Source organism: Rhizobium sp. LjRoot258, from assembly GCF_964254185.1.
Taxonomy (GTDB): Bacteria; Pseudomonadota; Alphaproteobacteria; order Rhizobiales; family Rhizobiaceae; genus Rhizobium.
The window spans coordinates 1-230686 of sequence record NZ_CAXUST020000004.1; the positions used below are offsets into that span (position 1 = coordinate 1).

208 protein-coding genes, 20 pseudogenes and 1 other annotated feature (1 of these 229 cut by a window edge) are annotated in these 230686 nt (G+C 58.3%); of the genes and pseudogenes, 123 read left to right on the forward strand and 105 right to left on the reverse strand.

Annotated elements, in window-relative coordinates; all coding sequences use genetic code 11:
• From ACSQ9D_RS32925 to ACSQ9D_RS32945, 5 genes are all read right to left on the reverse strand, one after another.
• On the reverse strand, positions 1–589 hold a 589-nt coding region (locus ACSQ9D_RS32925; RefSeq protein WP_436286183.1), incomplete at its 3' end, for an NADP-dependent oxidoreductase.
• Positions 590–635: 46 nt separating this feature from the next.
• Complete coding sequence (locus ACSQ9D_RS32930; protein WP_436285979.1) at positions 636–1265, reverse strand: FMN-dependent NADH-azoreductase; 630 nt, start codon at positions 1263–1265, stop codon at positions 636–638.
• The gene (locus ACSQ9D_RS32935) at positions 1262–1459 is read right to left on the reverse strand and encodes a hypothetical protein (protein ID WP_436285980.1); all 198 of its coding nucleotides are present in this window, start codon (positions 1457–1459) and stop codon (positions 1262–1264) included. Before ACSQ9D_RS32935 ends, ACSQ9D_RS32930 begins: the two co-directional genes overlap by 4 nt.
• A gap of 51 nt (positions 1460–1510) precedes the next feature.
• Positions 1511–2134, reverse strand: a complete 624-nt coding sequence (locus tag ACSQ9D_RS32940; protein WP_436285981.1) for a cytochrome P460 family protein — start codon at positions 2132–2134, stop codon at positions 1511–1513.
• Positions 2135–2271: 137 nt separating this feature from the next.
• Entirely contained in the window at positions 2272–2541 is a 270-nt protein-coding gene (locus ACSQ9D_RS32945) for a hypothetical protein (RefSeq protein ID WP_436285982.1), read from the reverse strand.
• A gap of 469 nt (positions 2542–3010) precedes the next feature.
• Here ACSQ9D_RS32945 and ACSQ9D_RS32950 point away from each other — a divergent pair, with 469 nt between their 5' ends.
• Positions 3011–4114 (forward strand): sensor histidine kinase, encoded by a 1104-nt coding sequence (locus ACSQ9D_RS32950; RefSeq protein ID WP_436285983.1) that lies wholly within the window; start codon positions 3011–3013, stop codon positions 4112–4114.
• 851 nt (positions 4115–4965) lie between these two features.
• On the opposite strand, the gene ACSQ9D_RS32955 is transcribed toward ACSQ9D_RS32950, so the two are convergent.
• A complete protein-coding gene (locus ACSQ9D_RS32955) occupies positions 4966–5151 on the reverse strand; it encodes a hypothetical protein (protein ID WP_436285984.1) in 186 nt (61 codons plus the stop codon).
• Between the two features lie 808 nt (positions 5152–5959).
• Between ACSQ9D_RS32955 and ACSQ9D_RS32960 the strand changes: the two genes are divergently transcribed.
• The 6 genes from ACSQ9D_RS32960 to ACSQ9D_RS32985 all read left to right on the forward strand — a co-directional run bounded on the left by ACSQ9D_RS32960 (position 5960) and on the right by ACSQ9D_RS32985 (position 9882).
• Complete coding sequence (locus ACSQ9D_RS32960) at positions 5960–6640, forward strand: isochorismatase family protein (RefSeq protein ID WP_436285985.1); 681 nt, start codon at positions 5960–5962, stop codon at positions 6638–6640.
• An 87-nt stretch (positions 6641–6727) separates the two neighbouring features.
• Entirely contained in the window at positions 6728–6997 is a 270-nt protein-coding gene (locus ACSQ9D_RS32965; protein ID WP_436285986.1) for a XapX domain-containing protein, read from the forward strand.
• A 28-nt stretch (positions 6998–7025) separates the two neighbouring features.
• A complete protein-coding gene (locus tag ACSQ9D_RS32970; RefSeq protein WP_436285987.1) occupies positions 7026–8909 on the forward strand; it encodes an amidohydrolase in 1884 nt (627 codons plus the stop codon).
• A gap of 11 nt (positions 8910–8920) precedes the next feature.
• On the forward strand, positions 8921–9346 hold the full coding sequence (locus ACSQ9D_RS32975; RefSeq protein WP_436285988.1) for a DoxX family protein: 426 nt from the start codon (positions 8921–8923) through the stop codon (positions 9344–9346).
• 111 nt (positions 9347–9457) lie between these two features.
• Positions 9458–9688 (forward strand): hypothetical protein, encoded by a 231-nt coding sequence (locus tag ACSQ9D_RS32980; protein ID WP_436285989.1) that lies wholly within the window; start codon positions 9458–9460, stop codon positions 9686–9688.
• A gap of 11 nt (positions 9689–9699) precedes the next feature.
• Positions 9700–9882: a DUF1275 family protein gene (locus tag ACSQ9D_RS32985; RefSeq protein ID WP_436285990.1), complete on the forward strand. Its 183-nt coding sequence runs from the start codon at positions 9700–9702 to the stop codon at positions 9880–9882.
• A 226-nt stretch (positions 9883–10108) separates the two neighbouring features.
• On the opposite strand, the pseudogene ACSQ9D_RS32990 reads toward ACSQ9D_RS32985, so the two are convergent.
• Positions 10109–10689, reverse strand: a pseudogene (locus tag ACSQ9D_RS32990) (hypothetical protein); the annotation flags it as partial.
• 176 nt (positions 10690–10865) lie between these two features.
• Here ACSQ9D_RS32990 and ACSQ9D_RS32995 point away from each other — a divergent pair.
• From ACSQ9D_RS32995 to ACSQ9D_RS33005, 3 genes are read left to right on the forward strand one after another with little or no spacing between them, the layout of a single operon-like run.
• Complete coding sequence (locus ACSQ9D_RS32995; protein ID WP_436285991.1) at positions 10866–11339, forward strand: Rid family hydrolase; 474 nt, start codon at positions 10866–10868, stop codon at positions 11337–11339.
• 42 nt (positions 11340–11381) lie between these two features.
• Complete coding sequence (locus ACSQ9D_RS33000; protein WP_436285992.1) at positions 11382–11504, forward strand: hypothetical protein; 123 nt, start codon at positions 11382–11384, stop codon at positions 11502–11504.
• Between the two features lie 41 nt (positions 11505–11545).
• The gene (locus tag ACSQ9D_RS33005) at positions 11546–11710 is read left to right on the forward strand and encodes a hypothetical protein (protein WP_436285993.1); all 165 of its coding nucleotides are present in this window, start codon (positions 11546–11548) and stop codon (positions 11708–11710) included.
• A gap of 952 nt (positions 11711–12662) precedes the next feature.
• On the opposite strand, the gene ACSQ9D_RS33010 is transcribed toward ACSQ9D_RS33005, so the two are convergent.
• The 3 genes and pseudogenes from ACSQ9D_RS33010 to ACSQ9D_RS33020 all read right to left on the reverse strand — a co-directional run bounded on the left by ACSQ9D_RS33010 (position 12663) and on the right by ACSQ9D_RS33020 (position 14786).
• Entirely contained in the window at positions 12663–13121 is a 459-nt protein-coding gene (locus tag ACSQ9D_RS33010; RefSeq protein ID WP_436285994.1) for a DoxX family protein, read from the reverse strand.
• Between the two features lie 775 nt (positions 13122–13896).
• Positions 13897–14058 (reverse strand): annotated as a pseudogene (locus ACSQ9D_RS33015) (amidohydrolase); the annotation flags it as partial.
• A 71-nt stretch (positions 14059–14129) separates the two neighbouring features.
• Positions 14130–14786, reverse strand: coding sequence for an ABC transporter substrate-binding protein (locus ACSQ9D_RS33020; RefSeq protein WP_436286184.1), 657 nt, complete (start codon positions 14784–14786; stop codon positions 14130–14132).
• On the opposite strand from ACSQ9D_RS33020, the pseudogene ACSQ9D_RS33025 reads away from it, so the two are divergent.
• From ACSQ9D_RS33025 to ACSQ9D_RS33035, 3 genes and pseudogenes are all read left to right on the forward strand, one after another.
• A pseudogene (locus ACSQ9D_RS33025) lies at positions 14697–15418 on the forward strand (IS110 family transposase); the annotation flags it as partial. The gene ACSQ9D_RS33020 and the pseudogene ACSQ9D_RS33025 sit on opposite strands and share 90 nt — an antisense overlap.
• Positions 15419–15973: 555 nt before the next feature.
• The gene (locus ACSQ9D_RS33030; RefSeq protein ID WP_037125231.1) at positions 15974–16297 is read left to right on the forward strand and encodes a DUF736 domain-containing protein; all 324 of its coding nucleotides are present in this window, start codon (positions 15974–15976) and stop codon (positions 16295–16297) included.
• A gap of 137 nt (positions 16298–16434) precedes the next feature.
• A pseudogene (locus ACSQ9D_RS33035) lies at positions 16435–16746 on the forward strand (DUF736 domain-containing protein).
• A gap of 423 nt (positions 16747–17169) precedes the next feature.
• Here the strand turns inward: ACSQ9D_RS33035 and ACSQ9D_RS33040 are convergent.
• On the reverse strand, positions 17170–17439 hold the full coding sequence (locus ACSQ9D_RS33040; protein ID WP_436285995.1) for a WGR domain-containing protein: 270 nt from the start codon (positions 17437–17439) through the stop codon (positions 17170–17172).
• A 573-nt stretch (positions 17440–18012) separates the two neighbouring features.
• Between ACSQ9D_RS33040 and ACSQ9D_RS33045 the strand changes: the two genes are divergently transcribed.
• Entirely contained in the window at positions 18013–18489 is a 477-nt protein-coding gene (locus ACSQ9D_RS33045; protein WP_436285996.1) for a hypothetical protein, read from the forward strand.
• Here ACSQ9D_RS33045 and traG read toward each other — a convergent pair.
• From traG to traC, 3 genes are read right to left on the reverse strand one after another with little or no spacing between them, the layout of a single operon-like run.
• A complete protein-coding gene (traG, locus tag ACSQ9D_RS33050; RefSeq protein WP_436285997.1) occupies positions 18440–20347 on the reverse strand; it encodes a Ti-type conjugative transfer system protein TraG in 1908 nt (635 codons plus the stop codon). The two genes, ACSQ9D_RS33045 and traG, sit on opposite strands and share 50 nt — an antisense overlap.
• The gene (gene traD / locus ACSQ9D_RS33055) at positions 20334–20549 is read right to left on the reverse strand and encodes a type IV conjugative transfer system coupling protein TraD (protein WP_436285998.1); all 216 of its coding nucleotides are present in this window, start codon (positions 20547–20549) and stop codon (positions 20334–20336) included. The genes traG and traD overlap by 14 nt, the downstream gene beginning before the upstream one ends.
• Positions 20550–20553: 4 nt before the next feature.
• Positions 20554–20844, reverse strand: a complete 291-nt coding sequence (gene traC, locus ACSQ9D_RS33060; protein WP_436285999.1) for a conjugal transfer protein TraC — start codon at positions 20842–20844, stop codon at positions 20554–20556.
• A 253-nt stretch (positions 20845–21097) separates the two neighbouring features.
• Between traC and traA the strand changes: the two genes are divergently transcribed.
• From traA to ACSQ9D_RS33115, 11 genes are all read left to right on the forward strand, one after another.
• Positions 21098–24406: a Ti-type conjugative transfer relaxase TraA gene (traA, locus tag ACSQ9D_RS33065; RefSeq protein ID WP_436286185.1), complete on the forward strand. Its 3309-nt coding sequence runs from the start codon at positions 21098–21100 to the stop codon at positions 24404–24406.
• Positions 24403–24963: a conjugative transfer signal peptidase TraF gene (traF, locus tag ACSQ9D_RS33070; RefSeq protein WP_436286000.1), complete on the forward strand. Its 561-nt coding sequence runs from the start codon at positions 24403–24405 to the stop codon at positions 24961–24963. The genes traA and traF overlap by 4 nt, the downstream gene beginning before the upstream one ends.
• Positions 24953–26116 carry a conjugal transfer protein TraB gene (locus ACSQ9D_RS33075; protein WP_436286001.1) on the forward strand — a complete coding sequence of 388 codons (1164 nt, stop codon included), beginning with the start codon at positions 24953–24955 and terminating at the stop codon, positions 26114–26116. Before traF ends, ACSQ9D_RS33075 begins: the two co-directional genes overlap by 11 nt.
• Before the next feature lie 16 nt (positions 26117–26132).
• Positions 26133–26747 (forward strand): TraH family protein, encoded by a 615-nt coding sequence (locus tag ACSQ9D_RS33080; RefSeq protein WP_436286002.1) that lies wholly within the window; start codon positions 26133–26135, stop codon positions 26745–26747.
• A gap of 363 nt (positions 26748–27110) precedes the next feature.
• Positions 27111–28154 carry an ABC transporter substrate-binding protein gene (locus ACSQ9D_RS33085; RefSeq protein WP_436286003.1) on the forward strand — a complete coding sequence of 348 codons (1044 nt, stop codon included), beginning with the start codon at positions 27111–27113 and terminating at the stop codon, positions 28152–28154.
• Positions 28155–28163: 9 nt separating this feature from the next.
• Positions 28164–29063 (forward strand): ABC transporter permease, encoded by a 900-nt coding sequence (locus tag ACSQ9D_RS33090; RefSeq protein WP_436286004.1) that lies wholly within the window; start codon positions 28164–28166, stop codon positions 29061–29063.
• Positions 29060–29863 (forward strand): ABC transporter permease, encoded by an 804-nt coding sequence (locus ACSQ9D_RS33095; RefSeq protein WP_436286005.1) that lies wholly within the window; start codon positions 29060–29062, stop codon positions 29861–29863. Before ACSQ9D_RS33090 ends, ACSQ9D_RS33095 begins: the two co-directional genes overlap by 4 nt.
• The gene (locus ACSQ9D_RS33100) at positions 29860–30948 is read left to right on the forward strand and encodes an ABC transporter ATP-binding protein (protein WP_436286006.1); all 1089 of its coding nucleotides are present in this window, start codon (positions 29860–29862) and stop codon (positions 30946–30948) included. The genes ACSQ9D_RS33095 and ACSQ9D_RS33100 overlap by 4 nt, the downstream gene beginning before the upstream one ends.
• Before the next feature lie 119 nt (positions 30949–31067).
• Complete coding sequence (locus tag ACSQ9D_RS33105; RefSeq protein WP_436286007.1) at positions 31068–31934, forward strand: TauD/TfdA dioxygenase family protein; 867 nt, start codon at positions 31068–31070, stop codon at positions 31932–31934.
• 43 nt (positions 31935–31977) lie between these two features.
• Complete coding sequence (locus ACSQ9D_RS33110) at positions 31978–32631, forward strand: RraA family protein (RefSeq protein ID WP_436286008.1); 654 nt, start codon at positions 31978–31980, stop codon at positions 32629–32631.
• Positions 32628–33521 carry a carbon-nitrogen hydrolase family protein gene (locus ACSQ9D_RS33115; protein ID WP_436286009.1) on the forward strand — a complete coding sequence of 298 codons (894 nt, stop codon included), beginning with the start codon at positions 32628–32630 and terminating at the stop codon, positions 33519–33521. Before ACSQ9D_RS33110 ends, ACSQ9D_RS33115 begins: the two co-directional genes overlap by 4 nt.
• On the opposite strand, the gene ACSQ9D_RS33120 is transcribed toward ACSQ9D_RS33115, so the two are convergent.
• Complete coding sequence (locus ACSQ9D_RS33120) at positions 33511–33732, reverse strand: helix-turn-helix domain-containing protein (RefSeq protein ID WP_436286010.1); 222 nt, start codon at positions 33730–33732, stop codon at positions 33511–33513. The two genes, ACSQ9D_RS33115 and ACSQ9D_RS33120, sit on opposite strands and share 11 nt — an antisense overlap.
• Positions 33733–33878: 146 nt before the next feature.
• Between ACSQ9D_RS33120 and ACSQ9D_RS33125 the strand changes: the two genes are divergently transcribed.
• From ACSQ9D_RS33125 to ACSQ9D_RS33145, 5 genes are all read left to right on the forward strand, one after another.
• Positions 33879–34316, forward strand: a complete 438-nt coding sequence (locus tag ACSQ9D_RS33125; protein ID WP_436286011.1) for a type II toxin-antitoxin system PrlF family antitoxin — start codon at positions 33879–33881, stop codon at positions 34314–34316.
• Positions 34250–34735: a type II toxin-antitoxin system YhaV family toxin gene (locus ACSQ9D_RS33130; protein ID WP_436286012.1), complete on the forward strand. Its 486-nt coding sequence runs from the start codon at positions 34250–34252 to the stop codon at positions 34733–34735. The genes ACSQ9D_RS33125 and ACSQ9D_RS33130 overlap by 67 nt, the downstream gene beginning before the upstream one ends.
• Before the next feature lie 446 nt (positions 34736–35181).
• Positions 35182–35493 carry a helix-turn-helix domain-containing protein gene (locus tag ACSQ9D_RS33135; RefSeq protein ID WP_436286186.1) on the forward strand — a complete coding sequence of 104 codons (312 nt, stop codon included), beginning with the start codon at positions 35182–35184 and terminating at the stop codon, positions 35491–35493.
• A gap of 152 nt (positions 35494–35645) precedes the next feature.
• Positions 35646–36719, forward strand: a complete 1074-nt coding sequence (locus ACSQ9D_RS33140) for an ornithine cyclodeaminase (RefSeq protein WP_436286013.1) — start codon at positions 35646–35648, stop codon at positions 36717–36719.
• Positions 36720–36756: 37 nt separating this feature from the next.
• Positions 36757–38097 (forward strand): MmgE/PrpD family protein, encoded by a 1341-nt coding sequence (locus ACSQ9D_RS33145; RefSeq protein WP_436286014.1) that lies wholly within the window; start codon positions 36757–36759, stop codon positions 38095–38097.
• A 207-nt stretch (positions 38098–38304) separates the two neighbouring features.
• Here the strand turns inward: ACSQ9D_RS33145 and ACSQ9D_RS33150 are convergent, their stop codons facing one another.
• Together ACSQ9D_RS33150 and ACSQ9D_RS33155 are read right to left on the reverse strand one after the other, a co-directional pair.
• Positions 38305–39699: an amidohydrolase family protein gene (locus ACSQ9D_RS33150; RefSeq protein ID WP_436286015.1), complete on the reverse strand. Its 1395-nt coding sequence runs from the start codon at positions 39697–39699 to the stop codon at positions 38305–38307.
• Positions 39689–40399, reverse strand: a complete 711-nt coding sequence (locus ACSQ9D_RS33155; protein ID WP_436286016.1) for a winged helix-turn-helix transcriptional regulator — start codon at positions 40397–40399, stop codon at positions 39689–39691. Before ACSQ9D_RS33155 ends, ACSQ9D_RS33150 begins: the two co-directional genes overlap by 11 nt.
• Positions 40400–41051: 652 nt before the next feature.
• Between ACSQ9D_RS33155 and ACSQ9D_RS33160 the strand changes: the two genes are divergently transcribed.
• Complete coding sequence (locus ACSQ9D_RS33160) at positions 41052–41792, forward strand: winged helix-turn-helix domain-containing protein (protein ID WP_436286017.1); 741 nt, start codon at positions 41052–41054, stop codon at positions 41790–41792.
• Between the two features lie 651 nt (positions 41793–42443).
• Positions 42444–43154, forward strand: a complete 711-nt coding sequence (locus ACSQ9D_RS33165) for an autoinducer binding domain-containing protein (RefSeq protein ID WP_436286018.1) — start codon at positions 42444–42446, stop codon at positions 43152–43154.
• A gap of 141 nt (positions 43155–43295) precedes the next feature.
• Here the strand turns inward: ACSQ9D_RS33165 and ACSQ9D_RS33170 are convergent, their stop codons facing one another.
• The 14 genes from ACSQ9D_RS33170 to traI form a co-directional block, all read right to left on the reverse strand.
• Complete coding sequence (locus tag ACSQ9D_RS33170; RefSeq protein ID WP_436286019.1) at positions 43296–44174, reverse strand: hypothetical protein; 879 nt, start codon at positions 44172–44174, stop codon at positions 43296–43298.
• 12 nt (positions 44175–44186) lie between these two features.
• Positions 44187–44387, reverse strand: a complete 201-nt coding sequence (locus tag ACSQ9D_RS33175; RefSeq protein ID WP_436286020.1) for a hypothetical protein — start codon at positions 44385–44387, stop codon at positions 44187–44189.
• Between the two features lie 200 nt (positions 44388–44587).
• Positions 44588–45886, reverse strand: a complete 1299-nt coding sequence (gene trbI / locus ACSQ9D_RS33180; protein WP_436286021.1) for an IncP-type conjugal transfer protein TrbI — start codon at positions 45884–45886, stop codon at positions 44588–44590.
• Between the two features lie 9 nt (positions 45887–45895).
• Complete coding sequence (gene trbH, locus ACSQ9D_RS33185; RefSeq protein ID WP_436286022.1) at positions 45896–46330, reverse strand: conjugal transfer protein TrbH; 435 nt, start codon at positions 46328–46330, stop codon at positions 45896–45898.
• Between the two features lie 2 nt (positions 46331–46332).
• Positions 46333–47154 (reverse strand): P-type conjugative transfer protein TrbG, encoded by an 822-nt coding sequence (gene trbG / locus ACSQ9D_RS33190; RefSeq protein WP_436286023.1) that lies wholly within the window; start codon positions 47152–47154, stop codon positions 46333–46335.
• A gap of 16 nt (positions 47155–47170) precedes the next feature.
• Positions 47171–47833, reverse strand: a complete 663-nt coding sequence (locus ACSQ9D_RS33195) for a conjugal transfer protein TrbF (protein WP_436286024.1) — start codon at positions 47831–47833, stop codon at positions 47171–47173.
• A 22-nt stretch (positions 47834–47855) separates the two neighbouring features.
• Positions 47856–49022: a P-type conjugative transfer protein TrbL gene (gene trbL / locus ACSQ9D_RS33200; protein WP_436286187.1), complete on the reverse strand. Its 1167-nt coding sequence runs from the start codon at positions 49020–49022 to the stop codon at positions 47856–47858.
• Positions 49023–49024: 2 nt separating this feature from the next.
• The gene (gene trbK / locus ACSQ9D_RS33205; RefSeq protein ID WP_436286025.1) at positions 49025–49225 is read right to left on the reverse strand and encodes an entry exclusion protein TrbK; all 201 of its coding nucleotides are present in this window, start codon (positions 49223–49225) and stop codon (positions 49025–49027) included.
• Positions 49222–50022 carry a P-type conjugative transfer protein TrbJ gene (gene trbJ, locus ACSQ9D_RS33210; protein WP_436286026.1) on the reverse strand — a complete coding sequence of 267 codons (801 nt, stop codon included), beginning with the start codon at positions 50020–50022 and terminating at the stop codon, positions 49222–49224. The genes trbK and trbJ overlap by 4 nt, the downstream gene beginning before the upstream one ends.
• Positions 49994–52447 (reverse strand): conjugal transfer protein TrbE, encoded by a 2454-nt coding sequence (locus ACSQ9D_RS33215; RefSeq protein WP_436286027.1) that lies wholly within the window; start codon positions 52445–52447, stop codon positions 49994–49996. Before ACSQ9D_RS33215 ends, trbJ begins: the two co-directional genes overlap by 29 nt.
• Before the next feature lie 11 nt (positions 52448–52458).
• Positions 52459–52755, reverse strand: coding sequence for a conjugal transfer protein TrbD (locus tag ACSQ9D_RS33220; RefSeq protein WP_436286028.1), 297 nt, complete (start codon positions 52753–52755; stop codon positions 52459–52461).
• Entirely contained in the window at positions 52748–53128 is a 381-nt protein-coding gene (locus ACSQ9D_RS33225; protein WP_436286029.1) for a TrbC/VirB2 family protein, read from the reverse strand. The genes ACSQ9D_RS33220 and ACSQ9D_RS33225 overlap by 8 nt, the downstream gene beginning before the upstream one ends.
• Entirely contained in the window at positions 53118–54083 is a 966-nt protein-coding gene (gene trbB / locus ACSQ9D_RS33230) for a P-type conjugative transfer ATPase TrbB (protein WP_436286188.1), read from the reverse strand. The genes ACSQ9D_RS33225 and trbB overlap by 11 nt, the downstream gene beginning before the upstream one ends.
• Positions 54084–54096: 13 nt before the next feature.
• Entirely contained in the window at positions 54097–54723 is a 627-nt protein-coding gene (gene traI, locus ACSQ9D_RS33235) for an acyl-homoserine-lactone synthase TraI (protein ID WP_436286030.1), read from the reverse strand.
• Positions 54724–55112: 389 nt separating this feature from the next.
• On the opposite strand from traI, the gene repA reads away from it, so the two are divergent.
• The 7 genes from repA (at position 55113) to ACSQ9D_RS33270 (ending at position 61115) form a co-directional block, all read left to right on the forward strand.
• On the forward strand, positions 55113–56342 hold the full coding sequence (gene repA / locus ACSQ9D_RS33240; protein WP_436286031.1) for a plasmid partitioning protein RepA: 1230 nt from the start codon (positions 55113–55115) through the stop codon (positions 56340–56342).
• Positions 56343–56619: 277 nt separating this feature from the next.
• On the forward strand, positions 56620–57612 hold the full coding sequence (repB, locus tag ACSQ9D_RS33245; protein ID WP_436286032.1) for a plasmid partitioning protein RepB: 993 nt from the start codon (positions 56620–56622) through the stop codon (positions 57610–57612).
• A gap of 204 nt (positions 57613–57816) precedes the next feature.
• Positions 57817–59034 carry a plasmid replication protein RepC gene (repC, locus tag ACSQ9D_RS33250; protein WP_436286033.1) on the forward strand — a complete coding sequence of 406 codons (1218 nt, stop codon included), beginning with the start codon at positions 57817–57819 and terminating at the stop codon, positions 59032–59034.
• A 166-nt stretch (positions 59035–59200) separates the two neighbouring features.
• On the forward strand, positions 59201–59407 hold the full coding sequence (locus ACSQ9D_RS33255; RefSeq protein WP_436286034.1) for a cold-shock protein: 207 nt from the start codon (positions 59201–59203) through the stop codon (positions 59405–59407).
• Between the two features lie 476 nt (positions 59408–59883).
• Entirely contained in the window at positions 59884–60180 is a 297-nt protein-coding gene (locus tag ACSQ9D_RS33260; RefSeq protein WP_436286035.1) for a hypothetical protein, read from the forward strand.
• 337 nt (positions 60181–60517) lie between these two features.
• Positions 60518–60709: a type II toxin-antitoxin system RelE/ParE family toxin gene (locus tag ACSQ9D_RS33265; RefSeq protein ID WP_436286189.1), complete on the forward strand. Its 192-nt coding sequence runs from the start codon at positions 60518–60520 to the stop codon at positions 60707–60709.
• Positions 60710–60785: 76 nt separating this feature from the next.
• The gene (locus ACSQ9D_RS33270; RefSeq protein WP_436286036.1) at positions 60786–61115 is read left to right on the forward strand and encodes a helix-turn-helix domain-containing protein; all 330 of its coding nucleotides are present in this window, start codon (positions 60786–60788) and stop codon (positions 61113–61115) included.
• 25 nt (positions 61116–61140) lie between these two features.
• Here the strand turns inward: ACSQ9D_RS33270 and ACSQ9D_RS33275 are convergent.
• The 3 genes and pseudogenes from ACSQ9D_RS33275 to ACSQ9D_RS33285 all read right to left on the reverse strand — a co-directional run.
• Positions 61141–61346, reverse strand: a pseudogene (locus ACSQ9D_RS33275) (integrase); the annotation flags it as partial.
• 117 nt (positions 61347–61463) lie between these two features.
• Positions 61464–62381, reverse strand: coding sequence for a recombinase family protein (locus tag ACSQ9D_RS33280; protein WP_436286037.1), 918 nt, complete (start codon positions 62379–62381; stop codon positions 61464–61466).
• 742 nt (positions 62382–63123) lie between these two features.
• Positions 63124–64791: an IS66 family transposase gene (locus ACSQ9D_RS33285; RefSeq protein WP_436286038.1), complete on the reverse strand. Its 1668-nt coding sequence runs from the start codon at positions 64789–64791 to the stop codon at positions 63124–63126.
• 165 nt (positions 64792–64956) lie between these two features.
• Between ACSQ9D_RS33285 and ACSQ9D_RS33290 the strand changes: the two genes are divergently transcribed.
• From ACSQ9D_RS33290 to ACSQ9D_RS33310, 5 genes are all read left to right on the forward strand, one after another.
• The gene (locus tag ACSQ9D_RS33290; protein WP_436286039.1) at positions 64957–66021 is read left to right on the forward strand and encodes an RHE_PE00001 family protein; all 1065 of its coding nucleotides are present in this window, start codon (positions 64957–64959) and stop codon (positions 66019–66021) included.
• A gap of 323 nt (positions 66022–66344) precedes the next feature.
• The gene (locus ACSQ9D_RS33295) at positions 66345–68573 is read left to right on the forward strand and encodes a tetratricopeptide repeat protein (protein ID WP_436286040.1); all 2229 of its coding nucleotides are present in this window, start codon (positions 66345–66347) and stop codon (positions 68571–68573) included.
• A 21-nt stretch (positions 68574–68594) separates the two neighbouring features.
• Positions 68595–68747 carry a hypothetical protein gene (locus tag ACSQ9D_RS33300; protein WP_436286041.1) on the forward strand — a complete coding sequence of 51 codons (153 nt, stop codon included), beginning with the start codon at positions 68595–68597 and terminating at the stop codon, positions 68745–68747.
• Between the two features lie 514 nt (positions 68748–69261).
• Positions 69262–71823 carry a DEAD/DEAH box helicase gene (locus ACSQ9D_RS33305; RefSeq protein WP_436286042.1) on the forward strand — a complete coding sequence of 854 codons (2562 nt, stop codon included), beginning with the start codon at positions 69262–69264 and terminating at the stop codon, positions 71821–71823.
• Positions 71820–72710: a hypothetical protein gene (locus ACSQ9D_RS33310; RefSeq protein WP_436286043.1), complete on the forward strand. Its 891-nt coding sequence runs from the start codon at positions 71820–71822 to the stop codon at positions 72708–72710. The genes ACSQ9D_RS33305 and ACSQ9D_RS33310 overlap by 4 nt, the downstream gene beginning before the upstream one ends.
• A gap of 238 nt (positions 72711–72948) precedes the next feature.
• Here the strand turns inward: ACSQ9D_RS33310 and ACSQ9D_RS33315 are convergent, their stop codons facing one another.
• Positions 72949–73188 carry a hypothetical protein gene (locus tag ACSQ9D_RS33315; RefSeq protein ID WP_436286044.1) on the reverse strand — a complete coding sequence of 80 codons (240 nt, stop codon included), beginning with the start codon at positions 73186–73188 and terminating at the stop codon, positions 72949–72951.
• 537 nt (positions 73189–73725) lie between these two features.
• Here ACSQ9D_RS33315 and ACSQ9D_RS33320 point away from each other — a divergent pair.
• Positions 73726–75987 carry a hypothetical protein gene (locus ACSQ9D_RS33320; RefSeq protein WP_436286045.1) on the forward strand — a complete coding sequence of 754 codons (2262 nt, stop codon included), beginning with the start codon at positions 73726–73728 and terminating at the stop codon, positions 75985–75987.
• On the forward strand, positions 75980–76678 hold the full coding sequence (locus tag ACSQ9D_RS33325; RefSeq protein WP_436286046.1) for a hypothetical protein: 699 nt from the start codon (positions 75980–75982) through the stop codon (positions 76676–76678). The genes ACSQ9D_RS33320 and ACSQ9D_RS33325 overlap by 8 nt, the downstream gene beginning before the upstream one ends.
• Before the next feature lie 4 nt (positions 76679–76682).
• Here ACSQ9D_RS33325 and ACSQ9D_RS33330 read toward each other — a convergent pair whose 3' ends face one another.
• Together ACSQ9D_RS33330 and ACSQ9D_RS33335 are read right to left on the reverse strand one after the other, a co-directional pair.
• The gene (locus tag ACSQ9D_RS33330) at positions 76683–83018 is read right to left on the reverse strand and encodes an AAA domain-containing protein (protein ID WP_436286047.1); all 6336 of its coding nucleotides are present in this window, start codon (positions 83016–83018) and stop codon (positions 76683–76685) included.
• On the reverse strand, positions 83015–85321 hold the full coding sequence (locus tag ACSQ9D_RS33335; protein ID WP_436286048.1) for a hypothetical protein: 2307 nt from the start codon (positions 85319–85321) through the stop codon (positions 83015–83017). Before ACSQ9D_RS33335 ends, ACSQ9D_RS33330 begins: the two co-directional genes overlap by 4 nt.
• Positions 85322–85725: 404 nt before the next feature.
• Between ACSQ9D_RS33335 and ACSQ9D_RS33340 the strand changes: the two genes are divergently transcribed.
• Positions 85726–86931, forward strand: a complete 1206-nt coding sequence (locus ACSQ9D_RS33340; RefSeq protein ID WP_436286049.1) for a DNA sulfur modification protein DndB — start codon at positions 85726–85728, stop codon at positions 86929–86931.
• A 173-nt stretch (positions 86932–87104) separates the two neighbouring features.
• Positions 87105–87296: pseudogene (locus ACSQ9D_RS33345) on the forward strand (DUF736 family protein); the annotation flags it as partial.
• An 82-nt stretch (positions 87297–87378) separates the two neighbouring features.
• On the opposite strand, the gene ACSQ9D_RS33350 reads toward ACSQ9D_RS33345, so the two are convergent.
• The 12 genes from ACSQ9D_RS33350 to ACSQ9D_RS33405 all read right to left on the reverse strand — a co-directional run bounded on the left by ACSQ9D_RS33350 (position 87379) and on the right by ACSQ9D_RS33405 (position 96976).
• Positions 87379–88245, reverse strand: a complete 867-nt coding sequence (locus ACSQ9D_RS33350; protein WP_436286050.1) for an HAD family hydrolase — start codon at positions 88243–88245, stop codon at positions 87379–87381.
• Positions 88199–89113, reverse strand: coding sequence for a hypothetical protein (locus ACSQ9D_RS33355; protein WP_047519117.1), 915 nt, complete (start codon positions 89111–89113; stop codon positions 88199–88201). The genes ACSQ9D_RS33350 and ACSQ9D_RS33355 overlap by 47 nt, the downstream gene beginning before the upstream one ends.
• Complete coding sequence (locus tag ACSQ9D_RS33360) at positions 89110–89673, reverse strand: VUT family protein (RefSeq protein ID WP_436286051.1); 564 nt, start codon at positions 89671–89673, stop codon at positions 89110–89112. Before ACSQ9D_RS33360 ends, ACSQ9D_RS33355 begins: the two co-directional genes overlap by 4 nt.
• Before the next feature lie 13 nt (positions 89674–89686).
• Positions 89687–90388, reverse strand: a complete 702-nt coding sequence (gene queC, locus ACSQ9D_RS33365) for a 7-cyano-7-deazaguanine synthase QueC (RefSeq protein WP_068391108.1) — start codon at positions 90386–90388, stop codon at positions 89687–89689.
• 13 nt (positions 90389–90401) lie between these two features.
• Positions 90402–90758, reverse strand: coding sequence for a 6-carboxytetrahydropterin synthase QueD (gene queD / locus ACSQ9D_RS33370; protein ID WP_436286052.1), 357 nt, complete (start codon positions 90756–90758; stop codon positions 90402–90404).
• Positions 90755–91387: a 7-carboxy-7-deazaguanine synthase gene (gene queE, locus ACSQ9D_RS33375; protein WP_047519110.1), complete on the reverse strand. Its 633-nt coding sequence runs from the start codon at positions 91385–91387 to the stop codon at positions 90755–90757. The genes queD and queE overlap by 4 nt, the downstream gene beginning before the upstream one ends.
• The gene (dbpB, locus tag ACSQ9D_RS33380) at positions 91384–92502 is read right to left on the reverse strand and encodes a DGQHR domain-containing protein DpdB (protein ID WP_436286053.1); all 1119 of its coding nucleotides are present in this window, start codon (positions 92500–92502) and stop codon (positions 91384–91386) included. Before dbpB (ACSQ9D_RS33380) ends, queE begins: the two co-directional genes overlap by 4 nt.
• Positions 92420–93787 carry a tRNA-guanine transglycosylase DpdA gene (dpdA, locus tag ACSQ9D_RS33385; RefSeq protein ID WP_436286054.1) on the reverse strand — a complete coding sequence of 456 codons (1368 nt, stop codon included), beginning with the start codon at positions 93785–93787 and terminating at the stop codon, positions 92420–92422. The genes dbpB (ACSQ9D_RS33380) and dpdA overlap by 83 nt, the downstream gene beginning before the upstream one ends.
• On the reverse strand, positions 93784–94908 hold the full coding sequence (gene dbpB, locus ACSQ9D_RS33390; RefSeq protein WP_068391117.1) for a DGQHR domain-containing protein DpdB: 1125 nt from the start codon (positions 94906–94908) through the stop codon (positions 93784–93786). Before dbpB (ACSQ9D_RS33390) ends, dpdA begins: the two co-directional genes overlap by 4 nt.
• Positions 94905–95816 (reverse strand): DUF6884 domain-containing protein, encoded by a 912-nt coding sequence (locus ACSQ9D_RS33395; protein WP_436286055.1) that lies wholly within the window; start codon positions 95814–95816, stop codon positions 94905–94907. The genes dbpB (ACSQ9D_RS33390) and ACSQ9D_RS33395 overlap by 4 nt, the downstream gene beginning before the upstream one ends.
• 226 nt (positions 95817–96042) lie before the next feature.
• Positions 96043–96438, reverse strand: a complete 396-nt coding sequence (locus ACSQ9D_RS33400; protein WP_436286056.1) for a hypothetical protein — start codon at positions 96436–96438, stop codon at positions 96043–96045.
• A gap of 250 nt (positions 96439–96688) precedes the next feature.
• Complete coding sequence (locus tag ACSQ9D_RS33405; protein ID WP_436286057.1) at positions 96689–96976, reverse strand: helix-turn-helix domain-containing protein; 288 nt, start codon at positions 96974–96976, stop codon at positions 96689–96691.
• Between the two features lie 99 nt (positions 96977–97075).
• On the opposite strand from ACSQ9D_RS33405, the gene ACSQ9D_RS33410 reads away from it, so the two are divergent.
• Positions 97076–97981, forward strand: a complete 906-nt coding sequence (locus ACSQ9D_RS33410; RefSeq protein WP_436286058.1) for a LysR family transcriptional regulator — start codon at positions 97076–97078, stop codon at positions 97979–97981.
• A gap of 214 nt (positions 97982–98195) precedes the next feature.
• Here the strand turns inward: ACSQ9D_RS33410 and ACSQ9D_RS33415 are convergent, their stop codons facing one another.
• The 4 genes from ACSQ9D_RS33415 to ACSQ9D_RS33430 form a co-directional block, all read right to left on the reverse strand.
• Positions 98196–98843, reverse strand: a complete 648-nt coding sequence (locus ACSQ9D_RS33415; RefSeq protein WP_436286059.1) for a hypothetical protein — start codon at positions 98841–98843, stop codon at positions 98196–98198.
• A 647-nt stretch (positions 98844–99490) separates the two neighbouring features.
• Positions 99491–100096: a hypothetical protein gene (locus ACSQ9D_RS33420; RefSeq protein WP_436286060.1), complete on the reverse strand. Its 606-nt coding sequence runs from the start codon at positions 100094–100096 to the stop codon at positions 99491–99493.
• 177 nt (positions 100097–100273) lie between these two features.
• Positions 100274–100831: a hypothetical protein gene (locus ACSQ9D_RS33425; RefSeq protein WP_436286061.1), complete on the reverse strand. Its 558-nt coding sequence runs from the start codon at positions 100829–100831 to the stop codon at positions 100274–100276.
• Positions 100832–100874: 43 nt separating this feature from the next.
• Positions 100875–101234 carry a hypothetical protein gene (locus ACSQ9D_RS33430; RefSeq protein WP_436286062.1) on the reverse strand — a complete coding sequence of 120 codons (360 nt, stop codon included), beginning with the start codon at positions 101232–101234 and terminating at the stop codon, positions 100875–100877.
• A gap of 204 nt (positions 101235–101438) precedes the next feature.
• On the opposite strand from ACSQ9D_RS33430, the gene ACSQ9D_RS33435 reads away from it, so the two are divergent.
• The 4 genes and pseudogenes from ACSQ9D_RS33435 (at position 101439) to ACSQ9D_RS33450 (ending at position 105976) form a co-directional block, all read left to right on the forward strand.
• Positions 101439–102800: a DUF2235 domain-containing protein gene (locus ACSQ9D_RS33435; protein WP_436286063.1), complete on the forward strand. Its 1362-nt coding sequence runs from the start codon at positions 101439–101441 to the stop codon at positions 102798–102800.
• 789 nt (positions 102801–103589) lie between these two features.
• Positions 103590–104430 (forward strand): annotated as a pseudogene (locus ACSQ9D_RS33440) (LysR family transcriptional regulator).
• Between the two features lie 442 nt (positions 104431–104872).
• Entirely contained in the window at positions 104873–105289 is a 417-nt protein-coding gene (locus ACSQ9D_RS33445; protein WP_436286064.1) for a transcriptional regulator, read from the forward strand.
• Positions 105290–105433: 144 nt separating this feature from the next.
• Positions 105434–105976 (forward strand): hypothetical protein, encoded by a 543-nt coding sequence (locus ACSQ9D_RS33450; protein WP_436286065.1) that lies wholly within the window; start codon positions 105434–105436, stop codon positions 105974–105976.
• 237 nt (positions 105977–106213) lie between these two features.
• Here the strand turns inward: ACSQ9D_RS33450 and ACSQ9D_RS33455 are convergent.
• Positions 106214–106815 (reverse strand): annotated as a pseudogene (locus tag ACSQ9D_RS33455) (transposase); the annotation flags it as partial.
• Positions 106816–106956: 141 nt separating this feature from the next.
• Between ACSQ9D_RS33455 and ACSQ9D_RS33460 the strand changes: the two are divergent.
• Positions 106957–107031 (forward strand): annotated as a pseudogene (locus tag ACSQ9D_RS33460) (LysR substrate-binding domain-containing protein); the annotation flags it as partial.
• 22 nt (positions 107032–107053) lie between these two features.
• Here ACSQ9D_RS33460 and ACSQ9D_RS33465 read toward each other — a convergent pair.
• Entirely contained in the window at positions 107054–107299 is a 246-nt protein-coding gene (locus ACSQ9D_RS33465; RefSeq protein ID WP_436286066.1) for a hypothetical protein, read from the reverse strand.
• Here ACSQ9D_RS33465 and ACSQ9D_RS33470 point away from each other — a divergent pair.
• Positions 107298–108209 carry an ArdC family protein gene (locus ACSQ9D_RS33470; RefSeq protein ID WP_436286067.1) on the forward strand — a complete coding sequence of 304 codons (912 nt, stop codon included), beginning with the start codon at positions 107298–107300 and terminating at the stop codon, positions 108207–108209. The genes ACSQ9D_RS33465 and ACSQ9D_RS33470 overlap by 2 nt on opposite strands.
• Positions 108210–108312: 103 nt before the next feature.
• Here the strand turns inward: ACSQ9D_RS33470 and ACSQ9D_RS33475 are convergent, their stop codons facing one another.
• The 7 genes and pseudogenes from ACSQ9D_RS33475 to ACSQ9D_RS33505 form a co-directional block, all read right to left on the reverse strand.
• Positions 108313–108897, reverse strand: coding sequence for a plasmid pRiA4b ORF-3 family protein (locus ACSQ9D_RS33475; RefSeq protein ID WP_436285173.1), 585 nt, complete (start codon positions 108895–108897; stop codon positions 108313–108315).
• Positions 108897–110555 (reverse strand): IS66 family transposase, encoded by a 1659-nt coding sequence (tnpC, locus tag ACSQ9D_RS33480; RefSeq protein WP_436284671.1) that lies wholly within the window; start codon positions 110553–110555, stop codon positions 108897–108899. Before tnpC ends, ACSQ9D_RS33475 begins: the two co-directional genes overlap by 1 nt.
• 79 nt (positions 110556–110634) lie before the next feature.
• Complete coding sequence (gene tnpB / locus ACSQ9D_RS33485; protein ID WP_040680928.1) at positions 110635–110982, reverse strand: IS66 family insertion sequence element accessory protein TnpB; 348 nt, start codon at positions 110980–110982, stop codon at positions 110635–110637.
• Positions 110979–111317, reverse strand: a complete 339-nt coding sequence (tnpA, locus tag ACSQ9D_RS33490) for an IS66-like element accessory protein TnpA (protein WP_436284670.1) — start codon at positions 111315–111317, stop codon at positions 110979–110981. Before tnpA ends, tnpB begins: the two co-directional genes overlap by 4 nt.
• A 29-nt stretch (positions 111318–111346) precedes the next feature.
• Positions 111347–111643, reverse strand: a complete 297-nt coding sequence (locus tag ACSQ9D_RS33495) for a WGR domain-containing protein (RefSeq protein ID WP_436286068.1) — start codon at positions 111641–111643, stop codon at positions 111347–111349.
• A 93-nt stretch (positions 111644–111736) separates the two neighbouring features.
• Positions 111737–111979, reverse strand: a pseudogene (locus ACSQ9D_RS33500) (type IV secretory system conjugative DNA transfer family protein); the annotation flags it as partial.
• A gap of 128 nt (positions 111980–112107) precedes the next feature.
• Entirely contained in the window at positions 112108–112683 is a 576-nt protein-coding gene (locus ACSQ9D_RS33505; RefSeq protein WP_436284277.1) for a hypothetical protein, read from the reverse strand.
• A gap of 886 nt (positions 112684–113569) precedes the next feature.
• On the opposite strand from ACSQ9D_RS33505, the gene ACSQ9D_RS33510 reads away from it, so the two are divergent.
• The gene (locus tag ACSQ9D_RS33510) at positions 113570–113821 is read left to right on the forward strand and encodes a hypothetical protein (RefSeq protein ID WP_436286069.1); all 252 of its coding nucleotides are present in this window, start codon (positions 113570–113572) and stop codon (positions 113819–113821) included.
• A 106-nt stretch (positions 113822–113927) separates the two neighbouring features.
• On the opposite strand, the gene ACSQ9D_RS33515 is transcribed toward ACSQ9D_RS33510, so the two are convergent.
• The 5 genes from ACSQ9D_RS33515 to ACSQ9D_RS33535 all read right to left on the reverse strand — a co-directional run bounded on the left by ACSQ9D_RS33515 (position 113928) and on the right by ACSQ9D_RS33535 (position 119116).
• Entirely contained in the window at positions 113928–114707 is a 780-nt protein-coding gene (locus ACSQ9D_RS33515; RefSeq protein ID WP_436286190.1) for an SDR family oxidoreductase, read from the reverse strand.
• An 11-nt stretch (positions 114708–114718) separates the two neighbouring features.
• On the reverse strand, positions 114719–115591 hold the full coding sequence (locus tag ACSQ9D_RS33520; RefSeq protein ID WP_436286070.1) for an aldose 1-epimerase: 873 nt from the start codon (positions 115589–115591) through the stop codon (positions 114719–114721).
• Complete coding sequence (gene araH, locus ACSQ9D_RS33525) at positions 115588–116538, reverse strand: L-arabinose ABC transporter permease AraH (RefSeq protein WP_436286071.1); 951 nt, start codon at positions 116536–116538, stop codon at positions 115588–115590. Before araH ends, ACSQ9D_RS33520 begins: the two co-directional genes overlap by 4 nt.
• Positions 116539–116554: 16 nt before the next feature.
• On the reverse strand, positions 116555–118060 hold the full coding sequence (gene araG / locus ACSQ9D_RS33530) for an L-arabinose ABC transporter ATP-binding protein AraG (RefSeq protein ID WP_436286072.1): 1506 nt from the start codon (positions 118058–118060) through the stop codon (positions 116555–116557).
• A gap of 72 nt (positions 118061–118132) precedes the next feature.
• Positions 118133–119116, reverse strand: coding sequence for an arabinose ABC transporter substrate-binding protein (locus ACSQ9D_RS33535; protein ID WP_436286073.1), 984 nt, complete (start codon positions 119114–119116; stop codon positions 118133–118135).
• Between the two features lie 210 nt (positions 119117–119326).
• On the opposite strand from ACSQ9D_RS33535, the gene ACSQ9D_RS33540 reads away from it, so the two are divergent.
• The 4 genes and pseudogenes from ACSQ9D_RS33540 to ACSQ9D_RS33555 all read left to right on the forward strand — a co-directional run bounded on the left by ACSQ9D_RS33540 (position 119327) and on the right by ACSQ9D_RS33555 (position 123763).
• Positions 119327–120082, forward strand: a complete 756-nt coding sequence (locus tag ACSQ9D_RS33540) for a FadR/GntR family transcriptional regulator (RefSeq protein ID WP_436286074.1) — start codon at positions 119327–119329, stop codon at positions 120080–120082.
• Positions 120083–120141: 59 nt separating this feature from the next.
• Positions 120142–121290 (forward strand): galactonate dehydratase, encoded by a 1149-nt coding sequence (gene dgoD, locus ACSQ9D_RS33545; protein ID WP_436286075.1) that lies wholly within the window; start codon positions 120142–120144, stop codon positions 121288–121290.
• Between the two features lie 313 nt (positions 121291–121603).
• Positions 121604–122031 (forward strand): annotated as a pseudogene (locus ACSQ9D_RS33550) (OB-fold nucleic acid binding domain-containing protein); the annotation flags it as partial.
• Between the two features lie 139 nt (positions 122032–122170).
• Positions 122171–122226 (forward strand) — a sequence feature (sul1 is cis-regulatory element that is thought to sense ions involved in sulfur or methionine metabolism; They are found in Alphaproteobacteria).
• Positions 122227–122296: 70 nt separating this feature from the next.
• Positions 122297–123763 carry a SulP family inorganic anion transporter gene (locus tag ACSQ9D_RS33555; RefSeq protein WP_436286076.1) on the forward strand — a complete coding sequence of 489 codons (1467 nt, stop codon included), beginning with the start codon at positions 122297–122299 and terminating at the stop codon, positions 123761–123763.
• 282 nt (positions 123764–124045) lie between these two features.
• On the opposite strand, the gene ACSQ9D_RS33560 is transcribed toward ACSQ9D_RS33555, so the two are convergent.
• On the reverse strand, positions 124046–125131 hold the full coding sequence (locus tag ACSQ9D_RS33560) for a LacI family DNA-binding transcriptional regulator (protein ID WP_436286077.1): 1086 nt from the start codon (positions 125129–125131) through the stop codon (positions 124046–124048).
• A gap of 197 nt (positions 125132–125328) precedes the next feature.
• Here ACSQ9D_RS33560 and ACSQ9D_RS33565 point away from each other — a divergent pair, with 197 nt between their 5' ends.
• The 6 genes from ACSQ9D_RS33565 to ACSQ9D_RS33590 all read left to right on the forward strand — a co-directional run bounded on the left by ACSQ9D_RS33565 (position 125329) and on the right by ACSQ9D_RS33590 (position 131742).
• Complete coding sequence (locus tag ACSQ9D_RS33565; RefSeq protein WP_436286078.1) at positions 125329–126351, forward strand: ABC transporter permease; 1023 nt, start codon at positions 125329–125331, stop codon at positions 126349–126351.
• 30 nt (positions 126352–126381) lie between these two features.
• Complete coding sequence (locus ACSQ9D_RS33570) at positions 126382–127392, forward strand: substrate-binding domain-containing protein (RefSeq protein WP_436286079.1); 1011 nt, start codon at positions 126382–126384, stop codon at positions 127390–127392.
• A gap of 89 nt (positions 127393–127481) precedes the next feature.
• Positions 127482–129035, forward strand: a complete 1554-nt coding sequence (locus ACSQ9D_RS33575) for a sugar ABC transporter ATP-binding protein (protein WP_436286080.1) — start codon at positions 127482–127484, stop codon at positions 129033–129035.
• A complete protein-coding gene (locus ACSQ9D_RS33580; RefSeq protein WP_436286081.1) occupies positions 129032–130066 on the forward strand; it encodes an ABC transporter permease in 1035 nt (344 codons plus the stop codon). The genes ACSQ9D_RS33575 and ACSQ9D_RS33580 overlap by 4 nt, the downstream gene beginning before the upstream one ends.
• Before the next feature lie 22 nt (positions 130067–130088).
• Positions 130089–131090, forward strand: a complete 1002-nt coding sequence (locus ACSQ9D_RS33585; protein ID WP_436286082.1) for a dihydroxyacetone kinase subunit DhaK — start codon at positions 130089–130091, stop codon at positions 131088–131090.
• 4 nt (positions 131091–131094) lie between these two features.
• Positions 131095–131742 carry a dihydroxyacetone kinase family protein gene (locus tag ACSQ9D_RS33590; RefSeq protein WP_436286083.1) on the forward strand — a complete coding sequence of 216 codons (648 nt, stop codon included), beginning with the start codon at positions 131095–131097 and terminating at the stop codon, positions 131740–131742.
• 50 nt (positions 131743–131792) lie between these two features.
• On the opposite strand, the gene ACSQ9D_RS33595 is transcribed toward ACSQ9D_RS33590, so the two are convergent.
• The 5 genes from ACSQ9D_RS33595 to ACSQ9D_RS33615 form a co-directional block, all read right to left on the reverse strand.
• Entirely contained in the window at positions 131793–132158 is a 366-nt protein-coding gene (locus tag ACSQ9D_RS33595; RefSeq protein ID WP_436286084.1) for a hypothetical protein, read from the reverse strand.
• Between the two features lie 458 nt (positions 132159–132616).
• The gene (locus ACSQ9D_RS33600) at positions 132617–133129 is read right to left on the reverse strand and encodes a FliM/FliN family flagellar motor switch protein (protein ID WP_436286085.1); all 513 of its coding nucleotides are present in this window, start codon (positions 133127–133129) and stop codon (positions 132617–132619) included.
• Positions 133119–134438 (reverse strand): EAL domain-containing protein, encoded by a 1320-nt coding sequence (locus tag ACSQ9D_RS33605; RefSeq protein WP_436286086.1) that lies wholly within the window; start codon positions 134436–134438, stop codon positions 133119–133121. The genes ACSQ9D_RS33600 and ACSQ9D_RS33605 overlap by 11 nt, the downstream gene beginning before the upstream one ends.
• Before the next feature lie 97 nt (positions 134439–134535).
• Positions 134536–135231: a response regulator transcription factor gene (locus ACSQ9D_RS33610; RefSeq protein WP_436286087.1), complete on the reverse strand. Its 696-nt coding sequence runs from the start codon at positions 135229–135231 to the stop codon at positions 134536–134538.
• A 99-nt stretch (positions 135232–135330) separates the two neighbouring features.
• Positions 135331–135567, reverse strand: coding sequence for a hypothetical protein (locus ACSQ9D_RS33615; protein ID WP_436286088.1), 237 nt, complete (start codon positions 135565–135567; stop codon positions 135331–135333).
• A gap of 447 nt (positions 135568–136014) precedes the next feature.
• Here ACSQ9D_RS33615 and ACSQ9D_RS33620 point away from each other — a divergent pair, with 447 nt between their 5' ends.
• Positions 136015–138882, forward strand: a complete 2868-nt coding sequence (locus tag ACSQ9D_RS33620) for a PAS domain S-box protein (RefSeq protein WP_436286089.1) — start codon at positions 136015–136017, stop codon at positions 138880–138882.
• 326 nt (positions 138883–139208) lie between these two features.
• Complete coding sequence (locus tag ACSQ9D_RS33625; RefSeq protein WP_436286090.1) at positions 139209–139622, forward strand: hypothetical protein; 414 nt, start codon at positions 139209–139211, stop codon at positions 139620–139622.
• A gap of 274 nt (positions 139623–139896) precedes the next feature.
• On the opposite strand, the gene ACSQ9D_RS33630 is transcribed toward ACSQ9D_RS33625, so the two are convergent.
• Genes ACSQ9D_RS33630 through ACSQ9D_RS33640 form a run of 3 tightly spaced genes read right to left on the reverse strand, consistent with a single transcriptional unit; the run spans position 139897 to position 144907 of the window.
• Positions 139897–143070 carry an efflux RND transporter permease subunit gene (locus ACSQ9D_RS33630; protein ID WP_436286091.1) on the reverse strand — a complete coding sequence of 1058 codons (3174 nt, stop codon included), beginning with the start codon at positions 143068–143070 and terminating at the stop codon, positions 139897–139899.
• Positions 143067–144506, reverse strand: a complete 1440-nt coding sequence (locus tag ACSQ9D_RS33635) for an efflux RND transporter periplasmic adaptor subunit (RefSeq protein ID WP_436286092.1) — start codon at positions 144504–144506, stop codon at positions 143067–143069. Before ACSQ9D_RS33635 ends, ACSQ9D_RS33630 begins: the two co-directional genes overlap by 4 nt.
• Complete coding sequence (locus ACSQ9D_RS33640; protein ID WP_436286093.1) at positions 144503–144907, reverse strand: FixH family protein; 405 nt, start codon at positions 144905–144907, stop codon at positions 144503–144505. The genes ACSQ9D_RS33635 and ACSQ9D_RS33640 overlap by 4 nt, the downstream gene beginning before the upstream one ends.
• Before the next feature lie 220 nt (positions 144908–145127).
• Between ACSQ9D_RS33640 and ACSQ9D_RS33645 the strand changes: the two genes are divergently transcribed.
• Entirely contained in the window at positions 145128–145397 is a 270-nt protein-coding gene (locus ACSQ9D_RS33645) for a hypothetical protein (RefSeq protein ID WP_436286094.1), read from the forward strand.
• A 487-nt stretch (positions 145398–145884) separates the two neighbouring features.
• On the opposite strand, the gene ACSQ9D_RS33650 is transcribed toward ACSQ9D_RS33645, so the two are convergent.
• The 8 genes from ACSQ9D_RS33650 to ACSQ9D_RS33685 form a co-directional block, all read right to left on the reverse strand.
• On the reverse strand, positions 145885–146226 hold the full coding sequence (locus ACSQ9D_RS33650) for a hypothetical protein (protein ID WP_436286095.1): 342 nt from the start codon (positions 146224–146226) through the stop codon (positions 145885–145887).
• 377 nt (positions 146227–146603) lie between these two features.
• Positions 146604–147002 carry a hypothetical protein gene (locus ACSQ9D_RS33655; protein WP_436286096.1) on the reverse strand — a complete coding sequence of 133 codons (399 nt, stop codon included), beginning with the start codon at positions 147000–147002 and terminating at the stop codon, positions 146604–146606.
• A 560-nt stretch (positions 147003–147562) separates the two neighbouring features.
• On the reverse strand, positions 147563–147943 hold the full coding sequence (locus tag ACSQ9D_RS33660; protein ID WP_436286097.1) for an ACT domain-containing protein: 381 nt from the start codon (positions 147941–147943) through the stop codon (positions 147563–147565).
• 549 nt (positions 147944–148492) lie between these two features.
• Positions 148493–148699, reverse strand: coding sequence for a hypothetical protein (locus ACSQ9D_RS33665; RefSeq protein WP_436286098.1), 207 nt, complete (start codon positions 148697–148699; stop codon positions 148493–148495).
• A gap of 288 nt (positions 148700–148987) precedes the next feature.
• A complete protein-coding gene (locus tag ACSQ9D_RS33670; protein WP_436286099.1) occupies positions 148988–149428 on the reverse strand; it encodes a pseudoazurin in 441 nt (146 codons plus the stop codon).
• A 158-nt stretch (positions 149429–149586) separates the two neighbouring features.
• Positions 149587–151062 (reverse strand): glutathione-disulfide reductase, encoded by a 1476-nt coding sequence (gene gorA, locus ACSQ9D_RS33675; RefSeq protein WP_436286100.1) that lies wholly within the window; start codon positions 151060–151062, stop codon positions 149587–149589.
• Between the two features lie 157 nt (positions 151063–151219).
• Positions 151220–151519 (reverse strand): hypothetical protein, encoded by a 300-nt coding sequence (locus tag ACSQ9D_RS33680; protein ID WP_436286101.1) that lies wholly within the window; start codon positions 151517–151519, stop codon positions 151220–151222.
• A gap of 293 nt (positions 151520–151812) precedes the next feature.
• On the reverse strand, positions 151813–152346 hold the full coding sequence (locus ACSQ9D_RS33685; protein WP_436286102.1) for a DUF1993 domain-containing protein: 534 nt from the start codon (positions 152344–152346) through the stop codon (positions 151813–151815).
• A gap of 639 nt (positions 152347–152985) precedes the next feature.
• Between ACSQ9D_RS33685 and tkt the strand changes: the two genes are divergently transcribed.
• Complete coding sequence (gene tkt / locus ACSQ9D_RS33690; RefSeq protein ID WP_436286103.1) at positions 152986–154962, forward strand: transketolase; 1977 nt, start codon at positions 152986–152988, stop codon at positions 154960–154962.
• Between the two features lie 492 nt (positions 154963–155454).
• Here tkt and ACSQ9D_RS33695 read toward each other — a convergent pair whose 3' ends face one another.
• The 8 genes from ACSQ9D_RS33695 to ACSQ9D_RS33730 form a co-directional block, all read right to left on the reverse strand.
• Positions 155455–156036 (reverse strand): methylated-DNA--[protein]-cysteine S-methyltransferase, encoded by a 582-nt coding sequence (locus ACSQ9D_RS33695; protein WP_436286104.1) that lies wholly within the window; start codon positions 156034–156036, stop codon positions 155455–155457.
• Between the two features lie 373 nt (positions 156037–156409).
• Positions 156410–157339 (reverse strand): LysR family transcriptional regulator, encoded by a 930-nt coding sequence (locus ACSQ9D_RS33700; RefSeq protein WP_436286105.1) that lies wholly within the window; start codon positions 157337–157339, stop codon positions 156410–156412.
• A gap of 1068 nt (positions 157340–158407) precedes the next feature.
• The gene (locus ACSQ9D_RS33705) at positions 158408–158779 is read right to left on the reverse strand and encodes a response regulator transcription factor (RefSeq protein WP_436286106.1); all 372 of its coding nucleotides are present in this window, start codon (positions 158777–158779) and stop codon (positions 158408–158410) included.
• Between the two features lie 85 nt (positions 158780–158864).
• Complete coding sequence (locus tag ACSQ9D_RS33710; protein ID WP_436286191.1) at positions 158865–159536, reverse strand: response regulator transcription factor; 672 nt, start codon at positions 159534–159536, stop codon at positions 158865–158867.
• Positions 159537–159694: 158 nt separating this feature from the next.
• Positions 159695–161557, reverse strand: a complete 1863-nt coding sequence (locus tag ACSQ9D_RS33715; protein WP_436286107.1) for a PAS domain-containing protein — start codon at positions 161555–161557, stop codon at positions 159695–159697.
• A gap of 1234 nt (positions 161558–162791) precedes the next feature.
• A complete protein-coding gene (locus ACSQ9D_RS33720) occupies positions 162792–163412 on the reverse strand; it encodes a LysR substrate-binding domain-containing protein (RefSeq protein ID WP_436286108.1) in 621 nt (206 codons plus the stop codon).
• Between the two features lie 341 nt (positions 163413–163753).
• Complete coding sequence (locus tag ACSQ9D_RS33725; protein WP_436286109.1) at positions 163754–164197, reverse strand: hypothetical protein; 444 nt, start codon at positions 164195–164197, stop codon at positions 163754–163756.
• An 82-nt stretch (positions 164198–164279) separates the two neighbouring features.
• Positions 164280–164852 carry a hypothetical protein gene (locus ACSQ9D_RS33730; RefSeq protein WP_436286110.1) on the reverse strand — a complete coding sequence of 191 codons (573 nt, stop codon included), beginning with the start codon at positions 164850–164852 and terminating at the stop codon, positions 164280–164282.
• 845 nt (positions 164853–165697) lie between these two features.
• On the opposite strand from ACSQ9D_RS33730, the gene ACSQ9D_RS33735 reads away from it, so the two are divergent.
• The 18 genes from ACSQ9D_RS33735 (at position 165698) to ACSQ9D_RS33820 (ending at position 183201) form a co-directional block, all read left to right on the forward strand.
• The gene (locus ACSQ9D_RS33735; protein WP_436286111.1) at positions 165698–166156 is read left to right on the forward strand and encodes a DUF3788 domain-containing protein; all 459 of its coding nucleotides are present in this window, start codon (positions 165698–165700) and stop codon (positions 166154–166156) included.
• Positions 166157–167265: 1109 nt separating this feature from the next.
• Entirely contained in the window at positions 167266–167856 is a 591-nt protein-coding gene (locus ACSQ9D_RS33740; RefSeq protein WP_436286112.1) for an isoprenylcysteine carboxyl methyltransferase family protein, read from the forward strand.
• A 630-nt stretch (positions 167857–168486) separates the two neighbouring features.
• Positions 168487–169086, forward strand: coding sequence for a MarR family winged helix-turn-helix transcriptional regulator (locus ACSQ9D_RS33745; RefSeq protein WP_436286113.1), 600 nt, complete (start codon positions 168487–168489; stop codon positions 169084–169086).
• The gene (locus tag ACSQ9D_RS33750; RefSeq protein ID WP_436286114.1) at positions 169083–169964 is read left to right on the forward strand and encodes a LysR family transcriptional regulator; all 882 of its coding nucleotides are present in this window, start codon (positions 169083–169085) and stop codon (positions 169962–169964) included. The genes ACSQ9D_RS33745 and ACSQ9D_RS33750 overlap by 4 nt, the downstream gene beginning before the upstream one ends.
• A 174-nt stretch (positions 169965–170138) precedes the next feature.
• Complete coding sequence (locus ACSQ9D_RS33755) at positions 170139–170702, forward strand: DUF1003 domain-containing protein (protein ID WP_436286115.1); 564 nt, start codon at positions 170139–170141, stop codon at positions 170700–170702.
• 972 nt (positions 170703–171674) lie between these two features.
• On the forward strand, positions 171675–172292 hold the full coding sequence (locus ACSQ9D_RS33760; RefSeq protein WP_436286116.1) for a nitroreductase family protein: 618 nt from the start codon (positions 171675–171677) through the stop codon (positions 172290–172292).
• A 34-nt stretch (positions 172293–172326) separates the two neighbouring features.
• The gene (locus tag ACSQ9D_RS33765) at positions 172327–172872 is read left to right on the forward strand and encodes a carboxymuconolactone decarboxylase family protein (RefSeq protein ID WP_436286117.1); all 546 of its coding nucleotides are present in this window, start codon (positions 172327–172329) and stop codon (positions 172870–172872) included.
• A 169-nt stretch (positions 172873–173041) separates the two neighbouring features.
• Positions 173042–173752, forward strand: a complete 711-nt coding sequence (locus ACSQ9D_RS33770; protein WP_436286118.1) for an SDR family NAD(P)-dependent oxidoreductase — start codon at positions 173042–173044, stop codon at positions 173750–173752.
• Positions 173753–174098: 346 nt separating this feature from the next.
• Positions 174099–175055 (forward strand): AraC family transcriptional regulator, encoded by a 957-nt coding sequence (locus ACSQ9D_RS33775; protein ID WP_436286119.1) that lies wholly within the window; start codon positions 174099–174101, stop codon positions 175053–175055.
• 281 nt (positions 175056–175336) lie between these two features.
• Positions 175337–175954 (forward strand): nitroreductase family protein, encoded by a 618-nt coding sequence (locus ACSQ9D_RS33780; RefSeq protein WP_436286120.1) that lies wholly within the window; start codon positions 175337–175339, stop codon positions 175952–175954.
• 34 nt (positions 175955–175988) lie between these two features.
• Entirely contained in the window at positions 175989–176534 is a 546-nt protein-coding gene (locus ACSQ9D_RS33785; protein ID WP_436286121.1) for a carboxymuconolactone decarboxylase family protein, read from the forward strand.
• Between the two features lie 435 nt (positions 176535–176969).
• On the forward strand, positions 176970–177887 hold the full coding sequence (locus ACSQ9D_RS33790; protein ID WP_436286122.1) for an NADP-dependent oxidoreductase: 918 nt from the start codon (positions 176970–176972) through the stop codon (positions 177885–177887).
• A gap of 128 nt (positions 177888–178015) precedes the next feature.
• Positions 178016–178711: a glutathione S-transferase N-terminal domain-containing protein gene (locus ACSQ9D_RS33795; protein WP_436286123.1), complete on the forward strand. Its 696-nt coding sequence runs from the start codon at positions 178016–178018 to the stop codon at positions 178709–178711.
• Between the two features lie 23 nt (positions 178712–178734).
• Entirely contained in the window at positions 178735–179184 is a 450-nt protein-coding gene (locus tag ACSQ9D_RS33800; RefSeq protein ID WP_436286124.1) for a GNAT family N-acetyltransferase, read from the forward strand.
• A 420-nt stretch (positions 179185–179604) separates the two neighbouring features.
• Positions 179605–181200, forward strand: coding sequence for a GMC family oxidoreductase (locus ACSQ9D_RS33805; protein ID WP_436286125.1), 1596 nt, complete (start codon positions 179605–179607; stop codon positions 181198–181200).
• A 453-nt stretch (positions 181201–181653) separates the two neighbouring features.
• On the forward strand, positions 181654–182358 hold the full coding sequence (locus ACSQ9D_RS33810) for a glutathione S-transferase family protein (RefSeq protein ID WP_436286126.1): 705 nt from the start codon (positions 181654–181656) through the stop codon (positions 182356–182358).
• 22 nt (positions 182359–182380) lie between these two features.
• Positions 182381–182503, forward strand: a complete 123-nt coding sequence (locus ACSQ9D_RS33815) for a hypothetical protein (RefSeq protein ID WP_436286127.1) — start codon at positions 182381–182383, stop codon at positions 182501–182503.
• The gene (locus tag ACSQ9D_RS33820) at positions 182500–183201 is read left to right on the forward strand and encodes an SDR family NAD(P)-dependent oxidoreductase (protein ID WP_436286128.1); all 702 of its coding nucleotides are present in this window, start codon (positions 182500–182502) and stop codon (positions 183199–183201) included. Before ACSQ9D_RS33815 ends, ACSQ9D_RS33820 begins: the two co-directional genes overlap by 4 nt.
• Positions 183202–183286: 85 nt before the next feature.
• On the opposite strand, the gene ACSQ9D_RS33825 is transcribed toward ACSQ9D_RS33820, so the two are convergent.
• Positions 183287–183448: a hypothetical protein gene (locus tag ACSQ9D_RS33825; RefSeq protein WP_436286129.1), complete on the reverse strand. Its 162-nt coding sequence runs from the start codon at positions 183446–183448 to the stop codon at positions 183287–183289.
• A gap of 153 nt (positions 183449–183601) precedes the next feature.
• Here ACSQ9D_RS33825 and ACSQ9D_RS33830 point away from each other — a divergent pair, with 153 nt between their 5' ends.
• The 4 genes from ACSQ9D_RS33830 to ACSQ9D_RS33845 all read left to right on the forward strand — a co-directional run bounded on the left by ACSQ9D_RS33830 (position 183602) and on the right by ACSQ9D_RS33845 (position 192532).
• Positions 183602–184933 (forward strand): MFS transporter, encoded by a 1332-nt coding sequence (locus tag ACSQ9D_RS33830; RefSeq protein ID WP_436286130.1) that lies wholly within the window; start codon positions 183602–183604, stop codon positions 184931–184933.
• A gap of 529 nt (positions 184934–185462) precedes the next feature.
• Positions 185463–185990, forward strand: a complete 528-nt coding sequence (locus tag ACSQ9D_RS33835; protein WP_436286131.1) for a glutathione binding-like protein — start codon at positions 185463–185465, stop codon at positions 185988–185990.
• 501 nt (positions 185991–186491) lie between these two features.
• Positions 186492–186656, forward strand: a complete 165-nt coding sequence (locus ACSQ9D_RS33840; protein ID WP_436286132.1) for a hypothetical protein — start codon at positions 186492–186494, stop codon at positions 186654–186656.
• 311 nt (positions 186657–186967) lie between these two features.
• A complete protein-coding gene (locus ACSQ9D_RS33845) occupies positions 186968–192532 on the forward strand; it encodes a trifunctional serine/threonine-protein kinase/ATP-binding protein/sensor histidine kinase (protein WP_436286133.1) in 5565 nt (1854 codons plus the stop codon).
• A 48-nt stretch (positions 192533–192580) separates the two neighbouring features.
• Here the strand turns inward: ACSQ9D_RS33845 and ACSQ9D_RS33850 are convergent.
• Positions 192581–193479, reverse strand: a pseudogene (locus ACSQ9D_RS33850) (acetamidase/formamidase family protein).
• A 286-nt stretch (positions 193480–193765) separates the two neighbouring features.
• Between ACSQ9D_RS33850 and ACSQ9D_RS33855 the strand changes: the two are divergent.
• The 4 genes and pseudogenes from ACSQ9D_RS33855 to ACSQ9D_RS33870 all read left to right on the forward strand — a co-directional run.
• Positions 193766–194047 carry a hypothetical protein gene (locus tag ACSQ9D_RS33855; RefSeq protein ID WP_436286134.1) on the forward strand — a complete coding sequence of 94 codons (282 nt, stop codon included), beginning with the start codon at positions 193766–193768 and terminating at the stop codon, positions 194045–194047.
• A gap of 498 nt (positions 194048–194545) precedes the next feature.
• The gene (locus ACSQ9D_RS33860) at positions 194546–194848 is read left to right on the forward strand and encodes a hypothetical protein (protein ID WP_436286135.1); all 303 of its coding nucleotides are present in this window, start codon (positions 194546–194548) and stop codon (positions 194846–194848) included.
• A gap of 133 nt (positions 194849–194981) precedes the next feature.
• Positions 194982–196841, forward strand: coding sequence for a Na+/H+ antiporter NhaA (gene nhaA / locus ACSQ9D_RS33865; protein ID WP_436286136.1), 1860 nt, complete (start codon positions 194982–194984; stop codon positions 196839–196841).
• 30 nt (positions 196842–196871) lie between these two features.
• Positions 196872–197148: pseudogene (locus tag ACSQ9D_RS33870) on the forward strand (DUF3788 family protein); the annotation flags it as partial.
• A gap of 148 nt (positions 197149–197296) precedes the next feature.
• Here ACSQ9D_RS33870 and ACSQ9D_RS33875 read toward each other — a convergent pair.
• Positions 197297–197950: pseudogene (locus ACSQ9D_RS33875) on the reverse strand (IS5 family transposase); the annotation flags it as partial.
• 376 nt (positions 197951–198326) lie between these two features.
• Here ACSQ9D_RS33875 and ACSQ9D_RS33880 point away from each other — a divergent pair.
• Positions 198327–198971 carry a peroxiredoxin-like family protein gene (locus ACSQ9D_RS33880; RefSeq protein ID WP_436286137.1) on the forward strand — a complete coding sequence of 215 codons (645 nt, stop codon included), beginning with the start codon at positions 198327–198329 and terminating at the stop codon, positions 198969–198971.
• A gap of 148 nt (positions 198972–199119) precedes the next feature.
• Here the strand turns inward: ACSQ9D_RS33880 and ACSQ9D_RS33885 are convergent, their stop codons facing one another.
• A complete protein-coding gene (locus ACSQ9D_RS33885) occupies positions 199120–199293 on the reverse strand; it encodes a hypothetical protein (protein WP_436286138.1) in 174 nt (57 codons plus the stop codon).
• 147 nt (positions 199294–199440) lie between these two features.
• On the opposite strand from ACSQ9D_RS33885, the gene msrB (ACSQ9D_RS33890) reads away from it, so the two are divergent.
• The 7 genes and pseudogenes from msrB (ACSQ9D_RS33890) (at position 199441) to msrA (ACSQ9D_RS33920) (ending at position 203045) form a co-directional block, all read left to right on the forward strand.
• Entirely contained in the window at positions 199441–199890 is a 450-nt protein-coding gene (gene msrB / locus ACSQ9D_RS33890) for a peptide-methionine (R)-S-oxide reductase MsrB (protein WP_436286139.1), read from the forward strand.
• Positions 199887–200396: a peptide-methionine (S)-S-oxide reductase MsrA gene (gene msrA, locus ACSQ9D_RS33895; RefSeq protein WP_436286140.1), complete on the forward strand. Its 510-nt coding sequence runs from the start codon at positions 199887–199889 to the stop codon at positions 200394–200396. The genes msrB (ACSQ9D_RS33890) and msrA (ACSQ9D_RS33895) overlap by 4 nt, the downstream gene beginning before the upstream one ends.
• Before the next feature lie 35 nt (positions 200397–200431).
• Positions 200432–200920: a peroxiredoxin family protein gene (locus tag ACSQ9D_RS33900; protein WP_436286141.1), complete on the forward strand. Its 489-nt coding sequence runs from the start codon at positions 200432–200434 to the stop codon at positions 200918–200920.
• A 180-nt stretch (positions 200921–201100) separates the two neighbouring features.
• Positions 201101–201277, forward strand: a complete 177-nt coding sequence (locus tag ACSQ9D_RS33905; protein ID WP_436286142.1) for a hypothetical protein — start codon at positions 201101–201103, stop codon at positions 201275–201277.
• A gap of 114 nt (positions 201278–201391) precedes the next feature.
• On the forward strand, positions 201392–201712 hold the full coding sequence (locus tag ACSQ9D_RS33910) for an SUMF1/EgtB/PvdO family nonheme iron enzyme (RefSeq protein ID WP_436286143.1): 321 nt from the start codon (positions 201392–201394) through the stop codon (positions 201710–201712).
• Positions 201624–202220 (forward strand): annotated as a pseudogene (locus ACSQ9D_RS33915) (metal-dependent hydrolase); the annotation flags it as partial. The gene ACSQ9D_RS33910 and the pseudogene ACSQ9D_RS33915, both read left to right, overlap by 89 nt.
• A 297-nt stretch (positions 202221–202517) precedes the next feature.
• Complete coding sequence (gene msrA / locus ACSQ9D_RS33920; RefSeq protein ID WP_436286144.1) at positions 202518–203045, forward strand: peptide-methionine (S)-S-oxide reductase MsrA; 528 nt, start codon at positions 202518–202520, stop codon at positions 203043–203045.
• Between the two features lie 392 nt (positions 203046–203437).
• On the opposite strand, the gene ACSQ9D_RS33925 is transcribed toward msrA (ACSQ9D_RS33920), so the two are convergent.
• Positions 203438–204049, reverse strand: coding sequence for a peroxiredoxin-like family protein (locus ACSQ9D_RS33925; protein WP_436286145.1), 612 nt, complete (start codon positions 204047–204049; stop codon positions 203438–203440).
• Positions 204050–204414: 365 nt separating this feature from the next.
• Positions 204415–204930, reverse strand: coding sequence for a Dps family protein (locus tag ACSQ9D_RS33930; RefSeq protein ID WP_436286146.1), 516 nt, complete (start codon positions 204928–204930; stop codon positions 204415–204417).
• Between the two features lie 997 nt (positions 204931–205927).
• Between ACSQ9D_RS33930 and ACSQ9D_RS33935 the strand changes: the two genes are divergently transcribed.
• The 17 genes and pseudogenes from ACSQ9D_RS33935 to ACSQ9D_RS34015 all read left to right on the forward strand — a co-directional run bounded on the left by ACSQ9D_RS33935 (position 205928) and on the right by ACSQ9D_RS34015 (position 219429).
• Positions 205928–206809, forward strand: coding sequence for a LysR family transcriptional regulator (locus tag ACSQ9D_RS33935; RefSeq protein WP_436286147.1), 882 nt, complete (start codon positions 205928–205930; stop codon positions 206807–206809).
• Positions 206810–207044: 235 nt separating this feature from the next.
• Positions 207045–207650, forward strand: coding sequence for a sulfite oxidase-like oxidoreductase (locus ACSQ9D_RS33940; RefSeq protein ID WP_436286148.1), 606 nt, complete (start codon positions 207045–207047; stop codon positions 207648–207650).
• Entirely contained in the window at positions 207643–208389 is a 747-nt protein-coding gene (locus ACSQ9D_RS33945) for a ferredoxin reductase (protein ID WP_436286149.1), read from the forward strand. Before ACSQ9D_RS33940 ends, ACSQ9D_RS33945 begins: the two co-directional genes overlap by 8 nt.
• Positions 208390–208435: 46 nt before the next feature.
• Entirely contained in the window at positions 208436–208945 is a 510-nt protein-coding gene (locus ACSQ9D_RS33950; RefSeq protein WP_436286150.1) for an OsmC family protein, read from the forward strand.
• 225 nt (positions 208946–209170) lie between these two features.
• On the forward strand, positions 209171–210091 hold the full coding sequence (locus ACSQ9D_RS33955; protein WP_436286151.1) for a LysR family transcriptional regulator: 921 nt from the start codon (positions 209171–209173) through the stop codon (positions 210089–210091).
• A gap of 158 nt (positions 210092–210249) precedes the next feature.
• Positions 210250–210912: a peroxiredoxin-like family protein gene (locus ACSQ9D_RS33960; RefSeq protein WP_436286152.1), complete on the forward strand. Its 663-nt coding sequence runs from the start codon at positions 210250–210252 to the stop codon at positions 210910–210912.
• A 186-nt stretch (positions 210913–211098) separates the two neighbouring features.
• Entirely contained in the window at positions 211099–212028 is a 930-nt protein-coding gene (locus ACSQ9D_RS33965) for a LysR family transcriptional regulator (protein WP_436286105.1), read from the forward strand.
• Between the two features lie 40 nt (positions 212029–212068).
• Positions 212069–212773 (forward strand): peroxiredoxin-like family protein, encoded by a 705-nt coding sequence (locus tag ACSQ9D_RS33970; RefSeq protein ID WP_436286153.1) that lies wholly within the window; start codon positions 212069–212071, stop codon positions 212771–212773.
• Between the two features lie 46 nt (positions 212774–212819).
• Positions 212820–213505 (forward strand): annotated as a pseudogene (locus ACSQ9D_RS33975) (SDR family NAD(P)-dependent oxidoreductase); the annotation flags it as partial.
• A 403-nt stretch (positions 213506–213908) separates the two neighbouring features.
• Positions 213909–214445: pseudogene (locus ACSQ9D_RS33980) on the forward strand (zinc-binding dehydrogenase); the annotation flags it as partial.
• A 151-nt stretch (positions 214446–214596) separates the two neighbouring features.
• Positions 214597–214893, forward strand: coding sequence for a sigma factor-like helix-turn-helix DNA-binding protein (locus ACSQ9D_RS33985; protein WP_436286154.1), 297 nt, complete (start codon positions 214597–214599; stop codon positions 214891–214893).
• Positions 214894–215124: 231 nt separating this feature from the next.
• Complete coding sequence (msrB, locus tag ACSQ9D_RS33990; protein ID WP_436286155.1) at positions 215125–215586, forward strand: peptide-methionine (R)-S-oxide reductase MsrB; 462 nt, start codon at positions 215125–215127, stop codon at positions 215584–215586.
• A pseudogene (gene msrA / locus ACSQ9D_RS33995) lies at positions 215537–216080 on the forward strand (peptide-methionine (S)-S-oxide reductase MsrA). Before msrB (ACSQ9D_RS33990) ends, msrA (ACSQ9D_RS33995) begins: the two are co-directional and overlap by 50 nt.
• Positions 216081–216341: 261 nt before the next feature.
• The gene (gene egtB, locus ACSQ9D_RS34000; protein ID WP_436286192.1) at positions 216342–217619 is read left to right on the forward strand and encodes an ergothioneine biosynthesis protein EgtB; all 1278 of its coding nucleotides are present in this window, start codon (positions 216342–216344) and stop codon (positions 217617–217619) included.
• A gap of 47 nt (positions 217620–217666) precedes the next feature.
• A complete protein-coding gene (locus ACSQ9D_RS34005) occupies positions 217667–217921 on the forward strand; it encodes a DUF2171 domain-containing protein (RefSeq protein ID WP_436286156.1) in 255 nt (84 codons plus the stop codon).
• 102 nt (positions 217922–218023) lie between these two features.
• Entirely contained in the window at positions 218024–219052 is a 1029-nt protein-coding gene (gene tal / locus ACSQ9D_RS34010) for a transaldolase (RefSeq protein ID WP_436286157.1), read from the forward strand.
• A 95-nt stretch (positions 219053–219147) separates the two neighbouring features.
• The gene (locus ACSQ9D_RS34015; RefSeq protein ID WP_436286158.1) at positions 219148–219429 is read left to right on the forward strand and encodes a DUF427 domain-containing protein; all 282 of its coding nucleotides are present in this window, start codon (positions 219148–219150) and stop codon (positions 219427–219429) included.
• Between the two features lie 313 nt (positions 219430–219742).
• On the opposite strand, the gene ACSQ9D_RS34020 is transcribed toward ACSQ9D_RS34015, so the two are convergent.
• The 3 genes and pseudogenes from ACSQ9D_RS34020 to ACSQ9D_RS34030 all read right to left on the reverse strand — a co-directional run.
• Entirely contained in the window at positions 219743–220672 is a 930-nt protein-coding gene (locus ACSQ9D_RS34020; protein WP_436286159.1) for a helix-turn-helix transcriptional regulator, read from the reverse strand.
• Between the two features lie 354 nt (positions 220673–221026).
• Positions 221027–221509: pseudogene (locus ACSQ9D_RS34025) on the reverse strand (L-histidine N(alpha)-methyltransferase); the annotation flags it as partial.
• A gap of 106 nt (positions 221510–221615) precedes the next feature.
• Positions 221616–221998, reverse strand: a pseudogene (locus ACSQ9D_RS34030) (L-histidine N(alpha)-methyltransferase); the annotation flags it as partial.
• A 334-nt stretch (positions 221999–222332) separates the two neighbouring features.
• Here ACSQ9D_RS34030 and ACSQ9D_RS34035 point away from each other — a divergent pair.
• On the forward strand, positions 222333–222896 hold the full coding sequence (locus tag ACSQ9D_RS34035) for a DUF1993 family protein (RefSeq protein WP_436286160.1): 564 nt from the start codon (positions 222333–222335) through the stop codon (positions 222894–222896).
• 569 nt (positions 222897–223465) lie between these two features.
• On the opposite strand, the gene ACSQ9D_RS34040 is transcribed toward ACSQ9D_RS34035, so the two are convergent.
• Both ACSQ9D_RS34040 and ACSQ9D_RS34045 read right to left on the reverse strand, forming a co-directional pair.
• Positions 223466–223936 (reverse strand): pyridoxamine 5'-phosphate oxidase family protein, encoded by a 471-nt coding sequence (locus ACSQ9D_RS34040; RefSeq protein WP_436286161.1) that lies wholly within the window; start codon positions 223934–223936, stop codon positions 223466–223468.
• Positions 223937–224173: 237 nt separating this feature from the next.
• Positions 224174–224878 (reverse strand): glutathione S-transferase C-terminal domain-containing protein, encoded by a 705-nt coding sequence (locus tag ACSQ9D_RS34045; RefSeq protein WP_436286162.1) that lies wholly within the window; start codon positions 224876–224878, stop codon positions 224174–224176.
• Between the two features lie 360 nt (positions 224879–225238).
• On the opposite strand from ACSQ9D_RS34045, the gene ACSQ9D_RS34050 reads away from it, so the two are divergent.
• Positions 225239–226651, forward strand: a complete 1413-nt coding sequence (locus ACSQ9D_RS34050; protein WP_436286163.1) for a PLP-dependent aminotransferase family protein — start codon at positions 225239–225241, stop codon at positions 226649–226651.
• 228 nt (positions 226652–226879) lie between these two features.
• On the opposite strand, the gene ACSQ9D_RS34055 is transcribed toward ACSQ9D_RS34050, so the two are convergent.
• Positions 226880–230062: an efflux RND transporter permease subunit gene (locus ACSQ9D_RS34055; RefSeq protein ID WP_436286164.1), complete on the reverse strand. Its 3183-nt coding sequence runs from the start codon at positions 230060–230062 to the stop codon at positions 226880–226882.
• A protein-coding gene (locus ACSQ9D_RS34060) for an efflux RND transporter periplasmic adaptor subunit (RefSeq protein WP_436286165.1) crosses the window boundary here: on the reverse strand, positions 230059–230686 show its 3' portion. It continues 563 nt past the right edge of the window; only the last 628 of its 1191 coding nucleotides appear in the window; the start codon falls outside the window, past its right edge; its stop codon occupies positions 230059–230061. Before ACSQ9D_RS34060 ends, ACSQ9D_RS34055 begins: the two co-directional genes overlap by 4 nt.

A 230686-nucleotide genomic window follows, 5' to 3' on the forward strand; every position in this document is an offset into this window, starting at 1 on the left:
GGAGGTCGACGAACTCTTGCGCGCCGAAGTCGAGCACCTTCTGGCGGTCGGCGGCGCGTCCGGTGCCGATGACATAGGCGCCGGCCTCACGCGCGAGCTGCGTCACCATCGAGCCGACTGCGCCGGCCGCTCCGTGCGCGATGACGCTCCGCCCCGCCTGAAGGCGGCCGTGCTGGAATAGTCCCTGCCACGCGGTCAGGCCCGAGATCGGCAGGCTGGCGCCCACCGTGAAGTCAACGTCACCCGGAAGCGGCGAAAGGTTGCGGGCCTCGATCGCGACAAACTCCGCCAGGGTGCCGTCGCGATGCCAGTCCGCGAGGCCGAACACGCGCTGCCCGACCGACAGCCCTGTCGTGCCATAGCCGAGTGCCGTGACCACTCCGGCCAGTTCGTGGCCGGGGATCGACGGTGTTCGGTCACGATCCCCGCGGTCGGCCCAGGTCGAAGGCCAGGCGAGCTCGGTCGGGACGAAGCCCGACGCATGAATCTCAACGACGACGTCGTTTATGGCTGCCTGTGGGTCGGGCCGCTCGACGAGCTTCATCCCGGCCATTCCAGCAGCCTGAGCCGTTACCACAATTGCCTTCATGATCATTGTCTCCTCAGTTCATTTTTCTCGGATGCGGCGACACCCGTCACTCGATCGGACATGGAACCTCTGCCAGGAACGTCAGATCAATCGGCGCAAGCGCCCTCTCAATCGCTAATCTGGCCTGTTCCCGGTCGAGAAACGCGGTGGCCTGAACGGGGAAGAATTGCAGAGTTTTCAGCCCCGTGGAGGCGAGCACGGCCGACAGATACGGTGTGAGAAAATCGGGCTGGTTCGCTTTTTCGCCAGTAAAGACGCCACCGGAAGCGATGCCGACGAACACCGGACGATCTCGGAGCATTCCCACCTTCCCTGCCGGCGTCGACATGAAAGTGCGACCGGCGCGAAGGATTTGATCGATCCAGGCCTTGAGGACAGACGGAACGGTGAGGTTGTGCATGGGGGTTCCGATCACGATCACATCGGCCGCCTCGACTTCCCGAATAAGCACCTCGGATAGATCAAGCGCGCCTTTCAGCGGGGCCGCCAACGTGGCCGGCGACGACAGGGTGGTCGCGTAGTCGGGCGCCGCATGGGGCAAAGGCGCGGGGGCGAAGTCACGCCGGGTGATGCTCGCGTCAGGTGTCGCCTTAAGGAGTTTTTTGACAATCGCACCCGAAAGCTGGCGGCTGTGCGATTCTGGACGCGGGCTGCAATCAATATGGAGGATGTTCATGCGAGCGATCTCAGCAACTTCACATCGCCAATCCCGGCGAGTTGTTTCAAGAACACTGCTTCAAGCGCTTTTCCCCTCTCGCGCTTGGCGGTTACCACGATTACCTTCATGGGAATTGTCTCCTCAGTCATGTGTTCTTTGGTGGAAACGTCGCCGGGCAGACGGCCCATTCGACACATCATGTCAGCGTCCATGCGCAGCTTCTAAAGCCTTGGAAGCAACAGGACACTGCTGCCGTTCTCTGCTTAGCGTTTGAGGACCGGATAGCCGTCAGTATAGATCCAGTCTGAGCCTTGCGCGGGAATGTGACAGGACTTACAGTCCGTCTTGTAGTCGGTGGATGTGGTCTTCCGCGGATTAGCCGCATCGAACCAGGACCAACCCCAGCCATCGCCCCAAAGTTTGTTCCCTGGAAATCGGCCGGTGCTGTCTTTCACCATGACGAACCAGCCAACGAGGGTGTCGGCATGACTTACGATTCCGGTTGTCATCTGACCAGTAGCTGCATGAAACACTTCCTTGACGAGAACGGCGCCGTCCGGAAAGTGACCGTCCTTGCGATATGCGGCGATGGCTCCGGGCGATGCATAGACCACGTGCAGATCCTTCGAGCCTGGACCGTCGTCTTTGGCCACTGCCCAGCTACCCAGCACCTGATAACTGGTCCGATAGTCGGAAGGCACGCGGAGATTTCCCTTATCGTCGACAACGGTCGCGGCTGTTCCGCTGTACTGTGAGCGCTTGTCCGTCTGCGCGTAGGCAGTGACGGTGCCGATCACGGACAACCCTACCAGGGCGACGCAAAAGGCGTTGGCGATTCTCATGGCAATGTTCCTTATATTGGCGAACCGGTCGCGTTCGTTGACCATCTCACTTGTCCAGCAGCGGATAGAACTGGCTCCAGACGCCGGCTTTCTTGGCGCTCGCGATGCGACAGAAGGCGCATTCGGATTTGGGCTGCAGCTTGGCTGCTGGTGTCTTCGATTCGTGGGAATTGACGTTGCAATCATCGCCGGCCTCCGCTGGCAGCGTAACGCCTAAAATCCTTGCCCGTAACGTCGGCGCCGCTCAACTTTTCGGCTAAAATGCCTCGCGGCGAGCCGACGTATGCCCATTTATTGGAATTCTTCGGGAAGATCAGATCTCCCGATTCGATATACTCGGGTAGATAACGTGCTGTCGTCGCCCGTCTGTAGTTGTACGTGGACTCGGCGAATGCGGCCGTTATAGCAACCGCGCTGACAATCGCTCCAGCGATCAGTAGGGCAATACGCATACCTTTTCTCCACGACAAGAGTGTTGTCCGTCTTGGGTTGCCCTCGATGCGATCCGCGACGAAGATCCTCAGTTTTCGCAGCGCTGGAGAAAGTTATCCAATAGATCGTATGTATGGTTTCCATAGCGATGGGGAATGTTGCCGCGACGTTGTTCACAAATCGTCGGTATCGGAGGTGCCGGCCAGCCGCATTGCTTTCGCCCGATCACCGGTTTTCGCGCGAGAAGATCTCGTAATGTCAACATCGGCCGCGCGGCAGGCGCCATGTGGCACGCGCTGGAGGCCTTGAACTCGCTTGCAGCGATCGCACGTGTGCGGACAACACCCCAATAACGTTCGGCTATCGACTCGATGGCAAGAGGTGATTTTCTTTTCTGCGCGTCGGAATCCAGTCTGCCGTTCGACGCCACACCGAAGAGCGACCGCAGTCCCACGCGGATCGCCTCGAATTGCGGACCAGGAGGTAGATATGCAGAATGCTGATGGGCGCGATTCAATCGGCCCCTGTTCGAACGCCGATCACGTTGTCGAGGTTCTTCCGCAAAACATTGTTGTACTGGCGGATGGTGCGGGCGTGGCAATCGGTGAAGGGCGCCTCTTTGCCGCCTCGGTCGGTCCCCTCGCGTGCGGCGGGACGCGCGGACCGGCGCCTGCGCTCCGGTCTGTCGACATCCCGGTGGTTGGCACCAACGGAGAGGTCTCAGGAATTCTACGCCGCGCCCTGCCCGGCGCGGAGTTCGGCGCCCTTTCGGCGTGCTTCGAACCGGCTCGGCACGGCTCCAGTGACGAAACTACAAAGTGCGTTGTGCATGATATGAATAATCTTCTGGCCGTGATCGATGGTGGCCTTCGCCTTCTGGAGCGCCAAAGCGATGCCGATGTCCGCAAGGCGATCTTTAGCCGTTTGCGTGGAGCGGTCGACAGAGGTGCGATTTTGACGCGAAGGCTACTGGACCGCGAGAGTCCTGCCCGTAGCAGCTACGCCGGCACGACACCGGCACAGCTGTCAGTCGCCGTCGAGGCCTTGCGTCCGTCGTTGAGCCCAGACACCCTGATGGAATTAGAGATTGAATCTGGCCTCTGGACGGTGAAAGCTGATCCCGATGAACTCTATTTTGCGTTGCTGAACTTGTGTCGCAACGCTGATGCTGCCACGCGTAAAGGCGGCGTAATTGTCGTCTCCGCCAAGAATGTGACCGCCCAATCGGATGCGTACGGTGGATTGGTCGCAATCACAGTCCGCGACAACGGCTACGGGATGACCGAAGAGGTCATGGGCCGCGTCTTCGAGCCGTATTTCACAACGAAGGACGTTGGCGTCGGAACGGGCCTTGGGCTCACCCAAGTTCGTGCGTTTGTCAAGCGCCGAGGGGGATGGATACAATTACAATCCGAGTTAGGCGTCGGAACCGCGATCCAGTTGATTTTCCCCCGTGTCCCCGAGGGGGAGACTGCTGGTCCAGTGGGAAAGCTGAACGGTGATGACAGTTGCTCGCATTCGGCTCCTTCGAGTATCGGCTATACCCCGTCGCGAGACGGAGGCGTCTTCCACCTGGTACCTTCAAGGCGGTAATAATCTTCAGAACCGGCACCTTGGACGACCGGTCGGCAGATGCAGAGAATGCCGAGACGGATGCTGCTCGCGAAAACAGATTCTCCCCGAGCTGCTCTAAATGTCGTTGAAGGCTCCTACCGGGCTTTGGCGTCTCTCCCCTCGCCGATGAAGCTGCGGATCCTCCCAAGATCCACCTCAGGCCGTCTCCATCCGACGGGAGACGGCCTTCTTTTTGTAAGGGCCGGACGCTTGAAATGCCGACGGCCGAGCGTCGGGACCAAATAAACTGGTGAGCAATGTCGATCGCATCAACAATACTTAGCGCTCGCGATGCTGAAGGAGGCCTTCGGCTTGATTGCTGTCACGCTCTCCGCAGCGGTTTTCTACGTCGATACTTGCACAGAGATCGCGGGCGCTGTTGCCGTTCTATATGTCGTCATCATGCTGCTCGCAGTTGCGGCCATTGACGTAACATGTGACGGTCCGGTCCATGGCGGCCATCGCAGGAGCCTGTCTCAAGCGGTACGAAAACTCGAGTATGGGGGCTGGGCGCGAACGTGCTCTTCGTGACAAGGTAGGCGATTATTGCCAGCATTGCCGCGGCAATCATTATCAATGGGCCGACGGCCGAGCCGTTGTCGTCAATTGCCCGCCCATCCCGACGCTCCATTCGTCGGATGCTTTTCGATCGCGGAACCGAGGGACAAGTTTCACAAAAGTCAGCGTCCAATACCTCCATGGTGGCATGATCGGGAACGTGCCCGGCCAGGTCGGTCGTGCGCCGAGGGTTGAATGCCGCGTGGCAGTCTGTCGTTGGCGCCAAGGTGAGTAACGCGCGCATAGCATTTTGCCCTGCTCAAGTTATCACCTCATGCGGTTACAATACGCCGGCCATCGCAGGTGAGGACACCTCGCTCACATGCCGCGCTGTCGTTTTCGATCGTCTGTAAGGCGCGCCGAACGCCCGGCATCCGCGCCCCCTCCGGCGCGCCGAGTTGCACCACGAAGCAGGTGCCAAGTGCGAGGATATGGATGAGTGTGGAAGCGGTTTTCATGGTCAGAATCCGGTCAGAGGCATTGAAGCGACCGTCGCTTCAATGCGCCTTTAGTTTCGTTGGGGGCTTCGACAAAGGGACTTAGGGAACGCGGTCTAGCACTCGCGGATAGCTCTGCGGCTCCAGCCCAGCTGCTTGTCGGCTGCCGGTGCAAGGAACACGCGGTGCGACGGCATCCCGATGACATTACGCATTGTTCCTCCATAGAGGCCGTGGCTAGTACGGAGCAGAATGCGCCTATTCGTTCCGCGAACCTATTCTACTTAGGCATTGTGATGCGATACCAACGTGTAAGACGACCGCGCCCAGTGGAGGAGGGATTCTAAGTCGAAGCAGTTCCGTCGTGAGCCTCAGCGCTTGCTTCGAGGTTGCCGGGACGCCTTCCGAAACAGCGCGAAAGGCACCCAAATGCGCTTCTGACGTGGCGCTTCGTCGATGTGAGTGTCAGGCCGCAGTCGTGACCAACGAAGGCGGAGCTCGTCGCGCGGCCCGGACGGTTGGATCCCGCGCGCGGACTTGCCCTATTCGCCCGACCAGGTCTTTCGGAGCGCGATCAGGAGCAGCACCGATCTGAAAGGCAAGGTCGCTATCGGTACAGGTGGCGCGTCGGAGATCGTGCTCGAAACGAGCGCAAGCACAGTGACCGAGCGCGATCTATCAAAACTATAACTGCCAGCTATTAGACAGTTTTGTGCGATCTATTCAAAGTTACCTCAGCTCTGAACCACTTGCTGCTTTCGCGGCATGCAGCGAAGTTGAGAGCGCCAACACGCAACGGAAAGAACACAAATCTCAAGGGGATTCTTTGATGGCAAACGCGCCGAAAACCAAGTCAAGTGTGCTGCCTACGGGTGGCGGGCAGGCTCTGCTTGATCCCTCCGATACGGCGATCCTGTTGCTCGATCATCAGTCGGGCCTGTTTCAAACGGTTAAGGATATCGCAATCGCAGATCTTCGGCGGAACGTCGAGATGATCGCAAGGCTGGCATCTCTGCTGAAGATTCCGTTGATTACGAGCGCATCCGAACCGAGCGGCCCGAACGGCCCTCTTATGCCCGAAATCCACGAGTATGCTACGCATGCGGTCTACGTACCACGCAAAGGCGAAGTCAACGCTTGGGATAACGAAGAGTTCGTCCAGACCGTACGATCAACCGGCAAGAAGACGTTGATTATGGGGGGGGTTTGGACCAGTGTCTGCGTAATGTTCCCGGCGCTCGACGCCAAGGCGGCTGGTTTCGACGTTTACGCGGTTATCGACGCCTCCGGTGATCCGAGTGAATTGGCATCGAGAACGACGCTGGCTCGTTTCGTCCAAGGCGGCGTTATCCCAACATCGACGAATGCGCTGTTGTCGGAGATGCACCGTACGTGGAAGCGTCCCGAGGCGGCGGAACTTGCGAAGCTCTATGGCATGGCTGCACCCAACTACGCCGCGGTCGCCGAAAGCTACCAGAAGGCCCAAGAAGTCATGAAGCAGTCGAAATAGTTACAGCGTTGGTCACGTGCCGGCTCGCATGACATGAGAAGCTTGGCATGCGGCAACCTTCAGAAAGGGTCGAGTGGAGTATCACCCATGAAAATCTACCTGCTTTCGCTCGGCGCCGGCCTGCTCGTTGGCGTTGTCTACAGCCTCTTGAACGTCCGCTCGCCGGCGCCGCCCGTGGTGGCGCTCGTTGGCCTTCTCGGCATTCTCGTCGGGGAGCAGGTCATTCCCTTTGCCAAGACCTTGATCAACAAAGATTCGGCGGCTGTCTCCTGGCTCCACCAGGTCAAGCCGCATATGTTCGGCCACCTGCCGAAGGGCGGCGCGCCCTCCGACGTCAATCCTTCTGAGAAGGTCTGATACCCGCTTTCGCCCGAGGACGAAGATTATGGAAAACGCGACAGCCGACATCATCCTTCACCAGGGCCTGATCACCACGCTCGATCGTTCCAATCCGGCGGCGAGCGCCGTCGCCGTCAAGGAGGGCAAGTTCCTCGCCGTCGGCGATGACCACGAGATCATGGCGCTCGCCGGCCCGGATACGAAGATCGTCGATCTCAAGGGCAAACGCGTGCTGCCGGGGCTGATCGACAACCATACCCACGTCGTCCGCGGTGGCCTGAACTTCAACATGGAGCTCAGATGGGACGGCGTGCGCTCGCTTGCCGACGCCATGAGCATGCTGAATCGGCAGGTAGCGATCACCCCGCCGCCGCAATGGGTGCGCGTGGTCGGTGGCTTCACCGAACACCAGTTCGCCGAAAAGCGCCTGCCGACCATCGAGGAGATCAACGCGATCGCCCCCGATACGCCGGTCTTCATCCTCCATCTTTATGACCGGGCCCTGCTCAATGCCGCCGCCCTGCGCGCCGTCGGCTACACCAAGGAGACGCCGGAGCCGCCCGGCGGCGAGATCACCCGCGATGCCAATGGCAATCCGACCGGCCTGCTGCTCGCAAAACCCAATGCCGGCATCCTCTATGCGACGCTCGCCAAGGGCCCGAAGCTGCCCTTCGATTACCAGGTCAACTCCACCCGCCATTTCATGCGCGAGCTGAATCGTCTCGGGATCACCGGCCTCATCGATGCCGGCGGCGGCTTCCAGAACTATCCCGATGACTATGCCGTCATCCAGAAGCTCGCCGACGAGGGACAGATGACGGTGCGGCTTGCCTACAACCTCTTCACCCAGAAACCGAAGGCCGAAAAGCAGGACTTCCTCAACTGGACCGCCTCGGTGAAGTACAAGCAGGGCGACGACTATTTCCGTCACAACGGTGCCGGGGAGATGCTGGTCTTCTCCGCCGCCGATTTTGAGGACTTCCGCCAGCCGCGCCCGGACATGCCGCCGGAGATGGAAGGCGAGCTGGAAGAGGTCGTGCGTGTGCTGGCCGAAAACCGCTGGCCCTGGCGGCTGCACGCCACCTATGACGAGACGATCAGCCGCGCCCTCGACGTCTTCGAGAAAGTCAACCAGGACATCCCGCTCGAGGGCCTGAACTGGTTCTTCGATCACGCCGAGACGATCTCCGAACAGTCGATCGATCGCATCGCGGCGCTTGGCGGCGGCATCGCCGTTCAACACCGCATGGCCTATCAGGGCGAATACTTCGTCGAGCGCTACGGCTTGGGCGCCGCCGAAGCCACCCCGCCCGTCGCCCGCATGCTGGAAAAAGGCATCAAGGTGTCAGCCGGCACGGACGCCACCCGCGTCGCCTCCTACAATCCCTGGGTCTCGCTCGCCTGGATGATTACCGGCAGGACGGTTGCCGGTATGCAGATCTATCCGCGCCGCAACTGCCTCGATCGCGAGACGGCGCTGCGCATGTGGACGGAAAACGTCACCTGGTTCTCCAACGAGGAGGGCAAGAAGGGCCGCATCGAGAAAGGCCAGTTCGCCGATCTGATCGTGCCGGACAAGGACTTCTTCGCCTGTTCCGAGGAGGAAATCTCCTTCCTCACCTCTGACTTCACCATGGTCGGCGGCAGAATCGTCTACGGCGCCGGCGACTTTGCCAAGCTTGACGAGAACCCCGTTCCGCCCGCCATGCCCGACTGGTCGCCGGTCAAAACCTTCAAGGGCTATGCCGCCTGGGGCGAGCCTGGTGCCGGAATGAACTCGCTGCACCGCCGGATGATCGCCTCCTGCGGCTGCGCCAACGACTGCAACGTCCACGGCCACGCCCATGCCTCCGCCTGGGCCTCGAAGCTGCCGGTGGCCGATCTCAAGAGTTTCTGGGGCGCCCTCGGCTGTGCCTGCTGGGCCGTTTGAGGAGAAACGAGATGTTCGCCCTGGAAGCGAAGCTTGCAAACCTTGTCCGCCCGATCTTCGGGGCGCCCCGGATGCGCTTTGTCGCATATCTCGGCCTCTGCGCCGCCTATCTGCAAGGCGGCCTCAACAAGCTGACGGATTTTCCGGGCGCAATCGGCGAAATGACCCATTTCGGGCTTTCGCCGGCGCCGCTCTTTGCCGTGCTCGTCATCATCCTGGAGCTTGCCGCCTCGGTGATGATCCTTGCAGGGTTCTTTCGCTGGCTCGGGGCCCTCGTGCTCGGGGCCTTCACGCTGCTCGCCACGTTTCTGGTGCTCCCCTTCTGGGAGCTGCCGGCAGGCATGGAGCGCTTCATGGCCGCCAATTCCTTCTTCGAGCATCTGGGTCTGGTCGGCGGATTCTTGCTCGTTGCGTGGCTCGATTTGAGGAAGCAATGACGTGAAGCTGAACCTACCGACCGCTCTGAGCTTCACCGGCGGCTATGTCGATACAGTCGGCTTTCTCGCCCTTAATGGCCTTCTCACCGCTCATGTTACGGCAACTTCGTGATGATCGGTGCAACCGTTGCCCATCACAGTTCACGCATTATCGCCAAGCTTCTGGCACTTGCCATCTTCTGGATTGCCATCATCTTCGTACGCCATGTCATGTTGATGATAACGGCCGCGCCCCGACGCACGTTGCTCTGGATGCTCGTTTTGGAATTCCTGTTCCCGGCTGTGGGGGATCGCGACAATTCACTTCGGTTTTTTTTGCCGATCCTGACGGTTGGCCGTTAATCTTCACCAGGATGCTGCTCGTCATCGCGATGGCGGTCCAGAATGCTGCTTATTGTATTCATCTGACCTCGGCACCGTCGTCGACGTTGATGACGGGAACGACGACCCAGATCATGATCGATGTTGCGGACCTGCTGCACGGCACGCCGACGGAGTCGAAAGACTCTATCGGCCACTTTTGGTCCGGCTTTTGATTGCCGTATGCGCCGTCGCACGTGGCTGCCGCTTCGCGGCAGCCTTCTACATTCAGTTTGGAACGTGGTGCTTTTTTGTACGGCCCCTACTGGCGGTGCCGGCCCTCAGTAGCCTCGCGTTGTGATGCTCCAGCCGGATGCCCAGACCACGACCACGGTTCGCGACTCATCGGGCACTCATGTATCGACTGTTCCAGGATATCTCGGATCGCACCGTCGCCCATCCAGGTGCGGACTCATAACGCAGCAACCAAACACAGCCGAATGGGTGCAAGCTGCACGAAGGCAGGGCAATTGGAGGCGAGGCTGTCATAGCGTGCGGCGACCCAACGACATCGCTTGATCCGATTGAAGAACCGTTCGACCCAGTTACGGGCGCGGTACGGATAAGGGCTGAAGCAGATTGGATCGCTGCGATTGCTTTTGACGGGATGTTGGCCCATGTGCTTTTTAATCCAATCGGCGTGATAACAAGGGTCTGCGGGCAGCTTTGACCCGGATATCAGACGAGGATTCGGCGCGAAGCGCTGTTCCATGGCATCGAAGCCGCATCTTCGGCCGCGTCGGACTTCTGGTGCACACCTACATGCCCGGTCCGCGCCGCGATTTTAACGGCTGCGTGTCGTTCAGGAGTTTGCCCGCGAGCCGATTGTTGTGGGCCTCGCCGGGACTCATCGCCCCCCGTACGTGAAGGCCATTGCTAGCCACGAGAGCATTAATCTTGCTGATCAATCCCCGTGACCTTTCCATAGACTGTCACTTGTTCCTGATGATGCGTGCCCCACGCTGATTGACGCGGACAATCGTGGCCTAGGCCCGAATGGCCAGCCAGCGGAGGCAATAACGATCGCCTATCGACTCGATTGCCAAAGGTGATTTCCCTCGCCGGCGTTGCAAGGTCATCCTCCAAAGCATCGACGTACCGAAACTTTCAGGGTCGCCACCGAGACGCGACGCCAGATTAAGAAGCCAGGAGGCTCGATATGCAAAGCAACGACGTAAACGCGGTCGCAGTGAATGGTAAAGAGGCCGCCTATTTCGGTGTGCCGTGGGAAGATGCCTACGGATACGCACAGGCAATCAAGGTTGGTGACACGATCCATGTCTCCGGCCAGTTCAGCCACGACCAGAAGGGAAACCTGATTGCGCCTGCTTCTCTCGATGAATCCGGCAAGCCGTCCGAGTTCACGATGCTGGAACAGCAGATGCGGGCGACCTACGCCAATGCGGTCAAGCTTTTGGCGCGCTTCGGGGCAACGCTGGACAACGTCGTTGAGGAGACGCTCTATGTCCTCGATGTCGACGCCGCATTCGCCGCCGCGGGCAAGGTGCGCAAGGAGGCCTACGGCACGGCGCGACCTCAGTGCGCCAGCAACTTGATCGGTGTGACGAGACTGGCCTTTCCCGAACAGCTCATCGAAATCACCTTCAAGGCTGTGCTGTCGGGAGCGAAGTGAAGGCGCGGTGATAAATTCCCGATGTTTGGAGCTATCGAAATCATGACACAACCTGAAACCGCGAGGGCAATTCCCGACATCCTGTTCGAGCCGAAGGATGCGCCTTCGCGGTGGTCGATCAGCAAGCCGGGACTTACTTTCGGCGTAGGATCGATTGACCGCTAAATGCTTCCGAACAACGTGATCCCACTGGCACGGTTTTCGGCATGGCGATCCTGGCGTCGACATCCGCCACAACGGTCTACGGCGGTCTCCTGATGCCCGCAACTCAGGCCGCGATTCCCGAAGTGGTCGCTATCGACTGCCGCAACATGAACATGTGGGAGCACGACGCTGCGCGCGGCGCAATCGAGGCGATCGGGCGACGCTGATCTTGGGATCGGTTGAAGGAAATATGCGTGACTCTTCCAATGCTGTCCGCTCGGGCGGTGGGGTATGAGGTAGACGTCGTCGGCGACGCCTGGTGGGGTCACTCCGGTCAGTCACGATCTGGCGATGCGGCGGTTCGAAGCGGCGGGAGAGCCGACGTCGTGGATCCAGGTCCTTCTGGAACTCCAGCGCGACTGGACCCGATACCTACGACGGGGCGCGGAGATCGTGGAGGGGGCGATACGGCATCGGCCGGCCTATGCACGAATATGATCAAGCCCGCGTAAGAATGCGCCGTTTATCCATTTGAGTTGTTCCTGCGCCAGTACCCCGGCTGCAGCCCATGCTCCGCAATAAAAGCGGCGTGAAAAACCTTAATCCTCGAAACCGCAAATCGGCGATCGGTAAGCGGAAGCTTGGATGTCGGCATCACCCCACTTGGCTTCCTCGAACATCAAGTCGGAACGATATTTGTGCGGAGCAACACCGGTGGTTTTTTTGGGGTCGCGCGGAATGATTGGCCGTTAGCTAACAGTAGCGGGCAACACGCCGGTTTCGATGGCAATGCGATTGCCCGCGAGGAGTTGTCGGAGAAATCCCTTTGGTCCTAAGACGTTTACAGTTCAGATCATGGTTACCCGACATAGTCGGGCGGGGCAGTAGTGGCGCCTATCTCGATCGAACATGGTCGCCAGAATCGTGCCGTCGCATTATTTCTACAGCCGGGTACCGACGTGACCATAGTCCGCCGCTATCTTGCTCACCCAGGGCATCGCGACCACGAACCGCTACATTCCGACGAACCTGAACATGAATCGCGTTGTTCCGGCAAGGAAGTCATGTCTCTCCGACAGGTCGTCGCGTCGTGGTGCCGATTGCACCGCCTTCATCGCGAGGCTGATCATGAGCGCTAAGCTCAATCATATCTATCAGCAGGCTCGGCCGCAGCCGCGTTCACGGAGCCCGTGTCCGTCGCGGCGGCGCGCCAGCCAGTCCCAACATTGCATCAATTGAGTATTTTCCAGCTCCCGTGACGTACAGTAGGAAAAAACCACCCATGAGGCTGATGTTCTTATAGAAGTTTATCTTGTTCATGAAGTACTCGTACTCCCCCGTCAGGGTCCAATAACGATGACCAATTAAACCGGCCACAAGGCAGAAGAGTGCGTACAACAACGCTAGTGGCCGTACACAGATGCCAAGTACCAGCCCGATGCCGCCAAAAAACTCGATCACCATTGCCAAACGCGCAAGGACGGATGGCAGGGGAGCGCCGACCGACATCATGTAGGCGACGGTTCCGGGATAGTCGGTGAGTTTGCCCCAACCGAATACGAGGAACAGCACGGCGAGAAATATACGAGCGATAAGCAGCGCTTCGTCTTTGATCCTCCCGGATCCTAAGTCAGTCATCGTGAACCTCCACATTTGTCAATGATAATGCAGTCGTTCCCGCGCATTCGTATGCATCACGCTTGTCATGTGGTCGCCTAGTGCGATGCGGGGATGCACGCGATGACCATGATCTCGAAGTCGAAAGCCCAGATTACGTCAACTGTGGGCCGTTGCCGAACGCCCCTTTTGCGAATGGACCAGGAGGCCTCATGCAGCGTCGCTGGATCGGTGTGGATCTCATAAAGAGCGCGCGGAGTCGCCGGGGAGATTGCGTTGCGCTTGGCCATTATCTCTACCCCTGATTTTGCGTTAGTGAGCACAGCCGTTCGTTAGCCGCCGCCATATAGATGAATTGTCTAATGTCGCCATGGGGCGGTCCAAAGCTGACGCTATTATGAATAAATAGCGGAATATCGCCAATAACTGGCATTTATGGTTTCGATAGCTCGGCGCTCGCTGCTGTGTTCGCGGTCGCAGACGCCGTCGCGATTGCTCTTCAAACCATAGTGGCCGAAGCTGAAGCCCGTGCAGAGGATTATCCTGCCTGCAAGGCGGACCTAAGAGCTGAACCGCTCCGGGCACTCGAAATAATTTCGTGCGACACTAAATTTCCCCGAGGGCTAATGCAAAACTGCTTGGTGACCTCGTCTCTCACGCGCTGGCCGGACATGCTTTTTTATTACTCCCAGAGGCGCGGTTTCTGTCATTGGCACATACCGGAGGCCAACTTCTGATCCATCTGGCCGGCACGCTCTCTATCGCATCTCGACCATCGGCATGGCAAACCAGCCCAATGCCCGCCGAGGCACGTTACGACCTCGTCCGGCTTCATCGGGGCGAGGAACGTCTGGACACGGCGCGCCGTCTCGCGCTCCTCGCCGGAGACTTCAGGGTGGCGATGCAGCTCGTGTCGGAAGTCGATGAGATCGACGATGTCCTGATTGGAAAGAAACATGTGATGCCGCCGGAGATAAACTGATGCCCAAGGGAAGGGCGGCTTTCACAAGCCGCCCTCGTCGTGAGTTCCTACTTCATGTGAACGAGCCGAAGGGCCAGCATATTGTCGGCCGGCTGGGGGATATCGACCGTATCCTTCATTGCCCAGACGACGACCTGTTGATGGAGTGGCAGGATGGCAACATCGTCCTGGATGATCTTGGCCGCTTCATCGATCATTGCGTTGCGCTTCGTCTGATCGAGTTCCTGACCGACCGCCTTCGTCAGCTCGTCGATGCGTGGATATGAGTAGCCGCCAACGTTCGCAAGACCGAGGCCGGTCGGCCCACGTGTGTTGAAGTTGATCGCTAGGCCTGTATGAGCGTCGTAGGTAGTCGGAGCCCAGCCCAGCAGGTAAAATCCTGTTTGGTTTGGTGAGAGCACGTCGGCAAAGAAGGTGGCTTGGGTGCGGGTGTCGACATCGACCTTGACGCCGACACGTGCAAGCATAGCGCTGACCGCGGTGCAGATTGCGGCATCGTTCACGTAACGGTCATTGGGGCAGTCCATCGTTACCTGGAAGCCATTGGGGTATCCGGCTTCGGTCAACAGTTCCTTGGCCTTAGCGAGATCCGGCGGCGGCCGCTTGTCGAGGACTCGATGTTGCGGGTGCCGACGCCCAATGAAGAAGATCGCCGTCGCATCGTCCGAGAGCGTAAAGTTCTGATGGAAGAGCGTATCCGACACAGCAACCGTATCAAGGGTCTGCTCTTCTCGCAGGGCATCACCGGCTACGATCCCCTGCGACGTGATCGACGTGAGCAGCTGGAGACCCTTCGTACGGGCGATGGACGGGCTCTGCCGCTACACATGAAGCGGCAGGTTCTGCGCGAGCTGGCCCGAATGGAGCTGCTGATCGGCCAGATCAAGGATGTCGAAGCGGAGCGTGACGACATGCGGAGGAACGGCAATCTGCTCGCGAAGTGGTGTTGCTGTCGAAGGTCGTCGGTATCGGGCCCGAGTTTGCTGCTGTTCTCTGGGGTGAGGGCTTGTTCCGGCGCTTCGACAATCGGCGCCAGGTCGCCGCGTATGCGGGGCTAGCGCCAATGCCTTGGCAGAGCGGATCGATTGACCGGGAACAAGGGATCGGGAAGTCCGGGAATCCTCGGCTTCGATCGACCCTGTTGGAAATGGCCTGGCTTTGGTTAAGGCACCAGCCAGCATCAACGCTCAGTCGTTGGTTCAATGAACGGGTCGCGCAAAATGGCGGCCGCTTCAAAAAGGTGATGATCACGGCACTGGCGCGCAAACTGGTTGTGGCGTTGTGGAAGTATGCCAAAGCGGGCGTCGTGATCGAGGGTGCGGTGGTCAGACCTTGACCGTTTAAGCGCATACCAATTCGGCACAGGCCTGATCAGCCTCGCCGGAACCAGGTGGACGACCGAATTGCGGCCTGGCTTCAAACGCCGTCATCGAGAATGGTCTCGTCCTCCTGAGCCCTGGCCGCCGCAGGCGGGGTTGTGGTGCGGCCGTTGGAACGGCGACCGGATATGAGGTTGATACGTGCAGGGCGCGGATCAAGGAACGGGCTCAGACCGCAGGTTCAAAAGGCGAACTCCGACGCGCCACCATTGCCGGCTCATGGTTGGAAGACCGTTGCCCAGCATCGTTCTCGCGAGACCGGTGTCCGGAAGCCGCCCCTTACGGCCTCTCTTCAGGCGGGTCTGACGCCAATCTGTCCTGATCCTGCAACGGCTTCGCCGAACTTCTTCCCCTGCGGCTCCGCCGCATTCCTCGCGAGACAACAAGTCCGGCTTTCGCCGTCCTGCGCTAGCGCTGCGGTCCCGTTGGGATGCAGTCGGCCCGATCGGCGCCTCACGACCGCTATCGAGGCCGCAAGGGGCGGCTTCGGCAACCCAGTCAGGAGAACGACAATGGCTACCATCGGAACCTTCCAACAATCCGGCAACGACTTCAGCGGCGAGATCGTCACTCTTTCCCTCCAGACCAAGAACGTCCGCATCGTTTCCGATACGCGCTCCAGCGGCGAAAACGCTCCCAGCCACCGCGTCTTCGTCGGCCGCATAGAAATCGGAGCCGCCTGGTCCAAGCAGTCCAACGAGGGCCGCAGCTACCTCGGTCTCAAACTTGACGATCCGAGCTTTACCGCTCCGCTCTACGCCAATCTGGTCGAAGACGAAGATGGCAAGGGCTTCAGTCTCATCTGGTCGCGTCCGAACCGCCGGTCTGGCGACTGACCGCTCTCGATGTGATGCCCCACAACTGGGGCGTCACGAAAACCCGCCACTCGCGGCTCGAAACAGCAGCTTGACGAGTGGCTTCTCCTATGAGGCCGCGATGGGCGCGGCTCGAGCAACAGAAAAGGAATGCGACAATGGCAACCATCGGCTCTTTCACCGCCTCAAACGACGGCTTCACCGGCACCATCAAGACCCTCAACCTCACCGTCAAGGCGAAGATCGTCAGGGTCGAACGCGCCTCCGAAGGCGCCCCGGACTTCCGGGTTCTGGCCGGCAATGTCGAGTTCGGCGCAGGCTAGCAGAAGCGGGCCCGCGAAACCGAGCGCGACTACATCTCAGTCAAGCTCGATGATCCGAGCTTCCCGGCTCCGATCTACGCCACGCTGACCGAGGTCGAAGGCGAAGACAGCTACCAGCTGATCTGGTCCCGCCAGACCCGAGATTGACAGGATCGAGGCCCCGCCCATCGGACGGGGCCTTCTCCCCTCGCGTGTGTAAGCCGGCCCCGGGGCCGAGCCCGGTCCGGCTTTCTTGGTGCCAAACGAAATCGAGAATAGCTGCTCAGATCGAACGAGTGTGCCGGGCCGGAATGACGGCCACAAGGACGAGCGGTTCCACCAATTTCCTCGCGGAAATCGGCTCCCCCACTCGCCGCCGCCAGCGGTTGCATGCGCGATCCTTGGCCCGGCATCCCAGCCGAGAAGGGCTGGAACGACCATGAATTGGCGATCAGCGCCAGGACAATGGTTGCGAGGAGCGTGGATCGCCAGCTGGTCGATGGTCGCAGGTTCATAAGCTTATCAATCTCTGCTTCACTCGGAGGCGTTTGGCCAGATGGCAGATTCGGGCCGAGTGGTCGCTCGATGTCTTCAGGACGTCGATACCCCTCGCCTGCTGCTTACCGCGACATAGCCTCTACTGCGCTTCTGCCGGATCAAGTTGAGGAACAGGACAACAGCGTCCTGCTCGCGCTCGAAATGGTGGGTCATTGACTGGCCCGACGTTCCGATCCTGCCCCAGCGTCGTGTCAGACAGGCTTCACCAAACAGGGTCTGATCGATCGACACGGCGTAAAACCTCGCCATGTTTCGGGCCGGGTCTTTCCGTTCGACATAGAGCTTGTAGGGCTGCGTGATCATGCCTGGAGAATCGCGCTTTCGAGATTCTGCGTCCAACGACAGTTTTGAATCGGTTCCGGCTCATCGATTCATTTCCGTGATGTCGGACATAGCTGATCGAGGAAGGTCCGCCTGCGGCATACGGCTCTATTCGTTGTCACGAACGGAGCCCGCGAACGGTCCCGTCCATCCGGATGACGATCCTCCCGCATGACGGCGATCATGCAAAGGAATCTATCAGACCGTCATGGGCGAGCGGTTGGATCAGAGTGCGTTTCGCCGCAAAGTGAATGAGCTTGACCGGTTGACGGGCTTCGTTACCGAAGCGCGACGGGAGAACGAGGGACGAATTACGTTCTATTCGCCGCCCCGGCAGATGTTGTCGACGCGTGTCCCCCCGAACCGTTCATGACCGCAAGGCCATGGCTCGAGCTTATTGGCGTCAAACACCTTCGGCAGTGAGATAGGCTTACAGTGGGCTTTCGCCGAACTTATAGTTGGCAGGCCCTCTCATCGACACAGGGATATGTAGGGCATAACGCTCTGAAAGAGCGGCTAGCCCCGGCTCAACGATGCCGGAAAAAGCAGGAATAAATGGAACCTAAGAACCTTCTAATCGTGGGCGCCGGCTTCTCGTTCAACGCAGGCCTGCTCTTTGCGACCGAGTTCACCTCGCAGCTTCTCAACACCGAGCGTCTGAGATTGGACGGACCGAGCAATGCCCTGGAGCGTTTCGTGTCGCAGTTCGTCGATCACATCTTTGCTGAAGGCCGCACTGCCTCGCCGGAGGATTGGCCGGGACTCGAAGACGTCTTCGCGCTCGTGGACCCGTCAGCCAACACAGGACATCATCTCGGAACATACTCAGCCGCGGATCTTCGTCTCGTCCGCCGGGCCATGATTGTCCGTATGATCCGCATGCTGATGCAACGCTACAATCGCGGCCAGAAGGAGCGGGACGCTAAATGGCGACGTCTCGACACCTTATTTAACGAGTTCAATGAAAGGACGACCGCTGTTCTCAGCATGAACTGGGACACCGTGATTGAAAGCGGCCTGCCTCCCGCCTAAACCAGATCGCCCGGCCGCAGCGCAGCGGTGGGTTGCCGGCGGTGAAGACGATCTGTTCATCCCCTCGCATGCGTAGAACCTCATGCGGCTGGATCAGGGGACGAGGCGCCAACTGCTTGGAGCGCGTGCGTGACGATCCACGCGACTGGACGCTGCGGCTGAGCTGGTCGATCTCGACCGTCGTCGTGCCACACCGGCGCGAGATGTAATCTGCCGTCTCCGGATCGTTGATCGCCGCAAACGAGATCCAGCTCGCGCTCTCGAACCATTTGCTCGACGCATCGTGGCCCCCATAGGTTTCCCGCATCTGGCCGATCGACTGGTAGATCATCGTCAGGGTGATGCCGTATTTGCGGCCAGCGTCTCGCGCAGTCTCGAGGATGCGCATGTAGCCGAGCCGGGCAACCTCGTCGAGAAGGAAGAGGGCGCGGCCGCCCATCTTACCGTCGCGGTTGTAGATGGCATTCAGGAACGAGCCGATAATCACTCGCGCCAGGCCCGCATGGGTTTCCAATGTCTTGAGATCGATATTGATGAAGACGTCGGTGTTGCCGTCGGCGATGGCGTCAGTCCTGAAACTCGAACCGGAAACCAGCGCGGCATAGTTCTGGTAGGAGAGCCAATGGGTCTCCTTGATCGCGTTGGCATAGACACCGCTGAAGGTTTCGGGCGTCATGTTGACGAAGGCGGCAACGTTCTCGCGCACAAACTGCGACTTGGATTCGTCGTAGATGTCCTGAAGCCTTTGGCGAAGCTTCGGCTCGGGCTCGGATAGATTTTCGCGAACCTGTCGGAGCGTTTGGTGCTCTTTTTCGGTGTGACCGGACAGGCAGACATCGGCGATGATTGCGGTCAGCAACTGCAGGCCCGACGCACGGAAGAAGTCATCACGCACGCCTTGCGCTCGCCCGCTTTCGCTCATGATCCAGGAGGCGACTGCGGCGATGTCCTCTTCCTTGGTGCCGCCGAAGCGGCCGATCCAGTCGAGCACGTTGACGCCGATGTCAGGACGTTTCGGATCAAGCACGAAGACATCGCGGCCGGCGCTATGCCGGTGCTCTGTCACCATCGGTGCCACTTCATTCGACGGGTCGAGCACGACGAGCGTTCCACCCCATTTCAGTGCGGTTGGGATCGTCACTGAGGTCGTCTTGAAGCCACCCGACCCCGCAAAGACGATGCCATGCGAGGAGCCGAAACTCCCGTCGAAGCAAAGGAGCGATGACTTGCCGCCAGCGCCCCACGTCTCGGCGCTATCTGCGCGAAACGATTGGGCCGCGACACTGTCCTGATCGACGCGGTAGCGTTCACCAACGACAATACCACCGGCCTCGGGAAACAGCCGCGCCGCCTCCTGCATGTTCATCCAGTCGGCTTCGCCATAAAGTGCGCGTCTCCCGACGATCCGCTTCGGCGCTGCACGAGCAAAGGCGGCGTTGCCGAGGTGTGCCACCCGCAGTGCGAAACATTCTGCCACGAAAGCTGCGAGCGCCCCGACGATCGTGGACGGATCGAGATAGGACAACAGTGTTTGATCGTCCGGTAAACGCCCGGTAAAGGCGGCAAGGCGCGCGAATTCCCGCGTCGATGCGATCGCGATCGTCGCCGCGGCGCCTGCCGCCACGCCCCAACCGGCGACGCGAATGCCGACTGCACCGGCCGCGCCGAACAGAAACGTCACGCCGGCCACAGCGGCGGCGACATAGGGCGCGGCAATGCCGATACGTCCGAGTGTCAACCTCGCGGCTTCCGTCCTGCCGAAAGCCGCCAGCCAGTGTTCGAGCCCAGAGACGCCAATGGTGATGGCGATCATCGCGCCGCATGGGATGATCAGAAGCGCCAGTCTATTCGTTGTCATTGCCGAAAGCCTCCACGCCGATTGCCGTCAGACGCTGACGCTCGCTGTCGTCTTGCTCTAGGCGCTGTTGAAGCTCGATCAGTGCGCCAAGCAGGAGCGCCCTCTTTTCGAACCGCAGTCCGGCCTTAACGACCAGGCCGCCGAGTTCGATCTTGTCGCGCGTATCCTTTTTGCGCGCCTGCGATGTGGTGGTCCTCTGCATCCGCTCAAGCCTCGCTAACGTTGCCTTGAGCCGCGCCAGGCGCGAGCAACGTATCGGATGACGCCCCGCCTGCGGCCCGTTTCTCCCTGAGGTTCGGGGCAGGCTTTGCTGCGCGAAACCGCTTGGCTAGGTCCTCGAACGCCGCCTGCAGATCGGTTTCCTCGACCTCCAGATCTCCAAGACCGGCCTTGAGAGCGATCCGGCCGATGCGCTCGGCCTCGCGGGTCTCTGCCTGCTTCAGCTGATCCTGGAGCCGTGCGATTTCTTCTCGGATTTTTGCAGAGGGTTTCTTCATTTCCGATCGGTCCTTTCGTGCTGTTGCGAGATCGAGCAGCATGACAGTCCCGCAGATCGGCGTGCCGATCTACCAACAGAAATGCGAGTTGGCGCAGCCAACGCAGCTGACCATGATCCATCCAGTTCCGAAGGAGCGGGTCCGAATGGCGCAATTATACGTCGCTGCCGCGACGCCTCCGCTCAAGGTCCTGGCGGGGCCGCCGCTCCTAACGAACGCATTGAATTTTGTTCGCAATCAGGAGCGCGATCCGGTGGCCGTCCCGCATTTCTCCGTCAGCATCGTCGCCCGCGGCTCCGGCCGCAGCGCCGTCCTGTCGGCTGCCTATCGACACTGCGCCAAGATGGACTGCGAACGGGAGGCGCGCACGGTCGACTACACCCGCAAGCAAGATTTGTTGCACGAGGAGTTCGTCATTCCAGTCGATGCGCCCGAGTGGTTGCGAGCGCTGATCGCGGACCGCTCCATTGCCGGCGCAGCCGAGGCTTTCTGGAACAAGGTCGAGGCCTTCGAAAAGCGTGAAGACGCCCAGCTTGCCAAAGACGTCACGATCGCCTTGCCGCTCGAACTGACGGCCGAGCAGAACATCGCGCTGGTCCGCGATTTCGTCGAACATCACGTCACCGCAAAAGGCATGGTGGCTGACTGGGTCTATCACGATGCCCCAGGCAACCCTCATGTCCATCTGATGACGACGCTGCGGCCGATCACCGAGGATGGCTTCGGCGCCAAGAAGGTTGCCATTCTTGGGTCAGACGGAAAACCGGTTCGCAACGATGCCGGCAAGATCGTCTACGAGCTCTGGGCTGGTAGCCTCGTTGACTTCAATGCGTTTCGCGATGGCTGGTTCGCCTGCCATAACCGGCATCTTGCGCTCGCTGGCCTGGACATTCGCATCGATGGCCAGTCCTTCGAGAAGCAGGGTATCGAACTGACACCAACCATTCATCTCGGTGTTGGCGCCAAGGCAATTGAGCGGAAGGCGGGCGGTGCGGAAGAACGGGTTTCGCTCGAAAGACTCGAACTGCAGGAGGAACGTCGGGCGGAGAACGCTCGCCGCATTCAGCGCCGTCCGGAAATCGTGCTGGACCTCATCACGCGCGAGAAGAGCGTCTTCGATAGCAGGGATGTTGCCAAGATTCTGCATCGCTACATTGATGATGCCGGCCTTTTTCAAAGCCTGATGGCGCGCATCCTGCAGAGCCCGCAAACCCTTCGTCTCGAGCGGGAGCGCATTGACTTTGCGACCGGCCAGCGCTCGCCGACGAAATACACGACGCGTCAGCTGATTCGGCTTGAGGCCGGATTGGCAAACAGGTCGGTCTGGCTTTGGCAGCGATCATCGCATGGCGTTGAGCGGGCGATACTCGATGCGACGTTTGCACGCTATTCGCATTTGTCCGACGAGCAAAGATCGGCGATCGAGCGCGTCACCAGTGACCAGCGGATTGCCGCGGTCATAGGGCGAGCGGGTGCCGGCAAGACCACGATGATGAAGTCGGCACGCGAGGCATGGGAAGCAGCCGGTTACCGCGTCGTCGGAGGGGCGCTTGCCGGCAAAGCGGCGGAAGGTCTGGAGAAGGAAGCGGGTATCGCCTCACGCACGCTTTCGTCGTGGGAGCTTCGTTGGAACGAGGGTCGCAACCAGCTTGACCGCAGTACAGTCTTCGTTCTCGACGAAGCGGGCATGGTGTCTTCGCGGCAGATGGCGATCATTGTCGAAGCAGTCACCAAAGCTGGCGCCAAGCTCGTCCTGGTTGGGGATCCCGACCAGCTCCAACCTATCGAAGCAGGTGCGGCTTTCCGCGCGATCGCCGGTCGCATCGGTTACGCGGAGCTCGAAACCATCTATCGTCAACGCGAGCAATGGATGCGCGACGCTTCGCTTGATCTTGCCCGTGGTAATGTCGCAAAGGCGGTGGAGGCGTATAGCACCAATGGGAAGGTGATCGGCTCGGATCTGAAAACCGAAGCCGTCGGTAGTCTGATCGCTGACTGGAGCCGTGACTACGACCCGGCCGAAAGCTCGTTGATCCTCGCCCATCTTCGCCGCGACGTGCGAATGTTGAATGGGCTGGCGCGTGCCAGGCTGATCGAGCGCGGCCTTATCGATCAGGGTTCGGTCTTTGAAACCGCTGACGGCAGCCGAAATTTCGCCGCCGGCGACCAGATCGTCTTTCTCAAGAATGAGGGCTTACTCGGCGTCAAGAACGGTATGCTCGCCAAGGTGGTCGAGGCGTCACCGGGCAAGATTGTCGCCGAGGTCGGGGAAGGCGACGGCCGGCGTCGCGTCGCCGTTGAACAGGGCTTCTATAATAACGTCGATCATGGCTACGCCACCACTATCCACAAGAGCCAAGGCGCCACAGTCGACAAGGTCAAGGTGCTCGGATCGCTATCCCTAGACCGTCATCTAACTTATGTCGCGATGACGCGTCACCGCGAGGATCTCAGTGTCTATTATGGAAGACGATCCTTCGCCAGGGTCGGCGGCCTGATCTCGTTGCTGTCGCGTAGGAATGCCAAGGAAACGACGCTCGACTATTTGGAAGGCAGCATCTGCCGCCAAGCCCTTCGCTTCGCTGAAGCGCGTGGCCTCCATCTGGTCAACGTCGCCCGCACGATTATTCGGGACCAGCTCGATTGGACCGTCCGGCAGAAGCAGAACCTTATTGGTCTCGGAGTGCGGCTCGCGGCCATCGGAGCCCGGCTCGGCCTCGGGCCTGCGAAACAACCTCGTTCCCATAAAGCGATCAAGGAGGCCGAGCCTATGGTGTCTGGCATCACAACCTTCCCCAAGTCGATCGAGCAATCCGTCGAAGACAATCTCACAGCCGATCCTGTGTTGAAGAAACAATGGGAAGACGTCTCGACCCGTTTTCGCCTGGTCTATGCTCAGCCGGAAGCCGCATTCAAGGCAGTCAACGTTGATGCAATGCTGACTGACAGGATGACCGCGTCAACGGCGCTCTTCAAGATCGCTAACGAGCCCGAGAGCTTCGGCTCACTGAAGGGCAAGGCAGGTCTCTTCGCCAGCAAAGCCGACAAGCAGGAAAGGGAGACAGCGCTCGTCAACGTACCGGCGCTGTCACGCAATCTGGAGCGCTATTTGGAGATGCGCGCTGATGCACAACGCAGACATGAAACGCAAGAGCGCGTCGCTCGCCTGAAGGTCTCGATCGACATTCCCGCGCTTTCGCCGGCCGCCAAATCAGTCCTTGAACGCGTCCGGGACGCCATTGATCGGAATGACCTTCCGACCGGCCTGGAATACGCCCTTGCCGACAAAATGGCAAAAGCGGAACTGGAGGGTTTCACCAAGGTCGTTGCGGAACGCTTCGGCGAGCGCACCTTCTTAGGCCTGGCTGCGAAGGAAGCCTCTGGGAAAACGTTTGAGGCCGTCACCGCTGGAATGACTCCAGGCCAGAAAGCCGAAGTGCAATCAGCATGGAGCGCCATGCGAACGGTGCAGCAGCTTGCAGCGCACGAACGCACGACAGAGGCGTTGATGCAGGTACGGACACTGCGTCGAACGAAGAGCCAGGGGCTCTCGCTGAAATGACCCGATGGGCTGGAACGCGTCGCGCCGCGCAACAAAGACGAGCCGCCGTGATCTTGCCGGTGGCGGCAGCCGCCACCACCTTGCTCGTGGTTGCCGTCTTCTCCGGCGGTTACCGCATCAACCTGACACCGAGCGAGCCGCTCGGCTTGTGGCGCATTGTTCCGCTTTATCGTCCGGCAGCCGTCAACGACCTCGTATTCGTCTGCCCGCCCCAAACCGCGAAAATGCGGGAGGCGAGAGCACGTGGCTATCTTCGTTTCGGCTCCTGCCAGGGTGGCGTTGCACCGCTCATCAAGACGGTGATCGCGGTTGCAGGACAGCATGTCGAAATCGGTGCCAGCGTAAACGTGGAGGGGCGGGTTGTTTCCTCTTCCAGTCTCGTCCAACGAGACGGAAAGGCTCGGCCGTTGTCGCCGTTTCCGAGCGGAATTGTACCGCCAGGAGACGTCTTTCTGCATTCCTCGTTTGTCGGCTCCTACGACTCCCGGTATTTCGGGCCAGTGCCCACTTCGGGCATTCTCGGTCTGGCGCAGGCGGTACTCACCTATGCGCCCTGATTACCTTCGGCCGACGATCCTGATATTCACGTCGATCATAATAGGCGCGGTGGCGTGGAGCGGACATGTGTTGCTCCTGCCTGTCGCGTTGGGCTTCCCGGTTCTTTGGTCCGTCACCCGAACGAGATCGGTGGCAGCACTCGTTTCCGCCGGATATTTCCTGGCCGCGTCACGTGGTTTGCCGCAAGGCGTGGCCGCCTTCTATGCATCGGATCTCTGGCCGGGCTTGCTGCTCTGGCTGTGCGCTTCTTTGAGCTTTGTCGCGGTGCATGCGGTCCTCTGGACGAAGAACACCAGCGTTCGCCCGTTTCGCTATCTCCTCGCGGCTGCCGTCATGGCCATTCCGCCTTTCGGAATTACAGGCTGGGCGCATCCCATCACGGCCGCCGGCGTTCTGTTTCCGGAATGGGGATGGCGGGGACTTGGCTTCATGACAGCTGGCCTCGCAGGCCTCGTAACGCGCAGGTGGCCAGCTGTCGCCATAACCTTAGGAGGCTTTTGGCTGTGGTCCGCCGCAATCTGGACCGACCCGAAACTACCGGAAGGTTGGCGGGGCGTCGATCTGGAAATGGGCGCTTCGCTCGGCCGGGAGGCCGGTCTTCAACGTCAGCGTGACCTAAACGCAACGGTGCACGACGCTGCGAGCAATGGCGCTCGCTTTGTGGTGCTGCCAGAAAGCGCGCTCGGCTTCTGGACGCCGACGGTCCAGCGCCTCTGGAAGGAAAATCTGTCTGAAAGCGGGCTAACCGTTGTCGCCGGCGCGGTCGTCGTCGATAGCCATGGCTACGACAATGTGCTCGTTCTGACCGATCAAGAGGGCGGCCGGCTCCTCTACCGCGAGCGCATGCCAGTGCCTGGCTCGATGTGGCAGCCGTGGCGGTCATTGTCTGGGACAAGCGGCGGGGCGCGGGCGCAGTTCTTTGCGAACTCGGTCGTGGCTGTGGGCGCCGGTCGTACCGCACCGCTGATTTGTTATGAGCAACTCATTGTTTGGCCAGTTCTCGAATCCATGCTCCACGACCCGGACTTTGTCGTCGCGGTCGGAAACGGGTGGTGGACTGAAGGAACATCAATCGTCGCCATCCAGCGCGCCGCTACCACTGCATGGGCGAAGCTCTTCGCAAAACCGCTTGTTCTTTCCTTCAACACCTGACCGCCAAGGAGACACCATGCTCGACTCTGCCCTGATAAAGGAATGCACAGACCCTTCCCTCAAGCCCGCTATCGTCGAGAAGTTCGTGACGGCCGCGGGCTCGGCCGATCCCCTCGCCGTCACCGTCAAATCGAGCGGCCGGTTTATCCTCGTTCCGAAAGCGACATCGGCCAACGAAGCGATGGCGATCGTGCGGCAATATGTTGGGAATGCTGTCGTCCGGGTTGGACTGACGCAGTATCCTGCAGGCCTTGGCGTCAAGGACGCGGCTGATTTGAAGTCCGACCTCGTCGATGCCTGCCAAAACCTCCGCAAAGGCACGGCGATGTTCGCCAACGTCCTCAGGATCGTCGCCAAGTGGTACGGGAACCCGACGAGCGAAGAGGCTTTCCCTCAGATATTTAAGGACGCAGTCTACGCTTGGAAGACTGGCGAATTCGAGGGGGTGAGCGTGTTTCAAGCTCCCGATCCGGGAAGTAGCGTGACGACTGAGAAGACGTCGCCTTCCGATGAGGACACAGCCAAGAGCGATGGCAATCACGAGGCTACGAACACCGAAAGCCCCGAGCAAAGGCAAGATGTCGGATCAACAGAGATGCGAATCGACCTTTCAAGGATCCACGGAAAATGATGCTTCGCAGCCGCTAAGCTTCCGAAAACGAATAGCGCACAAGTTACCGCGTTGTCCGCATCGATGGCCACTCTCGATGCGGCGCCGGGGAGGGACGAACTGCTATCAAAGGACGCCGTGGAGGCGGCGGGACGCCGAGCACATCCGCGACAGCGGCAAGAAAGCTGGGCGTCAACGAGCAAAACCAGTCCGTTCGGGCGGTGAAAGCGCCGATGATGTCGCTGCTAATGTCGTGAGGACGCTGCGAAGGCGGTGCTCTCGATTGATACCCGCAGGGCAATAATCTTCGGCGATCGCTATTGGACCTGTGGCTGTCAGCTGTTCACCTTCCCATGGCAACAACATAACAAGCGAGACCACGCCATGGGAACAAAACAAGGCCGGATCCTACTCTCTGCGATCATGACAGCAATCCTGTCCACGCCCCTTCGAGCAGAAACTCTTGTTGTCAACAGCTACGGTGGGCCTTACGAGGAGATCATACGCGAAGCCATTATTGGGCCGTTCGAGGCCAAGTTCGATATCAATGTCATCTACGATGCCGTGGGCTCCGCGTCTCAAGACTACGCGAAAATCAAAGCCACGAGGGGCCGGCCGGGCTTCGACGTTGCCGTGATGACTGCGTCGCAATCATTGCAGGGCTGCAAGGACGGAGTTCTCGAAAAACTTGACGTTGCTGCTATCCCCAATCTGGCAAAGCTGATGCCAAGCCTGTCGTCGGCGGCCGGTCCCTGCGGCGCGGTACACGAGGTGCAGTACATGTCGCTCCTCTATCGGAAGGACAAGCTTGCAACGCCGACGTCCTGGTCGGCTCTCCTGGCGCCCGAGTTGAAGGGAAAAATCGTGTTGCCGACCTTTCAAAACATCATGGCCGTCTACCTCGTTGAGATTATGTCCGTAATCAACGGAGGCGATCTGGTTGACAATCTTGATCCGGGCTTCAAGGCCATGGAAGCGGTCGCCAGACAATCCATCGGCTTTGAACAATCATCCGCAATTCTGGAAAGCTACCTAAAGGACGGGACGGTCTGGGCTATGCCTTTCTGGAACGGTCGTGCCCAACTCCTCGTCGATGCGGGCCTCCCGGTCAACTACGTTCGGCCAAAAGAGGGCACAATTCCGCTGATCGCCACTTTGAACGTGCCTGTCGGGGCACAAAACAAGCAAGCGGCCATGAAGTTCATTGATTTCTTCCTGGAAAAGGCAAGTCAGGAAGCGTGGGTCAGCGGCTACAAGGTGGGCAGCGCGCGTGCCGACATAGAAGTCCCTGAAGCGATCCGCGAGCGACAGATCACCTCCGAAGCCGACCTGAGATCTCTGCTTCTTCCAGATCTGGCGCGCGTCGCCGAGAGACTGCCACGCTGGGCCGAACAGTGGGAGCGCGATGTCGTTCCTCAGGCAAACTGAGAGGCTCCGATGAATACAATCACGCTTGCCCTGCCCGCAGCGGGTTTGAAGCCGATCAGACGGCTGTCTAGCTATCTTGCGCTTTCCCCGGCGGGCCTTGTCCTGGCCGTCTTCTTTGCCGTTCCCATGGGAATGATGATGGGGATCAGCTTCTCGAATGACGAGGCCGGTGCATTCTCCCTTGAGAGCTACGCGCGGTTTTTCACAGACGGGCTGTCGATGGCCGGCTTCTGTCGGACTGCTGTCATGTCGGGCCTCGTTGCGATCGCAGTGACCGTGCTCGGCCATCCGGTCGCCTATTTCCTGGCTCGTTCCAGGAGTCGGTGGCGCGCTGTCGTCTTCGCCCTTGCACTTGCACCCGAACTTGCAGGCGTCGTTCTGCGAACCTACGGATGGCTGATTATCCTTGAGGATCGGGGCTTCATCAATGACGTCCTTCTTCATCTCGGACTGATTTCGTCGCCCCTTCCCCTTTCAAAGAACCTCTTTGCGGTCGTGGTCGGCCTGACCCATGTGGTGCTGCCCTTCGGCATTCTCTCGCTGACGACGAGTATTCAGGGCATCGACGAAAATCTCGAGCGGGCCGCTCAGATGCTGGGTGCTTCGCGGCTTTCCGTCGTCCGGCACGTCATCGTCCCGCTGTCGGTGCCAGGAATTGTAAGTTCACTGCTGCTTTCGTTCACCATGGCTGCGAGCGCCTACGCAACGCCCGCGCTTCTCGGCGGCGCCGGCTTCAAGGTTCTGGCGACCATGATCTCGGAGCAGGTTCTCTTTTACATCGACTGGCCTTTCGCCGCGGTCATGGCTAACGCGCTTCTTCTCCTGATGCTCGTGATCTCGTTCATCGGGGTAAGATTTGAGACCCGTCACCGCGCCAATCGAAGCGGTACAGGAAGGGCGGCGTCATGAACAGACTGCTCTCGGCCCTATTCTGGCTCATGCTGGCGGGTGTCCTCGCCTTCATCACGCTGCCCCTTGCGGTCGTCATTGCGGCCTCCTTCAGCCCGACGTCCGCCGTGACGTTCCGCCCCTGGGAGTGGACGGCAAGATGGTATGGCGACCTTGCCTCGGAACGCTGGCTTCTGCCATTCCTGCTCAGCGTTAAGATTGCCGTGATCGTCTCCATTGTCAGCGGGATGATCGGCGTGATGGCAGCCTATGCCGTTGCCTACGAGAAGATCCCAGGCAGCGAGGCGATAATGTCGGCGCTGCTATCGCCGCTGTCCGTGCCGCAGATCGTCAAAGGCGTCGCAATCGTCCTGTTCCTGTCGCTGATCGGGCGGCAGTCTTTGCTTGGCACTCCCGGCTTGATCGGTGCCCACATCGTTCTCGCCTTGCCTTTCGTCATCAGAATGGTGGCGACGTCGATCGCCAACTTCGATGGCAATCTGGACCGGGCCGGGCAAATCCTGGGGGCGAGCAAACGCCAAAGGGTGCAGCACATTCTTCTGCCGGCCATCAAGCCTGGAATGCTCTCGGGGATGACTTTCGCCTTCATCATCTCCTTCAACAATATCCCGCTCTCCGTTTTCCTGGTTCGCCCAGGCGACACGACGCTGCCGATCGCCGTCATCAACTATCTCGAATACAGCCTTGATCCGGTGATGGCGTCCGTCAACGTCACATCGATGATCTTTATCCTCGCCGTGATCCTTCTCTTTGAAAAAATCGGCGGATTTTCCGCCCAGCTCCATGGTGGCAGCAAATGAGCAGCATCGACATCGAACTCGTTTCCGTCAGCAAGTCCTTCGGGGCCGTCCCCGTTGTCAAGGACATTAACCTGCAGATCCCGCAGGGCGAATTTGTCAGCATTCTCGGACCTTCCGGCTGCGGCAAGACGACGACGCTCAACATGATCGCCGGCTTCAACGAGCCGTCCCTCGGAGACATCAGGATCCGCGGGAGGAGCCAGGCACGCGTTCCGCCGGAACGGCGAAACGTCGGTCTGGTGTTTCAGAATTACGCGCTCTTTCCGCACATGACCGTTGCCGAAAATGTCGGTTTTGGCCTCAAGATGAAGGGAACGTCGCGATCCGAGATCGAAGGCGGCGTGACATCGGCACTGCGAAGCGTTCATCTTGAAAACTACGGCGCGCGGTATCCGAAGGAGCTTTCAGGCGGACAGCAGCAGCGCGTGGCTCTGGCACGTGCCATTGCACCGCGTCCATCCGTATTGCTCCTCGATGAGCCGCTCTCGAACCTTGATCTGAAGCTCAGAGAGGCCATGCGGCTCGAACTGAAGGAACTCCAGCAGCAACTCGGGATGACCTTCGTCTATGTGACGCACGACCAGGAAGAAGCAATGGCGATGTCCGACCGGATCGTGGTGATGTGGCAGGGTGTCATCGCCCAGGAAGGTAAACCCGCTTCGATTTACCGGCATCCCGCGAGTTCATTCGTGGCCGATTTTATCGGGAAGTCTAACATCCTCACGGTAGAAGCCACGAGCGAGCAGGCATCGGCCCTCGACATTCGTCTCTCCCGGAGCGCGGTGAACTTGCGAGCGAAGCTTCGCCAGCACTGTGAACAGGCACACTTCTGCTGCATTCGTCCTGAAGACATCGCGATCCTGAACAATCACGGCGAAGGCACCGACAGCGGCATCAATCGCCTGGCCGGAACCGTTCGCCGGATCGTCAGCCTGGGCGCCTCGCTGGAGCTCTCGGTCGAAATCGATCCCCATGTCGTTCTGACGGTTCTTGCACGCTCGTCCCAGTCTCAGTCGCTCCCAGGTGTCGGCGAAACCATCGAGCTTGGCATCGATCCGGATGATGTTCAGGTTCTGGCGGAGTAGCAGCCGTGATCCATAACTGACGCGTATCAATGCGATCCGATCGATATTGGCGATGCCGGCCTCACCCGCCCTACGATGATCGGGATCTTGAGAGTAAGGTCAGCAACAGGAGATCAAAGATGCTCACCAAAATAAGACTTCGCGCCGTCCAGCATGCCAGCAACGTCTGCGCCGACATCGAGGGTTTTGACTTTAGTGATTATGACAGCAGCGACGTCGCCGAGGTTCGAAAGTTCTGGCTGCAATATGGCGTCGTTCGTTTCAAGAGGGCCTGCATAACCGACGCGCAGCAGGTACAATTCTCTCGTCATTTCGGCGAGTTCGTCATCCATCCCAAACAATTGCAGGAAGGAGGGCATTCGACACACCCGGAAATCCTTGTCATTAGCAATGCGATGAAGGACGGCAAGCCAAGCGGTGCGATGGGCAACAGCGAGGCGACCTGGCATACCGATACCTGGTTCTACGAACGCCCACCGGCCGGCGCAATCCTTCGCGCCGTCGCGGTTCCGCCTTCAGGCGGCGACACGTATTTCTTGTCGACCTATATCGCCTACGAAACGCTGCCGGCAGCCCTGAAAAGCGCTGTCGATGGGCGCCAGATATTCTTCCAAAACGTCTATGACAAGACTGGCAAACTGCGGCTTGGCAAGTCGGCGCCGAAGAGCCAGGACTTCCGCGAATGGAGCGGCATCGTGCACCCACTGGTTCGCACGCACGGCGAAACCGGCCGCAAGGCGCTTTACCTCGGCGGTACGCCCGAAGGTGCGTGGATCGTCGGAATGAGCCGCGATGAGAGTGACACGCTGCTTGCGGAGCTTTGGGATCATACGACGAATACGAAGCATATCTTCGTGCAACAGTGGGATGAGGGCGACATCATGATGTGGGACAATCGTTGCACCATGCACCGCCGCGATTCCTTCGATCCCGCCTCCATCCGGATCATGCATCGCACCACCACTTCGGGAGAGCGGCCGGTCTGAACCTGCCGGTGCGGCGCTGATCGACAACAAGAAAGCATAATCGATGACAGTATCCTATCAAGTGATGGATCGAAGCCCTCCCATGCCCACCGCCTTGATTGAGCTGCTGTCTTCGGTCGAAACCGCAACAATCGGCCATGTTGAGCACCTGGGATTTCTCGGCGACAATATTCGCCCGGTATTTCCTGCGCGCGTGGCCGGTGCGGCCTTCACCGTCGCGGCTCCCGGCCGCGACGGTGTCATCATCTACAAGGCGATCGATCTCCTGCTGCCGGGCGATGTGCTTGTGATATCACGCGTCGATCGCGACGACATCGCCTGTGTGGGCGGCGGGGTTGCGGCGGCTGCGAAGGCAAAGGGGGCAGCAGGCATTGTCATCGATGGTCCCTGCACTGATGTCGAGGAAATCGTCAGCACCGGGCTTCCCGTCTGGTGTCGCGGTGTCTCCGCCAAAACCACGAACCGGAAGTTTCAGATTGGCGGCTCGCTCAATGTTCCGATTGCCTGCGGTGCGTCGGCAGTGCTGCCTGGCTATGCAGTGCTTGCGGACAATGAAGGTGTGTTCGCGGCCGATCTCGCGCGGATGCAGAAACTTGCTGAAGCAGCGTTGGAGCGACAGCGGCGCTCGGTGGCTGTCCGGGCCCATTTGGCGTCCGGCCGGTCGATCTTTGAATTTCGCCAGGAACCAACGTCTTGAAGATAGCTCTCGTTCAAATGAATTCTCAGCCCGATCGTTCGCATAATTTGGCTGAAGTCGCACGGCTCATGCGAGACGCAATGACAGGCAGGCCCGACCTGATCGTCCTGCCGGAGCACTTCGACTGGATGGGAGGAACGGTTGCCGACAAGAAGCACGCCGCAGACCAAGTGCCAGGCGGTGAAGCCTACGCGCTCGTCCAGCAGTTTGCGAAGGATAACGGCATCTGGATCCATGCCGGGAGCCTCATGGAGCGCGGCGCAGATGATGACCGCGTCTACAACACCACCGTAGTGTTCAATGCTCGTGGAGAAAATGTTGGTCTCTACCGAAAGATCCATTTGTTCGACATCACCGCGCCCGACGGCAAGACGTATGCCGAGTCTGCGACGGTTGCTCCGGGCGACGACCTTTTTATCTACGAGCTCAACGGCAACCGGATTGCTTGCGCGATTTGCTACGACCTTCGCTTCTCCCGGATTTTCGATCGCCTCTCAAACGAAAACGTCGACATCTTTGTTCTGCCCGCCGCCTTCACCCACCAGACCGGACAGGCCCATTGGGAAGTGCTTTGCCGTGCGCGCGCGATCGAATTTCAGGCCTATTTCGTCGCCTGCGGACAATGCGGAAGCTATCCGATGCCGAACGGCGAACGCCGCCAGACGTTCGGCCATTCCATCGTGTGTGATCCATGGGGACAGATTATCGCTCACGCCGGAAACGATGTCTCCGTGCTGATGGCCGATATCGACCAGGTTCGTGTGCGAGAGGTTCGAAGCCTAATCCCGATGGCCGAGCACCGGGTTCTGATGGCAGAAAAGGCGGTCCGTGTAGCTCTGTCGAGCGGGGATTGCAGTGGCATCGAAGTTGAAGTGCCGGTTACCGGTTAGGCTCTTCGATGCGGACAAGGTCGATGTGGCTGACGCCGAGCGCCTGGGCGAGTTCGTAGAGCGTGACGATCGTCGGATTGCGCTTTCCTCTCTCCAGGTCGCTCAAATACTGCTGGCTGAAGCCCAATAGCGATTCGACCTCCTCCTGCGTCAGACCCTTTTCTTGACGCAGGCGCGCAAAATTTCGGCCGACCAGCGCGCGCATATCCATGCGTTAGTGATGCCAATCCGAACTCTGTAAGTTTATCAACTATAGTATGTAGTGAGCTACCAGAGCGTCCGAGCTCCGGTTCAACCGGGGCGGGACGCGGCGCCTGGGCTAGAAGCGAGACAGATTGACAAGGTAAGAACTTTTCCTTGCCAGACGGATTACATATTGAGTGGCAGATCGCGATGGTCGCGCTGCTGAAGGAAGAAAGCACGATAACGGCAAAGGGCCAGACAACGATCCCGAAGGCTGTTAGACAAGCTCTGGGCGTGGATTACGGCGGACGTATCGCGTTCTATGTCGACGATGACCGGCGGGTGTACGTCGAACGTGCCGATGAAGAAACCTCCGACCCCGCTATCGAAAAGTTTCTGGAGTTCCTCGCACGCGATATGGAAGGGCATCCGGAAAAGTCTATCGTCGCATTGCCGACTGCTCTTCGTAACCGCATTGCCGCGTTGACGAAAGACATCGAAGTCGATCTGGACGCTCCGATCGAAGGCGATGTCGCGCTGTCGCCATGCTCGTCATACATGGTTGGGCCATCCTCGCTCACCCGCTATTTCTCGATCAGCTGGAAAAGCTGACTCATGCGGTTGAGGCACTGAAAACGAAAGACTCTGAAGAGTACCAGAAAAGCGCGAACGCAAAGTTGCTCGTGGTTCTCAACCAACTTGTCTTCAGCAAGATCCCTTCCGATCCAACGTCCAGCGCCTATCGTCGGGGCAAGACGCTGGGCGGCGACAAGAATCGCTGGTTTCGCGCAAAATTTGGAAATGGACGGTTTCGCCTCTTCTTTCGATATAATGCGATGGCGAGGATCGTTATCTTCGCTTGGGTAAACGATGAGGTAACCCTGCGAACTCGCGTCTCCAAAACGGATGCCTCTAAGGTATTCAAGGGAATGCTCGATAGCGGCAATCCGCCGGACGATTGGGCTGCCCTTCACAAGGCCTCAGTCGCAGACAGTGCCGTAGAGCGCTTCCATAATGCCTCGTCCAGGTAGCGCCGAGCGCCCCAATTCTTATGCTCGCGAGTTCAGGCAATTCGCTCGTCGCTTCTTGTGCATCGTCGCCTTAGCCCGTTCCAAGCCTAGCCGTCGCGGTCGCCGAACGATACCCGTGAGAGGCCGCCTTCGACCCGATCCGGATCCTGCGCCGCGACGGATCGCGTTCCGGAAAACGGCCGCCGGAACCATCGCTCTCCGTGTGTCCTTTTCTCATGACGACGCCGCACGAAATTCCGTTCAACGAAGCAGCTGTGATCTCCTGGCAGTGATGACAATGGATACCATAGCGGCGGACCAACTATAATATGTATTAGTGGTGCCAGTATCTTTCATCGGATCGCCAAGCGAGGCGATGAAGCGTCTGTTCGCCTCTCCTGCGACGAATATCTGTTGAACTCAGGTGCAAGAAGACCTCTAACGCGGACGTATCTGTTGGTCGCCACATTCGGTCTCTGAGACTCGCTCTCAAATTGTCTCATCGCGAGCTGGCAGACGCTATCGGTGTCACCTACCAGCCGCTCCAGAAATATGAGCGGGGTGCCAGCCGCATCAACGCCAGTCGCCTGAAAAAGATGGCTGTGGTTCTGAACGTGCCGGTCTCTCTTTTCCTTGAGACACACAAAGACACCACCAGCAACACGCCATCCCTCGTTGCCGATGAAATCGACATCATCGATTTTCTATCAACGGACGAGGGACGGGAACTCAACGTTGCTGCGCTGGTCGAGGTTGCCTCGCAATGCAAAAGGACCTGATTGCTGCCCCTGCGGACGTTACCTGAATCTCGCGGCAGCGATACCTAGTAGCAATCGACGTCGCCAAAGCTTCATCAAAGCTTGGCCTATCTGGCCGCAGCCAACTGTTAGCTTTGCGTCCGAGGCACGATGCCCTGCCGTTGGAGGAGACCATGTTCGACGATGCCATATACGCGCCCAGCAATGTCTGTTTTTTGACCCGCGAGGCGCTACAGTCCGCCGGCGCGGAACTGACGATTGCGGAGATTCATGCGGCCACCGATGCTGCCTGGAGCAATATCAGAAACGGGACGGCCTTGGGAGGAAAAGCGGTCCTGTCGCTTCCGGAAGAGGAATTTTGGCAAAAGGCGAGTGTCGCGCCGTTCAGGCGCGACTTCGTCGACGAACGGCTTGGATGGAAGCTGTCATCGCTTTACAGCGTTAATGCGACCTACGGCGGCGTCAAGATCATCGGCGCTAACGCCTTCAATCGACATCTCGGTCTGCCACGCTCCACATCGACAATGCTGCTGTTGGAGAAACGGACCCTACGGCTCCTGGCCATACTCGACGGGACGGCGATTTCCGCGCTTCGGACGGGCACCTATGCGTCAACCGTCGTTAAGCTGTTCGTTCGCAGTCAGGCACCGCTATCCGTCTTCCTCTTCGGATCGGGACCAGTCGCACGAAGTGTGATCGAGTGCCTGAACTTCTCCTATCCCGGGCTGATCGATAAAATCTTCATCCGTGGCCGCTCGACCGAAGGGATGGAAAGACTGGTATCGGATCTCTCTGACCAGTCGTCGTTCAGGCTCCATCCCGTTAGCGACAACAAACGAATGAAGGATTGTGCGTGCGTTATCACCGCCACGAACGCCCGCCAGCCGCTTTTCAAGGACGAGGAACTCGACGCGGGAGCGGTGACGCTTCATCTCGGCGGTGACGAGGTGCCAGAGATCTATCTGCAGCGTGCCCTGAAGAGGGGCACCGTTGTTTGCGATGATATCAAGACTGTGTCCCGAAGAAACTCGCAAAGCATTGCCCTGCATTTCTCGCGAAAAGGACTGTTGCTGGAGGATATCGGTTCCCTGCTCGGAGTGCGCGAGCTCTCAGCGCCGACAGATTGGGTCCACCTTTCCGGCACTCCGGTTTGCGTCACCTGCGTGGGTCTGCCGATGCTCGACCTTTATGCGGCACAGGCGACCTACGAGAAATATCTGGCGCTTACTGCGCACAAGAGCACTTGAAGGTCCGACCGAGCGGTCGCAATGCGGGACGACGCTTATGTACACGACGCAACTGCTTGCCGAATACATCCATTCCATGTCCGCACGTCTGCCTGCGGCCGATACTCGGGATACCACCTTGCGATGCGTTCTTGATCTCCTCGGAGCAGCCATTGCCGGATCGATGCTCAAGAGCAGTCGCGCGGCTCGCGACAGCGCGACCGTGCTTTTCGGAAAGGGCGGCGCAACCGTGTGGATGGCGGATCAGACAGCGACGCCGATCGGGGCTCTCATTGCCAACGCGACCGCGGCATCGGCGCTCGACGTGGACGATGGTCACCGAGCCGCACGCGGACATCCTGGCGCTTGCGTCATTCCAACCGTCTTGACGCTGGCGCCACTGGTTCGCGTCTCAGCCGACGACGTTCTATCAGCAATCGTGGCCGGCTATGATGTCGGCGTCAGGGTGGCAGCAGCGCAGAATCTAGAAGGCATCCCAACCCGGCAGTCGGGACGGTGGGCCGCTTTAGCGGCTGTTGCGGCTGCGGCATCACTCTTCAAAACCGAACCATCTATTACCACCCGGGCGCTTTCGATCGCCGGGGTACTTGCACCCAATCAGCAGGCGAATGGAAGCTCCGGCTATTCGCGGCTTACCGGCAATGACGTCAAGGAAGGCATTCCCTGGAGTGCGGCAACCGGTCTTATGGCTCTTGATCTGGCGCGGAATGGATATACCGGGCCGGAAGATCTGCTTGATCATCCGGCCTATTACGACAGTGAGCGGATCCTGCAGGGACTTGGAAAACGGTTTGAAATATGTGGCACCTATTTCAAGCCCTATGCCTGTTGCCGCTATATCCACGCCGCGCTCGATAGGCTCTTCGACCTTGTGAAGGCCCACGAACTGAAAGCAGCTGAAGTCGTCTCGGTGGAGGTAGAAACCTTTGGCTGGGCACTCAAGCTCGGCAACGCGCTTGAGCCGTCAAATCTCGTCGAACTCCAATATAGTCTTCCCTACTGCGTCGCCGTTGCCTTGAGCGAAGGTCGCGATGCGCTCGCTCCGATCAATGAGAGCCTGCTCAACCGAGAGGAGCTTCGTGAGCTTGCTCGTAAAGTGAGGCTCAAGGTCGACCCGGATATCGATGCCCTCTTTCCTGGCGAAACGCTCGCTAGGGTCGTTGTGGAGACAAGAGAACATCGGTACGTCTCAGGACGTGACGGCCCGTTTGGCGATCCTCAGCGTCCGATGACTTGGCTCGACATTGAAGAGAAGTTTCTGCGCGTCACTCGGCATGTCCTGTCGCCTTCCAAGCAGCAAGCGATCATCGACGACGTCCTCGGCATTGCAGGAGGAGACATCGAGCCTCTCCTTCGTCATCTAAGGTCGCCAGCATGACCAATAGAGATCGCGCGGTATGTCGTTGCCTTACGCGCCGGACCTCCGAGCCGCAGGATGACTGCGACACTGCCATTGTGATCACGCCCCACGATTCGGAGAGAGCGAGGTTCGTGGCGTGGCAAACCAAACGATGGCCTATCCACAGTTAGTGATATCTGAATGAGAAGGAATCTCCGGCGCCGCGGCAGATGAATCCAGGTCACGCTAATGGCGCAAGCTCGCTGCATGCTCGCGAAGGTTTCCTACCGTCATCGCACCGTTGAATACCGCCAGTTCGCCGTTCGCCACGACATGGCGGACGCGGCCGAGATTGTGGCCGTCAGCAATGACGACATCGGCTCGCCGCCCTTTTTCCAGGACACCACGATCGCCCGCGAGCTCTGGAAATATCCTCGCTACATTGCCCGTCGCAAGCGCGACCGCAGCTGGCAGAGTGAGCTGGCGCTTGCGGACCATTCTTTGGATAGCGGACAGAATGCTGTCCCAGTCACCACCGGCGAAATCTGTCGAGAGCGTATCTACAATTCCCGCTTCAACAAGAGCATCGATGTTTGCAGTATCGTTGCGCCAGCGGGTTTCGATGCAATCGAGCGTCGAGACATCGATAGCGACGCCGCGCTTCTTAAGTTCCACCCCAAATCGTACCGCCTCGTCTGGAAGGAACATGGGATGGTTCGAATGCCCGGCGATGACGCGGGCCTTCGGGTACGTCTTCGTCATCCTGATGAGGGTGGCAACGGTGGGCGTCGCATTGTGAAAAATGGCGGGAAAATTGAGGCGTTCTGACGCCGCCGCGATCTCCTCAAAGCCCTTGAGCGATAGTGCCACCGGAGGCATCACTGTCTTGCGGACCAGACGTCCAACATCGTCTGCGTTGATGTGAGGGGCAAGCCTGCACTCAGCCAGGAGAACGTCCAACTGCGCAAGATCGGGCACGCGGCGATCCAGGTAGCGACCGAGAACAGCTTCCTTGAGCGCACGAGCGGCGTTCGGATGTATGGATCTTCCCGTTACAGCCTTGATGGCTGCAGGTATGAAGCGATAGTCCTGCGCACCTCCACCGAGCGTCTGTCCACCGCCCGCTTCTCCAAGTGCCTTTGCGCCTTTGTCTACCATATCGTCGATGCAAGCGATCTTATGCCGCGTCGACAGTCCTCCGCCATCGATCGCGATCGCGGCCGCCAGATTGCTGGCGGTATGAGCCGTCGTCACATGAATGTCCAATGGGTGATGCGGGGTGGAGGGCCGGTCGATCTCGTCGGGCAGCGCGAGGCCGCAGACGTTGAGCAGCGTTGTCGTTCCAGACAGAAGATGCCTGTTCCTGAAGTAGTCAACGTCCAAGGGCTGCACAGGCAGCGACCCGCTCGGCATGGATGGGCCGCAAATGCAGCCATGAGCATGGGCATTGATAATGCCCGGCATGACAGTGCAGCCGCTGGCATCGACGACGAACGCGTCCGTTCCGACGTCGGCTTGGCCTTGGGTGACGCTGGTGATCCTCGTGCCGCTGATACGCACGATGCCCTTCTCGTGGAACGTGGTTCCGTCGCCGGTGACAACGCTTCCGTTGATAATTGCGATCTGGCTATCAGGTGGCATCGGTCGAACCCTCAGTTCCGACGCGGTCGTTACCGAAAAGCCCGTAACCCACGCCGCGGACCGTCCGGATAGGATCACCGGGCGCGACGCTCGTCAGCGCCTTGCGCAGACGGCCAATATGGACGTTGACTGTTCGCGGATCGACGAAAATACCCGCCGGCCAAGCTGCCCGTGCGAGTTCATGCCGTAGATAAACGCGGCCAGGCTCCCTCAGAAGATGCAGCAGGATCCCGAACTCCAAGCGTGGAAGGTGGATTTCAACTGTGCGCCTCCAGACCCGCCGTGCCGACACATGCATTTCTATCTCGCCGCAAGAAAGCTGCTCGCATGGAATGCCGGTCGTCGACGAAAATGAGCTTAAAGATCGCAGAAGATGGACCGGTGAGAGCGGCCGCACGAAGCTTTCATCGGCTCCTGCATTCATGAAGTCCGCACATTGCCGGGCAGGGCTGGCACCGACAAGCGCGATGATCCTCAGTCCGGCAGTTGAAGCGTCGTTCCTCAGATTTTCACAAGCGGAAACGGCGTTTGGCAGTCTGCCATCGAGCAGAATGACTCGCACTCCACCGGTTCTTGCGGCGGCAATCGCCTCATTCGCGTTGGTCGTCAGGAGCGTTTCAAAGCCTGTCTGCTGAAGGATATGGCGCGCAAACAAACAGAAATCTGCGTCCCTTGAGCCGATGACAATGATCGGTTTCACCGGATGCTCACCGAGAGTTGAACGGAGTATGCGGCGGAAACGATCCCACGTGGTTCGGCCGAATTCAAATGTTGTGTTCGTTCGACGCATTAAGAAATGTTGCGCCCCTTTCCGCACCGGTCCTGGCCCGATTGATCGTGAGTTCGAATAGATGCAGTTCAACCTGAATTGGAAACGGCAAGCCAACACGCTCATCTTGACTTTGTCGGTCATCGTCAGATGGAGAGGTATCATGTGCCGGAAGCGATGTGTTGTCAGTGAAGGCTTGGATGCCGGAGGGAACGTCTCGCGCTCCTCGCCGAACGGCTTGACGTCGCCGGAGAGCCAGGCCGGCCACGGCTCCCCCTGTCTTGATTGCATTGCCTGCCGGCGGCGTCTCTCCGAAAGATGCTCGGCGCAGGAACTCGCCAAGCGCCTGTCATTCGTTTCGGATTCCGGTTGACGGCTGGGCATAGCAACAGTTCCGGATTGCGTTGATCTATCATTCAACGATTTGCGGTGTTTTCCGGCTCCTCGGCCTATGCCGCCTACATTGTCGATACCCGCAGAATTGCCGGTTGGCATCGGCAACGCAACCTGCAATTTTCTTTGGCATCGGTTTCGTCAATGCACGTTAACCGGTAGTGCGCTAATTGAGTTGTAGGCGGCTGGAGTGGCATCAGGCACTGGTGAAGCGCTGCGAGGGAAAAGAACCGAAATCATGATCGCGGATGGTGGCGGTGACTTCGAACGTGCGCTGTCAGATGCGATCACGCATAACGGCATGATTGCAACGACTGTATCGCATGATACCCGGGCACGGGCCCTCCTCAGGAGGCGCGCCTTTGATCTGGTGATACTAGATGCCGTCGCCCGGGCGGAAGATTCGCTTCGTCTTTGCCGGCAGATCCGCGCCGTCAGCACCATTCCAATCATCGCCGTGGTTCCGGATGGTCGCGAGGACATTGTCCTTGAAGCGTTCGAGAGCGGAGCGGATGATTGCGTTTCTAGTCCATTCGGATTCAGGGAAATGCTTGCCCGGATCCGCAGCATGTTGCGACGAGAATCCTATGGTCGTGCCGTACAGAGCCTGCCAAGGCCCTTCAGATTCAATGGGTGGCGCCTCGATCCATGGCAGCGCACGCTGAGCCAACCGGACGGAATCGTAGTTGATCTGACGGCGGCCGAATTTGAACTGCTGCTCGCCTTCTGCCGAAATCCCGGCCGCATCCTCAGCCGCGAGGAATTGCTTGCCTCGACACATGCAGGTCTTGCGGGTCCTATTGAACGAAGCGTTGACGTTCACATCAGCCGGCTGAGACAAAAGATCGAGGAAAATCCCCGCAACCCAACGCTCGTCAAGACGGTACGATTAGGGGGCTATTTCTTTGCTGCGATCGTTGAGGCGGATTGATACCGTTCCGGCAGAGAAAGGTGATACCCGTCTTTGTCACCGCCGCGAGATCGCGCAATTCAGATCCAACGATTATCCGAGGCCGGCGTAGGCGCGATCCACCCCTCGTACAATCCTCACCGGGTCCCGGCGAGTTGCATCCAGGTCGTTGGGTCATCAAGCGTGTAGTATGCCATCTCCGCGTTGGCGCCATCTTCTTGGCAATTGTTTTGCTTGGTTTGGGGGCCAACGATCAATACGACACGAATGTCCGACATAGCGTCGTTGACCCGTTTCTCAACGGGTCGCTACAGCTTCGCTCCGTGGTGGCCGTTTGAATATGCGGACGTGACCAATTGAAAGCACTCTGCGCTTGCTTCCTAAGCTCAGCGATACCTCATCTGACTGTTTTTACCGCGGGCAACTCATGCCTGCTCGGCCACTTTATTAAGTTTTGTTGCGAAGGGCGCCGATAGGTTGCAGGACCTTTCAGAAGCATCTAAACCCGTGTGTGCAATGCGAAAGCGACACCAAGAACGTCATCTTTTTGAAATTTGACAGTCCCCGCCCTAGTGGGCAGTTTTTCAATTGCTGAATGGCCATCGCCGACACGTCATTCGAACTCCCAGCGCGATGCGCCAGCCAAGCTTTTAAGGGAGCAAGTGATCCTCTATGCGTGGCAATTCCCTTTTCGACAGATTGACCGACACGACGGTAGCCGCCGCCAGCGAACAATCACTTAAAGCAGCGTTGAACGACGTTGCGCGGGCGCATGGGTTTGAGCGGTTCGCCTACCTTAATCTTCATACCGCAAAGAGCTTTGCCGTCTCGAATTATGAGAAGGAATGGCAGTCAATTTACTTTGCGCGTTCCTACATGGCCATCGATCCGGTCGTGACAGTAGCCAAGCGGCTCAGGCGGGCATTCAAATGGTCGGCCGACGTTGACCGCCGGCGCGCAGAAGACGACATCAAAGGTTTTTATGATTCAGCCGCCGAGTTCGGAATCCGATCGGGCCTCTCGATTCCGATCCGGACAGGATTTGGCCAACTTGCCATCCTGACGCTGGCGTCAGCGAGAATTATCGATGTATCGGGAGGTGGGCAGCTCGACGTGGTGGGCGCAGCTGCCGCGGCGGCACTCATCCATGCGCGGCTTCAAAGCACGACCGCACCCACCCATAAGCTCGACTTTGTCCTTTCCGACCGGGAAGCGCTTTGCTTGCGATGGGCCGCCGAGGGCATGCCGATGCATTCCATCGCAGATGTGACGGGTCTGACCTATCATACCGTCCGCTGGGATCTCGATCGGGTAAAGGCGAAGCTTGGGGTCTGTACTCAAAAGCAGGCGGTGGCCGTCGCGACCAGGTTTAGACTGATCTAAGAGCCCAAGTCGGTGACGGGAACGGTTCGTCGATTGCGAGCCATTGACCAGTTCGTCGAGCTTCGACGGGATCGTAGTTGCGCCCCGAATATGCCCATCGTCATATCACCGAGTGGCGTGCAATCAACATCCGCACCTGAGTCAGCCGAATTCTGAACCGGATGCCCCTGAAGTGTCAGTAGGTTTCCGGACCAAACGATCGAAACTCCTCTCGCGCCGCTTCTCAGCCACGGCCTGCTTTTCATCCAGCCGTTCCAGAATATGTTGGATCAGGTTGTCTCGAACGCGAATGTCGATACGTCCGTCCTCACGGTATTTTTCTAGGATCGAGATCGGCCGAAGCGTATCACCGAAATCCCATTCTGAAGGCTTGCCTATATGCTTTTCGCGGATCACGAACTCCAGATCGCGCAGGGTGTTGACTGCCCGCCTCACAGCGGGCTTGTCTTCGGCGTTAGTCAACTGATCGTCGATATAACAGTCGAGAATGAGCAAGCTTGCTACTCCCTGCCGGATGGATTGCTCGCTTCGCCGCCCCAACACATTGATGTTGCTCAGGCGGCTTCGTACGCAATCAAGGGGATGCATCAGTGTAATCGATATCGCTGAGGGATCCTGCACATCAGCAAATGTAATCGAATTCTCAAGGAGGGACTTGTCCTCGACGCCCTTGATCTGCGCCAGAAAGTCGATAACCACGGAACGGTCACCAAGCTTGCCCGTTACGACTGCGGCGTTCGGGGTGTGATTGTCACCGCTGGGAATTTCCAGAAGACCATTCTCAAGGCTGGCTGCAAGGATGCGTTCGGCATCGCGGTTGTGATAGAAATCTAGGTCCTTGCTTGTCAGCGCGCCAAGTCGGTCAAGTTCCTCGTCGAGGCCATGGTAAAGTTCGGCCCAGATGTTTACAGCCTGTCCTCCGACGATGATGGGGCGGCAGTGCTGGACAAATCCCAAAAGGGTCCGGACTTCTTCAGCCGTCAGGTGCGGCTCTGTCTCTTCGCCGTCAACGATAATCATGTGTGGCCCCGATTAGGAGTGGGCCAGAGACTTACCGCCGATCGCGACCATCTTGTAACGGTGAAGGGGCAATCCCGCGAACGCGGAGTTCTCGCGGCGGAGTTCAGAAGCGCTGACAGAACCTTTGTTCAGACGCGCTTGATCGCGTTCGCGGCTCTCTTGTTTTTCGAGAGCGCGTTTCCGCTGATCAAGATGGGCAATTCTGTAGCTCATGTCGTTCTTCCTATGCCAAATTGGTTTACATCAATCCAACAGACATTTCAATGTTACGTCGTCCGGCGATCTCATTCATCGACACCAGTAAATCTGCCATATCAATTAGGCCTACGTCCTTTCCAGCCCGGCCCGAGCTCACACGGCCAACATTGAAGATGGGGGTCATCCTGGCGTCTTGCAATTGGTTCGCCGGAAAGTCAGTTGCGGTACGCGCCAGGAAAGATGACGTCCTGGTCGACCAGCACGTTGAACTTATAGCCGGGACGTATTTCAAGTGTCGGCTGGAGGTCGAGGCTTTTGCCCACACTGCGTTCGGCCACCCGTCCGAAAACGTCCGCGAAATTCCGCCGGGCAGCGTCTGACGCCGTATCCTGTGTTGCAAGGGTCGAGCTCTCGGGTATCGACATATCGATCCCTGTGCCAATAAGGGAAATCAGGGCCGCCGAACCGAACGTCCGGAGGTAATGCCGGTCGATCCGGTCCTTCAAGCCACCGTAACCCTCTGCATCCGTGCCCGCCATGCCGCCGAGTTGAAGGGTCGATCCGTTGGGGAAAATGATGTCGGTCCAGACGACCAGCACGCGCGATTGGCCAAACGATATTTTATGATCGTAGCGGCCGAAGAGCTTGGCGCCCTGCGGGATGAGCAGCCGGTGCCCCGTCGCGCTGTCATAGACATTCTGGCTTGCCTGGGCGGCGATCCGCCCGGGAAGATCGGAATTGACGCCGGTAATCAGAGTGGCGGGGATGACAGAACCGCGCTTCAGCTCGTAGAGAGAAAGCTGCGGCACGACCTTGTTTGGCAGGTAGCCGAGCTCCTTGATGTCCTGATTGAAAAACGCGTCTTTCGAGGATTGCTTGTTGGGATCGACGTCCGGCCCTGCAAGTCCCGCCTGCATCGCCGCTGCATAGAGGTCGGTGGAACCGCTGAATTGCGGTTTTGCGTTTTGGGCATTCGCCTGCGTCGTGTCCGCCGCGGGAACATTTGCGTGGCTGACGTCGACGGCCAACGGCGAGTCGAGCGCGGCGCCCTTTGCCTGGAGACTTGCCATCCGTTGGCGATAGCGTTCCCGTAGATATTGCTCGCGCTGCTCTCGCTCAAGACGAGCAAGCCATTCTTCTTCTGGTTCAAGACGGGAGTTTTCCTCCTTCCTTGTCGGCAGTTCGACTTCGGCAGACCGTTGTGGCGTTTCCCCTTGCCTGTCGATGATCGGTGTCGACTGATAGACCTGCGTCTGCTCGGGCTCGCCGATGATCCCATCTTTGACGCCCCGCTTTAACTGATCGGCGTAAGGAGACGCCGGCGAGTTCGATGCCTCGTCGATGCCAACAGGCCCGCGGAAAAAGAGCCCGCGGGACGAAAGGCCATAGCTGATCACGCCCAGGAAGAGCACGACCAGCACGATGGCGACGATGATTGGCAGGCGGTTCAGGCGCCTGATTCCGCCCTGTTCTGCGTGCGAACCGGCACCGCCGAGCTGAAGCGATTGGACCACCCTCTCCTCCTATTTCCGGCTCATCACAGATACGGGGCTGGCCGGAGATGCCCCATTAGCGTTTGTCGCATAAGCCCGTGCCAGTTCGATGGAGCCGGCCGATATCCGAACAAGAGTCTGCCCCTCGAAGTCGTCGACGAAATAGGCGAGCTCGAGCGGCGGCTTCTTCTCGTCTGGATCTTGACCCGTCACGACCGCATAGCCCCACCCCTTGAGTGCGGCTTCAATCGCTTGCCCGAAGGGAGAGGGATCCTCATTCAGTTTGATTGCGCTCGACCCAGGCCCGACATGTTCGGCAAGTCGGCTCACCATGTCGCCAGCGATCGCGCTTACGGCAGGGCCGGAAAGTTCCGCCGGCGCTGAACCGGTGCTGAGCCCATCGGTTGAGGTCTGACAACCGGAAAGCACGAACCCGAGCAGAAGCAATGGCAGGGGCTTTGGCATGGTCACCCTCCCCTGCGGATGGTGATTTTCTGCCTGTGCCAACCGATGCCGGAGACGAGCACGGCGCGATCGATATTGTAGTCCACCACCATCATGTTGTTCTTCATGCGGTAGTTGACGATGCGATTTTGGCCGCCGGATACGACGAAAAGAACCGGCGCATCCTGGCCGGCGATCGAACGGGGGAACTGGATGTAGGTTTTCAGGCCGTCGGAATAGACGCGTGTCGGACGCCAGGAGGCATTGCCGCTCACGGAATAGGTGAAGTTCAACTGCTCGGCCGGGACGCCGGCACCCGGACTATTGCCCGCTTCAAGCCGCGCGTTGATTTCGGCAAGCTTGGTCGAGACATCCTCCGGATATTCGAAGCCGACACGGGCCATGTACTGGCTCGCGTGTGATTTGAGCTGGATATGATAGGTCCGGCGTGAGGTCGTCACTATCATCGAAGTGACGAGTCCCGGCTCCGATGGCTTGACGATGAGATGGATTGCCTGGCCGCCTGCAGCACCGGACGTTGCCGGTTCGACCTTCCAACGGACCGTATCACCGACGAGTACGTCGCGAACCACCTCGCCGCCCTGAAGCTCGATGTCGCAGACTTGCAGCGGCGAGCACACCACGGAGGGCTGGATCTCGCCAAACAGAAAGATCACCTTTCCATCCGCCCCCTTGGTGACAAGTCCTGTGCTGCCGCGCCACTTCCCTGAAAGATTTGTCGCCTTCGCTTCGTTCGGGGTCATGCTCTGCGCTCCAGCCCCGGTTATCGCAAGGCCGAGTGCCAGTGTGCAGCCGGCCGCCGCCACGTATGGTGTTCTTGTCATTGGATTGTCCCTGCTCCTAGAGCTGTGCGGTCCACTCGAAGTCTTTGAGATAGAGACCGATCGGATTGAGCCTGATCACCCCCTCATCCTGCGGCGCCGTCAGCGTAACGGTCGCGATCCCCCGGAACCGGCGCGTTCCGGTCTCCTTTCCCTTCCGATCGCGCTCGAATTCGGTCCAGTCGATCTGGTAGGACTGGTTCGAGAGCGCGACGATGTTGTTCACTTCGATGGCAATCGTCGCGTTCTTCGCTTTCTCGAACGGAGAATTGCCACGGAACCAGGCATTGATCTTCTCGGTGGACGGATCGGATGTCCGCAGCAGCGCATAGGTCCGGTCGATATATTGCTTCTGGACGACGGCGTCGGGCGTCACCGACCGGAAGCTCGTCACGAAACCGCCGAGCGTGGCGCGAACCACCCGCGAGTCGGCATATTCGATTTGCTGCGGAAATCCCGCGCTGACCGAGGTCCCGAGCTTGTCGACTTCGACGATATAGGGAACGAGCTTGACCTGGGTGCTCAGATAGAGCGCATAGGTGAACCCGATCACGGCCATCGCCAGGCCAACAATGCCGACGATGCGCCACGCGGCTGCCGCCCTGACATAGGAACCATATCGTTCGTTCCACTCCTGTCTTGCGGCGAGATATGGGTTCTCAGGGGCGCGTTGCACTGCCATCGATCAATCCTCGAGGTAATTGCTATTTGTCGTCGCGAAGCGGCGGCGGCGTTCGTCTGCCGCCGGACGGCCGTTGATCGAGCTTCGCATTGGCGAGGCCAAGGATAGAACCGGCATAGGCGCCAGGTGCGCCGATCACTTTTTCCTTCGCCGCCGATCCGGCGGCTTTGCCTGTCGCGCTTAATCCCGACCCAATGCCGCGCAAGGCAGCGCCGGCCATGGATGAGCCTCCCGCCCGCGCAGCACTTGCAGCGGCGTAGCCCGCGGCAGCGCCACCGGCGGCAAGAAAGCCAGCACCGGCGGCAAACGATGCCGCCTGACCGCCATGGCGGATCGCTTCCATGCCGCCGCTGACGGAGACGCCTTGGACTACGCCCTGGATGATGTTCGGCACGTACATCGCGATGATGAAGACGACGACGGAAATGCCCGCAGTCGCCAGGGCAGTAATGAACTGGTCAGAATCGGCTGTCGGGGCCCGAGCCAAACCGATGAGAACGTCGGAGCCGATGCGGGCGATCATCACAAGCGCCATAAGCTTCATGCCGACCGAGAAGGCATAAACGAGATATCTGATTGCGAAATCCTTGGTGAACGAGGAGCCGCCCAGACCCAGCATGATCATACCCGCCAGTAAGCCGACATACATCTCGACCATAACAGCGACAAAAATTGCAGCGACCAGCGAAAACGACACCACGACCACAACCATCGCAAAGACTGCGGCTATTGCGAGTGCATTGTCCTCGAACAAGCCGAATTGCGCTTGTTTCGACATCTCCGATGCCACGCGAATGCCTGCGTCGAAAATTTCGGCCGGGGACGCCGATCCACCGTTCGATCCGATCTGAAACAGGCTATCGACCACAGCTTTCGCGAAGGCCGGCCCCTGATCAAGCATGAAGGCAAAGAGCCCAATAAACATGATGCGCCGAACCAGTTCCGCGAACCAGCTGTCGAGCGATGCTGCTTGCAACGCAAGCCAGACCGCTGCAATTCCGATTTCGATGCCTGCAAGAATCCAAAACAACGATCGTGCCGCATCCATGACGGTTGTTTCCCAGCCACGCGCTGCAGTGACAACCTGGTTCTCCAGTTCCGTAAGAACCCGGCCCTCTTGTGCGAAGACTGGCGATGAAGCGATCAGCACGATGGCGCAGGCGACCAGAGCGGTGCGATCAAAACTCATCTTCACCATCTCGGACGCATCTCCTGTCCCTCGTTGAGTGGTCTTTCAACGTGTGAGCCAAAGAACCTGTCGCGATAGGCGCGCTGCTCCTCGGTGAAGGTCCATGGCGCGATGCCGGTCGAATAGGTGATTGGCCAAAAAAAAGCCGCTGACGTCGTGGCGGCCACTGCGATCGCCAGCATCACGAAGCGGACGCGGCTCACCAACGTGGCTCCAACTTCTGGCCATCGGGAACGGTCTTTAACGGCGCATTGAAAAATTTCTCCCGTCTGGCCTGCGCTAGGTCCTTGTCAGTCTGGCTTGTCTGCAACCAGGTTCCCATCATTGCCATTTGCTGGGAAACGAGACCGCGCAGCTTCTGCATCTGGGCAACCTGCTGAGCGGCTATCTGGTGGCCGATCTGAAGGGCTTTCATTTGTCCGTCTGCGCTTTGCGACATCGAGCGGAGCGAGGTCATCGTGGACTCTTCGGTCTTGAACTGGTCCGCCGTCAGGCTTGCGGCCTCCAAGCTGCCGGCGATCGTGTCGCGGTTGGTGTCGGACCAGGACTGATAGCTCGAGGAAAAGCTCTCCCCGTCCGACAGGTTGGTTTTGAGATCTGAGTAGCTTGGGAAGCGCTGGTTGAGGATATCGTCAGCGTTACCCATCGAAAACGCGATCCCTTGACCTTGCGAGACGACGTTCTGCAGCCGCTTCAGGTCGCTTTCGACCTCGCCCCAGATATGGTTGGGCAACTGCGCGGTATTCTGCAGCATGTTTTCGTAGATTTTCAGCTGGTTCTGGATCTGCTCGGCGAGCTGGCTGATCTGGGTCAACTGGTTCTCGACCTGGACGCCGGAACTTTGAAGTAGCTTGATCAACTCGGCATTATTGGCGAGCTGTGTCCATTCCGTCGCCGCTCCCGTCGCGCTCCCGGCTTTTGCCGGGACCGGCAGAACGAATGCACTTGAGAAAATCGCGGCTGCGAGAAATCTAGGCGTCTTTGAGAAGCGATGCAGCATCCTTAATTCCTCTCATCTGGAGCCATTGGATCGACCAATCAGGGCCATGTTCTTCGTAGAGCGCGCGGATACGCTTCAAGTCGTCCTTGCCCGACGCGCCGACAAACGAGAGGGTCACTGGGCCGAGAGCCATGTCGAACAGGCGGCGCCCATCGGGAGACGTGACGTAGTATTCCCGCTTCGGTATCGCGGTTGCGATGATCTCGATCTGCCGTTCGTTAAAGCCAATCCGTTCGTAGAAATCGCGCGTTCCCGACTCACGCGCTGAACCGTTCGGTAGGCAGATTTTCGTCGGGCAGCTCTCTTTCAGGACGTCGATGATCCCCGAGCGTTCTGCGTCCGAAATCGACTGGGTTGCGAGCAATACCGCGCAGTTGGCCTTGCGCAGCACCTTGAGCCATTGCCGGATTTTATCGCGGAACACCGGATGGCCAAGCATCAGCCAGGCCTCGTCGAGGACGATGAGGCTCGGGGCGCCGGTCAGCCGTTTTTCGATGCGGCGGAACAGATAGGTGAGCACCGGCACAAGATTGCGCTCCCCCATGTTCATGAGCTGCTCAATTTCGAAGGTCTGAAAGAGGCCAAGCGTCAAACCGTCCGCCTCGGCATCGAGCAGTTGGCCCATCGGGCCGTCGACGGTGTAATGATTGAGAGCGTCCTTAATCTCTCGGATCTGAACGCCGCTCACGAAGTCCGAGATCGAATGGCCAGGAGCACTCCTCATGAGTCCGATCTGGCGGGAGATGGCATTGCGATGATCCGGTGTAATCGCTACGCCCTGCATCGCTACAAGAGTCTCGATCCACTCAGACGCCCAGGCACGATCACCGTCCGATGACAGGTCGGAGAGCGGGCAGAAGGAAAGCCTGGCTCCCTCCCCTTCCTCGCCACCGATCTCGTAGTGATCGCCGCCGGTGGCGAGCGTCAACGGCAGCATCGAATTGCCCTTGTCGAAGACGAAGATCTGGGCGTCCTTGTAGCGGCGGAACTGCGCGGCGATCAGCGCAAGGAGCGTCGACTTTCCAGACCCTGTTGGTCCGAACACGAGGGTATGACCGACATCTTCGACGTGAAGGTTGAGCCGGAACGGCGTCGAGCCGGTGGCGACCTGCATCAGCGGTGGTGAATGGGGCGGATAAAACGGGCAAGGTGCGTGCGGATTGCCGGACCAGACCGAGTTCAGCGGGATGAGATCGGAGAGATTGCGCGTGTGGATCAGCGGTTCCCGGATGTTGCAGTACCAGTTTCCAGGCAGGCTGCCCAGATAGGCCTCGGTCGCATTCAGTGTTTCGATGCGCGCACCAAAGCCTTCGGCCTGAATGAGGCGCCGGATTGCTTCTGTCTTCTCCCTAAGCCGTTCAGCGTCGTTCTCGAACAACACCACAACTGGAGTGTAATATCCGTAAGCGACGAGCTGAGACGAGGCTTCCGCGATGGCGTCTTCGGTCTCGGCGACCATCGACATTGCGTCCTGGTCAACCGATCGGCTTTGCGTCTGGAAGAGCTGATCGAAGAAGGGTCGAACCTTCTGCTGCCACTTCTTGCGGGTTCGCTCAAGGCGCACCTTCGCTTCTTCTGCATCAAGGAAGATGAAGCGTGACGACCAGCGATAGCTAAGGGGCATCAGATCCAGGCTGTTCAAGATGCCCGGCCAGCTCTCGGCTGGAAGACCGTCGATCGCCACAACACCGAGGAAACGGTTCTCCACCTTGGGAGCCAGACCATGCTGAAGCTCTGCCGTGGCGATCCAGTCGAGGTACATCGGAATATCGGGAAGCCGGACAGGGTGGTTCTCGCCGGTGACGCAGAACCGGACGAATTGGAGCAGTTCATCATATCGGGCAACACGCGCGCCGCCGCGCTCGGTTGCCTCCCGCGCCATCATTCGCCGCATGGAGATGACATTGGTGAGATACTGTTCGACCTCGCGGATTGCATTGCGGAAGGTGAAGAGCACCATGTCGGCATAGGACTGCTTTCGGCTGCCCTCGTCGGAATAAATGTACTTGTTGAACGTCGACCGGCGTTGCTCGATCGGCCGGTAGGTCAGGACGATCGCGTGCCGGCTTTCGAAATGTCCCTTCTCACGCTCGAAATGCGCTCTTCGTTCCTCGTCGATCGCGCGCGTCACCCGATCCGGGAAATGCGATTTCCCGGCCGAGGCATAATCGACGGTCGTGAGCCGGACCGCCTCCGCCTGGATCATCCAGCCGGAACCGAGACGTGAAAGGATGGCGTTGATCTGGCGCGACACCTCGTTGCGTTCAAGATCGGTGGAGCTTTCGCTATCCGGCCCCGCGAAATACCAGCCGGCCATGAGCGAACCGTCCTTGAGCAGGATGATCCCGTTGTCGACGAGACCCGCATAGGGAACCAGATCGGCGAAGGATGGCGCCGTGTGTTGGAAGGCGCGAAGGGAAACCATCTGCGTCCCTCTCAATAGCGCCGCCAGGGCGTGGACGTCGCCCTGTAGTAAGGCCTGTAGGCGATGTGACGCATATATACCCATCGCATCAGCGGATCCGCTTTTGCCATCATCCTCAGCGCCGCGACGATGACGATCCAAAGGGCTACTCCGAGCAAGGCGGAATAGATCGTCAGCACGACAAAGATCAGAATGATCGCCGCAAGCCCGGTGATCAGAACCAGTTCCCGATCCGCGCCGATCAGGAGGTTCGGGCGCGAAAGGGCGCGATGTATGGGATTGCGTTGCAAGGCGGTCGCCTCAGCCATCATATGCCTCCCCTCCCCGCTTTTCCGTTTCCGGCGACGAGGTGTCGGGGCCACCGCCGATCGTGGCTCCGGTTGCACCGAACAGGCCGACGATCTGGGTTGCGCCAAGCAAAATGCCGGCAACAAGCACCACGTACATCAGGCGGCGGGCGAAGTCGTTGAGTTCGCCGCCGAAGATCAACATGCCGCCTGCGATTGCGACGGCGGCGAGCGCGATGAAGCCGGCTACTGGACCGGTGATCGATTCCTGAATTTGTTGAAGCGGACCTTCCCAGGGAAGACCGCCTCCGGAACTTGCATATGCCGGACCGGCAAGGAGAAAGGCCAACGCGAGCGCGATGCCGGCGAGGTTTAACGAGCGTTCAAGCCGCATGCCGTACGTCTCCATGAGTCTCGAGGTGATATTCGCCGTTGCTAAATCCACGAACATGCAGGATTTCGCTGACGCGGCGACCCTTTGGCGTCCGCTCGATCGAAATGATCAGGTCGACGGCCTCGCCAATGATGGCCTGCATCGGTTGCCGGCTGACCTCTGCGGTCAATTGCTCCAACCGCCGAAGCGCCGATCGTGCCGTGTTCGAATGGATCGTCGCCAGTCCGCCGGGATGGCCGGTGTTCCAGGCCTTGAGCAACGTCAGCGCCGCGCCGTCACGAACCTCGCCGACGATGATCCGGTCCGGCCGCAACCTCATGGTGCTCTTCAACAATTGCGCCATGTCGACGCGATCGCTGGTATGCAGGGGCACCGCGTTTCTGGCCGCGCATTGGATTTCGACGGTATCTTCCAGAATGACCAATCGATCGTCGGGGGTCTGCTCGGCGATAGCGGCGACGACTGCATTGGTAAGGGTAGTCTTGCCTGACCCCGTCCCGCCGCAGATGACGATGTTCCACCTCTTCTCGATGGCCTGGCGGATGACCTGGGACTGGCCTGCCGTCATCGCGTTGCTGGCGAGGTAATCTTCCAGCCGTGTCCGTTGTGACGCACGTCGCCGAATAGAAAAACACGGTCCCGGGACGACGGGCGGCAGCAGGCCCTCGAATCGATGACCGCCAAGTGGCAGTTCGCCGGAGACGATCGGTTTTCGGCTATCCACCTCGGTGTTCAGCACATGGGCAACGCAGCCGATGGCGATCTCGGCTGCGCCTTTGTCCATCTCGCCGGCGTAGGTGATCCCCTGACCCAGCCGTTCTACGAAGAGATGGCCGTCAGGGTTCAGCATGATTTCGACAACACTCGGGTCATTGAGAGCAAGGCAAAGCTCCTTGCCAAGGGCATCCTGAAGCTTGCGGATAAGGCGCGGCAGCGCCTGGGTCGGTGTTGACATCGCGGCGGCCTGCTTATGCTGCATGCTGTCGCTCAAGGCCGAGCGCGGAGCGGTAAGTTTGTGGCCGGACGCGCTCGAAATAATCCGCGGTGACTGGCAGGATGCCCGCAACGCTCATGGTCTCGTTGATCATGACCGGCTGCCCAAGCCGCTGCATCGGCCAGCCGGCACGCCGCAAAATACGCTCGAACCGCACATCGGTGGCGGTTGCAATCTGGCGGCAGCCCTGATGAATGCACCATTCGAGGATACCTGCAAACATGCCGAATGTGACTTCGTGCAAGGCCCCCTCCCCGGCTTCGCGGCGGAACGCAGTGTCGACGCAGAAGCGAGAGCTTTCGATCATGGCGGGGTGTGCGTCGAGCCGCCCTTCCGAAAGAAGCTGCGGAAAGACGCGCTCCAGCATGGTGGGGCCGATGGTGGGCAAGAGTCGAGCACAGCCGATGACCTCATCGGCATCCGACAGTGCGAGGATATAGGCCGGTTCGAATCCGTCGAATTCATCGAGCTCGCGACCGCCGGATCTGGCGACGTTCCACGCGAGCCGGTCTGCAAAGACGCGCGATCGCAGCCGGTACATCTGATCGAGATAGGTTACGTCCTTGGATGACTTTGGCGTCTGGATTGCTATCAGTTTCATGATCCCGGCTCCGCGCTTAGGTTGCTCTGCTGATGCTGGTTTGCTGAAAGCGGAGTTTTGATTCCAGTCGCAAATCTGCGAGTCTCTTGTGTGTGATTCTCAAATGAGCGGGTCGAGAAGGGTCGGTAAGCGTCTTGAATCGGCCTTTCAGCCAGGTAGGCCTACCAGCAGATCTGCTAGTCCCACAGATTCCTTTCGGCGACCCTTGTCGTCCGCGAACATGCTGGAATCGTTTACGAAATCGATAGTTCGAGATCGGGGGAGACGGCCGTTTCAGGCCCTTTGTTAAGTGGTTGTTAACCATTAACTCCTTGCAAGAATCGCTTGCTTCCGTATCGTCACGGTTTAAACGCCGAAATTGAATTTTTTCCGTGACGAAAGTTTTGACCGTGAGCAAGCCGCTTCGTTCTACTCAATTGGCATCGCAGAAAACCGTGGATGAGACCATCGGTGATCATGCTTCGCTGATCAGTTCACAGCTGCAATCGATCAGCGAGGCGATTTTCCCGCCGACCGCAAGCAAGACGCTACGGCGTTTCACTTCGGGTGAGGCAGCGAAGCTCATGGGGGTGTCAGATTCCACATTGCGCAAGATGAGCTTGGCCGGCGATGGTCCGCAGCCCGAAATGACGACAAACGGCCGGCGCCTCTATTCCCTCGCTCAGATCAACGAGCTTCGCGCAAGGCTGGCTTCGACGTCGCGTGGACGCGACGCCTATGACTTCTTGCCCCGACGCGGACCCGATGATCATCTCCAGGTCATCGCGGTCACGAATTTCAAGGGTGGGTCCGGCAAGACCACAACGTCAGTCCATCTCGCGCAGTACCTGGCCCTTCAGGGCTACCGTGTGCTGGCGCTTGATCTTGACCCACAAGCCAGTCTCTCCGCTCTCCTCGGCGTATTGCCGGAAATCCATGTCGGGACCAATGAAACGCTTTATGCGGCAATACGCTATGACGAAGAGCGTCGTCCCTTGGGCGACGTCGTGCGCCAAACCTATTTCGACGGGCTCGATCTCGTCCCCGGCAATCTTGAGCTCATGGAGTTCGAGCATACAACGCCAAGGGCTCTGGCGAACGGCACAAGAGGTGCTGACGAAATTTTCTTCATGCGCATTGCACGCGCTCTCGATGATGTCGCCGACCGCTATGATGTGGTCGTCTTCGATTGCCCGCCCCAGCTGGGCTATCTGACCCTCTCCGGACTTTGTGCTGCGACCTCGATGGTCGTGACCGTGCACCCTCAGATGCTCGACATCGCATCGATGAGCCAGTTCCTGCTGATGACCCACGATCTCCTCGGAGTCGTTCGGGAAGCTGGCGGCGAGCTTCGCTACGACTTCATCAAATACTTGTTGACGCGGTTCGAACCCCAGGATGCACCGCAGACAAAGGTTGCGGCTCTTCTGCGCAACCTCTTCGACGACAGCGTGCTGACGAACCCGATGGTGAAGTCTGCCGCTGTCTCCGATGCCGGGCTGACGAAGCAGACGCTTTATGAGATCGGCCGCGAGAACTTGACCCGCTCGACCTACGACCGTGCCATGGAGTCGCTCGATGGCGTCAATTGCGAGATCGAGAATCTGATCCGCGCCGCGTGGGGACGGAGCAAGCGATGATTTGCAGAGCGGACAAGGCTGGCATCTCGCGGACTGCTCTCCGAAAGTTGGGAGCTCCCAACTTCCAGGTGGCGAGCAGACGTGACGCTGAATGCCCGACCCCTTTTGGCGATCGAGCACAGTCACGAGAAACATTCTCAGGAAAAAGTTGGGAGCTCCCAACTTTCTCTAGGAAGCCCCTACCCTCTTCTTGCAACAGGCTCGATCGCGGCCGCTTTGGTCAGCGTTCTTCCAGCCGGTATGTCTTCAGCGCCGGGGTAGACCTGGGAGATGCCAAATGAGTAGGAAAGACACCGTCAATTCGCTCTTCATGAGGAAAGCCGAACCGTCGGCCACCCCTGCCCCCGCCAGCAAAAGTCCCGAGCGCGTTCGCTCGGGCGCGATATCGGCGATGGGCGCGTCCCTCCAAGAGATGAGCGAAGGGGCACGTGCTGCCGCACGGCTCCAAGAACAGCTCTCTGCCGGTCATGCTGTCATCGAACTTGATCCCGCTGCCGTCTCTGACTCTTCCGTGGGAGACCGGATTTCCATCGAGGTCGATCCGGGGTTCGAGGAATTGGTGACCAGCATCAAGCAACACGGGCAGCAGGTACCGATCCTGGTTCGGCCAGCGACCGACCGTGCCGACCGTTATCAGATCGCTTACGGCCGCAGGCGGTTGCGGGCAGCATCAAGGCTGGGCGCGAAGGTGAGGGCTGTTGTCCAGAACCTGAGCGATGACGAACTGGTCATTGCGCAGGGCAAGGAGAACCTCGATCGGCAGGACCTGTCGTTTATCGAGAAGGCGCTCTTTGCCCTGCGGCTGGAGGAGGCTGGCTACAAGCGGGATACGATCCTTGCGGCCCTTTCGACCGACAAGGCCGATCTCAGCCGCTACATCTCAATTGCCCGCTCGCTTCCCGGATCCATCGTTCAAGCGATCGGACCCGCACCAAAGGCTGGCCGTTCTCGATGGATGGCCCTTGCGGAGACCATCTCTTCCTCGGGAAAGAAGATCGAGGGCTTGATCGTAGAGCCGTCGTTTCTTCAGCTCCCGTCTGATGAGCGCTTTGCAAAGGTGCTCTCAGCGGCGGCGTCGCCGAAGAAGAAAGCCGGTTCCGGCGAGCACTGGCGAAATGCGAAAGGGCAGAAGGCGGCGCGCATCGAGCGTATCGGCAAAACCACACGTATCAGCTTTGATGAGCGCGTGGTTCCCGAGTTCGCAGCCTTTGTGACCGATCGGTTGGAAGCTCTTCACGCGGAGTTCGAGGAACGCCGACGCGACAGGTAACGGCGTCCCAACGGACGTCATGATGACAGAAACTGAGAAGGAAAAGGAAATCAGGTAAAGAAAAAGGCCCCCGAAAGTCCATCCGGAAGCCCATTTCTCTTGTTTCGCACCCAGAGAATCGCACTTCCCGGAATCACTGTCAAGAGTTGTTGGACGCCATTTCGGCGGGACGATGAGCTTTGCCTTTTTGAAAGGTGAAACGACATGCAGTCAGGAAGTGTAACGACGCCCGTTGGGCGGCGGCCAATGACGCTTGCCTTGGTCAAGAGGCAGCTGGAGACGGCCGAAATCAAGGCCGGAAAGACGGCCGACAAATGGCGGGTCTTTCGCGACGCCTGCGAGGCGCGCGCGATACTCGGCGTCCAGGACCGGGCTCTGGCGGTGCTTGACGCGCTGCTGACCTTCTATCCGCAAAATGAGCTGTCGGAGGAACGCGGGCTGGTCGTGTTCCCGTCGAACGCGCAGCTATCCATCCGCGCCCATGGAATCGCAGGCACGACCCTTCGCCGGCACCTGGCTGCGCTCGTGGATGCGGGGCTCATTGTGCGCAAGGACAGCCCCAATGGAAAACGGTACGCCCACAAGGGCAGCGCCGGAGACATCGAGCAGGCTTTCGGTTTCAGCCTGGCACCGATGCTCGCCCGTGCGGAAGAACTTGCGCAGATGGCACAGCAAGTCGCAGCCGAGCGTAAGCGTTTTCTTCTGACGAAGGAGGCACTCTCGATCTGCCGGCGCGACGTGCGCAAGCTGATCTCCGCCGCCATGGAAGAGGGCGCTACTGGCGACTGGGGCGCGATCGAGAACCATTTCCTGGGCCTCGTGGCGCAGATTCCCCGCTCGCCAACGACAGCAGAACTAGCGCTCGTCCTCGAGGAAATGGAGATGCTCCGCGACGAGATCATCAGTGTGCTGGAAATACAGATGAAATCGGAAAAGACAGACACCAATGATGACCGTTTTGAACGCCACATACAGAATTCAAATACCGATTCCAGCAATGAACTTGAACCTAGCTCTAGAAGCGAGTCGGGGGCAGAATCGAGCCAGACCGGACGGCCGACGAGAGAGCCGATAAAGGCGTTTCCTCTGGGCATGGTGCTACAGGCTTGCCCGGATATCGGGGACTACGGGCCGGGAGGCGCTGTCAGCACTTGGCGTGACCTGATGTCGGCGGCTGTCGTGGTGCGATCGATGCTCGGCGTCAGTCCTTCGGCCTATCAGGACGCTTGCGAGGTCATGGGACCTGAAAACGCCGCGGTCGCCGTGGCCTGTATCCTCGAAAGGGCAGGGCATATCAACTCTGCCGGTGGTTACTTGCGGGATCTGACGGCCAAGGCCCGGCGAGGCGAGTTTTCACTCGGACCGATGCTGATGGCGCTGATGCGTCTCAATGCCGGTGGCGGGACGAAGAGGGCATCGTGAGAATTGTTGTCGAGGAAAGCAGCGCGCCAGATGGTCAAAGTGCCATACCAGCCAGCCGGATTTTAGCTTTGCCTCGCATTCAGAAGCGTCTATTTATGTTGCCGCAAAAGCGATCTGCCGGGAGCAATCTGCGGCAGGATGAAATGATCAAAAGGAAGACGACGCTATGGCGACCGGTACTGTGAAGTGGTTCAATGCAACAAAAGGGTTTGGTTTTATCCAGCCCGACGACGGTAGCGCCGATGTCTTCGTTCACATTACCGCGGTGGAACGGGCTGGAATGCGTGGACTGAACGACGGCCAGAAGATTACCTATGAGCTGGTCAAGGATCGCAAGTCCGGCAAGATGTCGGCGGACAATTTACAGGGCTGAAACGTCTGTGATTGTCACATTTGTTTTGAGAGGCGGTGTCACCCCGGCCTTTTCAGTTTAGGGGTTTTCGTCCCTTTCACTTTTCGTGCCTCCAAGGCGATCGATCGACACTTACAAGTGGTGACATGATGTCACTCTAATCCGTGCCGGGGCAATGCCGGCAAAAACAAGCCCGCAACGGGTTCTGGCCATTTTTGGATACTTGTTGCGGAACTTGGCTATAGCCGCACTTGAGTTTGCTGCAGCGCAACATTATCTTCTGAGTATCGAAGCGTTTCATCTCCTCCCGAGCCGCTTCGGTCCGACGGACAGCACTCCTCCTCCCAAGCTGTCAGTCACTATCGAAGCCCGGCGCACCTCCTCCCGCGCCGGGCTTTTTTGTTGAGCAAGCAGACAATCGCCGCAGGGCAAGGCGCATCGCGATTTTGCCATTGTTGTCGATCACTGCCTCACATACGAAATGCTAGGGAGGAATCATGGACATCGGCGCCAGCGACCGCGAACTGATCGCGGTGATGAGACGGTACTTTGCGGCGAAGGTCGAGCTGGAAATCCTCAAGTCGCGGTTGGAAGAGGCGCGACAGGCGGCCGGCGAGGCGATCAGCTTCTTCTACGATCCGCGCCGCAACTTAGACCACGCGGGCGACCTCCAACGATCACACCGCTTGAAAGGCGAGATGGTGTCGCTGATGCAACGCGCCGAGGCCTGGGGCAGGACAGAGCTTGCCGCCGGCGAGGTTGATTCCTCCGAGACAACTGCCGCAAAGGAATAGTCGTCCGCCTGATGCGGTGATGCGCCCATCGGCGCGTCGTCGCGTTAGTCGCGCTGAGGCGATTGCGGCCGAGCCTGCGGCCTGTGTCGTTGTAGTAGGTATCCGAATAGCCTTTGCGGCAGGGAGGGGGACTAACGCCGCTTTCGCCATCTATTTTTGGGCCCGTTTTGGTGGCGTTTGTACCGATAAGAATTGCGTGGTTCATCGCGTCCTTGTCAAAAAAGCTTATGACCTGTATATATCTTAAAGTATCTATATCGTTCAGGATATGAAATGACGGAATGGAAGGTTGAGTTTCATACGCGATTTCGGGACGAGATTGCCGACCTTCCGAAAGATGGTCGTGCTGCGGCAAAAAGGATTTCGTCTTGGCAGACCCGAGGTCGATACGCTTGAAGGCTCCAAGCACTCGAATATGAAGGAGCTGCGGGTCAAAGTTCTCAAGGTGCAGTGGCGCTTTGCCTTTGCATTTGACCCGGAACGAAAGGCAGTTGTGTTGTGCGGCGGTGCAAAGAGTGGCGTTAGCTAGAAGCTCTTCTATAAGCGCATTATCGACCTGGCGGATAAGCGATACGACGATCATTTGGCAGAGCTGGAGAAGAACCGTGGACGATCTTGATAAACTGATAAGCGATCTGCCGGCAAACGAACGCCAGGCGGTTGAGAAGCGCGCAGAGGCATTGATTGCGGCGCACAATCTGCGTGAGTTGAGGGTTCTAGCCGGTCAGACGCAAGAGCAGGTATCCGCCAAGACAGGCTTTAAACAAACCAATGTGTCTCGGCTGGAGAAGCGTGCCGACATGAAGCTGTCGACCCTTCGAGACTACGTCGAGTCCCTGGGTGGCAAATTAAAAATCGTTGCTGACGTCGCTGGCAAAAAGGTGGACCTTTCCAGCATCGCTGACAAATCACGACATCGCTCAAAAGGGGCATAATTTCTGGGTTCGGATCGGGCGGTGGTTATGTCACCAGCCTGGCCGCTCGTCCGTTCTTCTGTTCGACATTGGTGTAGTAACTGGCCGCCGGGGTCACGGATTTGTGCAACGACTGCTGCATCGCTTCGAGTAGCGGAACGCCGCGGTTGGCGGCCTCGGTCAGGTAGCCGGAGCGCAGGCGCCATGCGCCGAGAACATCGCCGAATTGAGCCCGGCCTTCCTGGCGCGCGCTGCCCTATCCGGTGGATTTGCTGTTCCCGGAAGCGCATTTGTAATCCCTGACATCCGTTCGGACCGAAGTGAGATGCGTCCAGAGGACACGCTCAAGCCGTCTGACAAACCGAGCCTTCAGTTGCGGATGAAACCGAACCGGTGGGCTTCATCGAGCAGGTGCCCAACGGAGGAGGGCTGCCATTTCCGGCCTCCGCGAGCTGGACGCTCTCCCATCTGGTCCAGTTGAGCGGCGATGGCGCGGAGCGACAAGCCGGGGTCGGCGATGGCGATTGCGGCAACGAGCTTCATCAGATGGTGTTCCGGAGCTCGGCGGGGTGTCCGTGCAAGCAGTTCTGGTTCGGCGAGCTTCTCGCGGACCATGCGATGAACGGCGCGACGGAGGCGCTCGACAGTCCATTGATCGCCTCTGCGGTTGAGGACGCGTACCACGTTGTCCCAGCTGTGTTGCGGTCGCAACTGCCGAACGGTTGGAAGCCACGTCTGGGCAGTAGATATCAAGTCATCGAGGTATGCGCGCTCGCGGGCTTGAGATACGGCACGCTTCGCCTCCGGCCGTCCCTCCCGTAGACCAGGATTGCCGGCCATCCTGCCACGGGCTTTGGCGGCCTTCATGCCAGCCCGTGTTCGCTCCGAGATCAGCGCCCGCTCGAGCTGGGCGACTGCACCAAGGACCTGAAGTGAAAACATGCCCTGTGGCGTCGAGGTGTCGATCGGATCACGCAGCGACCGGAAATGCACGCCGCGCTCTTCCAGATGCTCGATCACCTGCAGCAGATGGCTCACGGAGCGCGCCAGCCGGTCGAGACGGACGACGACGAGAACGTCACCGGCGGCAAGTTCACGCAAGAGCCTCGTGAGCACCGGGCGTGCCCGCGAAGCGCCGGAACCATGCTCCTGGTAGATCCGATCGCAGCCGGCGGCGCGCAACTCGTCCACTTGAGCATCGGTGAGCTGGTCCTCCGTCGAGACGCGGGCGTAGCCAATGAACCGTTTTGGGGTAGGTTGAACATTGGCTGCTAGTGCCTTTGCCATAGTCAGACGAGCCTCTTCGTTGAGGGCGTTTGTACAGATAAATGATGTGCGAGTAAACGACCCTTTGCAAGCGTGTTTTATGACCTGAAAGGAAGCCCACCAGACTCAAAATGGTGTTGCGGACGACCGATGCACCGCAAGCGGTCACGAAACCGCGTCAGCGGGTGTCTATGGCGGAAATGCCGCCGAAGCAGGCGTTTTGAAAGGATCGGGTATCGCCATGTCGCTCAGACGGACCGTCAGATGGCGAAACCGCCTAGCGGCAGCTCGCAAGCTGCCCGCGTGGACAGCGCGAATTCTACTCAATCAGGCAAATCAGTCCGCTGAACAAGGGTGGAGAGCGGCTGAAAAGCCCGGATTTCCAGGCGAATACACCGATCCAGGCTGGCCGACAACCGCGTCTGAAGCTCCAAATCCAGCACTATCGATACTGGGTACTTATCGATGGTTATCCATCGCTTTCACAAAAGCAGCCTGTAATGAACCCTAGAAGGCATATAGCGTTCGTTTAGCAAATCATTTACCATGATTTCAATGCCTTACGATTTGTCAAAATTGCCCATCTCAAACCTGCTGCGGGTAACCGGGGCAGATCTGTAGGCAGTGCTGCCGCACTGGGCAGTTGGGGTAGGCGAGCCTTTTTCAAGCAAGCGGCAACCGGGAGTGCAGGCGGCAATCGGGCGAGATTGCTGATGTAGAGTGGGAGCGAACAGGCTCACGTGCGTTTCCAGGGAGGGCGCGGTCAGGCTTTTGCAGCGACAAGGTTCGCAAGCGGCGGGATGACCTCACCGCTGATGCCGAGCCGGTCGCCGAGATAGTGATAGAAAGAAAGCCCAAGCTTTTGGCAGGTCTTCATCAGGCCAAGCATGGTGTCACGGGCAACCCGACCGTCCCGGCTGACAGTGCCGCCGGAGATCTTTCGCTTGGTAACGAAGCTGCGCAGGTCGTTCTCCGACGCGTTGGTGTGCAACGGGATCTTCGGCCGATCGAGCACACGCAGGAGCTCTTGTTTGCGTCGGTGAAGACGCGCCAGCAATGCGTCAAGCTCTGCATAGCCGGTGTGCAAGGTAAAGATCCTGTCGAACCGTCGGCGCAACCCATTGGCAGCCTGTGGTGAAGGCTTTTGCTTCCAGACTTTCAGCGCCTTGTAGAAGCGCCAGATAAGATCGCGAACCAGAGCGACGGACTTCACCTGTTTCGGTTTTGCTGGCATTAGCTTTTGCAGAAGGCGCTCGCTGTGGACCCAGCACAAAGCGTGATTGCCGACACGAAACTGGCCGGCATCGTCGGAAATGATCACCATATCGCCCACAAGGCCATGATGGCGGATGGAACCCCAAATGCCCGCTTCCCCCAGAATGCGGATCGCAGTCTTGTCGAAGATGTCGACGCCCTTTCCTGCGAGGTATTCCAGAAACGGCACCTGGTTACAGAAACGCTGTGGTGCAAGTGTCCGCAGCCGGGCAGTCACGACCGGATCGGCACGGCTTTTGTGCAGATAGTCGAATGCCGCGTCATTGAGGACATAGTCATGATAACTGCCGCGCAGTAGCGATAGGAAGTTCAGCCGCGATTTCGACGCTGTCGTACGAAACACAGTAAAATGATCGCCGCCAATCTGGGTGGTGTGGAAATTGTCATGAGCGTGACGAGCGCCGGTGTCGTCGACCGTGACATAAGGTGCCGACACCATACCGGCATGCAGCACCGCCGCATCCTCGGCGACAAAGCCAGTCAGGTCTTTAGTTAGAAGGCGCACGACTTGGCGCTTCGATATGTCGACGCCGATATCGTTCAACAAGGTCGTCAGTCGCCCTGTCGTCACCTGTCCCTGGGCATGCAGCATCAGGCAAAGCCGCCTAAGGTTCGGGCCACAACCGCCTACGGTGCCCTGCGGCAGCGATGCAATAATTGTCCTACCGTCAGGCGTGATCCAGCATTCGCGCCGATAGTGCACAAGCTCGGCCGCAAGCACCACATCGCGTACAAAGCAGCTTTTATATCCTTTGAAACGCGAGCCAGCCGGAACACTCACGCGCAACACCTCTTCCCGGCTTGTCCGCTCGACATCGCGCTTCGGGCCACGCGGCGCCTTCCTACCCGGCGGCTTGTCGCCCGGCTTGCCATCCGTCGCCTTCTCCATGCCGGAGGGGCGAAAGGGCGGGCGTGGCGGCAGGTTTTTTAACCGTGCGATCTCGTCGCGCAGCAACTGGTTGTCGACCTTCAGACGGGTGTTTTCCAGACGAAGTACTGCGTTCTCTTCGCGAAGGGCCGCATTCTCTGCGCGAAGCTCTTTAACCTCCGCTGAAAGAGCGGTGACCTGATCAACCAGTCCAGTCACCAAGCTGCGCAACGCATTCAGTGAAAGCGTGTCGGCGTGCTCGGGCGAGGGAAGCCGCTTCTTCGTCATCCCAGGACTGAATCATGATTTGCCCCAGCCGAGGAATCCCTCACGACGATAGGCGAGTATCAAAGCGCCCGCTTATGCACACTTCTCTGTTTCAAAGGCAAAAAAAGCTGCCACCCAATCTGCCCCGCTTACCTGCTGCGGCCGATTGCGGACGCCGGCATCGCCTTGGCCCGCCTCGACGAGCGGATTGCCCGTTCGCCGGTCGGAGAAGGCTGGATCGCGCGCATGCACTTCGCCGACGCCTGCGCTTCGCTGTGGGTCGACGGCGAGCTCGTGCATATCGAGGACCTGGTTCTGCATGACGCCGGCGCCGATATCCGTGCGCCGACCCACGAACTGACCATCGCCCGCGACATCCTGAAAACCCGCCGGCGGATCGCCGCCCAGCCGCCCGGCTGGGCGCTGTCGCCGGAAGGGCTGCGCAGCCTGCGCGGGCAGGCGTGGCCTGCACCATCGCTTGGTGTCGACAGCGCCGTGGCGAACAGTGTTGTCGAACCGGATGTAGAGATGGCTGGGGTAGGGGAGGGGGAGGATATCACTGACGTTGCCAGCCCACTCGACACCGAGTTTGCTGCCATCGATGCTGTGCTGGCCCGATCGGACGCGGCCATCAAACAGGCAAAGACGCCGAACCGCGTCGGTTCCCGCGACAAGGATCCGTTCGTCTATGATCTCGATTGGGACGAGGACGAACGGCTCGGTGAATGGCGGGCCGTCCTGCGCGAGCTCGAGGGTTTTCCGCCGGTGCTGCAGGCAACCATCGCCTTCGATGCCTGGAATGGATTGGAGGTGCTGCAGCATGCGCCCTGGCTCGGCCGGCTTCTGGCTGCGTCGATACTGCGCCAGGCGGGCCTCACCACGACGGCGCATCTGGCCGCCTTCAATCTTGGGCTCAAGTCCATCCCGGTCGATCGCCGCCGAAACCGCGATCGCGAAACCCGCTTGTTGGCTATTCTCACCGGCATCACCGCCGCGGCCGATCTTGGGCTCAAGGAACATGACCGGCTGACCCTCGCGCGGCAGTCGATGGAGCGGAGGCTGGTCGGTCGGCGCACATCGTCAAAACTGCCAGAGCTGATCGAGCTGGTGATGGCGCGGCCGCTGGTGTCGGCCGCCATGGTGGCCAAGGCGATCGAGGTCACCCCGCAGGCGGCGGTGCGGATCGTCGGCGAGCTCGGGTTACGTGAGATGACGGGGAGGGGGAGGTTTCGGGCGTGGGGGGTGCTATAGATTTAGAGGAGACGCATTCCGGCAAATACCGGATAGGTTCACTACTCCCGTGCAATGTGAACAAAGCACCGTGACGCGATCAACATCACCTTTGCTAAACATCGCGACCGATATACATTGCAGGGGTGAGAGATAGGTATGAGCTAAGCGGCGACTTCAGGCACGCAAATATATCCATAGCCACCGATGCGTCAGGCTCGGATGAGGACGAAGCCTCCGCGTTGGAGGAGGCGCTTGCGCTTCTTCATGCGGCATCGAGTTCTGATGTACCGGCTCCATCGTCGCTGCCCGCCGGCTCCGTGCTACCTTGGAGCTCCAACCCCATGTTCAAGGGGCGCGACGGCGACATCAAGGATTTGGCGGAGCTTCTTCTCCGACCAACAACGACCGCACTTGTCCCAACCATAGCGGCGACCGGCCTGGGAGGGATGGGAAAGACGCAGCTCGCAGCAGAGTTTGGTCATCGTTACGGGCAGTATTTCAAAGGAGGCGTCTTCTGGATCAGTTGCGGCGAGGCTGAGGCAATTCCGTCCCAGTTGGCGGCGTGCGGATGGGGTCTCAATCTGCATCCGGGATATGCGGAGTTGGACCTTTCTGACCAGCTAATATTATTACGCTCCGCCTGGCAGCGGAAAATACCGCGCCTCCTGATCTTTGACGCGTGCGAGGATGAACTTACGCTCGCAAAATGGCGCCCAACGACCGGCGGTGCGAGAGTACTCCTGACTAGTCGGCGGCCTAACTGGGATCCAGCGCTCGGCGTAACGTCCATTGGACTGAGTCCTTTGCAGCGGAAGGACAGCGTGAGTTTGCTCCGAAGTACGCGGAGCGATTTGACTGACGACGATCCTATGTTGAATGCGATATCGAAAGAACTGGGAGATCTGCCGCTGGCGCTCCATCTTGCAAGCCTCTTCTTGGCCAAGTTTCGGCATTCAGCACTCGGGCGCCTGGACAAATACTTGGAGGCTCTACGCGGGGCAGCGGTCCTGACACACCGTTCAATGACCGCTGGTGGTTGGTCGCCGACGGGTCATGAACAGCATATCGCGCGTACATTCGCTTTGAGCTACGACCAACTTGGCGCAGAGGGCGAATTGGGTCAAATGGCGCGCGGGCTTCTGAGCTTTGCAAGCCATTTCGCCCCAGGTATGCCAATCCCCCGTTACGTTCTGTCACCGTCAGACGCTCCCGGCGCAGATTCGGCCGTTCTTGAACTGCAGGAAGAAGCAGTCCTTAGGCTGGCTGAGGTCGGTCTTTTTTCCGCGTTGCCGGATGGATCACTTGTCGTCCATCAACTCGTCGCAGCGTTTAGTCAACTGGAGCCGCCCCCTGAGGGAAGCACTGCCGGAGATGTTGAGAACTATCTGATCTATGCTGCGCATAACGTGAACAAAATCACGGACTCGCGCCTGCTAATCGCTTTGGAACCTCACATCCTCCATGCCGCTGCTTCAGCGGCCAATCGTGCCGACACCAACGCGATTGATTTATACGCAGAACTCGGCCAAGCGCAGTACGCAAGAGGAACCTACACCGAAGCAAGAGCGACATTTGAACGCGCGCTGGCTTTGTGCGCGACAATCGCTGGATCCACTGCTGAAGACAGAGCCAATGTCCTAAGCTGCCTTGCCCTCGTGGACCGGATTACGGGGAATATTGAGGCTGCAATTGATCGACAACGGGAAGCCGTTGCGTTCTTGGAAGCGAGCGCCCTTAGGAGTGATCTTCGGATTGGCGAAGCATACTACAATCTTGCGCGGGCGTTGCTGCCACGCCTCCCAGATGAAGCTGCTGCGCTTTTTGAGAAGGCGGCGAGAATTGTCATAGACGACAGCGTGCCCGACGAAGGCGAGAACAAGGATCGATTTGCGCGAATGAGATCGCTTCTGGTAAACGCACTGACGGGCCAGGCAGAGACGCGACTCGTTTCTGACCAACCCACGGCACAGAGCCACGCCGAGAGGGCCATTGTCATCGCAGAGGATGCTTTCGGCCAAAACGCCTTTATCCTATGGCGACCGCTCTATGTTCTGGGCGAAATCTTCCGTCTGAAGAAAGATCTTAAGCCGGCTCTCCAGTGTCTGTCCAGGTCCATGCGACTCATTGAGGAGCGACAGGGTGGAGATTCACCGCTTTTGGGGGACGTTCTAATTTCGCTTGGACAGACGCAATACAACAGCGGATATGTCGTAGGAGCAAAGGAGGCGCTTGAGCGCGCGGTTGAGATCACTGACCGTAGCATAGGCTTGGAATATCCCGGTTTGAGGCCGGCGATAGAAGCACTTTCGAGACTCTATCTTGAGGTAAAAGATTTTGGCAGCTGTCGGCGGTTGTTGGAACAGGAGGTCGCTACCATATCCTCTACGAGCGGCGATCTGGAAAATCTCGCGATCGTGCTGTGTTCGCTGGGGATAGCATGTGCCGCTCAGGGAGATCGTGAAGCAGCGCTCCATAACTGGAAGCGATCTAGGCGCCTGGTGAAGCAAATGAAGGGCCCAGGCTGGCCGGCCATCCTAAGCCAGCTTCAGGGTTGGATAAACGGGCGCTAAAGGCGCAACATAGGAGTTTGCATGCGCGATCAGTTCAATCTGTCCGGCGATTTTCGCGGAGCGAATGTCAATATTCAAAGCACGTTTGAGCATGCGGGGCTTGCAACTAACACGCTGATTGCCGCGCCGGCCGATATTCAGGAGTTGAGAACGCTACTGATACATTGCGTTTAGAGATCTTAAGGGTCGAACCCGAGAAATCCGAAGCGGCAATCGCAGTCGCCGAATCCACAGATTTGCTTTTAAGCAACGCAGCCTCGCCCGCGCCAAACAAAACACTGGTCCGTACTCTGGGCGAGGGTCTACGGTCGACGGCCAAAACCATAGGTGAAGCCGGCCCTGGTATTGTTACGACTGTCGATAAGATCGTGGACCTTGTGTCGAAGATTTCGGGCTGAAGCGATTTGGCCTTGAGTACCTTCTACGGGGCACCACAAACATTTCCTCGGCACGAAAATTGGCGTACCGCGACTTTATCGGTTGTTTGATAAGCGGCGTCGACGATAGCGCATCTAAATGCGTACGCGCTGCCGTAGCCGTTCCCGACGATCGACTGGCGGAGTGGGCGACATGGGCTCTTGAGCAGGCCGACCGCATCGATCCGGTTAGCTCGAGACGGTTCCTTCTCTGGTGCTGTTTTCCGTGCACTTTTTCAACGTATTCGCGCTGAGAAAACGGTGGGTTCAAGATGAAAGGAATTAACTTAGAAGTAGCAAGGGTTATGCTAGGCTTTCGCGCAATGTATTCCGGTGATTCTTCAGATATGCAAGAATGGCTGAAGGTCGAGACGGCCCGATTGACCGACTGTCTCGTCCAAGCCATCTCGACCGCCGATAAGCTTGCGCTTCTCCGATCCATCGTCCGCCTTAAGGGTGGCAGAATGGCCCGCGAAGATGTTCGATGGGACTTTTCAAACCAGGAGCTTGAGGCTGCATCTCGATTCGGGCTTGCCATAGGTCCGGTGGCCGTTCGGATGCTCGATGAACAGGATGAGCGAGCACCTGAAGGGTTTTGGACCGCGCAGAACTTGGATCTTTCTTCGCGCCGTTATCGCCAACATCTTCCGCCAGACGCAGTGCTTCTGCGGCATACAGAGCATTCTGACTATCGATCGGAAGGTCAAAAGGCCGCTGTACGTTCGCTCGTCACGATGCCGATGGGCGCCTCTTTGATGGTGTGTTTGCCAACGGGGTCCGGCAAAAGTCTTCTCTTTCAATTGACGGCAGCCAGGCTGCGAAAAGAAAGCATTGGGTCTTGCGTCATTGTCATCACCCCGACCGTATCGCTGGCATTGGACCATGAACGAACATTGTCAGCGATACCTGGTCTCGAAGGTAGCCGCGCACTCGTCGGAGGGATGGATGCAGATAGTCGGGCCAATCTCATCGACGCTTTCCGGCGCGGTGAAGTCCCAATCCTTCTTCTTTCGCCCGAAATCGCCTTCGGAACAGCGCGAGAGCATCTGGTCGAGGCGGCCACCAATCCAGTCGAAAAACTTGGCCCGCTGACAGCCCACCTGTCGGCTGTTTTCATCGACGAAGCACATATTATCGAAAACTGGGGCCGCACGTTCCGTCCAGATTTCCAGCGGCTTCCCGGCCTTGTCCAAGAGCTCAGGGCCAAGAACGGCGACCTCCAATGTGTTCTCCTGTCGGCAACTTTGCCACCTGCCGCACGCGAAGTTCTTCGCGCATCTTATAAATCGGACAGAGGGTGGGGCGAAGTGGATGCAGCGTCGCCGCGGTCGGAGTTCGATATCGTCATCCAGGGATATGGCGATGCGCAAGCTCGGCTGCATGCCCTCGACTTCGTTCTAGACCGAGCACCCCGTCCGCTGATTGTTTATACCACGCTCGCCGGAGATGACGGGGATGATCGAGGTCCTCGGGACTTGCGCCTTAGTGCAAGCGAACTCTACTCTCGCCTGAAAGATCGTGGCTACGAGCGGATCGCCCTTTTCAGCGGCGATGTCTCATCAAACGTCGAGCGGAACCAAATCGTGAAGGACTGGGCTGCCGACAAGATCGACGTCGTTGTGGCCACCTCCGCTTTCGGCATGGGCGTTGATAAGGCAAACGTGAGATCGGTCATCCACGCCTGCCTACCTGATAGTCCTGCCCGGTATTACCAGGAGATCGGTCGGGCCGCCCGAGACGGTCGGCAAGGACTAGCGGTTTGTTTGTTTACCGACGCGAATAAGGACAACGTGAAAGACGACGCGACCCATGCCCGATCCGCGTCCATCAGTTCATGGATTACCCGTGATTTAGCCGCTCCGCGCTGGGACGCGATGGTTGAAGCAAGCATCAATGGTCGTTGGGTTGACGAAAAGCGAGCGATGACCATCGACCTCGACGCGATGAGGCGGGGCATAACCCTCTCCACCGATCATAACCGTCGCTGGAATATGAGCATTCTCAATCTGCTCCAGCGAGCTAAGATGCTCGATGTTGTCTCCTGCTCACAAGAACCAAATCGCTTTACCTGGGATGTCGAAATTCGCGAGCCGGGCCTTCTAGCATACGATCCTGATGCGGTCTGGGAGCGCGTTTTTGCGCTTCGAGACGACGAGCAGGAGCGCGCTCGTATAGAGGTGCGACAGTTCATCCGCATCATGAGACAGGCCGACAAGACTTGTGTGTTGCGCGATGTCTTTGAACTCCTCCAAGATCAGCGAGCCGACGACATCCCCTCATGCGGCCGCTGCCCTGGCTGCAGGTCAAGAGGAGAGATGCCTGGACTTGCCGCGCCTCACAGGGTTTTGGCGGACATCTGGCCCGCAAACCCGACCAGTACGCCCTTGAAGCTTCCGCCAGGCGTGACACTGCTCATTCCGAGGGACGCCTCCTTCATGAAAGAATTGCCACAACTCATTACGCGTCTAGCGTCAGTTGGGATTGAACAAACGCTTGCGCCAGACGACATCGCCACGGTTTGCGCTGAAGCTTTCGTTGTTTCCAATGCCCGTCTTGGACTCGTCGTTCGGCATAGCAGCATCCTTCAAAACCCAGACGGAATATCCCGTTTGCCGACGGCACTCCTTTTGCGATCACACGAAACGTCATCGAAACGCATATTGGAGGCAGTCAAGCAATGGAGGAGACGGAATGAACAACCCGATCCCCTCCTCATCGTGACAAGCCCGAACACCGAATTTGAAGGGCGACGGCTAGACCAGACACTTTCGCTTCGCGCCCCGTATTTCGAGGAATCGCTAGAGCATTTTTCGATACAGGAAACCGTAGCATGAGCATGTTGTCATCAACGCAGGGTACATCGGAACGGGTATGGTCACTCATTGCCCTTCTTCGGGAGTACGACGGAAAGATCAGCCGCGCTGAAGCTGCAGCTTGGCTCAATCCGGAATTTCTGAGGGAGGGCCAGACGATCGGTGAAAAGACCGGGACATTTGGGCAGGTTCTGGGCGCTGCAACGAGTATGGGTGCGGTTTCGTTGGTCGGGCAGGAATTGCAACTCAACCCGAGTTGTGAAGCCGATACCTATGATCAGCTCTCCGATTGGCTGTATCGTCAACTGATCGAGTTGCCGTCTCAAGAAAAAGATGCTGTCTTTTTGGAGACATTCGCCTGGGTGATGTGCGAATCCGCCAAACGTCAGACTTCGGGGTGGATACTCGAGATGACGAATCCCGAACTCGCCGACAGCGCGGAAGCCGCACTTCCTTCTGGGGCAGATGACGACGTTGAAAGTCGTATGAATTCCACCAAAGTGCCCTTTTGGCGCAGATGGCTCGTCTTCCTAGGTCTTATGGAGGAAATATCTGCAAGCCCTCCATACGAGATCGACATGTCACGACGTCTGAGGCGCGAGATAACACGGCTCGACGTCGATCGGGGTGTCTCGATTGGCGCCGAGGAATTCCTTCGACTATTGCGGCAAAATATGCCGTTCATCGATGGCGGCCGCATGTATTTAGAGGCGGCACGCCGGATTAATTTCACACCGGATCCACGCCAACTATCGCCCGTTCTTTCGGAAGCCCTGCGCGACCTGCACGACGATGGCACACTGGAACTAAAGGTCCTCGGAGATCTCTCTTCCAACCTCCGGCTTCACCCGAACGCCACCCACAAAGTCAGTGCATTTTATGCAGTCGCAATAAAGGGAGGTGCATAACGTGAGCGCTCCCATGACGGCATGCTGGCGGGTCGACGACGCAACTGCCATCATTAGCAATGAGGCCTTGGAGGGGCATGAGGGGATCTTCCTCGCGACCCATTCACCGATTACCGATTTTGATGTTTCCGGCAGTCACGGCGGCGAAATTGACGGCCACGACGAAGCAGCGCTTTTGGACGTCCTAGCGGATCCCGCCCGCCGACATGCGTTTTGCGTCGTACAGGGAGAACCTGGATCAGGGAAATCCCACCTGATCCGCTGGCTGTCGATTAAGTGGCCGAGAAACAATGACGTTAAGCTCTTGCTGCAACGAGCCGACGGAAGTCTCGAAGGCGCCCTCCGGCAGATGCGCGAACGCCTGCCTCCAGAGTTTCAAGATCTGTTCGACAAAATGGGCAGGCGCCATCGTGCGACAGACCGTGGCCGAGCGAATTTGCTCCTGAGCAATCTGGCAAACGCGCTTCACCCTGATCATTTTGATCCCCCGCTAGAGGATGTCGATTGGTGCCGGACGGTTCGTCCCGGTGATCTCATCGATCTGCCGGCGATCAAACATCATTGGCAGGGACCATCTCGCATACTTGCCTTGATGGAAGGAAAGGGCGATGGCGAGGGGGCGGAGCGCAACTCTCAGTCAGCGAGTTTCAACGCCTTCGATATCGAGGAGTTGGCAAGCCACTGTGGCGCTGTGTTCAACAGTGGCGTCACAGGGCCAACCGAACGCCTGGCGCGCAAGCTCATAGACGAAGCCGCACATATCGCTGAGTTGCGCGAAACCCATTGGACGGCGGATGAAATCGCAGCCGAACAGGCCGACAAGATACCGACAACGATGAAGCTTGTCGCGGCTCTGAACCGACGTCGAAATGACGCGGTTCAAAATCTCCTCGGTGTTTCTGCCGAAGGTCTGAAAACCCTATTCCGCCAGATCCGCGTTGCGCTCGCTGAGCGCGGTCAGAGGCTCGTCCTTCTCCTCGAGGACATTACGAGTTGGGAAGGCATTGACGACAGCTTGATCGATGTTCTCGTCACGAATGCCGAGACAAGAGGGGCTGACGGCGCGTTTGACATGTGTCCGCTCATTTCCGTTGTCGGCGTCACACCCGGCTACTACAAGAAGCTGCATGGTAACTACCGCGCCCGCATCACACACGAGGTCAATCTCGGTGCCGCACATCAGGACGGCGAACTACAGGATGTCGCGACCTTAAGAAACGGTGACGATCGAATCAGGTTTGTGTCGCGATACCTGTCGGCAGTAAGAGCTGGCCCGGATGCACTTGATAAGTGGCGCAACGACCTATGGCAGGACAGAAATGCCATGCCCCCAAACCGATGCGATAACTGTCAAGTCAAAGACAGATGCCATGCAACGTTTGGAACCTGGGCGGGGATCGGCCTGTATCCCTTCACCGAAACCGCACTCGACCACTTCTTTGAAGCTCTTAACGACAACGACAATGGGATGACCTGGAAGACGCCACGCGGTATTTTGCAGGCGGTCCTAAGCCCCAATTTACTGCAGGTCAGAGCCATTAATGAGGGGCAGTTCCCAAATGCGCTCACGGAAAATGCGGCTTTGGTAGCGGAAAGCCGCAATCTCGGTCGCCGCGCAACTGTCGTTCTGACGAATCAGCTTTCTGAACGCCCGGCTGACTTCGCAAGGACGCGTCGAATTATTTCTTATTGGGGAGACAAGGAGCGGGCGGATACAGTCATGGACGCGGCCGGCGAATTGCACTTTGCCGGCGTGCCGAGATCCCTTTTTGAAGCGTTCGCGCTGCCATGGGTGGGTTCGCAGGAGGGGACACAACCGGCTCAACCCCTCGTTCCAGTGAAGCCCGTCGTGACCCCTCTCGCTGCCATGCAAGAGAACACCAGCGAGCCCGCGCCGGGCAAAGTACCGGCGACACGGTCGATCCTGACACAGAGGCCCCCCGCGCAGACACGCGTTCCGCAGCCACCTTCGGCAAAGAGGTTGATTGGCAAGTCCGACCTGCAGTCCCGCCTAGACGAGATACGAAACTGGGAAACCAGCGGCGAAGCGCAGAATCCTAATGTCTACAACGTCGCGATATTCGAGATCCTCTCTCAGATTGATCCCCGCCGTGTTGGCCTCGATCCCTACTCGAAAAAGCGGATCTTGACCGAGCAGCAGGTAAAGATTGACGGAACCGGCCACTCACAGCGAAGCTATCTCACAATCCCGCGTGGGGAATGGCTTTGGCGCGGGCTCGAAGCCGTCGTTAGCCTGCAACTCGACAGCACAATGTCAGTCAACGATGTCGCTTTCCATCGGCATTCCTTGGCAGTGCTCACAACAAGGCTGGAAGGTCTGCTTGCCGACTTTGCGGACCGCCGCCTGGGAATGGTTGAAGACTCACGATGGAGCCCAATTCCTCTCATCACGCAACTTTTGGTCGCCCGCGCGTGGCTTCGGGGAACGGTGAACCCGAACGATCCGCATTTCGTGCAGTTGCAAGGGATCTTGTCTGATGAGCCTCCGACGGAGAGTGATCCCGCCACTCGGTCAGCCCCATGGCAGGAGTTTCTCAACAGGACGAAGGGCCTTCATACGAATTTGCGCGAGGCCCTCCGCGCAATGGTTTCGATGCCGCAGGGCGCTTCGGCGGGTTTCGGGCTTGCCGACGTCTCAAGGGTAGCAGGGGCGATCAGGCGCTTGCGTCAGACCCAAAGGTTCGATGAGCCGCCCTCGGGGTCCGGGGAAACCGGCGTTTCCGAGTTCGATGCTATCAGGGAAATTGCATCCCACTTCAAGCACAGCATAGGCCAGATCGTCAGGATTGAACGCCAGCAGCTTGAGTCGCGAGCCACCAGTCTTCAGGAGCTTCTGCGGGGAAGGACCATTGAGGCTCACTTAGTGAGGATTGACGCCGCGATCACGTCTGTCGCCGATCTTTTACCCCGTGCGAACCCGGAGAGTGTCACCGCTTGGAAGGGCGAGTTTTCCAAGGCGATCGCGCGCATCGAACAGAAGGCTGACCAAACCGCGGAGGACTTCATGCTGTTGGTTGCGGAGCATCGCGATGCGGGCACTGGACTAGGCCTCGATCAACTCACTCTGGCGCCATCCAAGGATTTGGGCATCTTCCTTGATGCCGCGAAAACAGGCGAACAGACCGTGGGCCAACTTCTTGGGCACGTAAAAGATTGCATCAAGGACGGCGGGGGATCGTTCTCGCTTGCTCAAGTGCACGACGTTGGCCACGCGGTTGAGCAGGTCCTGAACGATCATGGGAAACGCAATGACTGACGTCCTCGGAGAACTGGAATCACTCCTCCCTGAACTTCCAATGGCGCTCGAGCGTCGGTCGCTCGGGGAGAGCCTAGCGCGCGTCGCTTCGATTTTAAACGACATTAGTTTAGCTTCTCAACGTCTTTCTGACGTCTTCGATACTGCTGATCTAATAGGTTTCGGTGATGTTCCAGAAGCAGCCGAAAAGATGGATGACCTGAGCGATGCCGCCAAGAATATGGCATCATTGCTCATAAATGCGAACGACGCCGCTTCCCTGCATCAGATCGAACGCGACCTTCCACACTTCAAGTCGACAATTGCCAGTGCCCTTTTGGCGATCAAACAACGATGGCGGACCGAGGTGACGGCGGATTACCGGCCGTTTCTCTCACTTGGACAACTGCTATCGAAAATTGATCACGGCAATAGCCTTGGCGTCCGAATGGTCAAACTCGGAGAAGACGCCAACGCAAGCTTATCGGTAACACAGGCTGATCAATTCAAATTGGCGGTCGTAAGACTCATCAATACGCGTGCGCTGCTCGAATCCGAAAAGACATCATTCACGACTGATGAGCAGGTCGACAATTTCTTGACCGGCCTGGCACAGGGCCAGGCTAAACTCCGATCGGTATCGCCGGACGTTTTTCGCTGGCTGTCGGAACATGATGCACTTGATCTCTTTGAGGTGCGCCCGATCGCTTAGGTTTCTATGCCTGGGTGCAAAGGAACCGATACAACATCGTTCTGCTCGTCGAGGACTCAACCATGTTGTCGCTCATCATGTCGCTTGGTTGGTGAACGCATGCCCTGCAGCCATCGTAGCAAAGTGAGGCGTTCAGCTTCACGACCTGGTCTGCCAACCGTCCGTCTGGGCTCAGAGCTTCTTCGAGAATGGCGTCTTCCAACCCCTCATAGGCCGCCAGAAGCTTGCCCAAATCACCGTCACTCTGATCCTTAGCTCGCTTTACGGCAGCGCTTGCCAACTCCCAGACGGTTGGCCGTCTCTGAACACGGGTCACGAAATCGGCTTTTACGTCATCAACCGAGATTGCAAGGTCATAGAGCGAGAACCGCTCCGACCCGATGGTTTCGCTTCCATAGAGCGTTCGCAGAATTGAACTCGGAACCGGCCTGCCCTGGAGCCCAAGCGCTGCAGAAATTGCAGTCAGAGAACTTGGATCATATGGATCCAATTCTCGCCAAACTGAGTGATGTTGTCGAGTGTCGAGAAACCGTTGATAGGCTGCATCTTCCTCGGCATTCGGACATCTGCCTAGACCATCGGCCCACTGATTGCGGAATTCTGCGAAGTTCGCAACGAAGGATCGCGCCGTTCCGTCGCCGAAAGCGCCAGCTTCGCAAACCGTAATTTCAAGATCCTGCACCTCTTTGAATTGAATGGGTAAGCGAGCGTGAGCGATAACGCGTCTCTCGTCCCCGCCGCCGAACTGCGAAAATGAGGCTTTGATCCGGTTCGTCAGACTGTGCAGGATCGTGCTCTTAAGGTAGCGCCGGAATGCGGATTCGTCATTCACCGAAGAAAGCGCATCCTGGAAGATCTTTTGAAAGCGTTGGTCTGAGAGCGAACTTGCGACGGCCCGGACCCGCGTTTCGGTCAGAAGCGGGTGCTGAGACAGGAGCGTTGCTCGGGTCTCCTCAAACAGGCTGCGCAATGCCTCCGCGCCCCAAAAAGTACGCATACGCGTCAGTTTGCGGCGCAGTTCAGGATCGGCGGCGGCACTGACGATGAGTTCCGCCCCGCGCATGGCCTCATAGGCGTTGACGCCTGCAAAAATGGCCTTGCTTTCGATCAAGAAGCGAAGCATTTGCCCGCAGCGCCACCGCTTTAATTTTTCATCTTCATTGAGGTGCGCCAGTTCTGCGTCGACGACCTTGTCGATCATCACCGTCTTAAATCGGAAGCTTACCCCCTCCGTCTGCACATGATAGCCATGCAGCATCGGCCGTTTGTCGCCGGGCGCGGTGAACGTTTGCGTGAACACGACCGGATCCAGACGAGGGTCTTCGAGCTTGGCTTCCGCGTCAGCACCCCAATAGACCTTGGCAAGAGCGAGACCGGTTCGCTGTCCGCCCACCCCGTCACCCCGGAAATACTGGATTTGGTCTACCCAAGGCGCGAGTCGACCGGCATCTATCAGTGTCGCGGAATCGTCTTGCTTCTTGACGATCGGGAAGCCACGGAGAGTACTGCGCGAGTCATGTCGCACGCGCTTCGCCTTGTCCGTTCCCGCAGGCGAAAGCCGGGCAACCGCCCCGTCAATGCTCCAGTCCGACTGCCAGGTTGCTCCAAACATCTGTCCTAACCGGGAGGCCGTCACACGGCCTGGTCGGAAATAATCTGGCACCAGATTCTTCAGCAGGTCCTTGGCATCATCCGGAAGCCTGGTCAGCCATTCACTTGCGTCGTCGCCAAAGGGTTTAGAACGATAGCCGGTCTCGTAATCGCCCGGAGTGAACCAAGATTCACTGCCATTTGCCGGGGGGATCCAAACGACATCTGAACCGTCATAACGCCTCGACGCGTTTCCGGGCGCCAGCGTTGCAAGTCCGATGATGACATCTTCCTGACGCTCCTCTTTTCCCGCCACGTCGACAATCACCCGTGGCAGATTGATCGTGTCGAACAAAAGGTCCGGGATCCAGTCGCAGCGCGTTCGCAGAACATTGGCCTGGTCATGCGAATTTCGATCGTTGAGCTTTTCGGTGGCAGCCTGCCACAATGAGGCAAGCGTATCCTTGCCAAATTCCCGCCACGCGTGTTGGCCGAAAATCATCTCGACAAAGTGAGACGCGTTCTCGAGCGCGAAGGCTGAGGGGTTCCAAAAGTCGACGGCGACGCCTTCTTTGCGCTGGTATCGGGACAGGGCGTCGAGCGTTGCTGCCAAGACGTGGCCACGCCTGACGAAGAAATTCCCCGGGTTCATTGGGGTCTCAAAGCCGGTCGGCTCGATCATTTCGCGCGGATTCTGAAACCACCATGTATCTCGGTTCGAGTAGATCGAAAGCGTTACGGCCGTCGTCGGACGATCGTCGGCGCCTCGCCCGCCACGGCCTTTGCGCTGAACGAAGCTTGCAAGGTTTGCCGGCGAGTAATGCTGGTAGACCATCGTTATATCCGGATCATCATAGCCGACCTCCAACGAGGAGGTCGTAAAAACGATGTCGGAGGAACGGATCAAAGTTTCTACGCGACCGGTCGCACCGGAGAATATCGGTTGAGCGGCGACGGCCAAGGGGCTGCCTGGAAGCTTTCGCCCGCCGACCGAGGTCTGCGCTTGATCGTTTGCGGCGAAAAACCAGCATTCGCCGTTTCGAAAGGGGTCGCAGCCATGCGGCTCCCCACAGCAAGCGGTACGCTCGGCGCCTGTGACAGGATCGTCCGGAAATTCTGCAATCCGGAGTTTCGCCAGAGCATGGTTTTCCGCGTCTTGATATGCAGCATGCAGCCTGCGCACTTTATCGATGGAATCAAGGAAGACCAGGCTTCGAAAACCGCCTGCTTTTCCAGTCCTTCGTCGCATGCCATGGGCAAGGCACATAATCGACTGGATAGACGTCGATGCCCCGGCAATATCCTTGCCGCGGGACTCGACCTCGGGCTGGATGAAATAGAAATACTCTCGACCTCTGGGATTGCTAGTTTTCTCGTTCTGCAGAGGCGTCACCAGTTCGGCTTTTGTCGGGTGACCGATCAATTTCGCCCAAGCCATCCCAGGGTCACCGAGCGTCGCGCTCATCCCGATCATCAGCATTGGCTCAGAAGGATTATTTAACCTCACCCGAGCCGCAAGGCGTTGAAACGTGTAACCGACCTGGGCCCCATGGATGTGAGAGTAAAGATGGATCTCGTCGGCGATTAAAACCTTGGGGGTGAACCACTTCGGGTCGTCGCCGAAGATTCGACCATAGTTGCGGTCATGCATCCACTGGTGAAGGGAGTCTGTCGTCGGGAGAAAGAAAGCCGGTGGCGTACGCTGCAGCTTCTCCTTCGACCCCATCCAGCCGTCAAACGACCATCGGCAGGCCGTGCAAGAGAGCCGGTCTGCGCTTTCCCGCCCCCCATCGACCTGGAGGGACAAATCAGACGCACAATGGGGACAGTTGAATAGCGGAAAGCTGAATTCATTCCCGCCGAGGTCACTCCATCCAGCGGCGCGATCACGATCATGCAGGTTCGCGAACGTTCTTGGTACCTGGGCAATTTGCACGCCAAGCGTAAGAACCGGCATGCCTTCCTGGGCATTGAACTTGGACAGATAACTTGCGATGCGCTGAGCCTGATTGGTCGCCAACCGAACCCGTGGATAGGCTAGGATGGCACGCACGCCGCGTTTTCCAGACGAATAGTCCGCCGCCGCGGCAGCAATCAGTGGCAGGATCGCCGCTTCCGTCTTACCTGATCCGGTATCGGCAGCGATCGCCAGTGCTCCGCTCTCCTGGGCGCTCCATGCGCGCGATATCGTTTCAAGACTTCGTGCCTGAAAGCCTGCAATTTTTGGATCCACTCCCCAGAGTCCTTCGAGCATGCGATACAATGCTTCGAGTGCATCCGCATGAGCATGGGGCAGCGGATCTTTTACGTCCTCAATCGTGCGCTTGAGAGCGATGTTTCGGTCCGGCTTGTTGCGATCGCGCAGTTCCACCTTGAGGCTGCGGACGAGAAAGGGCCGTTCGTCGGCATCATCGCTCTCAAAGCGCTGCTTCACATATCTGATCTCGCGGGCAAGCTCTGCCATGCGGGAGCGGATCCTTCCGTCGCCGGCCATCATCAACCAGCCATTCGCCGCCAGTTTCGGCAGCGAGGCTGAAACCTCGAGTCGCGAACGATGGGCGGCCTCCGCAAGGCCGGCGGTAGAGACCCATCCTTCGAAGACGCCAAAATTGATGCGCTTGGCTTCGATATCTTCCAGGGCGTTCAGGAGCTCAAAGTCGCGGTCGGACAGTTCCGGTGGTTCTTCCAGCGGTGTTGCATTTTGCTCAGATGTCTTGTCGGTCCATTCAAGCATCCGGGTGGTACCGGTTATCCGCCAGGCGACAAGCTGTTCGTCTTGCAAGCGATCAATCTGAGCCTTCAAGCAGTCTGTGCCTTCGCCATCCATCCAGGCGTAAGGTTTTCGGACATTGTCATAAAATGCCAGCGACTGACCTGTGCTATTGCGGGCGATAACGTCCTTGAGTGTCCGCCGGACGGTGTCGATCTCCAGATCGTAAACGCGTCGGCGTTGTTCGAAAGGCTTCGCCCGCCAGAAGTGGCCATAGGCTCCCGGTCGATGCTCCAGCCCGATGTATCCCAGCCCATGAAGCCTCGCGAGTCCAGGAAGCACATCGTCCCGTCGTGCTAACGCCCGCTGGATCTTCGAAATTGTCGCGCTGCCGTGCGGATCGACAAGTGACACCTGTCGAACTGCACTGAGGAGAAGTTCGAGATCTGGTGGGAGACGTTCATCTTCAGGACTATCTGGGCTATCCAGTGGCTTGAAAGGCTCTATCGCCCGACTGTCTGCGAACCCGAGCGATCTGACCTCCACAGGCACGCTCGAACCGGCTGCGTTCGCGATCAACGCGGTACCTCGAACCGGCGCGTTCATGACGAACTCCCTGAGGATCTCCGCTTTGTCCATTTGCTCCTGATCTGTGGGAACGGAATCAAGCAGCCGCCGCCCGATCAACACGACAAGTTTTTTGCGCGCCCGTGTGACAGCAACGTTCAATCGTTCTGGCGCAAAAATAAAATCCGCTTCCGCGACGGCAAATTCCGGGTCCGAGACACAATAGGACAGAAATATTGCGTCCCGTTCCTTGCCCTGGATGCGGTCAACGGTCTCGACAAAGGCATCGGTTCGAAGGCCTGCAGGCAGCCCATTGCGGAGCGCTGCATTTTGCGCGCGGTGCGGGCTGACGATTGCCAGACGCTCTGACCAAAAGTCTGAAGGCGGACCACCGGCTCGATCTCGCATCGCAAGGCGCTCTGCAATTTTCTCCGTCAGGCGCGAGACAACACTGACCTCAAAGGGGCTAGTGGTCGCGGCAGTTGGGCCATCATGCAGCATCACCACGACCGGATAGTCGGGATCGAGCGCGGCAATTTCCCAATCTTCCAGACCCTGTCGCCACTCCGGCACATATTCCAGTCGCGATCGCGGCACCGCAGATTGATAGGCGCCGGGATAAAATTTGCTCTCTGGAAAGGCGGCGAGGGGTTGGTTAAGCCGAAATGTCTCGTCGAGTGCAAACTCCGGCACGGCAGCAGATTTGAGAAAGCCGTACAGCGAGCCGCCCAATTGGCGCTCGCCCATCCTTATTTCCCGGCCCGAGCGGATTGGAGGTAGCTGACGGTCGTCGCCGGCCACGATAAGCCGGCCATCGAGACGAAGCCCGGCCGTTGCCATCAAACCATGAGACAAGACCATTTGAGAGGCCTCATCGATGCAAACCAGGTCGAACATGTCGGAGGTGAAACCGTCGCCGTTGCTCGCTGAGCCGAGAAGCCGGTTTAGCGTCCAGACGGATGCCCCTAAAACGAATGCGTCGCTGTCGAGATCGCCAAGAGCGGCGCTAACCGTATCATTGCTGATCGTTTTTCGGTGCTGCACATCCAGTCGAAGGCCGTTGGCTGGACCATTGCCGAAGTAACGAACCTCGATCTCACCCGGGCAATGTTCAGAAGCGCTTTTGGCGACAGCATCAACAACATTACCGATGGCGTTTCGTGTGAAGGCGGTCACGAGGACCCTTGCACGAAGCCCGGCAGCTTTCCGGGCATGGATGTAGCCAAGTATCAACCAGTTCAAAAGATGCGTTTTTCCGGTTCCCGGTGGCCCCAGAATGAGACCGGTCTTGACCGGAGCAAGCCCCTGCCAAGCGGCCACCTGCGCTGGACGCAAAGGATATTGGCCGTCCTTGGAGAGATTGGGTATCGCAAAATCTGTGAGGCCGGAGATCCACACATCGGCGTCATCCGCATTTCGAGAAAACGACGCGGGATCGCGTAGAAATGAGAGGATCTGGTTGCGGATATTCACCGGTTGTCTCCCGCGGCAAGGTAGCTGAGGAACCGTGCGGCACGATCTGTGTTCACGTCAAAAAACGCCTTGTCGACAAACCAGTTATTTCGGGCGTTCCTCTGCAAGACGCTTTGAAACAGCGGTCCCTCGAAGATCGTCCGCGGCATTTCCAGGCGCAAATTTCCCGGCTGGGCGAGGGAGGAATTTGACGGCGGTCTGATCCGGCAGGTGAATGCCGGCCAGAGGGCGGGGTTAAGGCGATTGTCTGGATCATCGTCGGTGAGGATCAAACCAAACTCGCCCGCATTGAGTTCGGCGCTTTGGCTCTCGATCGGCACGTCGAACTGAAGGAAGACTTTCCCCCCTTTTTTTTGAGCATCTCGAAAATAAAGGTTCGCGAAGCATTTTCCGGAATCGCGGCGGCGTTGTGCCGGTCGCGCCAGATTGATCAGCGCGTCGAGCATCCCGGCGCGATTCTCCAGCAATTCGCAGGCAAATAGCACGTCGAGATCGACGGCATTCAACGGGTCGAATGTGGCTTGGAACCGGAAAGGCCTTTTAGACAAACGCAGAAGCGCTTTTCCATTGGTGGTCGCCTGTCTGTTTTGCTCCAATGTCCAATTCGTAAGAGCCTGCAAAGCAGATAGGCGATCAGCGACGTCGTTTCGCACATCGTCAAACGTCGTTCGGACCTCCCCGTTTTCGCGGAGATCGCGAACAATGTCGATCGACAGCAGCGATGAGAACGGTCTTTCAAATTGTGGTGTCGGCTTATAGGCGCGCGGATCGTCGCGGCCGAAGACGGCTTGCGAGACCTGACGAAGGTCATATGCCACGGTAACGGGCAGCGCCCATAACTGCTCGATGACCGTCCTCATCGCCGTCGCGGGCAGATGATGGACGCCACGAAACTCCGGCTCTGGCACGAGATCATCGGGCGGGAACAGCCGCACCAAGTGAAGCAGTCCGGTGCGGATCCGCTCGTCCTCTAAGTGTCGTCCGATGGCGGTCTGGAGGTTGAGGACTTCGGAAGGCTCATAAAAGAGGATGTGCGCGTAAACGGACCTATCATCATCACCGTCAACGGCCTCGTTATGGGTGTCGATAGCGGTTAGGTCGGCGATCAGGGCGGCCAGCACATCCACGATCGCCGCGATTTCGTCCCGGGTATCTCCGGACCGAGCCACTTTAATGACCTCATTCTGAATCACTCCATGGTCAATGCGACGATAGCCGAGTGCGGCTATGCGGTCGTCGACCGGATCATGGTCGACAGAAATGATGAGCGCCGCGTCGATGCGAGGCGGCATGAGATAGGTATTTTGCTCTTCAGTCCGCAGGATGGAACCGCTTGCCAGGGATGCCGCCCGATTGACCAGCAACCCTGCTCGTCTCGAAAGCGACCAGCTGATTCCAGGCGCCTGCGCCAACCCCTTTGCGGTGGCGAGGTTTCCGACTGAGGTCACGCCGAGACGCTGGAGTGATCGTTTTGCTTCATGGGTCAAACCAGCAACGGCAGAGACATCCCTTGTTGACGGAGAATTATGGTCATCGATTGCCGATCGACAGTGTTCTAAGAAGCTGCACTGCTCACATTTGAAGTAGACGTGGAAAAAGGTCCGGTCGACACCGACGCCGACCTGTTTTGCGGCGATCTCCGGAAGATGGTTCGCGCAGAAGTCGTCAACCAGACGAATGTATGGATCGAGCGCGAAGGCTTCTACCTGCCATTCGTCCGAGGAAGCTGATCCATCGTCCTTGATACGCCAAATTTCACCAGTCCTGCTGATTGAGGTGTCGGAAACTTTCATTTCCTGCAGCAAAGCCTGCAGCACGCGCGCGTAAAATGCGACCTGGGTCTTGTGGAATGCCGTGGCCCGGCGGGTGGCCTTCACGTCAATAAGCGTCAGTTCTGTCCGGCCGGGATCGGTCGCCGACGGCGACCGACGTATCAGGTCGGCAAGATTGCGATTGAGATAAAGGCCGGTGCCCTCCAGAAAACTGGCCGGCCCGCTCGGGCGCAGGTTCATCTGAGCAGCATAGGCTTCCGGACGTTTTCCTCTGAGGAAGGCACCTGTCAAAACCTCGCTCAGGGCATCGTCCCCGAAAGAAGGCTTCAAAACGCTGCTCTCGTGTGACAGCCGCCGGACGACCCTCTCTTCGAACTGGTTTCCCAGTATCGCCCAAGGTTTTTCCCGCACATCCTTCACAATCGGGATCGCGGCAAGTTCGACATCTGAAGAGAGTTCGTAGCGGACTTTGCGCTCGCATCGATATTGGAACCAGGATTTGACGGTAGATGCGCTGAAGCCCTTCCCCATTCTCAACTCACGCTTGCGATTCGGTTTCCCGTTCGCACGATGCCGGCCCGCGGCCGAGGACGCAAGCGCATGCTTTCATTGCAAGATTTCCGCTGCGATGACCGGGGACCTCCAACCCCTGAGGGTATACCGTCAAAAGTAGTAGGTATTCTTCTTAGAGAGCCAAGTATCTTTCTGGATGGCAATTTGACAGACATACGGCAGGTGAAATACAAGTTGATTGGGTCAATCGGCAGATGAACCTAGGCGACCACCCGGCAAAAAAATGGTCAAAAAAATAGCTGATCGGGTCGCCAAAAAATCGCGCTGTGGTCGCCGGAACGATCGCACAACGAGAGAGGGCGAGGAATTCCGCACTGTTCTCGGCCCTCAAAAATGTCCCTGTTGAAAGGAACACATTTGTCATGGCGATTCAGATTCCCGTCGTCAAAGGGAAGACGCTCTCGACAGAATACTGGCTGGGAAGCCTGTCGTTCTCCGCAATCTCAAAATATGTCAAACTACCGGAAAATACCGATTGGGACGAAGTCTTCGGCGGCAAGGGCGAGCAAGAGGCCCAGCGAAAGCTGAACAAGGCGCGCGTCAACAACGAGATCGTTCCCTATCTTCTCAAAAGCGATGACGCTTTCTTCTCGTCGCTGGCCCTCATTCTGGTGCCCGCCAGCGGCAACCCGCTCAAGGAAGGCCCGGATTTCAAGTTCATCCCGATCACACCTGACAGCAAGATCGGGATCCTCGAAATCGACGAGAGCATCGATATGTTTCCGGCCGACGGTCAGCATCGCACCGCCGCAATCATCGACGCTTTAAAGCGGGACAGGGCACGCATGACGTCGCAAGAAGTACCTGTCGTGCTCTTGGCTTATGTCGATAAGGATAGGTTGCGTCAGCATTTTAGTGACCTCAACCTTAATGCAAAACCGGTGTCTCAGTCGATGGGTTACGCGTTCGAAAGCCGCGACCCCATCGTCATCATTACCAAGCGGATTATGAAGGACGTCGCACTCTTCGACAAACGCGTCAATGAACTATCCAATTCGTTGGCAAGGAAGTCTCCCGACGTCATTACGATGGGCACGCTGGTGCAGGCCCATCATATTCTCCTTGAGGCCATCTACGGGCCAAAATATAAAGACGCTGAGGAAATTGCCAGTCTTCGTCAACTCGATCCCAACGAGGATAGGGTAGGCACCGTGGCGGAAAAGCTGGGTCACGTATGGGAGGTCGTTGTCGACAATCTCCCGGAATGGGACCGGTTGATGAACGGCAATGTGTCGGCGCGCGAGTTGCGTGAGGGCGACGAGGCCAAGAACACCACCGGATACGTCTTTGCTTTCGGGCTTGGCTGGCAGGCAATCGCGACTGCCGCGGCCGCTTTGATCAAAGATGAAAGAGACGACTGGTCGGAGTACCTGGCCCACTGCCTGCGTGCTGTCGACTGGCAGAAGGGCGGTCATTGGCACGGTATCGCAATGGTTGGCGATCGGGTCAACAATACCGGCCCAGGCATCAAAGCCACCGCCGGCTACATCCTGCGAAAGGGTGGACTCGTCGCCGGTCCCGGCGAGGTCGGCGCCCTTGTCAATGCTGCACCACAAGACCCAACCTAAATTGGACGGTCAATCTCGACAAAGCGAGGGGGCGGCTAAACCGCCCCTTTTCGTGACTGGAGCAGCCGCGATCCGAGGTCAGCGGCGATTTTCCCGCTTCGCGGTGAGATCGGCTCGCGCCCGCTCCCGCTGGAAGGTCGCCCCGCATGTTGCGGGGGAAAGGGAGACGGACCATGGCAACTCTTGGAAAGTTCAAAAAGGAAAATGGAGTATATGAAGGGGTGTTCGAGAGTATCACCTACCCGGGTTTGCCAACCCGCATTCTTCCCGTTCAGGCAAAATCTGCCACCGATGCGCCTGACTACCCCGTCTACCGCAGCCAATCCGAAGTCGTTGCCGCCTGGAAGAAGAAGACCCGGACGAGGGAGAGATACCTCGTGGAATACTCGACGACCCGGCATTCCCGCAAGCGATTTAGTGGTGCAGACTGGTCTTGGTCGGCGAGGATTACGTCCTGTTCTGGACCCGCAAATAATCCCGATTTTCGCCCGCTCCATTCGCCGGGCGGGCCTCATCTTCTGAACGAAGGACGAAAGAAACCGCCGCATCGAACGAGCGAGCTTGGAATGTCGGCAGGCTGCCGGCCTGGAGCTCCCACTTCGGCTGAAAGCCGCCAGGTACATAGATCGTCTTGACGCCAGCCTCGTTTGCCGGTCGGATGTCGCGGGTAAGCTGATCGCCAATCACATAGATTGACTGGCCGACCGTTGCCAGTTTCTTCACCCGCTCGAACATGCGTACCGTTTTTGGCGCTTCGAAGACACGATCAACGAACTCGCCAAGTTGGTGCGATTCGATCGTGCGCATCACACGCTTGCGGCTCCCTTCCGTGAAAACGACTGACGTCGCGCCGATCGAGGCAAGGTCGCGCAAACCCTTCACGACGCCGACAAGGAGCTTTGGCTGTTTTGCGATGTTTGCGAAGAACTCGCTCTCGATGTTGGCCACCACAGTACGGCCGAGACCTGAATCCGCACCGTTGCTCCAGGCACGCCGCACGGCCTCTTGAAAATCCACGCCCCGTAGCCCGAGCGTCAACGCATCGATGAGCAGGCGCGTAGGATAGCGAAGACCAAGATGATGCCTCTGAGCCAATTCCTGATCGAATTCCCGGACGAACTCTAGGCGATCGACCTCAGGACCAGTCAACTCGGCGGCATGCTCGACAGCGTCTAGAAGACCCAACTGCGCTTCGGCAAAAACGCCATCCGTGTCCCAGAGGGTGTTATCCGCATCAATCAGGACCAGCGGTCCCGCGCGACCCGTGTCAGGGCGAGGTGCTGCAAGGCTGGCCGTTTGCTGCCGTGGAGACATTGTTTCCACCAGTAATGCACACCGAGGAAATCGGCGTTTCTATTCGAATCACCGGATTAGACTCTTTTTTTACCGGATGCACAAAGGCAAATACGCCAGCCGTTATGATAATCCAAGAGAACAGGGCCGTGATAGCCCAGGACTGGATGCGCTGCGCCGGCTCTAGAAACCTCACTTTATCAGCGACCTTAGCGGCGATCAGATAGGTTTCGACGATATAGTTCCTAAGGTATTCCGTCCGCAGTTCCGGTGCGACTTTTGTCGCATCGGCGGGGTCAACGAAGGCTTTTGCCCACCGGTTTGGCTGAGTACGCGAGATCCCCATCCAAAAAAGCATCGAGACTGGAGGCTTGTCCTTCGCGGCTGCTCTTGGATAGCGGAAGCGAGCCCTGATCGCATGAAACGTCACCAGAGCCCCAGACGTGGCGAGCAAGGCAAACGCTGCGAAGAGCAGATAACTGACGACAACCAGGCCGCTGTTGATTGCTGACCATTTATCGGCCCACGATATAATCGAGAGCGGATAGCCATCCGCGAGTCGATTGAAGGCAAGTCCGGAGAAGGCGGACATAAAGGTCAAGATGGTGAGCAACCGCGTCGCTTTTCCGTCCTGATAGTCGGTCTGGGCAGTGACTTCGTCGAGAGACTCGCGAGCGACCTTCAACGCAGCCTCAAGGGAGTCTTTGTCAGGCGCCAACTGCTTGACCTCGGCACCGATTGCTTCGATCGCTTCCTTGTCGGTAAGCGTCCGCAGCTTGCCCGGGGCGCGATTGTCGTCGGCTCGAGGGAAGAAGGAGATAGACTTACCCCTAATGGCCTCAAAAACGGCCTGGATGCATCCCAGTTTATCCTCGGCCTCTGTCGTCATGCTGCCATCAGCCCCAATCGTCGGTCGCGGTTGCGGATCCAGAACAGTAATGGAAGCGCCGCTACAACCATGATCAATTTCCCTACAACCTGTCCAGCCAGAAAATCAAGCGACCCGAATGCCAGCCAAAGAAACATCACGCTATCGACGATGAGGCCGACAATGCTGCTTGCAAAGGCCGCTTTGACCAGGCCCTTTTTCTGCAGAGGCGTGAACACCAGCAGGTCAGCGAACTCGGAGATCAGGAAGGCGCTTGCAGAGGCCAGCGCCAAAGACGGCGCCGTGAAGGTCGTCGACAGGAAAGCGCCAACAATGATCGCTCCGAGTGACCACAAAAGGCCGAGGCGACGCTGCACCAAGTCACGCAGAACGAGCGCAAGCCCGACAAGCAGGACCCCGCTTGGTGCCGTCAGACCAAAGCCGACGGGGATGAGGCAGGGACCATCTGGGACGCACATCGTGCCAACATGGCCAATCATATAATTGGCGAGCGGGATGCAGGCGGCGAAGCCAGCCAGAAAAATCCCGCCCTCAATCCACTGTCTGTTTCGCGTATTCATCCCGCTCTCCTTGTCACACTTCTTCCGCGACGAACTTTTCATAGCCTTTCGCCCGCAGGTCGCAGGCCGGGCATGTGCCGCACCCGTAACCCCAATCATGACGCTCGCCGCGCTCGCCGAGATAGCAGGTGTGGCTGTCCTCGACGATGACATCCACCAGTGCCCGGCCGCCGAGATCCTTGGCCAACTGCCAGGTCTGCGCTTTGTCGATCCACATCAGCGGTGTATCGATCACGAACCGCTTTTCCATTCCGATATTGAGTGCCACCTGCAAGGCTTTGATCGTATCGTCGCGGCAATCGGGATAGCCGGAATAATCCGTCTCACACATGCCGCCGACGATATGCTTCAAGCCGCGCCGATAGGCCAAAGCCGCCGCAAAGGTCAGGAAGATCAGATTGCGGCCCGGCACGAACGTGTTCGGAAGCCCAGATTCGGCGATCTCGATCTGCATGCCACTCGTCAGCGCCGTGTCCGAGATTTCACCGAGTGCGGCGAGCGATATCGTGTGATCATCCCCAAGGCGATCTGCCCACACAGGATTAAGCTCGCTCATTTTAGCGCGCAACGCGTCTCGGCATTCGAGCTCGATCCGATGGCGCTGACCATAATCGAAACCAACGGTCTCCACGCGCTCGAAGCGGTCGAGCGCCCAGGCCAAGCAGGTCGTTGAATCTTGGCCGCCCGAAAATAGCACCAGTGCAGTCGTCGACATCGCCCGATTCCTTTTAATTGCCTTCAAATTCCGCCCAGCAGGATGGCGTTTCGAATACCTTCACGGAATTCAGTTCGTCGAGCAGCGGCTTGACCTTCTGCCAAATCCAGACAGCGATATTCTCCGCCGTCGGGTTTTCAAGACCGTCGATATCGTTGAGTGTATGATGATCGAGGCTTTCGAGAACCGGCCCGAAAACTTTCTCCACATCAAAGAAGTCGATCACAAATCCAGATTGTGGATCAACGGAGCCTTTGAGCTGTAGTTCGACCCGATAAGAATGCCCATGCATGCGATGGCATTTGTGCGTTGTCGGCACATTCGGAAGTCTGTGGGCCGCCTCAAATGTAAATGCTTGTGTGATTTTCATGGGATCCCGATCATTTTGTGTGTCTGCAAGCTGAGTCGCCAGCGGGGATTTTCAAGACAAAATGCCGTCACTGCCGCGATATTCTCGATCTGATCTGGCCCGTCCATCGGCTGCAGGAAGTAATGCTCGAAGGTGACGTCGGGGAGATCGTCGGGAAGCAATTGCGCTTGCGGGTAAACCAGTTTCAGTTCGCTGCCGGATTTGAGATTGAATGGCGCGCCGGCCTTCGGACTGACGCAAATCCAATCGATGCCATCCGGCGGGTCGATCGTTCCATTGGTCTCGATTGCGATCTCGAAACCGTGTTCGTGGACCGCCGCAATCAGCGCATCGTCGATTTGCAGAAGAGGTTCGCCGCCGGTGAAGACGACATAGCGCCTGCTCTCCACGTTCCCCCATGTCCGAGCGATCGCCGAAGCAAGCTCGCCGGCGTCACGAAACTTGCCGCCGCCTTCGCCATCTGTCCCGATGAAGTCCGTATCGCAGAACTGGCACACCGCCTTATGTCGGTCTTCCTCGCGGCCGGTCCAAAGATTGCAACCAGAAAAACGGCAAAATACCGCGGCGCGGCCAGCTTGGGCACCTTCTCCCTGGAGCGTCTTGAACAACTCCTTGACAGAATAGGTCATGATAGGCCCACCAGTTTTCGCGGAGCAGTCTCGGATGTATCCGTCGCCTGGCTACGGCGGCGCTTGATGTCAGCTCGAACAATGCCAACCAGGTACTGCGCAAGCGTGACGATGTCGCGATTGACGTTCTGAACAGACTTCCAGTTGCGCCTGTCGTTTTCGCCGAAGTTCCATTCCCCCGACGTCCAGGCTGTGTTGTCGATCAAGCAGGCGAGGCCCTTGGAAAACTCATCTGATGTTCTTGCCCCGTCCAGCAACGCCAGCAGTTCCATGACATAGCCAAGCGACATGATCCCAGCGCCATGCACCAGCCGAGATGTCTTCGGCGTATGGTCGACCCATTCTTTTCGGAAAACGTATTGAACAGCGCCATAAAAGTCGCTGATCAGTTTAAAGCAGAGGTCGGCGCCATCGGGCTCGCGAATGAGTTCGCGCATGACGCCGTCGCTCAACGAATTTATGATGACACGCTGGATTGCGGTGTCCCTGATGATGCCGGTGGGATTGGTGTGTTGGTACACCTGTCCCTTCAGCAGAGACTTGTCGTCGTAGTTCAAGCGCGCAGCGATATCTGCGGCAACAGACCGGTCGCCGAGGCGGCGCGGCAGGCCGGTGACTGTTGGCAGCAGTTCGTAGATCAGCGATTTTGGCAGCGGCCGAGTGTTGTTGATCAACACGAACTGCCGGCGGAGTTCTTCGTCGTCGCGGCAAATGATTGCGGACACGAAGACCTGGAAATCTTTCTCGTGGACCTGACCGAGTGCTGTGAGGCGCTGTTGCCCGTCGACGACCATGCCGGGAGCACCGGCGGCGATGTCGATTTCAACCGTGCAGCGCCCGTCGGCGCTTGGGTCGAACACCTGGACGCTGTTTGTGAAAGCAACGACGATCGGGTTCGGCAAAATTGCTTCCGGCTTTTCCAGGTAGTCGCGGATCTCCCGAATATGGCCGGCGATCTGTGGACGCTGAAAACCGCTGAGCGCGCCGGCATCATCGCGTGCGACCCGCTCGATAACGGCAAACTTCTGGAGATCAGACGCTAGCGCTGCAAATGAAAGGACTGTGTGCGCTTCGCTCTGTCTGGCTCTGATCGCTTGGAATTTCAATATTGTCATTTCGGCCACTATTATTTGGGAGTTGGTCGACCAGGGCATCGTAGACGCCCAGATTGTGAATGCCGCGCCGCTTGTTGCGATTGCTCGCTCGAAAGATCACGACTTCGATCGAAAGCGCAGAACAAATGGGGCACCTGCACCGCTTCCAAGGCCTGTCGCGGAGCGTTCGCTCGTAGCGATCGCGAAGGTCCTTGACTGCCTTAGCGCCGGGTAATTCGTCGATCGTCGTCCCCATCACCGCGGGCGTGGCATAGGCTAGGACGCTGTCGAGCGTCTCTTCCAGTTGCGCTTCGCCTTTATCGTAGGAGCGCAGCGCCGCCAGTGCGGTTTTTTCCATTGAAACAAGCCGCTCCTGGTTGAGTGACCCGCGCTTTGCAAGTCGCTGCAGCTTGGGGTTTTCAAGCGCCTGAGGCACGCGGATGGCTGTGTAGTATTCGAGTCTGCCGCTCTTTGTCGGAAGGAAGTAGTTCGCCTTCGCATCCTTGAATGCGCGGATCAACGGCGACGTCGTGTCGAAACTGGTAATGTTGAAAGAGCCGAAGGTGTGGATCTCATCAGCCTTCGCAAATCCTAGAATATGAAGGCGGGTACTTTGCGGAATGGCGTCCCGGATCGCTGTCAGGCAGGATTTGATCTGTGCCGCCTTCAGGGGAACAGTACCGCCGAGTGCCAGATAATCGTAGCCCATCGCGACCAGACGGCGCGCGCTCTCGGCCATGCTTCCAGGGGACCAGCCTTGAATGACGCCCATCGGCGTGAAGCGGTTTGACATATGCTGCGTTGCCGTCCGAAACGCGGCCGCATTCTCAAGCGTGATCTCAAATCGCCGGCGTGCTTCTTCAGTGCCGCCTTCAAACCCGGTAAGGCTCTCGTCGAAATCGAAAATGATATGGTCGACCGAGCAGCCGTGGGTAAACCGCGCATCGTCGTAAAATTCAGCCGTGTCCTCCGGTGTGTAAGGAGGCTTATCTTCCTTATGATATGTAAACGCGCCGCAATCGCCAAAGATCGGCAGATGTTGGAATGCTGGCTTGTCGAGGCGGAGAAACTCCCGCGCGCCTACCCGCCGGAAGCGCATTGACTGTGCTTCCGTATATTTTCCGCCCACTGCCGCGCCGCCAACGATGCCGCGGGAAACGAGCATGCCTTTGTATGGGGCGTATCCCATGATCTCGTGCGGATAAGCGTCATCCCAATAGGGCGTGCGGCCCTCCGAATAGCGGTCCCGGAGAAAATCGTAACCTGGATCGACGTGATCGAGACTGTCGGCAAAAATGAACTTCATCGTGTCGGCCTCGATAGCTTGCGGTCGAGTTGCATCAGGTGCTCAGCAAGCAGTCGGTTGTGCTGCGGGGTGCCCTGGATCTCATTCCACTGGAGGCCAAGCCCCTCCCAAGTTCCTTCCGTCCAAGCGCAAAGGGGCGCGATCCGATGCAACGCCTCCCTGACTTCGGCCTCCGGCGTCGCAGAACTATCGGCACGCAACATCACCTGATCCATCAAAGCGCCCATTGCCTTGATGCCAGCAGAATGCATCAGCCGGCTTTCCGTCGGTTGTTTGCCCCATGCCTCCTGAAATACGTCGCGGACGGCCGTCCAGTATAGGGCAAGTGCCTCGTACATCGCGTCGGGATCATAGGCTTCCGCCGAAAGCTTATACTGGTGCAGAGCCCCATGAGGGCCCTTGAGGTTTTGCTTGATCGCATCAATCAAAGCCGTGTCGTTGACGACGCTCTGCTCATCACCGGCATCGGAGGCACGTCGGATCAAGCGGTAGAATGGCGACTTCTGCTGCCGATTGAGAAGATTGCAAAGTTCGCTCGGCAAACGATTGGCGGCAAGGTCCTTTGGCAGGAGTGACCCGACTTCAGGGAGCAATTCGTTGATCAGCCGGACGTCCAGCGCTTTGACCTTGTTGACCAGGATAAACTGTTCCCGATGGACCTGCACATCCTGTGAAACAAAGCCGACAACCGGCACGGGGAAACGACTGTCTTTGGCTTTTGCAAGCGCCAGGGACCGCTGTTGGCCGTCGACGATCCAAGCGGCTCGCTTGCCGTCCTCAAAAAGCGGAATATTCAACGTGCCTGAAACGCCGACTTCCGAAAGCCCTTTTGGCTTCGGGCCGCGTGAGACGTCAAATGTCACGTCGGATGAAAGAGCAAGGGTAATAGCGTTCGGGAAGAGGACCGGGCCACTGTCTAGAAACTCAACGATGGCCTTGACGTGGCTTTTGATTTCCTTGCGCTGGAAGCCCTTCAGATCCTTTTCATCGCGATGGATACGACTAATGTTGGCAATCCGCGTCAGATCCGAGCCATGCAGAAAAAACGCATAGACGTCGATACGATCGCCTTGTTGCGTTTTGACCGCCCGGACCATCAGATTGTCTTTGACGCTCTTCATAGCGCCCTCTCTTCGCGGATCTCGGCTGTTAATCTGGCAAATCGCTTCTGCTCGCAGGCGATATTCAACTCATCTCGCAATATCCGAAGCAGCTTTGTCGACCGACCATCGGCGCGCGACCAGTGATCCCGGACGATGGATTTAAGATCACGATCCGACATCCGCGTGCCCAACTTGGAAGAAGGGCGATCCCATCCGGCAAGCGCGATCTCAACGAGTTCGGCATGATCTTTGGCTGTTGCAAGCGGCGCAGTGGCGAGGACGTTCTCAACAAAATGGCGAACGGCACGGGACGCGAAATCAGACCGGGTGCCGGGCAGAGTGCTTTGCGGGCCGTCCAGGCGGTCATCATAAGGAAGTCGGATACCCTCCAGACGAGGGTTCAGATCGGGCACGTCGCGACCGCCGACAATCCTTATCCTCTCACACAATGCGTCCGAAACGCCCTGAAGGGCCGGAGCCACCATTCTCAAATAGGGGGACGGAAGTGCGATTATGATGAGGCCGCTTGATCTGTCGAACAGGTCGTTCATCGTCTTGTGCCCGCCAAGCGCCGCCCACCAATCGGCGTCGCCATGATCCTGGAGTTTGTCCAGGATGCAATCTTGGTTGCCTCTGGAAACCGTCAGATTATAAGAGGGTATGTCTTGCTGGCTGTGGATGAGGCCGAGCCCGGCCGATACGATATGGAGTTCGGCCTGCGCGGAGTCCGCCGCTTTTTTCGCTTCCACAAATGATCGGCCGCAATAAATATCCTTTGCCGGAGCCACGGTCTCGACAGTTGCAACCTTCGCCATCCAGGCCTCGGCCACTTGCCCTACAGTGCCGATCGGCAAATCTCGGGCGCACAGCAAAGGATTGGGGGTAACCCGCTTTCTTTGCGTGCAGGCGGTGAGGATTACGGGCATAATGGGCGTCTCTGTGGGCGTCACCCATTTACTGGAGCAACCTATGTCGGTAGTGACATAACTGCGCTGCAGCATTCAGGTCAATACAGAAACTGCATCCGGTCTTTGGTCTCCCCAAGAAACTGAACTCTTGATTTTCGACATCGCAGTTATTGCTGGCTGGCAAGATGGCTTCTATCCGCGGGTAGCAGGACGGCGCATCCATCCCGTACGAGGCTGCGTTGCGCTATCTCGTGAGATGATCAAGGACCAGAGCAGCGTCGCCCAGCGTCTTCACCGCGAGCCTCGCGAGTGGCTTGGTCGCGAACTGCTTGTACCCTGACAGATTGCTGTTGGCGCCATCGCCGTTTGCATCAATCCAGGCACGGCTGCCTTTGGGCTCCTTCTCCACCCGTTCGATCGTTGAAGGCAGATCGCGCGGCATTCCCAGACGAACGACCCACAGATTGATGCGATCCGCGTGGTCGAACTCAACCCCTAGGGCCCGGCCACCGCGCCTGCTTTCGAACACTTCAAGATGCGCCTTCCTGCTGGTATCGCGGGCACTGGACACTTCTACAAAATCGCGGCGCAGACGTGCACGCAGAGCGCCTTTAAGGTTCTCGATTTCGGATGTTGTCACGGCATGTCTCCTGAATGGTCGCTTGAGAAGTGGTCGGAATGGGTCCTCTCTTGTGTCATTTATTGAACAAAAACAACAACAGATGCCCGTCTCTTGAGATTCTTTCGCGACCGTATGACTGTGTCGCGGTTGTAATGCGTCGTAGACTTAGGTTTTCAGCGCGGCCATAGCGCAATTGACAATCATATCAGATACTTGGCCGAGGCCTTGTACGGACACGCTGGTTCGGCTCCTTTCAAGGCGGTCAATCTCAATCTGGAGGTCGTCGTCCGCTTCGAAGCGGCTCGATTGGCTTTGTCCCATCAGGCAATGGAGCGAAAAGCTCTGAGATATCACATGATAGAGCCGTCGCGATTTTCTCCAACGTGACAACCGTCGGATTTTTGCTACCGCGTTCGAGGTGGCCAGCATAGGAACGCTCGATACCGGCTGTAAGCGCAAGATCGTCCTGCGAGATTCCTTTCGAAACCCGCAAACGTCTGAGATTCATCGAGACTCTCTGCCGTGCATCCATGGCGGGAAACACAACATTTGACATTCTATGAAACCACGTATTATAGAGCTATGAAAGCAATCTGAGCGTGAATCGTCGGACGTTGCGCAAGCGGTTGTTCGACCTTGCACAGTGGAAGCCTTCATGGAACTACGCCAGCTCTCCTACTTCGTTGCGGTGGCCGAGGAACTGCACTTCGGCCGGGCGGCTGCCAAGGTGCGCATCGCCCAGCCGGCGCTATCCAATCATGTGCAGGCGCTGGAGCGGGAGCTCGGCTGCCAGCTGTTCATCCGCTCGACCAGACGGGTGGAACTGACCAAGGCAGGGGCGATCTTCTACGATCGCTGCGTCGGGATCTTGAGCGAGGTCGATCTTTCTGCCGAGATCACCCGGGCGGTGGCCGGTAAGACCATCCGGCAGATCAGGATCGGCACCGTCTATCCGGCGACCACCGGCGTGCTGCCGGCATTTCTCTCGAAGATTACCCGCAAGTACCCGGACATCCGCATCCATATTTCCAGCGGCAATACCGGCGACATCATCCGCAGCCTGGAAAGCGGCCGGATCAATCTCGGCTTCATCCGCCCGGTGGAAAACATCGGCTCGTTGCGCTTCTTCTCGATCGCCCACGAGCGCTATCTCTTGGCGGTGGCTCGGACGAACCGGTTGGCGGGACAAGAGGAGATTGGCATCGACGATCTGCGCTCCGAGAAGATCATCGCCTTCAATCGCCAGAACCTCTCCTACACCGAGCGGTACTTCAACGAGAAGTTCGACGAATACGATCTGACCCGCAACATCGCCTATAGCTGCGACGACACCTATTCGCTGATGTCGCTGGTTTCGGCCGGTCTTGGCATCGGCTTTGCACCGGAGTGGACCGAGGGTCTGCCGAACCGGGCCTTCGAGCTGAAGACGGTGAGGGGGATCGATTTCAGGATCGGGCTGGGTGTTGCCTGGAATAAGGAGGACCCAACCGCCTCGCGCGATGACATCGTCGATATAGCACGGTCGTTGGCGAGGCCGGGGGCTCTCAACAGGGTTGGGTGAACGATCACGTCCCCGCCGCGGGCAAAAGGGGTCACAAGGGCGCCCTCGCGTGCCACCGTCTCCCGACAAATTCTGCCAGAGGTATGTTGCGCGCGCAGAAAGACCTTATTTGCCAGGGGCCAATAGCTGTTTGAAAATCCACTCTTCAATGGCGTTACGTGTCACGATGCCTTCGAAACGACCGGCCGTGTCAACTAGCAAAGCGACATTGGCTTTAGCCAATCCAAGCTGCTCGTATGCATTCCGAACGGAGGTGTTGCGTTGAATAACAACAAGCTCGCCAAAGTCGCTTTTCTGCTTGGAATGCCGAGTCCGTAAGGGCCCGACCAAATTGAGTGGTGATGACCTCGGTGAACGCGTTGTCGAAAAGAGGCGCCTTTCCTGGAACCAGGATAGAATTTACGATGTCGGTCCTCACCGAAATGAGCTCTTGAAGAGCGCTGGACTTTACCCGGCCAAGAGGGCGATCACGCTCGTCAATTACGACGAGCCCCTGAAAATGTCCGCATAGCAGAGAGCGTCTAACTGCCGAGGCCGCCGTGACCGCGCGATTTTGATCATCAATCGAGAAGCTCGAGCGGGGAAAATCGCCGACTCTGATGACGAAGTAGGACCTGCACTCTCGACCAATAGCTTCGTTGGTAAAACGAGGTTTATTTGCCTCTTTTTCGGAAACAAGCAGATCAGCAGCGGCGGCGACCTGCACGATAGCACTATCGCTGATGCCTTTGAATTTAGCTCCAAGACGAAAAGCGTTAATCTCCTGAACCCCCCCTGCGAGAAGTAGATACACCACGGTCGGACTTAACAGAATGACGACCCGGGAAACCTCTCCTAGGTCAACGTGTATCTTCTTCGCCACCCGAGCGATATCAAGACAGCAGCGATAACGACAGTCATTTTGTCTCCCAAAAAAATGATGGCGAAGGCAGTGGCGCCTAGACAGAAGCATCTCGACGATCTGTGGCGGCAAGATCCGAACTGGCATGACCCCCGACAAGACAAACCTAGTCTTTGCAGCGTTTTATAACGTTCCGAGTATGCAGCTTTAAGGGCGTCCAAACTCCCTCGGCTGACTTTCTGCAGCCGCTCGTCGGTTTCCATTTTCGACTGATTGACATGCTCGTTGAGGAACAGCCAGACCGATAGGAAGTTCGTTGAACAATACTAAACCGACCTTCGAATTTCGCCTTCCGATCTAAGGGATGAAAAAAGCCCTTCAAGCGGCTGTTGCCGGAATGCTTCTGCCTATGATCGCCATCGCGCAAAGAATGGAGTTTCCTTGTTGGATGTTTGATGCTGCGGAAAGGACGGCCCAATAGATCGCCCCCGGTCCAACACCAACGAAGTCGGTGTGGTTTCTCATTGAACGCGGGACGGCACTATCACCGGCTCAGTGGAATAGCGGGCTATGAGCGCGTTGGCTAGCGGACTAGCGGCCGGTTGCGGCTCTAGCAACTTCTGCTGCGCGCTCACGTATATCGGCCGCTTTGGGCCTTTTCGCAAAGTTCAGCATTGACGAGAATTTCGTTCGCCTTGTTTGAAGCATCTTACAAACACGTAGAGGCTTCCCCTGGCGGCTTCAGTGGCGTTGAAAACGTCGGAAACTGGGCTGGAAGCATCTGCGGATGCAATGTCTTTGCCATACATCGCTTTCTGCACCGGTGCTGAAAGATAAACCGCTCTCACCGTGCCGTCTACCTCGGTCATATGCTGTTGTACGTCAGTCTCGAAAGCGAAGCTCTTTTTCGCATCATAATAAGTTTCCAGTCCGACGATATTCACCATGAGATCAGTATTCCACTCCAGTAGGCTTTGAAGATAGTCGTTCCAGGCTTTAGCCATTTCGGATCCGGGGGCACCGTCCAGCGCCCTGCGAGCGAACCTGTCCGCCAGATAAAGGCGTTTCCACGCATTCCTAATAAGCTGATCTGAAAACCTGGATTTCTCGTTCTCCCTTGCAAGGGTCAGAGCTTCCGACTCAGTCCATCCTAGTCGATCCGACAATTTGACAAAGCGATCGCTAAGGTCGAGAAATACTGTAGCTGTAGCACCCGCCAGGCCGGCTAAGATTACTAGCGACGAAGTACGGATCCGATCTGCCAACCGTGCCATGGATCGACGCCCCTCCCATGATTGTTTAACAATCGCATATTCATTCATAAGTGCACTACCCCCCGATGTGGTTTCGAGGGTTACAGGTCCCGCGACCTAATCCACGTTCTCAAGAAGCGCCTCAGCGGCAATTCCTAGCCCGAGCAGGACAGGACGCCGTGACGTGAATTGACGGCCTTATCGCGCCTTAGAATCGTCCGCACCGATATCACGTGACAGCAACACCATTAGTTGTCGATATTCCGTGTCGTTTTCCGGGTCAATCGAACCGGTAACCCGTTCGTTCCATTCGTCTTTCCATTGGTCGAGCAGCTTTTTCTGCACAGTATCAGTTTTCACTTTTGCATCACTGGCCACACCTTGATAGCTCGCAAAAGCCGAATCCATAAATTTAAGATAGGCTTGAAAAACGTCGGCACCCCACACTGCTTGTTGGGAATACATTTCTCTGTCAACCTGTCGCTTGAATGCGATTACGGTTTCTGGATTGTCTTCTTTCCAAGAACCCTTGTCGTTTATGAAGCAATAGATGCGATTTAACGGAACTCTGATCTGGTCATACACTTGGAGCCGCCGATCCGCGATTTTTTCCTCATGCTGTGAAATCCTTGTCTGTTTGGCGAGTTCCTGCTGCACGTAAAATCCAATCACTGCCACCGAAATTGGAATGAGATATTGCGCGACCAGCTTGGCTATTTCCAAGCTGTTCCAAAGTTGCTTTTTCTCTTCGCCCATAGTGCCCCCAGGGCGGTATCACCGCCGATGTCAAAGCATTCGCCTAATCGACAAGGCTGCTTAGAAATCGCCTCGCCATCAAATGGAAGGACGCGGAAACAAGCATGCAAATCGCTACGACAACAGCAGTCGCCCAATTAATCGGGCCTGGATTGGCTTGAACGCCGGTTAGCGTCGGCGTTAGTGCACCGGCCAAGGCAACCGAGATCGCAATACCGTTGAGATAGGCGGCCGTCAGCTTAGCTTTTTCGTTCTGCTGAGTTTTCATGTTGTCTTCCACAGATTGTATGTGACGGGTCTCTTTCCACACTGCCGGAATTAAAGCGATCTCGATGCACTGCTTTTGCGTGAACTGCGCGTCAAGTACGGGCGTCGTTTCCAACTTTAGCCAAGCTAAAAACAACTGTAAGCCTCCCTTTGTTCGGGATCATATATACGCCTTAAGAGGGTACTTCTCTACATTGACAACTAAAACGCAAACGCTCAGATCTGGGTAACCTGTGCGGGAAGGCGTGGAATCAATCTTTGCGGTGGCACCTAGTCCACCATCATCCGCAGCACAAACGCTGCCAATAACTAGTTTTCCGTCTCACAAAGGATGGACTACATGGAAGGCAAACGGATAATTCTCCTTCTTGACGGTACATGGAATGACCAAGAAGTTGGACCCACAGATACAAACATAGTGCGTCTCCAAGCAATCATTGCAAGGTCGATTGCCGTTGCCCCTGCCGAGAAATCAACGATCGATTTAGACAATTCAAGCCAAGCTCGGTTGGTAAGTGGATACACGAGCGACGGCAGGGAAAACATCGTTTACTATGAGCGCGGTGTTGGAACTAATGCATTCGATCGCATCCGCGGCGGGGCTTTTGGTGATGGTCTGGCGTTGAAAGTTCGGCGCGCCTACAAGTTTCTTTCTTACCACTACGCGCCTGGCGACGAAATCTTCATATTTGGCTTCTCTCGCGGGGCCTACACCGCACGATCCTTGGTGGGTTATCTCGGGGCGGCGGGGCTCCTGACACGTGAACATTGTTCGGCTGAACTGGAGCCAATCGCATGGAGCTTCTATCGAACAAATCCCAATGATCGCTTACCGGGGACTTGGTACCAGCTTGAGCAATTTACCCACGACCGCGACAAATTTCGGGTGGATTGCATCGCTGTGTTTGATACGGTTGGAGCTCTGGGGGTGCCTTTGGATCCCTTCTTTCTGGTGAACCGTGACCGCTTCGCCTTTCACAACGTTGACCTTTCATCAATCACCAAGGTGAATTTGCACGCGGTAGCGATCGATGAACATCGGAAGCCGTTCGAAGCGACATTGTGGCGTAAACCAAAATTCAAGCACTTCAATACTGTCACCGAACAGGTGTGGTTCTCAGGCGCTCACGCAGATATCGGAGGCGGATACGTTCCGGAAGAAATGAGAAACGACCGTTTTCCCATTTCCCTCGACGATATTGCGTTAGATTGGTTGATAAAACGGCTTAGTTTCCATTTTCCCAAGTTCCCCTGCGATCCGAAGGTCTGGAGGTCAGTTGACAAGGATTGGGCCCTGGCGCCACACCACGAGCCGCGGCGGCTGCAATACAAACTGTATCCACGTGCATTTCGCGCTATCTCTAACTATCCAATAGGACGCCTCCTGCGCCGGGAAGTGGGAGTTTCGCGTGATAGGCACTCGGAACCAATCGGTGAGATGGTGCACATGTCAACCATCGAACGACTCGGACGGCGGATAATGATGGAGCGCACAAAGCAAACGTATGCTCCAAAGAATCTCGTGTCGGTCCTAGAGAGGATCGTCGGGACCTATAGCAAACACGGGAATACAAACACAACGAGAGACGGCCACGATCTAATAGTTGTGAATTGGTGCGGGCAGACGTTAGATTCAAAGGAGCCTTCGGATCGCGAAGCAGTGCTGAACGCTGTGGCAGCTGCGCGCAGCCGCCTGCGTTGAAAATTGAGGTAGGATTGGCTTTGGCTAATTTAGGGCTTGCCGTAAAGCCGTCGTTAAGGCGGCGCTATGGCTCTTTCAGGCCATCATGAAAAAGGTCGGGAGGATCTTGCATGTCATGTATGCGAGCTCGCTGTCGACTACGGGCTCGTGGCTTGGGGTAGACGAAGCCCCTTCAGGGGACGACGCCGCTCCAAGCCCCCCAATAATCAGCTAGGAGGGACCAGTAAGGGCAGGCGCGTTTTCGATCATTTCAGGTGGAGTTGATCGTGCGCAAATGCGTACGTCCTATGGCATAACCTACTAACCGGAACGGGCCTAGTGAACCTGTCGCCCTAAATCGAGGGGTCAACGTGGGGCGAGCTTGCAATACGGAACATGAGAAACCGACCGCATCACGGTCAAGGCATAGAAACACAGCCAACGATTGTTCGCACGTCAGCCGATGGTATTAAGTCGGCTTTCTCGGAGGAACCTGGTCATGAGCGGCCGAACTTGGACGCCAGCGAATGGAAGCGCGCGTGGAACCGAACCCGACACATCGCGGCATTGGTTTATGGTGATCACACAACGAGAAGAGGACCATCGGAGCGCCGCCCGCTGATTTAGCGGCAGGCCCCCCTAGAAGCGGTCAAAGACGCGTTGCCAGTCCTTGCGTGTCATGCGGTCTGCAAGCCTAGCAGGACGCCTCGATCATATGTCCCCATGAAACCGACGCGAAACCACGAGGAAATACCTTTTTCCTTCTCATCGGTGTTCGGATAGTCATCGACGCGGGCGACGTCGTGAACGATGACATCGGTGCGGTTTTTGTCTCGAGCAGCAGCGGCGAAGGTGCGGATTGCCCAGCCGGCGCTCAGCAATCATGTGATGGCGCTGGAAAAGGAGCTGGGATGCTCATTGTTCATCCGCTCGACGCGGCGGGTCGAACTGACCAGGGCAGGGGAAACCTTCTATGATCGCTGCGTCCGCATCCTCTGCGAAGTCGATCTGACCACCGAACTGACGCGGGCCGCCGGCGGCAGTCGTCTCCGCCAGATTAAGATCGGCACCGTCTATCCGGCCACCATGGGCATGCTGCCGACGCTCCTTCCGAAGATCGCCCGCAAATTCCCCGATGTGAAGATCCATATCGCGTCCGGCAACACCGGCGACATCATCCGCAACCTGGAGAGCGGCCAGATCAATCTCGGCTTCATCCGCCCGGTCGAAAACATCGGCTCGTTGCGCTTCTTCTCGATTGCTCACGAGCGTTTCTATCTGGCGGTTGGCCATTGCAATCCTCTTTCAGAACGCGACTAGATGCCGGCAGAACCTGTCCTTCACCGAGCGCTACTTCAATGAGAAGTTCGAGGCATACGACCTGACGAAGCACATCGCCTACACATGCGATGACACCTGGTCGCTGGTGTCGCTCGTCGCGGCCGGGCTTGGCATCGGCTTTGCGCCGGAATGGACGCTTGAGCTTCCGAACCGCGCCTTCGAGTTGAAGAAGGTCAAGGGGATCGATTTTAGGATCGGGCTCGGGGTTGCCTGGAACCGGGAAGACCCAACCGCCTCGCACGACGACATTCTCGATATTGCCCGGTCGTTGGCACGGCCGGGGCGGTCTGCTCTCAACAGAGTTGAGTAGCGACGCGACCGCAATGGCTCACCGCGCATAGTCCGAGACATGCTAGCGACCATATCCTCATCCAAGGCGTCATCCTGAGGCATCGCTCTCGACTGATCCAGTATATGACGCTATTAGCGAGGACAAAGCCACGACGCTGGTCAGCGTCACCTCCCTCGGTAAGTTAAGTTCAAGGTTCTGATACATGAGAAAGCCGCAACGAAACTTCGTTGTTGAAGTCAAATCCGGCCGTCGGCGGCAGACGTCGAAACCGATCTCGATTTGGGGTAATCTGGATCTCAAAGCTGTGTCGGCTGCGGTAAGCGCTGACGTTTCAGGTGACGCCGGTCATCACATCGTAGAAAGCGCAATTTCTTCTACGCCGGTGTGTTCCGAACAGACGCCGTTATTGACACCGCCATTGGAGCAGCCAACAACGGTGTTGGCACCACAGGAGAGACTTATGGCCAACGAAACCAACGCGACTGTCAATACCGATTCCGGGATCACCGATCCTGTAACAGCGGCGGAGCCGAAGAAGCAACGTGCACCGCGCGCCAAGAAGGCGACGCCCGAGACGGCAAGTGCCGATATCACGGTGGAGACCCAGTCGCCTCCTGCACCGGCAAAGCGTGGCAGGCCGGCGCGTGCTGGCAAAACCAAGCCGATCGTCGCAAAAGCCGCACGCGGAGCGAAGCGGGTTGGCAAAACGAGCGCTGCAAAGTCCGCCCCCGCCGCGACAAACGCTCCCATTTCGGCTGCCGACGACATGGCAGAGCTGCTTCGGCTGGAGGAAGAAAACCAGATGCTGCGCAAGTCACTGGCAGAAAAGCTTCGCCAGGAAAACGCAGATCTTCGCAAGCGCCTCGGTCTTGCCTGACCAGCAGGTTGCAAGCGTGTCGGCTGCGGCCAACCGGATTCGATCCTGTTCCCAGTGACCATGAACATCGGTGGCGGATTGTCCGCCGCCGAAGCATTTCAAGGGCAGGTCGACTGCAGCGAGAAAGCGCGAGGTTGAAGAAAGATGGTGGCGTCGCCTTGGAAATTTCTCGTTGGACTAACGAGACGACATGGCAAGGAAAGAAACAGCGCCTCCATCGAGGACACATCCGATAAGCCGGTAGCCGATGAGACGCAGGAGCCGGCTCAGCTCCAACCACCGGCTGCACTGGTGCTGTCCACTGACGGTGGGCAGGACACTGCCGATCAGGTCGATGCGGATTCGCACGCCTCTGACGATGTTCCCAATATCGCGAAGGTCGTCGAAGAACCGACTGCTCCGGACAAATCAGCCTTGGAGCAAGTTGATGATCGCGCCTCCACGACGGGACGGAGACAAACCGTTGCTGTCGAGGTATCGGCGACAAGGAAGCCCCGCAAGGCGCGTGCGTTGCGAAAGAAAACCGCGCCTGCGAAGATCCAGTCGACACCATCAACGACTTCTGCCGTTTCAAACGATCTCCAGGACCTTGATGACGAGATCAGGCAGCTACGCAGCCAGCTGGCGAAGAAGCTTCAACTGCAAAACGCCCAGCTGCGAAAGATGCTGGAGCGATTTGACCAATAGATAACGAGGATACTTCTCAATCTGCTCGCAGTGATATTGTGCCGCTTGGCGGTCTCAGAGCTAGTGATGAATGTGCATCCGCTCGGCCGGTGCATCTCAGCAATTAAATCCGTACGTCACGAGTCGATTCCTCTTCGAGCGGCGTTCGCAGGCACGATCGTCCGCGGCGACCGCAATAATCGGCCTGAACAGCGGCAGACGTTTCAATTGGAGTTGCCCCATAGAAACCGGACAGGATCAGACTTCTGTTTGACAGTTTAAGAACTCACGCGGTGATCGATATCCCAATGCCTTGTGTGGGTGAAGCGTCTTGTAATGCTCGCACCACAAGGGCAGTTGGGCTATGACCGTTTCAGCGTCCGGGATGGGATTGACCTTGAAGGTTTTGACAAAGGCTTCGGCCATTCCGTTGGACTGCGGGCTGCGAACCGGCGTCGAGCACAGGAGGTCGTCCACGGGCTTTGGAAGAAGGCTGCTTCGCCCGCTCTGCGATATTCGACCGCGCAACACTTAAAGTCTCGCACACTGCCGTCATCGAGAAGTGCCCTTCGGCAAGGACAGCGATCGCAACAGGTGTTTTTTGTGTCGGTGGCGATTTCAAGGGCTTCCTTGAGAATTTCGCCTTCCATCGTCTTCTTGCCGAGCAGGCGTTGCAGTTCCTTGACCTGGTTCTGAAGGGCGCGATACCCGGAAGCCGGAACGACCTCTTCCTGCGACACGGTGGCGGTCAATGCCCCTTGAGCTGCAAGCTTGCGCCAATTGAACAATTGGTTCGGCTGGATGCCGTGACGCTGGACAACGATGCTAACCGTCACGTCTGGCTCATACGTCTCCTGAATGAACAATCCAAGGATGTAATGTTTTCACGATACATCCGCGTTTAAACGGAATACCGCGATCCGAGCAGCCAGGCACGCACTCCGGTCCCCCCGCTACTGGTGCTCCTATGGCTCCCCTGAGGATAGCCGGCGGTTGCCTAGAACAGGGAAGATCCAACCGGTTCACGCGACGACATCGTCGATATCGCCCGGTCGCTGGCGAGGGCAGGGCGGTGAGGTGACCGTATTCGGCTAATCCTCACGGTTCCGCCGCCCGTCCGCCGATCTTTGGTTTGCCGGCGTGCCGTTGAAGATCCCCGTGATGCCCGCGCCTCGCGTCCTGCCCCGGCTTTGAGGTCCTGCCGGGTCCGCGCTGCCCCGCAACGGCTTTGCCGTCCTCCACTGCCGTTGCGGCCCGGCGGGTGCGGGCCAGCGCTTGCAGCCCGGCTTTCGGACCGCCGTAGCAGGTCGCGATGGTCGCGACCTTAAACGGAGGTTCGAACATGACGAAGCAGCCAACCCAACAACGATCCGACATCTACAGCCGCATCACCGACAAGATCATCGCCGAGCTCGAGCGGGGCGTCAGACCCTGGATGCAGCCCTGGAACACGGCATCTCAAGGCGACAGGATCACCCGGCCCCTGCGCTACAATGACGAGCCCTATTCCGGGATCAACGTCCTCATCCTGTGGTCCGAGGCAATCGCACGCGGCTTCACCTCGCCGAGCTGGATGACCTTTCGTCAGGCGCTGGAACTGGGGGCTGCAGTCCGCAAGGGCGAGACCGGCACGACGGTCGTCTTTGCCGGCTCCTTCATCCGCCCCGAAACCGCTGAAACTGGCCAGGAGGTCGAACTCAACATCCCGTTCATGAAAACATACACGGTCTTTAACGCCGATCAGATTGCTGGTCTCGATGGTCGATTTCGGAAAATCACGGGGCCATCGGACCCATTCGAGCGCATCGGCGAGGCCGGTCGCTTCTTCGCCAACACTGGCGCCCTTGTCCGGCACGGAGGATCGGCTGCCTACTATGCGGCCGCTCACGACTATATCCAGATGCCATCGTTTGACGATTTCACAGACGATGCATCCTATGTCGCCATCCTCGGCCATGAGCTGACCCACTGGACGGCAGCCCCGCATCGTCTCGATCGCGACCTCAGCCGTTACGCCAAGGACAAGAGCGAACGCGCCCGCGAGGAACTGATCGCCGAGCTCGGCAGTTGCTTCCTCTGCGCTGATCTCGGCATTGTTCCAGAACTCGAACCACGGCCCGACCATGCCAGCTACATCGCCTCCTGGCTCAAGGTCCTCGCGGACGACAAGCGGGCGATCTTTACCGCGGCCAGCCATGCACAGCGCGCTGTCAGCTATCTGCACCATCTGCAGCCCGAAGGGGAGGCGGCGTGAGCCGCTTCTTCCCTCACTGGAACCGCGCAAAGGGCCGGCGCTGGGCCCAGCCTCAGGCTCTAGCGTTGGGTCGATAGGTAAGCATTCGCCGAGGACCGCAGGTTCAGGCTTTCTTGCGTGCTTTGCGTTTCCACTTGGCGGCTAGCGCATCCACGTTTTTGCGAAGGTTGACGGCATCGACTGTGGTCGGATTGTAGTCCGCGCTGCCCCACCATTCGAGAAGCTCATCGTGGCGCTCGTGAGTTTTGTCGGCAAGCGCTTCGCGGAACTCCTCATATCCCCAAGGGCCGCCGACGTCCTCTGGAGGACACCGCCCGACAACATCCAGCAGGATAGGATCATCGAGGCCAGCGATAACCGGAAAGGTCTTTTCGATCTTGACGGTGTGCGTCCAGCCATCGCCGAAGTCATAGAGGTACTTGAACGATCTCGCGCCGATATCTTCGATGGCAGAAAGAAGTGTCGCTTTGCGAGCGTCGATGGGTTCGTCAAAACCACCGTCGGGAAGGCCGAAGCCGACGTCACGGATGCGGAATTCGTAGAGATGGCTGCTGGTCCACCCGAAAGCCGCCTGAAGAACCTCATGAAGCCGGTTAAACCGAATGCGGAACGGTACGACAATGCGCCGCATCACCAGAGGTTCAACGTCATCGAGCGTGACTTTCAAACGGACGAGAGAGGCAGCCATCAGGCCGCCTGCGGCAAAGGTGTCGTCACGGTATTTGTCCAATTCCAAGGAAGCAGTTCATCGATTCGGTTTGCCGGATGATCGGCGATCCGGGCAAGGACGTCGGCAAGCCAGGCCTGCGGATCAATACGGTTCATTTTCGCGGTGACGATCAAGCTGTACATGGCTGCCGCCCGTTGACCGCCGCGGTCGGAGCCGGCGAACAGCCAGGCTTTTCTTCCCAAAGCAACACCACGCAGTGAACGCTCCGCACAATTATTCGACAGGCAGATGCGGCCATCGTCGAGGAACCGGGTAAAGGATTCCCAGCGGTTCAGCATATAGTCGAACGCTTTCGCCAGATCGTGGTCGCGAGACAGCTTGGCACGTTGATCGCGTATCCAGATCTCCATTTCGTCGATCAGCGGCTTGCTACGCTGCCCACGGGTTGCCTTCCGCTCATCCGCAGTCTGGCCGTTGATCTGGCGTTCGATCGCAAACAGCGCATCGATCCGCTGGACCATCTTGAGAGCGACCGGCGAGATGACCGCAGGGCGTTTGCCTTGCGCTTTTCGACGTGCATTCGTCTCCAGATCGGCCAGCGCGAAGAACGGCCGCCTTGCATGTGCCCAGCACGCTGCCTCATAAATCGGACCCGGACTTCGATCAGGAAGATAGAGCTGGGTATAGCCGGTATAGGCATCGGCCTGAAGGATGCCGCTATAATTGGCCAGGTGGGCTTGAGGGTGTTCGCCGGCTCGATCCCGGGAATAATAGAACATGGCTGATGGCGGCGCAGATCCGCCGAACGGAGCATCGTCTCGCACATACGACCAAACGCGGCCCGTGGCAGTCTTGCCGGCGGCCAGAACCGGCACCGTCGTATCGTCGCCATGAACCCGTTCGGCCGCAAAGGTATGAGCTTCGATCCGCCTCAGCAGTGGCTCAAGAACATGGCAGCAGGAACCGATCGCGTCAGCCACGGTCGACAGGCTGATTGGCACACCTTCCAACGCAAAGCGTTCGACTTGACGATTGAGGGGAATGTGCTGGCCGAATTTGTCGCAAAGGATCATCGCCAACAGGCTCGGACCCGCCCACCCCCTCGGGATAACATGGAAAGGTGCAGGCGCCTGACTGATCGTCTCGCAGTCGCGGCACGAGAACTTTTCCCGCACCGTCTGGATAACCTTCCAGGAGCGCGGAACGCTCTCCATCGTCTCGGTGATGTCTTCGCCGAGCTTGCGCAACCGATCACTGCCACAGCAGTGACAGGCAACCGGACCAGGCACGACAACACGTTCACGCGGCAAGTGAGCGGGAAACGGCTTCTTGACGGGCCGTTTGCGGGTGAAGCCGACGACAGCGATTGGAGCCGCCGCGGCGACGGCCATTTCGGCAGCAAGCTCATCCTCAGTGGCGGCAGCCTCGGCGTCCTCCAGCATCAGCTCCATCTGCGCAATCAGCCGTGAGGTTCGTTCCGACTTCCGGCCACGCAACTGCCTTTGAAGCTTTTCGATATGGACTTTCTGCCGAAGAATGATGGCCTGATCATCGGCTTCCTTGGCCTTGGCGACGGCAAGTTCGGCCACCGCAGCGGATCGTTCCGCCCGTGCGACAATCAGCTCTGCCTCAAGGGCAGCGGCGTAATCGAGGTGCTGTTCCGAGCCGGTTTCCATGCTCGAAGTGGACCACAAAACCGCTGATTTGCATAGCTTTTCTTCGGATTCCCAGCCGCAAATCCCGGCAAAATATGCGCTATCCGGCGCTCGTCGGACGCCAGGTCTGCAGCGGGTTTCGCCAGTCGATCCCCTCAAGCAGATAGGACATCTGACCGGCAGAAAGAGCGATCGCGCCACCCTCGGTCGCGGGCCAAACGAAACGGCCCCGCTCCAGGCGCTTTGCATAAAGCGATAGCCCGATCCCATCGTGCCACAGGGCCTTTATCAGTCGTCCATTTCTCCCGCGGAAGACAAAAACGTCACCTTGGAAGGGGTCACGACCGAGACCTTCCTGCACCAGAAGTGCGAGCCCCTGCATCCCCTTGCGCATGTCGCAGTGACCGCTCGCGATCCACACCCGCACCCCGGAGCTGATCGGGATCATTTGAGTGCTCGCATGACCGCAGCCGCCAGTTCGGCAGGTGCGGTACAGTCAATTCTCACCTTCGCGCCATTCGGGAAGTCCACGAACATGGCCGTTTCGACCGCGCCGTTACCCGGAAGGCCAACGACCCTCGCTGGCACGAAGACAGGGCCGACTTCTGCAGCCAAAGCCTGCCGCCGCCAAGTATAAATCAAACCGGTCGAAACATCGAAGCGACGCGCAACTTCGGAAACAATCCCATCCGGCGCAAACGCCGCCGCCAGTATCTCTGCACGCTCATCTCGGGACCATCGCCGACGTCGCTCTCGCCCGGTCAATAAAATTGCCTGTGACATCAGTCCTCAATGCGCTCTTAAGTCCACTCTTAAGAGCGCAAACTCACAACATCAGAACAATTCCGCAAGGTGGCCCCCGCCGAAGGCGTACGTCGATAGCCACGAGAACACTTTTGAGCAAGCAGTGTCAGGAAAAGATCGACGGCCTCTTTCTCGCTGGTGAAGAGGTGCACTCTCTGCTGGCCGCGCCTTCCAATGCGCCCCCAACTGCGGGTAAGCGACACGTCACCAAACAGGGTCGGCTCGATCGACAACCGATAGAAGCGAGCCATGTTTCTCTTGAGGTCGGTGCGCTCGATATGGAGGTGGTAGGGCTGTGCGATCATGACGGAAGAATCGCAAAGTCCTGTCCGAGGCGTCCAACGACTTTTGTGAATCACTCGGGCGGAATCGATTCACGTTCGTTATGGTTGTCGCAATCACTGCTTCATCCGACCGAACAGCGAAGCGAACTTTGCATCTGCATAATAGCGCAGTTTCCTGGCGACGATCGGCCGCTGCCCCGCGATGAAAAGAAGTTCATCGGATGCAGGCAGATTGCGAACCTCGTCCGGCGTCAACAGCGAACGTCCGACATGCTGCTCGGCGAAGGACAAACCGGACTTTTCCGAATCGAGCGCGCGTGCCGCTGTTTTGAAGATTACGGTCTCCTGTCCGAGGAGGCTCCGTTTCACCGTAGACCAATTGAAGGTGCCCGAAATTCAAACCAGCATAGTAAGGTATAACAATCAGATTTCCAGCCAGACGTATATCAGTCATATTCCCCGCCCCATCTATGTCTTGTTGATGTTTACTCTCTTTCGACCGTGACCTGAAAATCTTCTAATTTTTCTCCTTTATAGTAAGCGATGAATCCGAATGCGTAGGGAGTGAGTATGTATGGTATGGTCACCTCTACCCTGTTCCATTTTATCCTGCATTTCGGGTTTATCTTGCGGCACATAAATCCTAGGCTATGCCCATTCGGGCCTAACCGGGAGTAAGGCGCTTTCACCAGCTTGATATCGAACTGCGCAAGCCACGATCTGATTTCGTCGTCGGTTTTAAGCTGCTCGATGATCCTGAAAAAGCACACCCAAAGATCGCTTTTCTCATTTAAGTCGCGCCAATACGGCTCCAAACGCAATTTGGAGTTTGGCTCGAGGCAGCTCTGAACCGACGGGTATTTCGAAATAGAACCGGTCAAGTCCTTCTCGCCGCTGGTTTCGGCAACCCTCAAAATATCGCTGCTTTGCGCCGCCAAAGACACCTCGCCGCTAAGTAGCGACAGCGTCAAAAGGAACACTGCAGTTACGCGGATAGCTTTCAGTTTACCGAATAGCATCCCCACGGGCGCACCGGACAACGCAATTCCGGGTTTATCCATTGCCTTCGTCCCCGTTACCACCCAAGCATTGGAAGGCGTATGCCCAATCACCCACGGTGTTCATCATTTTTTGATAATGCTCACATTAATGATTGCAAATACAATCTCAAGGGAAATTTTTGATTGATACCATTTTTACGAGAGGAGCTGGCTGGGTTCACAGCCCGCGCGTCGCATTGGCGACAAGCGCAGAATCTACAGGGTCTTCAACGTACCCTACATGAACGCGTTCGAGGTGCTGCGTCGGTTTTCCGCGAAGTTCGTCTGATCAGCCTGACTTTGAAGAGCGGACAGAGGGCACGAGGCTGAGCGAAGGCCACTACTCCAGACCTCGCACTTACACGAGCCCTTCGGCTGACAGGCTGACCATGGTTGGGGGATTTGGCCACGGCCTGGCTCTCAACGGGAGCGTAACCCAGCCTGAACCACAGATGGTTGGCGATGCTTAATCGCAACGTCACTTACGATACTCGGCGTTATAATCGGGTATAAGAATCTACGCTAATTCATATGACTTTGAGGAGATGGGCCGCTCTTTCGACGCTTCCGTCCCACGAGCCCTCTCCTAGGCGTTAGACAAATGCGTAAGGGAATTGGCGACGCGCCTATAGGATGAGAGACTGCCGTGCGCAAGGCGGCTCAATAATTGAATTCCTGCTCTTGAACGGATTCGAACCGGAAACCACCTGCGCGAATAGCTATGTACCTGATAACGCTTGGCACTTGGTCTCGTCAACGCGCTTGCGTCTCATGTCGAGCAATCCGGAAAGACTTGGCAACGCCGTTTTGAGGCGGAATTTAGTTCCGAAAGCGTGAAAAGCAGGACGTGATCGACGTGCCTGGTCTCAGCAATTAACCTGAGGCGCTGCTTCGGAAGCTCGTTGATTTGCCCTACACGGAAAGGCGGCACTTCGTTGCTCAGCTAAAGGTGACGACCAAAGGCCGCAAGGCGCTCGACGAGGCAAAGGAGACCGCGAGTGCGATCGAAAAACGTTTCGGCCGCGCCGATCCTTCGGACCTCGCACAGCAGCGGAAGCGAATCGGGGTTGATCAGAGCGGCGATATTGAGCGCATCCGCGACGTCGTGCGTCTTGCCGATCGCGCCATCGGGCCGAACTCACTCAGCAGATGGAGTTGAAGCGCTCGCTTTCACGCGAGCCAGACGTTTGGATTGGGGATGTAGCGGCAGTGATGCTCACAGTTCAATCGTAAAGGGGGATACGAATCGGCTGTGCGAAAATCATTCACGCCGGATGCTGTTGCACGCTCAACCCGCCATCGACAGTCAAGCAGGTTGCGTTCATGAACGGGCATTCGTCGGAGATCATGAAGACCGCCGCCATTGCGATCTCCTGCGGCGTTGCGATACGCCCGCCCGGATGCAGCTTCATCGTCTCGGCTTTTGCGGCCTCCGGGTCCGGAAAGCTATTCCAGTAGTCGATCACTTTCTGCGTCGCGACATAGCCTGGGGCGAGTGCATTCACCCGAACGTTGTCAGGCGCATATTCCAATCCCAATGACTTCGTCATGCCGAGCAGCGCGTGCTTGGCCAGTGGATAGGGGAAAGTATGCGGAATGATCGTAAAGGCGTGCGTGGAGGCAATGTTGAGAATCACACCACCGCCCTGCGCGATCAACCCCGGCAGCACCGCCTTCGAACAGTTCCAGGCGCCTTTCAGGTTGATGTCGAAGCAGCGGTCCCATTCCGCGTCGCTGGTTGCAAGCGGTTCGGCAAAGACGTTGACGCCTGCATTATTGACCAGCGCGTTGATCGGCCCGATTTCGCTTTTCGCCCGCAGAACCGCGGCATCGATGACCTTCGCATCTGTAATGTCAGCCTGCATGTGGCCGACAACTGCGCCCTTAGCGCAAAGCTTGTCAGCCACCACGGAGAGAAGCGCCCCATCCCTATCGATGAGGAAGACGGCTGCTGCTTCGCCAACGAAAGCCTCGGCGATTGCCAGACCGATACCCTGTGCGGCACCCGTTATGAATACACGCTTTCCTGTCAGACGGCCGACCAAAGCTTTCTCCTTCATCGTTCAACAGCCGAAAGGCTGATCTTCAACCGCCCGGCAAGGCTTTCTCCGGGCGCCAGCAAAGTAAGGCCGCCAAAATCCGCCATGTGATGGCCATTGGGCAAGTGGCTCATCGGCTCGAAACAAAAGAAGTCGGCGCTCCCGGGCGTGTAGATCATGTAGGTTCCGAACACGTCGTCCGCCTCGATCTCCGCATCCAGCGCCAGTTCCGGCCATCTGATCGAGGCCTTTCCGGTCCAGCCGTCGAATGCATTGTTGATCCATCGATCCGGGATGGTTCGCGGCGCCGCGAAATCGAGATCCTCAGGTTTGGTTATCAGCACATCCGGCAGATGGCCTGGCCGCTCGGTCCAGAACCGCGACGCCGGAGCCATCAACGTTGCGTTCGGGGTTAGAGGAAAGAAGGGATGAAAGCCGAGGCCGAAGGGCAACGGTGTGTCACCTCGGTTCGTCAAGGAGAGTCGATTGTCCAGGCGAGCGCCCGATACGGAAAAGCTTTGTGATGCGTCGTAACTGTAGGGCGATACGCGCCCCGCTTTATGCTCGTACTTCAGTGTCAGATGCTGCTGTTCGTGCTGCGTGACGCTCCATAGTCCGAGCCATCCATCACCATGCAGATAGAGCGGATCAGCGGTGTTGGCCCGGAATGAATAGTCGCGGCCTAGAACAGTCATGGAGTTGTTCTCGACGCGGTTTGCGAAGGGTACGAGCGGAAAGCTCGCCATAGCGCCATCCGGTCCCCCTCTTGGCAACATAAAAGCTCGCCCGCGAAATTCAGCGCGTCGGATTGCTCCGCCCCACCGTGACACGACGAGATCAAGATCGCCGCTGGCGATCCGAAGCTCCTCTGTGTCAACGGCGCTGCTCATCCGCGCCGTCCTGATGCTGATGACCTGAGATTGTCGAGCAGGACCGCGATGAGCAGGATCAACCCGCGCACGACATATTGGTAGAAAGCCTGGATGTTGAGCAGGTTCATCACGTTTTCGGCAATGCCCATGATCAATACGCCAACGATGACGCCCGTCATCGCGGCACGCCCGCCGGCAAGCGACACGCCGCCGAGAACGCATGCCGAGATGACCGACAGCTCGAGGCCGGTCGCGGCGTTCGGTTGACCGGACGTGATACGCGAGGCAAGCAGGATGCCGGCGATGGCGCAGACAAGACCCTGCAGCGCGAAGATCCAGATCCGCATATTGACGACATTGACACCGGCCAGCCGCGAGGCTTCGGGATTTCCGCCGATCGCGAGCGTGTTCTTGCCGAAAACAGTGCGGTTCAGCACAAAGCCGAAGACGACGAAGAGCAGGATCATGATCCAGATTGGTGTCGGGACGGTCAGGAAGCGCGACAACGCCAACTGGTAGAATGCCGGATCATTGATACCGACTGCCCGGCCATCGGAAGCGATCAGCGCGAAACCGCGGACTATCTGCATCGTCGCCAGCGTCGTGATCAGCGCATTGATACGGAACTTGGCGATGACCACGCCGTTGACGAGGCCAACGATGCTGCCGCAGATGAGCGCTGCTAGGAGCCCTAGCGGTATTGAACCCGTTGAGTTAGAGACCATAACGGCGATCATCCCGGAGAAGGCAACCGTCGAGCCAACGGACAGGTCGAAATCGCGCGATGCAAGGCAGAACATCATTGTGCAAGAAACGATGCCGATCGTGACCACCGACTGCAGCAGGCCTAACATGTTGCGTTCAGTCAGGAAGCTCGGAACTGACAAGGAGACGATCACGAAGGCGATGGCGAAAATCACCACGAGGCCCTGTTCGCCGAGAAGGATTTTTTTCAACGAGTTCATCGATACTGTTCCTGAGTTAGAAAGTGCCTGCCGCGTTCTTGTCGGGCAGAGCCGCCGTCAGAATGCTACGTTCATCGAAATCGGCGCGTTTGACATTGGCGGCGACGCGGCCTTGGCACATGACCATGATGCGGTCGGAAATGCCCATGACCTCAGGCAGTTCGCTCGAGATGACGACGACAGCCATTCCCTTAGCGGCCAGTTCGTAAAGGATTTCGTAGATCTCCGATTTGGCGCCGACATCGATGCCGCGCGTCGGCTCGTCGATGACGAGCACCCTGACGCCCTGCTCGGAAAGCCAGCGTCCCAGGATGACCTTCTGCTGGTTGCCGCCCGACAGATTGATGATGTCCTGCCTGCGGGAGGGAGTGCGTACCCGTAGCTTGGCGATGAATTCGTCGGCGACCGACGCTTCCTTTTTCGGGTTCAGAATGCCGAATGGCGAGAAGTGACGGCGCGACGAAATCGAAATGTTTTCCTCAATCGATCGTCCTTGGATGATGCCGTCGAACTTGCGATCCTCCGGGCAAAGAACCATCCCGGCCTTGATCGCCGCCCCGGGATTATTAGGAGAGACGGTAACGCCATCGATCTCGACCTCGCCTTGATGGCGGTGATCGGCACCATAAAGCAGCCGCGCCATTTCACTTCTCCCGGCGCCGATCAGGCCGAAGAAGCCAAGAATTTCGCCCTTGCGGACGGAAAAGCTGATCGGCGTCCGGAGCTTCGATCCGGCGAGGGTTTTGACCTCGAGACGCACGTCGCCGATCGGCCGTTCGCGCCAGCCCCAGATGTTGCTGATCTCGCGACCGACCATTTCGGCAATGATTTTATCGCGCGTCGTATTGGCGATCTTCGGATGATGCGCGGCGAGTTTGCCATCGCGAAGGACGGTGAGGCTGTCGCACAGTCGGAAAATCTCGTCGAGACGGTGCGAGACATAGAGGATGACAGTGCCGTTCGCCTTGAGTTTCTCGATCAACGCGAAGAGGATCTCGCTCTCACGGGATGACAGCGAGGATGTCGGCTCATCAAGTGCAATGACGCGCGCATCCAACATCACCGCCTTGGCGATCTCGACCATTTGACGAGCGCCGATCGAAAGCGCCGAGACCTTTGCTAAAGGATCAACATCGATCCCGACATCGTCGAGCTTGGCGCGCACCGTTTCGACGAGTGTCTTGCTGTTGATAACCCCGGCCTTGCCCGGAAAGCGCCCAAGCCAGAGGTTTTCTGCGACGGTCAGCTCCGGAACGAGCTGGAGTTCCTGATGGATGACAATGACACCTGCATGGAAGGCATCACGAACCGAACTGTATTTCTGCTCGAGGCCATCGATGACGATCGTGCCCTCGTCGGCGGACTGATCACCGGACAGTATTCGGATCAGCGTCGATTTTCCCGCGCCGTTCTCTCCCATCAATCCGTGAACCGCGCCTTTTTCGACGTCGAAGGAAACGTTGGAAAGCGCCTTAACGCCCGGATAGTCTTTGGAGACATTCTTGAATTCGAGGAAAGCCATCACCGCTCCGTCGAGAAAGAGCCCCGGCGACCGTGACCATGCCGCCGGGATGACATCACATTGCAAGAGCGATTACTGAATGCCGAGGTCCTTGCGAACCTTTTCGTAGTCGCCGCGCAGTGCAAGCGACCCGGAGGTCAGCGTCAGTTTGCCTGGCTCCTTGTTGCTGGCGATCCAGTCATACATGTTGAGCGCGGTTTCGTAGCCGTGACGCTTCGGCGAGATGATGACAGTGCCGAAAAAGCCGGTGGCCGATGGCTTCTTGAACTCGTTGATCGCCGATTCTGCACCGCCGATACCGACGCCGATCATGTTGTCAGCCGCAATGCCGACCGATTCCGAAGCGCGCACGGCGCCGAGAACGGCTTCGTCGTTGAGGCCGAAAGCAACCCAGTATTTCACGTCGGCATGCTTGTTAAGAACGGTGGTCGCGGCATTGAGAGCCGCTTCGGTATCCGTCTTCGCCTGCGGAGCGTCATAGATATTCTCAGCAGGGAAGCCCGCGGCCTTCAACACTGAGATGGCGCCTTCGACACGATCAACGGCGGTTGGAAGCTGGTCGTACGAAACGCGAATTGCGCCGACATTTTTCATGTCCCAACCGCGCTTCTTGATCTCGTCGACGATTGCTTGACCGACAGTTTCGCCGATCTTGGTGGCCGAGATGCCCATGTGGGGAATGTCTTCCAGCGGTTTGCCTTCAGCATCAACCAGACGGTCGTCGACGGTCATTAGCTTCAACTGATTGGCGGCTGCCTTTGCGACGATACCGGGGCCGAGCTTTACGTCAGGGGTGCAGATCACGAAGCCCTGAGCGCCTTGGGCACCGAGGTTATCGATCGCCGACTGGACCTTTTCGCCATCTTCCGCACCGATCTTGACGACGGTGAAGCCCTTTTCCTTGGCAGCCTGGTCAGCAAACTTCCATTCGTCCTGGAACCACGGCTCTTCCGGCTGCTTTACGATGAAACCGATCTTGACATCTTCGGCAAATGCGGAGCCGGCGGCCATAATGGCAAACGTGCCAGCCAGGATGGCTGCTTTCAACAAGCGCATGTCTCTCTCCCTAACCCTTGAAAATGAGCATCTGCCTCCCTGGCAGTGAAAAATGAAGTAGAACAAATCATCATACCAGTCAATTGCCTTTGTATGATGATTGGGATATTAGGATCACATCAAGCCCGCAAGGCGGGCGTCGCAAAGGAAATCGAATTCGGCTATGAGGGTTTGGTTTGCTTCGCGGGCAAGGAAAGCGGAGATGTCATCTTGGATTCCATCGAGCAGCAGAATGAGGATGTAAATCCGCGCCGGGAACGCCGTCCCCGCGTGCGCAAAAGCGTGACGGCTGCAATTGCCGAAGACGTCTTCTCGGAACGCTATCGCGCCGGCTCGCCGCTCCCACGCGAGAACGACCTCTGTGAAATTTATGGCGTCAGCCGCACGGTGATCCGCGAATCCCTTAAAGTGCTGGAATCCAAGGGACTGGTGCGCGGTAAGCCGAGGATCGGCACGTCAGTTTGCGACCGGGACGACTGGAACATCCTCGATGCCGAAGTGCTTGAATGGATGGGGCCCTACATCAAAGACTTCGACCTGCTTGGCTGTGTCCTCGAGGCGCGTCGGACGATCGAGCCCGCGGCCGCCGAATATGCGGCTGAACGGGCGTCTACCCAAGAAATCGCCGATCTCGACAGCGCCTGGCGGCAGATGCGCGATTCTGCCGGAGACCCCGAGGCTTTCACCGATGCCGACGTGACCTTCCATGCGGTGCTTCTCAAGGCAAGCCATAATCAGGTCTTTCGCCGGCTGCTAAGCGCCATCCACGCAGCGCTGAAATATGCGCTGCACGCCTCGAACATCGCGGTCGAAAGTCGCGAGGACGCCGTTGCCGTCCATGGCGAGCTCGTCGAGGCGTTGCGGTTGCGCAATCGCGCCAAAGCCCGTGAATGCGCCAACCGCATGCTGGATCTCGCGGTACGCGACCTCGCCGCTGCTGAGAAAGTTATCGGTCGGACCAAGTAAGCAGACAATCGCGGCCATTCCGCGGACGCAACAACAGACGAATGAAAGCCCCAACTCTGATGAAGATTACGAAACTGACGACCTATATCGTACCGCCGCGCTGGTTGTTTCTGAAAATCGAGACGGATGAAGGTGTGGTTGGTTGGGGCGAGCCTGTTGTCGAAGGCCGGGCGCTTACGGTCAAAGCGGCCGTTCATGAACTGGCCGACTATCTGGTCGGCAAAGACCCCTTTCTCATCGAAGACCACTGGACCGTTATGTATCGCGGCGGCTTCTACCGTGGCGGTGCCATTCACATGTCTGCGTTGGCAGGCATCGATCAGGCTCTCTGGGACATAAAGGGTAAGGCACTCGGCCAGCCGATCCACTCGTTGCTCGGCGGTCAGGTGCGCGATCGCATCAAGGTCTACAGCTGGATCGGCGGCGACCGCCCCTCCGACGTCGCCCGCAACGCCAAAGACGTCGTTGCGCGCGGCTTCAAGGCGATCAAGCTCAATGGCTGCGAGGAAATGCAAATCGTCGATTCTAACGAGAAGATCGACAAGGCGGTCGAGACAATCGCTACGATCCGCGAGGCGATCGGTCCACATGTCGGCATCGGCGTCGATTTTCACGGCCGCGTTCACAAGCCGATGGCAAAGGTTCTTGCAAAGGAGCTGGAGCCTTACAAACTGATGTTCATCGAAGAGCCTGTCCTGTCCGAGCACCGTGAGACGTTGAAGGAAATCGCTAATCATTGCTCGACGCCTATTGCGCTGGGGGAGCGTCTCTATTCACGGTGGGACTTCAAGTCTGTTCTTGCTGACGGCTATGTCGATATCATCCAGCCGGATCTGAGCCACGCCGGCGGCATAACCGAATGCCGCAAGATCGCTTCGATGGCGGAGGCCTATGATGTTGCGCTCGCCCCGCATTGCCCGCTCGGTCCCATCGCGCTTGCCGCGTGTCTACAAGTCGATGCCGTCAGCTACAATGCGTTCATCCAGGAGCAGAGCCTTGGCATCCATTATAACAAGGCCAACGACATCCTCGACTACATCTCCAACAAGGAGGTGTTCCATTATGCCGACGGTTTCGTGTCGATCCCAAAGGGTCCGGGTCTTGGTGTCGAGGTAGACGAAGCCTATGTCATCGAACGCGCCAAGGAAGGGCATCGTTGGCGCAACCCGATCTGGCGCCACGACGATGGCAGTTTCGCGGAATGGTGAAACGCGGAAGAGCCCCTGAGCGGCTTGTGGTCCGGCCGCATATAGTCACGCCATCCTTCCACACGTGCCGGCTTGGATGCGGCCTTTGTAATACCGGCTGAGATCTTGTTGAAGTTGGCTGGAATCACACCTTAGTGGGTGCCTAGACGTGAGGAAACCCAATGCCGCCTGATGAGCTTTCGACCAGTCAAGCCTTCTTCGAGGTTCTAACTGGAAGCTTTTTGAGTGCTGTCGGCCGACCGCTCGTTGTGGCAGGGAGCCAAATGGCTCTACTTCGACGCCCCCTTTGTGGTCGTTGCTCACAACACAGAGGCGATGGCTGATAACTGCAGGTCTTGTGCTTGTCAGGCAAAAGCCTGGCTCAGCGAAAGGCGTGATGTTCATCACCATCGAGGACGAGACGGGGCCGGCCAATCTCGTCGTCTGGCCAAGCCTGTTCGAACGCCCGTCAGGTCGTTCTCGGATCGTCGATGATGGCGATCAACTGCCGCATTCAGCGAGGGGGCGACGTCGTCCATCTGGTTGCGCAGCAGCTTTTCGACCTACCAGGAGACCTGGCCCGGCTGACGGACCACGATCTGGAGTTCAAGTTGCCGACGGGCAAAGGAGATGAATTCGCGCGTGGTTCTGCTCGGGAGCCAGGACTCGCAAGGCCGGGCGGCCGCAAAGCCAAGGGACATCTTCATTCCCTTGTGCCGAGTTCGGCATATCCCGAGCTACTATGTCGAGTCAGTTCCCTGAAGCCCGCGATTTCCGATAGGTCTGGATGATAAGCTCGGCATAAAATCTCGCTCTGCGCTTGGCAGCTTCGCGCCAATTGAAGCCGCTGCCGTTTTCATGTTGCATTGCAGAATAAATGCGGTAATTAAAAATTACTCACCACGGACCCGGTGAAACTCCGGGTGGCTCTTCTGGCCGCCGATCCGCCAGACCACGCAAAACCTGCATGCCATTCAATCGACCGCTCGAAAGAGCGCGTTCGCCATGCTTTGCGAGAACTCATCAAATGCAATTTTCTTCCATCCGTCGGGATTGGTCCGCCAATCCTATGCGCGAAATGCTCGCCGGAGCCGTCGCGACGTTCGCGCTAATCCCCGAGGTTATCGCGTTCTCCTTCGTCGCGGGCGTCGATCCTCAAGTCGGCCTGTTCGCATCCTTTATCATCGGTATCGTGATTGCCTTCACAGGAGGCCGTCCCGCAATGATATCCGCCGCTGCCGGATCGGTTGCCCTTGTTGCAGCACCCTTGGTCCACGCCCATGGGCTTCCTTACCTCTTTGCCGCCGGTTTGTTGGCAGGCGTGTTCCAGATTGCCTTCGGGCTTCTCCGTCTCAGCGTCCTAATGCGCTTCGTTTCGAGATCTGTCCGAACGGGCTTCGTCAACGCACTCGCGATTCTGATCTTCGCGGCCCAGCTACCGCATATCTTCGGGGGTGACTGGCTTGCGTATGGGATGCTGGCGGCAGGGCTCGCGGTCATCTACCTTGTGCCGACGATTAGCACTGCCATCCCGTCGCCCTTGATCTGCATTCTGGTTCTCACCGCTGCCTCGATATCCTTGCAGCTTCCAGTGATGACGATCGCCGATCTGGGCAAGCTACCGGAATCCCTTCCAATCTTCGGCTGGCCCACCGTTCCCCTCACACTGGAGACCCTGACGATCATCGCCGGACCGGCGCTTGCCATAGCCATGGTTGGGTTGCTGGAATCCATGATGACGGCCAGTGTCGTCGATGATCTCACAGGCACCCCGAGTTCGAAAAACAGGGAGTGCACCGGCCTTGGCATCGCCAATGCTGCGGCCAGCCTCTTCGGTGGGATCGCAGGCTGCGGCATGATCGGCCAGACCGTCGGCAACGTGAAATACGGTGGACGTGGCAGACTTTCCACACTGTTCTCTGGTGCGTTCCTGCTCGTCCTGATGGTCTTGCTGAAGCCGTGGGTCTCTCAGGTTCCCGTGGCGGCACTCGTTGCCATCATGGTGATGGTCTCTATCGATACCTTCGATTGGTCGTCATTGAAGACCGTGGTCGTCCACCCGAAGATGTCGAGCGCCGTCACGGTCGTGACCGTTCTCGTCACGGTGTTCAGCTCCAATCTTGCTCTGGGGGTTACCGTAGGCGTTCTTCTGAGTGGCGTGTTCTTCACGTTCAAGGTTGCTCGTCTGTTGCGAGTTGAAACCCAGACAAATGCTGCTGCGGGTCATGTGACGTATCGGGTGTCGGGTCAGGTCTTCTTCGCGTCAGCCGACGTCTTCGTTGAAGCATTTGATATCGAGGAAGCAACCGGTATGGCGGTGCTAATTGATGTATCGCAAGCCCATTTCTGGGACATAACTGCCGTCGCAGCTCTCGACAAGGTCGTTGAGCGTTTCAAAGCACATGGCATCGCCGCCAATGTCTTGGGGTTGAACGATGCAAGTGCCACGCTGATTGGAAGCCTCAATGGCCCGATGAAGCTCAAAGAGGTCTGATCTCGTATCTGCTGCAAGAGCGTCGAGTTCGGAGTCGTAGATGTCTCCGCTAGGTTTGCTTTGCGGAGGCAGATTATTATGCCGAGCTTATCATCCAGACCTATCGGAAATCGCGTGCTCTAGGGAACTCGCTCGGCATAGTATCCGGTTCGGGATAAATTCCCGATTTGCATATCGATACCCTCAAGGTGCGCAAGCGGAACTTCCACTAATGGGGCGGCGGCGTGAGAAGGACGACTGGGAGAATGTTGAGAGATTGCGCGGTGTTCCACCCTCCTGCCTTTATCCCGCTGGCGACCGCATCGCCCGCGGCGGTCGCTCGCGTGTCGTTTTCACCGCGCCATGCTCATGGCTGGCGCGCAGAATGAGTTCCGCGCCAACGAGAATCTTGACCGGCGGCTGCGGTTCGGCTGCAGCGATGAGGTCGTCGAGCACGGTGACGGCAAGGTAGCCGATCTTGCGCTTCGAGACGTCGATGGTCGTCAGCCTCGGCTCCATGGTGGCACTCTGCGGCAGGTTGTCGAAGCCGATGATCGAAACGTCTTGCGGGATAGAAACGCCATGTTCGCGAAGCGCGCGGATGAAGCCGTAGGCGATAATATCGTTGGTGCAGAAATAGCATTCCGCAAGCTCGAGCCCGGTCGAAAGCAGCGCGCGCGTATCGAGATAGGCTCCGTCATAGGTCGATTCCACCGAGAGGATGTCGGCCTCGTTCACCGCCAGGCCGAGCCTTACCATGTTCTTGAAGAAGGCCTCGCGGCGCAGGCGGAAGTTGGTCGTATCAACATGGGAGGCGACGAAGCCGATGCGCCGGAAACCCTGCATGCGGAACCGAGACAGTACCTTGTAGACGGCGTCCTCGTTGTTCATGTCGACGAAATTGGCGTCGAGCACGTCGTAGAACGTATCGATGAAGACGGTCGGCAGGCCCAGACCCTGGATGAGCCTGATATCGGCCTCCGTCAGTTCCGTGCCGAGCGCGATGACGCCTGATATCGGCGCACCGGCCAGCGATTCCGCCACCTTGCTGATCGGCTGGCCCTCGAAGCTCACTACTTCCAGCGTATAGTTGCGCCGCGTCGCCTCGGCCGACATGCCGTCAATATAATCGGAGACAAAAACGCTGTGGTCGCGATTGACGGTGTGGCCGTGCTTGGCGATCTTCAAGAAGCGCAATGTCTCGCCCGGTTCCGTACTGCTGCGCGTTGCGCGTGGCACGTAGTTGAGACTTGCCACCGCCTCCAGCACGCGGGCTCGCGTTACGCCGGAAATCTCTCCCTTGCCGTTCAACACGAGTGAAACCGTCGCCGGCGATACGCCCGCCGCATCGGCAATGTCCCTGATAGTCAGTTTTCCCGGTTTCTTCATGCGGAATAACGGCGCCTCTTATGCTGCGACTGCTAACAAGTTTACTAAACGATTTAGACGATATTTGCGAGACCTAAGGCAATTATGCACCTTAAGCAACCGAAGCAGAGCATTAAAAGGGGCTTGTCAGCGGAAATTTCCTTTGCTAGCGTTTTAGTGAAGCTAGGTATTGTTTAGTAAACAAATGGGAGGGGATCATGCAAAAAACCGGCGGACAGCTGGCGATGCTGGTTGTCATAAACGGCCTTTTGCTTGCTACGGGTGCCCTGATTTCCGGCGGCTTGTTCCTTTCCGCTTTTAATCTCCAGTCCATGGCGAGCCAAGTGCCGGAAATCGGCCTTCTGGCCATCGGCGTCATGCTTGCCATGTGCGCCGGCAATGGCGGCATCGACCTGTCGGGCATTGCGCTTGCCAATCTTTCGGGCGTGCTGTCCGCTGTCGTCGTGTCGTCCTTCCTGTCGGCTACGGAAAGTGGTGCGGCCTTCAGTATTGCCTTCATCGCGGGCGCGCTCCTCGTCGGCCTTGCCGGCGGCGTCATCAACGGCCTTCTCATCTCGCGGCTGAGCATCACGCCGATCCTTTGCACGCTCGGTACGCAAATGGCCTTTATGGGTCTTGCGGTAGTGGTCTCAGGCGGGAAGGCCGTGACAGTCGGCAGCCCGGCGCTCCTCTCCAGCATCGGCAATGACATGATCGCCGAGGTGCCGATCAGCTTCCTCCTTTTCGTACTGGTCGCTGGCATCGTCGCCGCGCTCTTGAAGTTCACGCCCTACGGCCTGTGGCTGATGCTGATGGGCACCAATCCGAAGGCCGCGGTCTATGCGGGCTTCCCAAAGAACGGCGTGCTCATCTCCACATATGGGATTTCAGGTACGCTGTCGGGCCTCGCCGGCGTCATCATCGCGGCGCGCAACGTCAACGTGAAGTTCGACTACGGCAGTTCTTACCTGCTCATCGCCATTCTCATCGCCGTCATGGCGGGCGTGAAGCCGGACGGCGGCTACGGGCGCGTCGTGTGCGTCGTGCTCAGCGCCATCGCTCTGCAGCTCATGTCGAGCCTGCTCAATTTCGGCGGCCTTTCCAATTTCGTGCGCGATTTCGCCTGGGGCCTGCTGCTGCTCACGTTCCTGGCGGTCGGCCGCTACGACATCGCTGGCTTCCTGTCCTCGGGTCGCCGCACGCAAACCCCTTCGGTGCCTGTCCCTCAAGCATCGAAGTAGAAACAGGAGGGAATATTCGTGGAGGAAACTATGAAGTCGTTTTCGAAGAAGCTATTGGCTGGAACCACCGCCGCAGCCGTCGGGCTCGCAGGTTCGATCGGTGTGCTGGCCGCACAGGACAAGCCTGTCATCGCCACCGTGGTCAAGATCAGCGGTATTCCGTGGTTCGACCGCATGAACACCGGCGTCGTCGCCTATCAGGAAGCCAATCCTGACGTCGTCGCCACCCAGAGCGGCCCGGCGACGGCGGACTCGGCCCAGCAGTTGCAGATCGTCAACGATCTCATCGCTAAGGGCGTCAACGCACTTGCCGTCGTGCCGATGGACCCGGCTGTTCTCGAAGGCACGTTCCAGCGCGCCATGGATCGCGGCATCGTCGTCGTGACGCATGAAGCCGACAACCAGACCAACACCAATGCCGACGTCGAGGCCTTCGACAATGCCGACTACGGTGCGGCGCTGAACGAGCGCCTGGCCGAATGCATGGGCAAGCAAGGCAAGTGGACGACTTTCGTCGGTTCGCTCGGCAGCCGCACGCACATGCAGTGGGTCGGTGCTGGCGAAGAGAATGCGAAGAAGTATGCCGGCATGGAACTCGTCGATCCGAACAACGAATCCTTCGACGACGCCAACGGCACCTATGAGAAAGCCAAGGAAATCCTGCGCAAGCACCCTGATCTCAAGGGCTTCCAGACCTCGGCTGGCAACGACGTCCTCGGCGTCGGCCGCGCCATCGACGAAGCGGGCCTGAGCGGCAAGGTTTGCCTGGTCGGCACCGGCCTGCCGAACCCGTCCGCTGACCTTCTTGAATCCGGCGCCATCACCGCAATCGGCTTCTGGGATCCGCAGAAGGCGGGCATGGCGATGAACGCCGTCGCCAAGCTGCTGCTGGAGAAGAAGGAAGTCACCGACGGCATGGACCTCGGCGTCGAAGGCTACAACAAGGTCTCCGTCAAGCAAGGCCCGGGAAAGGGTCTACTGATCCTCGGCAACGGCATGGTCTTGGCCGACAAGGCGACCTACAAGGAACACCTTTTCTAATTGGGAAAACCGTCAGCCGGTCGGGAGATTAGCCTCCCGGCCGAACCGTCCGGCGTGGCAACGCGCCGGTCAGCACGAGGACAATTTCCGTGGCGGCACAAGCACACACCGCGCAGCGTTCTGCGGCGCTCCTTGAACTCAGAAACATCCAGAAATGGTTCGGTGGCGTGCACGCGCTACGCGGCATCGACCTGACGCTCCAGTCGGGCCAAGCCTACCATCTTCTCGGTGAGAACGGTTGCGGCAAGAGCACCGTCATCAAGATCATGTCCGGCGCACACGCGCCGACTTCGGGCGAGATCATACTCGATGGCGAGACCTTTTCGTCGCTGACGCCGATCCAGTCGCTCGCCGCCGGCATCGAGACCGTTTACCAGGACCTGTCACTGCTGCCCAACCTGACCGTCGCCGAAAACGTCGCGCTCAACGAGCAGTTGGTCAACGCCAATGGCCGCCTGGCGCGCCTCTTCGACCGCAAGCGACTGAGGGAAACGGCGGAAAGGGCGCTCGCGGCTGCGGGCCTGCCGGTCGATCCCGCCTTCCTCAACACGATCGTTTCCGACCTGCCGCTGGCGTCCCGCCAGCTTGTCGCCATCGCACGGGCCATCGCGACCCGCGCCAAGCTCGTCATCATGGACGAACCCACCACGTCGCTGACCCGTCGCGAGGTGGACAATCTCATTCGCGTCGTCGAACGCCTTCGTTCCGAAAACGTCGCCGTGCTTTTCGTCACGCACAAGCTCGACGAATGCTACCGCATCGGCGGTCACGCTGTCGTCTTCCGTGACGGCCAGTGTGTCGCGCAAGGGCCTATCGCGAACTACAGCAAGAAGGAACTGGCCGAGCTGATGACTGGCCGATCGATCGACGCCCAGCGCTATCGCACGGGCAAGCCGGCCGATAACGAACTCCTCAAGGTCAACCGCCTCGTCGCCGACGGCGTGCGGAACATGAGCTTTTCCATCAGGAAGGGCGAAATCCTCGGCATTACCGGTCTGGCCGACTCCGGCCGCAACGAACTTGCTATGGCGCTCACCGGCGTCGCCCCCGCGACAAGTGGCGTGGTGACCATCGAGGGCAAGGCCGTTTCCGTGCGTTCGCCGGCCGAGGCGATCGAGCGGGGCATCGGTTACGTGCCGGAGGACCGGCTCGCCGAAGGCCTGTTCCTCGGCAAGTCTATCTTCGAAAATGAGATTGCCCTGATCGTCTCGCGCCTTGCCAATTCGCTCGGTGTCGTCGATCGGCAGGAGGGGCGCACCATCGCGGCCCGGCTTTCCGAGGAAATGCGGCTCAACACCAGGAATCTAGACCTGCCGGTCGGCGCGCTTTCGGGCGGCAACCAGCAGCGCGTTTTGATCGGTCGTTGGTTGAGCATCGCGCCGAAGCTGCTCGTGCTGCACGGGCCAACGGTCGGCGTCGACGTTGGCTCCAAGGATACGATCTACCGCGTCATCCAGGCGCTCGCCGAATCCGGCATGGGCCTGATCATCGTCAGCGACGACCTGCCCGAACTGCTGCAGAACGCTGACCGTATCCTCGTGATGAACGGCGGCCAGGTGGTCGCGGAAATGGATGCGGAGCAGGCAACGGAAGACCAGCTTTACAAGGCGATGCTGACGACTACGACGGAGACTGTGCAATGAGCGCTTCCCGAACCGATGAACTCCATGGCGCTGCCAATCCGTCGCGTTCCTTCAGCTTCGGTGCGCTCGTGCACCGTCGCCCGGAGACGATCACCTTCCTTCTCCTGATAGCGATCCTGGTCAGCGTCGCCATCGCCAACCCGGTCTTCCTGCAGCCCTCGACGCTCATCGATATCGGCCGCGCCAGCGTGGTCATGGGACTTTTCGCGCTCGGCGTCTTCATCATCCTGGCTGCTGGCGGCATCGACGTCTCCTTCACGGCGATCGCGGCCTTCACCATGTATTCGATGACGGTGCTGGTGCAGCACTATCTACCAGGTCTGCCCATCGTCGTCGTCATCCTGATGGCGACGTTTGGCGGTGCGGTACTTGGCATCATCAACGGCCTCCTTGTCCATCACCTGAAGGTGCCGTCGTTGATCGTCACCATCGGCACGCAGTATCTCTTCCGCGGCTTCCTGCTCTCCTTCATCGGCACCGTCTGGATCATGTCGCTGCCGCCGCAGATGGGTGCCTTCGGTCGCATGCCGCTCGTCCAGTTTGAATCCGCCAATGGCGCACTCATCACGCTACCATTCTATTTCCTCGTCCTGCCTGTCGCGGCGTTCGTCACTTGGTGGATCCTCAATCGCACCCTGATGGGCCGTGCGATCTTCGCCGTTGGCGGCAATGCCGAGATCGCAAGCCGCCTCGGCTACAGCCTGCGCACCGTGCATGTCTTCCTGTTTGGTTATGCGGGCGCGCTCGCGGGTCTTGCCGGAATTATCCATGTCTGCGCCAACCGGCAGGCCAACCCCTTCGATCTCGGTGGCACCGAGATCAACGTCATCGCCGCCGTCGTGCTCGGTGGGGCGCGTATCACCGGCGGCACGGGTACGGTTCTCGGCACTCTTCTCGGTGTGCTGCTGATCGTCGTGCTCAACAGCGTGCTCGTCATGGTCGGCATTCCCAGCACCTGGCAACGGCTCGTCGTCGGTAGCTTCATCCTGCTGGCGGCCGCCTTCTTCGTCACGCGTCAGCGTAAGAAATAACCCCCACTCCCGGAGGAACCCCGTGAAAAAATTCCTGAACGACCCCGTCAATTTCGTCGAGGAGATGCTGGAAGGCATCTACAAGGCGCATCCCGCCGTAACCTATACGGCTGGCGATCTGCGCTGTCTCGTCACAGCAAAGGTCAAGCCCGGCAAGGTCGGGATCGCCACAGGCGGCGGTTCCGGCCACCTGCCGACCTTTCTCGGCTTCGTCGGCGACGGAATGCTTGATGGCGCGGCCGTCGGCGGCGTCTTCCAGTCGCCCAGCGCCGAGCAGATGTACCAGGTGACCAAGCACATCGATCAAGGCGCCGGCGTGCTCTACATCTATGGCAACTATACCGGAGACATTATCAATTTCGACATGGCGGCCGAGCTCGCTGACCTCGACGGCATCGTCGTCAAGCAGGTCGTCGGTAACGACGACGTCGCCTCGTCGGTCGTCGGCGAGGAGCACAAGCGCCGCGGCGTCGCCGGCATCTTCTTCATCTACAAGGCCGCCGGTGCTGCTGCCGCGGAAGGCCTCTCGCTCGAAGAAGTCACACGTCTTGCCGACAAGGCACGTCTTCGCACCCGCACCATGGGCGTTGCCCTCTCGAGCTGCGTCGTTCCGGAAATCGGCCATGCCACCTTCTCCATCGGCGAAGATGAGATGGAAATCGGTATGGGCATCCACGGCGAGCCGGGTATCAGCCGCAAGAAGCTCGCGCCGGCCGACGCCGTCGTCGACGAGATGATGGACCGCGTCTTCGCGGAAACGGACTACAAGCAGGGCGACGATGTTGCTGTGCTGATGAACGGTCTCGGAGGCACGCCACTGGAAGAACTCTACATCCTCTTCCGTCGCGTTTCGCAGCTCCTCGAAGCGCGCGGCGTCACCGCGAAATACGTCTGGGTCGGCGAGTTCGCCACCTCGATGGAAATGGCCGGTGCCTCGATTTCGATCCTGCATCTCGACGAGGAACTGGACCGCCTCGTCAGCGCTCCGGTTAATACGCCCTTCTTTCAGTACGTTGCGGGGTGATGCCATGACGCTTCAGATGTTAAACGCCGCAGATCTGATTGACCTGTTTAAGAGCTGGAAGGATCTCTTTGCCGAACAGCGCGAGTTCCTGATCGCGCTCGACGGCAAGGTGGGCGACAGCGATCTCGGCATCACCATGAGCAAGTCCTTCGCCGCTGCGGCCGAGGCGCTCGAAGCCGAAGGCGAAGCGGCGGGGATCGCGAAGCTCCTGCGTACCGCAGGGGCGACAATGGCACGCACCGCGCCCTCCACCATGGGCACTCTGGCGGCGACTGGGTTCCTGCGTGCAAGCAAGGCGGTGGAACGCAAGGAAGTGCTGGATACCGCGGACATGGCCGCATTCTGGCGGGCCTACCGCGACGGCGTTGCCGAACGAGGCAAGGCCAAGGTCGGCGACAAGACCCTGCTCGACGTGCTCGACCCTATCGCGACCACGCTGGAAGCGCAGGCTTCCGCCGGTGCATCGCTTTCAGACGCGTTGAACGTTACCGCGGATGCGGCAGAACGTGCGCTGGAAGCCACGAAGTCGATGCTTGCCCAGCATGGTAAGGCAGCAGCGTTCCAGGAAAAGACAGTCGGCTTGCAGGACGCCGGGGCAACGGTCGGCTATTTCCTGATCCGCCGCATGGCGGAATTTGCCTCAAGCCGATAGGATCTGCGGTCGTTTCCGCAGGGTCGACGAGCGCCCGGAACGCAATCCCGCTAGGTCGTGGTGTCGATGTGGGGACAGCTAGCGCCTGACGGCCGCCGGCTCGTCACCGGGCCAGATAGGCTCCCCGGGCAGTAGCGATGCGCACCGCCGCATCGCCCGCCTCGGCGACCTTGCATCGCCCGGTTCACATCGGCGAGATCAAGCATGGAGGCCTTGGTCCTTCGATATTCGGGATGTGTCCAGCTTTGGTGGACGTCGTAGTAGTCTCTGGAATAGGGGCTAAGGTCGGGAACCATCCGATCCAGGTTCTCTTGCGGAGCGCGCTTCTCGGTCGTCCCCTCCGCATGCGGAATAAGGAATTTTTCCAGGAACGTGCGTTCCGGATTGACCGTCATGACGTGGGGACGATAGGCCAAAGCCGGTCTTCATCTCCGAAACCAGGTAGGGCGTGAGTAAACGCAAAAGATTGACCAAATCCGCACCTCTATGGAGACGAGCAATGCGGCAACGCCGGACGAATAACGGGGGCTTGAATTGTCAGCAATTTAAGCTGCCGTACTCAAATCGGGTCACCGTCGGTCGGGCGATTCCTTTTTCGTTAAACAGGATATCTGGATTCGACGCACGACTTCTACCTCAATCAATGTCTCCTTCAACAGCGGTATGACTAATCGAAATTCAGGTTTGTCCCTGACGACCTCAAGCACCGTCTTGAGGTGGCTCTCGGCGAGTATGCAGGCTCTTATTGTCAAGATATTTTCCACGATACGTTGCGTCCAAGCCGGGAAAGAAGCATTTCTTCTTTTACCTCAGCCAGGACGACAATTTCAAAGACGGAGGTGATTACCAGTTCGGATATTCTCCAAACTCTGCTTCAATCTGCAAGGCGAATCATCCGAATACCGATGACGTTGTCGTCCGGATCCCCGACGATTTCACCATGGCCAATCAGTCGACCATTGACCAACAGTTCGAGCGGCTCTCCGAAGCGCTTGTCTAGCCGGAACTCATGGCCCGGATCCACACGCATCAGTTCGACGACGGAAATCTTCGTGCGCCCGAGCACTACCTCGATCTCGACGGGTATGTCATTGACCCTCTCTCTAAGTTCAGGGCGCGCTCCGCCCATGACTTCAGGAGACGTCTGTGAAAACAATGGGCTTCCCCCCTGTCCGTGAAAGCTTTTGTTGGCCCCTGGCCCGACATTCATGCTCGCCTCTTCAGTTTCGAAAGCATTGTCGGCGCGCGGTGGAAAATCGTCGGAAATCTTACACATGGAACACCATTTTCTGAATTGTTCGGTTCTGGCCAATGACACCTGGCCGTTTTCGAATGGCTTGTGGGGAGCGGCTATTCCTGTAGCCATTGTCATCCACTTATTTGGCATTGCCGATAACTTCCGTCACGCCGTTCGCTGCGGTCGGCCGGCCGAAGAAATATCCCTGACCATAGCTACAACCCATCTCTATGAGCGCGCTAAGCTCCGCCTCCGTCTCGATGCTTTCGGCGACAACTTCCTTCCCGAGATTCCGCGCCAGTCCGACGATCGCCTTGACAATGGCCATGTCTTCCTCGGAGTTGATCATCGCTCGCACGAAGGAGCCGTCGATCTTGATCTGATCGTACTCCAGCTCTTTAAGATGAATCAGTGATGCGAAACCCGTGCCGAAATCGTCGAACGCGACGTTGAAACCTGTCGCCCTGAGTTGCGCCAATTGTTTGGCGACGTGGCTTTCGCGACCGGATAAAAGCACTCCTTCTGTAACCTCGATATGCAGTTTGGAAGGGGAGAGTGAAGCGCATTTTGTGGCCGATAGCACCTCATCGGCGAAAGCCATTTTTCTCTCCTCCTCAAATTGGCTGGAAGAAACGTTGATGGCGATGTGTCCGAATTCAAAGCCGGCCTGCTCCCAGGTTTTTGCTTGTGATATCGCTTCTGCCAACACGTAGCTGCCGATGCGGCGCGAGAATTCAGGATCATCAAGAGCTTCGGCGAATGCCGCGGGCGCGAGAGCGGAGCCGTCCACTTGACGCCAGCGCAACAGTGCCTCGAAACCTACTCGTCTCCGTGTTCGGAGTTCATACTTGGGTTGGTAGAATAGCGTAAACGCATTTTGGGCCAGCGCAATCTTTGCGGCATCGATCATTTTTAGGCTGGCTTTCAGCTGATCGCGTCGTTTAGCGGAGAAAAACTGCAGCAAACGCGCGTTTCCCCTCTGACGCAACCTCTCGGCGGCGCAATCGGCTAACCGTCTCAAGATCTGCATCGCATCGCGATCAAGTTCGCTCGGCTTGCGATCGAGCACGCAAAGACACCCGATGCGGATACCGGGTTCGACCTCGATGGGCACGCCGGCATAGAACCGAATGTGTTCCTTCCCGAGGACAAACGGATTGTCCGAAAACCTGCCGTCCTTTTCCGCATCGAGGACAACTAGAGGCGCGTCGTCCAAAATCGTGTAGTTGCAGAAAGCATGATCTCGTGGGATCTTCTTCTTGCTTGTAAGCCCCCGATTTGCCTTGAACCATAGCCACTCGGCGTCCAGTAGCGCTATCAACCCGATCGGCATCTTTGCCGCGATGCAGCCAATCTCCACGATGGCGTCGAGGATAGGATCGCTCTCGGATGTTAGTACCGCGAGACTATAAAGCTTGTCGAGACGCGCGCGTTCGTTCGGGGGGAGTAGGTAAGCCAAGGCAAATTATCCTCAATGGTCGTCAAGGCAAGCCTGCAGTACCGCCTTTGAATTGGGTAACATCATGGACAGGAGCTATGGCTTCTCCGCGGGTTCCTCAGCGTCCGCTCAGGCGGTATCCGACGCCACGCACGGTTTTGATTGCCTCGGCGCTCCGGTCATCAAGTTCGGCGAGCTTGCCGCGCAAGCGATTGATGTAGACATCGATAGTCTTGTCGCGGGGATCGTATTCACGAAACAACGCCTGCCGGGCAATTGACGATTTCGGGCAATCCGCACCTTTGCTATTATGCAGCACTTGGAGGATTCGCCCTTCGAGCGCGGTAAGCGAGACCGTCATGTCGGAACGCTCGAGCAAAAGACGCTGAAGATCGCAAACGACGCGTCCTACGGAAAATGACGTCTCATATTGCGCCGACCGTGTGCTCTGACGCGTCGCATAGAGTCGGTGTGCGCGCGCGCGCAGTTCCTTCACACTGAACGGCTTCATGACATAGTCATCAGCGCCGACGCTAATCGCGTCCGCCCGACTATCGGCGTCACCTGCGCCCGAAATCATAACAACCGGAATTTCTGACCGCAGCCTGGCTTCCCGCAGCAGTTCCAGGCCGCTGCCGTCCGGTAGGTTGATATCGATTATCATGCAGTCGTATGCGGAAATTTCGTTGGAATCGATGTAGCGCCTCGCCTGTCTGACCGACGAAATGTACTCCAACTTGTCACGGGAATCAGACCATGTCAGTCGCAACATTTCGATAATATCCTGTTGATCTTCAACAACCAATATGTACATAGCGCTCACAACGGCTCGAAGGTCTTGCCGTCCCCGCAGCTCATTCGTTTTTCCGTAACGATCGACAACAGCGATCGCGCTTGTGGGGCCTATGGAAAGTTAGATTTGCTTGTCAGGCTCTCCAGAGTGGCCGAACGGAGATCGCATCCGCGATAGCCGATTGACGAAATATGGTGTCAATTCCTTGACGAAGCAAACATGGAGAGTTCCTCCTTGTCTGTCGACGACCACGCTACCGATCACATAGTCAAAGCTTCCGAGTACGAGATAGACGTGATCCGGCACCTGCGATTTGCCGACGCGCAGCGATGCGCCACCTTCACTGATATCCGTCATCAAGCATCTTTGGATCTGCGCCTGTCGCATCCATCTCGCGGTGAATAGCAGGCTGCAGAACAGGCGCACCTCGCGGCGATACCATTTGCGACTGAAGTAGCTGGACTCCACCCTCGAGAGATATGTGCTTCGTTTTGCAGACATCTTTTGCTTGACCCACTAAATGATCGCGCAGTCCTCATTCGCACTCGGTCTCCCAGACCTTTCCACTGCTGGGCTACGATTAGATCAGTGCGGCATTAAGGGATGATAATGCGAAATTTAAAAAGGGTTAGTGAGGCGATGCTTATGGATTGTCATCTCGTGGTGCGATACAAGTCTCGTTGATTGTCGCAACCTCGGGACATATTAACCGAGCAAAATTGGCGGCCGACTGATCACGCTCATCACCGGACTAGCGGCGCGACCTTGCCGAGTTCATGAAAATTGCAAACTAAGAATGGTTCAGTGAATTTTCACAAGAGAATTGCAGCCGTTACAATTGTCTCGCAAATTTGCGCCTTCGCCGCGATTATCGTTCTGGCGATGATGATCATGAACAATCGTTTTGGGCGTGCGTCCCTGTCCGCCGGGACGGTGTTCATCGCTGTTATGTTGGGATCGGTTCTCATCTATCAGATCAGGGCCTTTGTCCGGCGGTACGACTCAGCACCTATCATTCAACCCGCAGCGCGCCCATCTCATGCAATGCAGGAGCTTGCAGGCAGGACCGCCAAGATTGGCGCCTGGATCGTACATCTGCCAAGCCGCAAGCTTGAGCTGTCCGCCGAAACCTGGGCAATCCACGACGCCCATCCCCGTGGGTTGATTACGCTTGAAGAGGGGCTCCGGCTGTTCGCGCCGGAATGGAGGGAATGCATCAACGACGCCTTTGAAAGCTGCGCCCGCGACGGAAAGCCCTATGACATCGAAGTTGAAATCACGACTCAAGACGGCCTGCGAAAATGGGTGCGGGCAATGGGCGCGGCCCTGCGCGACGAGAAGGGCAGGATCATCAGGGTACAAGGCGCCGTTCAGGATATCGACGAGCGCAAGCAACTGACGCTGGCCGCACCTGAGCTGGAGCTTAAATTTGCTGAGCAGCTGGAGAGTATTTCCGACGCATTCTTTAATGTCGATTGCGACTTTCGCTTCACCTATTTGAACCGAGAAGCAGAAAGGCTTCTGGAAAGAAGGCGCGAGACGTTGCTCGGAAAAGTCCTTTGGGATGAGTTCCCGGAAGCCGCGGATGGCATCATCCGCGAGGAATACCAGAAGGCGATCACCATCCAGAAGAAGAGGGTTTTCGAGGTTTTCTATGCACCACTTGAAACCTGGTTCTCGATAACCGCCTATCCGTCGGTCGCTGGCCTGACGGTCTTCTTTCGCGATGTTACGGAGCGGCGCGCGTTTGAACAGCAGCTTAAGTTGCTCGAGCTGGCGGTTTCTAAAATCAAGGACTTCGTCATCATCACTGAGGCATCCTCAGGGCCTTCCCAACATCAAACCATTCTCTATGTGAATGATGCTTTTGTGGAAATCACTGGTTACTCGCGGGAAGAAGCAATTGGCCGGTCGCCGAGCTTTCTGCAAGGCGACAAAACGCAGACGTCTATCGTCGAACGAATAGACGTGGCCCTTCGGCAAGCCAAGCCTGTCCGCGCCGAGCTCATAAACTATGCAAAGGACGGACGTGAGTACTGGGTCGACATGTGTATTGCTCCCATCCTCGACGCGCAGGGAAAGCCGACGCATTTTGTCGCCACGGGGAGGGACATCTCCGAGCGGAGGAGGGCTGAAGAGGCATTGGCGGAAAGCGAGGAACGTTTCAGGATCATCGCAATGGTGACTACCGACGCGGTTTGGGACTGGGATATGGCCAGTAACACCGTTCGATGGAACGACAACATCTCCTCGCTCTTTGGCCATGAATCGGTGCCGCCTGAGCAGGCCTTCGCACAATGGGAAGCCAACGTTCATCCGGATGACCGGGCTGAAGTAGTGGCCGACATCCGCGCCGCGATTGGCGGGTCGGACGAATGTTGGCATATGGAGTACCGGTTCCAACGCGGTGACGGGAGTTTTGCCCACGTGTTGGACCAGGGCCACATCATTCGCAATGGTTCAGGTGCTGCTACCCGGATGGTTGGTGGCATACGCGACATCACTGAGACTCGCGCGATCGAGGCAAAACGCATGCAGACGCAGAGACTTGAGGCCATCGGGCAATTGACCGGCGGCGTCGCGCACGATTTTAACAATCTTCTCACGGTGATAATCGGAACGGCCGAAACCCTGACCGACGAACTGCCGAGAGACGATCGGCTCTGGAAGACGGCGGAACTTAACCGGAAAGCCTCGGAGCACGGAGCCGCTCTGACGCGCCAACTTCTAACGTTCGCCGGCCGGCAGCCACTAGAGCCGAAAATCTTAGATCTCAATGATCTAATCGCCGGCATTGAGGAACTCTTATTGCGCGCTGTCGGCGAGGCAATCGACATGACGATTCTGCCGGGTGAGAAGCTCTGGAGCGTGAAGGCCGATGCGGCGCAGCTCGAATCTTCCATTCTGAACCTGTGTCTGAACGCAAAGGATGCTATGTTTCCAGGTGGCCGGCTGACGATGCGGACGGAAAATATCGAAGTGGAACGAACCGGCCGGCATCGCCATCTTGTCTCCCCCGGTCGCTATGTTCTTCTCAGCATAGCCGACAATGGCGCGGGGATGGATGCGGAGGCCAGAGTACAAGCCTTCGAACCCTTTTTCACGACCAAGGAATTTGGCAAGGGAAGTGGTCTTGGCCTCAGCATGGTCTATGGTTTTGTCAAACAGTCAGGCGGTCATGTGGAAATTGATTCTCAACCGGGCGCTGGCACGACAGTATCTATCTATCTGCCGAGAGTTGGCGATCCTGAATTCAGAGCGGAACTATTGGCCGCGGGCGTTTCTCGGGGGTGCGAACGTGTTCTGATTGTTGAAGACGATCAAAGGGTCAGGGATTTTACGGAACAGTTCCTAAAGACGCACGGATATCACATAGACTGCGTCGGCAATGCAGATGAAGCAATCAAAATCCTCAGCAGTGAGAAATCGTTCGACCTGGTCTTCACCGACATTGTAATGCCGGGAGCGATGAACGGAAGGCAACTTGAAGAGCAAATCCGCCGTCTCTATCCGGACCTGCCCGTCCTCTTTACATCAGGCTTTGCAGACATGGCGGCGCATCAATCTGATATGCATTTTATCGGCAAGCCGTACACGCGCCGACAACTCGCTGAAAAAATACGGAAAATCCTGGATGCCCGAAGGGCGCCTCGTGACCGCCGCGACCATTGAACTCAACGTCGACGGCCTCCTGGAAGGACTTGGTGAGACTACCCCGAGCAAATAAACGCCCTCTTCCAAATGGCGGTCCCGGACCATCACAGAGGTTCTGCTTGGATCAAATGGATTTCGCTTTATGTGGAGAGGGGACTTTTTCCGGCATCACAGACAGGGCCTGCAGGTGGCGCAAAGTTGCCGCTCTTTATTAAGCGGGCCAATCGCCGGCAAGGCGAAATCCGCTAGATCCTTGTCTTTGTTTCTTTATGAAATCGTGGTCATGACTTATCCATTGAGCCCTGCGGTTGGATCCGCATCTCGATCGCGCGAGGCGAATGTCCGTGAAGCCGCTGCAGGGTCGTCATTGGAAAGGTGATCTGTGCCAGTGCGCGAATGAATTCTCCGTCTTCTTTTTTCGAAAAGCGCACGAACAAGCTCTCGTCCTGTCGCTTCACGCGGGCGCACGTCAAGAAGATCTCAAACTTGCCGAGGCAAAGATAGAAGTGGCTCGTCAGGCTCTGAATGTTTCGCGCCTGAAGGATCGCTCCCGTTTCGTTGATACTGACGATTCGTACCTGATGAGTGGCAAAGGACCTGACGCCGTTGACGGGACACAATGCTCGCGCAACCAGATTGACCTTTTCGTAGACCGGCTCTGCGGTATCATCCGCAAAAGCGAGCCGGGACAAGTAGTTGCGGTGAGGGCGCGAATGCAACATGAATGGCTCTGTAAAATGACGTTAACAGATCTTTAACCATCTAATTTCTCAACGCGGAAAACGCAAGCGCATCGCATGCATTGGTCTACCCAAGACATGTCGCTGAGGTCGTGGAGCCGCCCGCGTCGAGATCCGCTCGTCGCTCGAACCAATGTTACGTTCCTCCGAACGGCTCGCCGCCTTTCGGTCGAAATTTCTGAGCCCGTCGGCATGCGACAGACGCTCTCCTTTCCAGAATCGCAGGCCGCGATACGTCGTCGACGCGAAACCGCGAATGTTCGCCCGGGTGTGAGCGGCTCAACGCTTATGCTCATTCGGCTGCTACGAGGTTCCTTTCATTTTCTATCGGATGGCCCCGATCGACGTCAGACTTTGCCGGCAATCTCAATCCCTTGACGAGTCCATAGACGGCCGGAATGACGATTAACGTCAGCAGCGTCGACGACACCATGCCGCCGATCATGGGGACGGCGATGCGCTGCATGATCTCCGAACCGGTGCCTGTCCGCCACAGGATCGGTACGAGCCCGGCCATGATGGCGACGACGGTCATCATCTTCGGCCGGACGCGTTCCACCGCGCCGACCATGATGGCTCGGTTGAGGTCCAGCTTCGAGAAGGAACGACCTTCCTCTTCACAGGCTTCGCGCTGCTCCTTCATGGCGTGGTCGAGATAGATCAGCATGATCACTCCGGTCTCGGCCGCGACGCCCGCTAGCGCGATGAAGCCGACGGCGACCGCCACGGAGGCGTTGAAGCCCATCCACCATATCAGCCAGATGCCGCCGACCAGCGCGAAGGGCAGGGACAGCATGACGATCATCGTCTCGGTCAGTGCCTTGAAGTTCAGGTAGAGCAGCAGGAAGATCAGCGCCAGCGTCAGGGGGACGACGACGGCCAGCCGCGCCTCGGCCCGTTGGAGATATTCGAACTGGCCGCTCCAGGCGACGGAATAGCCGGGCGGCATGTTCACGGATGTGGCGACCGCCTGCTGCGCTTCCGCGACGTAGCCGCCGAGATCGCGGTTGGCGATGTCGACGAAGATGTAGACGGCGAGCTGGCCGTTCTCGGTACGGATCGTCGTCGCTCCGCGGGTCAGCTTGACGTCGGCCACCTCGCCGAGAGGCACCGTGCCGCCGCCTGGCAGGGATATCAGCACGTCCCTGGCGATGGACTGCGGATCGCTTCGTGACGCCCGCGGATACCTTATCGCCACGCCATATCGCTCGCGGCCCTCGACGGTCGAGGTCACGACTTCGGAGCCAAGCGCCATGCCGACGACGTCCTGGATGGCGTCGATGGTCAGCCCGTATCGCCCGAGCGCGACGCGGTCGGGGACGATGTCGAGGTAGTAGCCGCCGATCACGCGTTCCGCATAGGCGCTCGACGTTCCGGGGATCGTCTTCAACACGCCCTCGATCTGGCGTGCGATCTTCTCCATCTCGCTGAGATCGGTGCCGTAGACCTTGACGCCGACAGGCGTCCTGATACCGGTCGACAGCATGTCGATGCGGGCGCGGATCGGCATCGTCCAGGCGTTGGAGACGCCGGGGAACTGCAGGGCGGCGTCCATCTCCTGCTTCAGGCTGTCGGTGGTCACGCCGGGCCGCCACTCGGACTTCGGCTTGAGGGTGATGATCGTCTCGAACATCTCGGTCGGAGCCGGGTCGGTGGCCGTCAGCGCACGCCCGGCCTTGCCGAAGACGCTCTGGACCTCGGGGAAGGACTTGATGATGCGGTCCTGCGTCTGCATCAGTTCCGCCGCCTTGGTGACGGAGATGCCGGGCAGGGTGGTCGGCATGTACATCAGCGTGCCCTCGTCGAGATTGGGCATGAACTCGCTGCCGATATGCTGGACGGGCCAGAACGTGGCCCCGAGGATGGCCAGCGCCACCAGGATCGTCAGCGTCTTCACCCTCAGGACGCCGGAGATGACCGGGCGGTAGATCCAGATGAGGAATCTGTTCAGCGGGTTCTTATGCTCGGGGACGATATGCCCACGGACGAAGAGAACCATCAGCGCCGGCACCAGCGTCACCGACAACAGCGCCGCAGCCGCCATGGCGAAGGTCTTGGTGAAGGCGAGCGGGCCGAACAGGCGGCCTTCCTGCGATTCCAGCGTGAAGATCGGAAGGAACGACACGGTGATGATCAGCAGGCTGAAGAACAGCGCCGGACCGACCTCGCTTGCCGCCTCGACGAGGATGTCGATGCGCGGCTTGTCGGGCGGCGCGCGCTCGAGATGCTTGTGGGCATTCTCGATCATGACGATCGCCGCGTCGATCATCGCCCCGATGGCGATGGCGATGCCGCCGAGGCTCATGATGTTGGCCCCGAGACCGAGAAGCTTCATGGCGATGAACGCAATCAGGATACCGACGGGCAGCATGATGATGGCGACGAGTGCGCTGCGGACATGCAGTAGGAATGCTATCGTCACCAGCGCGACGACGATCGATTCCTCGACCAGGGTGCCCTTCAGGGTTTCGATTGCCGCTTCGATCAGTGTCGATCGGTCGTAGACGGGGACGATCTCGGTACCCGCTGGAAGGCTATTCTTGATCGACTCGAGGCTCTTCTTGGCATTGTCGATGACGGTCAGCGCATTGGCTCCGAACCGCTGCAGCACGATGCCGCTTGCGACCTCGCCTTCGCCGTTGAGCTCGGTGATGCCGCGTCGTTCGTCCGGAACCAGCTCGACCCTGGCGACGTCGCCAAGACGCAACGGCACGCCGTTCTGGCTCTTCAGAACGATGCTCTCGATGTCGGGTATGCCCTTGAGGTAGCCGCGCCCGCGCACCATGAACTCGAATTCGGAGAGTTCGATGGTGCGGCCGCCGACGTCGGTGTTGCTGGCGCGAACCGCATTGGCAACGTCATTGAGTGACACGCCCTGCGCCTTGAGCCGGGCCGGATCGACGACGATGGAATATTGTTTCACGAAGCCGCCGACACTCGCGACCTCGGCGACACCTTCGGACTTGGACACGGCGAACCGCACCACCCAGTCCTGCAGGGAGCGCAGCTCGGCGAGCGACAGCTCCTTGGCGACGACGGCATATTGGTAGACCCAGCCGACTCCCGTCGCGTCGGGGCCCAGCGTCGGGGCAACACCCTGCGGCAGACGGCTCTGCGCGGCGTTCAGATACTCCAGCACGCGGCTGCGCGCCCAGTAGGGGTCGGTGCCGTCGTCGAAGATCACGTAGACGAAGGAGACGCCGAAGAACGAAAAGCCGCGCACGACCTTCGACTGCGGCACCGTCAGCATCGACGTCGTCAGCGGATAGGTCACCTGGTCCTCGACCACCTGCGGGGCCTGGCCGGGATATTCAGTGTAGACGATGACCTGGACGTCCGAGAGGTCGGGGATGGCGTCGAGGGGGAGGGAGCGCAGGGCGTAGATGCCGCCGGCGACGGCAAGTGCCGCGCCGACGAAGATCAGCACGAGATTATGGGCCGACCAGGAAATGACGCGCGCAATCATGGCTTGGCATCCTCGGTCATGGCGCTGAGCGCCGAGTTCAGGTTGCTTTCGGCGTCGAGCAGGAAGTTGGCTGATACGACGACCTTGTCGCCGGCGTCGACGCCCTTGGTGATCTCCGTGCGGTCATCGCCCCGGACGCCGAGGGCCACGTCCTTCGGCTCGAATTTTCCGTCGCCCTTGTCGATGAAGACGACCTGGCGGTCGCCGGTGTCGACGACGGCGCTGTTGGGGACGGCGACGACGGCTTTCGGCGCACCGGCCTCGATCTCGACGTCGGCGTACATGTTGGCGAGCAGCGTGCCGTCCGGGTTGGGAAGCTCGATACGGACCTTCGTCGTCCGCGTCTGCGTCTCAACCTCGGGATAGACGAGGTCGACCGTGCCTCTGAACGTCCTGCCGGGAAGGCTCCGGACGGTGATGTCGGCCTGCGTGCCGATCCGGACAGAGGCGAGGTCGTATTCCGGGACGTCGGCGATCACCCAGACGATGGAGATGTCTGCGATGCGGAACAGCACGTCGCCGGGCTTGGCCATCATGCCGGTCGTCGCCGTGCGTTCGAGCACGATGCCGTCGCGCGGAGCCGTGTAGGTCATGCTCGCCGGCACCTGACCGGCGCGGGCTATGCCGTCGACGACTTCCTGCGGGACGCCGAGGTTCTTCAGCCGCAACGCTGAGCCGGCGCCGTCGTTGCCTCGGGCGTCGCTCCTGCCGGCGGCGTATTCCGACGCCGCGGTGGCGATCTCTTTGGAATAGAAGCGGAAGAGCTTCTCTCCCTTTCCGATGCGGTCGCCCGTCGTCACGTTGGCGACGTCGTCGACGAAGGAATCCGTTCGCATCGATATGATACTGACGAGGCGCTCGTCGAGCGCCACGGTGCCCGGCACGCGCACCTTGCGGCCGACGCTGACCATCTCCGCGGTCGCCGTCTTCACGCCCGTGCGCTGCAGCTTGCCCAGCGAGACCTTGACGGTGGAGGCGTCCGACTGCGCGCCTTCGTAGACGGGAATGTAGTCCATCCCCATGGAATCCTTCTTCGGCACCTTCGAGGTGTCCGGCAAGCCCATCGGGTTGCGGTAGTAGAGGATCTTCCCCTTCGTAGGAACGGCCTCGGGTTCCGCCCGCGCCGCTTCAGCGATAGCGGATGCCTTCGCCTTGTCGTCGAAGCTGAGGTCCTCGCTCGCATGCACGGCGACGAACGGTCGTCCGTCGTCAGCGTTCTTCGGCGTCGCCGAGAACTGCGGAAGGCCGTCCGGATGGCGGTAGTAGATGACCGCGCCAGTGGCGGAGGGCCTGGAGGCTACGGGTGTTGCGAGCGCCGTCTCGGCCAGGTCGAAGCCCAGAACGGATGCCAGGTTGTTCGTGCCAGCCCAATAGCCTCCCCCGCCGAGCAATACGGCGAGGGAGAACGTGGCTGCCACGCGCGATGGCGTGTTCAAGGCGCTGCCTTGAGGACGACTTCGCCCTCGACTGTGTCCGGCTCGCCCTGGATCTTGGCGGCGAGCTTGAAGCGCCAGCCGCCGGCCATGCTGAAGTCGGTCTTGAAGGCGTACACGCCCGGCTCCGTCGAGGCTGCCGCCTCGACCGGGGTCGTCATCATCTCCATGCCCTCGGGGGCCATGTCCATGCGGGTGGTGAAGATGACGGCGTCGGAGACGGGCTTGCCCGTCCGCTTGTCGACCAGGCGGACGGAGACCAGCGATCCTTGGCCCTGTTTGACGTCGGTCGAAACCGGCTGGAACTCGTAGTCCTGCGCGGCTGCGAAGGACACGGTGGCGGAGCCGACGACCAGCGCGCCGGCGAGGAGCATCGCTCCTGCTGAAAAGGAAGTCTTGTTCATGATTCCGATCTCATCGGGACGGATCTCGTTGATCGCGTCCTCGGGTCAAAATTGATGGCCGTCCGGTTCCAACGAACGCATTCGTGCGTCCGGCGTGAACCGCAGGCGTGTTTCAAGAATGGCTTGAGATCAGGCTTTCGGAGGTCGGGCCGGAGGCTCGACAAGAGCCGACGTCAGTTGTGACGCAGGCATCAGGTCGTAGCGGTGGGACGTCCGGGAGATGGCGAACGACCAGCCGTGGATATTAGGTGGATGGGCAAATATCGACGTCGTGCAAACGAGCAACAACGGACATTCCTTGCCGCAGTTAGTTTTCTTGATGGGCTGTTGTCCCGGGCAGCAAGGCATCTCCTCCATTATCTTCATGCCGGTCACGGAACTCATGTCGTCGCTCATCGCCGGCAGCGAAGAGGCCATTGCGCTCCCCGCCAACTCGATGCTTGCCGGGCCGACGACGACCGCAACCATGGCAACGAACAGGAACAGATGACGGACGATCCGAAGGAGAGTCATAGCGCGATATTGGCATGAGGATTCTAGAAATGAAAGCCGGGTTCACGCAGAAGTGTTGCTGAAGCCGACTTGTCGATTTCGTCTCGCCTTTGCCAAATACGAACCTTCCGGAGTCTCAGCCTTGAGCTCAAAGGCCCGCTACCATCGATTTTTTTTAGAGTCTTTAGCCTCCGAAGCGCGTTAACTCTGAGATTTGCACGCCGAGCATCGTTATCAGGTAGCCGACACGATCTGTTCCCGCAACTCCATCGTCCTAGCGTCACGGGTAAACCCGATGCGCTACATCCTATCCGATAATGTTGTCGTCTACAAAACTGACCACGAAAAGTGGATTTTACGCAGCGTCGCATCAACAACCCACCATCAGTCTTTTTCGCTGGATACCGTAACTATGATCGGGACTGATTTTTCGGCCTCATCGCGAGAACGCGGCATGATCGCGCTGGAACCCGCAGTCCCGCCCTTCAGACAAATCCAATATGTTTGCCGAAGGGGACGTCGTCGTCCAAATTTCCCGTTCCAATCCGGACACTCTCTCCCGACAGGCGTTGCTCCTCAGTATTTCCTTCTCGCGGATGAACATGAGCGGCCAGACCATTGGTGTGTCGCTCCGATGCGCGATCCTGACCCTCCGCGCCGTTCGCGACTTCGCGTTCCTCTTTCATTCGTTCAAAACCCGCAGTGATCTGGGCCTGCCGCTCTGCGATCAAGGCCATGTCGGGTTCGGAGGCTATCGACGTGCTATGATTCGCGTGCGCGACAGATGAGGGAGATACGGAGGATGTCGGGGCGACTTTGTCGATCATAAACCTTCGTCCAAAATGTAGATCCGAGCAGCACCGGACGCCGGTGGCGTCGCGAAGCGCCCTTGTCAACAGTGCCGGTTGGAAGATGCTAGCGACTGGTGTGCCGCTCATACCCGCGGCGGATACGCGAGATCGCCAGAGGGCCATCGTTTGACAAGGCAAAACTGGCGCGTCTGCGAGCATAGCCATCGCCCGCTATGTCCTTGCCGCACCCGTCCCGACATATCTCAACGCGGCAGGCGCGACTTGATACGGCGGGCCAACTGACGATTGGGGAGCGGAGAGGTGCCTGGCCGACACTTATCGGGCGCCTCGAACCGGGTCGTCGAAGAGGCTGACCTTTTCAAAGTCGCCGGCGCTGTGGGGCCGCGGCGGATTCAGATTGTGTCGCGGGTGCCCATTGCATGCACCGAGATCGATCGCTCGGGAGCGTTGAATACCGAAGTGGTGAGGAGAACAGCGACGCCCAGAACGCCGTAGTACCATGCGTCGATGCCGGTAAAACCGAAAGCGGAAACCGCGACAAGGAATGCCACTCCAACCGCCCGATCGATCCAAAGGTGGATCGGATAGGGAATGATCTTGATGAAGCCTGTCGGATGGTCGGTCAGCAGGGGCAATATTAGCGCTGCGACGCCGGTGATAACGGAAAGCCACATGGCGACCGGACCACTATCGCCAAGCTTCAAAAAGAACGGCGCAACCAGCAGAACGATGGCAACGGGATAGTCGATGAGATAGGCGTGGACGGATTTCGTAACAAAGCGGAAAGGCATGGCGGGTCCTCCGGACGCGGTTGGGTGATCTTGATCGAATTCGCACCGCTGAAATACTGGCAATCGTAGAGCCAAGATTAAGCTTGTTCTTCGGCTTTCCCTACGAGCCAGATATATTGGCCACGATACTCATTTAAATTAGTCTTCCGCTGCATGGCTTAGAAATGAATGCTTGTTATCGTTTTCATTCCATCATCCCGCGACGCTCGAAGCGTGCGCTTATTATGCCGTCAGCCGGGCGACTGGAGCAACCTGCACCGGCCATGCGGCAGTTCGGTACAATCAAAGCGAGTCAAGAAACGCGACAAGACTCGAAGTTCCCCAGCGGTCCTGACGTTCGGCTTGCGCAGGCGTGAGGGTTGGTCCGCGTCGCCACTCCGATTTCAATAAGATGCACGACGAATGGCAAGATTAGGGATCTTGATCTGGCTCTTCGGCGTAGTCGCCAACCAACAGAGCGTGTCCGGTAAACCAGCGAACACCGTAGCAGATTTGGCCGATTGCTATAAGTCGCCTCCCAGGTGTCAGATGATCCGTCTCTCGCGCAACGCCGCATTCCGTCATGCGACGCGGTGACCGGCTGCGGTGAGGAAGTCAACTGCGGACGCTGCCTCGTGGCTCTGCACTAGAAGATAGTTTCCGTTGAAAGTGGAGACCGCGAGCACGTCAATGCCGTTCTCCGACACCGGCTTCACAACCGAAAGGACGATGCCCGTCTCCCCGGACACGGCCGAGCCGACCACCTTGTAGCACGCCCACTCGCCTTCACACTTCACAGTCGCGGGCACGCGTTCCCTCAAGCAGATCACAGACAACTCGTCGTCACCACGGCTTATGTTGACGAAGCCCGCGCCGTCGCACCAAGAGGGGATCGGCGCGAGCACGGGGAGATGGGCGACCGTGTATTCGCCAAACTGCTTTTTCAGCTCGACTGTAGTCAAACGAAATCCTCTTGTCTTATCGCCGATATAGCCAGTTCCCCCTCGAGAAAACACCGTTCCGGTACGGCGTGGCGCGTCCGGAAGTCCAAAAGTCGTGTCCCAAAGTGCAATAGCCCGCCGGCCTTGATATGCTTTTACCTATTCTTGATACGGGATCGCGGTTTCCGCGCTCGTCACGGGATACTGCCTTCAGTCAATGGTTTTCCCTATTCAGCGACACCGGCAATACCGCCGACCGACGAAAACGGCCCGACAAAGCCGGACCGTTCCATGTATTCGCCTGATGAAGCAGACCTTTCCAAAACGTGCCCGCGGCTGTCCATTACATCGTTGTGTCGATCATGCCGAATTAGAATTATGTGGAGCTCATGCCAGAAATTTGAGCCCGATGCCCATTCGTCCAGGCATAATTCCTTAAGAAAGTCGGTAATCGCCACACGTCAAGCGACGCCGGTTTCCGTCCCTTTTTACGATCATCAATCACATTGTCAGGCCAGAATATTTAACGCGATTTGCTCAAGTGTCCGTCGGGCATCCGTCGGGCAGCGGCTATCCAAGGAAGGGTGCGGTACCGCTCTCCAATTCTGCGAGTAGCAATGTCAGTCGCGAGATTTCGTCCTCGTATTCCGCCACCTGTTGCGCGATGAAAGCCTCGTCTTGGTCGGCCGTCGCCAGTTCCTTCAACTGTCGCAAGCCGTCTCGCGCAATGGTGATTCGCTCTTCGATTTCGCTTATCGCATCGGTGACATCGCTCATTGCCTGTCCTTCAGTTGGCTATTTAGGCTGCATACAGGCTACGCTTGCCTCAGTCTTTTCGCGAATGGGGACAAGTTATCGATTTCATTCATCGTTATTGATCCGCTTATGCCGCAGAGCGCGTGCTCCGGATATGCCGGTCCTACTTCGGTGATTATAGTCCGGTGAGCGAGGAGGGGGACCCGCAACACCACCTTTGCTAAGCGCCGGGCGGAGTTTGGCAGCTGTTTTAGTCGGCCGGCGCGGCGGCGGATCGCGGCGCCGACACTCAGGTTGCAGCCGCAGATGTCATTGCACCTGCGAAACTAGGGTGTCCATTCGTTTTTTGGCCATCGGGGGCATTTTCGCCTGCCGAGCTGCAGCCTGGTTCACCGGGGTGTTGCCGACCTCGATTAGGCCGACCATTCCCATTCCGAAATGAGGCACACAGCGATAGCCGTAGAGGCCGGGCTCCTGAAATGTTATATCCACCGGCTTGGAAATGGCGCTCTTCAGCGGCGCCGCTCCATCCGGAAGCATACCAGGTATCGTATCGACATTGTGCCCCTTATCGACCGGCTTGAAATGCACGGTGTCCCCCGGCTGAATATGCAGGAAGGCAGGCTCGAACGCCATCGCCTGTCCGTCACCGCCCTTGTTCAGCATCTTGACCTCGTGCTCGGCGGCGTGGGCCCCCGCCGGAGCGACGATCGAGAGAGCCAGAAGCACGGTGAAACTGATGTTCTTCATTTTTCGATTCCTTCGTTACTTGGGGTGGATAAGCTTGACTTGCTGAGGGGCCTTTTAAGCGCTACGGGATCGGCCAAGGACCGTTGCCGATTGGAGATCGCGCGTCCGTTGGCGATCTCCCGACAGGTCCGTACAAACCGAGTCAACGGTTGCATCGGCTATCGCCGATCGTACCGGACCGTCGGCCTGCGCATTCCAAGGAGCTCCTCGCCAAATGTGGGATGCACGGCCATAGTCGACATGAAGTCCGCGCGGGTCGCGCCGCTCTCCAGCGCGATGGACAGGACTTGGATCATCTCGCTCGCGTCTTCGGCGAAGAGATGTACGCCGAGAATACGGTCACTCTCACCGTCGACCACGAGCTTGAGCAACGCAATCTCACAGTCTCCGGTTACACCCGCCGCCAGCGGGCGGACACGCGCTTTGTAGACGTCAACGACAGCATATCGAGAGCGCGCCTCCAGTTCCGTTAGTCCGACCGTTCCAATCTCCGGGCTCGAGAATACGGCCGTCGGCACGTTCGCATAGTTGACCTGCCAGGGCTTGCCCCCAAAAATGCTGTCCGCGAATGCGTGACCTTCGCGGATCGCCACCGGGGTCAGGTTGAATTGGTTCGAGACATCGCCTACGGCAAAGATGTTGGCGACGCTGGTGCGCGAGCTCGCGTCGACGATGATTGCACCTTTCTCGTCTGTCTTTACGCCTGCAAGGTCCAAGCCAAGCCCGATCGTGTTGGGCGCCCGTCCGAAGGCCATAAGCACCTGATCGGCATCAAGGCGCGCACCCTGCTCGGTGACGACATTGATCGTGGCCCGCCCTTCTACGCTTCCGCTCGCCTTCGTGGACACCAGGCGCGTGATGCTATCGCCGAGCAGCAGCGTGATTCCGCGATTTGTATAAGATGTGCTGATCGCTTGACGTACGTCTTCATCGAAGCCGCGCAGGATGTTGCTTCCGCGACACACGACCGTGACCTCACTTCCAAGTGCCGCGAACAATCCCGCAAACTCGATTGCGATATAGCCGGCACCACCAATGACGAGGCGTTGCGGAAACTCCTTGAGGTCGAAGGCTGCGTCAGATGTGATGCCCAACTCCATGCCCTCGAATGGGAGGAGTTCGGGCTTCGCGCCCGTCGCAATCAAGATGAAGTTGGCACGGACGCGGCGCCCATCGGCGAGGCGTACCGTGTGTACATCCTCCAACACTGCACGCGAATGAACTACCTCTACGCCGGCCTTGGACTGGCCTTGCGCGTACAAGCCTTCGAGATGAGCGATTTCCCTGTCCTTGGCCGCCACGAGCGAAGGCCAGTCGAAACGCGGAGGCGAGATCTTCCAGCCGAAGTCCGCCGCCTCATCGAGGGCATCGCCAAACCGGCCCGCGTAGACAAAGAGTTTCTTGGGTACGCAGCCCCTGATGACGCATGTCCCACCTAAGCGGGATTCTTCCGCGAGCATCACGCGTGCACCGTGGCCGGCGGCAACGCGCGCCGCGCGAATTCCGCCAGATCCTCCTCCGATCACGAAAAGATCGACGTCGAATTCTGGCGACACCCCTTCTTGCGACGCGGGACCCTCAACTGAAATTGAGGGGACTTCGAAAAGCGCCTGTTTGGAGTCTAAGTCGTTCATACTAGGTTCCAATCAGTTCATATCGGTCCGACCAACCATTCCCCCTGCATTCCGCATGAGATGGAAAGGCAAGTCATTCTCGGAGCATTTGGCTTTTGCGCGCCAGCGACGGCAAGATCGAATACAGGAATAGGGATGGCGCCGCGGACAAGCACGCCTAGACTTGCGCAACCGCCGCGATCCTTTCCGGCAGGATACCGAACACGGCGACATCCGATCCGAGCGCCGCCACGAACAGGCTCTCGGCACCGCTGAGGTTACGCCGCAAGTGTTCGCTGATCTCGCTAGCGCTCAGTTGCGATTCGACGAACCAAGTGTCGGTCCGAAACTCAACCACGTCCTCGCCGAGCAGCTCGAGCTCGCGCCGGATGTCGTTGTAGTTACACATGTATCCGCGATTGATATCGGACTGGAACAACACCAGGAAGGTCGTCTTCTCATTGTGTGACGGACGCATTTGACGCCTCCTTTGATAAGGTTGTTGATTCTGGTGCCCAGTCTAACTGGGCCATGATTGCGTCTGAGGCAGCCAGTCCGCTATCAACCGGACAAGCCCATAATCCGCGTCGCAGCCCCCGGCGGTTCGGTGCGGTGAGAGCGTGTGGACCGCGCCATGTCTCGCCTTCGGATCCTTCCGCGCGCGTTATCTTTGTTCACTGAAGCGGGCAATCCTTTGAGCAACACGTTCTCTCAGTCAGCTGGAACCGGCCGTTCGTCCCACAGCCGTAACGTATATGATTGGCGTTCCGCTCAAGAGTATCCGCCTGGGTGCTCCATATTGAGCCATCCAAGGTAGTCTCGCTTGCCCACGGGCGCACCGAGATGTCGAAGGATGTTGTGCGCCGTGGCGACGTGAAAGTAGAAGTCAGGGATCACCAGGTAAAAGATGTAATCGGCGCCGCCGAACCAGCCGCGCACAATAGGCGGCGTGAGGAGGTATGTACGAGATTCTGCTCCGCTGAGCTGCTCGGGCGTAATCGACAGCAGCATTGAACGAACGCCTGTCACACGGGCTTTGAGGGCGTCGTAAGTCTGCACGACGTCAGGGGGGGTAGGGGGGTCCTGACCAATGAGGAATGAGACGTGTCGTTCCGCTTTATTGGCGACGACGCTGAACTGCTCTCCTAAGGTCAGCATGTCGGGCGCAAGTCGCGCTCGCAACACCTCGCCCGGTTGGAGGCCCTTTTCTTCCTCCAATGCCTTGCCATGGTCGAGATAGGAATCCAGTACGACAAACCCATGCGTCATACCGGGGATAATGGTGTCAAAGACACTGAAACTCATTTCCTCATTCCTTCTGAAGTCATCGCTGTCACCGTCGTTCCCCGCGAAAGATACATGTGGCAGGAGTACAAGCGAGTTTGCTCTTTCGCTTGCGTGGCATCGAAGTGCTGACACATCGAAAAACTCCTCTACGTCGCTTTCACTCGTGTCTCCGGTGCAGTCGAGTACTCAGTGTAGGATCGGCTACGGGGCCGCGCCAATAACTGATGGCGATAGTTTCCATTCCTGCTGCCAACTGACAGGCGACGAGGTTGGGTCGATAATCTCGCATTCGGTCGGAAGTGCCCGCGAGCAGATCTCGGCAGCTAAATTAAGAGCGTTCATCAGGGCTTTTGCCTAAGGGAAAAGATCCGCGCCGGCAGAGCCAGCCGAGGAGTGGTTATCGGTTCTATTCCGACGTTTCATTGGCCCCGCTTCACCCGATCGGGTTTGCTTGAAATGCCGCCAGCCTCGGGCTTGCGCGTATCGTTGATAGTGCGATCAGGCAAAGCAAGTCGTCACCCGCGTCGACGACACACCAAAACCTCGCGGCTCAGATTAGCGAACACTGTCTCAAGAAGGGCTCAGACGATGCCAAGTGATGTGACGAGCGGACAACCAAAAAAATTTCAGGCTCCGAGGGATCCGCTGCTGCGCGATATGGCTAACTGCATTCGGTTCATCGCGGCCGACGCAGTCCAGAATGCAATGAGCGGACACGCGGGCATGCCGATGGGAATGGCTGACATCGCAACCGTGCTCTTCAGAGACTTCATGAAATTTGACCCGAAGGACCCTTCCTGGCCGGACAGGGACAGGTTCGTCATCTCCAATGGACACGGCTGCCTTCTGCTGTACAGCATCCTTTACCTGACGGGATACGAAGGTATCACAATGGACGAAATACGAAGGTTCCGACAAGTCGGCAGCAAGACCGCGGGACACCCCGAATACTGGCACATCCCGGGTATCGAGACGACTACGGGGCCGCTTGGCCAAGGTGTAGGGAATGCACTCGGGTTTGCAATTGCGGAGCGCGTCCTCAACGCGACCTTCGGGGATGATTTGCAAGACCATTTTACGTACGTCTTCATGGGGGACGGTTGTCTAATGGAGGGCATCAGTCATGAGGCCATTTCCCTGGCGGGTCACCTGAAACTTGGCAAGCTGATCGCGTTCTTCGACGACAATGCCGTCACAATCGACGGTCCCACTTCGCTTGCCGTTTCCGACGACCAGGTGGCGCGGTTTACCGCGTCAAACTGGCACGTCCAGGAAATTGACGGGCACGACACCGACGCGATCAAGGAGGCCATACGCAAAGCTCAGGCGGTTGCGGATCGTCCGTCGCTCGTTTCATGCAAGACCGTCATCGGCTTCGGGTTCCCGACGATCTCCGGGACGCGCAAGGCGCATAGCGACACTCCGGGAGAGGACGAAATCTCCGGTGCCCGCGAGCTTCTCGAATGGAAATCCCAGCCCTTCGAGATTCCGGTGCCGTTGATTGACGCGTGGCGCGCTGTGGGATCGAGGGGCGAGGCTGCTCGGAAGCGATGGCTGGAACGATTGGAAGCCTCCCCCATTCCTGTCAAGATTGAATTCGAGCGTCGAATGCAAGGGGTATTGCCTGCACAGTGGCGGACGGCGCTCGCGCGAGCCTTCGATGAGATGATCGACAGGGACACCCCGATGGCGACTCGAACGGCGAGCGGCTTGGTCCTCGAGCATTTGACGGTCGCGATGCCTGAGCTCATTGGGGGGTCAGCTGACTTGACCCCATCCAACAACGTGAAGACGAACAGCCAGAAGGAAATTGCGCCAGGAAAATTCTCAGGTTCGTACCTTCACTACGGCGTGCGCGAACACGGCATGGCCGCAGCCATGAACGGTATGGCCCTCCACGGGGGTCTGCGGCCCTACGGTGGGACGTTCCTGGCCTTTTCGGACTATTGCAGACCGAGCATTCGGTTGGCCGCGATGATGCGCGCACCGACCGTATTCGTGATGACGCACGACTCGATCGGTCTCGGCGAGGACGGCCCGACGCACCAACCCGTTGAACAACTCAGCGCCGTCAGAGCTATTCCCCACCTCGCGGTATTCCGGCCCGCCGACGGCATCGAAACAGCGGAGTGCTGGCAAGCGATCCTCGAGCGCAACGAAGGACCATCGCTGATCGCGCTCTCCAGGCAGTCTCTTCCGCCAGTCCGCCGTGAGCATTCCCAGGGGAATAAGTCGGCAAAGGGGGCGTACGTGATTCTGGAAGCGGACGGTGACAAGCCCATGGTAACACTCCTTGCCGCGGGGTCCGAGCTACATCTGGCGGTGGAAGCCCAGGAGATCCTTCAGGAAGAGGGAGTGCCTACTCGCGTAATCTCCATGCCCTGCAGACTGCTATTCGAGCAGCAACCCGAGGAGTACAGGCGCGCTGTCTTGGGAAGCTCCAGGATCAGGGTAGCAGTAGAGGCCGGCATCCGCGATTCCTGGGACAGATATCTCGGCGAAAGCGGCTACTTTGTCGGCCTCACCGATTTTGGTGCGTCAGGCAAGTCTGCGGAAGTGTTCGAAAGGTTCGGCATTACGACCGACGCTATTGTGCGAATGGTCCACCACGGTATCTCGGAACACAACCTGTGAGTACACCGTGCGTCACAACGAGGTACACCCAAATCTACCCTCTCGCGATAGCATGTGCCATCGCAGGGATCGAGAACCTCTGATCGGCGTGTCAGTAGTTGATCCCTCAAGAGCGCAGAATTCCCGACGCTCGGGGCGCGACGGATACGTCCCTGGACAAGCCCACCGCTTCGTTCTCGACGTGACGGCACGGTTGGGACCGCTTCCCTCGCCCGTCGCAAATTGTGCGCCACGAATTAGCGACGCCGATCTCGTTCGTCCGTCTCGTGAGAGCCGGCTAGTTCCGCCGCTGCGGTGCCGATCTAGGGCCGAATGGTTTTGGCCGCGCCGGCTGTGGAGAAATGCTCGCCGGTCTTGATGAATTGCTGTTTCGCCGTCGTAAACGTTTCTGATTCCCGGCGCTCCGCACGGACTCTTCGGAAATCGGCCGCCCATTTCTAGTTTGTTCGGCCCTAACGCTGGGCTTCGAGCCATCGCCAGTTCGCGTTGTCGTCAAAAGATCACTTTTTCGCGCGCCAACAGCGCTGTCTGCCTTGAATGGCCCCACCTGTATCGTGATCCCAACTGCGCATTCTCGTCAACGACCCGATGGCAGGGCACCACGACGGCCAACTCGTTCGCCGAGCACGCTAGCCCAACCGCGCGCTCGGTGGTTGGTGCACCGAGTTGACGCGCGATGGCGGTGTAGGTTGAAGTCTCGCCGACGGGAATGTCCCTGATGATCTGCCAGACACGGTGCTGGAATCGAGAGCCACGCAGGTCGAGAGGCACATTCAACCCGCGAGAGGGACGCTCGATGAAGTGCACGACACGCATTGCGAGTTCATCCTCCGGCCAATGCCCGGGCTGCACGTCGGCCAGTGGAAACCGCTCCAGAAGAAGCTTGGTCAGGGGAACGGCGTCAGCACCCATCAGGACTGTTACGACCCCCTTATCGCTCGTGGCCAGCAGCAGTGCTCCAAGCGAACTGTGCGCGAAGACATAGCGTATTGCCTCAGTTGTCGTGCGGTCTTCCGGATAACCTGTCATAACGTGGCACGCGTCACCGTTGATGTAGTCGGGGCGGTCTGGCATCGGCGCTTTCCATTGTTGATTAAGGTAGAATTAGCCGGTCGATCAGTGTCTTGAAAAGCTAACATGACGCCTTGCGCTCAAGTGGCAAGATCCGATTAAATACCGGAATAAATTAGCCGTTTCTCAGAATGACACTTTCTTATTAGATCAATAACCGACGCTAACGTCCCAGCTAAGACTAGCGAGATCTAGCGGTGAGGTATTCCTTCACGAATCTCAAGAAGGCGCGATTCGCGTGAGCGGCGATTTTCCCGCGTGATTTGGGCGAGAATGTTGAGAGGGGGCGAAGCTCAGGGTCTTGGTTAGATGGTCGGACATCAATTCGACGCTCATCTGCACACCGGGCACCTCAGGCAACGGGCAATAGGCGGAGTCATGCGGACATGCCGATCGCTTCGCGGTGGCTGTGATGGCCGGCCTGGCATCCCATGTGAAGGGACCAGTCGCGCAGTCGCACAACCTTTACGAAGGCATCAAGCGCTGGCGAGTAGCGGCGGCCCTGCACGGCAAGAAGCCGGACCTCCCGCCATACCGGATCGCCCTCGATCGGAAGCGCCTTTAGGGAGGGCAGCCGGGGCATATGCTCGGGAGCCAGGACTATTCCGAACCCCGCAGCCGCCAGATGCTGCAGGTGCAAGTCGCGGCAGCTGCGATAATTGTGATGCGGCGGCGCGTCGGGAAAGAGATGCTGAAATTTGCGAGCCGCGTCGCAGTAGGAGCGATCCAGGATATTGGCTTCGCGCAGCGCATCCATTGCGATCACAGGACGGTCCGCAAGTTCATGCGACGGCGCGAGAACGGCGACATAACGCTCTTCGAACAGCGCCCAATCGTCGATCCGTTCGGGCATGTCGTCGAGATCACCGACCAGGGCGACATTCACTTCGCCCTCTAACAGAAGCTCGATAAGGCGGCTTTGCGGCTCTTCTCGTAGCTCGACATGCAGGCCAGGGACGAATTTGCGAATCTCGGCGATAGGCTCAAGAACGAGCGAGGCGGAAATGGATGGGGCGAGACCGATCGTTAAGGGGGCCATCTCCTTTTGCTGAAACTGACGTGCTTGGCGTCGAACCGCCTCGGTCGAAGCAAGCGCGCGCTCGAGCATGGGCAGCACCGCTTTGCCCAGGTCAGTGAGGTGGGTGAGCTGACGTTCTCGGTAGATGAGCTCACCCCCAAGTTCCTGCTCCAGTTTTTGCACGCCCTTGGTCAATGCCGGTTGCGTGACGTTGCACATCTCCGCCGCACGCGTGAAGTTCAGCGTGCTCGCGACAGCTAGAAAGTACCGAACCTGATGAAGTTCCATGGTGTTCACCGTCAACTGTTTAAGTCACTACTGAATCCGTGCGATGGCTAGCATCACGCGGGGCGCCGAGGCGCCATATCGGAAATCTCCGTTGCCACTGGTTCGCGCGACGATCGCGAACCCGTCCTTCACCAGAGAGAGCGCGACGGGCGCGATAGTCTTTGGGCCGGTGGAATTCCATTTGGGGACCTCCGCTTTTCAACGAAGTCCTTTATCACTGGAAACTCGACGGTTGAAAATTATACAGTGGTTTGCATGAACTATCCCCTTGGAAAGTGCTTGTTGCAGCAGGGGAATTTCGTTGAACCCGGACGGTCACGTTCTTAGGCAATCGCATGAGCACTTCTACAGTTACTCGCGCCTTGGGTATCCACCCATCTGACGCACTCGGTCGCAAAATTCCGCTGTTGCGCCACACCAAAAGGAACGGCCACCGGCTCGTCCAAGGAGGGTGTCGAACACGAGAGCTTTGTTAGAATTCAGACTAGCGGAGCCGGTCCCGAGAGAATGAAACTACCGCGTACGAAATGCTCCGCATCCTTGTGTGAAAAGCGCGTCAGCCCTTGACGTTGCCGAACGCCGTCTACGGCTTCTCTATGGTGCCGTTGGCGAGATGATCGATAATTGATTCCTTGAAGTTCGCTTCACGAGATGTCGTTGGTCCGGCGTGAAAGCATGATAGGCGATCCCCAGAACGTCCATCTCCACCGCCGCAACTAACGTGATCGTCTGGTGCATATAATCTGGGATCGCAGTGGCGTCGCGCGGGCGGCGATAACCGCCCAAACGTCCTCTATCCTAACCCCGAAAAACGGAATCGCGATCTTATTCGATAGCCGCCGAGGGTCTATTCTCACGCGGGTCCGGACAGAGCGTCGGCTCGTCGCCGGGCTCGGCTTAAGAGCCAGCTCCACCGGTATTAGAGTTCGCGATTGATCGGTCTGAGGGCATCGTGCCCAGTGATGCAAAACGCTGACGCCTCCTTCGGCGTTGGTCCTTACGGCGCCGCCTGAAGTTCGAGCCGGCCAATCATGGCTCCGCATAGCGCAGCGACCTGACGGTTTCGGCTCAGCCGATCCGACATCCAAGGACATCCTCGATACAGGCGATCAACTGGCCGCTATCGATCGGTTTCTCGATCAATGGGAAGTTCGCGCCGAGGCGGCGTGCATCGTTCGCGCGCTCAATGAAGGCTGTCATGATGACCACGGGCACCGCATCTGTCTGGTCATTCAGAATGCGCCTCAGCTCGAGGCCGCTGATCCCGGGCATCTGGAGATCAGAAACGATGCAGTCGAACCGGTTTGCGCCGGCCACGAGCAGCGCGTTAGCGGACTCAAATGCCACGGTCCGGATGCCGAACGAGCGCAGTAAGCCGGCAATGGAGGTCCGGACAAGCTCATCGTCGTCGACGACCGCGATGGCGATATTCGCGCCCAAGGGAATCCTTTCAGGAAATAGGGAAATGCGGATTGCAGTTTAACGCCGGCGAGAGGCACGACAATCGAACGTATGGTTACCCAGCCTATACCGGAGTATGACCTTGGAGTGTTCCTCGCTCGATGGCCTCCATCATCCTGACGAGCTGCGCCAGCGTCTGAGCACGCATCTTGCGCATTGCGCTCCCCCGATGAAGCTTCACCGTTATCTCGCTTAATCCGAGCTCGCGCGCTACTTGCTTATTGAGGAGCCCCGACGAGACAAATTGCAGAATCTCGCGCTCGCGCGACGTCAGCGATTCGTATCGCATACGGAGCGATTCGAGCTCGCTCCCCAGCTCTTTCAACCGAATATCCTCGGCCAACGCGCATGCAATCGCGTCCAGTATTTCCTGGTCGCGGAATGGTTTCGATAGGAAGTCGACCGCGCCGGCCTTCATCGCCCGAACCGACATCGGTATGTCGCCGTGACCCGTTATGAACAGGATGGGCACGCGCTGTCCGCGCTTGGCGAGTTCGGCTTGAAGGTCGAGCCCGCTCACGAGGGGCAGGCGCACGTCCGTAACCAGGCAGCGCACGCCCTCAGGCAGAGGCTTTGACAAGAGTTCGATTGCACTTGCATAAAGTGCAGACCGATATCCAGCGGATCTGACAAGACCATCGACGGATTTTAAGACCAGCTCATCGTCGTCAACGATGAGCACGATCGGCGCGCCGCTAGAGCTTGGCACGGCGGACGATTTCGTAGTGTACGACATTAGGCGCAATTTCAGCCCCATCGCTCGCAGGGTTATTATCCTTGAGTTTGCCAATAAAACGGCATTTTCGATTTAGCCTACGCATGGGGCGTCGCCTACTGAACGTATGTATCGATTTATAAACGAAGGTATCGGTCATTGACGGTCTCCACGGGTCATCAACTCGGCACGGGAAGCGCGAAGCCTACAATCGCCCCGCCGGCCGCATCTGTGCGGGCGAACATCCGCCCACCATGCGATTCGACAATCGACTGGCAAATCGACAGTCCCATCCCCATGCCGTCGTTTTTCGTTGTGAAGAACGGTTCGAAGATGTTCGTCAGATGCGCTTCATCGATCCCGGGCCCGTCGTCAGTAACACGAAGCGTGACGCCGCCCTCATCACGCGCGGTTTCGATTATCAGCCGACGTTCATCAGTATCCGATTGCCTCGGGGCCTGCAGTCCGTTCGTGAGGAGATTGATGATGACCTGCTGAATCTGCACGGGGTCCGCGAAAATTGCTGGAAGGTCGCCCGCCAAGTCGAGACTGACGGAACCCCGATGGTGATTGATATGCGAACGCAGTAGCGGAAGGGTGCTCCTCACCGTGTCGTTCAGGTCAAACTTGGTTGGAGCTGGGTCCTTGCGGGTGAATATCGCTCGAAGTTGTCGAACGACATCGCTGACGCGTCGTGCGCCGATGACGACTCGCTCGATCGCCTCTCTTGCCTCCGCGATGTCTGGTTCTGCGCGATCGAGCCAGCGCAGACTTGCCTCACCGTTGGTAAGGATTCCGGAGAGGGGTTGATTGATCTCGTGCGCGATCGACGCGGTCAACTCCGCCATCGTCGCGATGCGGGTGATACGGGTGAGTTCAGCCTGGGCGCGATGCATCTCCTGTTCGGCTGTCTTCGCTGAGGTGACGTCCATGATGACGCCGACCGCGTTCAGCTCATCCGAACCCGCGTGCGCCGGATTGACCAACACGCGCAAGTATTTGATCCGACCGTCGGGGAAGAAAAGTCGGTGCTCAAATTCCACGTCGATCTCATTGCGCTTTACCTGTTCAAGCTTCTCCCGGACGAGGTCGATATCGTCGGGATGAACACGCTCGAGATATGGCTCGAACCCCGGCATCACGTCCCTGTCCAACTCCAGAATTCGGTAGGTTTCGTCTGACCAATGATGCTCACCGGTGCGAAGGTTTGCGCCAACGCTGCCCGATTTGTTGATCAGCTGGCCTTGGCGTAGAAATGCTTCATTCCGGCGGAGCTCGTGTTCAGCGCGCTTCCTGTCCTCGATGTCAAAGGTTGCGCCATACCACTGAACAACATTTCCGTCCTCGTCTCGGCGACATGTGGCAATGGAGAGATACCAACGATATCCGGTCCCAGGAGCGCCTGCACGGAATTCGTAAATTCCGTCAATGTCGGTTCCGATGTGGTTGGCCCAGTAGTTTACGATTCCATCGCGGTCATCAGGATGAACCGAGTCCTTCCATCCCCAACCACTGATGGTGCCGGGCGTTTGAGACCAGCGTGCGAGATATCGTTCGTTCGCATAGTCCATCTCGCCGGCCGCGGTCGTGCGCCAAATCATGGTCGGCACGTTCTGGAGCATCATTCGGATGTCCGCGGACTCCGCATCCCGTGCAGCTTCCGAAGCCTTGCGTTCGTCGATCGGCAGCGCGACCAAAATTCTTGACGATCTGGGGAGATGGACGTCGGTGGGCGGGGCAATATTGACTAGAAACCAGTGATACTGACCATTGCGGTCCTCAATCCGGACATCGACCGATTGCGAGCCGCCTTCCGAATTGGCGGCACGACCGAGGACCTCGCGATCCTCCTCGTGTACTGCGTTTAGCCACCCATTGCCGACTAGGCCCGCGGGGTTGATCCCAGTGAAGACCTCCCAGGCACGATTGAATCTGCGTCCGCGGCGGTCGAGATCGATTTCGCAAATTAAAGCCGGGACGCCGTCGCACCCAAAGCTCTTATCGGGCGGGTCGCTCGCCAACCTGAATGCCGCCTCACTCATGTCCGATACAACCTCCCTCGCGCAAGCCGGCGCGTCGCTGATCACTTGTCATCGCGAATTCAATATCGGCAGGTTTGAATGAAAAGCACTGCAATTGCGTTGTGAACTCCCAATCGGGTTGCTTTGAATTTCGATGCCTGCGCGTACCACTGGTGAACCGCGGGTAGCATCAGATGAAACCGTTCGCCTCCGGCGGCGAGAGAGTCTATTCGTCGCATATGCTTCTATCGATGACAGAAGCCCGCGCCTATACGCGCAGTTTCGCGGCGCGCTTCCTCAAACTTGGAGGTATTGAAGTCGGTGATTACCTTTTACCTTCGGCTTATCCTCGTATCTTGCACCTGACACGCCGTGCCGGACACACGGACCATACAGATGAGCGAAGCGCGCGGATTCCGCGACGGCCGAAAAGTTGCTTCGCGAAGCTTCCGCACAGTCCGTCATCTCCTGGATCATTTTCGAATGCATCGGTGCGCAATATGTGCAATTCGCCCACGAAGCGCTAGATCGAGAATATGCGTTTGAGTTATTCATCCGGATGATGAATGACTTAAAATGCTGCACGCTTGTCGTCGTTTTCGCGCGATGTCCGAGCTTCTCTCCCGGCTCACAAGACTGTCGTAAATTTCGCTGTCAAGCTCGATATCCGCACTTCCGATGCGGTCATGTGGCACGCACGGGGCGTTCGCGCCACGATTTGTCCGTTCTAATTCATTGGATCGATGAGCTACCTTTCAAATTCTGCCAGGCGGCGGAACTGAATTTCAGGGGAAGCCTCTCTCGTGTCCGCGTCAGTCAGATGTATCCGCCGATTTAACAAGCTCCGTCTGATAGCGAGCCTCAGCCTTACCAAGGAATTGTAGCGAAGGGCGATGGTATTTTTCGCGGGTCACAAGCCGACCGATTAATAGCGGAGCGACGCGGCCCATGCCCGGGCAGCCGCGGCATTTGCGGCCGTGGGCAAAGTGAGCAAGGAAGTCTACGGCACGGATCAACCTCAGCGCGCAAAAAATCTAATTGGCCAAGTCGATTTGCCTTCTCCGAATAGCTCATTGACGTCGCCGTCAAGGTTGTAGCGAATGGAAAAGAGCAGTGCTCGAATTGATCTCCGGTGGACTTGGAAGACCCAAAAACGTCCCGCGGCCCTCTGCTAGCTCGCGTTGCCTGCGAATCGCCTGCACACAGTGTGTCATCAACGCATATATTCGTCCTGACTTACGGATATCCGGATGGGTCAGCAGCCACAGTTCATCATCGAGCTCCGGCTCCCCGCCCCGACACGTATAAGACCCGGCGTGATATCTCCAAGCATGCAGGGCAGGTATCCCACTCCCAGTCCCGCAACGATAGCTGCCGCGGCGCCAGCAACGGAATCGGTCCGGTAGGCGATGTTGTCGTGGCGTGCACGCTCCTCAATGAATTTGGACGCTCTGAGACTGGATAGCGTTCCAGCGTAGGACACCCATTGGCGATCAAACAGCGAGCCGGTCACTGGGAAAGACGGAGCAGAGTTGGGAAAGCAGACATAGGGCGCGCAAGCAATCGATGCGACCGTCCGGCCGAACAGATTCTCAGACGGGTTCTCGGTCGCCCGGATAGCGATATCGGATTCTCCTCGCGCCAGATTCAGCGGACTGTTTCCAACGATCACCTCCACGCGAATTGCGGGGTTGAGCGACATGAATTCTGCGATCATCGGTCTGAGAAAGTACAAGAGAAGGGAATCGCTTGTCGTGATCCGTAAATCGCCGACATGGCCCTGAATACGGCCGGTGATGCGGCGTGACACGCTTACGACGTCCGGTTCGACCCGCTCCGCGAGCGCTATCAATTCGTCGCCCTCAGCAGTTGTCACGTATCCCGTTCGTCGCCGATCAAAGAAGGTTAGGCCCATGCCTCCTCGACATTAGTCAACCGACGGGCGATCGTCGAACTGTTGACACCGAGCATTTTATGACCGGCCATCGACGACCTGCGAACGAGTATCGTGTTGAAGCGCGTGACCTCTTTCCAATCTCGCCCGCGCTAGATTCTCGAAGAAACTGGACCCCTTGAATATAGATCAACGTCTAGGCTTCCCAATGTGATGTCGCCGGCGCCACCAGAGACGACCAACGCGTCGGTCACCGCTTGCGCACTTTGATGCTCCAGTTCTGTCATGCGCTCCTTCGTTCGTCGGCAACCGAATGATCCTCGCTACGCGACGTCTTCGATCACGAGCATTCTTCCGTTGAACTCCACGGTCTCTCCGGTCCGTGCTCCTTCAATTGCCTCGAAGATCGGGGCCTTCGTCGAAATCCCCATGAGTTCTCGACCATCGCATGTGAATTTGCCGGTGGAGACGGCAATGACGAAGTATCGACCAGAAAGCCGCACCAGCGCTCCTTCAGTAACGGTCGACTTTGGTCCGAAGTCGACTTCCTTCAACTTATCGAGCTTATCTTTATGATCGTGGAGGGTGTCGTCCAGAGCTTCGGAAAGATCACTGGCGATTTCGGCCTGGGCCTGCTCATCGCTTTCGATCGGTTCGCTGCGATCGAGCCGAGCATCGGCTACATAGTCGAAGTATTTTTTTCGGGTACTTTGAAGAGCTACGCCCTCTAGCGAAAGCATCGTCTCTTTGATGATGTTCTTGTCCATCGTTACCTCCTTGAGAGACCGCGTTCCTCGCAATAGAGCCGGTTCCTGAAGTTTTCCGAGCATAGGTTACGGCCGCTTGATCTCATTCGTTATCTGGAACTTCCAGACCCTGATATGGGATTCGGTTCAGTCGCGAATCCCGGAATATGCTTGTGACGAGCCAAACATATGCTTGCTCGGCCGTATCGAAGCCGAGCATCGAGAACGACTCACCGAAAGGGCATTCGGGAAAGTCCGGATATCCAATCCGCAATACATAGCGTTCGGGATCGCAGTCGAACTCGCTCTTGTAGATCTTGCGTAGGCCATAGCGGCTCGGGACATCGCCATCATCGGTGAACTGGGTATAGCGGTTGTCCACCAACCGGTCAGCTAGCCTGCGATCGCAGATCTCGTCGAAAAGGTCGAACGCATCGATCAGTAATCCCTTGCCATGCGTCCTTCTGTCTGAAATGGCATAGATATTGGAGGCATCGCCGGCATCAGAGCCGCTCTCCAAACGAATGGCAGTGTCGACGTGGATGTCTCTCGGGTCTACCGGGGAATTACGCGCGAGGTCGAAAAGATGACTATCCTTGATACGATACTCTCGGTCGTAGCCCTTACTAACGAGTTGCGAAACTGCTTCCACAACGTCAGTTACTTTTAATCTCATCCGAAGCTCCTGGCGTCTCTTCGGCGAAGGTACGCTGCCAGCATAGCACACGGAAATAGCCGACTGTTATGGTTTCCATTCCCGCGCGTTCACAGCGGCGATCGAGATGTCAACGGTATGCGTAGAGGCGGCTGCTTTCTAGTCTCGGCCGCGCGGGAGAGCCTCCTCTCCGTGCGCACCTGGAAAATCAGCCACGTCGCGCGTCACGCGATGAATTCCGCGACAATGGAATTTTCCGGCAGCCGGTACGCAAGTTTCCTAACGGAGGAGAATGCTGCTGCGACGGTCCTCATTGAGCCTTGGGCTCGTCCGCTCAATGACAAAGTCGGTTCCGAGGCGTTTGCGGCCAAAAATATTCCTGGTTACGGCAATCACGCCGCGCGGCGTGCGTCAATAACGATCGTCTATCGACTTTATGGCAAGAGGTAATTTCCCTCGGCAGCGTTGCAAGGTCATTCTCCAAAGCACTGTTCGTGTCGAATCTCTCTGCGCCGCGGACGAGTGTAGGATAATAGCCTTGGCTTTGGCGCCGATCGGTTTGCAGGTGACCTTTGTGTGGGTTGCAGGGCGACGTGAGCAAGAAAGCGGTGCGCAACGGATATGCGCTTGGAGGTCGGAATTTTTCGAGCAGCTCAGCCGAGTGCCATTCGCGGCAGTGGTGGCTCCAACATCGACGGGCGACGTCACGCTCGCGCCGATATCGACGACATCAGGTTGTTTTATTGGGGAGCTGGTGCTTCCGAAGCTCGGGTCGCGCTGCTGCTCTGCGGATTTGCACGATCAAGGTGCAGGCCGCCAATCTTGCGAAGTTTATGTGATAAAGTTGTGGTGTAAAGGAAAGCGGCATGGAACATTCCCCCCAGATTGGAGACAGGATCACGGACAAATCAGCTCCGCCTGATGAAGGCACTGTCCGCGATTGGATCGGGCCGGAGGCATTCGAGCATTGGACCGGGCTGCAGAACTGGATCGAGGCATACTACCCCGGTGTCTTCACGCCTGAATGGCTCTATGGCGGAAAGAAACGCGGTTGGTCCCTGCGCTACAAGAAGACTAGGGCATTCTGCACGTTCGTCCCGGAATACAGGCTGTTTTCGGTCATGGTGGTCTTGGGGGGAGCGGAGCGAGAGAAGTTTGAGGAGCGGCGTTATGCCTGGCGCTCGCAATTGGTCACGCTCTACGATGAAGCTAAAACATACCCTGACGGGAAATGGCTAAAAGTTGGTATCTCATCCGCGAATGATCGACATGATGCGACGGACCTTTTGACTATGAAGCGCCCTTCTCCACTCTCACGTGGTTGAATGTTGCAGATCCAATAGAGCCAAGATGCTTCCTAGCCGACTGCCGACTTCAAACTATTCGCTCAAAGCCGGGCCCTTATGCGGCGTCGCCGGTTGCTCGTATCGAGTTGGAGGTGAAACTTGCAGCCGGCTATATCAAGCGGCAGCTAGGATGCTTGGAGTTACCGCCGATCAGGTGACATATGATGTGATCACAGATTATTCTCGGCTTATGGACGTGGTGAGAAGCGCCTGACATCGGTGTCTAGAAATTACGACACCGCGCGCGTGAATCCTGACTCTCAAACACTCACGTTACCGGACTAGCGAGTCGCAGCTGCAATCACCGATGTTGCGGAGCGCCTATCCGATAACCTGACGCTGACATCACGTAACGGGACGAGCTGCTCCCTGGGGGCGCCAACCTGTCCTTCACAACCGAATTCACTAACGTCATCGAGGAAAAAAACCGTCTCCGGACGGGGAGACGGTTTTAATGCGGATCGCTCGTCGTTCGGGCCGGGGAAGCGCCCACGATCAGCAGCGCGCCGTCTGGCGACCGACGCGGCCTCGGTCTTGGGATGCAAGGCATGGGAAGTCTTATCAGCTTTGCCTGCTCGCCGAAATTATACGTGGGTATGGGATAGCTCGATTTTGCGATGCTTCGTTGCGCTCTGCGGACGCTGATACGCCAATCATGCAGCAACGACGTCTAGTCTAATAGGGTGCCTCATATTGCCCGCGCCGACGTATTGCGTTCAGAAAGATAGACAGCGGCAACGAGAGCTTTTCCGCGTGGGGCGATTCTTTTGAAGGAACGCTTGGACGCGCGTGGCATAACAATCGCCTTTCGGAGGTTCTCAACTATACGGAGGTATAGGCGACTAATACCCAATCTATGTTGCGGCAGGCGTTCGCATGGGCATGATCTCGTAGAATCGCGAGTAGAAAAACCGGCTCTTGAACCACGACGCGTCGAGTGACACTACAATGGAAGATTGTTCGTGCGGTGAGATCGGGGCGGCATGATCACAGGTAGCTCTTCTCGGGAGAGAGCACCGGCGACGTTATGTCGATCTGCAAGGAGAGGAGGCGGAGAGGACAGATTTCGTTATGCGAGGGCGGATCGGATGAAGCTCTCGAAAATAGACGTCAATTTTACCGCATCGCAAGCATTGACCGGAGAAATCATGCCTACACCTCTCTTTGTTTTCGTCATCCTGGCCTTCGTCTGGCGTATCTCCACGGTTGTCATTTCGACTGTAAACGAACGGACGCTCAAGGCTTCCGGAGCACGCGAGGTCGGGGCTGCCAACAGTGTCTTCCTTGCCCTTGCCCATCTGGCTTTCTACATCGTCGCGACGGTAGAAGGCGCGAAATTACGGGAATTCAACTTCACCCTGTCCGCGATCGGAGTCGCCATCTATCTGGTATCTGCCCTTGCCCTGATTTCTGTATTGCGCTCTCTGGGGCGGCTATGGACGGTCAAGATCATCATTAACCAACGCCAGCCATTCGTCCGGACCGGTCTTTTCAGAAGGGTCAGACACCCGAACTACTTTCTGAATATCATACCGGAGCTTATCGGATTCGCGCTTGCTATGAACGCATATTGGACTCTGATCGTTGGCCTGCCGCTATATTGCATTCCGTTGGCAATTCGTATCAGGCAGGAGGAAACCGCTATGTCCGAGGCCGTGCCTGGTTACAAGCGACCTTGAGACACTCTGTCGAAGAGGCGGGAAACGCGCATCCTTTTTCCGCTCAGCAAGAGTTGCGGATCGAATAGGGATAGAATCGAAGACGCTGCGGTGACAGGCCGAGGCCGATGAATATCCGCGGCAACCGTGCGTAAGGCGGTCGAGGAAGGAGCCCAGGTTGTGCTTGCATACTCGAAATCCGCCGCGACAGCTAAGGGGCTGGAAACCGAGCTTGAGGTTTTGGGGCGCTGATGTCCTTGCGGTCGAAGTGGATACCACTGACGCGGACAAGGTCATCCGGTCGATTGCTGAGGTGAGGGCATATTTCGGACGACTCGAGTCTTCCGAACTTGAGGCGGCGTTGGTCCATCTGCTGCGCGCACGCTGTCGGTCGCTGCTCACCGTGCGTTGCTTCCTAGATTGCGGCGGTCCCCGCATCTCCAGCCGGCATTGCATCAGACCAGAGGGCCGATACCAGCACTGAGCCCGACTGAAACCAATATCGATGACCGAAGACAGACATCTGACGATGAGTTTCGATTACGGCGCGCCGAACGTCGGGATCGAGGTGGATTTTAGGATTTTCCCGCTTGCTTACGGCACGGGCGCTTGTCAACATATGACTGACTCATATTTATAAGCCGAGGCGCGATGGCTATGGACGTGTCGGACCGATTGGTGAACCTTTTGGGCGTTTTGGCGGTTGGCGTAAACGATCGAATGCGTTCGGCAGTCGCTGGAGCAATGCCGCTTCGGGGACAGGCGGCGTCGTCGGTGATCGTGATCGGGCACGCGCCGACGATATCTATTGATCAGCTTAGCCGGATCCTGCGGTTGACTCACGGGGGCGCGGTCCGTCTCGTTGATCGCCTTGTCGAGCGCAACATCGTCGCTAAACAACCATCCACTATCGACCGCAGAATAATGACCTTGAGGCTGACGCCAAATGGTTTGCAGTTGCGAGACAAGTTGCTCGATCTTCGTCGCGATGCGTTAGCTTCTCTGCTCGAGTGCGTATCGCCGGAAGATCTGTCTGCACTCGAACGTGTAGCCGTGACAATCGTCGCGTCGCTGCCCGAGGATGCGCTCTCTGCGCTGGCAACTTGTCGTTACTGCGATGAGCGGAGATGCATCGATTGTCCGATGGATGTCTTCGGGCCTTTTGAAACTCTCGGCGGTTCGACCTCCAGAGGTAACATTTTGGCTTTGGAGGTCAACCGGGAAATAGGACGAACAATAGAGAAGCGATGAACGACCGACTGACAGCGCTGAAACTGTTTTCCCGCGCGGGTCGCGTGGGCAGCTTTTCGAGCGCCGGTCGTGAACTCGGTCTTTCTCAGCCCTCCGCCTCTCGCCTTATCGCTGCATTGGAAGCCGAGGTGGGCGCTACACTCTTCAACCGGACAACCCGTGCGGTCACACTGACGGACGCTGGTGCAACCTACTTGACGCGTGTTGAGGCGATCTTGGCCGCGCTCGACGAGGCCGACCACGAGGCGCGCGGCACCGGAGAGCTGCGAGGGGTGCTTCGCATCGGCACGCCGATAAGTTTCGGGCTCCGGGAAATCATCCCGCGGCTTCCTGCCTTTATGAAACAGCATCCGGCGTTAAAGATCGAGCTCCGGGTGACCGACCGCTACCCAGACATCGTGACTGAGGGCATGGACGTGTCGTTCCAGTTCGGCGAGCTCCCTGACTCGAGCGCGATGCTGCGCAAACTCATCCACCAGCCGAGGATACTAACGGCCTCCCCGGACTACCTGCGGGAGCGTGGCACGCCTACGATGCCGTCGGACCTCGCACACCACTCGGTGATCATCAGTCCAGCGCATCCCTCGCCGACGTTCTCGTTCGGCAAGGACGGCCGCGTCACCACCGTGCGCGTTGACAACCAACTCGCTATCACCATCAACGAAGGCGCCGTGGCAAGCGCCGTCGCCGGGCTGGGTATCGCCGCCTCAAGCCTCAATAGCGTGAGGACTGAGTTGGAAAGCGGCGCCCTCGTTCGCATTCTGTCCGACTGGGACTTCGGCTCGATGGAGGTCAACGCATTGTTCGTCAGCGGAAAGACCATAAAGCCCGCCGCGCGCGCGTTCACGGATTTCCTCGTCGCGGAGCTTCGACGATGACCTTACGGAACATTCCGACCGGTTATGGATATGATAGCTTTACCCGAATAGCCGTCGAGTTTAATTATTGAACGCACCAGATGGTAGACGTGGCGCTGAGACGATCTCCCAATCATTCCAAGATTTACTTTGTGCTAGTCAAACGCGCACGGCGAGCGTGCGAGGAGCAGGGCCATGAAATCCGTAAAAGCGGAAATCGACTACATGGAACCCTCGGAGCATGAACTGCTCGCCGAATTGCGGCGGTTGCGCCGGTCATTGCGCTTTCATCCGGTAGAGGTGGATGATCCGATGGAGCCGCTCTCAATCGGTCAACGCGTGGCGGACACGGTCGCAAGCGTCATGGGTTCCTGGAAGTTTATCATTGTCCAGACCGTCCTCCTCATTGCTTGGGTTTCGATCAACCTCGGCGCAGCGAGGAGTTGGGATCCTTACCCGTTCATTCTGTTGAATCTGGCGCTTTCATTTCAAGCAGCCTATGCAGCGCCGATCATCATGATGAGTCAGAACAGGCAGCAGGATATTGACCGAAGAGCGGCGGAAAACGATTATAAGATCAACGTCAAGGCCGAACTAGAAATCGAGCTCTTGCATGAGAAGATTGATGAGCTTCGAGCGCAGGAGGTGCTTCGTCTATCCGAGGCTGTCAACTCTCTCGTTGATCTACTTTTGCAGACGAGGCAGTCTGGCCGAACCGACTTTACTAGAGCGGCTGAACAAGAGGGTGCCACTCCATAGAGGGCACTACAACCTGCCACAACGTGCCCGTTGGAATCTTGTGCGTTTTGGCGGCGCCGCCCTGATGTGCGGATTTTGCGATGCGATCCCACTCCGGACGCGCCGCACAGCGCGCAACCTCGCCGCCTGTTGAATGACCGATGTGAACCGCCATTGTGCGGATCAAGGTGTGCGGCGAGTGCGATGACGTCGGCCACCATAAGTATCTATATCGTCAAACCGTTCTGTCTCGCCCGACCGCTCGCGACCCAGCGGTCGCAGGTGATGATGCAGGATCCGTAGTTGAGGAAGAACAGCATCTGGTTATTCCAGTCGTCTGAAGATGGTGGCGGTTCGATCCTCAGTTAGGAAAAAGGATTGCGGAAGCTTTGTCCTCGTTGCTTGGCTCAGCCCGCTCGGACGGCGGCCGGACAATGACCGGCGACCGCCCCAACGCCTCCCGGGCAAAGCACGTTGAAACTGACAACGTCTGTTCCTGCCAATTCTCGCGCGAGCAGGCTTTTGCGTCGTCCATCGTGGGATCGGCGAAAGCTCACAGGATATCGCTGTCCTTCGTAGATCCGTTCGCAGACCTGGGGGAGTGCTAGCCGTAGCGCCGCCTCCAAATCAGCGCCTTCCATCCGCTAGCGCTCCCTTTTGGCGCGCGAAGCATGTGTTCGTGCCGCGACTTTGATTTCTGCTGGCTGCCTCGATGGCATCAATTCCATAGCCAATGGTCATTGGATCATCGAGTTTCGCCATCTTATTTTTCGGCGTCTGCAAAGGAATTCGGAAGATGACGACCTAGCACACTCAGTGGCCGGCTGCGTCCTACCAGACGCTCCGGGGCAATTCCCGAAACTACCGGCGGCCCCCGGCATTAGATGTCGAACGGGGTCCATCCCTGCAGCATCCAGCGAAGAGGGCGCAAGCACTCTCGTACCTCAACCTATCTCTTCATCGACAGGAAGCACCATGAGTAACGGAATTTCCATGACCAACGCCGTTATCGAATCTATCCTAAGCCGCAGGGCCACAAAGTACTACGACCCTGCCGCCACTTTGAGCGACGATCAAATCCGCGAACTGGTGCGAATCGGCACCACCGCACCGACGTCCTTCCACTTGCAGAACTGGCGCTTCATTGCCGTACGCACGCCTGAAGCCAAGGCTCGTCTGCGTCCGATCGCGTGGAATCAGCCTGCGATCAGCGAAGCAGCCGTTACCTTCATAGTCATCGGCCGGTTGGTCGATACCAGCGTAATTCCAGATCGCCTGGCACCGGTGGTGGAAGCGGGCATCATGCCGGAAAAGTTGGTGCCGGAATGGGAAAACCCCGCTCGCGATCTGTACATGGAGTACCCGCAGCGCCAGCGCGACGAGGCCGTACGCACCGCCACCTTCGGCGCGGCGGCGATGATCTATGTGGCCAACTCATGGGGCTTGGGTTCGACGCCGATGATCGGTTTCGATGCCGAAGCGGTGCACCGCGAGTTCGGACTGGCCGAAGACGAAGTGCCGGTCATGCTGCTGTCCGTAGGACCGGAGCGTCCGGGAAACTGGCCGCAGAAGCCGCGCCGTCCTGTGGCGGACGTGCTGGATCTCGTTTGATTATTAGTAAAATCAGTAACTTACGGAGAATACGATGGCAAGAAGTGCAGCTCTGAAGCCGGAACAGGTGCCGGCCGATTCGAAACCGACCCTCGATATGTTCACCAAGAACATCGGGTTCACTCCAAATATGATGGCGACCTTCGCGGCAAGCCCGATCGCGTTCAACGCGTGGGCCACCCTGCTCGGTTCTTTGAGCAAGGCGCTCGACGTGAAGACGCGAGACAGCATTGGCCTTGCTGTCTCCGAAGTGAATGGCTGCAACTACTGCCTGACGGTTCACAGCTTTACTGCCGAGCATATGGCCAAGCTGCCGGCCGATGAAATCATTCTCGCTCGGAAGGGCCATGCCAGCGACCCGAAGCGGGACGCCGCCGTGCAGTTTGCCCGCAAAGTCATCGAGACCCGCGGCAACGTCGGTGACGCCGATCTGAAAGCCGTCCGCGAAGCCGGTTACACGGACGCGAACATCATCGAAATCGTCGCGCTGGTGGCCATGTACTCCCTGACGAACTTTTTCAATAACGTGTTCGATCCCGACAAGGACTTTCCTGCCGTTGCGCCGGCTGGGTCCATCTGATGTCTATAAATTGGCATCGACCGTCTCCCACGCTTCTTGGAGGTTTCGTGTGATGCGAGCGTAACGCCAAAGCCCGGATGCACCCAGGAAAGAGTCTTGGGAACGCGTCCGGGCTTTTCGTGTGTGCCGACGACAAGGTTAGGAACACTCTATTTTCCAGGGTAGAAGCATGAACAAGTCACAGAAGGTTGTTGTCGTCACCGGTGCGTCACAAGGCATCGGCGCAAAAGTCGTAGAGGCATTCCGAAAGCTTGATTACCGCATTGTCGCGACCTCACGTTCGATCAATTTGTCGGACGACAAAAACATCCTGAGCCTCGCTGGTGACATCGGCGATCCCATAACCGCCCAGCGTGTGATTTCCGAAGGTATCACGCGATTTGGCCGGATCGATACTCTTGTGAACAACGCCGGCATCTACATCGGAAAGCCTTTCACCGAACATACCGCCGAAGATTACGCGGCCGTGATGAATGTGAACATGGCGGGCTTCTATCACATCACGCAACTCGCGATCGCCGAAATGGAAAAACGTTCGAGTGGCCATGTGGTGAGCGTTACGGCCAGCATAGGGCACGCCGCAATCAGTGGAGTCTACTCGGTCTTGGCGGCTATGACGAAGGGCGGCCTCAACGCCGCAACGAAGTCACTGGCGATCGAGTACGCAAAGAAAGGTATTCGCGTGAACGCCGTCGCTCCGGGGATCATAAAAACGCCGATGCACGCGCCTGAAACTCACGAAGCACTAGGAGCTTTGCATCCGATCGGACGCATGGGTGAAGCAAGCGATATTGCGAACGCCATCCTCTTTCTCGACTCGGCGCCGTTCATCACTGGAGAGATCCTACATGTTGACGGTGGGCAAAGTGCTGGCCGCTGAGACAGTCTGCTGATCTAGGAAGGATAAGGTGACACTCAATCGTAAAATTTCACGCGCTGGCCGGCGCGGTACCCGATCGGCCGCAACTCTTTTCCCTCCCGACGCCCAATGGTGTGAAGGCGGGCATCATGCTTGAGGAAACGAGCCTCGCCTACGAGGCTCACCGGATCGACCTCATGGCGGGCGAGAATCGCGACTCGGCCTCCCTCGCGCTCAACCCGAACGGCAAGGCCGCGCCGGTTTCAAAGTGTGGCCGACCAGTTCCTCGGACGAGTTTACTCGTTGCGTGCCTAACCGGTGCGCATTTACGATAAGATGCTCGAGCGTTTCAAGTTCCCGAGGTCCTATGTCCCAAGTCGACTGGCTGAGCCATCTCTCGCAAATGATCACCATTACCGGCCAGTTGGAGGTCCGTTGCGCCTACGGTGCGCCATGGCGTTTGGCCTGGGCCCAGTCAGCGGCGCACGAAATTCCCTACCACATAGTGCTCAAGGGCCGGGCCATTCTCGAGGATCCGGAGACGGAGACAGCCAAAGAGCTGGTGGGCGGAGATATCGTGCTGTTGCCTCACGGGTCCGCGCACGTGCTGCACGATGGCAGCGGACATGCGCCGGGCCTTACCCACGAGCGCCAGGGTTCCGCGGGATGGATGCTCAGTGAGAATGATAGCCAGGACGAGCATCTGGACATGTTGTGTGGGCGATTTTTCATCGGTCCGCCCCATGATCGGCTGATTCGAAATTACCTGCCCACGAATCTCGTGGTACGGGCGATAGACGGTGATGGTAAAGAGGGCATGAGGTCCGCTTTAAGCCACCTGGCAAGTCTTGTGGGGCTGATGCGGATGGAGGCCGTCAGCGACAGACCGGGAGGATATGCGATCCTCAACGCGCTTTCCGCGGCGCTGTTCACACTGGTGCTGCGCGCGGCGAGCGAATCCGAGCACGCCCCGGAAGGCTTGTTGGCGCTGGCCGGCCATCCGCGACTGGCCCCGGCCATCTCAGCTATGTTCGCCGATCCCGCGCGGCCCTGGAAGCTTCCCGATCTGGCCGACTTGTGCAGGATGTCACGTGCCACCTTCATGCGGCACTTTCAGGACAAGCTGGGGCGCTCAGCCGCCGACCTGTTGACCGATATCCGGATGAGCGTGGCCGCCAACGAGCTGAAGAAGCCGGCGATGACCACCGAGGCCGTGGCCGAGACGGTCGGGTATCAATCCATATCGGCATTCCGGCGTGTGTTCGCCGACAGGATGGGGATCACGCCGGGGCAATGGCGCCGTCTGGCGCGCGAGGGCCAGTAAATGCGCTTCGCCTTCGACGCGGGCCCGGATGAGACAGTGGAAGCATGGGAGCGGGCGGCGGCTCATTCGCGCAAGCGACCCCCGACGCGCTCCTCTATCGTTGCTGCATGTCAATCCAGATCTCGGCAAGACGTCTTGCGCCGTACGGCGCCACACGTCGACGGATGAACAATCCTCGTCGATATGATCCTTTCTAGCATTTTATTGATCCAATTTCGTCTCGAAAATAGCATGTGCTGGTCCTAGAGTGGGGCTCCTAACCACCTGATGAAGGAACCGCCATGACCAACGCCGTTATCGAATCTATCCTAAGCCGCAGGGCCACAAAGTACTACGACCCTGCCGCCACTTTGAGCGACGACCAGATCCGCGAACTGGTGCGAATCGGCACCTCAGCACCGACGTCCTTCCACTTGCAGAACTGGCGCTTCATCGCTGTGCGCACGCCTGAAGCCAAGGCACGGCTGCTGCCGATCGCCTGGAATCAACCCGCGATCAGCGAAGCAGCCGTTACCTTCATAGTCATCGGCCGGTTGGTCGATACCAGCGTAATTCCAGATCGCCTGGCACCGGTGGTGGAAGCGGGCATCATGCCGGCAAAGTTGGTGCCGGAATGGGAAAACCCCGCTCGCGATCTGTACATGGAGTACCCGCAGCGCCGGCGCGACGAGGCCGTACGCACCGCCACCTTCGGCGCGGCAGCGATGATCTATGCAGCCGGCTCGCTCGGCTTGGGTTCGACGCCGATGATCGGTTTCGATGACGAAGCGGTGCACCGCGAGTTCGGACTGGCCGAAGACGAAGTGCCGGTCATGCTGCTGTCCGTAGGACCGGAGCGTCCGGGAAACTGGCCGCAGAAGCCGCGTCTGCCGGTGTCCGAGGTTTTGGACCTCGTCTGACTATAAGTAAATCAAACAACCAACGGAGAATACGATGGCAAGAAGTGCAGCTCTGAAGCCGGAACAGGTGCCGGCCGATTCGAAACCGACCCTCGATATGTTCACCAAGAACATCGGGTTCACCCCAAATATGATGGCGACCTTCGCGGCAAGCCCGATCGCGTTCAACGCATGGGCCACCCTGCTCGGCTCCATGAGCAAGGCGCTCGACGTGAAGACGCGAGACAGCATTGGCCTTGCTGTCTCCGAAGTGAATGGCTGCAACTACTGCCTGACGGTTCACAGCTTTACTGCCGAGCATATGGCCAAGCTGCCGGGCAATGAAATCATTCTCGCCCGGAAGGGCCATGCCAGCGACCCGAAGCGGGACGCCGCCGTGCAGTTTGCCCGCAAAGTCATCGAGACCCGCGGCAACGTCGGTGACGCCGATCTGAAAGCCGTCCGCGAAGCCGGTTACACGGACGCGAACATCATCGAAATCGTCGCGCTGGTGGCCATGTACTCCCTGACGAACTTTTTCAATAACGTGTTCGATCCCGACAAGGACTTTCCTGCCGTTGCGCCGGCTGGGTCCATCTGATGTCTATAAATTGGCATCGACCGTCTCCCACGCTTCTTGGAGGTTTCGTGTGATGCGAGCGTAACGCCAAAGCCCGGATGCACCCAGGAAAGAGTCTTGGGAACGCGTCCGGGCTTTCCTTATGGGCCCGCGAGGCCAGGATAGTTTGGCACCACCGCGGTCCGGCATTCACAACCGTTATGCCCCCGGCGAATTTGAAACCGCGGATGGGTCACACTTACCAAGCAAATGCCCGCAGGCGGCAATTCCTCACGACCGCCCCGCCCGTGGACGTGAAATGCAAATGTTGGTGCCGCACCGGTGACTTTCCGCACCGCGTCAATGCATCGGTTCCATAACGACAGGTCATTGGACATCGAGTTTCGTGGTCGTATTTTTTGGTCGTCTGCGAAGGAATTCGGAAGATAACGACACGCTACAAACAGGAGGCAGACGATGAAGGCAATCGTGGTAACAGATCAGGCCGCTGGAACGGCCGGGATGAAGCTCGTCGAGCGGCCCGACCCACAGGCTGCCATAAACGACGTCATTGTCCAGGTTCACGCGTCTGGATTCACGTGGGATGAGTTGACATGGCCCCCGACATGGACGGATCGCGGGGATCGTGACCGAACACCGTCGATCCCCGGTCACGAGCTGGCCGGAGTGGTCACGGCACTCGGCTATGGCACCACAGGGCTGTCGGTCGGACAGCGGGTGTTCGGCCTCACGGACTGGTATCGTGACGGCACCCTGGCGGAGTACGTGGCAGTCGAGGCCCGCAACCTTTCGCCGCTGCCGGGCGACGTCGACTTCACGGTGGGCGCCAGCCTGCCGATGCCGGGCCTGACCGCGTGGCAGGGACTGTTCCAGCACGGCCGCCTTCAGGCGGGGCAGAGCGTCATCGCGCACGGCGCGGCCGGCGTAGTCGGGTCGATGGTGACGCAGCTCGCGCGTGAATTCGGCGCCCATGTCATCGGCACCGGACGCGCAGCCGACCGCCAGGCAGTGCTCGACTTCGGCGCGCAAGAGTTCGTTGATATCGAGAACGATACCCTGGAAGACGTCGGCGCAGTCGATCTGGTTTTCGATGTCTTCGGCGGCGACGTCGCGAAGCGGTCCGCAGGCTTAGTTCGAGCCGGAGGGACGCTGGTGAGCATCGCCGGGCCAGCGGAGACGCGGCCCGCCGACGGGCTCGCGATCGACTTCGTTGTCGAATCCGATCGCGCCCAACTGAATGAGATCGTTCAGCGGGTCCGGGATCGGCGACTGCGGACGAACATCGGCAACGTCGTGACCCTCGACGAGGCAATCGCCGCCTTCAACCGAACCGAGCGACGCAAGGGAAAGACGATCGTCCGCGTTCGGCAGTGACGACTCAGGAGGAGGGCGGTCCCGCCCTCCGTTGATCGTCTTCGGGACCGTGGTTATCGTTTTGACGCGCATCCTGCCGCGAGGCGACGTCCCGGAGATGCTCGGTCTGCTGATCCAGGAGGAATAAAGTGAAACTCAATCATCCAATTTTTGCGAGGTGGCCGGCGCGGTACCCCGATCGGCTGCAACTCTTTTCCCTGCCGACGCCCAATGGCGTGAAGGTGGGCATCATGCTTGAGGAAACGAGCCTCGCCTATGAGGCGCACCGCATCGACATCATGGCAGGCGAGAACCACGATCCGGCCTTTCTCGCGATCAACCCGAACGGCAAGATCCCCGCGATCTACGACCCCGACGGGCCAGGCGGCACTCAGCTCGCGCTGTTCGAATCGGGCGCGATCCTCCTCTATCTTGCAGACAAGACCGGACAATTCATCTCTGACGATCCGAACACCCGCTACCAGACGATCCAGTGGTTGATGTGGCAGATGGGCGGAGTCGGGCCGATGTTCGGCCAGGTCGGCTTCTTCAACAAATTCGCAGGCAAGGCCTATGAGGACAAGCGCCCGCGTGACCGCTACGCAACCGAGTCAGCGCGGCTGCTTGGTGTGCTGGATGAACGGCTTGCTGGCCGCGAGTGGGTGATGGGTGCTGACTACAGCATCGCAGATATCTCGCTGCTTGGCTGGGTGCGCAACCTGATCGGCTTTTACGAAGCGCGCGAGATCGTCGGCTTCGACCGCTTTCTTCATGTGCAGGCGTGGCTCGACCGCGGCCTTGCGCGTCCGGCGGTGCAGCGCGGGCTGGAAGTGGCCGCGGCCTAGACCTAGAATTTCAGGAGCATGCTATGCAATCATTCGAGATCAAAGCCATTGATAACGGCGATTTTGATATTTGGCTTCCGCTGTGGAAAAGCTATCAGCGATTTTACAAAGTGGATATCCCCGAGTCCGTGACACACACGACCTGGGCACGTTTCCTGGACCCGGTCGAGCCGATGCATGCAGCACTTGCCATGGCGGGCGAGAAAGCATTGGGGCTGGTGCATTCGATCTACCATCGCTCCACCTGGACGACGGACGATTACTGCTATCTTCAGGACCTGTTTGTGGCCGACGATGCGCGCGACAGCGGCATCGGCCGCGCGCTGATCGAACATGTCTATGCGGATGCGAGACGTCGCGGGGCATCTCGCGTGTACTGGCTGACGCACGAATCCAATCATAACGCCATACAGCTTTACGACCGCATCGCTGACCGCTCGGGGTTCATCCAGTACCGAAAGCCATTTGCCTGAGAAGCTGGTGCGGACCCGCCCTCAGGCCTCGTGCGGTGCATCGCTATCCTCCACGATCGCGAAAGATAGCGATAGAGGGCCCTCTTGACGGTCCTCACTGCGAATATCGAGCCATCAGTTGCACGGGCTGCCACGCAATTGATCGCCGATCCACCAATTGAACGCGTTTAGAAGTATCGGCGAAATCATAACGCCGGCCTCGAGTGCGATGCCGGTCGTCGCAATGCTCGCTACGTCATCGCCGCGCTAACAGCGTCAATAACGATCGTCTATCGACTTCATGGCGCGAGGTGATTTCCCTCTCCAACATTCAAAAGTCATTCTCCACAAAAGATTTCAATTCAAAGATTCTGGCGCCCCGATGGGGCTGCGGGGCGCGTTGACTGAACAATAAAAATAGTTCGAAAGAGAAAGACACTTATGTCCAAGGAAGCCTACGACATTGTCATTGTCGGCGCGGGCGCGGCCGGCTGCGTGGTCGCGAGTTATCTCGCCGAACATACTGATGCGTCCATCGCCCTGATTGAGGCAGGTGAAACGGATCGAGATCCGTTCATCCACATTCCAGCCGGCTTCGCCCTAATGCTGGCCCATGACCGGCACGCTTGGACATACGAGACGGTTCCCCAGCACGGCATCAAAAAGGCGTATCGCTCCGGTAAAGTGCTCGGCGGCGGCTCCTCGGTCAATGCTATGGCCTATGTTCGCGGACAGGAGCGCGACTTTGCCGCGTGGCAGGACGCGGTCGGCCACACCGGCAAATGGTCGTATGAAGACCTGCTTCCCGTCTTCATGTCGCAGGAAGACAACGACACCTTCCACGACGAGTATCATGGCATCAATGGTGGTCTGGCGGTTTCGCTGCCCAAGGGCATCAACAAACTGAACCAGTACTGCCTCAAGGCCTTCCAGGAATATGGAGTCCCGTTCAATCCCGACTACAACGGCAAGAGCCAGATCGGCGTCTCGCCGGTGCAGTCGACGGTTGGAAATCACCGCCGATGCAGCGCGGCCGATGCGTATTTGCGTCCGCACCTTGAGTCCGGGCGGGTAACACTACTCACCGGTAAGACCGTCACTCGCGTTCTCATCGAAAACAAGCGGGCGGTCGGCGTCGAGCTGAGCGACAATGGCCTCCAGACAATTTCGGCAGGCGAGGTCGTGCTTTCGGCCGGCGCCGTCCATAGTCCGAAGATCCTCATGCATTCGGGTGTCGGGTCGGCCATGCAGTTGCGCGAGCACGGCATAGCGGTGATCGTCGATTCTCCCGAAGTTGGCGAAAATCTCCATGATCACCCGATGGTACCGGTTCGCGCCTATGTGAAGGGTGATCTCGGCTATCAGGCCGCCGCGCACGGTCTCGGCACCATAAAGGCGGGCCTGCGTTATCTCGTCACCAAGGATGGCCCGGCGGCGGGTACCGGTATCGAGACGGTTTCCCACTGGAACCCGTCAGACTTCACCGCGGATCCCACGATCCAATGCTATCACGCTCCCATCATCGCGAACCAGGACCTCAAAGCCACCGGGGACCGCTCGGGCATCACTTTCGAGCTGGTTGTACTTCAACCCAAGAGCCGCGGCTGGGTGCGGCTCGCCGACAGCGACCCGACGGCGATGCCCCTTATCAACCCGAACTTCCTCGGCGACGAAGAAGACCTGAAGGCCGTGGTGCAGTCGGTGCACGCGATCCGTAAGGTGATGGCGCAGGAGTCGTTGGCTGCGGTGATCGAGGAAGAGATGGAGCCCGGGCCGAGCTTCCGCTCGGATGCCGAGATCGCCGAATGGGCGAAGCGCGTCGTGACGACGATGTGGCATCCGGTCGGCACGTGCCGGATGGGGAAGGATGATCGGGCGGTGGTTGACGCGAGGCTCAGGATCCGAGGCGTCGACCGACTCCGGGTCATCGACGCCTCGATCATGCCCAACGTCACCAGCGGCAATACCAACGCCCCGACACAGGCGCTCGCGCGCCATGCAACGGCGATGCTGGTCGAGGATCTGAAGCGGGCCTGAGGGGCTCCGGCTCAAGCGGCTCTGCTCAACCGGGAAATCCGTCTCGATTCACGCAGAGCCGAAATAGTCGGGTGGCGCGGCTGATAGTCGCGAGCAGCCATGACGCGGAAATGCGTGGTTCACTTGGTACGGCCGTCCTCTCGAGCATGCTCGGCGTTACCTTCGGCCTGTTCCGGATACCGGTCTCCTCCGTGGTCCTGAGAGGCGGTTGGTGAGTAACAAGTGAAGCGAAGGCTCGAACGCATGGCCGGGGAAGCGGGGTTCTCGAGGCGTGACCGGCCCGCAACAGGACGGGTGGTGAACTTACGCGGCGGCGGGCTTCCGGCATCCCGGTTGTTCGATTGCTTTGCGCTCGGTGATCGCCAAGCTAATCAGGAAACGCCTCGGACGGCGCATCGTCCGGTATTGAACGGCGATGAGCCCCCGAACAACGGAACTTGAACGGAGAGTGACATGATCCGCTTCTATTTTCATCCAACGCCAAATCCCGCGAAGATCGCTCTCTTTCTCGAAGAGTCGAGGCTCCCCTACGAAGTTGTACCCGTCGACACCAGCAAGGGTGAACAGCACTTGACGGCGTTTCGCGCCATCAATCCGAACGGCAAGGTACCGGCGATAGTGGATACCGAAGGCCCAGGCGGCGATGAGGCGCGCGTCTTCGACTCGACAGCGATCCTGATCTATCTCGCCGAAAAGACCGGCAGGTTCCTCGGCAAGTCCAAAGATCGGCCTGAACTCCTCTCGTGGTTGCTCTTCATTGCGTCTGGTCTTGGGCCATTCTCCGGCCAGGCCGTGCATTTTCAGTTCGCAGCCCCCGAGGGCCTAGACTATGCGGTGAACCGATATCGCCGCGAAGCGGAACGCCACTACCAGGTTCTCAACGAACACCTCGAGGACCGAAGCTTTATCGTCGGCGAGACCTACACTATCGCCGACATTTCGGCCTGGGGCTGGCTCGACCGCGCCTCACGCGTGAGGAAAGGCGCTGAAGATCCGCTCGCGCCGTTCCCGAATCTCAGACGCCTGTTCGAGACAGTCGACGCACGACCGGCGGCGGCCCGTGCGCGTGCGGTCGGCAAAGACCACTCCTTCAAGCAGATCAGTGACGAAGAAACCAAGCGTGCGCTCTTCCCGTCAAATTATCCGCCAGCGGCGTAGTTGAATCCGAGGAGTGGGCATTGTGAGCGACGGCAGCGAATATATTCTACCAAAGCTCTGGACCTGGAAGAAGGTCAGCGGCGTGATCTCACCCAACATCAATCGGCCGGTCCCCGGCCCGACCCACCTGGGAGGGTCGGCATGAACATTACCGGCAAGCGCGTTCTCATCACCGGCGGGTCAAGTGGCATCGGCTTCGCTCTGGCGCAAGTATTGTTGGCGAAGGGGGCGAAAGTGGCGATCAGCGGACGCTGCCCTGAAATCGTGAGCAAAGCCGTTCGATTGCTGCAAACGGGGAGCGCCGAGATACACGGCATAACGTCTGATGTCGTTACGGCCGAAGGCCGCGACGCGAGGCTCGAACAGGCAGTCGCCGCCCTCGGCGGCCTTGATGTCTTTGTGAACAACGCCGGCGGGGCGCATGTTGGACGTCTGAAGGACATGGACGAAGCCAAGCTACAGGCCATGATCGACGTGGCTGCCCCGATCCTGCTTACACGGGCGGCGTTGCCAATGCTCCGCGACAGTAGCGACGCCATGGTGGTGAATGTTTCCTCAGATACTGCACTGGCCGGCACACCGTTCTACGCGATCTATGCGTCGGTGAGGGCCGGGCTTGCACATTTCAGCGAAGCATTGCGGCGCGAGTTGAAAAGGGATGGCATCCATGTCTTGACCGTCTATCCCCACGGCACGGATATGCCGATGATAAGGTCTAACCGCGCTTTCGCCGGACCTGGCACCTCGCGTGAGCCGGCCTCCGCTATTGCGGAGGCTATCGCGGGAGGCATCGAAACCGGGGCGATCGATTTGATCCGGGACGGTGAAGCCATGCTGGGATGATAGCGCTCAATCGAGAGAACTCGGCGGCACTCGACGACGGCTAGCTCGATCGGGAGCCGTGCTGGAGGAAGCGGTTGATTGAGGATCATGCAGCGCTTTCGAGCGCCGGACAGGCCAGAGCAAGAGTGCAATTGTGATGCTGCAAAACGGTGATGCTTTTCCGGATCTTGCTTTTGCACGCGCCGGTCGCGGCGAAATCTATTTGCGCGACCATTTGGCTACTGGGCTCGGTTTGATCCTGTTCCACCACGATTTCCTGGAGGACCGATGAATGACGCAGTCGTTTTTAGAGCATTGCAGCCGCGGCGTTATCGATGCAGAACCCTGTCCGCGAAAGCTCGGGCGGGAAGTGCCGTCTCGGCGAGGTATGGTCCTTACGGCGTGTGTTCTGGCGTCCTCCATGGCGTTCATCGATGGGACCGCGCTTCCGGTTGCCTTGCCGAGATTGCGCGCTGATTTCGGTGCGGATCTTGCCTCGGTTCAATGGGTTCTCAACGGGTATATTCTAGCGCTCGCCTCGCTGACATTGATCGGCGGCGCGCTCGCGGATGTTTATGGCAAGGCGCGCATGCTCGCGCTCGGTTGCGTCCTGTTCGGTCTGGCATCCGCAGCTTGCGCCATGGCGCCTTCGCCCGCATGGCTGATCGCTTTCCGCGTCGTGCAAGGAGCGGCCGCGGCGATCGTCACCCCTGCCAGCCTCGCCCTGATTGGGGCCACATATCCGCGCGCGGAACGGAACCGGGCGATCGGCATATGGGCTGCGGCATCGGCGCTCACCACCGCTGGAGGCCCGGTCATGGGCGGCTGGCTGAGCGAGACCTTTGGCTGGCCATCCGTGTTCTGGATCAACCCGCCAATCGCGCTCGTAACAGTGGGAGTTCTCCTCGTCTTCGCGCCAAAGGATGGCCGCATCCGACGTAGGTTCGATATCATTGGCGCGGCGATCCTGGCTGTGGCGCTCGGGGCGCTCGCATGGGCGCTCAGCCAGATCGGCCCAGGCGAGGTTCGGGCCGTAGTTGGCGCGCCGCACAGAATCGGCACGCTGCTCCCGATGGTCGCAGCGCTCGGCATTGTCGGTCTCGCACTCTATGCGTTCTGGGAGCGCAGAAGCAAACACCCGATGACACCAGCTCGCCTGGCGGAGAACCGCGCCTTTCTTGGGCTGAACGTCGCGACACTGATGATCTATGTGGGAGTTTCGATCATGTTCTTCCTGCTCCCGTTCGATCTCGTCGACCGCCGGGCCCTGCCGGCGACCAATGCCGGCCTGGCATTCTTACCTTTCGCGCTCTGCATCGGACTCCTGTCGAGCGTGTTCGGCGGGTGGGCGGACAAGATTGGTGCCCGGGCCATGCTTATCTTGGGGCCGTCGGGCGCGGCGCTTGCTTATGTCTGGATGGCGCTCGGCCAGGAGGAATCCCTGATGCTGGGCGTGATTGGGCCTATGACGCTGCTCGGCCTGTCCTTCGCGGTGCTCGTGGCACCACTCACCGCGTCCGTCCTGTCGAGCGTTAACCAGACGGACGAAGGGCTTGCCTCCGGCATCAACAATGCGGCGAGCCGGATTGCGCAGCTTGCCGGCGTGGCGCTGGCCGCCGGTGTCGCGTCTTTCGAGTCTGGATACGAAATCGGCCTCACCATAGCTGCCGTTACCTCGATCGGCGGCGCCTTTACAGCTGCAATAACCCCCACACTGGCGACGGCGAAAGCGGGCGGCCAGGGAGAGGCGTAGAAAGCAACGGAGGACATCCGGATTCGATATTTCCTAAACCTGGAAAACACCTCATCTTCACTGAAGCAGCCATGCGGAGCGGAGTGTCTCAGTCCTCGCTCACCCCCTCGCGATCAAGCGGCTCGAACAAGAGTTGGGCGGAAACTTGGCGATGGAAAAGATAGTCGACTAACAGCGCCATCGAGCGTTCTGCATGGTCGTGAATTCTGCAGTGGCGCTAGCGCCTACGGTGCGTAGCAAGTTGCCGCGCGGCCAAAACAAAATCCGCCGCCGAGCTAAGAAGCTGGACTCCAGGATACGGAAATATCAGGCTTCCCTAAAGTAAAGAGAGCGCTGAAAGGCGACGCCGCGGCGGAGGTCGCGTGCCAGACCCGCTATCGTCGTAACTGCCCGCCGCGGTTAACGAGCTGTACAAAGGCATCGTCACCGGAAGCAAAAAGAAGAGAAAGCCCATGATCCGCTTTTATTTTCATCTGACGCCCAATCCAGTCAAGCCCCTAATGGCGCCGGAGGGGGGCTCGACTATGCGGTGAACCGCTACCGCCGTGAAGCCGAGCGTCATTACCAGGTCGTGAATGACCATCTCACCGACCGGGATTTTATTGTCGGCGAAAGTTATACAAGTGCAGACATGTCTGCTTGGGGATGGTTCGACCGCGCTTCTCGTGTGCGCAAAGGCGCCGACGATCCGCTTGGCGGGTTCCCTAATTTAAAGCGTCTGTTCGAGACGGTAGATGCGCGGCCGGCGTTGCCCGGGCGCGTGATGTCGGCAAGGATCAGGACTTCAAGAAAGTCAATGACGAAGAGACCAGACCGGCGCTCGTCCCTTCCAACTATCCTCCAGCATAATCCATCCGCTTGGAGATCAGATCGTGACCGATTCCGCCGAATACGCGCCGCCAAAAGTCTGGACCTGGAAGAGGGGCAATGGTGGCACACAAAATGTGGCGGGGAAGTTGAAATACAGGACACTTCAATTTTGCAGTTGGAGAACCTGACCCCAAGTGCATCATGCCTGCTTTGCAGGGTAGTGGATCAGCTCTGCGCCTGCAAATAGGCGGCTAAGTGCCGAACGCCACCTATCGCAACCAGGCACTACGCCGATGAAATCGAGATCATCTTCGATCCGGCCAAAATCACCGAACGAGATTCGCTTGGTGCCTTCGAGGGGGAAGACCATCAAGACGCTTCTCCGTGCGATAAGATTTAGGCATTCACTCCATAACCTTCGGGTATTTCACGCGGTTACGGAAGGAGCCTATAGCTAACCTACGGCCCGTGGCGATCGTCTCGGTTCGAAAAATCTCGAGGACACTATATGATCGAACGAATAGGCTCTTTCGAGCGCGTTATCCCGCCCATTTCACCGCAACCTGTTCGCGATACCGACCCCGTTAATAGAGGTTGTGAGCGCAGGAAAGAGCCTCGTAATCCGGCGGCGAACCTGCATGAAGAAGATAATTCGGCTCGTCATGTATGATCATATAGCGTCGTCCGGCGGTAAGGGAAAACAGCAGGGGGCGGTGACTTTTGCCAGTACGCGCCGAAGGAGCGCTTTATGTCGGACCTGACCATCGCTGAGGTTCTTGACGATCCTTTGATTCAACTCATGCTTGATGCCGACGGGATATCGTGGAATGCTTTCGCCCAGTTTCTGGAAAGCGCTGCTCGTCTTCTCGCACGACGAAAAGAGACTTCTGCGCGACTGACCTTGCCCCGTTGAAATAATCCATTTTGAAGTAAGCTCTGGCCGTCGTCAGGGTCAAAGCAGCTAACAACGCAGTTCGCAAGCAAGCCAAATACGCCGCTCAAACGCTTCTAAGCTGTAGCCTAGTTCGGAGCATTGAGGCCATTCTCCGCGGCAGGTCACATAGGGCGCGATGGCTCCGGGTGACGATCACGATCGCCACAGACGCTCGAACGAATGGACGAGATGTGCTAATATGTTGATCTAGCCAACCTGGATGGACGAGTGGAGACGGATCTTGCGCGGTCAGCCAGGAAGGCCGGGGGACCGGTGGTGGAGTCCGGCACATGAAGCTGTCTTTTGGGTTCGGCACTGAAGATGATGGCAGTCTCCAGGTCCTATGGAAGGACGGCGAACGCGTCTTCTGCCGGGGATGGCACCTCGACTCTGACGGGAATCGCAAGGCCGTACTGGCGGTGATGCCCGCCGCGGAGCACCCGACGCCCGCCAGCCTCGATCGTCTCGCTCGTGAATATGGATTGAAGGACGAACTGGATAGTGCATGGGCGGCGCGGCCGCTGGAGCTCGTGCGTGAACACGGGCAGGCCATGCTGGTGATCGAAGACACCGGCGGCGAGCCGCTCGACCAGCTGCTGGGAGTTCCCATGGAGATGGGAAGGTTCCTGCGCCTGGCTGCCAATATCGCTGCGGCCATGGGTCAGGTCCACCAGCAGGGTCTCGTCCACAAGGACGTCAAGCCGGCGAACATCCTGGTTGCCGGTGCGGGCGGAGAGGTGCGACTGACCGGCTTCGGCATCGCCTCGCGGCTGCCCCGCGAGCGGCAGGCGACTGAACCTCCCGAGTCCATCAGCGGAACCCTCGCCTACATTGCGCCCGAACAGACCGGACGCATGAACCGGTCTGTCGATTCCCGAAGCGACCTCTACGCACTCGGCGTCACCTTCTACCAGATGCTTACGGGCAGCCTGCCCTTCATAGCCTCCGATCCGATGGAATGGGTACACTGCCATATCGCCAGGACGCCGGTCCCGCCCGCTGAGCGGTGCAAGACGGTACCCACCATGGTCTCAGCGATCGTCGTGAAGCTGCTCGCCAAGACGGCCGAGGAGCGCTACCAGACTGCCACCGGGGTCGAGCAGGATCTTCGACGCTGCTTGACGCAGTGGGAAGCTCAGGGGCAGGTCGACGCCTTTCCGCTGGGCCAGTACGACACGCCGGACCGGCTGCTGATCCCGGAAAGGCTCTACGGTCGTGAGCGGGAAGTCGCGACGCTGCTCGCCGCCTTCGACCGTGTCGCCAAGGGCGGCGCTCCGGAGCTGGTACTGATCTCAGGCTACTCCGGCATTGGCAAGTCCTCCATCGTCCATGAACTGCATAGGGTGCTTGTGCCCCAGCGAGGCCTTTTCGCCGCGGGCAAGTTCGACCAGTATAAACGCGACATCCCTTATTCGACGTTGGTGCAGGCTTTTCAGAGCCTCATCCATCCGCTTTTGGGAGAGAGCGAACCCAGGCTGGCCGGCTGGCGCGATGCTTTTCGGGAGGCGTTGGGGCCGAACGGCCAGCTCATGATCGATGTGGTCCCCGAGTTGCGACTTATTATTGGAGAGCAGCCCCCAATACCCGGGCTTCCGCCCCAGGACGCCCAACGCCGCTTCCAGCTGGTGTTCCAGCGCTTTATTGGCGTATTCGCCCGGCCCGAGCATCCGCTCGCGCTGTTCCTCGACGATTTGCAATGGCTGGATGCAGCCACGCTCGATCTCGTCGAACATCTGTTGGCGCAGCCGGATGTGCAGCATCTGCTGCTGATTGGTGCTTATCGGAGTAATGAAGTCGATACCACGCATCCGCTGCGGCGCAAGCTCAAAGCTATTCGGCAAGCGGGAGCCATCGTCCATGACATCGCGCTTGCGCCACTTCGCCGGAGGGACTTAGCGCAACTGATCGCGGACGCCGTTTGTGGCGCGCGGGAGCGCATTTTTCCCCTTGCGCGGCTGGTGCACGATAAGACGGCCGGCAATCCATTTTTCGCCATCCAGTTCGTTTCCGCCCTCGCCGACGAGGGACTGCTCACCTTCGATCGTAAGCAGGCGCGCTGGTCGTGGGACATCGAACGCATTCGCGCCAGGGGATACACCGACAACGTGGCAGACCTCATGGTGGGCAAGTTGAACCGCCTGCCCGTTGAAACACAGGGGGCGATGCAACAACTCGCTTGTCTCGGAAACGTCGCGGCCACCAGGACGCTGTCTCTGGTTTCCGGCACGGCGGAGGCGCAGGTTCATTCGGATCTATGGGCGGCCGTCCGCGCAGAACTGGTTAAGCAACAGGAAGGATTTTATAGGTTCATCCATGACCGGGTGCAGGAGGCGGCTTACTCGCTGATCCCGGAAAGCCTACGGGCCGAGGCCCATCTGAGGATCGGCAGGCAACTGGCAGCGCATACACCGCCTGAGCAGCGTGAGGAGGCGATCTTCGAGATCGTCAATCAGCTCAATCGCGGCGAGCCCTTGATTACTTCGCAGGACGAACGTGAGCAGCTGGCTGAGCTCAACCTGATTGCGGGCAAGCGCGCCAAGGCGGCGACAGCCTACACCTCGGCGTTGAAGTATCTTGCGGTCGGCGAGATGCTGTTTTCCGATGCGAGCCGGGACCGCAACTACCCGCTCTTCTTTGCTGTCGAATTCCACATGGCCGAGTGCGAATTGCTGACGGCCAATTTGGCAGCGGCGAACGGTCGGCTTTCGATGCTGGCGCGGCTTTCCAGAGATGTCCATGATAGAGCTGCCGTCGCACGTTTGCGCCTGACGCTTTACACGACCTTGGACCAGAGCGATCGCTGTGTGGAGGTCTGTCTTGAATACCTCCAACGGGTCGGCACCCAATGGTCACCGCATCCGACGAGGGAGGAAGTGCGTCGCGAGTACGACCGAATCTGGTCGCAGCTCGGAAGCCGGTCAATAGAGGATCTCATTGACGGGCCTTTGATGAATGAAGGGGACGCTCTAGCCACTCTCGACGTTCTGACTGAGGCCGTGACGCCGGCATTGTTCACCGATGATAATCTGGTTTCACTCGTCATCTGCCGGATGGTCAATCTCAGTCTCGAGCATGGCAACAGCGATGGATCATGCTTTGCCTATGTCTGGCTTGGCATGATTGCTGGACCGCACTTCGGGAACTATGAGGCCGGGTTCCGCTTCGGTCAACTCGGCTATGACCTGGTGGAAAAGCGTGGATTGCAACGTTTTCAGGCGCGTACCTATATGTCCTTCGGGAATCTCGTCATGCCGTGGACGAGACACGTCAAGACCGGCCGCGACTTGGTGCGTCGCGCTTTCGATGCTGCGAACAAAATAGGCGATCTCACTTTTGCGGCTTATAGCTGCAACGAACTGAACACGAATCTTCTCGCGGCGGGTGACTCGCTCGCCGAGGTAGAACTCGAAGCGGAACATGGTTTTGCATTTGCCAAGAAGGCTCGATTTGGTCTCGTCATCGACATTATCAAGGCTCAACTTGGGCTTGTTCGAACGCTTCGCGGATTGACGCCGAAGTTTGGCTCCTTCGATACTGAGCAATTTAATGAGCTGGGTTTCGAACGCCATTTGGCGAGTGACTCGCGCCTGGCGCTCCCCGAGTGCTGGTACTGGATCAGAAAGCTGCAGGCGCGCTTCTTTGCCGGCGACTATGCCGCCGCCATTGACGCTTCATCACGGGCGCAACGGCTGCTTTGGACCTCTCCATCTTTCTTTGAACGGGCTGAGTATCACTTCTACACTGCGTTGTCCCACGCTGCGTTCTGCGGCTCTGCCACGGCCGGCCAAAGCCAGGAGCATGCCGAGGCTCTCGCTACCCATCACAAGCAATTGCAGGTCTGGGCAGAGAACTGCCCGGAGAATTTCGAGAACCGTGCCGCCTTGATCGGTGCCGAGATCGCCCGCATCGAAGGCCGCACGCTCGACGCCATGCGGCTCTACGAACAGGCCATCCGCTCGGCCCGCGCAAACGGCTTCGTCCACAACGAAGCGCTCGCCCATGAATTGGCTGCGCGCTTCTACGCAGGTAATGGCTTCGAGGATATCGCCCAGCTGTATCTACGGAATTCCCGATATGGCTACTTGCGCTGGGGAGCAATTGGCAAGGTACGCCAACTGGATCAAGTCTACCCTCAGCTCGCGGAGCCACAGGCGGTTCCACTTCCGACGAGTACGATCGGGACACCCGTCGAACAGCTCGATCTCGCGACGGTGATCAAGGTCTCGCAAGCGGTATCGGGTGAGATCGTGCTGGAGAAGCTGATTGATACGCTGATGCGCACGGCTCTCGAAAACGCGGGAGCGGGGCGTGGTCTACTGATCTTTCCGAGAGGCGGGGAGCTCCGGGTCGAGGCCGAGGCGGAAACGACCGGCGGTGATGTCGTCGTCCGTCTGCGCCCCGAACCGAGCACGGCCCCAATGCCGGGAGCAATCGTTAATTTCGTCGCCCGGACCGGCGCGCCGGTAATCCGCGGCGATGCCGCAGCAGAAAACGACTTCGATGATGCGTACATCCGCGACAACAAGCCCCGCTCGGTGCTTTGCTTGCCCCTCATCAAGCAATGCCGCATTGTTGCGTTGCTCTATCTTGAGAACAACCTGGCGCCACGCGTCTTCACGCCGGCCCGCATGGCGGTCCTCAAATTGCTCGCGTCGGAGGCGGCGATTTCGTTGGAGAACGGCCGCCTCTATCGTGACCTCGAGGAGCGCGAGGCCAAGATCCGGCGTCTGGTCGAAGCCAATATCATCGGGATTTTGATCACGACCCTTGACGGCCAGATCATCGAGGCCAATGACGCCTTTCTTCATATCGTAGGCTACGACCGCGTGGATCTCGCAGCGGGACATATTCGCTGGACGGAACTGACACCCCCCGAGTGGCGATCCGTCACCCGACAGGCGGTGGCTGAGATCCGCGCGAGGGGATGCTGCGACCCGTTCGAAAAGGAATATTTTCGCAAGGACGGCAGCCGGGTGCCAGTGCTGATCGCCAGGGCCGCCTTCGACGAGGCGCGCAGCGAAGCGGTCGCATTCGTACTCGACCTCACCGAGCTCAAGCGCGCCGAAGCGAATGCCCGCGCCAGCGAGCGGCGGTACCGCGACATGGAGATGGAGCTGGCGCATGCAAACCGGGTCGCGACAATAGGCCAGCTTACCGCCTCGATCGCCCACGAGGTCAACCAACCGATCGCTGCAACCGTCACCAATGCCCAGGCCGCAATGCGCTGGATGGACATGGAGCAGCCGGATCTCACGGAAGTCCGCCAGGCGCTTGATCGGATCGTCATGAGCGGAAGGCGGGCTGGCGAGGTCATTAGCCGCATACGCGGGCAGATCAAGAAAGCGCCGCCACACCGAGACATGCTCGACATTAATGAGACAATCGGCGAGGTGATCGGCCTTGCCCGGGGCGAAATCACCAAGAACGGGATAAAAGTGGAGACGCAGTTCGCCGATAGCCTGCCGCTCCTGCATGGCGACCGGGTACAACTGCAGCAGGTGATCCTGAACCTGATCATCAACGCTAGTGAAGCCATGGGCACCATCGATGGTTCGCGAGAGCTTAGAGTTCGAACGACAAAGGAGGGCACCAACTGCCTGTGCGTGGCCGTGGCCGATACCGGCCCCGGCCTGAGCCCGGGGTTGCTCGAACGGATCTTCAGTCCCTTCTACACGACCAAGCCTAGCGGCATGGGCCTCGGTCTGTCGATCTGCCGTTCGATCGTCGAAGCACATGGAGGTCGGTTGTCGGTTGCGGCAAATAACCCCCATGGCGCTGTCTTTCAATTCACCCTGCCTTCAGTAACGGCTTCACCTGTTCTCGCCGGACACGCCGACACGCCGGTGGTCGGATAGTCTGTGGGTTCTGACCGGATCGGCGTCGATGGCGGTGCGACGATGTCTTTATCCCTTCAACCGTTCTTTGGATATCCGGCAGGCCACTGTGTAGGCCGGATCCAACACGTTGCCGATGTCATATCGCACGACCTCGCCGAGAAGGTGGCTGGCTGCCGTTTTGTCGAGGCCGTCATCACGACCCAGTCATTCCAGCATTTCCGTGGTAGCATGCTGGAGCGCCTGTTCAAGCGGACGTGCATTGCCGATCGTAAAGATGTCAGTAGACGTTTCGCCGCGAGGCCATGTGATTTTAGCTTCTTTCACAATGCACAGGCGCATCGTCACCTCGAAAGTCGTTTCGAATCCGGTGCGACCGATCTCGCCGTCGCCCTGCAGAGCCTGGCAGTCTCCAATGAAGAATAGCGCATCTGTTTCGAAGACCGGCAAACTCACAGTGGTCATTGTCCCAAACAAGCGATGGTCCATGTTGCCGCCATACTCCCGACTCGTTGCTCTCGATATTGACTGACCGAGACTTGGCGCCACTCGGAAACAGCCGATCATCGGTCGCATTGGCAGAACGAGATCTTCGAGGCCGGGGATCGGGTCTTGAAGGCGAACGGTCATGGAATGCCGATCAATCGCCCAAATGGCAGTGTCCCGGGGCGGTAGTCCGCGCACATTTTCGGGATCGACGACATTTGCCGCGACCGAACTCCGAGTCCGCCCGGTATCTCGAGTCGGGGTCATTGATAAAATCTCAACTTTCAAGGCGTCGCCTGGCTCGGCCCCGGAAACAAATATGGGACCATTCATCGGGTTCGGTCCCGAGGCACACCGCACCGCGACTTGTCGGAGCCCGCCGCATCAATCGGTCAAGATGACATCGCCGTCGTGACCGTCAGAACCGGGGGAAGTTTTCCAATGACATTGTGGTAGGTCTCGACGACCAGACGGTGAAGCATCTGAGTTATGTCGTGAGTTTGAGTGTTAGAGAGAGGCGAGGGTTTTTATTCACGGGCGGCGAATGGAGCTGCCGAGGAGAACGCCCAGTGCCTCCGAAGCCTGCCCCTACCGCAAGCGACGGCGCGAAAAGCACTTTGCCAAAGGCAATCTTTAGCGACAGCAACCGCGTTTGGTTATCGTCGTGCCGCAGATTTCGGGCTGCAATCGTCTGTAGAATGCCCGCTGCCTTGAGAATTCGGAGGAGGCCAACCGACAAGCGCAACCAGGACGCTGACGCGGGTCATCATGGACGAGAACGGCAAGGACGCCAAGCACATTGATCCGGAAGCGCTTCTGATCGCCGACGAGCACAACGCCTATGACGATCTAACCAATCTTGTCGCGCTGAACCGTGAATTTCGGCGACGCCTCGGCGCCTTGCTCGTCATTTCGGCGGGTCTTCTTGATCGTGTGTCGTCGGTGCCGCCTCGCGACGGTCGTATTTCCCGTAGTCGCGCACGATCCGCACTCTCCAGACCCGGGCCTTGTCATTCGGCGCGGAAGCGTCCTCGTAGGCCCGCGCTGTGACATAGTTGACCTCGATGTCGAACTGCCCCAGCCAGTCGTCGCACCTATGCCGGTAGAAAAAAAGAGAAGCCTGTGCCGCGCGCCGAGCTCCTTCAGAGTGAGAGGCGGGCGTTCCTTTCCCTCAGCATCGATCCGGTAGGGGACCGTGAGGTGACGGGCGGGTCGTCCTGCGATGCTTTGGGTCATGGGTGGACTCGCAACTCTGATTGCCGCGAGCCGTGCGCCGTCGGCCGCAGCCTCACAACCGCGCTCGCCGAGACAGCGTTATTGCCAAAAGTTCCGCTCGGGTAAGTCCTCGCAGACAGAAACGCCGCACTCGCTTCGCAGCGTCCCAAGCGTCTTTCACCCATTCCGATAACGGTCGGCTATCGACTCCATGGCGAAAGGTGATTTTCCTTTAGACCGTCATAGACCCAATCTTCGAGCCATTGTCGCCCGCCCGCGTGTGCGGGCTGAAGTCGGCGTTCCGTCGAACGATCGGAGGTTTGGAGGTCCGACATGCAGATCAAAGAGACACTCGACGGTTGCTTCGCCGGCGCGGTCGAGAGCCCTCCGCCGGAGGATCTCGTCGTGCTTGCGGACCGCGCCGACGTCTCTCTTGAAATACAGCGTGCATTCAGCGCGAGGGTGCAGAGCGTCCGCGAGGATGGCAATGGCGTCATCGCATCCGGGGTGGGTGGAGATTCCGCTCGTCGGGGCGACGACGAGATCTACGGGATCTTGTGCCGGAGCATCCACGCTCCGACGCGCGCGGTGTGTTCTCCTGCTGCGGGCGGAAGGGAGTGGGGGTTATCGTTATAAAGAGCAAGCTGGATACCGACACGTTGGCGCGCCTCTTTCTCCCGCGCGTTGCCGTCCAACCGCAGCGTATTCCCCGTCATCAACCCCGCGCCGACCTCGTAGCAGACGAGCGCACCTGGAGACCAATTCAGCGATGGAGTTCATAATCCCGCCCGGTCGCCTTGACCGTCCCGTCGATCATGAGAGGGACCACGTGCTCGGCCCCACCGATGCCGAAATCACGCTCGTCGAGTATGGCAGCTATGCGTGCCCGCACTGCAGGGCGGCCACCGAACGCATCGCGCAAGCGCGAGACCAACTTGGCGATCGCGTCCGGTATGTCTTCCGGCACTATCCGCTCCCGGACAACAGCCTTGCGTATCGGGCCGCCGAGCTCGCTGAGCTTGCCCAGACGCCCGAGGCGTTCTGGGCCGCACATATCAAGCTGATGACGAGGTCGATGCGGCTCACAGAGGATGACCTCGTCGCGGTGGCCGACGAGCTCGGCGTAAACGCCGACTTCGCGCTCGGCGACAGCGACGCCATGCGGCGCGCGAGGGCGAGGGTGGAGGCGGACGTCGCAAGCTCACATGCAAGCGGCGTGAGGTTCACACCAACCTTTTTCATCAACCGTCGGCGCTACGACGGGCCTTGGGACGAAAGCTCTCTCGTCGACGCGATGCTTGGGACACTCGGTCACCGAGTCCGTACGGCGGCCCTGGACTTCGCGAGCTGGGGCCCTTCCGCAGGTATTTTACTGGTCCTCGCGACGGTGGCAGCGATCATCCTCACGAACTCGCCGATTGGGCCGGCGTTTGAGGCTCTATGGCACCAGGAGCTCAGCGTGAGGTTAGGCGACGCAGCCTTTCGGATGCCCATCCTCCATTGGGTCAACGACGGCCTGCTGACGGTGTTCTTCCTCGTCGTGGGGTTGGAAGTGAAGCGCGAGATGACAGTTGGCCATCTCGCAAAACGTCGCTCCGCGGCGCTTCCGATCGCGGCCGCGCTCGGCGGCATGGTCATGCCGGCGCTTCTATATGCGCTGGTCATCCCTGCGGGGCCGTGGTCGCACGGGTGGGGGGTCCCGATGGCGACCGACACCGCATTCGCGATTGCTCTGATCGCCGTGATGGGCGCGCGCGTACCGGTCGAGTTGCGAATTTTCCTCACTGCGGCGGCCATCGTCGACGACATCGGTGCGATCGTTGTCGTCGCGGTGTTCTACTCCGGCGAGACCCATGCGGTTTACCTTGCCGCGGCCGCTACGGTCGTGGTTGCGCTGGCGCTGCTGAGCCGGTCGAGGATCTACCTGCTGTCGCCCTACGTCCTGTTGGGCGTCGCGTTGTGGGCGTTTGTCTACGCAAGCGGTCTCCACGCTACGCTGGCCGGCGTGGTACTTGCGCTGTTCATTCCGACGCGGCCGCCTGCCGATTTGGTCGCTCTGATGACGCAGGCCAGCACCATCATCGCCTCCGAGGCCCGACGCGAGGGCGAGGTTCTCAGGCATGGCCCCTCGACCCCGGCGCTGCACGCGCTTGACGCAATCTACGACAGACTTGAATCGCCTGCCGACCGGCTGCTGCGGCATGCCGGCGCACGGTCGAGTTATGCCATCCTTCCGATCTTTGCACTGGCTAATGCCGGCGTGACCATCAACCCCGGCGTTTTGGTTGGGCATGGTTGGCTCACGGTCGCGATCGTCGCTGGTCTCGTCATAGGAAAGCCGGTCGGCATCTTCCTCGCGGCCACCGCGGCCGTGCGCGCTGGCGTGGCCGTCAAACCGGCGGAGTACACATGGCGGCAACTGGCGGGGGCGGGAGCCCTGGCCGGCATCGGCTTCACGATGTCACTTTTCATTGCGGGACAGGCGTTTCCAAACGCCACCGACTTTTCGGTCGCCAAGATTGCCGTGTTCGCCGCCTCGATCCTATCGGCCACCGTCGGGACGACTCTGCTCTGGTGCGCGCCGAGCCGGAAGCTTTCTGAGGAGAGGCCTCAAAAGATAAGCGGCTAAGTGTCATAGCCCGCCGGCGTCCCGTCCCAAATTGGCGACAGGATCACCGACAAATCAGCACCGCCCGATGACATCGCCGTTCGCGACTGGATCGGACCGGAGGCGTTCGAGCCTTGGGCCGAGCTGCGGGAACTGGATCGAGGAATTCTACCCCGGTGTTTTCGCGCCGGATTGGCTCTATGGTGGCAAGAAACGCGGTTGGTCCCTGCGCTACAAGAAGACCAAGGCTTTCTGCACGTTCCTGCCGGAATACAGGCTGTTTTCGGCCAGGCTTGGGCTCACAGTCAAAGCGTTCGAGAGGAATCGGCAGCTTGGTCTTATCCTTGTCGTGGTCGAAACTGGATCGGGTGAGGATGAGGGTCTGACCAAGCTGGCTCACCCCCCGGGGAACTCGCAAGCCCCTCCTGGATACCAATTCGAATACGATTGGTATAGAATTTAGCTAGGGCATAGACTCATAACGACCTGATCCAGATGCGTATTGCGACGAGCTTGACTGCGGCGAGAAAGTTGCGTGGGTCTTTGTCATATCTGGTTGCAATCCCTCGGAGCTGCTTGAGTTTGTTGAAGAAGCGCTAGATCAGATTGCGTTGACGATAGACCCAGCGACTGAAACGGAAACTGGCCTTGCGGTTTTGTTTTGCCGGAATGTTGGCTCAAGCGTGTTTTTCTTTGGCCAAATCGCGCAGAGCATTGGTGTCATAGGCGCGATCAGCGAGCAGGATGGTACCTTTGCGCATGCCTTGCAGCATCGGCTCTGCCATCCGGATATCGTGAGCTTGCCCTGCTGGCAGGTCGAGACTGATCGGTCTGCCGTCTGCGTCGACGACCGCGTGGATTTTTGTCGTCATGCAGCCGCGGGAACGTACCATGCAGCCATCGGCACGATCCCCTTTTTCCTGTGGCCGCATGCTGATGAACGCGAACACAGGAACTGTCGATCATGACGATGTCGCCGTCGAACGCCTTTGCGATATCGCGCAAGACATGGTCCCAGACAACGGCATTTCTCCATAGCACAAAACGATTGTAGCACGTCGTGTAAGGACCATATCGCTCCGGCACGTCTGTCAGGGGGAGCCGGTGCGGAAGCGCCACAGGATGCCGTTACCCGATCCCCGCGACTTACGTGATCGACCGCGAGGGGATCATAAGGAGTGCTTTTGTCGAGCCCTCACAAGAGTCTCGCTGCTGGGGGTGTGCTCTCGATCGGGAGCTGACGCTGCCGGAGCAATGATGAAGTGTCGGAAGGTAGACCGAGGGTACCGACTGCGAGATCGCTTATTCGCGGTGTGTTACATGTCGACAGAATATCGCGTTTGCGCCAACGTAATGGCATTGATTCAATAGCCACAGGTCATTTGACTGGGGTTGCGTGGTCTCCTATCGTGATTCGCAAAAAATGCCGGATTGAGGGACATCTATTCGTTGATCTTTCGGAAATCTGCGTGTGAGTGCTTTTAATTGGTGGTCCGCGAAAACAAGATGAACTATGACAAAACGAGGGCTGATCTGCTTGCCGCGTTCGCGCCAACAGATTGGGAGGCTTACAACTTTCTGGTAAACTGGATCCGGGAGCAAGACTTCGCGTCGCGCGCCCTGAATGTTGGCGACACTGCGCCGGATTTCTTGCTGCCGGATGCCGATGGCCGCTTGGTTTCGTCCGAGCAACTGCGGCGCGAGGGACCCCTTGTCATAAGTTTCTTCCGAGGTGGATGGTGCCCCTATTGCACGGCCGAGCTCTGCGCCCTCCAGGCGGCGAAGCAAGAGTTCGAGGATCTCAAAGCCAACCTCGTCGTTCTCAGCCCGGACACGAGGGACTTCCCCCGGGAAATGAAGCGCAGCTTCGGTCTAGACCTCCAGGTCCTCGCGGACGTCGACTATGGCGTCGCCATGTCCTACGGCGTCCTGTTCTCCGTTCCCGAAGAAACCCGGGCCTATTACACGAGCCTTGGAATCAATCTTGGGAAGAGGCACGGCTCATCCATGTGGATGCTGCCACTGCCAGCCACCTATGTTGTCGATCGCAATGGCCAAATCCAAAACGCGTTCATAGAGCCGGACTTCACGAAAAGGCAGGAACCTGTCGACATCCTCGCGGCCGTGCGCAGGCTCCCCGCAGAAAGCTGAGGCGAACCGGCAGGGCGCTCAATTACTCGTTCGCGCCCGAGTGCGATTGCGGCAATGCGCGCTCGGCCGTGAATCCGCTCACGAAGGCAGCGACCTTTTCACTCGACATCTCGCAGGGCTTGAGGACCGCTTTGCCCGTCCGGGTTCGCTACAAATTAAAGCTTACGATGTCCTTGCCCGCGAGTTCGCGCGCAAATAGGCTGGTTCTTCTGCCATCCTTGGAACGGCGAAGCGTCACGCCGTAGCGTCGGCCCATGAACGCTCCTTCGCTATAACCCTGGGGCAGGTTTGCCAGCGCCCACTCGAATTTGTCGGCTCCCATCGCAACCCGCTCCTTTGCTACAGCATCCGGGAGGGCCTATCGAGCCATCGTATCGCTCTTCCGTCCACGCATCGACTCAATTCCCATCGGTTATTGGACCGGCGGCCTCCGGTTTCTTATCTCTAAGGCTCAAATGGAGGATAGCATATGAGAGTTTACACCAAGAATTCCGATGCTCTGTCTCGCCTCACGCCGGAACAATACCGGGTGACGCAACAGTCGGGCACCGAACGCCCTGGCACCGGCGAATATCTGGATAACAAGGAGCCCGGCATCTACGTCGACATAGTATCCGGCGAGCCGCTCTTTGCATCTTCAGATAAGTATGAATCCGGCTGCGGCTGGCCGAGCTTCACGAAGCCGATCGAGCCGGCCAATGTCAGCGAACTGACCGACACGTCACACGGCATGGTCCGCACGGAAGTGCGCTCCAGCCACGGTGACAGCCATCTTGGTCACGTCTTTCCTGACGGCCCGCGCGATCGCGGCGGCCTGCGCTATTGCATCAACTCGGCGTCGCTCCGCTTCGTCCATCGCGACAAGATGGAAGCGGAAGGTTACGGCGCCTATCTCAATCAGGTGGAGGAAGTTCAATGACGACCGAACGCGCAGTTCTCGCAGGCGGCTGCTTCTGGGGCATGCAGGACCTCATTCGCCGCTATAACGGCGTTATGTCTACCCGTGTCGGTTATACCGGCGGCGAAGTGCCGAATGCGACCTACCGCAACCACGGCAACCATGCCGAAGCGATCGAGATCGTCTTCGATCCGGCCAAGATCAGTTATCGTGAGCTTCTGGAGTTCTTCTTCCAGATCCACGACCCGACGACGCTGAACCGTCAGGGCAACGACCGTGGCGCGAGCTACCGCTCGGCGATTTTCTACACGAGCGACGAGCAGAAGCTCGTCGCGGAAGACACGATTGCCGACGTCGATGCTTCGGGCCTCTGGCCGGGCAAGGTCGTCACAGAGGTGACCCCCATCGGCGATTTCTGGGAGGCCGAGCCGGAGCACCAAGACTACCTGGAGCGTATTCCGAACGGCTACACATGCCATTTCGTCCGCCCGCAATGGAAGCTGCCGCGACGCAACGCGGCGGCCTGACCCTTTCGCCTAGGGAAGACAAGGAGGGAGACGCCATGACATACGGCATTTCCGGAAGTCCAGCACCCGAGCTGCTCGTTCCGTACTGGATCGACGCGGAAGGCAAGCCGCGCACGCCAGTCACCGTTTCTGGACTCGGGCCACGCCACCGGGTACTGTTTTTCTATCAGCACTGGTGTTCCGGCTGTCACTCGCACGGGTTCCCAGCTTTGCTATCACTCATCGAGCGGACTCGAGATGTCGAGGTCGCTTACGCCGTGGTGCAGACTGTCTTCGAGGGCGCCGAAACCAACACGCCTGAGCGACTGTCGGAGGACCAGCGACGGTATGGGCTGCGCATTCCCTTCGGCCACGATAGGCGCCTGCCCGGACACCGACTTCCCACAACGATGGAGAACTATCGCACCGGCGGAACACCCTGGTTCGCCGCCCTCGACCCGGCCGGCGTGGTACTGCAGGACGGCTTCGCTATCGCCGCCGAGGAATTCATCGCGGCGGTCGACAAGGCGCGCACGACGGCGTGACACCCCACCACCGGTCGCGATCCAGTCGCGATCGGGCGCGGAAACGCGCGCTGGGCAGGACCTTGCGTGCCCTCTGCGTCTCGAGCAGCAGCACCAGGAGTTCCTGCTCACGGACATTCTCCACCTCTTCGCGCAAAACCCCCTCCGTCCTGCCTATCGCGATCCGGCGTCGCCGTCGAGATGCAGGCGTCGCCCCCGCTCTCCTTCACCGCTTTCGAGGGCGGCATCTACGAGGTCGGCCACGGCGGCCCCGGATTCGCCTTCGACAGCGAAGGCCCTCGCCACCAGGCACTGATCGAGCCCTTCCGGCTCGCCGATTCGACTTGTGACGAATGCGGATTGGATATCGTTCATTGAAGACGGCGGTTACAGCAAGAGGCTTCTTTGGCTTTCAGAGGGCTGGGCCCGCGCGCTTGCGGACGACTGGGCTCTGCCGCATATTGGGAGAAGCGAGACGGGCAGTACTGGACGATGACACTGCGGGGGTTCCGGCCGGTGGATCCGACCGCGCCAGTCGCTCACATCAACTACTTCGAGGCCGACGCGTACGCGACCTGGGCCGGCAAGCGCCTCCCCACGGAAAGCGAGTGGGAGGTCGCCACACGCGGGCTGGACCTCGACGGGACTTCCTCGATACGAACCTGCTGCGACCGAAGCCTCCAGCGCCGCGCGCCGGACTGCAACAGATGTTCGGCGACATTTGGGAGCCGCCGTGGGTGTCACCCATGTGCTGCTCACACACGGCCACGACGATCATGTCGGCGACACGCTCGCCATCTTGAAAAAGACTGACGCTATGTTGGTCGCCAACTTCGAGATCTGCAACTATTTGGCAGGGCAGGGCGCCAATGGCGACAAGGTCAATCCTGGACTTCAAGGCGGTACACTGGACTGCGGCGCCTTCACCACCACTTTCGTCAATGCCGTGCACTCCTCGTCGGCCGGTATGGAAGACGGGCGGAATGTCTATCTCGGCAATCCAGCCGGCCTCGTTCTCCATTTCGCTAATGACAAAACACTCTATCACATGGGCGACACCGACATCTTCGGCGATATGATGCTGATCGAAGAACTGCACAGGCCGGATATCGGCATTGTGCCCATCGGTGATCGTCTCACTGTGGGCGGCGCAGTGGCAGCGCTCGCCTGCCGGCGTTATTTCGACTTCGACAAAGTGATCCCTTGCCACTACGGAAGCTTTCCCATTATCGATCAGACCGCCGAAAAATTCGTCGAGGGACTTAGGGGCTCGCTAACCGAGGCCGTGGTCCCGAAAGTTGGCGAGACAATCTCCGTCTAGTGTGATTTTGTGGCACGCTGGGCATAGGCAGGCTCGGTAGGCACCGCCCGAGTTCGCGTATGATGACCACCATGTCAGGCGGTTGCATCATGGTGTTTCGCATTTCCAATGTTGCGGCAAAACGCGCCTGACCTCGCAATGTGGATCCGCGCTGTCCTCTAATAATAGTGGCGGATCGGTTGCAAGCGAGCCCAGCTGATTTCTCTCCACGGTTATCATTCCTATGCCCACTTTTCATGCCCGCGTCGACGGAAAAGCCAATAGCGTTACGTTACCTATTTCGCCGGAGGACATCGCATGGCGGTCGAGACGGAAAGAGCAATACTCGCGGGCGGTTGCTTCTGGGGGGTGGAGGACCTGCTCCGTCGGGTAAAGGGAGTCGTGTCGACCCGCGTCGGTTATACTGGCGGCGAAATGTCCAATCCGACTTACTTCGACCACGATGGCCATGCCGAGGCTGTCGAGGTTGTCTACGATCCGACGGTGTTGAGCTACCGCGTTCTTCTAGAACTGTTCTTCCAGATCCATGATCCGACGACATACGAGCAGCAGGGCAGCGACTCCGGACCGAGCTATCGCTCAGCGATCTTTTACACAGACGATGTTCAGAAGGAAGTCGCTCTTGCGACAATCTCAGACATCGAAGCTTCAGGCCGCTGGCCTGGACCAATCGTGTCCGAGATAAATCCCGAGGAGCGATTTTGGGAGGCCGAGCCCGAGCACCAAGACTATTTGTTGCGGCATCCTGGCGCCTATTCCTGCCATTACCTACGCCCCAACTGGCGCCTTCCCCCTGGCGAAAAGCTGGCGCGGGCTGAGATTTGACAACGCGCGACGCATGGTGGGCGGCTGGCGCGGACGAGGCGAACGGAATAAGGATCAAGACCTTCGAGTGTCTGAAGCTTTTATATATGTCCTAAGGGCGGCGGCCTCCTTCTGAAACTCCGTCGAACCTAAGCGGCCGTTGCGTAACGCAAGAGTCGTAGATCCGAAGGCGATCGCAAGCCACCAAACGTTCCCCGGCCTACGGAGTGCACCGATTGGCGCTCACAGCACTCGCTCACCGCCACAAGGAAACGCGTTCGAATGACGTTCGCGCCGTGCTAACTCACGGCGGCGCCGAATGCCTCCCGTTTGCTTATCTCGCATCGATCCGTCCCAAGCGCTTTTCGACATCTCGCGACGACAGTGCGTGGCGCAGAGCATTCCTGCAGTGACTACGCGCCCCGTGCGCTCCAGAGGCGGTCTAGTACCGGAAGGATGTCTGACGGGTTTGACCGGTGAGTTTGATCAGGATCCACTTCCGAGTAGACGATGACTCCATCTTGATCGACAACGAACCTCGCTGGTATTGGAAGTGTCCAACTATCCTCCCCGTGAAGGTTTGGCAGATCGATTCCGCTCTTCAGATGCAGTGCCTGAAGGATCTCGGGAATGTGCCAGCGAACACCGAACTCCAGCGCGATTTTCCCGCCTTGGTCGCACAAGATTGGTAGAGTTACCTGAGTGGTCCTTCGGGTTCTCGCATTCTCTTCTGTTGTCTGCGGCGAGATGGCGACCAGCGAAGCTCCACGTGCCTCGATTAACGGGCGGATTTCTTCGAACGCTCTCAAGCTGAGATTGCAACCCGGACACCAGTTTCCGCTATAAAAGAATAAAAGGAGCGGACCGCGGCGCAATATCGACGTCGAGCAAATCTCTACACCATCTTGGTTGGGGAGGCGGAAGCTCGGCGAGTGTCGACCGGCGGCTAACACCTTCTCAGCTTGGCCGGAAGCCTTCAGGTATTCCGCAGCTTGCGCGAGTGTATTCGTAATTTCAGTGGTCATCTCCAGCCCCTCGTATGCCAAACGGCCCGCGTTTCAATGCCCGAGCTGGACAAATCTCAGTAGCGATCATTGGCGCCTTCAATATATTTAGCGGCCTCATGAGCCGAGCGTGGATCGCCCAGGCCAACCGATTTGACCTATTGTCCGCAAACATGGCGGACCCAAATCGGGCGCTCCTCCCATCGTGCTCGACGGTCGTGTGAAGATGAAGAGACCGCCTTCTAGCGCCTAATAAAATCTCAATACAAGTGAACAGGTCTACCATCAGAATCCAACGGGATTAATGCCTACCCCGCCCTGAAGCACGGGGATTTTGACGCGAGCCTATGCAGGCACCTGAAATTTGTGGGTGGCGTGCGCTCGGGTTAAGGTCTCCTGGTCGTCTCGAACAAGAACCATGTGCGTCGTTCCGCTTCGTCGATCCAGTTTTCGATAAGGCTGGCCGTAGGGACATCGCCATGCTGGCCGCAGACGTTGTGTGTCCGCCGCATGCGCTCGGTGAGCGTCAGGTTATCTTCCTTCAGCTCGGCCAACATGTCTTCAGCTGTGACGAAATCCGCATCATTATCCTCGATTTGCTTCACCTTGGCGATGTGGCCGATCGAGCGGATCGTGGTGCCGCCGAGCTTGCGGGCTCTTTCCGCTATTTCGTCCGTCATCGCGAACATCTGAGCGGCCTGCTCATCGAGGAGAAGGTGATAATCTCGGAAATGCGGACCTGAAATGTGCCAATGGAAGTTCTTGGTCTTGACGTAAAGCGCAAACACGTCTGCCAGAAGTGCATTGAGGGCGGCTGAAATATCCTTGGTGGCATCGGGGCCGAGATTAGTCGGCGTGTCGAGCGGCGCCTCGCGGCGCTTTCTCGCGTCTTCGATTCTCATTTTTAGTCTCTCCTTCAGCTTTGATGCAGTCTTGCCGTTCGCCGCGGGATGGCTCTGAACAAGCAATTTCGCGAAATTGAGCCTGGACATTAGCGAGGCTCCGGTCCGCCAATCACAGGGATACCGGCCCTCCTCAGGAAGCTGCATGTAAGATCCTGCCATCGCCCACCAACGCAGGAGCCCCGCGAGGTCAGCAGTCGCATCCCGGACTAAGGTAATTTACCGAACCCAACCGCCGAGAGGCGTGACGATTTCGATTACGTCGTCGCTTTGCATCCGACCCTCGTAGCCTCTCAAATACGGTATCGTGCTCCGACTGTCGGCCGTCGCACTAAAAGTTTCAGTACCATGCTTTGGAGGGTTACCTTGCAGAGCTGCGAAGTGAAATCACCTCTCGCCATGGAGTCAATAGACGAGAGTTATTGTCGCCCCGAGGCATGAATGCCACCATCCGCATGGCATCTCGAAACCGGCGCTATTATTCGCAGAGGAGCGTAAACCACTCATGCCGCGAAGTTTGCTTTGTGAGCGCCGACAGACGCGCGTACATGCCGCGCGAGAGTGGCAAAAAAAGCGAGACACCGTAGGTCACTCATCATCCTGATGAATAACTCAAACGCATTTTCAAGATCTAGCGTCCCGTGGATGAATTGGTCAATTTGCGCGCCGACGCATTCGAAAATCATTCGGGACCTGACGCGCCTCTGGGGGAGTTTTGGCTAAAGCACCGCTCGGCCGTCGCTTTAACAACAATTGGAGAACGGACTGGCTCGACGACGACGATGATCGCTGAGAAAGAACCAGCTGACGCTGCCCACTACCCTGAAAGCGGTGGAACTCGCCGGTTCTGTCGGCCGAGCCGCGACGCCGGAACGCCATCCGTTATCTCGGAAATTGAGAGGCTATTTCTATTAATCGATGTATTATCTTTATGCGCGAGAGGTGGCATTTTGGCTCAGGAAGTCATCTGGGAAATAGGACGAAAAATAGAGAAGTGATGAACGATCGACTGACAGCGTTGAAACTGTTTGCCCGTGCGGGTCGTGTGGGTAGCTTTTCGAGCGCCGGTCGTGAACTCGGTCTCTCTCAGCCCTCGACCTCACGCCTTATCGCTGCGTTGGAAGCGGAGGTCGGCGTGACACTCTTCAGCCGCACAACTCGAGCGGTCACGCTGACGGACGCTGGTGCAACCTACTTGACGCGTGTAGAGGCGATCCTGGCGGCGCTCGACGAGGCCGATCACGAGGCTCGCGGTACTGGAGAGCTGCGGGGAGTACTTCGTGTCGGCACCTCGTCAAGCTTCGTAATCCGGGAGATCATTCCCAGGCTGCCGAAGTTTTTATCAGCCCATCCGGCGCTTCGTGTCGAATTACTATCGAACGATCGTTATCAGGACCTGGTCACCGAGGGCATCGACGTCGCCTTTCGCTTCGGAAGCCTGCCTGACTCCAGCGCCGCCGTGAGGAAGGTGATCGACGCTCCGCGCATTCTTGCCGCCACCCCCTTCTACCTCAAAGAGCACGGCACGCCGTTGATGCCGTCGGATCTTGCACACCACTCGGTGATCATCAGTCCAGCGCATCCCTCGCCGACGTTCTCGTTCCGCAAGGACGGGCGTGTTGCGTCCGTCCGAGTGGAAAGTCAGTTAGCAGTGACAATTACTGAAGGCGCAACCGCCGGCGCGAAGGCTGGGCTGGGAATCGTCGCCTCAAGCCTCCATAGCGTGAGGAATGAGTTGGAATGCGGCGCCCTCGTTCGCATTCTGTCCGACTGGGACTTCGGCTCGATGGAGGTCAACGCATTGTTCGTCAGCGGAAAGACCATAAAGCCCGCCGCGCGCGCGTTCACGGATTTCCTCGTCGCGGAGCTTCGACGCTGACCTTACGGAACATTCCGACCGGTTATGGATATGATAGCTTTACCCGAATAGCCGCCGAATTTAATTATTGAACGCACCAGATGGTAGACGTGGCGCTGAGACGATCTCCCAGTCATTCCAAGATTTACTTTGTGCCGCAACCGACATGCGAATTCGTCCAAGCCGGTGGATCAATCATTCAAACAATCGGGACCTCAACACAACCAGGCACCCGAAACGCTGCAAGGAGTCCGCCATGATCACCAGAGGCTTTACCGGCCGAAATTTGGGTGGAGACCAGTTGGATCGAATTCCACCGGGCCAGCACCTTGTCGAGCACTTCCCTGTCCTGACAGCGGGGCCAACCCCCCGCGTCGAGACAACGGATTGGAAGTTTACACTCAAGGTCGGGCCCAGGCCTATTAAGGTTTGGAACTGGAACGAGTTCAACGCTCTGCCCAAGACCAAGATGACGAGAGACATTCATTGCGTCACATCGTGGTCAAAACTCAATACTGCCTGGGAGGGTGTGCTCATCGACGACATCCTTGCCGATGCTGGTGTTGAGCGTCCCACGGATTTCATGCTCGCACATTGTTTCGATGGCTATTCGACAAATGTTCCCTTCGCGGATCTTGCCTCCGGAAAGGCCATGGTCGCTCTGAATTACGAGGGACAGCCGCTTCCCCGCGACCATGGTGGCCCGGCACGTCTCCTTGTTCCACACCTCTACTTCTGGAAATCCGCCAAGTGGGTAAACGCGCTCCAATTTACCGAACGCGACGAGGCGGGCTTCTGGGAATTGCGCGGATATCACATTTATGGCGACCCGTGGCGCGAGCAGCGGTATACCAATGACTGAGGGTGGCGCCCGCTCCGCTCCTTGGCAAACATGCACCATCGCCGAGATCGTTCAGCAAACGTCGACCATCAAAAGCTTTTTCTTGCGCCTCAGCGAGCCATTTGCGTACATCGCCGGTCAACATGTCGATGTGCGACTGACTGCTCCAGACGGCTACGTAGCAATGCGAAGTTATTCGATTGCCTCCGCGCCGAGCTCCGCGAATGTCATTGAGCTTGCCATTGAACGGCTCGCGGACGGTGAAGTCTCTCCGTTTTTCCATGACATTGCAGCTGTCGGCGATGAGATCGAACTACGCGGCCCGCTTGGCGGCCACTTCCTTTGGCCAGAACGTTCAACCGCACCGGTACTTTTGATCGGCGCAGGAAGTGGCGTCGTCCCGCTAATGGCGATGATCCGGCAACGCCGCGCTCTGCCGCAGACTGTACCGACGGCGCTGCTCGTGTCATCCCGGACACATCGCGACGTGTTGTTCGCTGATGAATTGTTCTCACTGGAGATGACTGACCGAACATTCAAGTTGGCGCTGGCGATTACCCGAGAGACGCCATCGCGCGTTGGCGACTTTGCGCGACGCATCGATAGCGCGATGGTCACCGAGTTAATCGCCCGGCTCCATCATATGCCCGGGCATGTGTTTGTCTGCGGATCAAACCCCTTCGTCAATATAGCGGCTGATGGTGCGCTAATGGCAGGACTCGACGCCTCGGTTGTCAAGACCGAACGCTATGGCGGTTAGGGACGCCGCTTTCAAGACACACTGAACCCAATGGAAGGAAGCCTCTATGACATCACAGGATAGTGCACACGAGCTCCGCGAAGTTGTCGTCGCAAGCGACCCCAGCAATCATGGCGCGCTGGTTGGTCATGTCGACACATCTCAGTTCGAAATCGGGGGGCCAGATGGGTTGGGTCAAGTCGCTCCCGGTCCCAATCCTTACGACCTTCTCAGCGCATCTCTCGCGGCATGCACCGCCATGACCGTTCGGTTTCAGGCCCGGCGACAGAAACTCCCACTGGAGCACGTGGAAGTTGGCGTCAGCTTCTACCACGGTGTACAGGGCGAGAGAGATGCGTTTCAGCGCACTCTCGCGCTGGAGGGAGAACTCGACGCACAACAGCGCGCATATTTGCTGGAGGCAGCAAACCTCTGCCCTGTCGGCGAGATTCTCGGCATTAGTGCGGATATTCACACACGCTTGGACGCCGCTACTTCTGGCCATAACGCGAGCACTCAGGCCAGATATGAGGATGTTCTGGGGGAACTGCAGATCCCGTATGTCGATGCGGATTGAACGTCTCTCGTGCGGTCGATCACCGCGCTGGGACGCCACGGCCTATCACACCAGTAGAGCCTCAGGCTTTATGCAATCCGTTATTCAGGCCCGTGTTGATCGTCTTCATGCGGATCTTCTCTCCGCCTCCACAGTTCTCAAATCACCGTCCCGAAACTGGGCGGCCTACCGCTCACCCTAATAATAGGCTAATCAAGCGGACGGCCTCTCGGAAAGTGAGAGAAGATGGATCGCTTGGAAGCAATGGAATATTTTATCGCTGCGGTTGAAGCGGGAAGCTTGTCCGCGGCTGGGCGCCAGCTGAACGTTCCTCTTCCCACGGTAAGCCGCAAGGTTGCTGACCTCGAGGCTCATCTCAATACTCAGTTGTTGGTTCGCTCGACCCGTAAGCTGGCGTTGACAGAGGCGGGGGTCTCGTATCTGGCTGCGTGCAAACGCATTCTCGACGAGGTTGACGAAGCCGAATCTCAAGCTGCTGGAGAGCATAACGTTCCACGCGGCGGTCTTACGATCACGGCGCCGATCGTCTTCGGTCGGCTTTATGTCGTCCCGGTAGTGATCGCGTTCTTGGCCAAGTTTCCACAGATAAATGTCTATTTGACGCTGTCAGATCATACACTTGACCTCGTTGACGAGCACGTCGATCTTGCCATTCGGACGGGTGCGTTGTCTGATAATACGTTTGTTGCGACTAAGGTTGGTGAAATTTGTCGGGTCGTGTGCGGGAGTCCCGCTTATTTTTCGGCCCACGGAACGCCAAAGACGTTGGATGACTTGGCCAAGCATATGTGTGTCACCTACACCGCGCTTGCGTCAGGGTCGACCTGGATTTTCAATCCTCGCGACGGCAAGCCGAGCCGTGGAATCCGTCCGCAGTGCCGATTGAAGATCAATACGGCCGAAGCGGCGATAGACGCCGCCATTGCGGGTGTCGGCGTTACAAACGTGCTCTCATATCAAGTCGTCAAGGCGGTCTCTGAAGGGAAGTTGTCGATAATCCTCCGAGATTTTGAGCCCGAACCGGCACCGGTCCATATTATTCACGCCCGACAGGCGCTGTTGCCCTTGAAAATACGCCTCTTCATCGATTTCGCCGTTTTGTATCTGCGCAAGTCCTTAGACGACGACCTCGCGATGCTGAGATAAGGTCATCGAGGTGGCCCGGGACAAAGATTAGGTTGTACGACGCCAGTCTCACTCATGTCGTACGAGAATATGTGAAACTTGCGTTACAGCACTACCGCCACACCACGCCATAGCCAATGTTGATCAGCAACCCGCCGAATACGGTGAGGATAACCACAATGCGACTCCAGGACGAACTCGATGCGGTTAGGGACAAGTGTTTTGAAAACACCCCTCCGCACATTTGGCGTGTCCGCCAGGAAGCTATCGACGACCTGGTCTCCACCGGCATCGCCGAAAGAGCTATTCACGCCGGAGACCACGCCCCGGAATTCCGCCTGCGCAACCCCGATGGCAATGTGATTTCTTCCTACGACCTTTTGAAGGGTGGCCCGATTGTCATTGTTTTCTATCGGGGCGGATGGTGCCCTTATTGCACCGTTGATTTGCGAGCGATCGAGGTTGCCGCGCGGCAGCTCCGCTCGTTAGGCGCGTCGATTGTCGCGGTTTCTCAACAGTCTGCGCACGAGAGCCGCTCTACTGAGCGAATGAATGGTTTGTCATTCCCCAGCCTCGTCGACCGCGGCGGGAAGGTCGCTCGCGCGTTCGGCTTGCGTTGGAAGCTGTCCCGAGAGTTGCGTGCCGCTGAAATAGAATGTGGTCTCGACCTTGCTGCTGTGAATGGCGAGCCAAGCTGGACACTAACGATGCCAGCTCTGTACGTACTAAGTCCAGCTGGGATCGTCGAGTACGCCGATGTCAGCGCCGACTATACCCGTCGCTGCGATCCAACCGAGCTCTTTCCCATCCTCAACCATATTTGCGCGCACTTGATGCACTGATCCTCGACGCTTTCCCGCTCTGGATTCCAGAAAACGTGTCCGCTCGTCCATGGATGACCGACACGGGTTTCCTCGCGCGGGAACCAGTGGCAACGTAGCTTTCCGATACGGCGCCTCGGCGCCCCGCGTGAATGCTAGCCATCGCACGGATTCAGTAGTGACGGAATTTAGTTGACGGTGAACACCATGGAACTTCATCAGGTTCGGTACTTTCTAGCTGTCGCGAGCACGCTGAACTTCACGCGTGCGGCGGAGATGTGCAACGTCACGCAACCGGCATTGACCAAGGGCGTGCAAAAACTGGAGCAGGAACTTGGGGGTGAGCTCATCTACCGAGAACGTCAGCTCACCCACCTCACTGACCTGGGCAAAGCGGTGCTGCCCATGCTCGAGCGCGCGCTTGCTTCGACCGAGGCGGTTCGACGCCAAGCACGTCAGTTTCAGCAAAAGGAGATGGCCCCCTTAACGATCGGTCTCGCCCCATCCATTTCCGCCTCGCTCGTTCTTGAGCCTATCGCCGAGATTCGCAAATTCGTCCCCGGCCTGCATGTCGAGCTACGAGAAGAGCCGCAAAGCCGCCTTATCGAGCTTCTGTTAGAGGGCGAAGTGAATGTCGCCCTGGTCGGTGATCTCGACGACATGCCCGAACGGATCGACGATTGGGCGCTGTTCGAAGAGCGTTATGTCGCCGTTCTCGCGCCGTCGCATGAACTTGCGGACCGTCCTGTGATCGCAATGGATGCGCTGCGCGAAGCCAATATCCTGGATCGCTCCTACTGCGACGCGGCTCGCAAATTTCAGCATCTCTTTCCCGACGCGCCGCCGCATCACAATTATCGCAGCTGCCGCGACTTGCACCTGCAGCATCTGGCGGCCGCGGGGTTCGGAATAGTCCTGGCTCCCGAGCATATGCCCCGGCTGCCCTCCCTAAAGGCGCTTCCGATCGAGGGCGATCCGGTATGGCGGGAGGTCCGGCTTCTTGCCGTGCAGGGCCGCCGCTACTCGCCAGCGCTTGATGCCTTCGTAAAGGTTGTGCGACTGCGCGACTGGTCCCTTCACATGGGATGCCAGGCCGGCCATCACAGCCACCGCGAAGCGATCGGCATGTCCGCATGACTCCGCCTAGTGACCATTTCTTGACATGCCCGGTGTGCAGATGAGCGTCGAATTGATGTCCGACCATTTAACCAAGACCCTCAGTCAGGTGCGCAGCGAGCTGTTGGCCGGGCTCAGTGACACGGACCGGGAAGCCTACATTTATCTCGTCGATTGGCTTCGCGAGACTGATGTCGCGTCACGGGCTTTGCGGGTTGGCGACACGGCGCCTGATTTTCTGCTGCCCGATGCGCATGGACGACTTCATTCGTCCGAACACCTTCGTAGCGAAGGGCCGCTCGTGGTCAGCTTCTACCGGGGTGGATGGTGCCCATTCTGCAACTCAGAGCTTCGCGCTCTTCAGGCAGTCAAGGCCGAGTTTGATAGTCTAGGGGCGAACCTTGTTGTGGTGTCGCCCGAGACCCGCGATCTACCGAGGCAGTTGAAACAGCAGTTGAACTTGGACCTGACGATGCTGGCGGATGTCGACCATGGCGTGGCAATATCCTACGGCGTCCTATTTCGTGTTCCTGACGACACTAAGGCGCATTGCGCGGGTCAAGGCTACAACTTCGGGCACCGTCATGGATCGACCGAGTGGATGCTGCCGATGCCGGCGACTTTCGTGATTGATCAAGACGGCGTTGTCAGAAATACCTTCGTCGAGCCCGATTTTACGATCCGTCAAGAGCCATCCGACATCCTCACCAAAATTCGCCAACTTGCCGGATCTCAGACTGAGGACGCCTCCCCATCCGACGAATGAGGTGTGCCAGAGCTCCTGAAAAACCGTACTAACTAACGAGCAATCTATGAAAATCGATCTGTCGGGCAGAACCGCAGTTGTGACCGGGTCAACTAGCGGCATCGGCCTCGCCATTGCGAGGGAGCTTGCGGGAACCGGCGCCAGCGTCGTGGTCAATGGCCGATCGGAAACGGGTGTTGACACCGCGGTCGTGTCGATCATGAAGGGTTTGCCGCACGCTAAGGTGCGCGGGGTCGCCGCGGATGTGTCGACGGCAGTGGCTGTGCGAAGCTTGTTGAAGTAATGCCGAGCGTAGACATCCTGATCAACAACTCTGTTATTTTTGAGCCGAGTGATTTCTTCGACATCACCGACGAAGACTGGACGCGTTTCTTCGAGACAAACGTGATGTCGGGTGTGCGTCTCTCCCGTGCTTACATGAACGGAATGCTCCAGCGTAATTGGGGCCGTATCGTTTTCGTGTCGTCGGAACCCACGCAGAATATGCGGAGGGAAATAATTCAATACGGTACGACCAACGCGCATCTCGCTATCTCGCGGGGGCTCGCGGAATTGGTCAAAGGTACGGCCGTCACAGTCAATTCTGTGTTGCCGGGACCGACTTCGTGTGAAGGCGTCGAGTCGTTAGTGAAGGAACTCGCGAAACAGAATAGACAGCCGGAAGAGGAGGCAGGAACGCTCTTCGTCAAGCGGAGTCGTTCGACGTCGTTAGTCCAACGCTTCCCAGTCGTCTGACCTGGTCGGACGGTCGCGGTGACGCAAATCGGCCGGGGCTCCCATCGCGCCAGACCCTTTTGGGGTGTTCCAAAAAATACCAGAAATCTATTCTTGGGCTTTCGACGAGATGGGCATTTAATCCGGATCAATCGCGCGCGAAAGCGAATTGGTTCTCGGGTGCGTTGTCTATCACCGGATCGACGAAAGCTCAGACCATATCGCCGTTCCTTGCGGATCCCTTCGCTGTAACCCAAAGGGGTGCTGCTGGCGCCGGCTCGAAATCAGCACCCTCCATCTACGAATGTTCAATTTCGACGCGCGAAACGTATGTTTGCACCGTCAGTTGTTCTTTGCACGTCGGGTCGATGGCATCGCTTCCATAACCATAGGTCAGTGGACCATTGAGTTTCGTAGTCGTATTTTTTGCCTGACCGCGTGGCAGGGACTGTTCCAGCACGGCCGCCTTCAGGCGGGGCAGAGCGTCATCGCGCACGGAGCCGCCGGCGCAGTCGGCTCGATGGTGACGCAGCTCACGCGTGAGGCCGGCGCCTATGTCATCGGCACCGGACGCGCCGCCGACCGCCAGAAGGTGCTCGACTTCGGCGCGCAAGAGTTCGTCGACCTCGACAACGACGTCCTCGAAGACGTCGGCGAAGTCGATCTGGTCTTCGACGTCATTGGCGGTGACATCCAGAAGCGGTCCGCAGGCCTTGTCCGAACCGGAGGAATACTGGTGACCATCGTCGGGCCGGCCGAGGCGCGGCCGGCTGACGGCCGCGCGGTCGACTTCGTTGTCGAATCCGATCGCGCCCAACTGAATGAGATCGTTCAACGGGTCCGGGACGGGCGACTGCGGACGAACATCGGCACCGTCGCGACCCTCGACGACGCAATCGCAACCTTCAACGCGACCGAGCAACGCTCCGGAAAGACGGTCATCCGCGTTCGTCCGTGAGCATCCGGGAGCATCCGGGAGAGGGCGAGCCGTCACTGCCCATCGTGTCGGAACCGAGTGGCTGGATGGCAGGATCTCGTCAAATGCACCATTCGAGGGATTGGCCTCAGCTAGTGTGGCGCCGCGAGGTTTCAGAAAGGAGAAACGCCAGATGGCCGACGGTGTCATCCGAGACGTCCTGGAACGGTCCATAGATGAATTGCCCGATGAGCTGCGCATCGTGCTCGTGGCTTGCGTCGTCGGCGGTATGACGCCGGCGCAGTTCGCCGCGTTGTTTGCGCTCAAATCGGAGACGGTAGAGGCACGTCTGCGCCTTGCTCGAAGCTTGCTGGTTGAAACGCTCATACGCCGTTTCGGTCCCGCTTTCGGCGGTGTCTATCAGCTCGGCAATAGCCATTCCGAGCGTATTACGAACGCAATGATAGATCGACTTTTTCCGTGCCAGTGAAGGGACGCAGCATAAAAGCGCGTTGGTTCTGTCGCATCCACCGGGATGATAGTTGCTCGTGGACGGATTCAGGCTGTCAGGGTTTCCAAGAAGGTGTACCTCGCTTGAACTTTGCACATCATGCGGCCCATCGCGATGCTGCGCCGATGGCATTAATTCCATAGCCGTCGGTCATTGGACCGCCGAGTTTCGCCGTCCTATCCTTTGCCTGTCTGCAAAGGAGGGCGGAAGATGAAGACATATAACAAGAATCAAAAGGCAATGTCGCAGCTGACGGCAGAACAATATCGCGTCACGCAGCAAGATGGCACTGAGCGACCGCTTCAGAACGAATACTGGGACAACAAAGAACCAGGACTCTACGTTGATGTGGTCTCAGGCGAGCCGCTCTTTGCCTCCGTCGAGAAATACGACAGCGGCACCGGTTGGCCGAGCTTCACAAATCCGCTGGAGCCGGCGAACATTGTTGAGAAGGTCGACCGGTCTCACCGAATGACCCGCACCGAGGTTCGCTCCAAGCATGGCGACAGTTATCTCGGCCATCTGTTTCCTGACGGACCTCGGGACAAGGGAGGCCTGCGTTACTGCATGAACTCCGCATCCCTCCGCTTCATTCATCGCGATCAGCTTGAGAGCGAGGGATATGGGCCAAACTCTTCACTCAGGAGGCTTAACCATGGCAACAAAAACTGAACGCGCGGTTCTTTGCCGGGGTTGCTTCTGGGGAATGCAACAACTGATCAGGCGTCGCCCTGGCGTTCCTTCAACCAGGGTCGGCCATACGGGTGGCGATGTGCCGGATGCGACCTACCGAAATCATGGCACACACGCCGAGGCTATCGAAATAGCGTTCGATCCCGACGAGGCGACCTATCGGGACTGCTCGAATTCTTCTTCCAGATCCATGATCCAACAACACCAAACCGCCAAGGCAACGACCGCGGCATGAGCTACCGTTCAGCGATTTTCTACACCAGCGACGAGCAGCGTCGTACGGCCGAAGAAGCAATAGCCGATGTCAATGCGTCCGGCCTGTGGCCGAGGCGTGTGGTACGAAAGTCAAACCGGCGGGCGATTTCTGGGAAGCGGAACCGGAGCACCAGGATTATCTCGAGCGCATTCCAAATGGCTACACCTGCCACTTCGTTCGTCCGTATTGGAGGTTGCCGCGGCGAACTGCAGCGTGACGGCTTGCGCGAAGTGACATGTTCTATTGCATTCTAAGAAGCGCTGCATCACCGCTCCTCATTCGCCCGAGCTACGACGCACCGATCGACTCGTCGCCGTTGGAAAGTGATCGTAACCGCGTTCAATCCGCCTGATGCGGACGATCCTGGACGCTAAAAGACGGCTTTGGGATTCCTGCGATGCGAGCTTGCTTTAACGTGGTGCCGGATCGCGACGTTCAATCTTCAGTCGCCGGGGCAAAAACTCTTGAGAGGTATGCAATGAAACCTTCGCAACTCTTCCAAACGGCGCTTGAGCCAGATGACCTTCATGCCTTCTTTCTCAATGTTCGTCAGACGAGCGAAAGACTGGGTGAACCACTTTCGGACGCCGATGCGACGGTACAGTCCATGCCCGACGCGAGTCCCGCTAAATGGCACCTCGCACACACGACCTGGTTCTTCGAGGCAATGGTGCTCAAGCCATTTGTCCCGGCCTACAAAGCCTTTAACGAGGATTTCAACTTTCTCTTCAACTCGTATTACGAAACCCTAGGGGCGCGGCAGCCACGGCCGCGACGCGGGATGATCACGCGGCCCGCATTGAGCCACATTCTGGATTACCGAAAGCACGTTGACGAGGCCCTCGATATGTTCCTGCGCACGGGGCCATGTCCGCGCGCGGCGGAACTGGTCGAACTCGGCTGTCATCATGAACAGCAACATCAGGAACTCCTGCTCACCGACATCTTGCATCTCTTCGCTCAGAATTCACTTCGACCAGGTTACCGTGATACTGGGCCAGTCGCCGTGGAAACTGCCGATCTACCTCCGCTCTCGTTCACCGAGTTCGGCGAGGCGATCGTTGAGATAGGTCATGGATCCGTTGGATTCGCCTACGACAGCGAAGGTCCGCGACATCGCGCCTTGGTCGAACCCTTTCGGCTTGCTGATCGCCTTGTCACGAACGCCGAATGGGCGGATTTCATCGATGACGGCGGCTATAAGAAATCCCTGCTATGGTTGTCCGAGGGTTGGGCAAAAGTGCAGGCCGAAGGATGGTCCGGACCTCTCTACTGGGAGGAACATGACGGCCAAAACTGGACGATGACGTTGAGAGGTTTCCAACCCCTCGATCCCACTGCGCCGGTCACTCACGTAAGCTACTTTGAGGCAGACGCATTCGCGACATGGTCCGGAAAGCGCCTTCCTACGGAAGTCGAGTGGGAAAGCGCGGTTCAGGGAATGGCGATCCAGGGCAATTTCCTTGACGCAAATCGTCTTCGTCCCAAACCGGCATCACCACACGTTAGTGGTCTTCAGCAGGTGTTCGGGGATGTCTGGGAGTGGACCCGCAGCGCGTTCTTGCCGTATCCACGTTTTCGCGCGGCTGAAGGCGCTGTTGGGGAGTACAATGGCAAGTTCATGTCAGGCCAGTACGTCCTTCGCGGAGGCTCCTGCGTAACCCCTCGCGGGCATATGCGCGCGAGCTACCGAAACTTCTTCCCCGGGCATGCTCGATGGCAATTTTCGGGCCTGAGGCTCGCCGAGGACGCGTAAGGGGCCGGCGATCCAAATCGGGTTGATCAAAATCTAAAGGAGCCACAATGAGCAAACAACACATCGTCCCCACCATGGAAGTTATCGGCGCAGACGGCGTCCATGTCGGCACCGTCGACGCGATTGTCGATGGCCGCATCAAGTTAACGAAGCGCGATAGTGGTGAGGGCAGTCATAAGGGGCATGACCATTTTATCGACCTCAGCCTGGTCGCGATCGTGGAAGGCAAGCAGGTCCGCCTTTCGGCAAACGCAGCCGTAGCCGTGACCCTCGAGGAAGAGGAATCGCGCAAGTCGGTTTGACCGGGCACTCGCGAACGGCGGTTCTGGGGCCGACAAGGGGCCTGCACCATACGGGCCTTCATCCGGTGCCGTGTGGGCCGACAACGCCGAAAGGAATTGAACATGACGTCAAAACTCGACCAGTTGCGCACGATGTCAACGATCGTTGCCGATACCGGTGATCTAGAGGCCGTCGCGCGTTTCAAGCCGGTGGATTGCACCACGAACCCGACGATCGTCCTTAAGGCCATAGAAAGCGAGCCTTATAAGGAAGTCGTCCAAGAAGCGCTGTCTTGGGGACGTAAGTGTACCGGCGACCCATCGCACATTGCGGCGGCTACCGCAGACCGCTTGGCTATTTCTGTCGGGATCGAGCTCTTGCGCCGCGTGCCTGGATACGTCTCGACAGAAGTTGACGCCAACCTCTCGTTCAATGTCGCGGCCTCAACCGCCAAAGCTCGCAAAATCATAGCGGATTACGAGCATCGCGGTGTCCAGCGGGAGCGCGTGCTCATCAAACTCGCTTCGACGTGGGAAGGAATACGCGCGGCCGAGATCCTGCAACGGGAAGGCGTGATGTGCAACATGACGCTCTTGTTGAACCGCGCGCAGGCCATCGCGAGCGCTGATGCCGGGGCATTCCTGATCTCGCCGTTCGTAGGGCGTATTTATGATTGGCATAAGAAAGTTGAAGGCAGGGATTTCACGGCCGACGAAGACCCGGGTGTCAGGTCTGTCCATGACATTTACAACCATTTCAAGACCGAGGGTATTGAAACGATTGTGATGGCCGCATCATTCAGGAATATCGGCCAAATTCAGGCACTGGCCGGTTGCGACCGACTTACGATCGCGCCAAGTCTCCTGGATGACCTGGAGGCAAACAGTCACCAACTTGAGAGAACACTATCGCCCGGCATGCGTCCCGAACAACCGCTGCGTCGGCCGACGGATGCCAGTTGCCACTGGTTTGTCGGCGAGAACGCCGTCGACATCAAGCATCCGGCGCCGAGCGGGCCAATCGATGAGGTGACCTTCCGATGGATCATGAACGAAGATGCGATGGCAAGTGAAAAATTGGCAGAGGGCATTCGCATATTCGCAAGGGACCTGCAGGAACTGCGCACCCGAATTCGAAGGCAGCTCCAATAGACGGTCTCAGGCCGAGCTGTAAGCCGACGTTCGCACCAATCGATGGGTTCCAAACAGGGCCCTATCGACACTTATCGCATGGAGAGGAATGAGAAATGGCAGTCGCGACGTGGAACGGAACGGTAATAGCGGACTCGGACAAGACCGTTGTCGTCGAAGGCAACCACTACTTTCCGCCCGAATCCGTCAACAAGGAATATCTCAGGCTGAGCGCGACGACCAGCCGGTGTCCATGGAAGGGCCTCGCAAATTACTATTCCCTTATCGTCGATGGCAAAGCCAATGAAGACGCAGCTTGGTACTATGCCGATCCATCCGATGCGGCGGCGGCAATTAGAGGTTACGTCGCATTCTGGAAAGGTGTGGACGTAAGGTGAAGGGTCGATCGCTATAAGCGGTGTCTTTTTGATGAGACCCATTCGTGGGTTACATTACTTTTCCAATGCAGGCTTCGTGAGCCGTCGACGTCTAGCCTATAGCCTAGTTACTCCGTTCCGGCATAGGTGGTCGCTGGCATTACGACGCACTCTGCTTCTGGCGCGGTCAGCAGGCGAGGGGTCGCCTGCTGACTTCCGGCCATGGTAGGGCTCCTCGGCCTACAAGCGTATAAATGAACTTGATGTTTCGGACTTGGCCGGGAATTTCTGAGGCTCAATCCCGAATATCGTCAAGACAACGAACCGACGGCAGCTAATCGCACTGGGCGCTGACGACTTCGGTCTGATATGCAACCAAGGCTCGCTTCGCATCTAACCGATAGTCTGATGGGTCGGTCCCGTAGTGCTGACGAAATGTTCGAGTGAAGCTGCTGCGGCTCTGATATCCCGCCTGAAGTGCGACTTGCTCGATGGACAGGGCATTGGCGGCCAATAGGCTAGCTGCATGCCGCATGCGAAGACGTCTCAGCACGGACATCGCCGATTCACCAAACGCTGCCGTGAATCTCGCCATGAACGCCGATCGGCTCAACCCAACCGACTTGCACAGCGTTTGAACACTGAAGCCTGCCGCAGGACGTGATGCCATTTCGGCGAACGCGCGCGCTATGGGCGGGTCGCTCAAAAGCGAAAAGCCCTCGACCCAGGCATTTGACGAAGTCAGACAGCGACGAAGCAGGGTCAGCAACACGAGCTTGAACAGTGCTGACGCCATCGGTTCCCGACCGATCTCGTGCGTCGCAAGTTCAACCATCGCATAGGTGATGACCTGGTCGAGCTGATCGTACGCGTCGAAGGTTTCGACTAACGGCGAAGCGAGCGAAGCAAAGAGATCCAGTCCCGGGCCGTAGACGGCATGAAAGCGACCGCAGATAAACGAGAACGATGCCTCACCTTCGCCGATCTGGTGCCGGTTTACGGCGCCAGGCACAAAACTGGCGCCAGAACGGGAGCGGCCGAACGACGAACGGTCCGCGACGATCTCGATTGACTTGTTAGCTGGCGCCACGACAAGCATGTGCGGAACGAGCTCGATTGCTGCCTCGCCATCAACGAAGATCATGCCTGAACCGGCAAGACCGTAGTATATGGTCGGCAGATCGCCTCTTTCGATGTAGAGGCGCGCACCCGCAGTGAACAGGCACTCGGACAGTCGGGCGGACGCTACTTCCATCGTGCCCATCAGTCTATCGAGATCACCTCGTGATATTCGCCAAAGCGGTTCGCATGCCACGTCTAGAAGCCTCACGATGCGCCAGCTCAGATCATTCGACAGTCGGGGGACACCACTATCTGACACGGACGTGCTCCATACGGCGCGTCATGCTGAGGGTGTTTGCGCTCCGTTCCGACCGGTTTGCTGAGCGTCATTAACTGCCATCACCATAGATGATGACCCTTGTACAATCGCTCAGCTGTCTGGTTTGGTGTAGTCTCTTAGTCCAAATATGATAATTTCAGTCGACACATGAATTGGCAGCGAACATGCCGTTTTCGCCACCCGTATTGGATGAATAGCAATTTGACGATCGGTGGTTCAGCAGCGAGTGAGTCCGAACAGGCAGAATGATGCGTCCGCATCTTGCCAAACCTCTGCTACCCTCCATCCCCCGGAGTGAGCGAGCCGCGCGAAGCTCTCCACAGAAAATTTTCGTGAACTCTCGGTGTGGATGGTTTCCGATGTCCTAAAGAGGACCGTCTGACCACAAAGAGTAACGCGCTGATCGCATAGGCTGACCAGGTGCATCTCTATGGCCTTCTCGAATTCGTTCCAGCGCGCCACATGCTTGAATTGCTCCAGATGAAAGTCGCTGCCCAGTTCGGTGTTGATTCGCTTGAGGAGGTTGAGGTTAAACTTGGCCGTCACACCCTTGCTGTCGTCGTAGGCTCGCAAAAGCGTATCTACGTTCTTCTGAAGATCGACACCGATAATGGCGCGTCCGCCATCGCCCAGGTGACGTCCCATCTGCACAAGCAAAGTCCGCGCCTCGGTCGTGTTCAGATTCCCCATCGTCGAGCCCGGGAAAAAAACCTATCCTGCCGCCACTGGAACCATCAAAGGGAACCTCGAAGCGCGACGCGATTCTTTTCGACGTTTCCGCTAGGAAAGCGTCGGCGATATCGATCGGCACGTAGCCATGCGGGTCACGCAACCCCGCCAGCACAAGCTCCGTCTTGATGCCGGCTCCAGCACCGTACTCGATGAGAGTTCCGCCGGAGCCCACAAAATCCGCGATGTCCCCCGCCGCTCTCGCAAGATCGACGTTTCGGCTCGGGTCAGGTAATACTCATCAAGCTTGGTTATCTCTTCGAAAAGTGCAGGCCCTCGCTCGTCGTATAGCCAGCGGCTCGACAATGTCTTCACATCTGCCGACAATCCGGCGACGACATCTCGGGCAAATTCATTTTCGACAAATTCGATGCTGTTATTTACATGACGCATAGTATCGGCTTTCGGTAACGCGACGGATGACAGCTGCGATGCAGCCGAGGCAAAGAACGTCACCATAAATTCTTGTCAGGCACAGCGAGTCTACAATGCGTCTCCATTCGTCCGCGCTGACGACACGACGTGTCATCCACGTTCCATCCTAGTATAACTGTGCTTAGGCAAGGGACTTGTGTCAGCCGAAAGCTCACCGTCGCGCGCGATCCCGGTGTCGCGACGACGATAACCGTTGCCTATCGAAAGCATAGGCAAACGGAATTTCCAATTCCATCCAGCACCCTTGATATTGTTCATTTGCAATGCACACGGTGAAAGACACACCGCTGGAAATTTTGACGGCTTGCGGAAAGTTCGGCTGAAGAGGGGCTCCTATCTGCGTTGCCAAGCTCAGTGCATGGCGGTATCCGGCATGATGGAGGAAAACATGCCCTTTTCGGTATACGACGTCACTGTCCCCGTGATGCTGCACGGACTCGCGGTCATGGACGACTATCTGCTTCACGCCCAAAAGCTGGAGCGTTCCGGTTCCCTTGATCCGGGAAGCGTACTGACGTCCAGGCTGGCTCCCGACATGCTGACCTTCGGTGAACAATTCGCGGTCAACTGCAACAAGGTCGAATTGCATATGACCAAGCTTATGAATCGCAACCAGGCGACTTCGCGAAACGTCGCGATGATCTATCCCGCTCTTCAAGGACGTCTGTTAGAAACACGCAGTTTCCTGCAAGCCATCCGCCCCAAAGACCTGGCGAGCGCTGAGACACGCGTCTATCAACTGACCCCTCCGGTTGCACCGGGCTGGTTCGGCGGAGACGATTACATCCGACACGTCGTTCTGGCGGATTTCTTTTTCCATATTGCTGTGGCGCACGCGATTCTGCGGCATCATGGTGCTCCGGCAGCAAAGAAGGACTATCTTGGGCATCTCACACCCCATAGCCTAGGCGGTTTCTCCTGAAGGCCGGTACGCGCCGAGCTAAATGACTATCAATTGGTTTCGTGGTACGCCCAATTCTGGAGTCCGCGGTACTCGCATCGCGGCGACGCAGTCCCTGCCGCGGCGGGTGGAGAGCAAGCGATGTTAGCCACGGTGGATCGGCGGCTCTCGATCGACGATCGAGCTCGTCGATCCAACATGCTTCATAAAACACTCGATATCGCCTGTCGGTCGCGGACTCGAAACCGAAACGAATCTCTGAGACGGTCGCGGCGTGTGACAATCACGCGTCGATAGCGGTTTAGGTTTATTCATTGTCCGCGGGCAAGGTGCAAACCGATCACCAGCCGCAACGCCACGCGCCCTGGGCTATGAAAGAGCTCTGGAAATTCCCTTTTCCAGGGACATCAGCGATGCGATGGCGCGATCCGCGACGGCGTAACGTGTATCCTCGCCGTAGACCAGCCGCCGCGACGTCTTTCGGCACTTGCGCCTTGGACGGCGCCCGAAGTCGCCCTGACCCGCCGGTGCCAAAATTCTAGACAGCACAGGGTAGGTCGGCACAATTCATCGGTACGCGGACAATACACCTACGACCCGCTGGGTTTCATGCCGTACTTTTGAATATAGGTGTTCCTGATCTCGTCCTGACTTCGAGGAGGTTGGGCAAACACGTGGGCTGGCGACAGCAACGGGGTGATCGAAGTGGTTTCGATTTTGACGACGTGATCGACAGGATACTCTCGGCCGTTTGTTGCCTTAACCCAGTCGGCTATCATCAAGTACTCGTCATGCTCCGGCGGCAGTAGCTGCGCGCGGCCCTTGAATCGATAGCCGCGCCTCTGGAATATGTCGACCGCGTTAATTTCGACGGAGGGATTTCGCTTCAAGTTCCGTATTGTCCCGGGAGATGCGATATCAGCGAAGTAGAGGACGCCGTTCCTGACCGTCAAGGACGCCTTCGGCGAAAGATTGGGCGTTCCATCCTCGTTGATTGTCGCGACGAACGACAGCATCGCCTGCTTGATGATCGCCTCCATGTCGGCGGTAATTTCAATCATAGATATCCTCGCTGGTAAAACTCGAGCGGCTCCATGCATCGCTCGTCAGAACCCATTAGATGTTGATCCCATGTCGATGGCTTGCATCTACATGTCCAAGAATTCGAAGTCTGCGTACGTTTCGGAACCCGCACGTACAACGACGTGTTTATTCGTTCGAAATCCTCGTCATAGTTCCTTACAGCGCGTTGTGTTCTTTTGACGTTCGCGCCGTCATGCTGTCCAGTTGCAGGAATTCTAGTCACGACGCGGAACATCCATTCCTTTTTGAACTGCTGGCCGCGCGAGGAACGCTTCGAATGCGCGCATCACGTGGGAGAACTCTGATATGCGGACCAGATCGCCAGCCTCATAAAGGCCAATTAAGTTTCGAATCCACGGAAATGTTGCGATGTCGGCAATCGTGTACGCGTCGCCCATGATCCATGGACGATTAGCAAGCCGCTCGTTGAGCACATCGAGGAGGCGACGCGACTCGGCAACGTATCGATCGCGCGGGCGTTTATCCTCATACTCCCTACCGGCGAACTTATTGAAGAATCCCAGCTGACCAAACATCGGCCCAACGCCACCCATCTGAAACATAAGCCACTGGATCGTCTGATAGCGACCGACAGGATCCTGAGGAATAAACCGACCGGTTTTGTCAGCCAGGTACATAAGGATTGCACCCGATTCGAAGAGACCGAGCGGCTGACTGTCCGGGCCGACCGGGTCGATAATCGCCGGAATCTTGTTATTGGGATTCAGGGAAATAAACTCCGGCGACATCTGGTCGTTAGTGTCGAACCGCACAAGATGCGGTTCGTATGGCAGCTCTGTTTCTTCCAGCATGACTGAAACCTTGACGCCGTTCGGCGTCGGAAGTGAATACAGCTGAATGCGGGTAGGGTCTTGCGCGGGCCATCTTGCTGTGATTGGGAATGACGATAGATCGATCATGTGACACTCTCCAAGAAGTGCGGAGTGATTGCTGCGGCGTGACCGTTTCATGAAAGTGCGAACGGTGCTCCGCCGGGTTTAGGAGATTTTTCTGTACAGGCGCTTCGCGCACATCGCGACCAGGCGATTGCCCGGTGTTGACTGTCGCCCGAACCGTGCGACAAGGCCTCTACTCTGTCGAGATTCGGTCCGAGTTCCCCTGCGGCGGCGTGGCAGGTCAGACGCTCCCTATCCTTGTCGATAGGGCGGCGAAAAGAGGTCATGGCCATGCCGATTTCCTTGTTTCCTGAGCCGCGAGTGTAGGAGAATGACAACCTACTCAATAGGTACAAGAAATATCCAACCGAGTGGGACATAGGAATGAACGTACTTGATTTGAGGCCGCTCACAGATCCTGACATGCCGATTTATCTGCAGCTATACTGGCGGTTCCGAAATGCCATTGCCACCGGCAAGCTCGCGCCAGGGGACCGCGTACCGTCGATACGAAGTCTCGCTAGCGAAATGAATCTGGCTAGGGGTACTGTGGAGACGTCTTACCAAATGCTGACCAGCGAAGGGTACTTAATCGCTCGCGGTCCAGCAGGCACGGTAGTTTCTCCTTGGTGTGACGGGCGCATCGGCGCCACTCCACCAATCGAGTTGTCCGCGCTTCCGCAAGTGCATCGGGTCAGGTTATCAGAATTCCAGCCTTTGCAGTTGGGCCTGCCGGCGTTGGACGCTTTTCCCCGAAAGACCTGGGTGCGACTTGCTGGGCGAAGGTTGCGAGGGATGAACGCGGGTGACATGGTTAGTGGCGATCCGAATGGGTATGAACCTTTGCGGCGGGCGATCGCCGCCTATTTGGCCGTTTCGCGCGGCATTGCCTGCACACCTGAGCAGGTTTTCGTGACCGCCGGATACCGCGGCGCGCTGGAATTAATCCGGCATTCCTTGCTTCAGACCGGAGATACCGGGTGGTTCGAAGATCCGGGCTATTTGCACTCCCGGCGGTTTCTGGAACATGTCGGTATGCTGTTGACTCCGGTGCCTGTCGACGAAAACGGCATAGACGTTGAGGCGGGCCAGCGACTAGCCGGCAATGCCCGGTTTGCCGTCATTACTCCGACACATCAGAGTCCGACGGGCGTAGCTCTTTCACTACCGCGACGATTGGCTTTGCTGGACTGGGCCCAGGCTCACCGCGCCTGGATCATCGAGGACGATTATGACAGCGAGTTCAGGTACCACGGCCGGCCTTTACCCCCTCTCAAGAGCCTCGATCATAGCGGGCGTGTACTCTACGCTGGCACATTCAGTAAGGTACTATATCCCGGATTGCGCCTAGCCTATTTGGTGGTTCCAGAAAAGGAGATCGGTAGATTCCGGAACACTATTGTGCAGTTAGGTGGTAGCCCACTTTTCTTTCAGGCCGCGGTCGCAGATTTTATGGAACAGGGGCACTTTGCGCGTCATATCAAAAAAATGCGCTCACTGTATGCAACGAGGCGGGAATACCTAATCCGGGCTCTGACTCAGGTATTTGATGAAACAATGCAAGTGCCTGACCGGGCAGGCGGCATCCATGTGCTCGCGTACTTGAAATCAAAGCTCAGCGACGCGGCGTTGGCGGCTGCGGCTAACGCTGATGGCCTCGCCGTCATGGCCTTGAGTGAATGGGACACCCGCAGTCGATCACCGGCCGGCTTGCTGATGGGGTTCGCCAATATCGCTACTCCTACACAAGCCTTGGACCAGGTCCGGCATTTGCGTAAGATCCAGAAGAGTCTTTGATGAATTCGCTGACGACCTGACCCCGAGTGCAACAATGGTCTCGAGGCTGGTTGCCCACGTACGGAACAGGCATGCCGCCGGTCGAAGAAGCTGGCGCACTTCCGCTCAGATCAGGGACGCCATTCGGCGCCACCGCATCCCTTCGCTTGTCAAAGAGCCTTACGAGAAATGAGGCCTGTAATAGTGGCCCGACAGCCGTTGCAGCCGACGGGCCAACGATGTGCTTGGTTATTCGGCGGCCTGCTGCAGATTCTCGGCGTCCTCGTCTTCATGCTGGCGCGGCTTGTAACGGGCGCGGAGCAGGACATAGAAGACGGGCGTCAAGAGAAGACCAAAGAGGGTCACTCCGAGCATCCCGCTGAATACGGCGGTGCCGAGCGACTGGCGCATTTCCGCACCTGGCCCCTCGGCGACGACCAGAGGCAGCACGCCGAAGATAAAGGCAAATGCCGTCATCAGGATCGGACGCAGGCGCAGGTGGCTTGCTTCGATGGCGGCTTCCACGGCTGTCTTGCCCTCGTCCTGCGCCTGGCGGGCAAACTCGACGATCAGGATCGCGTTCTTTGCCGCCAGTCCAATCAGGACGACGAAGCCGATTTGGGTAAGGACATTGTTGTCCATGCCCCGGAGGTAGACGCCGATCAGCGCGCCAAGGACGGCGAGTGGCACGATCAGGATGATCGCAATCGGCAGCACCCAGCTCTCATACTGGGCCGCCAGCGCCAGGAAGACGAAGACCACCGAGAGCGCAAAGATCCATACGGCGCTGCCGCCCGTGTGCGTTTCCTGATAAGCAATTTCCGTCCATTCGAATGTCGTGCCCGGCGGCAACATCTTGGCGGCCAATGCTTCCATCTTCTGGATGGCGTCGCCGGTCGAGACGCCGGGAGCGGCGTTGCCCTGCAGCGGTACCGATACATACATGTTGTAGCGCTGGACCAGGGTAGGGCCACTCGTGTCGCGAATGTCGGCAAGTGTGCCGAGCGGGACAAGGGCGCCGGTGGCAGACCTGACCTTCAGGTCCAGCAAGTCTTCCTTCTCCATGCGGAACCGCTTGTCGGCCTGGGCGCGTACTTGGTAGACGCGCCCAAAGGCATTGAAATCGTTCACGTAGTTGATGCCGAGGTTCGTCGACAGCGTGCTGAAGATGTTCGGGATCGGCACGTTGAGGTATTGAGCCTTGTCACGGTCGATGTCGAGATAGAACTCGGGAGTCGACTCCGAGAAGGTCGTGAACACTTTGGACAGACCTGGTGTCTTGTTGGCCTCAACCATCATCCGCCGAGCGACGTCGAGCACGCGCGTCATGCTGGAATTGTTCTGGTCCATGATCTGCAGTTTGAAACCACCGGAGTTGCCGATCCCCCGGACGGGTGGCGGCGGCACCGCGATGATGAAGGCTTCGTCGACGCTCTGGAGGTTTTTGTAGAGCGATCCGATAATCTTGTTGGCGTTATCGCCTGTTTTCATGCGTTCGGCGAATGGTTTGAAAGCTGTAAAGACGACGCCGGCATTGGAGGCATTTGTGAATGTCGCTCCGCTGAAGCCCGCGAATTCCACCGCATCCCTGACGCCCGGCGTCGTCCTGGCGATATCGGAGACCTTGCGTATGACGGCGTCCGTCCTTTCGAGCGACGAGCCCTCCGGAAGCTGGACGACCACGATGGCGTAACCCTGGTCCATCACGGGGATGAAGCCACTCGGGACCAGTGTGCTTATGAACCATGTCGCACCGAGGAGACCGACGAAGACAACCATGGCGCAGCCGACCCCGATCCACGATCGGACAATGAACCTTACGACGGATGAGTAGCCACGGCCAAGGGCGTCGAAGCCACGGTTGAACCCGCTTGCAGCGCCATGCCCGATCTTTGAAAAGATATTCCGTCTTTCCTTCGAGTGATCATGCTTCTTCAGGACGATGGCCGCGAGCGCCGGGGACAGCGTGAGCGAGTTCAACGCCGAAATGGCGGTCGCGATGGAGATCGTGACGGCGAACTGTCTGTAGAATTGTCCTGAGATTCCGGGGATGAAAGCCGTCGGTACGAAGACTGCGATCAGCACGAGGGAGATCGCCACGACGGCGGTGCCGACTTCGTTCATCGTGACGTGAGCGGCTCTGCGGGGGCTCATGCCTTTGGCGAGGTTGCGTTCGACATTTTCAACGACGACGATCGCGTCATCGACCACGATGCCGATCGCCAGGACGAGACCAAAGAGCGTCAACATATTCAGTGACATGCCGAAGGCGGCGAGGAAAGCAAAGGTACCGATCAACGATACCGGGATCGCGACGATCGGTATGATCGCCGCGCGCCACGACTGGAGGAACACGAGGACGACGATGGCGACCAGCACGGCCGCCTCGCCGATCGTTCGATAGACTTCCGAGATGGAGTCAGCGACGAACTCCGTCGGGTCGTACACGATGCTGTACTCAAGACCGGGCGGGAAGTTCTTCGAAAGGCCCGCCATGATCGACTTGATCTGCCCCGTCGTCTCCAGCGCGTTGGTGCCGGGTCTGGCGTTGATAACGAGCGCGACTGCCGTTTGGTTGTTCAGATAGCTGTTGGTGACGTAGTCCTGTGCACCAAGCTCGATGCGCGCGACGTCCTCCAGCTTCACCAGGCGACCGTCCGCGGCGGCCTTGACGATCACGTATCGGAACTGACGGGCGTCGGAAAATCTGCCATCGGTCCTGACGGTATACTGGAAGGAGTTGCCGGATTCAGCGGGGGGTGCTCCGATGGAGCCGCCGGTGACTTGGACGTTCTGGTCCTTAAGCGCATTGACGACATCGCTGGAGGTCATGCCGTAGGCCGACAATTTCTCCGGGTCGAGCCAGACGCGCATGGAGTACTGACGTTCGCCAAATATCTGGACGTCACCAACGCCCTGGAGGCGCACGAGGACGTCTCGGATGCGGGTGCGCGCATAGTTGGAAGTATAGAGCTGGTCGTAGCGGCCGGTCGGCGACAGGACATGGACGACCATCAGCAGATTCGGCGAGGTCTTGTCGGTCGTGACGCCGAGACGTTGCACCTCCTGGGGAAGGCGGGGCAGGGCAATGGCGACGCGATTCTGGACGAGAACTTGCGCTTTATCGAGGTCCGTTCCGAGCTTGAATGTGATCGTCAGCGCCATGGAGCCATCGCCGCTGGAGTAGGACGACATGTAGAGCATGTTCTCGACGCCGTTTACCTGCTGCTCGATCGGTGTCGATACGGTATCCGCGATCGTTTGCGGATCCGCGCCCGGATAAGATGTGCGCACGACGATCGTAGGCGGCACGATTTCCGGATACTGCGCGACCGGGAGCTGGAGGTAGGCAACCGAGCCGATGATGATGAGCACGACCGAGATGACCGACGCGAAGATCGGCCGGTCGACAAAGAAGTGTGCAAACCTCATTTTGATGCTCCTGCCGCAGATACTGCCTGCTGCGTCGTCGCGGGCACATCGTTGGTGTTCTCCCTGGGTAGCTCCGACGTGACCGGAGTAACCTTGGCGCCAGGGCGGACGCGGACAACGCCTTTGACGACGATCTGCTCATCGCCCTTAAGACCCGAGCGGATGACTCGATAGCCATAAAGCTTGGGACCCGGACGAACGGACTTCGTTGTAACCGTGTTGTCGGGATTGAGCACGTAGACCACTCGCTCGTTCTGGTCGGCAGCAATCGCTTCATCGGGAATGAGGATCGCAGTATAGGAATTCGAACCTTCGATCTCGACGCGACCGAAGAGACCGGGTTGAAGGACGAAATCGGGATTGGCGAAACGTGCGCGTACGCGCAGCGTTCCGGTAGCCTCATCGACCGTATTTTCTGCGAAGTTCAGCGTGCCTGAGAACTTCGTTTGGTCGCGGTCGCCGAGGTGCACGGTCACCTTCAGGCCGCCTCCGCCTTCCTGAAGGACCTTTCCGTTCTTGCGCGCCGTCTCGGCGTAGTTGAGCAGACGCCGCTCGTCGATGTCGAAATAGAAGTCGATGGGATCGAGCGCGACGATCGTCGTTAGTTCGGTCTGATCAGCCTGG

Excerpts from the sequence above, each read along its gene's own strand:
- ACSQ9D_RS32930 (WP_436285979.1), bottom strand. The coding sequence starts at position 1,265 with ATGAACATCCTCCATATTGATTGCAGCCCGCGTCCAGAATCGCACAGC.
- ACSQ9D_RS32935 (WP_436285980.1), bottom strand. The coding sequence starts at position 1,459 with ATGGACGCTGACATGATGTGTCGAATGGGCCGTCTGCCCGGCGACGTT.
- ACSQ9D_RS32940 (WP_436285981.1), bottom strand. The coding sequence starts at position 2,134 with ATGGTCAACGAACGCGACCGGTTCGCCAATATAAGGAACATTGCCATG.
- ACSQ9D_RS32945 (WP_436285982.1), bottom strand. The coding sequence starts at position 2,541 with ATGCGTATTGCCCTACTGATCGCTGGAGCGATTGTCAGCGCGGTTGCT.
- ACSQ9D_RS32950 (WP_436285983.1), top strand. The coding sequence starts at position 3,011 with ATGCAGAATGCTGATGGGCGCGATTCAATCGGCCCCTGTTCGAACGCC.
- ACSQ9D_RS32955 (WP_436285984.1), bottom strand. The coding sequence starts at position 5,151 with ATGAAAACCGCTTCCACACTCATCCATATCCTCGCACTTGGCACCTGC.
- ACSQ9D_RS32960 (WP_436285985.1), top strand. The coding sequence starts at position 5,960 with ATGGCAAACGCGCCGAAAACCAAGTCAAGTGTGCTGCCTACGGGTGGC.
- ACSQ9D_RS32965 (WP_436285986.1), top strand. The coding sequence starts at position 6,728 with ATGAAAATCTACCTGCTTTCGCTCGGCGCCGGCCTGCTCGTTGGCGTT.
- ACSQ9D_RS32970 (WP_436285987.1), top strand. The coding sequence starts at position 7,026 with ATGGAAAACGCGACAGCCGACATCATCCTTCACCAGGGCCTGATCACC.
- ACSQ9D_RS32975 (WP_436285988.1), top strand. The coding sequence starts at position 8,921 with ATGTTCGCCCTGGAAGCGAAGCTTGCAAACCTTGTCCGCCCGATCTTC.
- ACSQ9D_RS32980 (WP_436285989.1), top strand. The coding sequence starts at position 9,458 with ATGATCGGTGCAACCGTTGCCCATCACAGTTCACGCATTATCGCCAAG.
- ACSQ9D_RS32985 (WP_436285990.1), top strand. The coding sequence starts at position 9,700 with ATGCTGCTCGTCATCGCGATGGCGGTCCAGAATGCTGCTTATTGTATT.
- ACSQ9D_RS32995 (WP_436285991.1), top strand. The coding sequence starts at position 10,866 with ATGCAAAGCAACGACGTAAACGCGGTCGCAGTGAATGGTAAAGAGGCC.
- ACSQ9D_RS33000 (WP_436285992.1), top strand. The coding sequence starts at position 11,382 with ATGACACAACCTGAAACCGCGAGGGCAATTCCCGACATCCTGTTCGAG.
- ACSQ9D_RS33005 (WP_436285993.1), top strand. The coding sequence starts at position 11,546 with ATGGCGATCCTGGCGTCGACATCCGCCACAACGGTCTACGGCGGTCTC.
- ACSQ9D_RS33010 (WP_436285994.1), bottom strand. The coding sequence starts at position 13,121 with ATGACTGACTTAGGATCCGGGAGGATCAAAGACGAAGCGCTGCTTATC.
- ACSQ9D_RS33030 (WP_037125231.1), top strand. The coding sequence starts at position 15,974 with ATGGCTACCATCGGAACCTTCCAACAATCCGGCAACGACTTCAGCGGC.
- ACSQ9D_RS33040 (WP_436285995.1), bottom strand. The coding sequence starts at position 17,439 with ATGATCACGCAGCCCTACAAGCTCTATGTCGAACGGAAAGACCCGGCC.
- ACSQ9D_RS33045 (WP_436285996.1), top strand. The coding sequence starts at position 18,013 with ATGGAACCTAAGAACCTTCTAATCGTGGGCGCCGGCTTCTCGTTCAAC.
- traG (WP_436285997.1), bottom strand. The coding sequence starts at position 20,347 with ATGACAACGAATAGACTGGCGCTTCTGATCATCCCATGCGGCGCGATG.
- traD (WP_436285998.1), bottom strand. The coding sequence starts at position 20,549 with ATGCAGAGGACCACCACATCGCAGGCGCGCAAAAAGGATACGCGCGAC.
- traC (WP_436285999.1), bottom strand. The coding sequence starts at position 20,844 with ATGAAGAAACCCTCTGCAAAAATCCGAGAAGAAATCGCACGGCTCCAG.
- traF (WP_436286000.1), top strand. The coding sequence starts at position 24,403 with ATGACCCGATGGGCTGGAACGCGTCGCGCCGCGCAACAAAGACGAGCC.
- ACSQ9D_RS33075 (WP_436286001.1), top strand. The coding sequence starts at position 24,953 with ATGCGCCCTGATTACCTTCGGCCGACGATCCTGATATTCACGTCGATC.
- ACSQ9D_RS33080 (WP_436286002.1), top strand. The coding sequence starts at position 26,133 with ATGCTCGACTCTGCCCTGATAAAGGAATGCACAGACCCTTCCCTCAAG.
- ACSQ9D_RS33085 (WP_436286003.1), top strand. The coding sequence starts at position 27,111 with ATGGGAACAAAACAAGGCCGGATCCTACTCTCTGCGATCATGACAGCA.
- ACSQ9D_RS33090 (WP_436286004.1), top strand. The coding sequence starts at position 28,164 with ATGAATACAATCACGCTTGCCCTGCCCGCAGCGGGTTTGAAGCCGATC.
- ACSQ9D_RS33095 (WP_436286005.1), top strand. The coding sequence starts at position 29,060 with ATGAACAGACTGCTCTCGGCCCTATTCTGGCTCATGCTGGCGGGTGTC.
- ACSQ9D_RS33100 (WP_436286006.1), top strand. The coding sequence starts at position 29,860 with ATGAGCAGCATCGACATCGAACTCGTTTCCGTCAGCAAGTCCTTCGGG.
- ACSQ9D_RS33105 (WP_436286007.1), top strand. The coding sequence starts at position 31,068 with ATGCTCACCAAAATAAGACTTCGCGCCGTCCAGCATGCCAGCAACGTC.
- ACSQ9D_RS33110 (WP_436286008.1), top strand. The coding sequence starts at position 31,978 with ATGACAGTATCCTATCAAGTGATGGATCGAAGCCCTCCCATGCCCACC.
- ACSQ9D_RS33120 (WP_436286010.1), bottom strand. The coding sequence starts at position 33,732 with ATGGATATGCGCGCGCTGGTCGGCCGAAATTTTGCGCGCCTGCGTCAA.
- ACSQ9D_RS33130 (WP_436286012.1), top strand. The coding sequence starts at position 34,250 with ATGCTCGTCATACATGGTTGGGCCATCCTCGCTCACCCGCTATTTCTC.
- ACSQ9D_RS33140 (WP_436286013.1), top strand. The coding sequence starts at position 35,646 with ATGTTCGACGATGCCATATACGCGCCCAGCAATGTCTGTTTTTTGACC.
- ACSQ9D_RS33145 (WP_436286014.1), top strand. The coding sequence starts at position 36,757 with ATGTACACGACGCAACTGCTTGCCGAATACATCCATTCCATGTCCGCA.
- ACSQ9D_RS33150 (WP_436286015.1), bottom strand. The coding sequence starts at position 39,699 with ATGCCACCTGATAGCCAGATCGCAATTATCAACGGAAGCGTTGTCACC.
- ACSQ9D_RS33165 (WP_436286018.1), top strand. The coding sequence starts at position 42,444 with ATGCGTGGCAATTCCCTTTTCGACAGATTGACCGACACGACGGTAGCC.
- ACSQ9D_RS33170 (WP_436286019.1), bottom strand. The coding sequence starts at position 44,174 with ATGATTATCGTTGACGGCGAAGAGACAGAGCCGCACCTGACGGCTGAA.
- ACSQ9D_RS33175 (WP_436286020.1), bottom strand. The coding sequence starts at position 44,387 with ATGAGCTACAGAATTGCCCATCTTGATCAGCGGAAACGCGCTCTCGAA.
- trbH (WP_436286022.1), bottom strand. The coding sequence starts at position 46,330 with ATGCCAAAGCCCCTGCCATTGCTTCTGCTCGGGTTCGTGCTTTCCGGT.
- trbG (WP_436286023.1), bottom strand. The coding sequence starts at position 47,154 with ATGACAAGAACACCATACGTGGCGGCGGCCGGCTGCACACTGGCACTC.
- ACSQ9D_RS33195 (WP_436286024.1), bottom strand. The coding sequence starts at position 47,833 with ATGGCAGTGCAACGCGCCCCTGAGAACCCATATCTCGCCGCAAGACAG.
- trbL (WP_436286187.1), bottom strand. The coding sequence starts at position 49,022 with ATGAGTTTTGATCGCACCGCTCTGGTCGCCTGCGCCATCGTGCTGATC.
- trbJ (WP_436286026.1), bottom strand. The coding sequence starts at position 50,022 with ATGCTGCATCGCTTCTCAAAGACGCCTAGATTTCTCGCAGCCGCGATT.
- ACSQ9D_RS33215 (WP_436286027.1), bottom strand. The coding sequence starts at position 52,447 with ATGGTTTCCCTTCGCGCCTTCCAACACACGGCGCCATCCTTCGCCGAT.
- ACSQ9D_RS33220 (WP_436286028.1), bottom strand. The coding sequence starts at position 52,755 with ATGGCTGAGGCGACCGCCTTGCAACGCAATCCCATACATCGCGCCCTT.
- ACSQ9D_RS33225 (WP_436286029.1), bottom strand. The coding sequence starts at position 53,128 with ATGCGGCTTGAACGCTCGTTAAACCTCGCCGGCATCGCGCTCGCGTTG.
- trbB (WP_436286188.1), bottom strand. The coding sequence starts at position 54,083 with ATGTCAACACCGACCCAGGCGCTGCCGCGCCTTATCCGCAAGCTTCAG.
- traI (WP_436286030.1), bottom strand. The coding sequence starts at position 54,723 with ATGAAACTGATAGCAATCCAGACGCCAAAGTCATCCAAGGACGTAACC.
- repB (WP_436286032.1), top strand. The coding sequence starts at position 56,620 with ATGAGTAGGAAAGACACCGTCAATTCGCTCTTCATGAGGAAAGCCGAA.
- repC (WP_436286033.1), top strand. The coding sequence starts at position 57,817 with ATGCAGTCAGGAAGTGTAACGACGCCCGTTGGGCGGCGGCCAATGACG.
- ACSQ9D_RS33255 (WP_436286034.1), top strand. The coding sequence starts at position 59,201 with ATGGCGACCGGTACTGTGAAGTGGTTCAATGCAACAAAAGGGTTTGGT.
- ACSQ9D_RS33260 (WP_436286035.1), top strand. The coding sequence starts at position 59,884 with ATGGACATCGGCGCCAGCGACCGCGAACTGATCGCGGTGATGAGACGG.
- ACSQ9D_RS33265 (WP_436286189.1), top strand. The coding sequence starts at position 60,518 with ATGGTCGTGCTGCGGCAAAAAGGATTTCGTCTTGGCAGACCCGAGGTC.
- ACSQ9D_RS33280 (WP_436286037.1), bottom strand. The coding sequence starts at position 62,381 with ATGGCAAAGGCACTAGCAGCCAATGTTCAACCTACCCCAAAACGGTTC.
- ACSQ9D_RS33285 (WP_436286038.1), bottom strand. The coding sequence starts at position 64,791 with ATGACGAAGAAGCGGCTTCCCTCGCCCGAGCACGCCGACACGCTTTCA.
- ACSQ9D_RS33295 (WP_436286040.1), top strand. The coding sequence starts at position 66,345 with ATGTTCAAGGGGCGCGACGGCGACATCAAGGATTTGGCGGAGCTTCTT.
- ACSQ9D_RS33300 (WP_436286041.1), top strand. The coding sequence starts at position 68,595 with ATGCGCGATCAGTTCAATCTGTCCGGCGATTTTCGCGGAGCGAATGTC.
- ACSQ9D_RS33305 (WP_436286042.1), top strand. The coding sequence starts at position 69,262 with ATGAAAGGAATTAACTTAGAAGTAGCAAGGGTTATGCTAGGCTTTCGC.
- ACSQ9D_RS33310 (WP_436286043.1), top strand. The coding sequence starts at position 71,820 with ATGAGCATGTTGTCATCAACGCAGGGTACATCGGAACGGGTATGGTCA.
- ACSQ9D_RS33315 (WP_436286044.1), bottom strand. The coding sequence starts at position 73,188 with ATGATCAGGGTGAAGCGCGTTTGCCAGATTGCTCAGGAGCAAATTCGC.
- ACSQ9D_RS33325 (WP_436286046.1), top strand. The coding sequence starts at position 75,980 with ATGACTGACGTCCTCGGAGAACTGGAATCACTCCTCCCTGAACTTCCA.
- ACSQ9D_RS33335 (WP_436286048.1), bottom strand. The coding sequence starts at position 85,321 with ATGGGGAAGGGCTTCAGCGCATCTACCGTCAAATCCTGGTTCCAATAT.
- ACSQ9D_RS33340 (WP_436286049.1), top strand. The coding sequence starts at position 85,726 with ATGGCGATTCAGATTCCCGTCGTCAAAGGGAAGACGCTCTCGACAGAA.
- ACSQ9D_RS33350 (WP_436286050.1), bottom strand. The coding sequence starts at position 88,245 with ATGTCTCCACGGCAGCAAACGGCCAGCCTTGCAGCACCTCGCCCTGAC.
- ACSQ9D_RS33355 (WP_047519117.1), bottom strand. The coding sequence starts at position 89,113 with ATGACGACAGAGGCCGAGGATAAACTGGGATGCATCCAGGCCGTTTTT.
- ACSQ9D_RS33360 (WP_436286051.1), bottom strand. The coding sequence starts at position 89,673 with ATGAATACGCGAAACAGACAGTGGATTGAGGGCGGGATTTTTCTGGCT.
- queC (WP_068391108.1), bottom strand. The coding sequence starts at position 90,388 with ATGTCGACGACTGCACTGGTGCTATTTTCGGGCGGCCAAGATTCAACG.
- queD (WP_436286052.1), bottom strand. The coding sequence starts at position 90,758 with ATGAAAATCACACAAGCATTTACATTTGAGGCGGCCCACAGACTTCCG.
- queE (WP_047519110.1), bottom strand. The coding sequence starts at position 91,387 with ATGACCTATTCTGTCAAGGAGTTGTTCAAGACGCTCCAGGGAGAAGGT.
- dbpB (WP_436286053.1), bottom strand. The coding sequence starts at position 92,502 with ATGACAATATTGAAATTCCAAGCGATCAGAGCCAGACAGAGCGAAGCG.
- dpdA (WP_436286054.1), bottom strand. The coding sequence starts at position 93,787 with ATGAAGTTCATTTTTGCCGACAGTCTCGATCACGTCGATCCAGGTTAC.
- dbpB (WP_068391117.1), bottom strand. The coding sequence starts at position 94,908 with ATGAAGAGCGTCAAAGACAATCTGATGGTCCGGGCGGTCAAAACGCAA.
- ACSQ9D_RS33395 (WP_436286055.1), bottom strand. The coding sequence starts at position 95,816 with ATGCCCGTAATCCTCACCGCCTGCACGCAAAGAAAGCGGGTTACCCCC.
- ACSQ9D_RS33405 (WP_436286057.1), bottom strand. The coding sequence starts at position 96,976 with ATGTCAAATGTTGTGTTTCCCGCCATGGATGCACGGCAGAGAGTCTCG.
- ACSQ9D_RS33410 (WP_436286058.1), top strand. The coding sequence starts at position 97,076 with ATGGAACTACGCCAGCTCTCCTACTTCGTTGCGGTGGCCGAGGAACTG.
- ACSQ9D_RS33420 (WP_436286060.1), bottom strand. The coding sequence starts at position 100,096 with ATGGCACGGTTGGCAGATCGGATCCGTACTTCGTCGCTAGTAATCTTA.
- ACSQ9D_RS33425 (WP_436286061.1), bottom strand. The coding sequence starts at position 100,831 with ATGGGCGAAGAGAAAAAGCAACTTTGGAACAGCTTGGAAATAGCCAAG.
- ACSQ9D_RS33435 (WP_436286063.1), top strand. The coding sequence starts at position 101,439 with ATGGAAGGCAAACGGATAATTCTCCTTCTTGACGGTACATGGAATGAC.
- ACSQ9D_RS33445 (WP_436286064.1), top strand. The coding sequence starts at position 104,873 with ATGGCCAACGAAACCAACGCGACTGTCAATACCGATTCCGGGATCACC.
- ACSQ9D_RS33450 (WP_436286065.1), top strand. The coding sequence starts at position 105,434 with ATGGTGGCGTCGCCTTGGAAATTTCTCGTTGGACTAACGAGACGACAT.
- ACSQ9D_RS33470 (WP_436286067.1), top strand. The coding sequence starts at position 107,298 with ATGACGAAGCAGCCAACCCAACAACGATCCGACATCTACAGCCGCATC.
- ACSQ9D_RS33465 (WP_436286066.1), bottom strand. The coding sequence starts at position 107,299 with ATGTTCGAACCTCCGTTTAAGGTCGCGACCATCGCGACCTGCTACGGC.
- ACSQ9D_RS33475 (WP_436285173.1), bottom strand. The coding sequence starts at position 108,897 with ATGGCTGCCTCTCTCGTCCGTTTGAAAGTCACGCTCGATGACGTTGAA.
- tnpC (WP_436284671.1), bottom strand. The coding sequence starts at position 110,555 with ATGGAAACCGGCTCGGAACAGCACCTCGATTACGCCGCTGCCCTTGAG.
- tnpB (WP_040680928.1), bottom strand. The coding sequence starts at position 110,982 with ATGATCCCGATCAGCTCCGGGGTGCGGGTGTGGATCGCGAGCGGTCAC.
- tnpA (WP_436284670.1), bottom strand. The coding sequence starts at position 111,317 with ATGTCACAGGCAATTTTATTGACCGGGCGAGAGCGACGTCGGCGATGG.
- ACSQ9D_RS33495 (WP_436286068.1), bottom strand. The coding sequence starts at position 111,643 with ATGATCGCACAGCCCTACCACCTCCATATCGAGCGCACCGACCTCAAG.
- ACSQ9D_RS33505 (WP_436284277.1), bottom strand. The coding sequence starts at position 112,683 with ATGGATAAACCCGGAATTGCGTTGTCCGGTGCGCCCGTGGGGATGCTA.
- ACSQ9D_RS33520 (WP_436286070.1), bottom strand. The coding sequence starts at position 115,591 with ATGAGCAGCGCCGTTGACACAGAGGAGCTTCGGATCGCCAGCGGCGAT.
- araH (WP_436286071.1), bottom strand. The coding sequence starts at position 116,538 with ATGAACTCGTTGAAAAAAATCCTTCTCGGCGAACAGGGCCTCGTGGTG.
- araG (WP_436286072.1), bottom strand. The coding sequence starts at position 118,060 with ATGGCTTTCCTCGAATTCAAGAATGTCTCCAAAGACTATCCGGGCGTT.
- ACSQ9D_RS33535 (WP_436286073.1), bottom strand. The coding sequence starts at position 119,116 with ATGCGCTTGTTGAAAGCAGCCATCCTGGCTGGCACGTTTGCCATTATG.
- dgoD (WP_436286075.1), top strand. The coding sequence starts at position 120,142 with ATGAAGATTACGAAACTGACGACCTATATCGTACCGCCGCGCTGGTTG.
- ACSQ9D_RS33555 (WP_436286076.1), top strand. The coding sequence starts at position 122,297 with ATGCAATTTTCTTCCATCCGTCGGGATTGGTCCGCCAATCCTATGCGC.
- ACSQ9D_RS33560 (WP_436286077.1), bottom strand. The coding sequence starts at position 125,131 with ATGAAGAAACCGGGAAAACTGACTATCAGGGACATTGCCGATGCGGCG.
- ACSQ9D_RS33565 (WP_436286078.1), top strand. The coding sequence starts at position 125,329 with ATGCAAAAAACCGGCGGACAGCTGGCGATGCTGGTTGTCATAAACGGC.
- ACSQ9D_RS33570 (WP_436286079.1), top strand. The coding sequence starts at position 126,382 with ATGAAGTCGTTTTCGAAGAAGCTATTGGCTGGAACCACCGCCGCAGCC.
- ACSQ9D_RS33580 (WP_436286081.1), top strand. The coding sequence starts at position 129,032 with ATGAGCGCTTCCCGAACCGATGAACTCCATGGCGCTGCCAATCCGTCG.
- ACSQ9D_RS33590 (WP_436286083.1), top strand. The coding sequence starts at position 131,095 with ATGACGCTTCAGATGTTAAACGCCGCAGATCTGATTGACCTGTTTAAG.
- ACSQ9D_RS33600 (WP_436286085.1), bottom strand. The coding sequence starts at position 133,129 with ATGCCAAATAAGTGGATGACAATGGCTACAGGAATAGCCGCTCCCCAC.
- ACSQ9D_RS33610 (WP_436286087.1), bottom strand. The coding sequence starts at position 135,231 with ATGTACATATTGGTTGTTGAAGATCAACAGGATATTATCGAAATGTTG.
- ACSQ9D_RS33615 (WP_436286088.1), bottom strand. The coding sequence starts at position 135,567 with ATGACGGATATCAGTGAAGGTGGCGCATCGCTGCGCGTCGGCAAATCG.
- ACSQ9D_RS33630 (WP_436286091.1), bottom strand. The coding sequence starts at position 143,070 with ATGATTGCGCGCGTCATTTCCTGGTCGGCCCATAATCTCGTGCTGATC.
- ACSQ9D_RS33640 (WP_436286093.1), bottom strand. The coding sequence starts at position 144,907 with ATGAACAAGACTTCCTTTTCAGCAGGAGCGATGCTCCTCGCCGGCGCG.
- ACSQ9D_RS33645 (WP_436286094.1), top strand. The coding sequence starts at position 145,128 with ATGGCGAACGACCAGCCGTGGATATTAGGTGGATGGGCAAATATCGAC.
- ACSQ9D_RS33650 (WP_436286095.1), bottom strand. The coding sequence starts at position 146,226 with ATGATCGACAAAGTCGCCCCGACATCCTCCGTATCTCCCTCATCTGTC.
- ACSQ9D_RS33655 (WP_436286096.1), bottom strand. The coding sequence starts at position 147,002 with ATGCCTTTCCGCTTTGTTACGAAATCCGTCCACGCCTATCTCATCGAC.
- ACSQ9D_RS33665 (WP_436286098.1), bottom strand. The coding sequence starts at position 148,699 with ATGAGCGATGTCACCGATGCGATAAGCGAAATCGAAGAGCGAATCACC.
- ACSQ9D_RS33670 (WP_436286099.1), bottom strand. The coding sequence starts at position 149,428 with ATGAAGAACATCAGTTTCACCGTGCTTCTGGCTCTCTCGATCGTCGCT.
- gorA (WP_436286100.1), bottom strand. The coding sequence starts at position 151,062 with ATGAACGACTTAGACTCCAAACAGGCGCTTTTCGAAGTCCCCTCAATT.
- ACSQ9D_RS33680 (WP_436286101.1), bottom strand. The coding sequence starts at position 151,519 with ATGCGTCCGTCACACAATGAGAAGACGACCTTCCTGGTGTTGTTCCAG.
- ACSQ9D_RS33685 (WP_436286102.1), bottom strand. The coding sequence starts at position 152,346 with ATGAGTTTCAGTGTCTTTGACACCATTATCCCCGGTATGACGCATGGG.
- tkt (WP_436286103.1), top strand. The coding sequence starts at position 152,986 with ATGGCTAACTGCATTCGGTTCATCGCGGCCGACGCAGTCCAGAATGCA.
- ACSQ9D_RS33695 (WP_436286104.1), bottom strand. The coding sequence starts at position 156,036 with ATGCCAGACCGCCCCGACTACATCAACGGTGACGCGTGCCACGTTATG.
- ACSQ9D_RS33700 (WP_436286105.1), bottom strand. The coding sequence starts at position 157,339 with ATGGAACTTCATCAGGTTCGGTACTTTCTAGCTGTCGCGAGCACGCTG.
- ACSQ9D_RS33710 (WP_436286191.1), bottom strand. The coding sequence starts at position 159,536 with ATGTCGTACACTACGAAATCGTCCGCCGTGCCAAGCTCTAGCGGCGCG.
- ACSQ9D_RS33715 (WP_436286107.1), bottom strand. The coding sequence starts at position 161,557 with ATGAGTGAGGCGGCATTCAGGTTGGCGAGCGACCCGCCCGATAAGAGC.
- ACSQ9D_RS33725 (WP_436286109.1), bottom strand. The coding sequence starts at position 164,197 with ATGGACAAGAACATCATCAAAGAGACGATGCTTTCGCTAGAGGGCGTA.
- ACSQ9D_RS33730 (WP_436286110.1), bottom strand. The coding sequence starts at position 164,852 with ATGAGATTAAAAGTAACTGACGTTGTGGAAGCAGTTTCGCAACTCGTT.
- ACSQ9D_RS33735 (WP_436286111.1), top strand. The coding sequence starts at position 165,698 with ATGGAACATTCCCCCCAGATTGGAGACAGGATCACGGACAAATCAGCT.
- ACSQ9D_RS33740 (WP_436286112.1), top strand. The coding sequence starts at position 167,266 with ATGAAGCTCTCGAAAATAGACGTCAATTTTACCGCATCGCAAGCATTG.
- ACSQ9D_RS33745 (WP_436286113.1), top strand. The coding sequence starts at position 168,487 with ATGGCTATGGACGTGTCGGACCGATTGGTGAACCTTTTGGGCGTTTTG.
- ACSQ9D_RS33750 (WP_436286114.1), top strand. The coding sequence starts at position 169,083 with ATGAACGACCGACTGACAGCGCTGAAACTGTTTTCCCGCGCGGGTCGC.
- ACSQ9D_RS33755 (WP_436286115.1), top strand. The coding sequence starts at position 170,139 with ATGAAATCCGTAAAAGCGGAAATCGACTACATGGAACCCTCGGAGCAT.
- ACSQ9D_RS33760 (WP_436286116.1), top strand. The coding sequence starts at position 171,675 with ATGACCAACGCCGTTATCGAATCTATCCTAAGCCGCAGGGCCACAAAG.
- ACSQ9D_RS33765 (WP_436286117.1), top strand. The coding sequence starts at position 172,327 with ATGGCAAGAAGTGCAGCTCTGAAGCCGGAACAGGTGCCGGCCGATTCG.
- ACSQ9D_RS33770 (WP_436286118.1), top strand. The coding sequence starts at position 173,042 with ATGAACAAGTCACAGAAGGTTGTTGTCGTCACCGGTGCGTCACAAGGC.
- ACSQ9D_RS33775 (WP_436286119.1), top strand. The coding sequence starts at position 174,099 with ATGTCCCAAGTCGACTGGCTGAGCCATCTCTCGCAAATGATCACCATT.
- ACSQ9D_RS33780 (WP_436286120.1), top strand. The coding sequence starts at position 175,337 with ATGACCAACGCCGTTATCGAATCTATCCTAAGCCGCAGGGCCACAAAG.
- ACSQ9D_RS33785 (WP_436286121.1), top strand. The coding sequence starts at position 175,989 with ATGGCAAGAAGTGCAGCTCTGAAGCCGGAACAGGTGCCGGCCGATTCG.
- ACSQ9D_RS33790 (WP_436286122.1), top strand. The coding sequence starts at position 176,970 with ATGAAGGCAATCGTGGTAACAGATCAGGCCGCTGGAACGGCCGGGATG.
- ACSQ9D_RS33800 (WP_436286124.1), top strand. The coding sequence starts at position 178,735 with ATGCAATCATTCGAGATCAAAGCCATTGATAACGGCGATTTTGATATT.
- ACSQ9D_RS33805 (WP_436286125.1), top strand. The coding sequence starts at position 179,605 with ATGTCCAAGGAAGCCTACGACATTGTCATTGTCGGCGCGGGCGCGGCC.
- ACSQ9D_RS33810 (WP_436286126.1), top strand. The coding sequence starts at position 181,654 with ATGATCCGCTTCTATTTTCATCCAACGCCAAATCCCGCGAAGATCGCT.
- ACSQ9D_RS33820 (WP_436286128.1), top strand. The coding sequence starts at position 182,500 with ATGAACATTACCGGCAAGCGCGTTCTCATCACCGGCGGGTCAAGTGGC.
- ACSQ9D_RS33830 (WP_436286130.1), top strand. The coding sequence starts at position 183,602 with ATGGCGTTCATCGATGGGACCGCGCTTCCGGTTGCCTTGCCGAGATTG.
- ACSQ9D_RS33840 (WP_436286132.1), top strand. The coding sequence starts at position 186,492 with ATGTCGGACCTGACCATCGCTGAGGTTCTTGACGATCCTTTGATTCAA.
- ACSQ9D_RS33845 (WP_436286133.1), top strand. The coding sequence starts at position 186,968 with ATGAAGCTGTCTTTTGGGTTCGGCACTGAAGATGATGGCAGTCTCCAG.
- ACSQ9D_RS33855 (WP_436286134.1), top strand. The coding sequence starts at position 193,766 with ATGGACGAGAACGGCAAGGACGCCAAGCACATTGATCCGGAAGCGCTT.
- ACSQ9D_RS33860 (WP_436286135.1), top strand. The coding sequence starts at position 194,546 with ATGCAGATCAAAGAGACACTCGACGGTTGCTTCGCCGGCGCGGTCGAG.
- nhaA (WP_436286136.1), top strand. The coding sequence starts at position 194,982 with ATGGAGTTCATAATCCCGCCCGGTCGCCTTGACCGTCCCGTCGATCAT.
- ACSQ9D_RS33880 (WP_436286137.1), top strand. The coding sequence starts at position 198,327 with ATGAACTATGACAAAACGAGGGCTGATCTGCTTGCCGCGTTCGCGCCA.
- ACSQ9D_RS33885 (WP_436286138.1), bottom strand. The coding sequence starts at position 199,293 with ATGGGAGCCGACAAATTCGAGTGGGCGCTGGCAAACCTGCCCCAGGGT.
- msrB (WP_436286139.1), top strand. The coding sequence starts at position 199,441 with ATGAGAGTTTACACCAAGAATTCCGATGCTCTGTCTCGCCTCACGCCG.
- msrA (WP_436286140.1), top strand. The coding sequence starts at position 199,887 with ATGACGACCGAACGCGCAGTTCTCGCAGGCGGCTGCTTCTGGGGCATG.
- ACSQ9D_RS33900 (WP_436286141.1), top strand. The coding sequence starts at position 200,432 with ATGACATACGGCATTTCCGGAAGTCCAGCACCCGAGCTGCTCGTTCCG.
- ACSQ9D_RS33905 (WP_436286142.1), top strand. The coding sequence starts at position 201,101 with ATGCAGGCGTCGCCCCCGCTCTCCTTCACCGCTTTCGAGGGCGGCATC.
- ACSQ9D_RS33910 (WP_436286143.1), top strand. The coding sequence starts at position 201,392 with ATGACACTGCGGGGGTTCCGGCCGGTGGATCCGACCGCGCCAGTCGCT.
- msrA (WP_436286144.1), top strand. The coding sequence starts at position 202,518 with ATGGCGGTCGAGACGGAAAGAGCAATACTCGCGGGCGGTTGCTTCTGG.
- ACSQ9D_RS33925 (WP_436286145.1), bottom strand. The coding sequence starts at position 204,049 with ATGACCACTGAAATTACGAATACACTCGCGCAAGCTGCGGAATACCTG.
- ACSQ9D_RS33930 (WP_436286146.1), bottom strand. The coding sequence starts at position 204,930 with ATGAGAATCGAAGACGCGAGAAAGCGCCGCGAGGCGCCGCTCGACACG.
- ACSQ9D_RS33935 (WP_436286147.1), top strand. The coding sequence starts at position 205,928 with ATGAACGATCGACTGACAGCGTTGAAACTGTTTGCCCGTGCGGGTCGT.
- ACSQ9D_RS33940 (WP_436286148.1), top strand. The coding sequence starts at position 207,045 with ATGATCACCAGAGGCTTTACCGGCCGAAATTTGGGTGGAGACCAGTTG.
- ACSQ9D_RS33945 (WP_436286149.1), top strand. The coding sequence starts at position 207,643 with ATGACTGAGGGTGGCGCCCGCTCCGCTCCTTGGCAAACATGCACCATC.
- ACSQ9D_RS33950 (WP_436286150.1), top strand. The coding sequence starts at position 208,436 with ATGACATCACAGGATAGTGCACACGAGCTCCGCGAAGTTGTCGTCGCA.
- ACSQ9D_RS33955 (WP_436286151.1), top strand. The coding sequence starts at position 209,171 with ATGGATCGCTTGGAAGCAATGGAATATTTTATCGCTGCGGTTGAAGCG.
- ACSQ9D_RS33960 (WP_436286152.1), top strand. The coding sequence starts at position 210,250 with ATGCGACTCCAGGACGAACTCGATGCGGTTAGGGACAAGTGTTTTGAA.
- ACSQ9D_RS33965 (WP_436286105.1), top strand. The coding sequence starts at position 211,099 with ATGGAACTTCATCAGGTTCGGTACTTTCTAGCTGTCGCGAGCACGCTG.
- ACSQ9D_RS33970 (WP_436286153.1), top strand. The coding sequence starts at position 212,069 with ATGAGCGTCGAATTGATGTCCGACCATTTAACCAAGACCCTCAGTCAG.
- ACSQ9D_RS33985 (WP_436286154.1), top strand. The coding sequence starts at position 214,597 with ATGGCCGACGGTGTCATCCGAGACGTCCTGGAACGGTCCATAGATGAA.
- msrB (WP_436286155.1), top strand. The coding sequence starts at position 215,125 with ATGAAGACATATAACAAGAATCAAAAGGCAATGTCGCAGCTGACGGCA.
- egtB (WP_436286192.1), top strand. The coding sequence starts at position 216,342 with ATGAAACCTTCGCAACTCTTCCAAACGGCGCTTGAGCCAGATGACCTT.
- ACSQ9D_RS34005 (WP_436286156.1), top strand. The coding sequence starts at position 217,667 with ATGAGCAAACAACACATCGTCCCCACCATGGAAGTTATCGGCGCAGAC.
- tal (WP_436286157.1), top strand. The coding sequence starts at position 218,024 with ATGACGTCAAAACTCGACCAGTTGCGCACGATGTCAACGATCGTTGCC.
- ACSQ9D_RS34015 (WP_436286158.1), top strand. The coding sequence starts at position 219,148 with ATGGCAGTCGCGACGTGGAACGGAACGGTAATAGCGGACTCGGACAAG.
- ACSQ9D_RS34020 (WP_436286159.1), bottom strand. The coding sequence starts at position 220,672 with ATGGGCACGATGGAAGTAGCGTCCGCCCGACTGTCCGAGTGCCTGTTC.
- ACSQ9D_RS34035 (WP_436286160.1), top strand. The coding sequence starts at position 222,333 with ATGGCGGTATCCGGCATGATGGAGGAAAACATGCCCTTTTCGGTATAC.
- ACSQ9D_RS34040 (WP_436286161.1), bottom strand. The coding sequence starts at position 223,936 with ATGATTGAAATTACCGCCGACATGGAGGCGATCATCAAGCAGGCGATG.
- ACSQ9D_RS34045 (WP_436286162.1), bottom strand. The coding sequence starts at position 224,878 with ATGATCGATCTATCGTCATTCCCAATCACAGCAAGATGGCCCGCGCAA.
- ACSQ9D_RS34050 (WP_436286163.1), top strand. The coding sequence starts at position 225,239 with ATGAACGTACTTGATTTGAGGCCGCTCACAGATCCTGACATGCCGATT.
- ACSQ9D_RS34055 (WP_436286164.1), bottom strand. The coding sequence starts at position 230,062 with ATGAGGTTTGCACACTTCTTTGTCGACCGGCCGATCTTCGCGTCGGTC.